194 protein-coding genes, 1 tRNA gene, 1 other RNA gene and 6 pseudogenes (1 of these 202 cut by a window edge) are annotated in these 230,686 nt (G+C 60.9%); 124 read left to right on the top strand and 78 right to left on the bottom strand.

The features are described from left to right. Positions 1-371, bottom strand: partial view of a hypothetical protein gene (locus IPM89_03390; GenBank protein ID QQS54896.1) — the 5' portion only. The gene continues 5,347 nt to the left of window position 1, outside the view; 371 of the gene's 5,718 nt are visible here — the first part of the coding sequence; it begins with the start codon at positions 369-371; the stop codon falls past the left edge of the window. Positions 372-416: 45 nt separating this feature from the next. Further along, a complete protein-coding gene (locus tag IPM89_03385) occupies positions 417-1,088 on the bottom strand; it encodes a PspA/IM30 family protein (GenBank protein ID QQS54895.1) in 672 nt (223 codons plus the stop codon). Positions 1,089-1,857: 769 nt separating this feature from the next. On the opposite strand from IPM89_03385, the gene IPM89_03380 reads away from it, so the two are divergent. The 3 genes from IPM89_03380 (at position 1,858) to IPM89_03370 (ending at position 7,617) form a co-directional block, all read left to right on the top strand. Then, a complete protein-coding gene (locus IPM89_03380; GenBank protein QQS55767.1) occupies positions 1,858-2,901 on the top strand; it encodes a transposase in 1,044 nt (347 codons plus the stop codon). A 63-nt stretch (positions 2,902-2,964) separates the two neighbouring features. Continuing rightward, entirely contained in the window at positions 2,965-6,234 is a 3,270-nt protein-coding gene (locus tag IPM89_03375) for a hypothetical protein (protein ID QQS54894.1), read from the top strand. Between the two features lie 399 nt (positions 6,235-6,633). Continuing rightward, positions 6,634-7,617 (top strand): IS110 family transposase, encoded by a 984-nt coding sequence (locus tag IPM89_03370; GenBank protein QQS55766.1) that lies wholly within the window; start codon positions 6,634-6,636, stop codon positions 7,615-7,617. Positions 7,618-7,871: 254 nt separating this feature from the next. Here IPM89_03370 and IPM89_03365 read toward each other — a convergent pair whose 3' ends face one another. Then, positions 7,872-8,765, bottom strand: a complete 894-nt coding sequence (locus IPM89_03365) for an NAD(P)-dependent oxidoreductase (GenBank protein QQS54893.1) — start codon at positions 8,763-8,765, stop codon at positions 7,872-7,874. Positions 8,766-8,846: 81 nt separating this feature from the next. On the opposite strand from IPM89_03365, the gene IPM89_03360 reads away from it, so the two are divergent. From IPM89_03360 to IPM89_03350, 3 genes are all read left to right on the top strand, one after another. Continuing rightward, positions 8,847-9,056: a Uma2 family endonuclease gene (locus IPM89_03360; protein QQS55765.1), complete on the top strand. Its 210-nt coding sequence runs from the start codon at positions 8,847-8,849 to the stop codon at positions 9,054-9,056. 118 nt (positions 9,057-9,174) lie between these two features. After that, the gene (locus IPM89_03355) at positions 9,175-9,549 is read left to right on the top strand and encodes a Uma2 family endonuclease (GenBank protein ID QQS54892.1); all 375 of its coding nucleotides are present in this window, start codon (positions 9,175-9,177) and stop codon (positions 9,547-9,549) included. A gap of 81 nt (positions 9,550-9,630) precedes the next feature. Then, complete coding sequence (locus IPM89_03350; GenBank protein QQS54891.1) at positions 9,631-10,419, top strand: inositol monophosphatase; 789 nt, start codon at positions 9,631-9,633, stop codon at positions 10,417-10,419. 18 nt (positions 10,420-10,437) lie between these two features. Here IPM89_03350 and IPM89_03345 read toward each other — a convergent pair whose 3' ends face one another. From IPM89_03345 to sucC, 3 genes are all read right to left on the bottom strand, one after another. Continuing rightward, a complete protein-coding gene (locus IPM89_03345; GenBank protein ID QQS54890.1) occupies positions 10,438-12,069 on the bottom strand; it encodes an NAD+ synthase in 1,632 nt (543 codons plus the stop codon). A 115-nt stretch (positions 12,070-12,184) separates the two neighbouring features. Further along, on the bottom strand, positions 12,185-13,063 hold the full coding sequence (gene sucD / locus IPM89_03340; protein ID QQS54889.1) for a succinate--CoA ligase subunit alpha: 879 nt from the start codon (positions 13,061-13,063) through the stop codon (positions 12,185-12,187). Between the two features lie 49 nt (positions 13,064-13,112). Next, a complete protein-coding gene (gene sucC / locus IPM89_03335) occupies positions 13,113-14,276 on the bottom strand; it encodes an ADP-forming succinate--CoA ligase subunit beta (protein QQS54888.1) in 1,164 nt (387 codons plus the stop codon). Between the two features lie 172 nt (positions 14,277-14,448). On the opposite strand from sucC, the gene IPM89_03330 reads away from it, so the two are divergent. Continuing rightward, positions 14,449-16,143, top strand: a complete 1,695-nt coding sequence (locus IPM89_03330; protein ID QQS54887.1) for a hypothetical protein — start codon at positions 14,449-14,451, stop codon at positions 16,141-16,143. Next, on the top strand, positions 16,143-17,564 hold the full coding sequence (locus IPM89_03325) for a sigma-54-dependent Fis family transcriptional regulator (protein ID QQS54886.1): 1,422 nt from the start codon (positions 16,143-16,145) through the stop codon (positions 17,562-17,564). Before IPM89_03330 ends, IPM89_03325 begins: the two co-directional genes overlap by 1 nt. Before the next feature lie 93 nt (positions 17,565-17,657). Here the strand turns inward: IPM89_03325 and IPM89_03320 are convergent, their stop codons facing one another. Continuing rightward, entirely contained in the window at positions 17,658-18,215 is a 558-nt protein-coding gene (locus IPM89_03320) for a VOC family protein (GenBank protein QQS54885.1), read from the bottom strand. Positions 18,216-18,337: 122 nt separating this feature from the next. Between IPM89_03320 and IPM89_03315 the strand changes: the two genes are divergently transcribed. The 12 genes from IPM89_03315 (at position 18,338) to IPM89_03260 (ending at position 30,770) form a co-directional block, all read left to right on the top strand. Then, entirely contained in the window at positions 18,338-20,482 is a 2,145-nt protein-coding gene (locus IPM89_03315) for an acyl-CoA mutase large subunit family protein (GenBank protein ID QQS54884.1), read from the top strand. Further along, positions 20,479-22,659 (top strand): methylmalonyl-CoA mutase, encoded by a 2,181-nt coding sequence (gene scpA, locus IPM89_03310; protein ID QQS54883.1) that lies wholly within the window; start codon positions 20,479-20,481, stop codon positions 22,657-22,659. The genes IPM89_03315 and scpA overlap by 4 nt, the downstream gene beginning before the upstream one ends. Positions 22,660-22,733: 74 nt before the next feature. Continuing rightward, positions 22,734-23,660 (top strand): HNH endonuclease, encoded by a 927-nt coding sequence (locus IPM89_03305; protein ID QQS54882.1) that lies wholly within the window; start codon positions 22,734-22,736, stop codon positions 23,658-23,660. A 267-nt stretch (positions 23,661-23,927) separates the two neighbouring features. Then, positions 23,928-25,034: an IS4 family transposase gene (locus IPM89_03300; protein QQS54881.1), complete on the top strand. Its 1,107-nt coding sequence runs from the start codon at positions 23,928-23,930 to the stop codon at positions 25,032-25,034. A gap of 42 nt (positions 25,035-25,076) precedes the next feature. Continuing rightward, entirely contained in the window at positions 25,077-25,268 is a 192-nt protein-coding gene (locus tag IPM89_03295; GenBank protein ID QQS55764.1) for a type II toxin-antitoxin system HicA family toxin, read from the top strand. Positions 25,269-25,276: 8 nt separating this feature from the next. Beyond that, entirely contained in the window at positions 25,277-25,498 is a 222-nt protein-coding gene (locus IPM89_03290; protein QQS54880.1) for a pilus assembly protein HicB, read from the top strand. Positions 25,499-25,613: 115 nt separating this feature from the next. Continuing rightward, complete coding sequence (locus tag IPM89_03285; GenBank protein ID QQS55763.1) at positions 25,614-25,694, top strand: hypothetical protein; 81 nt, start codon at positions 25,614-25,616, stop codon at positions 25,692-25,694. A 200-nt stretch (positions 25,695-25,894) separates the two neighbouring features. Continuing rightward, the gene (locus IPM89_03280) at positions 25,895-26,074 is read left to right on the top strand and encodes a type II toxin-antitoxin system HicA family toxin (GenBank protein QQS54879.1); all 180 of its coding nucleotides are present in this window, start codon (positions 25,895-25,897) and stop codon (positions 26,072-26,074) included. A gap of 62 nt (positions 26,075-26,136) precedes the next feature. Then, entirely contained in the window at positions 26,137-27,267 is a 1,131-nt protein-coding gene (meaB, locus tag IPM89_03275) for a methylmalonyl Co-A mutase-associated GTPase MeaB (GenBank protein ID QQS54878.1), read from the top strand. A gap of 18 nt (positions 27,268-27,285) precedes the next feature. Beyond that, positions 27,286-28,338 carry a CoA ester lyase gene (locus tag IPM89_03270; GenBank protein ID QQS54877.1) on the top strand — a complete coding sequence of 351 codons (1,053 nt, stop codon included), beginning with the start codon at positions 27,286-27,288 and terminating at the stop codon, positions 28,336-28,338. Between the two features lie 91 nt (positions 28,339-28,429). Beyond that, positions 28,430-29,617: an iron-containing alcohol dehydrogenase gene (locus IPM89_03265; GenBank protein QQS54876.1), complete on the top strand. Its 1,188-nt coding sequence runs from the start codon at positions 28,430-28,432 to the stop codon at positions 29,615-29,617. Positions 29,618-29,744: 127 nt separating this feature from the next. Continuing rightward, on the top strand, positions 29,745-30,770 hold the full coding sequence (locus IPM89_03260) for a metallophosphoesterase family protein (protein QQS54875.1): 1,026 nt from the start codon (positions 29,745-29,747) through the stop codon (positions 30,768-30,770). On the opposite strand, the gene IPM89_03255 is transcribed toward IPM89_03260, so the two are convergent. Beyond that, entirely contained in the window at positions 30,767-31,252 is a 486-nt protein-coding gene (locus IPM89_03255; GenBank protein ID QQS54874.1) for a CDP-archaeol synthase, read from the bottom strand. The two genes, IPM89_03260 and IPM89_03255, sit on opposite strands and share 4 nt — an antisense overlap. Positions 31,253-31,320: 68 nt before the next feature. On the opposite strand from IPM89_03255, the pseudogene IPM89_03250 reads away from it, so the two are divergent. Further along, positions 31,321-31,482 (top strand): annotated as a pseudogene (locus IPM89_03250) (DUF2147 domain-containing protein). Positions 31,483-31,548: 66 nt separating this feature from the next. Here the strand turns inward: IPM89_03250 and folD are convergent. Next, positions 31,549-32,451, bottom strand: coding sequence for a bifunctional methylenetetrahydrofolate dehydrogenase/methenyltetrahydrofolate cyclohydrolase FolD (gene folD / locus IPM89_03245; GenBank protein QQS54873.1), 903 nt, complete (start codon positions 32,449-32,451; stop codon positions 31,549-31,551). A gap of 259 nt (positions 32,452-32,710) precedes the next feature. Here folD and IPM89_03240 point away from each other — a divergent pair, with 259 nt between their 5' ends. The 6 genes from IPM89_03240 to IPM89_03215 all read left to right on the top strand — a co-directional run bounded on the left by IPM89_03240 (position 32,711) and on the right by IPM89_03215 (position 37,859). Continuing rightward, positions 32,711-33,670 (top strand): ACP S-malonyltransferase, encoded by a 960-nt coding sequence (locus IPM89_03240; protein ID QQS54872.1) that lies wholly within the window; start codon positions 32,711-32,713, stop codon positions 33,668-33,670. Continuing rightward, on the top strand, positions 33,667-33,855 hold the full coding sequence (locus tag IPM89_03235; GenBank protein QQS54871.1) for a hypothetical protein: 189 nt from the start codon (positions 33,667-33,669) through the stop codon (positions 33,853-33,855). Before IPM89_03240 ends, IPM89_03235 begins: the two co-directional genes overlap by 4 nt. Positions 33,856-34,172: 317 nt before the next feature. Next, on the top strand, positions 34,173-35,723 hold the full coding sequence (locus IPM89_03230; protein ID QQS54870.1) for an acyl-CoA carboxylase subunit beta: 1,551 nt from the start codon (positions 34,173-34,175) through the stop codon (positions 35,721-35,723). Positions 35,724-35,793: 70 nt separating this feature from the next. After that, positions 35,794-36,138, top strand: coding sequence for an OadG family protein (locus IPM89_03225; GenBank protein ID QQS54869.1), 345 nt, complete (start codon positions 35,794-35,796; stop codon positions 36,136-36,138). Between the two features lie 38 nt (positions 36,139-36,176). Beyond that, positions 36,177-36,578 (top strand): acetyl-CoA carboxylase biotin carboxyl carrier protein subunit, encoded by a 402-nt coding sequence (locus IPM89_03220; protein ID QQS54868.1) that lies wholly within the window; start codon positions 36,177-36,179, stop codon positions 36,576-36,578. Positions 36,579-36,596: 18 nt separating this feature from the next. Beyond that, positions 36,597-37,859, top strand: coding sequence for a sodium ion-translocating decarboxylase subunit beta (locus IPM89_03215; GenBank protein QQS54867.1), 1,263 nt, complete (start codon positions 36,597-36,599; stop codon positions 37,857-37,859). Between the two features lie 78 nt (positions 37,860-37,937). Here IPM89_03215 and IPM89_03210 read toward each other — a convergent pair whose 3' ends face one another. The 12 genes from IPM89_03210 to IPM89_03155 form a co-directional block, all read right to left on the bottom strand. Then, positions 37,938-38,414, bottom strand: a complete 477-nt coding sequence (locus tag IPM89_03210) for a hypothetical protein (GenBank protein QQS54866.1) — start codon at positions 38,412-38,414, stop codon at positions 37,938-37,940. A gap of 6 nt (positions 38,415-38,420) precedes the next feature. Continuing rightward, positions 38,421-39,398 (bottom strand): NADPH:quinone oxidoreductase family protein, encoded by a 978-nt coding sequence (locus IPM89_03205; protein ID QQS54865.1) that lies wholly within the window; start codon positions 39,396-39,398, stop codon positions 38,421-38,423. 66 nt (positions 39,399-39,464) lie between these two features. Then, positions 39,465-39,824 (bottom strand): CBS domain-containing protein, encoded by a 360-nt coding sequence (locus IPM89_03200; GenBank protein QQS54864.1) that lies wholly within the window; start codon positions 39,822-39,824, stop codon positions 39,465-39,467. Beyond that, positions 39,824-41,215 (bottom strand): crotonyl-CoA carboxylase/reductase, encoded by a 1,392-nt coding sequence (gene ccrA, locus IPM89_03195; protein QQS54863.1) that lies wholly within the window; start codon positions 41,213-41,215, stop codon positions 39,824-39,826. Before ccrA ends, IPM89_03200 begins: the two co-directional genes overlap by 1 nt. Positions 41,216-41,264: 49 nt before the next feature. After that, entirely contained in the window at positions 41,265-42,245 is a 981-nt protein-coding gene (gene meaB, locus IPM89_03190; GenBank protein QQS54862.1) for a methylmalonyl Co-A mutase-associated GTPase MeaB, read from the bottom strand. Beyond that, entirely contained in the window at positions 42,242-44,245 is a 2,004-nt protein-coding gene (locus IPM89_03185) for a protein meaA (protein ID QQS54861.1), read from the bottom strand. Before IPM89_03185 ends, meaB (IPM89_03190) begins: the two co-directional genes overlap by 4 nt. A 48-nt stretch (positions 44,246-44,293) precedes the next feature. After that, a complete protein-coding gene (locus IPM89_03180; protein ID QQS54860.1) occupies positions 44,294-44,518 on the bottom strand; it encodes a type II toxin-antitoxin system HicA family toxin in 225 nt (74 codons plus the stop codon). Continuing rightward, complete coding sequence (locus IPM89_03175; GenBank protein ID QQS54859.1) at positions 44,519-44,725, bottom strand: type II toxin-antitoxin system HicB family antitoxin; 207 nt, start codon at positions 44,723-44,725, stop codon at positions 44,519-44,521. 239 nt (positions 44,726-44,964) lie between these two features. Continuing rightward, positions 44,965-45,204, bottom strand: coding sequence for a hypothetical protein (locus tag IPM89_03170; GenBank protein QQS54858.1), 240 nt, complete (start codon positions 45,202-45,204; stop codon positions 44,965-44,967). After that, a complete protein-coding gene (locus IPM89_03165) occupies positions 45,176-45,448 on the bottom strand; it encodes a BrnT family toxin (protein ID QQS54857.1) in 273 nt (90 codons plus the stop codon). Before IPM89_03165 ends, IPM89_03170 begins: the two co-directional genes overlap by 29 nt. 519 nt (positions 45,449-45,967) lie before the next feature. Then, entirely contained in the window at positions 45,968-47,143 is a 1,176-nt protein-coding gene (locus IPM89_03160; GenBank protein QQS54856.1) for a MaoC family dehydratase N-terminal domain-containing protein, read from the bottom strand. Positions 47,144-47,146: 3 nt separating this feature from the next. Beyond that, a complete protein-coding gene (locus tag IPM89_03155; protein QQS54855.1) occupies positions 47,147-48,868 on the bottom strand; it encodes an acyl-CoA dehydrogenase family protein in 1,722 nt (573 codons plus the stop codon). Between the two features lie 339 nt (positions 48,869-49,207). On the opposite strand from IPM89_03155, the gene IPM89_03150 reads away from it, so the two are divergent. Further along, positions 49,208-50,497: a hypothetical protein gene (locus IPM89_03150; GenBank protein ID QQS54854.1), complete on the top strand. Its 1,290-nt coding sequence runs from the start codon at positions 49,208-49,210 to the stop codon at positions 50,495-50,497. A gap of 81 nt (positions 50,498-50,578) precedes the next feature. Here IPM89_03150 and IPM89_03145 read toward each other — a convergent pair whose 3' ends face one another. Beyond that, positions 50,579-51,040 (bottom strand): glycine zipper 2TM domain-containing protein, encoded by a 462-nt coding sequence (locus tag IPM89_03145; protein QQS55762.1) that lies wholly within the window; start codon positions 51,038-51,040, stop codon positions 50,579-50,581. 140 nt (positions 51,041-51,180) lie between these two features. Here IPM89_03145 and IPM89_03140 point away from each other — a divergent pair, with 140 nt between their 5' ends. Next, complete coding sequence (locus IPM89_03140; protein ID QQS54853.1) at positions 51,181-52,503, top strand: hypothetical protein; 1,323 nt, start codon at positions 51,181-51,183, stop codon at positions 52,501-52,503. A gap of 89 nt (positions 52,504-52,592) precedes the next feature. Here the strand turns inward: IPM89_03140 and IPM89_03135 are convergent, their stop codons facing one another. Continuing rightward, positions 52,593-52,916 (bottom strand): DUF3301 domain-containing protein, encoded by a 324-nt coding sequence (locus IPM89_03135; GenBank protein QQS54852.1) that lies wholly within the window; start codon positions 52,914-52,916, stop codon positions 52,593-52,595. Positions 52,917-53,335: 419 nt separating this feature from the next. Here IPM89_03135 and IPM89_03130 point away from each other — a divergent pair, with 419 nt between their 5' ends. The 15 genes and pseudogenes from IPM89_03130 (at position 53,336) to IPM89_03060 (ending at position 71,517) form a co-directional block, all read left to right on the top strand. Further along, positions 53,336-55,288 carry a DUF262 domain-containing protein gene (locus tag IPM89_03130; GenBank protein ID QQS54851.1) on the top strand — a complete coding sequence of 651 codons (1,953 nt, stop codon included), beginning with the start codon at positions 53,336-53,338 and terminating at the stop codon, positions 55,286-55,288. A gap of 301 nt (positions 55,289-55,589) precedes the next feature. Continuing rightward, complete coding sequence (gene xth, locus IPM89_03125) at positions 55,590-56,366, top strand: exodeoxyribonuclease III (protein QQS54850.1); 777 nt, start codon at positions 55,590-55,592, stop codon at positions 56,364-56,366. 11 nt (positions 56,367-56,377) lie between these two features. After that, the gene (gene rfbB, locus IPM89_03120) at positions 56,378-57,421 is read left to right on the top strand and encodes a dTDP-glucose 4,6-dehydratase (protein QQS54849.1); all 1,044 of its coding nucleotides are present in this window, start codon (positions 56,378-56,380) and stop codon (positions 57,419-57,421) included. Between the two features lie 7 nt (positions 57,422-57,428). Then, complete coding sequence (locus IPM89_03115) at positions 57,429-60,335, top strand: insulinase family protein (protein QQS54848.1); 2,907 nt, start codon at positions 57,429-57,431, stop codon at positions 60,333-60,335. Positions 60,336-60,367: 32 nt separating this feature from the next. Continuing rightward, positions 60,368-62,800: a hypothetical protein gene (locus IPM89_03110; GenBank protein QQS54847.1), complete on the top strand. Its 2,433-nt coding sequence runs from the start codon at positions 60,368-60,370 to the stop codon at positions 62,798-62,800. 2 nt (positions 62,801-62,802) lie between these two features. After that, positions 62,803-63,108: a J domain-containing protein gene (locus tag IPM89_03105; protein QQS54846.1), complete on the top strand. Its 306-nt coding sequence runs from the start codon at positions 62,803-62,805 to the stop codon at positions 63,106-63,108. A gap of 13 nt (positions 63,109-63,121) precedes the next feature. After that, the gene (gene grpE, locus IPM89_03100; GenBank protein QQS54845.1) at positions 63,122-63,832 is read left to right on the top strand and encodes a nucleotide exchange factor GrpE; all 711 of its coding nucleotides are present in this window, start codon (positions 63,122-63,124) and stop codon (positions 63,830-63,832) included. A gap of 18 nt (positions 63,833-63,850) precedes the next feature. Then, positions 63,851-65,595 (top strand): annotated as a pseudogene (locus tag IPM89_03095) (Hsp70 family protein). Then, positions 65,595-65,876: a hypothetical protein gene (locus tag IPM89_03090; protein QQS54844.1), complete on the top strand. Its 282-nt coding sequence runs from the start codon at positions 65,595-65,597 to the stop codon at positions 65,874-65,876. Before IPM89_03095 ends, IPM89_03090 begins: the two are co-directional and overlap by 1 nt. 167 nt (positions 65,877-66,043) lie before the next feature. Then, positions 66,044-66,811, top strand: a complete 768-nt coding sequence (locus IPM89_03085; protein QQS54843.1) for a 2-phosphosulfolactate phosphatase family protein — start codon at positions 66,044-66,046, stop codon at positions 66,809-66,811. A gap of 345 nt (positions 66,812-67,156) precedes the next feature. Beyond that, positions 67,157-68,917: a fumarate reductase (quinol) flavoprotein subunit gene (frdA, locus tag IPM89_03080; GenBank protein ID QQS54842.1), complete on the top strand. Its 1,761-nt coding sequence runs from the start codon at positions 67,157-67,159 to the stop codon at positions 68,915-68,917. Next, entirely contained in the window at positions 68,914-69,666 is a 753-nt protein-coding gene (locus IPM89_03075) for a succinate dehydrogenase/fumarate reductase iron-sulfur subunit (GenBank protein ID QQS54841.1), read from the top strand. The genes frdA and IPM89_03075 overlap by 4 nt, the downstream gene beginning before the upstream one ends. Further along, positions 69,663-70,049 (top strand): fumarate reductase subunit C, encoded by a 387-nt coding sequence (locus IPM89_03070; GenBank protein ID QQS54840.1) that lies wholly within the window; start codon positions 69,663-69,665, stop codon positions 70,047-70,049. The genes IPM89_03075 and IPM89_03070 overlap by 4 nt, the downstream gene beginning before the upstream one ends. 2 nt (positions 70,050-70,051) lie before the next feature. Continuing rightward, entirely contained in the window at positions 70,052-70,393 is a 342-nt protein-coding gene (locus IPM89_03065) for a fumarate reductase subunit D (GenBank protein QQS54839.1), read from the top strand. Between the two features lie 365 nt (positions 70,394-70,758). Then, a complete protein-coding gene (locus tag IPM89_03060; GenBank protein QQS55761.1) occupies positions 70,759-71,517 on the top strand; it encodes a class I SAM-dependent methyltransferase in 759 nt (252 codons plus the stop codon). Here IPM89_03060 and IPM89_03055 read toward each other — a convergent pair. The 9 genes from IPM89_03055 to IPM89_03015 form a co-directional block, all read right to left on the bottom strand. Beyond that, positions 71,507-71,977 (bottom strand): type II toxin-antitoxin system RatA family toxin, encoded by a 471-nt coding sequence (locus IPM89_03055; protein QQS54838.1) that lies wholly within the window; start codon positions 71,975-71,977, stop codon positions 71,507-71,509. The two genes, IPM89_03060 and IPM89_03055, sit on opposite strands and share 11 nt — an antisense overlap. Before the next feature lie 193 nt (positions 71,978-72,170). After that, complete coding sequence (locus IPM89_03050; protein ID QQS54837.1) at positions 72,171-72,374, bottom strand: hypothetical protein; 204 nt, start codon at positions 72,372-72,374, stop codon at positions 72,171-72,173. Positions 72,375-72,728: 354 nt separating this feature from the next. Continuing rightward, a complete protein-coding gene (locus IPM89_03045; protein QQS54836.1) occupies positions 72,729-73,934 on the bottom strand; it encodes a nickel-dependent hydrogenase large subunit in 1,206 nt (401 codons plus the stop codon). A 66-nt stretch (positions 73,935-74,000) separates the two neighbouring features. Then, positions 74,001-74,243: a HypC/HybG/HupF family hydrogenase formation chaperone gene (locus IPM89_03040; GenBank protein ID QQS54835.1), complete on the bottom strand. Its 243-nt coding sequence runs from the start codon at positions 74,241-74,243 to the stop codon at positions 74,001-74,003. A 10-nt stretch (positions 74,244-74,253) separates the two neighbouring features. Next, positions 74,254-74,793, bottom strand: a complete 540-nt coding sequence (locus IPM89_03035; GenBank protein QQS54834.1) for a HyaD/HybD family hydrogenase maturation endopeptidase — start codon at positions 74,791-74,793, stop codon at positions 74,254-74,256. Beyond that, positions 74,793-76,505 carry a nickel-dependent hydrogenase large subunit gene (locus IPM89_03030; protein QQS55760.1) on the bottom strand — a complete coding sequence of 571 codons (1,713 nt, stop codon included), beginning with the start codon at positions 76,503-76,505 and terminating at the stop codon, positions 74,793-74,795. Before IPM89_03030 ends, IPM89_03035 begins: the two co-directional genes overlap by 1 nt. A 10-nt stretch (positions 76,506-76,515) precedes the next feature. Continuing rightward, on the bottom strand, positions 76,516-77,685 hold the full coding sequence (hybB, locus tag IPM89_03025) for a Ni/Fe-hydrogenase cytochrome b subunit (GenBank protein QQS54833.1): 1,170 nt from the start codon (positions 77,683-77,685) through the stop codon (positions 76,516-76,518). Next, positions 77,682-78,698, bottom strand: coding sequence for a hydrogenase 2 operon protein HybA (hybA, locus tag IPM89_03020; GenBank protein QQS54832.1), 1,017 nt, complete (start codon positions 78,696-78,698; stop codon positions 77,682-77,684). Before hybA ends, hybB begins: the two co-directional genes overlap by 4 nt. An 11-nt stretch (positions 78,699-78,709) precedes the next feature. Then, positions 78,710-79,876 (bottom strand): hydrogenase small subunit, encoded by a 1,167-nt coding sequence (locus IPM89_03015; GenBank protein ID QQS54831.1) that lies wholly within the window; start codon positions 79,874-79,876, stop codon positions 78,710-78,712. A gap of 876 nt (positions 79,877-80,752) precedes the next feature. Between IPM89_03015 and IPM89_03010 the strand changes: the two genes are divergently transcribed. The 3 genes from IPM89_03010 to IPM89_03000 all read left to right on the top strand — a co-directional run bounded on the left by IPM89_03010 (position 80,753) and on the right by IPM89_03000 (position 88,063). Further along, positions 80,753-84,175, top strand: coding sequence for a choice-of-anchor D domain-containing protein (locus IPM89_03010; protein QQS54830.1), 3,423 nt, complete (start codon positions 80,753-80,755; stop codon positions 84,173-84,175). 122 nt (positions 84,176-84,297) lie between these two features. Continuing rightward, positions 84,298-86,808, top strand: coding sequence for a LamG domain-containing protein (locus tag IPM89_03005; protein QQS54829.1), 2,511 nt, complete (start codon positions 84,298-84,300; stop codon positions 86,806-86,808). Between the two features lie 130 nt (positions 86,809-86,938). Next, a complete protein-coding gene (locus IPM89_03000) occupies positions 86,939-88,063 on the top strand; it encodes a PqqD family peptide modification chaperone (GenBank protein QQS54828.1) in 1,125 nt (374 codons plus the stop codon). Between the two features lie 319 nt (positions 88,064-88,382). Here IPM89_03000 and IPM89_02995 read toward each other — a convergent pair whose 3' ends face one another. Further along, entirely contained in the window at positions 88,383-89,093 is a 711-nt protein-coding gene (locus IPM89_02995; GenBank protein QQS54827.1) for a Crp/Fnr family transcriptional regulator, read from the bottom strand. 164 nt (positions 89,094-89,257) lie between these two features. Between IPM89_02995 and IPM89_02990 the strand changes: the two genes are divergently transcribed. The 5 genes from IPM89_02990 to hypF all read left to right on the top strand — a co-directional run bounded on the left by IPM89_02990 (position 89,258) and on the right by hypF (position 94,025). Next, a complete protein-coding gene (locus IPM89_02990; protein QQS54826.1) occupies positions 89,258-89,707 on the top strand; it encodes a c-type cytochrome in 450 nt (149 codons plus the stop codon). Between the two features lie 154 nt (positions 89,708-89,861). Beyond that, positions 89,862-90,449: a HupE/UreJ family protein gene (locus IPM89_02985; protein ID QQS54825.1), complete on the top strand. Its 588-nt coding sequence runs from the start codon at positions 89,862-89,864 to the stop codon at positions 90,447-90,449. Between the two features lie 69 nt (positions 90,450-90,518). Continuing rightward, positions 90,519-90,860 carry a hydrogenase maturation nickel metallochaperone HypA gene (hypA, locus tag IPM89_02980; protein ID QQS54824.1) on the top strand — a complete coding sequence of 114 codons (342 nt, stop codon included), beginning with the start codon at positions 90,519-90,521 and terminating at the stop codon, positions 90,858-90,860. After that, a complete protein-coding gene (gene hypB / locus IPM89_02975) occupies positions 90,861-91,694 on the top strand; it encodes a hydrogenase nickel incorporation protein HypB (protein QQS54823.1) in 834 nt (277 codons plus the stop codon). A gap of 45 nt (positions 91,695-91,739) precedes the next feature. Then, complete coding sequence (hypF, locus tag IPM89_02970) at positions 91,740-94,025, top strand: carbamoyltransferase HypF (protein ID QQS54822.1); 2,286 nt, start codon at positions 91,740-91,742, stop codon at positions 94,023-94,025. A 100-nt stretch (positions 94,026-94,125) separates the two neighbouring features. Here the strand turns inward: hypF and IPM89_02965 are convergent, their stop codons facing one another. Continuing rightward, a complete protein-coding gene (locus IPM89_02965) occupies positions 94,126-95,169 on the bottom strand; it encodes a c-type cytochrome (protein ID QQS54821.1) in 1,044 nt (347 codons plus the stop codon). A 229-nt stretch (positions 95,170-95,398) separates the two neighbouring features. Here IPM89_02965 and IPM89_02960 point away from each other — a divergent pair, with 229 nt between their 5' ends. Genes IPM89_02960 through IPM89_02945 form a run of 4 tightly spaced genes read left to right on the top strand, consistent with a single transcriptional unit; the run spans position 95,399 to position 98,047 of the window. Then, complete coding sequence (locus IPM89_02960; GenBank protein ID QQS54820.1) at positions 95,399-95,638, top strand: HypC/HybG/HupF family hydrogenase formation chaperone; 240 nt, start codon at positions 95,399-95,401, stop codon at positions 95,636-95,638. Then, on the top strand, positions 95,622-96,773 hold the full coding sequence (gene hypD, locus IPM89_02955; GenBank protein ID QQS54819.1) for a hydrogenase formation protein HypD: 1,152 nt from the start codon (positions 95,622-95,624) through the stop codon (positions 96,771-96,773). The genes IPM89_02960 and hypD overlap by 17 nt, the downstream gene beginning before the upstream one ends. Continuing rightward, the gene (gene hypE, locus IPM89_02950; protein QQS54818.1) at positions 96,770-97,819 is read left to right on the top strand and encodes a hydrogenase expression/formation protein HypE; all 1,050 of its coding nucleotides are present in this window, start codon (positions 96,770-96,772) and stop codon (positions 97,817-97,819) included. Before hypD ends, hypE begins: the two co-directional genes overlap by 4 nt. Beyond that, positions 97,820-98,047 (top strand): hypothetical protein, encoded by a 228-nt coding sequence (locus IPM89_02945; protein QQS54817.1) that lies wholly within the window; start codon positions 97,820-97,822, stop codon positions 98,045-98,047. Between the two features lie 205 nt (positions 98,048-98,252). Here the strand turns inward: IPM89_02945 and pyk are convergent, their stop codons facing one another. Continuing rightward, positions 98,253-99,725, bottom strand: a complete 1,473-nt coding sequence (pyk, locus tag IPM89_02940) for a pyruvate kinase (GenBank protein ID QQS54816.1) — start codon at positions 99,723-99,725, stop codon at positions 98,253-98,255. On the opposite strand from pyk, the gene IPM89_02935 reads away from it, so the two are divergent. From IPM89_02935 to IPM89_02925, 3 genes are all read left to right on the top strand, one after another. Next, entirely contained in the window at positions 99,724-99,894 is a 171-nt protein-coding gene (locus IPM89_02935; protein QQS54815.1) for a hypothetical protein, read from the top strand. The genes pyk and IPM89_02935 overlap by 2 nt on opposite strands. Positions 99,895-99,933: 39 nt before the next feature. Further along, positions 99,934-102,060: a glycosyl hydrolase family 57 gene (locus IPM89_02930; GenBank protein QQS54814.1), complete on the top strand. Its 2,127-nt coding sequence runs from the start codon at positions 99,934-99,936 to the stop codon at positions 102,058-102,060. 323 nt (positions 102,061-102,383) lie between these two features. Continuing rightward, the gene (locus IPM89_02925; protein ID QQS54813.1) at positions 102,384-103,331 is read left to right on the top strand and encodes a hypothetical protein; all 948 of its coding nucleotides are present in this window, start codon (positions 102,384-102,386) and stop codon (positions 103,329-103,331) included. 38 nt (positions 103,332-103,369) lie between these two features. Here the strand turns inward: IPM89_02925 and IPM89_02920 are convergent, their stop codons facing one another. Both IPM89_02920 and IPM89_02915 read right to left on the bottom strand, forming a co-directional pair. Beyond that, positions 103,370-106,420: an EAL domain-containing protein gene (locus tag IPM89_02920; protein ID QQS54812.1), complete on the bottom strand. Its 3,051-nt coding sequence runs from the start codon at positions 106,418-106,420 to the stop codon at positions 103,370-103,372. Between the two features lie 141 nt (positions 106,421-106,561). Beyond that, positions 106,562-109,879 carry a diguanylate cyclase gene (locus IPM89_02915; GenBank protein ID QQS54811.1) on the bottom strand — a complete coding sequence of 1,106 codons (3,318 nt, stop codon included), beginning with the start codon at positions 109,877-109,879 and terminating at the stop codon, positions 106,562-106,564. Positions 109,880-110,094: 215 nt separating this feature from the next. Between IPM89_02915 and IPM89_02910 the strand changes: the two genes are divergently transcribed. Beyond that, on the top strand, positions 110,095-110,511 hold the full coding sequence (locus tag IPM89_02910) for an OsmC family protein (protein QQS54810.1): 417 nt from the start codon (positions 110,095-110,097) through the stop codon (positions 110,509-110,511). Positions 110,512-110,623: 112 nt separating this feature from the next. Next, complete coding sequence (speD, locus tag IPM89_02905) at positions 110,624-111,448, top strand: adenosylmethionine decarboxylase (protein QQS54809.1); 825 nt, start codon at positions 110,624-110,626, stop codon at positions 111,446-111,448. Positions 111,449-111,483: 35 nt separating this feature from the next. Here speD and coq7 read toward each other — a convergent pair whose 3' ends face one another. Further along, positions 111,484-112,128, bottom strand: coding sequence for a 2-polyprenyl-3-methyl-6-methoxy-1,4-benzoquinone monooxygenase (gene coq7 / locus IPM89_02900; protein QQS54808.1), 645 nt, complete (start codon positions 112,126-112,128; stop codon positions 111,484-111,486). Here coq7 and IPM89_02895 point away from each other — a divergent pair. The 6 genes from IPM89_02895 (at position 112,127) to IPM89_02870 (ending at position 116,301) form a co-directional block, all read left to right on the top strand. Further along, positions 112,127-112,474, top strand: a complete 348-nt coding sequence (locus IPM89_02895; GenBank protein QQS54807.1) for a (2Fe-2S) ferredoxin domain-containing protein — start codon at positions 112,127-112,129, stop codon at positions 112,472-112,474. The two genes, coq7 and IPM89_02895, sit on opposite strands and share 2 nt — an antisense overlap. Positions 112,475-112,590: 116 nt before the next feature. Further along, positions 112,591-113,025 (top strand): 50S ribosomal protein L13, encoded by a 435-nt coding sequence (gene rplM, locus IPM89_02890; GenBank protein QQS54806.1) that lies wholly within the window; start codon positions 112,591-112,593, stop codon positions 113,023-113,025. 36 nt (positions 113,026-113,061) lie between these two features. Further along, positions 113,062-113,454, top strand: coding sequence for a 30S ribosomal protein S9 (rpsI, locus tag IPM89_02885; GenBank protein QQS54805.1), 393 nt, complete (start codon positions 113,062-113,064; stop codon positions 113,452-113,454). 9 nt (positions 113,455-113,463) lie between these two features. Beyond that, positions 113,464-113,537 (top strand) — tRNA-Gln (locus IPM89_02880). 208 nt (positions 113,538-113,745) lie between these two features. Beyond that, on the top strand, positions 113,746-114,915 hold the full coding sequence (locus IPM89_02875; protein ID QQS54804.1) for a porin: 1,170 nt from the start codon (positions 113,746-113,748) through the stop codon (positions 114,913-114,915). Between the two features lie 270 nt (positions 114,916-115,185). Beyond that, positions 115,186-116,301, top strand: coding sequence for a porin (locus tag IPM89_02870; protein ID QQS54803.1), 1,116 nt, complete (start codon positions 115,186-115,188; stop codon positions 116,299-116,301). An 82-nt stretch (positions 116,302-116,383) separates the two neighbouring features. Here IPM89_02870 and rpiA read toward each other — a convergent pair whose 3' ends face one another. Further along, positions 116,384-117,043, bottom strand: coding sequence for a ribose-5-phosphate isomerase RpiA (rpiA, locus tag IPM89_02865; GenBank protein QQS54802.1), 660 nt, complete (start codon positions 117,041-117,043; stop codon positions 116,384-116,386). 31 nt (positions 117,044-117,074) lie between these two features. Between rpiA and ilvA the strand changes: the two genes are divergently transcribed. Next, the gene (gene ilvA / locus IPM89_02860) at positions 117,075-118,598 is read left to right on the top strand and encodes a threonine ammonia-lyase, biosynthetic (protein ID QQS55759.1); all 1,524 of its coding nucleotides are present in this window, start codon (positions 117,075-117,077) and stop codon (positions 118,596-118,598) included. A gap of 129 nt (positions 118,599-118,727) precedes the next feature. On the opposite strand, the gene IPM89_02855 is transcribed toward ilvA, so the two are convergent. From IPM89_02855 to IPM89_02835, 5 genes are all read right to left on the bottom strand, one after another. Next, the gene (locus IPM89_02855; GenBank protein QQS54801.1) at positions 118,728-119,204 is read right to left on the bottom strand and encodes an EVE domain-containing protein; all 477 of its coding nucleotides are present in this window, start codon (positions 119,202-119,204) and stop codon (positions 118,728-118,730) included. Then, entirely contained in the window at positions 119,201-119,809 is a 609-nt protein-coding gene (locus IPM89_02850) for a 5-formyltetrahydrofolate cyclo-ligase (GenBank protein ID QQS54800.1), read from the bottom strand. The genes IPM89_02855 and IPM89_02850 overlap by 4 nt, the downstream gene beginning before the upstream one ends. Positions 119,810-119,866: 57 nt before the next feature. Further along, positions 119,867-120,056: non-coding RNA, 6S RNA (gene ssrS, locus IPM89_02845), on the bottom strand. Positions 120,057-120,087: 31 nt separating this feature from the next. Further along, a complete protein-coding gene (locus tag IPM89_02840) occupies positions 120,088-120,405 on the bottom strand; it encodes a cell division protein ZapA (protein ID QQS54799.1) in 318 nt (105 codons plus the stop codon). Continuing rightward, the gene (locus IPM89_02835; GenBank protein QQS54798.1) at positions 120,402-120,680 is read right to left on the bottom strand and encodes a TIGR02449 family protein; all 279 of its coding nucleotides are present in this window, start codon (positions 120,678-120,680) and stop codon (positions 120,402-120,404) included. The genes IPM89_02840 and IPM89_02835 overlap by 4 nt, the downstream gene beginning before the upstream one ends. A gap of 120 nt (positions 120,681-120,800) precedes the next feature. Here IPM89_02835 and IPM89_02830 point away from each other — a divergent pair, with 120 nt between their 5' ends. The 18 genes from IPM89_02830 to IPM89_02745 all read left to right on the top strand — a co-directional run bounded on the left by IPM89_02830 (position 120,801) and on the right by IPM89_02745 (position 141,122). After that, positions 120,801-121,346, top strand: a complete 546-nt coding sequence (locus tag IPM89_02830; GenBank protein QQS54797.1) for a UPF0149 family protein — start codon at positions 120,801-120,803, stop codon at positions 121,344-121,346. A 22-nt stretch (positions 121,347-121,368) separates the two neighbouring features. Then, positions 121,369-122,736 (top strand): Xaa-Pro aminopeptidase, encoded by a 1,368-nt coding sequence (gene pepP, locus IPM89_02825; GenBank protein QQS54796.1) that lies wholly within the window; start codon positions 121,369-121,371, stop codon positions 122,734-122,736. Further along, on the top strand, positions 122,733-123,989 hold the full coding sequence (gene ubiH / locus IPM89_02820) for a 2-octaprenyl-6-methoxyphenyl hydroxylase (protein ID QQS54795.1): 1,257 nt from the start codon (positions 122,733-122,735) through the stop codon (positions 123,987-123,989). Before pepP ends, ubiH begins: the two co-directional genes overlap by 4 nt. Then, entirely contained in the window at positions 123,986-125,206 is a 1,221-nt protein-coding gene (locus IPM89_02815) for a UbiH/UbiF/VisC/COQ6 family ubiquinone biosynthesis hydroxylase (protein ID QQS54794.1), read from the top strand. Before ubiH ends, IPM89_02815 begins: the two co-directional genes overlap by 4 nt. A gap of 6 nt (positions 125,207-125,212) precedes the next feature. Next, the gene (locus IPM89_02810) at positions 125,213-125,569 is read left to right on the top strand and encodes a Rieske (2Fe-2S) protein (GenBank protein QQS54793.1); all 357 of its coding nucleotides are present in this window, start codon (positions 125,213-125,215) and stop codon (positions 125,567-125,569) included. Further along, a complete protein-coding gene (locus IPM89_02805; GenBank protein QQS54792.1) occupies positions 125,562-126,314 on the top strand; it encodes an ABC transporter ATP-binding protein in 753 nt (250 codons plus the stop codon). Before IPM89_02810 ends, IPM89_02805 begins: the two co-directional genes overlap by 8 nt. Then, positions 126,311-127,111, top strand: coding sequence for an ABC transporter permease (locus tag IPM89_02800; protein QQS54791.1), 801 nt, complete (start codon positions 126,311-126,313; stop codon positions 127,109-127,111). Before IPM89_02805 ends, IPM89_02800 begins: the two co-directional genes overlap by 4 nt. Before the next feature lie 835 nt (positions 127,112-127,946). After that, a complete protein-coding gene (locus IPM89_02795) occupies positions 127,947-129,170 on the top strand; it encodes an ABC transporter substrate-binding protein (GenBank protein ID QQS55758.1) in 1,224 nt (407 codons plus the stop codon). Positions 129,171-129,516: 346 nt separating this feature from the next. Then, positions 129,517-129,786: a hypothetical protein gene (locus tag IPM89_02790; protein ID QQS54790.1), complete on the top strand. Its 270-nt coding sequence runs from the start codon at positions 129,517-129,519 to the stop codon at positions 129,784-129,786. A gap of 719 nt (positions 129,787-130,505) precedes the next feature. Then, positions 130,506-131,045: a response regulator gene (locus IPM89_02785; GenBank protein QQS55757.1), complete on the top strand. Its 540-nt coding sequence runs from the start codon at positions 130,506-130,508 to the stop codon at positions 131,043-131,045. Positions 131,046-131,140: 95 nt separating this feature from the next. Next, entirely contained in the window at positions 131,141-131,506 is a 366-nt protein-coding gene (locus IPM89_02780) for a response regulator (protein QQS55756.1), read from the top strand. Positions 131,507-131,532: 26 nt separating this feature from the next. Next, positions 131,533-132,078 (top strand): chemotaxis protein CheW, encoded by a 546-nt coding sequence (locus IPM89_02775; GenBank protein ID QQS54789.1) that lies wholly within the window; start codon positions 131,533-131,535, stop codon positions 132,076-132,078. A gap of 84 nt (positions 132,079-132,162) precedes the next feature. Beyond that, on the top strand, positions 132,163-133,437 hold the full coding sequence (locus IPM89_02770) for an ABC transporter substrate-binding protein (GenBank protein QQS54788.1): 1,275 nt from the start codon (positions 132,163-132,165) through the stop codon (positions 133,435-133,437). 126 nt (positions 133,438-133,563) lie between these two features. After that, entirely contained in the window at positions 133,564-134,307 is a 744-nt protein-coding gene (locus IPM89_02765) for a PDC sensor domain-containing protein (GenBank protein ID QQS54787.1), read from the top strand. Between the two features lie 44 nt (positions 134,308-134,351). Further along, positions 134,352-136,145 (top strand): HAMP domain-containing protein, encoded by a 1,794-nt coding sequence (locus tag IPM89_02760; GenBank protein QQS54786.1) that lies wholly within the window; start codon positions 134,352-134,354, stop codon positions 136,143-136,145. Positions 136,146-136,205: 60 nt separating this feature from the next. Then, a complete protein-coding gene (locus tag IPM89_02755) occupies positions 136,206-140,180 on the top strand; it encodes a response regulator (GenBank protein ID QQS54785.1) in 3,975 nt (1,324 codons plus the stop codon). Then, positions 140,177-140,659, top strand: coding sequence for a chemotaxis protein CheW (locus IPM89_02750; GenBank protein ID QQS54784.1), 483 nt, complete (start codon positions 140,177-140,179; stop codon positions 140,657-140,659). Before IPM89_02755 ends, IPM89_02750 begins: the two co-directional genes overlap by 4 nt. After that, entirely contained in the window at positions 140,646-141,122 is a 477-nt protein-coding gene (locus IPM89_02745) for a hypothetical protein (protein QQS54783.1), read from the top strand. Before IPM89_02750 ends, IPM89_02745 begins: the two co-directional genes overlap by 14 nt. Positions 141,123-141,168: 46 nt before the next feature. On the opposite strand, the gene IPM89_02740 is transcribed toward IPM89_02745, so the two are convergent. Then, positions 141,169-142,449, bottom strand: coding sequence for a hypothetical protein (locus tag IPM89_02740; protein QQS54782.1), 1,281 nt, complete (start codon positions 142,447-142,449; stop codon positions 141,169-141,171). A gap of 270 nt (positions 142,450-142,719) precedes the next feature. On the opposite strand from IPM89_02740, the gene IPM89_02735 reads away from it, so the two are divergent. Both IPM89_02735 and IPM89_02730 read left to right on the top strand, forming a co-directional pair. Next, positions 142,720-145,005, top strand: a complete 2,286-nt coding sequence (locus IPM89_02735; GenBank protein ID QQS54781.1) for an EAL domain-containing protein — start codon at positions 142,720-142,722, stop codon at positions 145,003-145,005. 146 nt (positions 145,006-145,151) lie between these two features. After that, on the top strand, positions 145,152-145,805 hold the full coding sequence (locus tag IPM89_02730; protein QQS54780.1) for an adenylate kinase: 654 nt from the start codon (positions 145,152-145,154) through the stop codon (positions 145,803-145,805). Positions 145,806-145,910: 105 nt separating this feature from the next. Here IPM89_02730 and ilvB read toward each other — a convergent pair whose 3' ends face one another. From ilvB to IPM89_02710, 4 genes are all read right to left on the bottom strand, one after another. Beyond that, positions 145,911-147,707, bottom strand: a complete 1,797-nt coding sequence (ilvB, locus tag IPM89_02725) for a biosynthetic-type acetolactate synthase large subunit (protein ID QQS54779.1) — start codon at positions 147,705-147,707, stop codon at positions 145,911-145,913. A 96-nt stretch (positions 147,708-147,803) separates the two neighbouring features. Further along, positions 147,804-148,868, bottom strand: coding sequence for an ABC transporter ATP-binding protein (locus tag IPM89_02720; protein QQS55755.1), 1,065 nt, complete (start codon positions 148,866-148,868; stop codon positions 147,804-147,806). A 2-nt stretch (positions 148,869-148,870) separates the two neighbouring features. Then, positions 148,871-150,505 carry an iron ABC transporter permease gene (locus IPM89_02715; protein ID QQS55754.1) on the bottom strand — a complete coding sequence of 545 codons (1,635 nt, stop codon included), beginning with the start codon at positions 150,503-150,505 and terminating at the stop codon, positions 148,871-148,873. Between the two features lie 62 nt (positions 150,506-150,567). Next, positions 150,568-151,602, bottom strand: a complete 1,035-nt coding sequence (locus tag IPM89_02710) for a Fe(3+) ABC transporter substrate-binding protein (protein ID QQS54778.1) — start codon at positions 151,600-151,602, stop codon at positions 150,568-150,570. Positions 151,603-152,138: 536 nt separating this feature from the next. On the opposite strand from IPM89_02710, the gene IPM89_02705 reads away from it, so the two are divergent. After that, positions 152,139-152,753 carry a cytochrome c gene (locus IPM89_02705; GenBank protein QQS54777.1) on the top strand — a complete coding sequence of 205 codons (615 nt, stop codon included), beginning with the start codon at positions 152,139-152,141 and terminating at the stop codon, positions 152,751-152,753. Between the two features lie 219 nt (positions 152,754-152,972). On the opposite strand, the pseudogene IPM89_02700 reads toward IPM89_02705, so the two are convergent. Beyond that, positions 152,973-153,047 (bottom strand): annotated as a pseudogene (locus IPM89_02700) (SUMF1/EgtB/PvdO family nonheme iron enzyme). 122 nt (positions 153,048-153,169) lie between these two features. Here IPM89_02700 and IPM89_02695 point away from each other — a divergent pair. The 5 genes from IPM89_02695 (at position 153,170) to IPM89_02675 (ending at position 157,795) form a co-directional block, all read left to right on the top strand. After that, positions 153,170-154,117 (top strand): TerD family protein, encoded by a 948-nt coding sequence (locus tag IPM89_02695; protein QQS54776.1) that lies wholly within the window; start codon positions 153,170-153,172, stop codon positions 154,115-154,117. A 282-nt stretch (positions 154,118-154,399) separates the two neighbouring features. Then, entirely contained in the window at positions 154,400-155,074 is a 675-nt protein-coding gene (locus tag IPM89_02690; protein QQS54775.1) for a glycine zipper 2TM domain-containing protein, read from the top strand. A gap of 68 nt (positions 155,075-155,142) precedes the next feature. Beyond that, positions 155,143-155,643, top strand: coding sequence for a hypothetical protein (locus IPM89_02685; GenBank protein QQS54774.1), 501 nt, complete (start codon positions 155,143-155,145; stop codon positions 155,641-155,643). A 17-nt stretch (positions 155,644-155,660) separates the two neighbouring features. Next, a complete protein-coding gene (locus tag IPM89_02680) occupies positions 155,661-156,362 on the top strand; it encodes a tetratricopeptide repeat protein (GenBank protein ID QQS54773.1) in 702 nt (233 codons plus the stop codon). Next, positions 156,359-157,795, top strand: coding sequence for a trypsin-like peptidase domain-containing protein (locus IPM89_02675; GenBank protein ID QQS54772.1), 1,437 nt, complete (start codon positions 156,359-156,361; stop codon positions 157,793-157,795). Before IPM89_02680 ends, IPM89_02675 begins: the two co-directional genes overlap by 4 nt. Positions 157,796-157,831: 36 nt before the next feature. Here the strand turns inward: IPM89_02675 and IPM89_02670 are convergent, their stop codons facing one another. From IPM89_02670 to IPM89_02660, 3 genes are read right to left on the bottom strand one after another with little or no spacing between them, the layout of a single operon-like run. Further along, on the bottom strand, positions 157,832-159,550 hold the full coding sequence (locus tag IPM89_02670; GenBank protein ID QQS54771.1) for a hypothetical protein: 1,719 nt from the start codon (positions 159,548-159,550) through the stop codon (positions 157,832-157,834). Next, positions 159,534-161,924 carry an FtsW/RodA/SpoVE family cell cycle protein gene (locus IPM89_02665; protein QQS54770.1) on the bottom strand — a complete coding sequence of 797 codons (2,391 nt, stop codon included), beginning with the start codon at positions 161,922-161,924 and terminating at the stop codon, positions 159,534-159,536. Before IPM89_02665 ends, IPM89_02670 begins: the two co-directional genes overlap by 17 nt. Beyond that, positions 161,917-165,093 (bottom strand): hypothetical protein, encoded by a 3,177-nt coding sequence (locus IPM89_02660; protein QQS54769.1) that lies wholly within the window; start codon positions 165,091-165,093, stop codon positions 161,917-161,919. Before IPM89_02660 ends, IPM89_02665 begins: the two co-directional genes overlap by 8 nt. Before the next feature lie 101 nt (positions 165,094-165,194). Here IPM89_02660 and IPM89_02655 point away from each other — a divergent pair, with 101 nt between their 5' ends. Further along, positions 165,195-167,366, top strand: coding sequence for a protein kinase (locus IPM89_02655; protein QQS54768.1), 2,172 nt, complete (start codon positions 165,195-165,197; stop codon positions 167,364-167,366). Between the two features lie 199 nt (positions 167,367-167,565). Here IPM89_02655 and IPM89_02650 read toward each other — a convergent pair whose 3' ends face one another. The 5 genes from IPM89_02650 to IPM89_02630 form a co-directional block, all read right to left on the bottom strand. Next, the gene (locus tag IPM89_02650) at positions 167,566-168,447 is read right to left on the bottom strand and encodes a DUF72 domain-containing protein (protein QQS54767.1); all 882 of its coding nucleotides are present in this window, start codon (positions 168,445-168,447) and stop codon (positions 167,566-167,568) included. Between the two features lie 132 nt (positions 168,448-168,579). Beyond that, positions 168,580-169,413 (bottom strand): transglutaminase family protein, encoded by an 834-nt coding sequence (locus IPM89_02645; GenBank protein ID QQS54766.1) that lies wholly within the window; start codon positions 169,411-169,413, stop codon positions 168,580-168,582. Between the two features lie 35 nt (positions 169,414-169,448). Beyond that, positions 169,449-170,672: an ISAzo13 family transposase gene (locus IPM89_02640; protein QQS54765.1), complete on the bottom strand. Its 1,224-nt coding sequence runs from the start codon at positions 170,670-170,672 to the stop codon at positions 169,449-169,451. Positions 170,673-170,908: 236 nt separating this feature from the next. Then, positions 170,909-171,115: a cold-shock protein gene (locus IPM89_02635; protein QQS54764.1), complete on the bottom strand. Its 207-nt coding sequence runs from the start codon at positions 171,113-171,115 to the stop codon at positions 170,909-170,911. Between the two features lie 266 nt (positions 171,116-171,381). After that, a complete protein-coding gene (locus tag IPM89_02630; GenBank protein QQS54763.1) occupies positions 171,382-172,239 on the bottom strand; it encodes a transglutaminase family protein in 858 nt (285 codons plus the stop codon). Between the two features lie 250 nt (positions 172,240-172,489). On the opposite strand from IPM89_02630, the gene aceE reads away from it, so the two are divergent. The 4 genes and pseudogenes from aceE (at position 172,490) to IPM89_02610 (ending at position 178,963) form a co-directional block, all read left to right on the top strand. Next, the gene (gene aceE, locus IPM89_02625) at positions 172,490-175,144 is read left to right on the top strand and encodes a pyruvate dehydrogenase (acetyl-transferring), homodimeric type (protein ID QQS55753.1); all 2,655 of its coding nucleotides are present in this window, start codon (positions 172,490-172,492) and stop codon (positions 175,142-175,144) included. A 12-nt stretch (positions 175,145-175,156) separates the two neighbouring features. Next, positions 175,157-176,770: a dihydrolipoyllysine-residue acetyltransferase gene (gene aceF / locus IPM89_02620; protein QQS54762.1), complete on the top strand. Its 1,614-nt coding sequence runs from the start codon at positions 175,157-175,159 to the stop codon at positions 176,768-176,770. 16 nt (positions 176,771-176,786) lie between these two features. Continuing rightward, positions 176,787-178,551, top strand: a pseudogene (lpdA, locus tag IPM89_02615) (dihydrolipoyl dehydrogenase). 94 nt (positions 178,552-178,645) lie between these two features. Continuing rightward, positions 178,646-178,963 carry a DUF615 domain-containing protein gene (locus IPM89_02610; GenBank protein ID QQS54761.1) on the top strand — a complete coding sequence of 106 codons (318 nt, stop codon included), beginning with the start codon at positions 178,646-178,648 and terminating at the stop codon, positions 178,961-178,963. Positions 178,964-178,969: 6 nt separating this feature from the next. Here the strand turns inward: IPM89_02610 and IPM89_02605 are convergent, their stop codons facing one another. Then, entirely contained in the window at positions 178,970-179,632 is a 663-nt protein-coding gene (locus IPM89_02605; protein QQS54760.1) for a winged helix-turn-helix domain-containing protein, read from the bottom strand. Positions 179,633-179,675: 43 nt separating this feature from the next. Here IPM89_02605 and IPM89_02600 point away from each other — a divergent pair, with 43 nt between their 5' ends. From IPM89_02600 to IPM89_02590, 3 genes are all read left to right on the top strand, one after another. Then, complete coding sequence (locus tag IPM89_02600; protein QQS54759.1) at positions 179,676-180,917, top strand: multidrug effflux MFS transporter; 1,242 nt, start codon at positions 179,676-179,678, stop codon at positions 180,915-180,917. 24 nt (positions 180,918-180,941) lie between these two features. Further along, complete coding sequence (locus tag IPM89_02595; protein ID QQS54758.1) at positions 180,942-181,964, top strand: flippase-like domain-containing protein; 1,023 nt, start codon at positions 180,942-180,944, stop codon at positions 181,962-181,964. Positions 181,965-182,236: 272 nt separating this feature from the next. After that, a complete protein-coding gene (locus IPM89_02590; protein QQS54757.1) occupies positions 182,237-183,343 on the top strand; it encodes an IS4 family transposase in 1,107 nt (368 codons plus the stop codon). A gap of 149 nt (positions 183,344-183,492) precedes the next feature. Here the strand turns inward: IPM89_02590 and IPM89_02585 are convergent, their stop codons facing one another. Continuing rightward, the gene (locus IPM89_02585; GenBank protein QQS54756.1) at positions 183,493-184,398 is read right to left on the bottom strand and encodes a transposase; all 906 of its coding nucleotides are present in this window, start codon (positions 184,396-184,398) and stop codon (positions 183,493-183,495) included. Positions 184,399-184,430: 32 nt separating this feature from the next. Then, positions 184,431-184,688, bottom strand: a complete 258-nt coding sequence (locus IPM89_02580; GenBank protein ID QQS54755.1) for a hypothetical protein — start codon at positions 184,686-184,688, stop codon at positions 184,431-184,433. A 131-nt stretch (positions 184,689-184,819) separates the two neighbouring features. On the opposite strand from IPM89_02580, the pseudogene IPM89_02575 reads away from it, so the two are divergent. Further along, positions 184,820-185,964 (top strand): annotated as a pseudogene (locus IPM89_02575) (IS630 family transposase). Between the two features lie 142 nt (positions 185,965-186,106). On the opposite strand, the gene IPM89_02570 reads toward IPM89_02575, so the two are convergent. The 4 genes and pseudogenes from IPM89_02570 to IPM89_02555 form a co-directional block, all read right to left on the bottom strand. After that, positions 186,107-186,959 (bottom strand): IS5 family transposase gene (locus tag IPM89_02570; protein QQS54754.1). Its coding sequence is split into 2 segments (ribosomal slippage): positions 186,107-186,328 and positions 186,330-186,959, totalling 852 coding nucleotides; the frame shifts between segments, so codons are not numbered across the junction. A gap of 151 nt (positions 186,960-187,110) precedes the next feature. Continuing rightward, a pseudogene (locus IPM89_02565) lies at positions 187,111-188,367 on the bottom strand (IS66 family transposase). A gap of 457 nt (positions 188,368-188,824) precedes the next feature. Further along, positions 188,825-190,153 (bottom strand): IS66 family transposase, encoded by a 1,329-nt coding sequence (locus IPM89_02560; GenBank protein QQS55752.1) that lies wholly within the window; start codon positions 190,151-190,153, stop codon positions 188,825-188,827. Positions 190,154-190,498: 345 nt separating this feature from the next. Beyond that, positions 190,499-191,485 (bottom strand): IS110 family transposase, encoded by a 987-nt coding sequence (locus IPM89_02555; protein QQS55751.1) that lies wholly within the window; start codon positions 191,483-191,485, stop codon positions 190,499-190,501. A gap of 232 nt (positions 191,486-191,717) precedes the next feature. Between IPM89_02555 and IPM89_02550 the strand changes: the two genes are divergently transcribed. The 3 genes from IPM89_02550 (at position 191,718) to IPM89_02540 (ending at position 196,734) form a co-directional block, all read left to right on the top strand. Next, on the top strand, positions 191,718-192,668 hold the full coding sequence (locus IPM89_02550) for a transposase (protein QQS54753.1): 951 nt from the start codon (positions 191,718-191,720) through the stop codon (positions 192,666-192,668). 985 nt (positions 192,669-193,653) lie between these two features. After that, positions 193,654-194,589 carry a hypothetical protein gene (locus tag IPM89_02545; GenBank protein ID QQS54752.1) on the top strand — a complete coding sequence of 312 codons (936 nt, stop codon included), beginning with the start codon at positions 193,654-193,656 and terminating at the stop codon, positions 194,587-194,589. A gap of 183 nt (positions 194,590-194,772) precedes the next feature. Then, the gene (locus IPM89_02540; protein QQS54751.1) at positions 194,773-196,734 is read left to right on the top strand and encodes a hypothetical protein; all 1,962 of its coding nucleotides are present in this window, start codon (positions 194,773-194,775) and stop codon (positions 196,732-196,734) included. Here the strand turns inward: IPM89_02540 and IPM89_02535 are convergent. Continuing rightward, the gene (locus IPM89_02535; GenBank protein ID QQS54750.1) at positions 196,701-196,991 is read right to left on the bottom strand and encodes a transposase family protein; all 291 of its coding nucleotides are present in this window, start codon (positions 196,989-196,991) and stop codon (positions 196,701-196,703) included. The genes IPM89_02540 and IPM89_02535 overlap by 34 nt on opposite strands. Positions 196,992-197,133: 142 nt before the next feature. Between IPM89_02535 and IPM89_02530 the strand changes: the two genes are divergently transcribed. The 5 genes from IPM89_02530 (at position 197,134) to IPM89_02510 (ending at position 202,419) form a co-directional block, all read left to right on the top strand. Next, positions 197,134-198,345 carry a hypothetical protein gene (locus IPM89_02530; protein ID QQS54749.1) on the top strand — a complete coding sequence of 404 codons (1,212 nt, stop codon included), beginning with the start codon at positions 197,134-197,136 and terminating at the stop codon, positions 198,343-198,345. Positions 198,346-198,438: 93 nt separating this feature from the next. After that, positions 198,439-199,869: a UbiA family prenyltransferase gene (locus tag IPM89_02525; protein QQS54748.1), complete on the top strand. Its 1,431-nt coding sequence runs from the start codon at positions 198,439-198,441 to the stop codon at positions 199,867-199,869. 14 nt (positions 199,870-199,883) lie between these two features. Further along, positions 199,884-201,188 (top strand): FAD-binding oxidoreductase, encoded by a 1,305-nt coding sequence (locus tag IPM89_02520; GenBank protein QQS55750.1) that lies wholly within the window; start codon positions 199,884-199,886, stop codon positions 201,186-201,188. A 17-nt stretch (positions 201,189-201,205) separates the two neighbouring features. Further along, complete coding sequence (locus IPM89_02515; protein ID QQS54747.1) at positions 201,206-201,946, top strand: SDR family oxidoreductase; 741 nt, start codon at positions 201,206-201,208, stop codon at positions 201,944-201,946. 20 nt (positions 201,947-201,966) lie between these two features. Then, entirely contained in the window at positions 201,967-202,419 is a 453-nt protein-coding gene (locus tag IPM89_02510) for a YaiI/YqxD family protein (GenBank protein ID QQS54746.1), read from the top strand. 35 nt (positions 202,420-202,454) lie between these two features. On the opposite strand, the gene IPM89_02505 is transcribed toward IPM89_02510, so the two are convergent. From IPM89_02505 to IPM89_02490, 4 genes are read right to left on the bottom strand one after another with little or no spacing between them, the layout of a single operon-like run. Beyond that, on the bottom strand, positions 202,455-202,694 hold the full coding sequence (locus IPM89_02505; GenBank protein QQS54745.1) for a hypothetical protein: 240 nt from the start codon (positions 202,692-202,694) through the stop codon (positions 202,455-202,457). 20 nt (positions 202,695-202,714) lie between these two features. Further along, complete coding sequence (locus IPM89_02500) at positions 202,715-203,374, bottom strand: thiopurine S-methyltransferase (protein QQS54744.1); 660 nt, start codon at positions 203,372-203,374, stop codon at positions 202,715-202,717. 31 nt (positions 203,375-203,405) lie between these two features. Beyond that, the gene (locus IPM89_02495) at positions 203,406-204,866 is read right to left on the bottom strand and encodes an NDP-sugar synthase (GenBank protein ID QQS54743.1); all 1,461 of its coding nucleotides are present in this window, start codon (positions 204,864-204,866) and stop codon (positions 203,406-203,408) included. Between the two features lie 42 nt (positions 204,867-204,908). Beyond that, the gene (locus IPM89_02490) at positions 204,909-205,691 is read right to left on the bottom strand and encodes a 4'-phosphopantetheinyl transferase superfamily protein (GenBank protein ID QQS54742.1); all 783 of its coding nucleotides are present in this window, start codon (positions 205,689-205,691) and stop codon (positions 204,909-204,911) included. A gap of 58 nt (positions 205,692-205,749) precedes the next feature. Between IPM89_02490 and IPM89_02485 the strand changes: the two genes are divergently transcribed. Next, a complete protein-coding gene (locus IPM89_02485; protein ID QQS54741.1) occupies positions 205,750-206,154 on the top strand; it encodes an acyl-CoA thioesterase in 405 nt (134 codons plus the stop codon). Positions 206,155-206,166: 12 nt separating this feature from the next. On the opposite strand, the gene galE is transcribed toward IPM89_02485, so the two are convergent. From galE to IPM89_02460, 5 genes are all read right to left on the bottom strand, one after another. Continuing rightward, entirely contained in the window at positions 206,167-207,141 is a 975-nt protein-coding gene (galE, locus tag IPM89_02480) for a UDP-glucose 4-epimerase GalE (GenBank protein ID QQS54740.1), read from the bottom strand. A 367-nt stretch (positions 207,142-207,508) separates the two neighbouring features. Next, positions 207,509-208,513 carry a hypothetical protein gene (locus IPM89_02475; GenBank protein ID QQS54739.1) on the bottom strand — a complete coding sequence of 335 codons (1,005 nt, stop codon included), beginning with the start codon at positions 208,511-208,513 and terminating at the stop codon, positions 207,509-207,511. Between the two features lie 81 nt (positions 208,514-208,594). Continuing rightward, a complete protein-coding gene (locus IPM89_02470; protein ID QQS54738.1) occupies positions 208,595-209,704 on the bottom strand; it encodes a response regulator in 1,110 nt (369 codons plus the stop codon). Between the two features lie 482 nt (positions 209,705-210,186). Then, entirely contained in the window at positions 210,187-210,705 is a 519-nt protein-coding gene (locus IPM89_02465) for a hypothetical protein (protein ID QQS54737.1), read from the bottom strand. After that, positions 210,702-210,842 carry a hypothetical protein gene (locus IPM89_02460; protein QQS54736.1) on the bottom strand — a complete coding sequence of 47 codons (141 nt, stop codon included), beginning with the start codon at positions 210,840-210,842 and terminating at the stop codon, positions 210,702-210,704. Before IPM89_02460 ends, IPM89_02465 begins: the two co-directional genes overlap by 4 nt. Positions 210,843-210,951: 109 nt before the next feature. Between IPM89_02460 and IPM89_02455 the strand changes: the two genes are divergently transcribed. The 7 genes from IPM89_02455 to pta all read left to right on the top strand — a co-directional run bounded on the left by IPM89_02455 (position 210,952) and on the right by pta (position 222,130). Then, positions 210,952-213,198, top strand: a complete 2,247-nt coding sequence (locus IPM89_02455) for a copper-translocating P-type ATPase (GenBank protein QQS54735.1) — start codon at positions 210,952-210,954, stop codon at positions 213,196-213,198. Between the two features lie 73 nt (positions 213,199-213,271). Then, positions 213,272-213,586, top strand: coding sequence for a hypothetical protein (locus IPM89_02450; GenBank protein QQS54734.1), 315 nt, complete (start codon positions 213,272-213,274; stop codon positions 213,584-213,586). Beyond that, entirely contained in the window at positions 213,583-215,511 is a 1,929-nt protein-coding gene (locus tag IPM89_02445) for a GAF domain-containing protein (GenBank protein QQS54733.1), read from the top strand. The genes IPM89_02450 and IPM89_02445 overlap by 4 nt, the downstream gene beginning before the upstream one ends. A 30-nt stretch (positions 215,512-215,541) precedes the next feature. Beyond that, positions 215,542-217,479 carry a PAS domain S-box protein gene (locus IPM89_02440; GenBank protein QQS54732.1) on the top strand — a complete coding sequence of 646 codons (1,938 nt, stop codon included), beginning with the start codon at positions 215,542-215,544 and terminating at the stop codon, positions 217,477-217,479. Positions 217,480-217,493: 14 nt separating this feature from the next. After that, complete coding sequence (locus IPM89_02435; GenBank protein ID QQS54731.1) at positions 217,494-218,114, top strand: response regulator transcription factor; 621 nt, start codon at positions 217,494-217,496, stop codon at positions 218,112-218,114. 379 nt (positions 218,115-218,493) lie between these two features. Next, positions 218,494-219,831 (top strand): nicotinate phosphoribosyltransferase, encoded by a 1,338-nt coding sequence (locus tag IPM89_02430; GenBank protein QQS54730.1) that lies wholly within the window; start codon positions 218,494-218,496, stop codon positions 219,829-219,831. A 136-nt stretch (positions 219,832-219,967) separates the two neighbouring features. Further along, on the top strand, positions 219,968-222,130 hold the full coding sequence (gene pta, locus IPM89_02425; GenBank protein QQS54729.1) for a phosphate acetyltransferase: 2,163 nt from the start codon (positions 219,968-219,970) through the stop codon (positions 222,128-222,130). A 4-nt stretch (positions 222,131-222,134) separates the two neighbouring features. Here pta and IPM89_02420 read toward each other — a convergent pair whose 3' ends face one another. After that, a complete protein-coding gene (locus tag IPM89_02420; protein ID QQS54728.1) occupies positions 222,135-222,707 on the bottom strand; it encodes a methyltransferase domain-containing protein in 573 nt (190 codons plus the stop codon). 342 nt (positions 222,708-223,049) lie between these two features. Continuing rightward, the gene (locus tag IPM89_02415) at positions 223,050-223,442 is read right to left on the bottom strand and encodes a hypothetical protein (GenBank protein QQS54727.1); all 393 of its coding nucleotides are present in this window, start codon (positions 223,440-223,442) and stop codon (positions 223,050-223,052) included. A gap of 341 nt (positions 223,443-223,783) precedes the next feature. Here IPM89_02415 and IPM89_02410 point away from each other — a divergent pair, with 341 nt between their 5' ends. The 5 genes from IPM89_02410 (at position 223,784) to IPM89_02390 (ending at position 227,226) form a co-directional block, all read left to right on the top strand. Beyond that, complete coding sequence (locus tag IPM89_02410; GenBank protein QQS54726.1) at positions 223,784-224,107, top strand: PepSY domain-containing protein; 324 nt, start codon at positions 223,784-223,786, stop codon at positions 224,105-224,107. A 107-nt stretch (positions 224,108-224,214) separates the two neighbouring features. After that, positions 224,215-224,826 (top strand): cytochrome b/b6 domain-containing protein, encoded by a 612-nt coding sequence (locus tag IPM89_02405; GenBank protein ID QQS54725.1) that lies wholly within the window; start codon positions 224,215-224,217, stop codon positions 224,824-224,826. A gap of 100 nt (positions 224,827-224,926) precedes the next feature. Then, positions 224,927-225,181 carry a peptidase gene (locus tag IPM89_02400; protein ID QQS55749.1) on the top strand — a complete coding sequence of 85 codons (255 nt, stop codon included), beginning with the start codon at positions 224,927-224,929 and terminating at the stop codon, positions 225,179-225,181. Between the two features lie 9 nt (positions 225,182-225,190). Next, positions 225,191-225,862: a response regulator transcription factor gene (locus tag IPM89_02395; GenBank protein ID QQS54724.1), complete on the top strand. Its 672-nt coding sequence runs from the start codon at positions 225,191-225,193 to the stop codon at positions 225,860-225,862. Further along, entirely contained in the window at positions 225,859-227,226 is a 1,368-nt protein-coding gene (locus IPM89_02390) for a HAMP domain-containing histidine kinase (GenBank protein ID QQS54723.1), read from the top strand. The genes IPM89_02395 and IPM89_02390 overlap by 4 nt, the downstream gene beginning before the upstream one ends. Here IPM89_02390 and IPM89_02385 read toward each other — a convergent pair. Then, positions 227,207-230,113 carry an AAA family ATPase gene (locus tag IPM89_02385; GenBank protein QQS54722.1) on the bottom strand — a complete coding sequence of 969 codons (2,907 nt, stop codon included), beginning with the start codon at positions 230,111-230,113 and terminating at the stop codon, positions 227,207-227,209. The two genes, IPM89_02390 and IPM89_02385, sit on opposite strands and share 20 nt — an antisense overlap. Positions 230,114-230,686: the final 573 nt, after the last annotated feature.

Below are 230,686 nucleotides of genomic sequence, written 5' to 3'. Positions count from 1 at the left end.
CGACCTCGCCAGACGGGGCCATCCGCTTGCACCCCGCCCTCGCGCAGATGCCGCGCCCACACGCCATCCAAGGCATCGGTCAGTTGCTCGCGCCGCTCTTCCGTCAGCGTGCCGGCTTCAGGCAATCGTTGCAGCTCCAAGCGTAACAGCAACAGATTTTCCAGATCGGCCGGTGCGATGTGTCGGCCACCGCCGACCATGGGCGGCGGGACACCAGACCGGCCGGCCGACACTGACGCGGCGGGTTCGCCCGGCGCCCGGCCCGCCAGCCGCTGGCGCGCTTCCTTAAGTCGATGGCGGGTAACGACGAGGGCGATCAGCAGAATGATCGGCGAAACCAGCCACAGCACCGCTAACGTGATTAAGAACATCCAGTCCATGATCCACCCTCACCTCAAACGACAAGAGAAAGATGTTTAACCTTTCACCTCTTTCCGCAGCGCCGCCAGTTCCGCCTCGACCTCGCTGTTGGCTTCCATTTTCAGGAATTCCCGTTCGATTTCGCTGTATTCACCGTACAGTTCGGCCCGCGCTTCCATTCGCGCTTCCATTTCGCTCACTTTATCCGTCATGCGGCCGAAAGAATTGTTGAGATCGAGGCCGGTCTGAAACCGGTCGCTGACCTCATCCATCCGCTCGCGCGCCTGGGCGGCCCGCTGCCGCGCCACCAGGCTGCCTTTCTTCAAGCGCGCCTCTTCCAGTTTTGCTTCCAGCGCCCGCAACTGGGCTTTGAGCCGTTCGCCGGTACGGCGGGCCGACTCCCACGAGGCTTCCAGATTGGCGACGATGCCGTCGTGTTCCTTCTTGCGCAGCAGCGCCTCCCGTGCCAGCGTTTCGTTGCCGGCTTCCAGCGCCCGGCGGGCGCGGCTGTGCCATTCCTCGGCCTGCCGGCGCTGGCTGTCCAGTTCCTTGGCCAGTTGCTTCTCGCTGGCCAGGGCATCGACCACCCCTTCCCGAGCGCTGCCGATGTTTTCCTCCATTTCGCGGATGAGCTGCTTGATCATCCGCTCCGGGTCTTCGACTCGATCCACCAGATCGTTGAGATTGGCGGCGATGACGTCGCTGATACGCTTGAACAGATTGGCCATGGAACACCTCCTTACTGAGCGACAGGGATAGAAACGACTTGAGTATAGTCAGGACGATTTTAGTTGAACAGTGTTCAATTAAGATCCAAAAACAAATTCGCCGGACGGCGGGTTTGCGCGGTTCCGCCCCGGCCGGAGCGCTTATTACTTTTGCAGTAGCTCAACCTACCAGTCCGACCATCCGGTTAGAGCAGGCACCGTTGGCGATCAGTCTACCGGACTATCGAAGCGCGATTTCCGACTCATTTGCTTGGTTGCAATGCGGCATTTTTTCCGCTAAACACAGAATAGTGATTCTTGTTATGAAAAAGCTAAGGTTGCCGCAGAGTAGAAACGGAAAGTCGCTTATTTCGAACATAAGCAACCGGGCTACCGATAGAGACCCATTATGAGGGCCATGTGAAACGGGCGAGGTGACAGAGGCATAGCCTCTCGCCCCCGTCTGATACAACCGCAGGTAGCCAATCAGGGTCGGCTTGGTGATCCCCAGACTCGTGCAAGTCGCTTGATGCAACCAACCCGCACTCTTCAGATAGTGCGCTTCCAACCGTTGCCGCGCCCGAGGATGTGGATGATGAATCCGTTCGTGACGCAGGCGTTCCTTCGTCTCATTAGAAAAAACCAGCCGGATCATAGGTACGCGCTCCAGATCTTTAACGCCTTTCAATCAACCCTCAAAAAACCATAAAACAAAGCTAGAACTTACGCATTGACAAACATCGTATAATATGAGTGGCAAATCAAATCTTGATCATGAATGTTTTCGTTGATGAGAGCCATCAGTCGCCCACCCACGGCCCGTTGCACTTTAGCGATGTATGTATCTTTTATATTGAGCACACCGCACTCACCGACCTGTTGTCGGTTAGGGGAAGTGATGAAGATCAGCCACGACAGTGTCAATCGGTTCTTACTCCGTGAAGACTATACGCCCCGCGATTTATTCAATGAAGTCCGAGCCGAACTGAATTTGACGGGGGGTACCGTCAGTGTCGATGACAGCGTACTCGACAAACCGTATAGCCATCTGATCGCCTTCGTGGGTCATTTTTGGTCGGGGAAACATCATGGGGTGGTCAAGGGGATTAACCTGATTACGTTGTATTACACCGACCCACAAGGCCACCATCAACCGATCAACTACCGAATTTACGACAAAACGGAACACAAGACGAAAAACGATTATTTTCAAGAGATGCTGGCTGACGTGTTGGCGTGGGGTCTGGAACCGGCGTTTGTGACGGGAGACAGTTGGTACAGTCGCTTGGAAAATCTCAAGATGATTAAAAACCATCATCAGGGATTTCTCTTTGCGCTAGAAAGTAACCGTTTGGTTTCCATTGAAAAAGGGCAATGGTCACAGGTTCAGCAGCTCACGATCCCCGCGGACGGTTTCCTCGTCTATTTACGAGGATTCGGCCCGGTCAAAGTGTTTCGGACGTGGTTGAAAAACCAGCCACGCCATGATGCCTTGTATCAGCTGAATGACGAGGATTGGGCTGCCTTTGCCCGTCCCGCTTTTCTCAAACTCCATGACCAGCACTGGCAAATCGAGCAATATCATCGCACGCTCAAACAAGTGTGCCACATCGAGCATTGTCAGGTCCGCCAACCCACCACGATTCGCAATCATGTTTTTGCAGCGATCTGTGGCTATGTGCAATTGCAGCGATTGCGCGCCAACGATGTGATTCGTAATTGCTATCGCTTAAAGCGTGAGTTGTTTAATGAGATCGTTGCCGCATTCATCCAAACATTCACCCCTAACTTGGAGCACCTGAACCCACAATTTCAACCTCCTGTCAATGCGTAAGTTCTAAAAGCAACTACAAAGTAAATTTTGACTTAAATAGCATTATCTAAAACGAGGTAATTTATGAAAATGAAATCAAGAATATCTTACCAGTCAGTCCCATGGGCACCGAGATGCTTTTATCCAATTTTTCTATTTAGTATGTTATTTTTTTCTTTTATTTCGCCAATTAAAGCATCAATAGATATAAACCAGATTCAAGCCATCAATCTTCTGCAAACCGCAATCAATCAATCCATCCATCTGGAAAATATGCAGTTGGATGGTGAGAGTACGTTGGTTAATTTCCAACTGGAGCGCTTCGAAGTTTTCGCGCCTGATGCCCAGATTGTGGTCCGAGACAGCCAAGATCACGAGCAGATTCATCCTCGTCCGTCAACCGCCTACTTTCAAGGTCAGATAGCCGGTGATCCTCATTCTTTGGTGGTATTGTCAGCCGATCCTGATGGCACGATACGTGGCATTGCACAACAAGATGGCAAGTTCTGGATTCTAGCCGGTGGCGTGGCTGTAGGTGGTCCTCCGTTGGGTCTAACCAGCCAAGAACTGAGTCAAAGTGGTAGGCTTGCGGGGTTGCCTTCTTTCAAATGCGGAGTCGAGGGACGAATGCAGGAGCTAACGCCTCCATCGCTACAGAATCTCGGCAATCTGCCAGTGGAGCCACTACCCGCTGGGCAGTTCTACCAAGTTCCAATAGCCATAGAAACCGACGGTGAATTTTATGATCTGTTCGGTAATAGCAGTTCCGCAACCAGCTATATTGGTGATCTTTTCGCTTATGCTTCCACGGTCTATAACCGGGAGGCGAGTACAAAATTGATCATCGGATCTGTCAGCCTTTGGTCTGGTGGTCCAACATCCGATCCTTGGAACCATACTAGTACCCAAGAAGGTTTATATAATTTTCGGGATTACTGGAATGCCAACCGGACAGGCGTCAGCCGCGCCACCGCTCATTTCCTCAGTGGGCGCAGCTTAGGTGGTGGTATTGCCTACCTCGGTGTTCTATGTAACAACACCTATGGTTATGGGTACAGCGCAAATATTACTGGAGGATTCCAGATCGGCAATCCGCAGCCCGTATGGGACATTATAGTTGTGACGCATGAAATCGGTCATAATTTCAACTCGCCGCATACTCATTGTTATAGCGGGATTGATGGCAACAGCAATCCGGTGGATGCCTGCTACAACAACGAACAAGGTTCTGGCTGCTGGAGTGGAACGACCTCCCTACCGGGTATTAACTCTCTGACTGGTGGAACAACTAGCGGAGGTAACGGCACAATCATGAGCTACTGCCATCAAATCTCTGGAGGCCTCAGTAATATCGCCTTGACTTTTGGACAAAGCCATTCCTACGGTATTGCGCCTCATAGAGTCAGCAGCAGAATAGCCAGTTATGTGGCCGAGGTGGCCACAGCCAATCCCTCTTGCATCACGGTCGGGACTAGCGGGACAACATACCTTTTAAGCGTAACCAAAACCGGCACGGGCAGCGGCACGGTGACCAGCAATCCCGCCGGCATCAACTGCGGGGCCGATTGCAGCGAGAGCTACACGGCGGGCACCGCCGTTACCCTGACCGCCAGTCCCGTCAGTGGCTCCATCTTCGCCGGCTGGAGCGGGGCCTGTTCCGGCACCGGGGCATGCACCGTGACCCTGAACGCGGCCCAGAGCGTGACCGCCACCTTTAACACGGGTGGTGGCGGTGACGCCTACGAGCCGGACAACAGCAGCGGTCAAGCCAAACTCATCGGGGCCGGCGCGACGCAAACTCACAGTATCGACCCCGTGGGTGACCAAGACTGGGTGACCTTCACCTTGGCCCAAGCCTCGGGCGTGGTGCTCGAGACGGCCGGAACCGCCGGCGACACCGAATTGTGGTTGTACAACAGCAGCCTGGTCCAACAAGACTACGACGATGACGGTGGAATCAACCTTTTCTCCCGCATCGAACGCACCTGTGCCGCCACGCCCCTCCCCGCCGGTGCTTACTACGTCAAGGTGGCCGAGTACAGCAACAGCGCAACGATCTCAAGCTACACCCTGGCTTACCAGGCCACCCCGTGTTCAGCATCGAGCTACATCCTGACGGTAACCAAGGCCGGCACCGGCTCCGGCACGGTGACCAGCAATCCGGCCGGCATCAACTGCGGCAGCGATTGCAGCGAGAGCTATAGCAGCGGCACCACCGTCACTCTGACCGCCGGTCCCGCCAGTGGCTCCACCTTCGCTGGCTGGAGCGGGATCTGTTCGGGCACGGGCAGTTGCGTCGTGACCATGAACGCGGCCAAGAGCGTGAACGCGAGCTTTAACACCACCGCGCCCAATACCTACCTCCTCACCGTGAACAAATCCGGCACCGGTAGCGGCACAGTCACCAGTAATCCAAGTGGGATCAACTGCGGCGCCGATTGCAGCGAGAGTTATAACGCCGGAACCACCGTCACCCTGACCGCCAGCCCGGCCAGCGGCTCGACCTTCGCTGGCTGGAGCGGGATCTGTTCGGGCACGGGCAGTTGCGTCGTGATCATGAACGCGGCCAAGAGCGTGAACGCGAGCTTCAATATAACCAGTCAAACCTCGGCGCAGCATACGGTCGGCCTCTACAACCCTGCGACCGGCACCTTCTACCTGCGCAATAGCAATACGGCCGGGGTGGCGAACATCGCCTTCCGCTACGGCCCGGCCAACGTCGGTTGGATTCCCCTCGCGGGCGACTGGGACGACAACGGCACCGCGACCGCCGGTCTCTACAACCCCGCCACCAGCACCTTCTACCTGCGCAACAGCAACAACGGTGGGGTGGCGAACATCGCCTTCCGCTACGGCCCGGCCAACGTCGGCTGGATTCCGCTGGTCGGCGACTGGGACGGCGACGGCGACACCACCGTCGGCCTGTTCAACCCCGCCACCGGGACTTTCTACCTGCGCAACAGCAACAACGGTGGGGTGGCGAACATCGCCTTCCGCTATGGCCCAGCCAACGCTGGCTGGATTCCGCTGGTCGGCGACTGGGACGGCAACGGCACCGATACGGTGGGGCTGTTCGATCCCGCCACCAGCGCCTTCTACCTGCGCAACCTGCACCGGGGCGGCGCGGCCGACGTCAGCTTCCGCTACGGCCCGGCTAACGTCGGCTGGACCCCGCTAGTCGGCGACTGGGACGGCAACGACACCGCCACTGTCGGCCTGTTCAACCCCGCCACCAGCACCTTCTACCTGCGCAACCTGCACCGGGGCGGCGCGGCCGACGTCAGCTTCCGCTACGGCCCGGCTAACGTCGGCTGGACCCCGCTGGCGGGCGATTGGAACGGGCCGGGGCTGTAAAAGAGGCCTTTTCGTACCGCTTCTAGCGAGTTAAATCCCCTCACCCCAACCCCTCTCCCTCAAAGGGAGAGGGGCGTCTTTTCACCATAGCGTTCCCCTATCGGTTCTGAAATTCCCCTTGTATGTTTGAAGTGGGGTAGAGTTTTCCAGAACGTGGTAGTGCGTTTCCCCTCTGGGACTCACGATCCTGTCAAGGAGCTTGAAACGCCACGTTCTGGTTTCTGTGAACCACAAGCCCGAACAGTTGATGGGGATTGAACCCGTATCGTGCAAGGTTGGGATGAGGAACACATCATGCTGAAGAATCAGTGCGCTGTCGCTGTCCAGACGGCACTTTACCCCGAACGCCCCATCGCCGGTCGATCAGACCCGATGCCCGCCGTTGTGGAGTCCCCCGCGATGACGGTCCCCGACGCGGTGCCGTCCGGCGCGCCGACGCCCGTGGAGTGCTGGGTGGGGATCGATGTCGCCAAGACCCATCTGGATGTGGCGATCTGGCCGACTCGGGAGCGTCTGCGGGTCACCCGCGATGAGGCGGGTTTGGTGGCGTTGATCGCCTGGCTGCGCCCGCGAGCGCCCGCGTTGCTGGTCCTGGAAGCCACTGGCGGGTTGGAAACCCTGGTGGCCGGGACGCTGATCGACGCCCAGCTCCCCACCGCCGTCATCAATCCTCGCCAAGCCCGGGATTTTGCCAGGGCCCTTGGCTATCTGGCCAAGACCGATGTCTTGGATGCCGAGGTCCTGGCGCGCTTCGGCCAAGCGATCCGCCCAGACCCCCGGCCGTGGAAAGACGAGGAAGCCCAGGCACTGACCGCCTTGATCCAACGTCGGCGGCAGGTGGTGGGCATGCTGACGGCGGAAAAGAACCGCCTGGCCATTGCGCATCGCCACGTCCGGCCCGACATCCAGACCACCCTCGATTGGCTCGAATCCCGCCTGAAAGATCTTGATGACGACCTCCAGCGCCGACTGCGGGTCAGCCCGGTCTGGCGCGAGCAGGACAACCTGCCGCAAAGCGTCCCCGGCGTTGGTCCGGTCACCTCGGTCACGTTGTTGGCGGCCTTGCCGGAACTGGGCACCCTGGACCGGCGACAGATCAGCGCCTTGGTCGGGGTCTGTCCGTTCAACCGCGATTCTGGCCAAAGCCGGGGCCGGCGGATGATCTTCGGTGGGCGGGCTGCGGTTCGCACGGTGCTGTACATGGCTACGGTCTCTGCGAGCCGGTGTAATCCGGTGATCAAAGTGTTCTACCAACGCCTGCGGGCGGCGGGCAAACCCGCCAAGGTCGCCCTGACCGCCTGTATGCGCAAGTTGTTGACGATCTTGAACGCGATGCTCAAGGCCAAGACCTCATGGCAACCCCTGGCAGAGTGCAGGTCCTGAGGTTTCAACACAGTTGCTCCTTGGCCAAGGAGGGGTGGCGCGTAGCGCCGGGGTGGTTATACCCATTCTGAATAGGTTTTCGTCATTCCCGCGAATGCGGGAATCCAGGCCGCCGCTGAAAAACGGGATACCCGCTTTCGCGGGTATGACGAACAGGGTGGTTCTTGGCCTCAGAAAAGAACAAAACCTATCGGGAAACGATATTCGAAACGGCGATTCCACCACTCAGGTTAGGAGCGCTCTATCACTGCCCCTCACTCCCGCCGCAATCCGGCGTCTTCCGACACGCCCAGCGCCAGAGCAGTCATATCCAGTTCGCCGCGCCCCTTTGCCATGGCCGCCAGCAAGCGGTTATGCACCAGATCGGCGGCGGGCAGCGGCGTGCGGGAATCGACCCCAGTCTTCAGAATCAGCTCGATATCCTTCAGGCCCAACGCCAGCTTGAAACCTGGGGTGGTGTACTCCTCCTTGGCCAATAGTTCACCGTAGAGATGGAACAGCGGCGCGTTCAAAATGGTTCCGGTCAACAACTTCATCATCTCCATGCGGCCGATGCCGTTCTTCTCGGCAAAGGTCAACGCTTCGGCGTAGGTCTCGATCGACGCCAGGATCATGAAGTTGGCCGCCAGCTTGGCGACATGAGCCTGAGCAGGGTCCTCGCCCAGATCGTGTGTGCCCTGCCCCATCGCCTCCAACAGCGGCGATACCCGATGTTTGGCTCCCGCTACCCCGGACAGCAGGATGAACAGCTTGCCGGCCGCCGCCGCCGCCGGCCGCCCCAGCACCGGCGCGGCGAGGTAGTGCGAGCCGTGGGTCTGATGCGCCTCCGCCAATCGGCGCGCCAGCGCTGGCGACACCGTACTCATGGAAAGATGGATGCCGCCCGCACCCAGCGTCGCCGCCATGCCGTGTTCGCCCAGCGTCACCGTTTCCAGCGCCGTGTCGTTGGCCAGCATGGTGACCACGATCCCGCCCGGCTCCACCGTTTCGGCGGGGGTTTTCACCTCCCGAGCGCCCCGATCCAGCAATTCCGCCGCCTTGCCGGAAGTACGGTTGTACACCCGTAGTCGATAGCCCGCGTCGAGCAACTGGCGCGCCATGGGCAAGCCCATGCTACCCAGACCGATAAAACCCACGGTTTCAGTCACTTCGTTTTCCTCCGCTGGAATGAACGTCGTCAATAGGTTATGGCACAAGAACTTCGTGCAATCGAAACTGCCGAGGCCCCTATGTCCCTGCAACCCAAACCCCGCCTGACCCCCGAAGACTATCTGGCCCTCGAACGCAGCGCCGATTTCAAGAGTGAATATTTCAACGGCGAAATTTTCGCCATGACCGGCGCGAGCAGATCCCATAACACCATCGTTCTGAACATCGGCTCCGAAATTCGGCAACAACTAAAAAAGCGCTCCCGCAAGGCTTATACCAATTCTGCATAGATTTTACGCTATTGCCTGTAGGTCGTAGGTTGGGCAAAAGCGCAGCGTTGCCCAACAATGAGCCTGGATGCTGGGCTAACAGCTCAATTCTATTCAGAAACGGTATTACGTCAATGACATGCGCGTCAAGGTTGACCCAAACGGTCTGTACACCTATCCCGATGTCGTAGTGGTTTGCGGTAAGGAGCAATTTGAGGATACACATCTCGACACCCTGCTCAATCCCACCGTGATCCTCGAAGTGCTGTCGGACTCCACCGAGGCTTACGACCGGGGGCGCAAGTTCGAGCATTACCGCAAGCTGGATTCGCTGGCCGAATACGTGCTGATCGCCCAAAACCGCCCACACATCGAATCGTATCGGCGACAAGCCGACCAGCAATGGTTATTGACGGAATGCAGCGAGCTTGACGGCGCGCTGCGGCTACCGCCCATCGATTGCACTCTGGCGCTGGTGGAGATCTACGACAAGGTGGAACTTCCGAACGCCTGATCGGCGCGGGCCAAGGCTCTATTCTGCTATCATGGCGCGCCGGATACCCCGGCCTTTGTTCTTCACGCCATTTGAACCGCCATGCATCCAGTTCTGACCATCGCCAAGCGCGCCGCCTTGAGTGCCAGCCGCATCCTGCTCCGTCACTTCGATAACCTCGAACGGCTAAGCGTCACCGCCAAACAGCGCAACGACTTCGTCAGCGAGGCGGACGTGCAAGCCGAACAGGAGATCATCCAGGTTCTGCGCAAGACCTACCCCAACCACGGTATCCTGGCCGAGGAAAGCGGCGAACAGCACGGCCACGACGATTACCAATGGGTGATCGACCCGTTGGACGGCACCACCAACTTCCTGCACGGCATCCCGCATTTCGCCATCTCCATCGGTTTCCGCCACAAAAACCGCTTGGAAGCGGGGCTGATTTACGACCCGATCCGGCAGGAGATGTTCACCGCCTCGCGCGGCGCCGGGGCACAGATGAACGACCGGCGGATGCGCGTCAGCGGCATCTCGCAAATGGAAAACGCCCTGCTCGGCACCGGTTTTCCGTTTCGCCATCCCCAACACCAGCCCGCCTACCTCAATTTCTTTGGCAGCCTGTTCGGCAAGTGCGTGGAAGTGCGCCGGGCCGGCGCGGCTTCGCTGGATTTGGCTTATATCGCCTCTGGCCGGCTGGACGCTTACTGGGAGTTCGGCCTGAAGGAATGGGATATCGCGGCCGGGGTGCTGCTGGTGCAGGAAGCCGGGGGACTGGTCAGCGACTTCGTCGGTGGCAACGACTTCATGAAATCCGGCAACATCGTTGCCGGCAATCCCAAGATGTTCAAGGCCCTGCTGCGGGAGATGCAACCGCATCTGAAAGGCTAAAATCAAAGGCTTGCCGGGTCAGCGCCGGAACCCCGAGGTAATCGGATAGCGCCGGTCCCGCCCAAAGGCGCGTGGGGTAATCCGCACTCCCGGCGCGGCCTGGCGGCGTTTGTATTCGTTGACGATCACCAACCGCGCCACCCGCTCCACCGTCGCCCGCTCGAAACCGGCCGCGATCAACTCCTCCACCGAGCGGTCTTCCTCGACATACCCTTGCAGGATTGCGTCCAGCACATCGTAGGGCGGCAGGCTGTCCTGATCGGTCTGATCCGGGCGCAGTTCGGCCGAGGGCGGCCGGTCCAGCACCCGTTGCGGGATCGCTGGCGACAGGCTGTTGCGATACGCCGCCAACCGGTACACCATCGTCTTCAGCACGTCCTTGATCGGAGCGAACCCCCCGGCCATGTCGCCGTACAGGGTAGAGTAACCCACGGCGGTTTCGCTCTTGTTGCCGGTGGTCAGCACCAGTTTGCCGGTCTTGTTGGAGATCGCCATCAGAATCACCCCCCGACAGCGGGCCTGGATGTTCTCCTCGGTGCTGTCCGGCGGCAATCCCGCCAATACCGGTTGCAAGATTCCCAGGAAAGACTCGAACGCCGGCTCGATCGGCATGAGGTGGTACTTGACGCCCAAGGCCCGCGCTTCCTGCTCGGCGTCGGAATTGCTCATTTCGGCGGTGTAGCGCGAGGGCATCAGCACCGCTTCCACCCGTTCCGCTCCCAGCGCGTCGGCGGCAATAGCCAGGGTCAGCGCCGAATCGATGCCGCCGGACAGCCCCAGTACCGCGCCGGGGAATCCGTTCTTGTTTACATAATCGTGCACGCTCAGCACGATGGCCTGATAAATCGCGGCTTCCTCGGCCAGTTCCTCGGCAATTTCGCCGGGACGAGGTTCCACTGTCGCGCCGACGCTGAAATCCACCGGATACAGACCCTCGATACAAATTGGAGCCCGTTGGGTCAATTCCCCGCGTCCGTTGACCACTTGCGAATCGCCGTCGAACACCAGTTCATCCTGACCGCCAACCAGGTTGACGTAGAGGATGGACAGCCCGTTTTCGGCCGCCCGCTGTCGCAGGATCTCCAGCCGCAACCGGCTCTTGCCCGCGTGAAAGGGCGAGGCGTTGAGATTGAGCAGCAATTGCGCACCGGCTTCGGTGGCCTGACGTGCCGGCCCAGCCTGCCACACGTCCTCGCAGATGGTGACGCCGATCCGCGCGCCCTTGAGTTCGAACACCAATGGTTCCGTGCCCGCCACGAAATAGCGTTTCTCGTCGAACACGCTGTAATTGGGTAAACATTGCTTGTGATAGACCGCCCGAATCCCACCGTCGGCAATGACGGCGACCGAATTGCGCAGTCCCTCCGGCGTCGCGGCGGGATAGCCGACAATGGCGGTGATCCCCTGGATTTCGGCGCAAAGCCGCCGCATGGCCGGTTCCACTTGGCCCACGAAACCGGGACGCAGCAACAAGTCTTCCGGGGGATAGCCGGTGACGGTCAGTTCCGGGAATACAATTGCATCAGCCCGGAAGCGGTCGCGGGCTTCCCGGGCGGCGATGATGATTTTGTCGGTGTTGCCGGGGATATCACCGACCAGAAGGTTGAGTTGGGCCATGACGACCCGGAGAACGGGAGCAGGATCAATCATCGCGTCTGTCCATCCACTTGCCGTCCATGGCCGCTTTTCCAGCCGAACAGCGTAAAAACGAACAGGGGCGCCGAAGCGCCCCTTTCAATTCCACCGAACCCTAATCCTGATTGGGTCAGCCGGGGAAATACGCCTTCATCGCCGCGCCGATGTCGGCCGGCGAGCGGACGATCTTGGCACCGGCGGCTTCCAGCGCCGCGAACTTGTCGGCCGCCGTGCCCTTGCCGCCCATGATGATGGCGCCGGCGTGGCCCATGCGCTTGCCGGGAGGCGCGGTAACACCGGCGATGTAGGCGACCACCGGTTTCTTGATATTGGCCTTGATGTACTCGGCGGCTTCTTCCTCGGCACTGCCACCGATCTCGCCGACCATCACGATGCCCTCGGTCTGCGGATCGTCCTTGAACAGCTTCAGCACGTCGAGGAAGCTCATGCCATGGATCGGGTCGCCGCCAATACCGATGCAGGTGGACTGGCCAAGACCGGTCTGAGTGGTCTGCCAAACCGCCTCGTAGGTCAGGGTGCCGGAGCGAGAGACGATACCGATCTTGCCGGGCAGGTGAATGTGGCCGGGCATGATGCCCATCTTGCAGCCACCGGGGGTGATCACGCCGGGGCAGTTGGGGCCGATTAGATAGACACTCGGATAGCTGGTCTGCAGGGTAGCCTTGACCTTCAGCATGTCCGTCACCGGAATACCCTCGGTGATGCAGGCGATGACCTTGATGCCGGCGTCGGCCGCTTCCAGGATGGCATCGCCGGCGAACGGGGCCGGCACGTAGATCATGCTGGCTTCGGCGCCGGTGGCGGCAACCGCTTCGTACACGGTATTGAACACCGGCTTGTCCAGATGGGTGCTGCCGCCCTTGCCGGGGCTGATGCCGCCGACCAGGTTGGTGCCGTAAGCGATGGCCTGTTCAGCGTGGAAGGTGCCCTGCGAGCCGGTGAACCCCTGGCAGATAACCTTGGTGTTTTTGTCGATCAAAATACTCATGGTGCGCTAATTCCCCTGATGAGGTGAGAGGCCCAAGGTCGGCCGGTGCTTACTTGGCGGCCGCGGCCACCGCCATCTTGGCGGCGTCGGTCAGGTCGTCGGCGGTCATGATGTTCATGCCGGATTTGGCCAGCATGTCGCGCCCGGCCTCGACGTTGGTGCCTTGCAGCCGCACCACCACCGGCAGCGTCAGACCCACTTCCTTGACGGCCTGGATGATGCCCTCGGCGATCAGGTCGCAACGGACGATGCCGCCGAAGATGTTGACCAGAATGGCCTTGACCTTGTCGGAGGACAGAATCAGCTTGAAGGCGCGGGCCACCCGGTCGGCGGTGGCGCCGCCACCCACGTCCAGGAAGTTGGCCGGCTCGCCGCCGTGCAGCTTGCAGACGTCCATGGTCGCCATGGCCAGACCGGCGCCGTTGACCATGCAACCGATGTTGCCGTCCAGCGCGACGTAGTTGAGGCCAATCTCGTGAGCGATGTGCTCGCGCTCGTCTTCCTGGGTGGGATCGCGCAACTCGGCGAGGTCCTTGTGCCGGTACATGGCGTTATCGTCCACCGTGATCTTGGCGTCCAGCGCCATCATCTTGCCGTCATCGGCGATGATCAGCGGGTTGATCTCGACCAGGCTGCAATCCTTCTCCACGAACGTGTTGTAAATGCCGGCCATGATCTTGACCAGCTGGCTGACCTCATCCTTGCCCAAGCCCATCTGGAAACCGAGATTGCGGCATTGATAAGGCTGAATGCCGGCGATCGGATCGATGGCGACGGTCAGGATTTTTTCCGGACTCTTGGCGGCGACTTCCTCGATATCCATGCCGCCTTCGGACGAACCGATAAAGACGACACGTTTCTTGCTGCGGTCCACCAGGCAGCTCAGGTACAGCTCGTTGGTGATGTCCACTCCGTCCTGAATCAACAGGGCACGGACCGGAACGCCTTCGGAACCGGTCTGTTTGGTCACCAGGGTAGAGCCCAGCAACCGGCCGGAGATTTCTTCGACATCCTGGAGGCTGCGCGCCAGCTTGACGCCGCCGGCCTTGCCGCGGCCACCGGCGTGGACCTGGGCCTTGACCACCCAGAGCGGGCCGCCCAACGCCTTGGCGGCCTCCACCGCTTCCTGCTGGGAGGTAACCTTGGTGCCACGTGGGACCGCCACGCCGAATTGTTGGAGTAGTTCTTTCGCTTGGTACTCGTGCAGGTTCATGCGGATTACATCCCCCTTTTACAGTGAGGTTGCCATTGTATCCCGAAATACCCCAATCTTCACGCATTCGCCGCGAGATGGGCGATGGCCGGTCCATCAAGGCGCCGGTGTGATTAAATTATACCGTGGAATCGCCCATCTCAGAGGAATTGCCACCCCGCGCTACCCTGTCATGACCGTTAAATCGATCGCCGCCCTGCTACCCGAGCACTTCATGGACCGCCGCTACCTGTGGCGGGTGTTCCGCGCCTCCAGCTTCTTCCGGCTGATCCTGGCGGCGCTGCTGCTGGCGGCGACGACGCTGGACGAACAGAATCGGTTGTTCGGCAAACAGAATCCGCAACTGTTTTCGTGGGTGGCGCTAGGCTACCTGGCGTTGGCGTTGCTCGCCATCGCCGGCACCTACTGGCGGCGCCCGCGACTGACGGTACAGGCGCATCTGCAGATGGTGGTCGATCTGGTGGCACTGACCGTGATGATCAACGCCTCGGGCGGCATCACCAGTAGCCTGAACAGCCTGTTGATCACCGCCGTCGCCGCCAGCAGCATCCTGCTGCCACTCAGTTCGGCGCTGCTGGCGGCCGCCCTGGGCTTCATGCTGCTGACGGCCTCCTGGTTGCTGGACCAATGGCATACGGTCCAGGTACTGGCGCGGGCGGAGCGAAGCCCGGCGGGCTGGCCCGGCCTGTGGAGCCGTCTGGGCGATGCCAACGACGATCTGGTGCGACTGGGCGTGCTGGGTACCGTGCTGTTCATCGCCGCCGGACTCACCTACGCACTGGCCGAACGCGCCCGCCGCGGCGAGGCGTTGGCGCGCCAGCGCACCCTGGAGCTGCTCGAAGCGGCCGAACTAAGCCAAGGCATCATCCGCCACCTGCAAAACGGCGTGGTGGTGGTCGACCCGAACGGTCAAGTGCAATTGCTCAATGAAACCGCCCAAGAGTGGCTGGACTGTCCGCAGGCCGTACCCGATCTGCCGCTGGAGGCGCTGTCACCACCGCTGGCGCGACGACTGCGGGACTGGCTGGGCGGCGGCCTGGAATACCCGGCCTTCCGACCGGCCGAGCACCGCCCGGAACTGATTCCGCGCTTCACTCGACTCAGCGGTCGCCAGGCGGCGAGCGTACTGGTGCTGCTGGAAGACTCCCAGCAAGCCGCCGAACGGTTGCAACAGATCAAACTGGCGGCGCTGGGGCGGCTGACCGCCGGCATTGCCCACGAGATCCGCAACCCGCTGGCGGCGATCGGCCACGCCGCCCAGCTCTTGCAGGAATCGATCGGCCCCGGCCCCAGCGAAAGGCGGCTGGCGCAGATCGTTCACGACAATGTCAAGCGGGCCAACCGCATCATCGGCGACGTGCTCGACCTGGCCCGGCGCGACCAGCTCAAACCGGAGCGATTGGTGCTGGAACCGTGGCTGGAGAATTTCGGACAGGAATTCCTGCGAGGGCGAGACGGGCCAACGCCCGAGTGGCGCCAGAGCGTGGAGCCGGCCGACTTGGCCGTGATCTTCGATCCGCACCAATTATGGCAGGTATTATGGAACCTTTGCGCCAACGCCCGCCAGCACGGGAGCCGGGCCGGCGAAACGCCGCAAATCGAGCTGCGCGCCGGCCTGGACGACGGTCGCGGCCGGCCGTTTCTGGACGTACACGACACCGGAGCTGGCGTTGCGACCGACAATGTCGCCAAACTGTTCGAACCGTTCTTTACCACCCGGGCCAAGGGCACCGGTCTGGGCCTGTATCTGGCTCGGGAGTTGTGCGAGGCTAACCGGGCCCAGTTGCAATACCGCCCTCCACCCGAAGGCGGCTGTTGTTTTCGCATCACTTTTAGCGCCGCGAACCTCGTATCGGAGACGAATTGATGGATGCCTGCAACGCCTTGATCGTGGATGACGAAGCCGATATCCGCGAACTGATCGAGATGACCCTGCTGCCGCTGGGCGTGACGTGCCATCCGGCGGAAGATCTCGGCGAGGCCTACGCTTTGCTTAAAAAACACTTGTTCGGCTTTTGTATCACTGACTTACGGCTGCCGGACGGCAGTGGGCTGGACCTGGTGGCGCATATTCAGAAGCATTACCCCAATCTGCCGGTGGCGGTGATCACCGCGCACGGTAACGTGGAAAGCGCGGTGGAAGCGCTCAAGCTGGGTGCATTCGATTTTGTCTCCAAACCGTTCGAACTGGCGGTGCTGCGCAACATGGTGGCGACCGCGCTGCGATTGAGCCGCGGCGAGGATCAGACCGACGTCAACCGCCCTATTCTGCTCGGTCATGCGGCGGTGATGGAAAACGTGCGACAAATGATCGCCAAACTGGCGCGCAGCCAGGCCCCCATTTTGATTAGCGGCGAATCGGGCACCGGCAAGGAAATGGCGGCACGGCTGATGCATTCGTCCGGGCCGCGGGCCGACAAAGCGTTCGTGCCGGTCAACTGCGGGGCGATTCCCGAACACCTGATGGAAAGCGAATTCTTCGGCTACAAGAAAGGCAGCTTCACCGGCGCCACCCAGGACAAGGGCGGCCTGTTCCAAGCGGCGCAGGGCGGCACGCTGTTTCTGGACGAGGTGGCGGATCTGCCGATCTCGATGCAAGTCAAGCTATTGCGGGCGATCCAGGAGCGGGCGGTGCGAGCGGTGGGCGCCCCAACCGAAGTAGCCACCGATGTGCGCATCCTCAGCGCCACCCACAAGACCCTGGCGGAACTGGTGAAGCAAGGCAGCTTCCGCCAGGATCTGTTTTACCGGCTGAACGTGATCGACCTGCGAATGCCGAGCCTGCGCGAGCACCCGCAGGATATTCCGGAGCTGGCCGAGATGATCCTCGAACGGTTGAGCCGGCAGTCCGGCCTGCCGTCGCCGAAGCTGGCGCCGACCGCGCTAGCGGCGCTGGCCGCTTACACATTTCCGGGCAACATCCGCGAGTTGGAAAATATCCTGGAGCGGGCCTTCACCTTATGTGAGGATGGTGTGATTCAAGCCGAGGGGCTATTGCTGCCGGGAGAACCGGCCTCGATCCAACCAAGCCCGCCACCGCCATCACCGACTTCGGAACCAGTGGCTCCCGAGCGGCACGAACCGCCGCGCGGCGAATTCGAGGCCAGAACCGTACCGATCCTGCAACCGCCGTCGGGCAATCTGGAAGGCTATCTGGAAGAAATCGAGCGGACGGCGATCCTGCGGGCGCTGGAATCGACCCGTTACAACAAGACCGCCGCCGCCGAAAAGCTGGGTATCAGTTTCCGGGCACTGCGCTACCGGCTGAAGAAACTGGGGCTGGAATAGCGGCGGCCGTTCGGACTCACCCTCCCGTCCTTGGCAATAAAAAAGCCCAGCGTTGCCGCCGGGCTTTGCCAGATCAACCGCTCGGGCCGCCGCTCAAGCCTGAACTTTGGCGAACGCCTCGATCACTTCCGGCGGCGCCTGAATCAGCTCGATCAGCACGCCCTCACCGCTCAGCGGCGTGGCGTCGTTGCCCTTGGGATGCAGAAAGCAAACATCGTAACCGGCCGCGCCCTTGCGGATACCGCCGGGCGTAAAGCGCATTCCCTGGGCGGTCAACCACTCCACCGCCGCCTTCAGGTCGCTGATCCACAACCCGATGTGGTTGAGTTGTGGTTCATGCACCTTGGGCGCCTTGCCGGGGTCGATCGGCTGCATCAGGTCCACTTCCACCTTGAACGGACCGGAACCGATGGCGGCGATATCTTCATCCACATTCTCCCGCTCGCTGCGGAAGTTGCCAGTCAAAGTCAGGCCCAGGGTATCCACCCACAGCCGGCTCAACTTGCTCTTGTCCAGCCCGCCAATGGCGATCTGCTGGATACCCAGAACTTTAAACGGTCTATCGGACACAAGGACCTCCTGCTTGATTAGGGTTCGAGTTGGGAAAAGATAGGATAAGATAACAGACCTTTTCAGTATGTCATTCCACATAATGATTGCAACGGGGGGCCATCGATTTTCCGGTCGGCTCCATGCCGGGAATCGTCCGAATCTTCTATACTTCCGACGATACCATCAAACTTATCGCGTTCCCGTCCCACTGGAGGATGTGCATGTCAAACCCACAAACCGCGGATCTGCCCGCTCCCACCTTCGACGAGTTTTCCCCTACTTCTTACGAGGAATGGCGAAAGGTAGTCGATAAATTCCTCAAGGGCGCGCCGTTCGAAAAGCGGCTGGTCACCAAAACCTACGAAAACATCGACCTGCAACCCATGTATCGGCAGGAGGATATCGTCGGGCTGCCGCAGCTCGACAGTCTGCCCGGTTTTGCTCCCTACGTGCGCGGCGCGGCCCCGCTGGGCTATGTCGCCGGGAGCTGGGATGTCGCTCAGGAAATCTCCTGCGGGACGCCGGCGACTTTCAATGCCGCCTTGCGTACTGACTTGGCGCGCGGCCAGAATGCCGTCAACCTGATGCTCGACCGCCCGACTCTGGCGGGCATCGACGCCGATCAGGCCGAAGCCGACGATGTGGGAAAAGGTGGTCTGTCCATCTCCAGTGTCGACGATCTCGCCCAAGCGCTGGACGGTGTCGATCTCGAAAACACGCCCCTGTTCATTCAGGCCAGCACCAGCGCCCTGACCTTCACCGCGCTGCTGGCGGCGCTGGTGAAAAAACAGGGTAAATCGCTGGCCAAGGTACGCGGCGCCATCGGCATGGACCCCCTGGGCCAGTTGGCCCGCGACGGTCGCTTACCCCGCGATCTGGACGGCATCTACGACGTGATGGCGCAACTCGCCGCCTGGGCCAAAGCCAACGCCCCGCAGTTGCAAACCATCACCGTGCAGGGTCATCCCTACCATAACGGTGGCGCCAGCACCACTCAGGAACTGGCCTTCGTGCTGGCCACCGCCGTCGAATACCTCCGCACCATGCAAGCGCGCGGACTGAGCGTGGACGACGCCGCGCCCCGCTTCCGCTTCGCGTTGTCGATCGGCTCCAACTTTTTCATGGAAATCGCCCGGCTGCGCGCCGCAAGATTGCTATGGGCCAAGATTGTCCAGGCGTTCGGCGGCAATGCCGAGTCGCAAAAGATGCGCATTCATGCCCGCACCTCGGCCTGGAACCAGACGATTTACGATCCGCACGTCAACCTGCTGCGCGGCACCACCGAAGCGTTCTCGGCGATCGTCGGCGGCTGCGACAGCCTCCACATTTCGCCCTTTGATGAACTGATGCGCGTTCCGGACGATTTCTCCCGGCGCGTCGCCCGCAACGCCCATACCGTGTTGCGCGAAGAAACCCACATTACTCACACCGTCGATCCGGCCGGTGGCTCCTGGTATGTGGAAACCCTGACCGATTCGGTGGCCCGCCAGACCTGGACGCTCTTTCAGGAGGTCGAGAAACAGGGTGGCATGACCAAAGCGCTCCAAGCCGACTGGCCGCAATCCCAAATTGCCGATACCGCCGCCAAACGGGCCGCCAACATCGCCAAGCGCAAGGATATCTTTGTCGGCACCAACATGTATCCGAACATGAAGGAAACCCGGATCGAGCCAGCGTCGGTGGACGCGTGGGCGGTCCAAACGGAACGAACCGCGGCGCTCAACCAGTTTCGAGCGGCGGCCAACGCCAATCAGAAGCAGGCGGCCCTGGACGCGCTGGCCAAGGCGGGCACGAACAGCGTGGACACCGCGATTCAGGCCGCGCTGGCTGGGGCGAGCCTGGGTGAAATCGCCCAAGCCGCGCGCACCGGCGCCAAGGCCGGCCCCACCACCAACCCCGTCCATGCCCATCGCGGCGCGCAAGCCTTCGAGACACTACGGCAGGCGGCGGAAACTTATATCGCCCGTATCGGCCAGCGGCCGCTGGTCTTTCTCGCCACCATGGGGCCACTGACCCAGCACAAGGGTCGCGCCGATTTCGCCACGGCTTTCCTGGGAGTGGGCGGCTTTGAAACGATTTACCCGTCCGGTTTCAGCACCCCCGAGGAAGCGGCGGATGCGGCGCTGGCCTCGGGCGCCAAAGCCGTGGTGATCTGTTCCACCGACCCGACCTATCCGGAAATCGTCCCGCCGCTGGTCCAGAAGCTCAAGCAGGCCAATGCCGGTCTGACCGTGATGCTCGCTGGCTATCCGGCCGATCAGGTCGAAGCTTTCAAGGCTGCCGGTATCGATGATTTCATTCACCTGAACGCCAACTGCCTGGCGCTGTTGAGCACGTTGCAAAAGAAAATGGGGGTCGCCCAATGAGCCATTCACCTGATTTCACTTCCATGCCCTATGGCCTGGACTTCCCCAAGCCCAGTTTCGCCGAGTGGAAGGCGATGGTGGAGAAGACCACCGGCAAGACCCTGGAGCAATGGGTGTCGGCGACCATGGAGCAGATCGACGTCAATCCGCTCTATACACGGAACGATATCAAGGATCTCAAGCACCTGGGCTATGCCGCCGGGGTGCCGCCCTTCCTGCGCGGTCCCTACCCGGCCATGTACGTGACCCAGCCGTGGACAGTGCGCCAGTACGCGGGCTTCTCCACGGCGGAGGAATCCAACGCTTTCTATCGTCGTAACCTGGCGGCGGGTCAGAAGGGCCTGTCCATCGCCTTTGATTTGGCCACCCATCGCGGCTACGACTCGGATCATCCGCGGGTGGTCGGGGACGTGGGCAAGGCCGGCGTGGCGATTGACTCGATTTTGGATATGGAAGTGTTGTTCGGCGGTATTCCGCTGGATCAAATGTCGGTGTCGATGACCATGAACGGCGCGGTATTGCCGGTTTTGGCCTTCTACATCGTCTCCGCCGAGGAACAGGGCGTTCCCCACGACAAGCTCACCGGCACCATTCAGAACGACATTCTGAAAGAGTACATGGTGCGCAACACCTATATTTATCCGCCCGACCCGTCGATTCGCATCATCGGCGACATTTTCGCCTACACCTCCAAGGAGATGCCGAAGTTCAACAGCATCTCGATTTCCGGCTATCACATGCAGGAAGCGGGAGCGACGGCGGATCTGGAGTTGGGCTATACCTTGGCGGATGGGCTGGAGTATGTGCGCACCGGCGTCAAGGCCGGCATGGACATCGACACCTTTGCGCCCCGGCTGTCGTTCTTCTGGGCCATCGGCATGAATTACTTCATGGAAGTGGCCAAGATGCGGGCCGGACGGCTGCTGTGGGCCAAGATCATCAAGCAATTCAATCCCAAAAACGCCAAGTCGATGGCCTTGCGGACCCATAGCCAAACCTCGGGCTGGAGCTTGACCGAGCAAGATCCGTTCAACAATGTCGCCCGTACCTGCGTCGAGGCGCTGGCGGCGGCGCTGGGTCATACCCAGTCGCTGCACACCAACGCCCTGGACGAAGCGATTGCGCTACCGACCGATTTCTCGGCGCGCATCGCCCGCAACACGCAGCTTTATCTTCAGGATGAAACAGCGATCTGCAAGGTGCTGGACCCGTGGGGTGGTTCCTACTACGTCGAGGCGCTGACCAACGAGTTGATCAAACGCGCCTGGGGACATATCCAGGAAGTCGAGAGTCTGGGCGGCATGACCAAGGCCATCGAGACCGGATTACCCAAGATGCGCATCGAGGAAGCGGCGGCGCGGAAGCAAGCGCATATCGACTCCGGCAAGGAAACCATCGTCGGCGTCAATAAGTACCGGTTGCCCAAGGAAGACCCGCTGGAGATCCTTAGCATCGACAACACGGCGGTGCGTGAATCGCAGGTGCAACGCCTGCAAAAACTGCGCGCCAACCGTGATGAGTCCAAGGTAAAAGCTTGCCTGAATGCCATCACCGAAGCCGCCAGCGCCGGTTCCGGTAACTTGCTGGAGAAAGCGGTGGAAGCGGCCCGCGCCCGCGCCAGTCTGGGCGAAATCTCCGATGCGATGGAGAAGGTATTTGGCCGGCATAAGGCGATCATCCGCGCCATTTCCGGCGTGTATGGCAGCGAGTTCGGCGAGGCCGAGGAGATCGCCAAGGTCCGCCAGATGGCTGACGAGTTCGAGCAGAACGAAGGCCGCCGGCCGCGTATTCTGGTCGCCAAAATTGGCCAGGATGGGCATGACCGCGGTGCCAAGGTGATCGCGACCGCGTTCGCCGACCTCGGCTTCGACGTGGACATCGGCGCGCTGTTCCAGACCCCGGAAGAAGTCGCCCGCCAAGCGGTGGAGAACGATGTGCATGTGGTCGGCATGAGTTCGCTGGCCGCCGGTCACAAAACCCTGTTGCCGCAGCTCATTGGGGAACTGAAGAAGCTGGGCCGTGAGGATATCATGGTCGTCATCGGCGGCGTGATTCCCGCCCAGGACTACGAGTACCTCAGGGCGAATGGCGCCGCTGCCATCTTTGGCCCTGGCACGGTGGTTCCGGTCGCCGCGCAGAAGGTGTTGATGGAGTTGAACGAACGTCTGGCGGCGTGAGGGTGATGTGAGGGATGGCGGGGTGGGCGGTGTCCACCCCGCTTAACTAAAGCAAGAAAGACGGAGGACCACAAATGCCATCTATAAACATAGCAGCAATTATATCCAAAATGCCAAAACATGCTCAAAAGGAGTTTCTGGAAAAACAAACCAGCAGTAAAGGCAAAGGTGGAAACCTTTTGGGGTTTTGCTCTCAAGATAATTGGCAAGCTGCCGCAACACGAGCAGCTAATGCTTTTTTTGCAAAAATTGGAGAATTATCCCCCAGAAGCGTTGAGGAACAAATAGGTTATGGACTTATTGCCCTAGCAGGCCAGAACCCACACTTTAAAGGTGGGAGAGGTGCTTGGAATCGGGATATAAAAGCTTTAGAAGCTGCTGTACTAGCAGCAGGTAATATAGCCTTATCAATTAGAAACTTACCATCGAATCTCTGCTCATTGCTAACTCAACCGCATCTTGAACAAGCATCAACTCTAGAATCGATTGATACAGAAGATGCGCAACTGCATCAGCGTAAATTAAGCGTAGAGCTCGAACTAGAGCAGTATCGTAGCGACCTGGAAACAAACGGATATTTTGATCCAAAAAACGAGATTGATGCCAGAAGGCGTATTGTAACATCTATCGTTCAACGCGCTGGGCAGGCTCGATTTCGTGAGCAACTATTAGAAGCTTACGGTAATCGATGTGCTATCACGGAATGCGATGTAGCCTTTGCTCTAGAAGCCGCTCATATTCTTCCTTACAAGGGAGAATATACAAATGATGTACGAAATGGATTGTTACTTAGAGCTGACATTCATACACTATTTGACTTAGGAAAAATCTCGATCAATCCAGAGAATTATTGTGTAATACTGGCTGATGATATTTGGAAAACATCTTACATCCAATTGCACGGGAAGCCGATAATATTACCCAAAGATGACAGGCAAAAACCAGACAAAGAAGCACTTGATATACACTTTAAGAAATCAGCTATATCAGCAAGCAGGTAGAGTAGGTTAGCGCGGCATAATCCACAGAAGATGAATGACTCCACAATCAGCAGGTTACAAACTCACGCATTAACCCGCCCTACTAAAAATCATTGTACAGGACAAAAATAACTTGCTGAAAATTAAGATAAAAAATAACAGCTATTTTGAGGGTAGTAGGATCGCGAGGTTGCTGTTATCATAACTAATTGATTGATAACATTAATTCTAAAACAGGCGAGGTTAATTCCGTGAATTCCCCTTTTTAATACCCGGCACTTTGCAGAAATGCTTCATCATCATTTTCACTGGAACCGAGCGCGTATCTCTTGCATTGTCTATTTAATTATCGGAATCATCCAGATGGGAACGGTCAATCTCGCAAAGATTGCTGTCACCTTTCCTGGGCGTGCGCAACCGGCCTCTCATTACAAACGCCTTCAACGACTTTTTTGTCAATTTTCTCTAGACCTGAATCAAGTCGCCCGGTTCATTGCCAGTCTCATTCCTGTGCTTCAGTTCAAATTGACACTCGATAGAACCAATTGGAAATATGGTGATGTCAATATCAATTACCTTGTTTTAGGAGTCGTCTATCGCGGATCTGCTTTTCCTATACTATGGGTTGCTTTAGATAAAAAAGGCAACTCAAATACCCAAGAAAGAATAGCATTAATGAATCGATTCCTTACGATTTTCGGCCCGCAAATGATCGCCTGCTTGTTTGCGGATCGCGAGTTTATTGGGATTCAATGGTTTGGTTATCTTATTGAAAATCAAATTAAATTCGTAATACGCATCAAAAAGAATACGCAAATCTCTAACTCCCGAGGGGTCCCCGTCTCCGCCGAAAATCTTTTTCGAGGCCTACCCCGTGGCAGCGCTCTGGTTTTATCGGGCCAACGAACCGTGTGGGGGCACTCTCTTTATGTGATTGGTCTGAAAATGGCCAACGGTGAATTCGTTATTCTCGCAACGCAAGAACAACCGGAAACCGCGTTGGAAAATTATAAGGAACGCTGGCCGATCGAAACGCTTTTCATTTGCTTAAAAACTCGGGGATTCGATCTGGAATCCACCCATATAACTGACCCCCAGCGACTTGAAAAATGGATGGCTTTTCTCGCTATTGCATTTAGTTGGGCGCATATTATTGGTGAATGGCGCCATGAAATTAAACCGATCAAGATCAAAAAACATGGCCGTCCCACCCAAAGTCTTTTTCGCTATGGATTAGATTATTTGAGAAGTTGTTTATTTCATCACCAAGAATCCGCCCGGCAATACGCTTTTCATCAGGCACTGGAGTCGCTCTTTAAACGGTTGGGATCGAGCCCTCAAAATCGCTGTTTTCTACCTCTAACCAATACGCCACCCGGCAGAATTTTAACGTAAATTCATTTGGTTAGATGATTTTGTCCTGTACAATGACTAAAAATACCAAGAAAGATCAGAGAACTTATACAGGATTTGAAAAACGCTGGTTTCTACGAGATTTCGGGTGGCGGCAAAGGTTCACACCGTAAATTTACTCATAAAAACTATGCTGGATCAGTCACTCTTAGTGGAAAAACTGGTGACGACGCGAAGACTTATCAAGAAAGGCATATGGAACAAGCTTTAGAATAGGTAAAGCCATGAAAAAAAGTGACTTATATCATAAGTGGGTAGAGTGGAGCGAACAAGATCAGACATATATTGGAAGATGCCCTGATTTAATTACTGGGATTCACGGAGATGATCCAGTGCAATTATATGGCGAATTATGCGAAGTTATTGAAGATGTGATTCAACACTTTGAAACCACAGGGCGTTTACTGCCTAATCCTCGCGTTCGTCCTATGCGAGAAGTAGCCTAATTGGGTATTGCACTGGAGTTTGCTAAGCAAGTACATATGCCAACAGTTCTGAGAACTGGAAGATTTCAACTCCCATTGCCCAGACAAGCAGTCTAACGCTTATTCGTTACGTTTGATGTTCCCTAACGCAGATCAGGCAAACAAGCTAACTGTATTTAATGTTGGCAGAAATAAAACATTTGTCATTTTATTATAAGGCAACATCATAAAAACCCTCAAACTTACTTACTGGAAAGACAGCAACTTTTTTTTAGGCTTTCTGAATGACTATCCCGATTACCAGACGCAGGGTTTATCAAAGGAAGAACTGGTTAAAAATCTAAAAAGCCTTCTCATGGATATTGACTCTGGGGAAATCCCGCATATTCGGAAAGTGGAAGAACTGGTAATGGATTGATGAAAAGGCGAGACTTGATTAAACATCTTGAAGAAATGAGTTATACCCTAGTTCGGCATGGCGGCGCGCATGACTGGTATACTAATCCAAAAACCTCAAAATCCCAGCCTGTGCCTCGACCTTCTGAAATCAATGAAAATCCAGCGAAGTCAATTATCAAAAAACTTACTGATCCCTGATTGGGTACTGCAACGAATACCACACACCGCAACACAATTCTAACTCTCGCTATTAAAAAGCCATGAGCAAAAAAAACCAAAGACCCGACTGGGTTCCTCTAAACGCCGGTTCTGAATTCACCACTTCAGTCATGTCTGGCATCGATGGTGGCCACGACGGCATCCCCGGTCAGGCCAACGCAGCGACACCGCGCCCGAAAATCCCGCGCCGGCGTCGGCTGACGGTGGATGAATACGTAGCCGGAGTATTGGCCAGCGACCGCAATATCGTGGCGCAGGCCATCACTCTCGTGGAAAGCAACTCTCCCGCACATTTCGACATGGGCCAGGAAGTGCTGCGGCAACTCCTGCCGAGAACCGGCAACTCGATCCGAATCGGCATTACCGGGGTGCCCGGCGTCGGTAAAAGCACCTTCATCGAAGCCCTGGGCCTCCATCTCTGCGAGCAGGGCCACAAGGTCGCGGTGCTGGCGGTGGACCCCAGCAGTACGGTGACGCGCGGCAGCATTCTCGGCGATAAAACCCGGATGGAACTGCTGTCTCGCGATATCCGCGCCTTCATTCGTCCCTCACCTTCCAGCGGCACCCTAGGCGGCGTCACCCGCAAGAGCCGTGAAACCATGCTCATCTGCGAAGCGGCTGGTTTCGATGTGATCCTGGTGGAAACCGTTGGCGTGGGCCAGAGCGAAACCACCGTGCGCTCGATGGTGGACTTTTTCCTGCTGCTGATGTTGGCCGGGGCCGGCGACGAGTTGCAGGGCATCAAAAAGGGCATCATGGAGTTGGCGGACGCCCTGCTGGTCAACAAGGCGGATGGCGATAATAAAATTCGCGCCAACGCCGCCAAGGTGGATTATAACCGGGCGCTGCACTATCTCGCCCCGGCCACCAAAGGCTGGTATACCCGTGCCTATACCTGTTCGGCGGCGCACGGCGAGGGTATCGACGCCATCTGGCAGGTCGTCCGTGATTTTCGTCAGCAGACGGCTGCCAGCGGCGTCTTCGAAAAGCGCCGCCAGCAACAGACCCTGGATTGGGTGTACTCGATGGTCGAGGAACACCTGCGCACCAGCTTCTTCAACCACGCCGGCGTGGGCAGCATTCGCGCCGAGATCGAGGAGGCGGTGGTCAACGGACATATTCCGCCGACCGTTGCCGCCCAACAACTCATTTATAAATACGAAGGTCGCTAAAACCCGGGAGGGAAAACCATGCTACGCAGTCCCCGCGATTTTTTTAAAGCCAAGGTCGTTGGCGCCCCCGAACCACTCCGCGAGATTCCGGTATTACCCTCGCGAATGATTCATTTCTTCGATCCCAGCAACCCCAAGATGGCGGTCAAGGTGCCGGACATCGCCAAGACCGTGGATATCATGCTGGGCAATCTGGAAGACGCCGTGCCGATCGACCGCAAGGAAGCCGCCCGCGAAGGGTTGGTGCAGATCGGTAAAAACGTGGATTTCGGCAACACCCAATTCTGGACTCGGGTCAACAGTCTCGACAGCCCATGGTTCCTCGACGATCTGATCCGGCTGGTCGGCGAGATCGGCAACAAGCTGGACGTGATCATGCTGCCCAAAGTTCAGGGTGCCTGGGACATCCATTTCGCCGATCAACTGCTGGCGCAACTGGAAGCCAAGTACAACGTCAAGAAGCCGTTGATGATTCACGCCATCCTGGAAACCGCGCTCGGCGTGGCGAACGTGGACGAAATCGCCAACGCCAGTTCCCGGATGCAGGGTATGAGCCTGGGTCCCGCCGACTTGGCGGCGTCGCGGCGGATGAAGACCACCCGGGTCGGCGGCGGCCATCCCGATTATGTGGTGCGCACCGATCCCGACCCGAAGAATCCGGAGGCTCCCCGTCCGACCGCCCAGCAGGATTTGTGGCACTACACCATCGGCAAGATGGTGGACGCCTGCGCCAGCGTCGGCGCCCTGCCCTTCTACGGCCCGTTCGGCGACATCGCCGACCTGACCGCCTGCGAAGACCAGTTCCGTAACGCCTACCTGATGGGCTGCGTCGGTGCCTGGAGCCTGCATCCCAACCAGATCGCCATCGCCAAGCGGGTGTTCAGCCCGAAAGCGGAAGAAGTGGCCTGGGCCAAGCGGGTGGTCGAGGCGATGCCCGACGGCAGCGGCGCGGTGATGATCGACGGCAAGATGCAGGACGACGCCACCTGGAAACAGTGCAAGGTCGTTCTGAACCTCGCCCAATTGATCGCCAGCCGCGACGCCGAGTATAAGGCGCTGTACGGATTCTAATTTCCGCCAACCCTCCCGCTCCACCACGGAGCGGGACGATCAACCCCCTCGCCCCCGCTTGCCGCCTCGCCGCTTATTGGAGCAGCCGCCCATGATCCAGCCGTTCTCCATCGCCCGTCTGCCCCGCATCGAATTCGGCGCCGGCTTCATCGGCAAACTGCCCACTCTGCTCGCCCAATACGGAAACCGCGTATTGCTGGTCACCGGCCAGCGTTCGTTTCTGGAATCATCGCACTGGCCGGCGTTACGGGCAGCGTTGGAAAAAACCGGAATCGCCTGGGAACAGATACGGGTCGATGATGAGCCCTCGCCCCAATTCGTGGACGAAGCGGTTGGGCAATTTCACGGCACGGGAATCACGGCGGTTGCCGGCATCGGCGGCGGCAGTGTGCTGGACGCCGCCAAGGCGATCGCCGGTCTGCTGCCGGGCGGCGGTTCCGTCATGGACTATCTGGAAGGCGTCGGCCCGGAAAAAATCTACCAGGGTCCGGCCCTGCCATTCATCGCCGTACCCACCACCGCCGGCACCGGCAGCGAAGCCACCAAGAACGCCGTGCTGAGCGTGCGCGGCCCGAACGGTTTCAAAAAATCCTTCCGCCACGAATTGCTGGTGCCGGAATACGCCCTGCTCGACCCGGACCTGCTGGCGACCTGCCCCCCGCCGCAGATCGCCGCCAACGCCATGGACGCGCTGACGCAACTGCTGGAATCCTACGTCTCCATCAAAGCCAACCCGTTCACCGACACGCTGGCGGAAAGCGGGCTGAAAGCGGTGCGCGAGGGACTGTTTGCCTGGTACGAAGGTGGGGCGGACGCCGCCGCCGGTCGGGAACGCATGGCCTACGCGGCGCTGTTGTCGGGCGTCTGCCTGGCCCAGACCGGTCTGGGTTCGGTCCACGGCCTGGCCTCGCCGCTGGGCGCGTTCTTCCCCATTCCGCACGGTGTGGTTTGCGGCACTCTGGTCGGCGCCGCCACCCGTGTCAATCTGGCCGCGCTGCGGGAACGCGATCCTGGCAATCCGGCTTGGCGCAAGTACGCCCGGGCCGGCGATCTCCTGCACGCACGGCATTTCCCCAGTCCCGAAGAAGGGCACGCTGCTCTGTTGGCGTTGCTGGATGAATGGACCGAACGATTGGCGCTACCCCGGTTAAACGCCTACGGGATTCGGGAGAGCGATTTCGCGCAGCTCGTCGCCCACTCGCGCGGCGGCAGCATGAAAACCAATCCGTTGGTACCGAGCGACGCCGAAATCGCCGAGGTGCTCGCGCGACGGCTGTGATTCGGCAGCGTGATCGCCGGCTTTTGGCCATGGTCGCACCATGCCTCTAGCCGCCAGATCCGCTTTCGCCCAGTCGCCCCCACGGTGCTAACATGGCTTGGGGCGCGGATGCCCGAGAGAACCCATCATGAAAAAACCTTCCACTCACGACGACTCTCCTTTATCCCAACCGCTTGGCGCGCGCCTCGCAAGCAGCGTGATCGTCGATCGGGAAACGGTCGAACTGAAGCGGCTGGAAAAAAGGATCGGACGGGTTCATCTGCGGCAACGCCTCGGCATCGAGGCCGATCACGCCACTCAAGTATTCGGGCGCGGCCGGACCTTTTTCCACATCGAAAATTGGCGCTCGATTCATAGCCTCATCCGCTTGAGCCTGCGTTGCCTGGGGCTGTATCACCGGGGGGTACGCAACGCCACCGCCATCCAGGTCCGCCACAACGAAGTTATCGTTCCCAAGCTGCCGGACGCCCTGCACGACTTCACCCTGCTTCATCTCAGCGACTTGCACCTGGACATGGACAGTGGCTACCCCACCGCACTGATCGAGCGCTTGGAACAGGTGCGCTACGACGCCTGCGTCATAACCGGCGACTTCCGGGCCAAAACCCATGGTCCCCATGAGGCCGCCATCGAGGCGCTGGCTCAGGTGCGGCCGCATCTGCGCGGCCCGGTCCATGCCATTCTGGGCAACCACGATTCCATCCGCATGGTGCCCGACATCGAGGCGCTGGGCATCAGCGTGCTGCTCAACGAATCGGCGATCCTGGAGCGCGGCGGCGCCTTCATCCACTTGGCCGGCATCGACGATCCGCACTTCTTTCAGGTGGATAACTTTGACAAGGCCGCCCAAAACATCCCCCCGGATGCCATCGCCATCCTGTTGTCGCATTCGCCGGAACCCTACCGGCTGGCCGCCCACACCGGCTTCGATCTAATGCTGAGCGGACACACCCATGGCGGTCAGATCTGCCTGCCGGGCGGCGTCGCGCTGATGACCAACGCCGACTGCCCGCGCCGGTTCTGTCGCGGCGCCTGGCGCTATCACCAGATGCAGGGCTACACCTCGGTGGGATCGGGTTCATCGGTGGTTGGAGTTCGCTTCAACTGCCCGCCGGAAATCACCCTGCACCACCTGCGGGCGCAACCGGCCTAGTAGGGCCGCTTGCGGATGCCGAGCCAGTACAGCAGCCGCGACAATGCCAGTTCCAGCATAATGAAACCAGCCACAATCCAGGCCATTGCCGACCAGGTGAGGTTAAACCGCACTGACACCGCCAGCAGCGGCAACAGCGCCTCCGGAATCTGATCCAGCCCGAAGGCCATGCTGCTGGCCGCCATGCCCAGCCGCCGCTTGCTGAAACTCGACAACAGATCGCCCAGCATCGCGGCCAGACCGACCACCACGCCGATCATCCCCGGCAAACCCAACAGTACCGCCGTCACGCCGGAAGCCAGTGGGGCCAGCAACACGCCTCGCCAGGTCTTCGAACCGCCCAGCAGGCGATAGCCGTCCGCCAGCACTCGCCCGCCATCCAGCGGTCGCGCACCCCAGACGCCGCACACCGCAGCGGCGATGATCGGCGCGCCGTTCGCAACCAAAATCAGCAGCAGCAACTGCAACTCGATCGACAACATCGCAACAAGATCGATTGAGGAAGACACTACCAAGCGGACCCGTGGCAAGTGCAAGAATGGACTGAAAGATAACCCGCTGGTGGGGATGCGTATTATGTGGAATTCAAAAAAGGAGGGCGAGCGGGTGGACCGGCGGCCAGGTAGCCAAGCCAACCGACGGCAGCGCCTACCCGAATAAGGCCAAGCTGAATGATGGCGGCAACCTATTGACAGTCACCGGACACCTTGCTCGAACTGCCCTCGCTCTCCACTCCTTGATGGAGGCAAGGGCATCGGAACCGAGAGGCAAGAGGCGCCTATTCCGCCGCCGGTTCGACTTCGGGCACTGGCAGGCCATGCTGCCGGCAAGTGGCGGTCAGGGTATTGAGCAGCAGACAAGCGATGGTCATCGGGCCGACTCCGCCCGGCACCGGCGTGATGGCACCGGCCACCGCAACCGCCGAGTCGAAGTCCACATCGCCCACCAGCCGCCCCTTGCCATCCGGCGTGGAGATGCGATTGATGCCGACATCGATCACGGTCGCGCCCGGCTTCAGCCAATTGCCCTTGACCATGTGCGCCCGGCCGGTCGCCGCCACCAAAATATCGGCCCGCCGGCATTCGTCGGCGAGATCGCGGGTGCGGGAATGGGTAATGGTCACCGTGCAATGCTCCCGCAGCAGCAGCGCCGCCATGGGCTTGCCGACGATGTTGGAACGCCCCAATACCAGCGCCCGCTGGCCAGCCAGCGGGCCGGCATAATGCTTCAGCATCATCAAACACCCCAGCGGCGTGCACGGCACCATCCCGGCTCCCCCAACCGCTAATAGTCCAGCATTGAACGGATGAAAACCATCGACATCCTTTTCGACGGCAATCGCCTCGATCACCGCCTCCGGGTCGATCTGCTGCGGCAGCGGCAGTTGCACCAGAATCCCGTTGACCGCTGGGTCCCGGTTCAATCCGGCGATGCGCGCCAGCAGTTCAGTCTGACTCGTATCGGCCGGCAAACGGTGCTCAAAGGAACTCATGCCCGCCTCCCGCGCCTGCAACCCCTTGTTGCGGACATAAATCTGGCTAGCGGGGTCCTCGCCGACCAGCACCACCGCCAAACCGGGAACGAGATCGTGATCCGCCTTGAGCCGGGCGGTATGCGTGGCGATGCTGGCACGCAAGCGGGCGGCGAAATGTTTACCGTCGATGATGGTGGCTTTGGCCATGGGTTCCTCGCGATCATTTGGACTTTTTGTCATGTTACTACAAACGTAACCGACTCCGGCATGACGTGGACCGCGTGTCGAGGCTGGGCCCACATCGCCCTCGGCAGTGGATTTCGAACTGGCAACATCACACTTCCCATGCGTCCATCCTGCTTGAAAACCCCTTGCCTTGTCCGACACTTGGCCGTATCTTTGCGCGCTTGTTTAAATACCTCCCCACAGGAGCGCAGCAGTCGTGTCGAGTCAGGACCAGCAAATCATGTTTATTTTTCCGGGGCAGGGCTCCCAGTATGTCGGGATGGGCAGCGACCTGATCCGCGACTTCCCGGTGGCCCGGCAGCTTTACCAGCAGGCCAACGACCTCCTCGGTTACGACCTTCTCAAGCTTTGCCTGGAAGGGCCGGAGGACGATTTGCGGCTGACCCGCCATACCCAGCCCGCCCTGCTGGTCCACTCGCTGGCTTGCCTGGACATCTTCCGCGAACTGACCGACAACCAAGTGCAACCGGTCCTGACCGCCGGCCATAGCCTCGGCGAATACTGCGCCCTGGTCGCCGCCGGCACCCTGAGCTTCGAAACCGCCCTGCGGCTGGTGCAAAAGCGGGGCGAGTTCATGGGCACTTACGGCGCCGGAGAAATGCTGGCCTTCCCGTTGCACCTCGACAATATCCACCCGATGGCGGAAAAGCATTACTGCGTTATCTCCGCCCGCAACCTGCTCGACCAGACCGTGGTCGGCGGTCTTACCGACGATCTGGACCGGCTGACCGCCGACGCCCACGCGCAATTCCCGCGCAAGCGACCGACCCGGCTGAAGACCGAGGGCGCCTTCCACACCTTTTACATGATCACCGCCGCCCGACACTTCCGCCCGGTGCTGGACGCCGCCGAAATGAGCGCGCCCACCGTCCGCGTACTGTCCAACTATACCGGCACCTATCACGATCCCGACCCCACCGCCATCAAGACCCGGCTGTTCTTCCAACTGTTTCATCCGGTCCACTGGATCGACAACCTGGACACCGCTTTCCACGGTGGCATCACCACCATCGTCGAATTCGGCGGCGGCCTGGGCACCGGCGCCACGCCGGAGGATAAGCGCCCGAATTTGGAAAGCATGATCAGGAAAGCGCTGCGCGGCTCCGACTTCAGCGCTCACTATCACGCGGCCATCAACAGCCAGACTCTGCGGGAAACCGCGGCGGCCCTGCAATCATGATGCACCGCGCCGCCGCCCACGCCCAACGCACCCGTCGCATGCTCGGTCAGGAAGCGATGAAACGCGCCCATCGCCGCGGCGAACTGATTCGGTATATCGCGGAGGACGCTGGGGCCTCCGCCCAACCGGCGCCCGACTCCGAACAGCAGACCGACGACCGCAAAACCACCGAACCTCTGATCTGACTGTGCCTCAGCGCGCCCTGCCCGCATTTTCCGGGAAAAAAGGATCGCGCCGATGTCCATGACCTTTCGCAAAAGCCGTGGACGGCTATCGCGTTTATTCGGATTTCGGCTACCCTTAGGCAGAAGTTGAGAGTGGTGGTCTGATATAGGCGGGCGTTATCCTTTCCGCCAACCGGTTACCGTTCCACTGAAATCATTGCTTCCCCCGCATATATAAATCCATAAGCCAGCCCGCTTCCCCGTATGCGGGCTGGCGGGGGAAAGTTTGTTGCTTGTCCGTTTGCCGACCAACTCGAACACCAAGTGAGGTGAGGATCATGCTTTCCGAGAAACAGCTCGATATTTTGCGGGAACGCCGCGCCAAGGTCCTAGCGGGCGGCGGCGAGGACAAACTCCAGGAACGGCACGCCAAGGGACTGCTGGGCGCCCGCGAACGGTTGCTGGCCCTGTTCCAGCCGGACACCTTCCAGGAAATCGCCACCCATGCCAAGCACGCCGCCAAGCACTTTGGCCTGGCCGACAAAGAACTCCCTTCCGATGGTGTGATCGTCGGTACCGGGTTTGTGGATGGCCGGCCGGTCGCGGCGTTCAGCCAGGACTTCACGGTGATGGGCGGCACCCTGGGGAAAATGCACGCCAAGAAGATCGTGCAATCCATGCAACTGGCCCTGAAAATCGGTGCTCCCGTGGTCGCCTTCAAGGATTCCGCCGGCGCCCGCATCCAGGAAGCAGTGGATGCGCTATCCGGTTACGGCGAAGTGTTCTATCAAAACGTCCTGCTGTCCGGCGTGGTGCCACAGATCGCTATCATTGCCGGTCCCTGCGCCGGCGGCGCGTCGTACTCGCCGGCGTTGATGGATTTCATCATCATGACCAAGCAGAACGCTTACATGTTCATCACCGGCCCGGAGGTGATCAAGGCCGTCACCGGCCGCACCACCAGCCTGGACGAGGTCGGCAGCGCCCAGATGCACGCCACGATCAGCGGCAACGTCCACTTCGTCGCCGAGGATGATCTGCACGCCATCCAGATCGCCAAGGCGTTGCTGAGCTACATGCCGTCCAACAACACCGAGGATCCGCCGCATCAGCCCTACCCTGACCTCGATCTGTCATCGGATGAAGGCATCAACGCCCTGATCCCGGACACGTCCTCGGAACCCATGGACGTGCAACCCATCATCAAGCGACTGGTCGATGACGGTCAATTCCTGGAAGTCCATGCGGGTTGGGCCGGCAACATCGTGGTGGGTTTCGCCCGCATTCAAGGCACCGTGGTCGGCATCCTCGCCAATCAGTCGCTGGTCAAGGCCGGAGCGATGGACATCGACTCTTCCGACAAGGGCGCCCGGTTTATCCGTTTCTGCAATGCCTTCAACATCCCGCTGGTGACGCTGGTGGACGTACCCGGCTTCCTGCCCGGCATCGAACAGGAGCGCAGCGGCATCATTCGCCATGGCGCCAAGATGCTCTACACCTACGCATCGGCCACCGTGCCCAAGATCACCATCATCCTGCGCAAGGCTTATGGCGGTTCCTACCTGGCCATGTGCGCCCAGGAAATGGGTGCCGATCTGGTATTCGCCTGGCCGACCGCCGAAATCGCGGTGATGGGCGCGGAAGGCGCGGTCAACATCCTCTACCGCAGCGAACTCAAGGCCGCCGAGGACCGCAAAGCCAAGGCAACCGAGCTGGCGGCGGAATACCGGGCCAAGTTTGCCTCGCCCTATATGTCAGCCTCGCGCGGCTACATCACCGATGTGATCGAACCCGCCGACACCCGGGCCACCATCGCCTTGTCGCTACGCAAGTTGCTGAGCAAACGCGAATTGCGCCCGTCCAAGAAACACGGTTGCATCCCGCTCTGAACGAACCCTGTCCGGCAACCGGCTCAGGCCGGTTCGGACCGCCACAACCCCACTTAACGGGAATCCACCGATGAAGACCTACACCACGATGGACGCCATTGGCGACATCTTCGTGATCTACGGCATCGTGATCGTCGTCTCGATGTTGGTCGCCGTGGTCATCCGCGGCATCGTCTGGGCACTGTCGCGCAGCTCAACTCAGGAGGCATCCAAGGCGCCGGCCAAACCCGCGCCGGCCCTGCAGCCGGCGGTTGAGGGCGTGCCACGGGAACACCTGGCCGTGATTACCGCGACGATAGCCGCCATGCTCGGTGCCCACCGCATCGTACGCATCGAAACGCCGGGACGCGGCTATAGTTGGACCGCCGAGGCGCGCACGGTCCACCACACGTCCCACACCCCACACAAGTCCTGAATTCATCGTTTTTTTCTTCCCTTGCGAGAGTACCCAAAATGGAAAAGAAATTTCGCATCACCGTCGAAGGCAAGCAGTACATCGTCGCGGTCGAAGACATCACCACCGGCGGCACCCAAGGCATCTATCCAGAACCGGGCAGCATGAGCATCGCGCCGCAGCCGGCGGCGCCGGTTCCCACCGCGCCCGCGCCGGCGACCTCTCCGGTCTCTGCGGCGGCGGCGGGTCCGGGCGACGAAGTCGCACCGCTGGGTGGTGTGGTGCAGATGGTCCATGTCAGCGTCGGCCAAGCGGTCAACGAGGGCGATAAACTGGTGTCGCTGGAAGCCATGAAGATGGTTACCCATGTGGTCGCCCAACGTGGCGGCAAAGTGACCAGCATCGCGGTCAAGCCGGGGGACCCGGTGGATGCGGGGCAGGTATTGCTGAGTATTGGCTAAGGCCGGGAGTGTTCCGTTATGGAATCCCTCAATTTACTTGATATTTTCCAGGGTGTTAGCACCCTGGTTCAAGGCTTTTCCACCGACCCCAAGATCGCCTTCGGTCGAATCTTTCTGATGGCGCTGGGAATTGTGTTGCTCTATCTGGGACGTAAGGGGGTGCTGGAGGCCCTGCTGATGATCCCGATGGGCTTGGGCATGGCCACCATCAATGCGGGGGTGATGTTCTTCTCCGCCTACGATCCGGCAACCGGCATAAATGTCATCGCCGGGCAGGCGGCGCAGCAGTTGCCCGGCACCCTGTTCGTCGCGCCGCTGGCCTCGGATACCACCGCACTGGTGAACATCCTCCAGATCAACTGGCTACAGCCGATCTACACCTTCATGTTCAGCAATGGTCTGATCGCCTGTCTGGTGTTCATGGGCATTGGATCTCTGTTGGACGTGGGCTTTGTGATGGCCCGTCCGTTCCAGAGCATGTTCATCGCCCTGTTCGCGGAGTTGGGCACGGTCTTCGTGTTCCCAATCGCCGTGGCGCTGGGGCTGACGCCCGGTCAGGCGGCATCGGTGGCAACCATCGGCGGTGCCGACGGACCCATGGTACTGTTTACTTCGTTGCAGTTGGCACGGGATTTATTCGTGCCGATCACTGTGGTGGCCTACCTGTATCTGGGGCTAACCTACGGTGGGTATCCGTACCTGATCAAGCTGCTGATCCCCGAACGGCTGCGCAACCTGCCCATGCCGATGGAAAAGACCAAGCCGATCACCTCCAACCAGAAGCTGGTATTCGCCGTGATCGCTTGCGTGCTGCTCAGCCTGCTGTTTCCGGTCGCATCGCCGCTGTTTCTATCGCTGTTTATCGGAGTAGTGGTTCGTGAAAGCGAACTCACCTACTTCTTTGAACTGTTCTCGAACACGATACTGTACAGCGCGACCTTCTTTCTGGGGCTGCTGCTGGGGGTACTGTGCGAAGCCGGCACCATCCTGAATCCGGTGGTATTGAAACTGCTGGTGCTGGGCATTCTGGCGCTGCTGATTTCCGGCATTGGCGGTATTCTGGGCGGTTATGCGATGTACTATCTATCCGGTAAGAAGTACAACCCGGTGACCGGCATCGCCGGGGTGAGCTGCGTGCCCACCTGCGCCAAGGTAGCGCAAAAATCGGTCGGACCCGGCGTTGTCGTCCTGCCGCACGCGCTGGGCGCGAGCATCAGTGGCGTCATCACCAGCGCCATCTTCGCGGCGACCTTCATCGCCCTGCTGTTGCCGAAAGGCTGATTCCCAACCCGGCGGGCAGCCTGGATGCAGCCCGCCGCTTTCCATTTCCGGCTTCCCTCCGCCACTCGATCGAGGCGGTTACTCGAACGATTCTCGCAGTAGCCGTTCCATGACTTCGCCCCAGCGCTGCCGGGAGCGCTGCTGCCAGAACCGAGCATCGGGCCGGCAATCGAATTTCTGCTTGTAGATAGCCAGCGCCGCAACCAGCAACGCCAGTACGAACGCCAAGCCCGCATTTTGAAACCCGGCGAAAGGCAGGGCCAGCCAGGTGAACACACTCAGTCCCAAGATCCAGCCCCAGGGAATGAACAACCAGTAGTCGATTTCGAACCGGTTGCCGTCGCGGCGGACGGATACCCGCATCGGCCAATCATCCTGTAGCAGATAAGCCCGTCGCCGCAAATCCAGTCGATCATCCCGCTCGCTGGCGACCGTAAACCCCTTCAGCAGCAAGGCAGCACGAAATTTCTTGAGTTGAGCATCGCCGCCTCGTACCGTCGCTCGCGTCGTCCGGCCTAAATGTCGAATGCTAAGTTCTGTCGGTTCCGCCTTCACGCGCGTTCAATCCACACTGATGACCACCTTGCCGGTGGACTTGCGCGCGACCACCCGATCCAGGGCGTCGGTCGCTCGATCCAGGGCGTAGATCGCCGATACATAAGGCTGGAGCGTTCCTTCCAGATACCACTGCAGGAGAATCCGGAAGCTTTCCGTCATCACCCGTGGGTTGAGCTCCGCGTAGGCCGGCCAATTGAGACCGATGACATCGACGTTCTTGACCAGCAAATGATTGGCGGGGATCTGCGGCACGGTGCCGCCGGCAAAACCAATAACCAGAATCCGTCCCTCGAAAGCGATGCTGCGCAGCGAGGCGGTGAACAACTCACCGCCGACCGGATCGTACACCACATCCGCGCCACGCCCATCGGTCAGATCCTTGATCCGCGCCCTTACGTCCTCGCGGCCGACATCGATCAGATGATCCGCCCCGTGTTCGGCGGCCACCGCCAGTTTTTCAGTGCCGCTGGCGGTGGCGATGACCGTCGCGCCCAGCCGCTTGCCGATGGCTACCGCCGTCAATCCCACCCCGCCGCCGGCCCCATGCACCACCAGCGTCTCGCCGGCTTGCAACCGCGCCCGATGCCACAGCGCCACATGCGAGGTGCCGAACACCACCGGAAATCCCGCGCCATGCGCATCCGGCATCGCCGCCGGCATCGCCACACAGCGGCTGGCGCTCACCACCACCTGCTCGGCATAACCACCATGCGGCGTCATGGCAATGACCCGGTCGCCGACCGCCAACCCTTCAACCCCGGCGCCCAACTCCAGCACCTCGCCGGCCACCTCGAAACCGGGGCTGAACGGCGGCTTTGGCTGCGCCTGATATTGGCCGCGGGTGATCAGACTGTCGGCAAAATTGACCCCACAGGCCCGCACCCGTATCCGTACCTGAGCGGAACCGGGGCGCGGCTCCGGTACCTCCTCCAATCGCAGCGCGGCGGGTCCTGTCAATTCATGGCAAACAATGGCTTTCATGGTCGGCTCCCAAACCATTCCAGAAAAAAACAGGGGCACATCGACGTGCCCCCGTTTTTCGCCGATTTACGCCCCGATGAGTTTACGGACCACATCGGTCATGGAGATCACCCCGGTGGGCTGGTTGTTTTCGGTGACCACCAGGCGGTGCATGCGCCGACCGGTCATCAGGCTGACCGCCTCGCTCAAGAGCATTGCCGCGTCGCAGGTGGCGCAGCCGGGGGTCATGATGGCGTGGGCCAACAGCGCCCGGGCCTCCTCGGGGGTGCGGCCCTGACGGGCCAGCACCAGGTCGGTTTGCGACACCACGCCGGTGGCCTGACCGCCGTCCATGACCACCACGGCGTGGATTTCCTGGTCGATCATCAGTTTCGCCACTTGGGCCACCGTATCGTCCGGCCCGCAGGCGATGATCCCGCGATGCATCAGATCCTGACCCGGGTGCCGTCGTCGGTGATGACGATCGCCTCGGCCTCGGCGATGCCGGGCAGCGGCTCGGACATCGGGTAGGGATGTGGGGTGGTGTGCATGTCGCCTTGGGGTAGCGTCGGGTGAGGGGTCGTGACCGGCGGCTGGCCGCTGGCGCCCTGGCCAAATGCGGTGGCGCCGACCAGCACCGACATGTTGCCGTGCGGATGCTTATTATCGTGCATAAGCTGATGGGCGACCGGCAGTTCGGCATAGGTGAAGGCCCGCGACAGACAGGGGTCGAGCAACCCGCGCAGCGCCAGTTCGTTCATTTGGTAGGACTGCTCGGCATTGGCGAAATGCGAGCCTTGCAGACGCTTTTGCCGCATCCACAGGTAGCGCAGATCGACGGTGGCGTTGTAGCCGGTGGTGCCGGCGCAGACCGCGACCATGCCGCCGGTGTCGCAGACGAAGATGGAGGTGGGAATGGTGGTTTCGCCGGGGTGTTCAAAAACGATGTTGGGCGCCCGCTTCTCGCCCAGCACCTCCCAGATCTTGGCGCCGAAGGCCCGCACCCCTTTGAGCCACTTGGCGTAGCCGACGCTGTCCTTCCAGTGCGGCAACATGCCCCAGTGGTCGAAGTCGTTGCGGTTGATGCAGCCCTTGGCGCCCAACTTCATGCAATAGTCGAACTTGTCCTGGCCGGACACCATGGCGATCGGGGTGGCGCCGGCCGCTTTGACGATCTGGATGGCCATGGAACCGAGCCCGCCGGCGCCGCCCCAGATCAGGGCGACATCACCTTTCTTGATGGCGTTGGCGCCCCAGCCGTGCAGCATGCGCCAGGCGGTGGCGGCGACCAGCACGTAGGCGGCGGCCTCTTCCCAATTCATGTGTTTGGGCTTGGGCATGCACTGCTGGGCCTGCACCTTGGTGAATTGGGCGAAGCTGCCGTAGTTGGTTTCGTAGCCCCAGATGCGGAAGGTGGGCGAGTACATGGGATCGCCACCGCTCTTGACCCAGGAACAGTTGCGATCCCAGGTGCCGCAATGCACCACTACCTCGTCGCCGACCTTAACGTGGGTGACGTCCTTGCCGATTTGGTAGACGATGCCGGAGGCGTCGCTGCCGCCGATGTGGAAGTCTTCCGGTTCGCCGGCCTTGTTGCGCGCGCCAATGACGTTGACTGGAATCCCCAATCCGGCCCAGACGTTGTTGTAGTTGATGCCGGCGGCCATGACGTAGACCAGGACTTCGTCATCCGCGATCGGCGGGACCTTGACCACTTCCTGCTGGAAGGCTTCCATCGGCGTGCCAAATCGCTCGGCGCGGATCAGCCAGGCGTGCATCTTTTCGGGAATTTCGCCCAGGGGAGGCATTTCACCCAAGTTGTAGAGTTCTTTGGCCATGTTTGCTGTATTCCTCTCTGTTGGGGTTGTTTATTTGAATATCAAGTAGTTAGAAACCAGAAATCACTCGGACGCGCAAATCCTCATAGGCGGCAATCGGTGATCGGCGAGCGGCGCGGGTCAATTCTGCAAACAAAGCGTTTTCGCCACCCAGCAGGCCGATGCCATGGCGACCGAATTCTTCACGCAAATGCTTGACCAGCCATTCCGCCTGACAGCGCTGGCGGCGGGCGGTGAATCGTCCTCGTTCCAGCAACCAGCGCCGGTGTCCATCCAGGGCATCGGCCAACGACTCGATGCCACTGCCCAGCGTTGCGCTGGCTGATAAAGCCGGTGCTTGCCAGCCTTCGGCATCCGTTCGCCGTCCCAGCGTGGTTTTCAGTTCGGACAGGGTTTTGCGCGCGGCCATGCCGATATCTTCCTTGTTGACCACGATCACATGCGGCACTTCCATGATGCCGGCCTTGAGAAACTGAATGCTGTCGCCGGAAGCCGGCTGGGCGACGAAGCAGGTGGTGTCGCTCATCTTGGACACGTCGATTTCTTTCTGTCCGACTCCCACCGTCTCCACCAGCACGATATCGAAGGCCGCCAGCATCGCCAAGCTCATCGGCCAGACTTCGGCGCTGAGGCCGCCGAACTCGCCACGACAGGCCAGCGAACGGATGAACACCTCGCGGTCGGCGCCGCTGGCATGCATCCGCAGCCGATCACCCAGCAGCGCGCCGCCGCTGATCGGACTGGAGGGGTCCACCGCCAGAATGGCGACCTTCAAGCCGCGCCGCCGCCAGACCTGGATCAGGGCGGCGGTCAGCGAGGATTTACCCGCGCCCGGCGGACCGGTGATACCGATCAAATGGCCACCGGTATCCAGCTTCTCCGCGGGCAGCGCGTCCAGAAAGACCGCCGCGCACTGGCGCGCCGCCGGCCGGCGGTCGTCCAATAGATTCAATGCCTGGGCCAGCGCCAACCGGTCTCGGGCGCTGACCGCAGCGGCCAGCGCCGTTGGGTCGGGAAGCACCGGGATCATGCCACCGTGACCGGTTGCAGGTCGTGGGCTTTACGAATCAGGTTAAGGATATCGACCATGATGCCGTTCATGTCGATATCCTTGGGCGTGTAGACCGCCGAGATACCGCGTTCTTTCAGCAGCTTGGCGTCGCTTTCCGGGATAATGCCGCCGATCACCACCGGCAGCCCCTTCAAACCGACCTGATCCAGCCGCCCGAACACATCCTCGACCATTTCCACATGACTGCCGGACAGCACCGACAGACCGATCAGGTGGACACCCTCTTCCAGTGCCGCTTTGGCGATCTGTTCCGGAGTCAGGCGGATACCCTCGTAGACGATCTCAAAGCCAACATCGCGGCCCTTAACGGCAATCTGTTCCGCGCCGTTGCTGTGGCCGTCCAGGCCCGGCTTGCCGATCAGCAGGCGCAGCGGCCGGCCCAGTTCCTCGCCGGTCTTGGCCACCTGGACGCGGATGGCCGTCGCCTGAGCGCCGCGGCTGTCGTCGTTGGCCGGGATATCGATGCCGGTGGGAGCACGGTATTCGCCGAAGATGTCGCGCAGGGTCTGTGACCATTCGCCGGTGGTGACGCCGGCATGGGCGCATAGAATCGACGCCGGCATGATATTCGCTCCGCCCCGCGCGGTTTCGACCAGATTGGCCAGCGCCGCCTTGACATCGGTGTTGTTACGCTGGGCGCGGAAGGCGTTGAGCCGCTCGATCTGCTCGCGTTCGGCGCGCGGATCGACCTTCATGATGCCGCTGTCAACGCCGCCGGTCAGCGGCGATTCCTCGGTTTCCCTGTAGCAATTCAGACCGACGATTTTGAGACTGCCGTGTTCGATGGCCCGCATCCGCTCGGTATGGCTGGTGACCAGTTGCCGCTTGACGTAGCCGGATTCGATGGCCTGCACCATGCCGCCCTGTTCCTGCACCCGGGCCATTTCCTCGGTTGCGCCGTCCACCAGCGCCTTGACCTTGGCGGCGATCACTGGCGAGCCATCGAAGATATCGCCGTATTCCAGCAAGTCGGTTTCGAACGCCAGCACCTGCTGCATCCGCAGCGCCCATTGCTGGTCCCAGGGACGCGGCAAGCCGAGCGCCTCGTTCCAGGCCGGGAGCTGGAGCGCGCGGGCGCGGGCTTTCTTGGACAAGGTGATACCGAGCATTTCCAGCACGATACGCTGCACGTTGTTTTCCGGCTGTGCCTCGGTCAGACCCAGCGAGTTGACCTGCACCCCGTAGCGGAAGCGGCGCATGTCCTCACTCCGCACGCCATAGCGTTCCTGAGTCAATTGGTCCCACATCTCGCCGAACGCCCGCATCTTGCAGGTCTCTTCAATAAAGCGAATGCCGGCGTTGACGAAGAACGAGATGCGCCCGACGACCTGCTCAAAACCTTCCGCGCCGATCTGGCCGGAATCGCGCACCGCGTCCAGGATGGCGATGGATGTGGACAGGGCGTAGGCCAGTTCCTGGGTCGGCGTGGCGCCGGCTTCCTGCAAGTGGTAGCTACAGATGTTGGTCGGGTTCCACTTGGGGATGTTCTTGACCGTGTAGGCGATGATGTCGGTGATCAATCGCACCGAAGGTTGGGGCGGGAAGATATAGGTGCCGCGCGACAGGTATTCCTTGAGGATGTCGTTCTGGGTGGTGCCTTGTAACTGTGCTGAAGTCGCACCCTGCCGTTCCGCCGCCGCGACATACAACGACAGCAGCCAGGCGGCGGTGGCGTTGATGGTCATGGAAGTGTTCATCTGGCCGAGTGGAATCTGGTCGAACAGGGTCTCCATGTCGCCGATATGGCCGATGGGAACGCCCACCTTACCGACTTCACCCCGCGCTAGTGGATGATCAGAGTCATAGCCGGTCTGAGTCGGCAAATCGAAGGCGACCGACAGGCCGGTTTGCCCCTTGCTCAGGTTGGTGCGGTAGAGTTCGTTGGATGCCTTGGCGGAGGAATGGCCGGAATAGGTCCGCATCAGCCAGGGTTTGTCGCGTTTGATGGGGGTGGTCATGGGAGCCTCTTTAGTGTGCGACGATGGTTCGGGATTGGATGTTTCAAATCATTTTGATGTCTTAGTAAACTCGTCAACAGTCATCCCTGACGAGCGAATTAAACTTCTCAAAGTACCTTGGGCGACTTCTCTGTGATCAGGGATAGAAAGCGTTGCCATGCGCCCCTCTCTAACCATAATAATATGACTGCTCCGGCGTCGTACCACTTCCCAACCTAGCCGTTCGAACGTCTCAACGACCTCTTTTCCACTCAGCCGAGGCAAATGAGACACTTACGCCAACACCTCAACCTGCCGTGTCTCAACGGTCAAGGGCAAACCGCGCTCTGCTCTCACCTCCAAGCAAAGCTGGATGGCTTCCTGAATATTCTTTAAAGCCTCTTCTTTCGTGCTACCTTGGCTGACACAACCTGGAATAGCTGGGCATTCAATCACCCAAACACCATCCTCGTCTCTATCGATTATCACAGTAAATTTCATATGAATCCCCAGGGCTTTTTGAGGCGTAATGATGATTTTATTTCATTCACAGATCCTCTGACTTTAATCCGGCATGTTTCGCAATTCTCGCCAACATGCGTGGCCCGATTTCTTCTCAATCATGGAAATAAAACACGAAGTCAGGCTATCCTGAACGTGAAAGAGTACGATGAGAGTCTGACTAGCTTATAGATACAAGTAGCGAAAGGATTTGTCTCTTTCCGGGTGTTTATGGCAAGCTATACTTGCTTTGCCAGGCCGGTGGATCGCTTGGCAATATCGATAAGCGATTGGAGTGCATCATTAACCGCTTTCTCGGTCGGAAATGCTGCGGCTACCTCCGGGCTTAGCAGTACCAAATTAGTACCTTCCTGATAAACCTGATAATATTTACCTCGTACTCCCATACCTAAGTCTTCTCGCTTGTACTCAGGTCGCAGTTCATCTTTTCTAGCCTTCTTCGTAGATTTTTCTTTCATACTGATCAACCTTTCTCGCACTAATAATTCGTATCTGCTGTGCTTGTTCGGTATGTGAAACTACCAGCAAATAACCAGACTTTGATATACCAAAAGTCAGAAAGCGGTATTCACCTTCCGAATGATCTGGATCGGCGAAAGTAACCGCCAATGGATCGCCAAATACTGTTGCAGCTTCATGGAACGAAACACCATGCTTGCGTTTATTGCCAGAAGCTTTTTTATGATCCCATTCAAATTCCATAAAAAGTCGAGATTAGATTTTGGAAACTCGGAAACAGTCTTGCAAAATCAACCTGAATCCCTTTTTTTCAATCAACTCCTCCCGGAAAATAACTTCCTTATCAATTCAATTTGATTTTGATCGACAATCACTTCAAAAACTATCCTGAAAATTGTTGTTCCAACCAGTCGCGATCAAAGCTCCAGATATCATTTACATTTCTTAATCTCAAATGATGTGGCTCCATTGTGGAAGGTCCATCTTGCAAGTGATTAAAATGATCACGAACTCTCTCTTCCCTACATGGAATTGCCCTTGCCATCTCGACGACAGAAGCCCCCCCCTTAAAAGGTAAAAATCAATTTTTCCACACTGTCTCTTAACGCCATGCCTTAGCCAAGTTTTTCCATTCTCAACCTCACTTCTCCTTCCTTGTAGGACTTCCAAAGTTTCAATCAAGTCACTTGCTCTCGCGTTTGTCATTTTCAAGCCCTCTATGCCGCCCCTTTCCCATTTCAGGAGAAGGGGCTTTCCCTCACCTCACACCGGTCGCCGCTTGATCAACAACCGCCGTTCGATCTCGAAGATCTTGCTACTGATCTTCTCCTTGCTCAGCTTCTGTTTATCGTTCTCCTTGATGAACAGATCCGCCCCATAAGTTTCCAGCGCGGCGGCGGCACTAATGTTCTTCACCCCGATGAACTGGAAGGTGACGATGCCGGCGGCGTCGGTATTGGTCAGGGTCTCGGTCGCCACCACCCGCGACAGCGCCGCCACCGTATCGCCGGACACCGCCGGCTGGGTGTGATAACCCTCGGTGAAACCCAACTCCCACAGCGCGTTTTCGCTGACATCGCGGCTGGCCAACCCTTCCAGCCAGGCGAACACCAGTCCGCCGTACACAATCGGCTCGCCACTCATCTTGCCCGACAGGCCGGTGCTGTACACCCGATCGAAGTGCAGCGGATGGGTATTGCCGACCAGGTAGGTCCAGGCCATGTGCTCGTCGGTGATGGTGCGGCCATTGGCGTGGACAATCAGATCGCCGAGCGAGAAGTCCTCGAAATAGGTGTTGGGACCGGTCAACTGACTCGGATAGCCGCCCGCGTTGATCGGCAGATCGACCACCGGATGCTCCACCCACGGGAATTCGACCGGCGCGGTCGGCGCCGGGGTGGTCGGCAGGCGGTCACCGCGATAGCCGACCATGATCTTGCGTTCGTACTGCAACACCACCTGATTGTGCTGGTTCACGCCCAAGGTGCGAATCAGCACGATGCCCGGCTTGTCCTCGCCGCGCGCCTTGCGGTCGATGACCTTGGTATAACCGCGCAGGGTGTCGCCCGGATAGACCGGCCGCAGGAACTGCACGTTGTAATAACCCAGATTCGCAATCGCTTTCTCGGAGTCGTTATGCACCCCCAGCGACAGCACCACGTTGAACATCATCTGCGGGCTGGCCGGTAGATCCTGGAAACCGTGCGCCCTGGCATATTCCAGATTCAGATACAGCGGGTTGCACTGCATGAACACCCGGGCGAAATCCAGCATCGGTCCGCGTTCAAAGGTATAGCCGCGCGGATGGACAAACACCTGTCCCGGCACGAATTCATCCAGATAGCGCCCGTACTGCGGCCGGCGCACCCACTCCAGGTTGACCGCCACCGACCCCGCCACTTCCGCCGTCTGTTCGCTCAATCGCATCGAGAAACTCATGGCTCAACCCTCCACTTCCGCTTTGGTCTTGGCGTTGTCCACCAGCGAACGGGCAATCACCTTCAAAGCCAGGGTTTCCTCGGCGCCTTCGAAGATCGACAGCACCCGCGCATCGATGAAATAGCGGCTGACCGGCATTTCTTCGGCGTAACCCATGCCACCGTGAATCTGCAAGGCTTCGCGGGTCACCCACTCGGCGGTTTTGCAGGTGAAAAACTTGACCATGCTGGCTTCCATATCGCCCTTGCCCTGATCCATTAGCCGGCCCACCGAGTAGGTGAACTGGCGGCTGACCGCCAGATAAGTCGCCATCCGCGCCAGCTTGATCTGGGTCAACGGGTAGTCGCCGATGGGATAGCCGAACACCACCCGTTCCTGGGCATAGCTCAGCGCCCGTTCGTAGGCCGCCTGCATGACACCCACCGCCCGAGCGGCGGTTTGAATGCGGCCGCCGGAAAAACCGGCCATGGTGAAATAGAAGCCCTTGCCCTCGCCTTTCGGTCCGCCCAGCATGTTTTCGTCCGGGACAAAGACGTTGTCGAAAAACAGGTCGAAGGAGTGCATCCCGCGATAGCCGATGGTGGAAATCGCCTTGCCGGTCAACTTGCCGCCGCTTTCCTGAGTAAATTCGAAGGAATGACCAGGATAAGTCGGCTTCTCCAGCAGGAACATCGACAGGCCGCGATGGCCGATGGAAATGTCGGGGTTGGTGCGGGCCAGAATCAGCAGCACCCCGGCTTTACCGCCGAAGGTACACCAGGTCTTGGCGCCGTTCAGCAGCCAGCCGCCCTCGGTCCGGGTGGCTTTCAGCCGCATGTTGGCCACGTCGGAACCGTAGTTGGGTTCGGTCACCGCCACCGCGCACAACAGATCGCCGGAAGCCAGTTGCGGCAACCATTTCTCTTTCTGTTCCTCGGTGCCACCCTTGAGCAGCGCCTTGGACAGAATCTCGGGCCGGGTAATCAGGCTGCCGGCGGCGCCCAGCGAACCGCGGGTCAGTTCCTCGGTCACCACGATCATGCCCAGATTGTCTTCCTGCTCGTCGCTCTGAATGCCACCGAAGCGTTCCGGAATGGAAATGCCGAAGCAACCCATTTCCCGGACCTGATCGATGATGGTGTCGGGAATATCGAGATCGTGGCGGTGGATCTCCTCCGCCAGCGGCATCACCACTTCCTCGGCCACCCGGCGGAAGGTGTCGCGCATCATCTCGTGATGGTCGTCCAACAGATAGGCGCCGGTCACGCCATCCTGGCTGCGAACCCGCTGCCCCAGGTCGGCGAGCGTGGTCGACGGCAGTTGCGCCAGGCAGAACCCACGCACCGCCGGATGATCCACGGTGGCGTTCAGCCAATGGTCGTTCAGGCCGAAATCGGCCGGGCGGGCGCTCAAACGGTTGCGGACGCTCTGTAGAGCCTCGGCGGCGAACAGCAACGCGAACCGCTCTTCCAGGATCGCCTCGCCGGTCGAACCGCCACCGGCCACGCGCGCCCGCTTGGCGTAATCGAGCATGAAGCGGGCACCGGTCACTTCCGCACAGGACAACGCCAGGTCGTAGCTCACCAGTTGGTGTTGGTCGAGCAGCGCGGCGGATACTTTGCCATCGGCTTTCTGGGTCCGTTCCTTGAGATCCGCCAACGCGAAGTCGAGCGCTTTCTGGACGGCGGAGAGCGCCAGGGCGGCCTGCTGCAACTGCTCTGCCGGATTCTGGATCGGTGCGGACATGGGTTTACCTCATCTGATGACGGTTATTCGCGAAAACCATAAATTTAGTAAGCTCTAACCGCGAAGTGTAAGGGAAAATCGCTCGGAGCACACGGTTTGAACCGATGCGGCGGCAAAAAATTCCGGCGGAAATCGGTCGCTTGCACTTTGAAAGCGACCGTTGTGAACCGTTTTTCCGGTTCTGGCGCAAGTGGGTCAGTCCACCGACGATTATCCCTTATAATCCGAAATTCCCGGGGCCGGGGCATGACCCTGATTCCTCCCCGATCACCCATCCCATCATCTATGGCCGGCGCTTCCGAAATTCCGGCGCGGCGCCGCACCGCATAGGGACCCATCGTGGCCACAACCCCTACCGCATCGAACGAAATCAGCCACTACGCCGGCTTGCTGGCGCTCGAACTGGACCCGCAACGGCCCGATTTCACCGGCGTACCGCCCGAGCCGCTGAGCGTGGCGGCCGCTACCGCTCTGGCTGGCCATCTCGCCAAGGATCTGGACCGCATTCTTGACGGCATCCATCATTTGGGGCTGATTCTGCCGGGGGCGCTATACGATCAGACTGAAATTCTCCGCCCCGGCTTTCCCTTGATCGGTGTCTTAAGCGAATTGTACAGCGGCAGCGACCGCGACCGGACTTTCAAACCCCGCCTGATCGCCCTGGGTAGCGACCGTGGCCATTTCCCGGTGGCCGACATCAACCCGCGACGCCAGCCCGGCTCGGGTCCCTTGCTGTTGCTGCCGTTCTGCTTCGTCGGTCCGGGCGACGACATCGCCCGGTTGGCGCGCGTCATGGAGGATACCCTGCTGCAAAATGGCGAAACCTCGCAAGCCACGCGCGAGGCGGTCCAGCAGGCGTTCGGGCTGACGGCGATGAATCTGTCCTACGCCACCGTTGGCGACCTGTGCGCTCTGTTGCGGGTACAACTGGATGGCAACGGTCTGCTGCCGCTGTGGGAGTTGCTGGAGCAGTCCTGGTTCGAGCGGCCCGGCGTCCGTTCCGCGACCCTGGACGGCGGTAACCGCTTCCTGGTGGCCGGCGATCACGCCCATACCCTGTTCTACACCTTCGACGACTGGGCGCAGTTCGGGCCGGGCCGTTCCCTGCCGGCGGTCGGGCTGAGGGAAGGTTACCGAGGCTGGGCGCGCTTGCAACGGCAATATGCACTGGCCTTGGAAGCCTACGGACTGCATGTGCGCTGGGTGCTGGCCAACCCGCGACTGGAGGAAACGCTGGCCGCCGTGGACGGCGAGGCGGCGAAGGCGGCATTGCGGGAAATTCCCTGCCTGTCGGGGGATTATCTGGTCGAGGCGATTTTCCAGAACGACAGCGAGCGCCCGGAACAGCGGATGTCGATCACCAATCAGGCCGACCCGGAGCTAGGCACCTTGGCCTATACGGTCACCACCCTGGACGACCATGGGCAATTGCTGCGGCTGGAGCATCACTACCCGCTGCGGCCGCAGGGCTTGAATGCGATCATCGACCGGCTGATCCAGCGCTGCAACGAACAGGATACCGAGCGACAGGTCCTGCATCCAGACCAGCTGCTGTACTCGGAAAGCGGGCGAAATTTGCGGGCCGCGACCATCGCCGATCTACCGGCATCAACGGAGCGGCTGCATTAGCAGGGTGGGAACGGCCGACAACCCGTCACGTCATCGGCTCTGTCCCGTGACGGGAAAAGGTCCGAACGCGGGTAAACCATTTCAATAATGCGCCACCCGGGTCGTGCCGTCGTAACCGATTAATACCCGCACCCGGTCGCCGGGATAAAACGGCTCGTCGGCGGCCTGGGTAACGGCCAGCATCCGGCCGTTATCCAATTGGACGGTGATTTCCAGACCCGGCTGCCGGGTCGCGTTCTCTTCGATCGCCGAACCGGCCAGCCCACCCAGCACCGCACCGCCGATGGCGCCGGCCACCTGGCCCCTGCCCCGACCGATGGTGCTGCCGGCCAGGCCGCCCAAGGCCGCGCCGCCCACCGTGCCCACGCCGCTCTTGGTCCCTTCGATCAGCACCTGACGGACGCTATCCACATAGCCCAAGCGCACATCCTGAGCCTCGCGGGCCTGACCACGGCTATAAGCACCGCCGGACATGCTGGCCGGACAGCCGCTCAACACCAGGCCCGCCGCCAGCACCACCGCCACCGTCGCTGTCGTTTTCATCAATCGCATCGTCCACCTCGTCGCGCATCGGCATTGTTCGAATTGAAATCGGTCGGGCATTATAGCCAAACCCACCCGTCAACATAGTCGGCGACACTGAATCGCGACTGAACTGCTCGCCGCCATCCTATCCCATCACCGTGCAACACCACCCTTTTCCATCCATCCTGCCGCCCGCTCGTCGTGACGCCTTGGCCGGCATCCTGCTGGTGCTGATGATCGCCGCCTCGGTCACGCCGGGCGCGTCGCTGCTCCCGGCCGGACTGCTGGGTTGGAGCGCCGCCCTGCTGCTGAGTTACCGGCTGGGCCGGCGGCAGCGCATTCAAAGCGCCTGGCTGATCGGGCTCGGAACCATGGGCATCGCCTGGGGCACGCTGCACGGCACACCATTCAAGATGAACCCGATATTCGCCGGCAATCAGGGACTGGTCAGCCTGCTGGCGGCGGTGTCGTTCCTGCGGCTGGTGACCCGACCGGGCGGAGCAGATCCCGAGCAACCCGCGCCGCGTGGTCGAAAAGCCTTATGGCGGACCCTGCTCGGCGTGCATCTGTTCGGCGCGGTGATCAATCTATCCACCGTGGTCATTTTGGGCGACCGGATGGCCACTCGCGGGCGGCTGGGCAAGCGCCGGGCGCTGGCGCTGACGCGGGGCTTCGCGGCGGCGGCATTCTGGTCACCGTTCTTTTCGGCCATGGCCGCCGCGCTGACCTACGCGCCAGGCGCGCGGCTGGGTGTGGTCGTGCTGGCGGGCCTGCCGATGGCCGCGCTCGCCCTCTGGCTGACCGCCCGCGACATCGATCCCGAAAATCCCAAGCTGGGCGCGCCGTTCATCGCTTACCCCATGCGTTTCAGCACATTGTGGGTTCCCGGCCTGCTGGTTTTCATTGTGCTGACTGTCCACGCCTGGGTGCCGGACTGGTCGATCCTGGCCATCATCGCCCTCAGCGCGCCGCTGCTGACCATCCTGATCCTGGTCGGGCAACATGGACTTGCGGCGTGCTCCCCGCTCAAGGGTCATGTGACGCAAGGCCTGGCCAGCACGGTCAACGAGTTGGTGCTGTTTCTGGCGGCGGGCGTGCTGGCGGCGGGTTTAATCAGCCTGACCGGAACGCTGGGGGATTGGCTGCCATTCGAGCGATTCGGAGCGCCGCAGGCCAGCCTGCTGCTGCTCGTCATGGTTGGCGCCGCCGCGCTGGGCGTGCATCCGGTCATCACCATCGCCAGCTTCGGCGTCTGGCTGGCGCCGCTGCATCCCGAGCCCAACCTGCTGGCGATCACCCTGTTGATGAGCTGGGCCATCGGGGTGCCGGCCAACCCGTTGTCCGGCTTGCACCTGATGATGCAGGGCCGCTATGGGATCGACGGCTACGCTTTCCTGCGCTGGAACGCCGGCTATGTCTTGAAATGCCTGGGGGCGGCCATCGCGCTGCTACAGGTTTATGCGGCGCTGCTGGGAACCTGAGGCGACGGTGGCCGATTCTCGCAAGGATCACCCGCACAATCCCGGCTTGCCTTGTTCCTGAAACGTCCGCCCGTTTCCGAGCGAGCCTCTCAGGGCAGCAGCAGGTCGCCGCCCTCCATGTGCAGCACTTCCACCCGCCAGCCGACCAGCAACACGCTGCCGACCTGGCGGCGCTGACCGGTATCGGTGAACTCGAACACGTACAACCGCTCCAGCTTGAGCCGGCCATCGTGGTCGCGCCGCAGCCACAATCGCTCCAGCGCCACGGTATCGTCCAACAACTGCACGTTACTCTGCCGGCAGGCGCGGGAACTGGCGGTGCGCGCCTGTTCGCGGGCGCCGAGACTGTCGCGCCAGAACCATAGGCCAACTCCCATCACCGCGAGTATGCCGATCAGCGTTGTAAAGCTCATATCAAGTTGGCAATCCTGTAACGAAGGTGCGCTTGGTGAGTCGAGCCGTCTGGTGGACGGCCGGCGGGTCGAATCAAGATTATGCGCTATCCGTTTTCGTGTGTTCCCATCTCTTCAACCCCGCCGCGCGAATACCGAGTGTTGGCCGCCGGGATTTCGGCTTCTGTTGGTTTACTGGCACAGCCAGATTCATAAGCCTCATTTTTGTGCTTTTTCATTGTGCTTTTTCGTACTCTATCGCGGGTCGGGTTCAGAGTTCACGCAATCCTCATGGTCATCAAGACAAGCGAACCGTACCGCCCTCTCTGGAAAATCTCGCGACCAACCGCGCGGCGGCATGAGCGCACCCCGGTATAAGAGACGTTTTTGTGCAATTTTTGAGTATCCAGCTCAAAACAACAGTAAGGGAAGCCCACGACATGAAAATCTCCACCATTCTCGACCATATCGACAGCGGGCACATGGCGCTGCCGGAATTCCAACGCGGCTATGTATGGAACCGCGATCAGGTCCGTGGGCTGTTCACCTCGCTCTACCGCCGCCATCCAGTGGGCGGTCTACTGGTCTGGGCAACGGAATCCAAGACGGCCACGCATCGCGGCGATGGGCCGCTGGCCACTGGAGTGATAAAGCTACTGCTCGACGGCCAGCAACGCATCACCTCGCTTTACGGTGTGGTACGTGGCAAGCCACCAAAGTTTTTCGATGGCAATGCCCAAGCGTTCTCTACCCTGCGCTTCCACCTCGACTCGGAAACCTTTGCCTTTTACCAATCGATGAAGATGCAGGACGACCCGCTTTGGATCGATGTCACCGAATTAATGCAAAAAGGTCATGCTGGGCTGGGCGAATTCGTGGCCCGCCTGAGCGCGCAATCCGAACTCGTCGTCAGAGTCGGGGACTACGTGGGTCGATTGAGCCGCCTACTCGGCATCACGGATATCGATCTTCACATTGAGGAGGTCACCGGTGCCGACAAGACGCTGGATGTCGTTGTGGATATCTTCAACCAAGTGAACAGCGGTGGCACCAAGCTCTCGAAGGGTGATCTCGCCTTGGCAAAGATTTGCGCCGACTGGCCCGAGGCCCGCGACACCATGAAGGCGAAACTCAAGGAGTGGGCCAAGGCCGATTATCACTTCAACCTCGACTGGCTACTCCGCTCGGTGAACACCGTACTCACCGGTGAGGCCAAATTTCAGTACCTACACGAGAAGAGCGCGGAGGAGGTTCAGAACAGTCTGAAACGGGCTAACAAGCACATCGACACCTGTCTGAACCTGATCGGTGGGCGCCTGGGACTCGACCATGACCAAGTGTTCTTCGGCCGCTTCGGCGTACCCGTGATGGTGCGATACCTCGACCGGCGCACCGGGCCGCTCGGCGAAAAGGAACGCGATAAGCTGCTGTTTTGGTTCGTACAGGCGGGAATGTGGGGTCGATTTTCAGGCTCGACCGAGTCCTTTATCGACCAGGATTTGGCCGCGCTGGAAGGGATTGGCGGTGGGCTCGACCGATTGCTGGAGCAGTTGCGGCTATGGCATGGCGGTCTGCGGGTCGAACCGGGCCACTTCACCGGCTGGAGCCTTGGTGCTCGGTTCTACCCGATACTCTACCTGCTCACGCGCATGGGCGAAGCGCGAGATTGGGGCACCGGCCTGCCGCTCAAGGCTTGTCTCCTCGGCAAGATGAGCCGATTGGAAGTACATCATATTTTTCCGAAGGCGCAACTCTACAAACGCAACTTCAAGCGCCCGGAGGTCAATGCCTTGGGTAATTTTTGCTTTCTAACCAAGGATACGAATCTCGACATCAGCGCCCGCTTGCCGGAGCAGTATTTTGTGACGGTCGAAAAGGCACACCCCGGCGCCTTGGCCTCTCAGTGGATTCCCACCGACCCGGCGCTCTGGAAAATCGAGAACTACCTGGAATTCCTTGAAGCCCGCAAGGCGTTACTCGCCGCGGAAGTCAACCAACGGATGGAAGAACTGCTTCACGGCGACACGCGCTGGCTGGCTGGCCCCGCGGCGACAGCGCCCGCCAGTGTTTCCGTCGGTAACGATATCGCCAGCGAGACCGAGGAGGCAGAACTCGAAACGATTAATGCCTGGATGGAAGCGCATGACCTGCCTCGCGGTGTGCTGGCCTACGATTTCGCCAATGCCGCGACTGGCGAGCAGAAAGCCATTTTCGATTTGGCTTGGCCCAATGGTATCCAGGAGGAACTAAGCCAACCGGTCGCGGTTCTGCTGAACGAAAGCAACGAGACCCTGGCTATCGCCAGCCAGGCCGGATTCCGGTGCTTCACAGCCATTGAGGCGTTCAAGCGGTATGTGGAGGCGGAGATTCTCGTAGCGAGCGCAACCGCATGATCACCGCCGGGCCAGACCACGGCCACGAGCATGTCGGCCAAGCGAGCGCTCCACAACAATCTGGATCAGGATGAGGCGCTGGTGCCGGGCGATGGATCGGGGCGGCGCATAGACAAGCTGCTGGACCCTTGGCATGGTCATTCGGTGAAGACCAGGTCCGCCCACGGGCCAACATTTCGAGCGGTGGGCTGGATGCTATACTGGTGCTCCTGTCTCCCGGTGGACATCGCCGCCGCAATGCGCGGCCATGGCGCAAATTCAATTATTAAATAATATAGAACAGTTAGTTAAAATCATTTTTATGAAAATCGCCACCTGGAACGTCAATTCCCTGAAGGTGCGCCTGCCGCAGGTGCTGGCCTGGCTGCGCGAGCGGCAACCCGACATCCTGGCCCTGCAGGAAACCAAGCTGACCGACCCCGATTTTCCGACGCTTGATCTCGCCGGCGCCGGTTATCAGGTCGCCTTCGCCGGTCAGAAAACCTACAACGGCGTGGCGGTGCTCAGTCGTTTGCCTCTCGGCGAAACCGTCGCCGACTTGCCGGGGCTGGACGATCCGCAGCGGCGGGTCTTGGCCGCAACCGTCGGCGGGGTGAGAGTCATCAATCTCTATGTCCCCAACGGCCAGTCCGTCGGCTCCGACAAATATGCCTACAAACTGGCCTGGCTGGAGCACCTGGCGCAATGGCTGGAAACCGAACTGACTCGCCATCCCCGATTGGTCGCACTGGGCGATTTCAATATCGCGCCGGAAGACCGCGACGTGCATGACCCCGCCGCCTGGGCCGGTCAAATCCTGTGCAGCGACCCCGAGCGGACCGCGTTCCGGCGGTTGCTGGATTTGGGCCTCCAGGATGCGTTTCGGCGGTTTCCGCAGGAAGAAAACACCTTTAGCTGGTGGGACTACCGCGCCGCCGGCTTCCGCCGCAACCGGGGACTGCGCATCGACCATATTCTGCTCAGCCCGGCGCTGGCCACGACCTGCACCGCTTGTCAGGTGGACCAGGCCCCGCGCCGGCTGGAGCGCCCGTCCGATCACGCCCCGGTGACCGCCGAATTCGACCTTGAACTCCACTGAACCGAGTCCTCATGGAACATCATCCCCATAACGTATTGGTGACCGGCGGCGCCGGCTTCATCGGCTGCAATTTCGTCCACCACCTGCTGGCCACCGAGCCGGACGCCCGCATCGTCACCCTCGATCTGCTGACCTACGCCGGTTCGCTGGACAACCTGCGCGAGCTGCCCGACCCCGCCCGGCATACCTTCGTCCAGGGCGATATCTGCGACCGGTCACTCGTGGACCGGCTGTTGCGCGAGCACACCATCGACACGATTACCCACTTCGCCGCCGAAAGCCATGTGGACCGCTCCATCACCGGCCCGGCGGCCTTCGTGCAGACCAATCTGGTCGGCACCTTTAGCCTGCTGGAGGCTGCCCGCGGGGCCTGGCTGGAGGGTGGAAAAACCGCCGAGCATTGCCGCTTCCACCACATCTCCACCGACGAAGTTTACGGTACCCTCAAACCCAACGATCCGCCGTTCAGCGAAACCACGCCCTACGCCCCCAACTCGCCCTACTCCGCTTCCAAGGCCGGTTCCGATCATTTGGTACGGGCCTATTTCCACACCTACGGCCTGCCGGTGGTCACCACCAACTGCTCCAACAATTACGGCCCCTACCAGCACGGCGAGAAATTCATTCCCACCGTGATCCGCTCCTGCCTGCTGCAACGGCCGATTCCGGTCTACGGCGACGGCAGCAACATCCGCGACTGGCTGTATGTCGAGGACCATTGCCGGGGCATCGATGCGGTGATCCGGCGCGGCGTGCTGGGCGAAACCTACAATATCGGCGGCGACAACGAATGGGCGAACATCAACATCGCCAAGCTGATTTGCGCGCTGCTGGACCAGCGCCGGCCGGAACACGCCCCGCACGAGCGGCTGATCCACTTCGTCGCCGACCGGCCCGGCCACGACTGGCGCTACGCCATCGACCCTCGCAAGATGAGCGAGGAACTCGCCTGGCGACCCGAGGAAACCTTCAACACCGGTATCGCCAAGACCGTGGACTGGTATCTGGAGCGACACGCCACCGACCCCGCCTGGGGCGGCATGGCTGGAGAATAGAGACATCATGCCCCATCCCGCCTTTCAGCATCTTCGCAGCCACCCCGTTCCCGCCCTGCGGCTGGAGTTTCAGGAATACCGCCATCGCGCCACCGGCGCCCGGCATCTTCATCTGGCCACCGACGACCCGCACAACGCCTTCATGGTCGCCTTCCTCACCGTGCCCCAGGATTCGACCGGCGTGGCGCACATTCTCGAACACACCGCCTTGTGCGGCAGCCAGCGCTATCCGGTGCGCGACCCGTTCTTCATGATGATCCGCCGGTCGCTCAACACCTTCATGAACGCCTTCACCAGCAGCGACTGGACCGCCTACCCCTTCGCCAGCCAGAACAAGAAGGACTTCAACAACCTGCTGGACGTTTACCTGGATGCCGCGTTCTTCCCGCTGCTGGACGAGCGCGACTTCGCCCAGGAAGGCCACCGGCTGGAATTCGCCCAGCCCGACGACCCGAACTCGGCACTGCTGTTCAAGGGCGTGGTGTTCAACGAGATGAAAGGCGCGATGAGTTCGCCAGTACAGCGGCTCGGCCAGGAATTGCAACACCGGCTGTTCCCGACCATCACCTATCACCACAACAGCGGTGGCGATCCCGAGGCGATTCCCCACCTCACTCACGAACAACTCAAAGCCTTCCACGCCCGCCACTATCACCCCTCGAACGCCATCCTCCTGACCTACGGCGACATCCCCGCCGCCGAGCATCAGCAACGTTTCGAGGCGCAAGCCCTCGGCCGTTTCCAGGCACTGACCCTGGATTTGGCCATTCCCGACGAGCGCCGCCTTCCCGCCCCGATCAGCGACCTCATCCACTATCCCCTGGACGGGGCCGAAGACCTGAGCGACCAGACACATATCGTGCTGGGCTGGCTGCTGGGACCGACCACCGACCCGCTGGCGACCCTGCGGGCGCACTTGTTAAGCGACGCGCTACTGGACAACAGCAGTTCGCCGCTGCGCCACGCCCTGGAAACCTCGGAACTGGGCGCCGCGCCCTCGCCGCTGTGCGGCTTCGACACCGCCACCCGCGAAGCCACCTTCGTCTGCGGACTGGAAGGCTCCGATCCCGAACACGCCGAAGCGGTCGAGGCATTGGTGCTCCAGGTGCTGCGGCAGGTCGCGGCCGAGGGCGTGCCGCAAGAGGCGGTGGACGCCGCCTTGCACCAACTGGAATTGAGCGAGCGGGAAATCACCGGCGACGGCTTTCCCTACGGCCTGCGCTTGTTGATGGAAGCGCAGGCGCCGGCGATCCACGGCGCGGACCCGCTGCCGGCCCTGGACAGCAATCCGCTGCTGGAGCGGTTGCGAACCGAAAGCCGCGACCCGGCGTTCATCCCGCGCCTGGTCCGGCAACTGCTGCTGGACAACCCGCACCGGGTCCGGTTGACCATGGCCCCGGACGCGGAGCTGAGCGAAAAACAGGCGGCGGCGGAACGGGAACGGCTGGCCACCATCCGCGCGGCGCTGACCGAGACCGACAAGACCCGTCTGGTCGCACAGGCGCGGATCCTGGCCGAGCGCCAGCAGCGCCAGGACGACCCCGAGCTGTTGCCCAAGGTAGGCTTGGAAGACGTGCCGCCGGATTTGAAAATTGCCGAGGGCGTCACCCGGCCGGTCGGCGCGCTGCCCACCGCCTGGTACGCACAGGGCACCAACGGCATGGTGTACCTGCAAGCCGTGCTCGATCTGCCCGCGCTAAACCCCGAGGAATTGGACCTGCTGCCGCTGCTGTGCGCCTGCCTGCCCGAGGTCGGCAGCGCCGGGCGCGATTACCGCGCCACCCAGGCCCGGCAGGCGGCGGTCACCGGCGGCATCAGCGCCCGCGCCAGCGTGCGCGGCGGGGTGGACGACGTGTATCAGGTCCAGGGCATCCTGGTCCTGGCCGGCAAGGCGCTGGCCCGCAATCAGGCCGCGCTGTCCGAGTTGTTGTGGGAAACGCTGACCCGTCCCCGCTTCGACGAACTGCCCCGGCTGCGGGAACTGGTGGCCCAGATGCGCGCTCAGCGCGAGGAAGCGGTCACCGACCACGGCCACATGCTGGCGCTGGCCGCCGCCAGCGCCGCCCTCAGCCCGGTCGCGGCGCTCAGCCACCGCTGGGAGGGCTTGCGGGGCTTGCGGGATCTTAAGACGCTGGACGATACGCTGGACGACCCCGCGGCGCTGGCCGCCTTCGCCCGGCGACTGGAACGGTTGCATGGCCGCTTGCAACACGCGCCCCGGCAACTGCTGGCGGTCAGCGAAGCCGAACGGCAGGACGAGATCGCGGCGGTGCTGGCGATGCACTGGCGGAATGACGCAACGAGCACGGTCGAACCGTTCACCCTGGCCGTGCCGGAGGCATCGCCGACCCGGCAGGGTTTCAGCGTCAACACCCAAGTCAACTTCTGCGCCAAGGCCTACCCCACCGTCGCGCCCAACCACCCCGACGCCCCGGCGCTGCACGTCCTGGGCGATTTCCTGCGCAACGGCTACCTGCATCGGGCCATCCGCGAACAGGGCGGCGCCTACGGCGGCGGCGCCGGCTACCATCCCGACAGCGGTGCGTTCCGCTTCTACTCCTACCGCGACCCCCGGTTGACGGACACCCTGGCCGACTTCGACCGGGCGCTGGACTGGCTGCGCACGCATGACCATCCCGCCCGAACGCTGGAGGAAGCGATTCTCGGCGTGGTCGCCGCCATCGACAAACCCGGTTCCCCGGCCGGCGAAGCCATCAGCGCCTTTTTCGGCACCCTGTTTGGCCGTACCCCGGAACAGCGCCGCGCCTACCGGCAACGGGTGCTGGCGGTCACGCTGGATGACCTCAGGCGGGTGGCGACCAGCTACCTGCAACCGGAGCAGGCCCACTGCGCGGTGTTGAGTAACGCACGGACGCTGGCGGAACAGCGAGACTTGGCCATCACCGCGATTTGACACCGATCCATTTGCCTATCGTTGAATTCAGAATGCGCAAACCGCCCGCACCCTCACGCACCCGCCTCGACGACTTGAGCACCGGCGAACTGATCGCCCGCGGCGAAAACCTCCTGTCGACCCGCAACTACCGGGATGCCATCGATCTCTACAAGCTGCTGCTGAAACGCGAGCCGCAGGCCGAGGCCGGCTGGCGCGAATCGTTGGCCGCGGCCTATCTGGAGCGGGCCATGGAGCTGGCCGGCAAGGCCATGCACCGCGAAGCCGCCGTGCTCTGGGAGAACATTCCCAGCCTCTGCGGTCAGTCGCCGCAACCCGAACTCTACGTCGGTTGGCTGCTTCACAGCGGCCAGTATGCCAAGGCGGTGCGTGCTTACACCGACCACGCGGCCGCGCTGGCCGGTGCCGGCGAACTGGAAACCCTGCTCGCCGCGCTGGCCCTGGCCGGGCAAAAGGACGTATTGCAGACCCTGCCTCAGGACGCGCCGCCGCGCCGACAGTTGACCGCCGCCAAGAACGCGCTGCACGCCTACAGCCAGGGCGAAAGCGAAGAAGCCGTGCGCGAACACCTGCAAAACATCCCGATCCGCTCTCCCTACCGGGATCTGCGCCAAGTGCTCGCCGCGCTGCTCAAGCTGGAAACCGATCCATCCGGCGCCCTGGCGCTGGTCGACCGCATCCCCACAAGCTCGCCCTATCGCGGCCTGGCCGACATCGTCCGTACCTGCGCCACCACCGAACCGCTGCGGACATTGCCAGTGCTCGAACCGGCTTCGCGCGATATCGCCAGCAGCCTGCTCGGTTTGGAACCACACCAGATCAAGCTGCTCAAGGAATGGGCGCGACTGGGCGAGTCGCCCAGCGACAAGGCGATCTTCGGTTTCATCACCGCCAACCTCGCGGCGCTGGATCGGGATCAGGCCCGCCGCGCCAGCCTGGCGCTGCTACCGGCCTACCCGCCGGGCCTGGCGATTCACGTCAAGCTGTTCGGACCCTTGCCACCGTACCAGTCACAGCGCCTGCAAGCCCTGAAAGCGGAGCGGGACGGCGACCTGCAAAGTATCCTGCATCACTGGCGCGCCTGCGCCGACCTGCTGGCTCAGGATACCGCCGACCCGGATAGCCGGCTGATGGCGGCGCTGGTTCTGCGCCACCTGGCGCGACTGTTGGAAGAAAACCCTCCACCCTGGTTCGTGGAGGCGCGAACCGAGGATCTTCTGGCGGACAGCCTGCAACTGGACCCGGACGACCGCGATACCTACCTGCAACTGGCAAAACTGTACCAGGAAGCCGGCAACGACAAGGAATACCATCAATGGGTGGAACGCGCGGTCAAGCAGTTTCCCGACGATCCTCAGGTACTGCTGGCCGCCGTGGCAACCGCCACCGCCCGCAAGGCCTACAAGAAAGCCGCCGGTTTTGCCGCGCGGGTGCTGGAACTGGACCCGATCAACAGCAAGGCCCGTAACATCCTGATCAACTCCCATCTGGCCCACGCCCGCAAACAGATTCTGGCCGGCAAGCACGAACTGGCGGCAAAGGAATTGGACAGCGCCGCCCAACTGGAGCGCGACAACGCCCGCAGTGGCGTCATCGAACTCAACCGGGGCCTCCTGGCTTTCACCCAGCGCCAGCGCCAGCGCGCCCAGCAGTGGCTGCGCGAAGGCACCCGTATCGCCGGCAGCCCGCTGCTGGCCCGGCTGCGACTGACGGTGGAAGCCTCCCGCCTGCGGCTGGAACCGTCCCTGTTCCTAGCCGATCTCGAACTGGGCAACCCCGGCAAATTAGCCATCAGCCGCGCCGATCTGCTGGCCATGGCCCAAGTGCTCGGCGCGTACCGGGAAGAAGGCGTCAGGGATCTCGGCGCGGTGCTGGAAGATTTGGAAAAACCGCTAAAGCAGGCGATCAAGACGCTGAACGCCGAGGACGACCTGCTGTCGCTCTGCGAATGCCTGCACCAGGCGCCGCACCACAAACTGCTGGAATACGCCGCGACCCGCGCGCTCGAACACCATCCGGAACGAGCGCTGTTCGTCTACTTTCAGATTTTTGGCCGCGCCGAGGGCGATCTCTATCAGGTTAAGGATCGCGACTACCAGCGGCTGGAAGACGCCGAGAAACGCTCCGCCTCCGCCAAGGATCACCGCGCCAAGCTGTTGATCGAACGCTTTCTCACTCAGGGCCTGTTCCACGCGCCCCGATCCCGGTCGGGACCGGGGCATTCCGCTGAAAAGAACCAACTCCGCGAGGATCTGGAGCGGCTACCGCCGGAGATACGCGACCAACTGCTCGACAAAATCATGGACGAATTGCCGATTGACGCCGACGAACTGCCGCCGGAAGCGCGCAAGGCGCTTCTGAACGCCCTGCTGCTGGGCGGCGACGACCTTGCGGATCTTCTGGATGCACCCGACCTTCCCCTCCCTTCGCCGGAGCGCGGCCGGCGCAAAAAACGCCGGAGATAACCATGCCGAATCCGTTTACCGTGCTGGGCGTCGTCGAGACCGCCGACGACGACACCATCAAGAAAGCCTATCTGCAACAGGTGCGCGAACATCCACCGGAGCGGGACGCCGAACGTTTCCAGACGATCCGCGCCGCCTACGAAGCGATCAAGACCCGCCGGGACCGTCTCAGTTACCGGCTATTCCAAAAGGAAATCCCCGACCTGGCGGGGCTGGTGGCGAGCGCCCTGCAAGCGGGCCCGCGCCGCCGCCCGAGCGAGCAGCAACTCCTGCAAGTTTTGCACGGCCGCTTGACCGGCCCGAAATAAAGACACCCCGACCATGGATACCGCATGCAAAGAGCAATTGCTGGCGCGCTTTCGCGCCTACCTGGACGAACTTCCCGAAATGGAGCCAACGGCGGAAGAGGACCGGCATACCGACCTCTACTCCCTGTTCGCCGAACTGGTGGCGCTGAAAAACGAGGTCAAATTGGAATCGCGCCAGGTTAAGACCGCGCTGGAGGAATTCCGGGCCGTGTTCGCAACCCTGCAAGCCAGTCAGAGCCAGCTCGGCGGCGAACTGGATCGTGCCCGCGGCGCGCTGCCCGAACAGCGACGGACGGTACTGAAGCCGGTGTTGCTGGAACTGCTGGAGCTGCGCGACCGCCTGGAAGCCGGGCTGCGCGCCCTGCAAAGCTATCACCCTGCCTTGTGGGTCCAGTGGCTACGGGGGCGGCGAAAGGAACGGGATTTGTTGCAAGCAATGGCTCAGGGCCAGGACATCAGCTTGCGCCGACTGGATCAAATTCTGAACGCTCAACAGGTCGTGGCTCTGGAGACTGAAGGCCAGCCGCTCGACCCGCACACCATGCGCGCCGCCGAACTGGACCGGCGGCCCAACCTGGCCAACGGCATCGTCACCGAGGAACTGCGCAAGGGCTACACCTGGCAGGGTGAACTGCTGCGGCTGGCGGAAGTCAAGGTCAACCGCCAGCCGGAACCCGCCACCGGCGCCGATACGTCACGCGCCACCGACAACTCACCGAACTGAACACGAGTCGCAACCCTCATGGCTGAAAAAATCATCGGCATTGATCTGGGCACCACTAACTCCGAAGTCGCGGTGGTTCACAACGGCCGCGTCACCGTCATCGACATCACCCCCGACCACCCGATCCTGCCCTCCTTCGTCGGCCTGGCCGACGACGGCGCGATCCTGGTGGGCGAACCGGCCAAGAACCAGTACGTGCTCTACCCGGAACGCACCATCAAATCCATCAAGCGACGGATGGGCAGCGCCGACCGGGTCGAACTGGGCGACGCCACTTACACCCCGCAGGAAATCTCCGCCATCATCCTGCGGCGGCTGAAGGACATCGCCGAGGCGCACCTGGGCGAACCGGTCCACAAGGCGGTGATCACCGTGCCGGCCTATTTTTCCGACGCCCAACGCCAGGCCACCCGCGAAGCCGGCGAAATCGCCGGGCTGGAAGTGGCGCGGATCATCAATGAACCGACCGCCGCCGCCCTGTCCTACGAAGCCAACCACCAGGGCCACAAAAAGGTGCTGGTCTACGATCTGGGCGGCGGCACCTTCGACGTGTCGGTGGTCGGCATCGAAGACAATGTGGTCGAGGTACTGGCCAGCCACGGCAACAATCATCTCGGCGGCGACGACTTCGACGCCAAAATCGTCGAACACGTCGTCGAGCATCTCAAGGGGTACGGGACATCGATCCGAGCGAATCACGCAAGGCCATGGCCCGCATCACCCGGGCGGCGGAAACCGCCAAGATCGCCCTGTCCGACCAGCCCTACACCCGGATCGAGGAGGAGTACCTGCTGGAGCGCGACGGCACCCCGCTCAACCTGGCGCTGGAGCTGTCCCGCGACGAGTACGAGGACATGATCGCCGGCTATATCGACGAGACCCTGGAGGCAACGCACATCGCCTTGAAGGGGGCCAACCTGACCGTATCCGATATCGACGAGGTGCTGCTGGTGGGCGGCGCCACCCGCACCCCGTTGATCACCCGGCGACTGGAGGAAGATCTCGGTCTGACGGTACGGGCCGAGGTCAACCCCGACCTGTGCGTCGCCGCCGGTGCCGCCATCCAGGCCGGCATGCTGGCCGGCGAGACGGTCTCGGCGGTGCTGGTGGACATCACCCCCTACACCTTCGGCACCAGCGTTGTAGACGAGCTGAACGGCATACCCTACCCGTTTACCTACGTGCCGATCATCCACAAGAACACGCCGATCCCGGTCACCAAAAGCGACGTGGTCTACACCATGTACGACCGGCAGGAGGCGGTGCTGGTGCACGTCTACCAGGGAGAAGACCCGGACGCGCTGAACAACATCGAACTCGGTCAGTTTTTCGTGGAGAACCTGAGCAAGGTGCCGTCCGGCAACCCGATCATCCTCCAGTTCTCCCTGGACCTGAACGGCATCATGAACGTGTCGGCGCGGGAGAAAAAAACCGGCCTGGAAAAATCGATCCGCATCGACAACGTGCTGTCCCGCTTCCAGGGAGGAGAACTGGAAACGGCGCGTGCCCGGGTTGATGCCCTATTCTCGGACGAGGAACAAACCGCCGAAACGGCCGCCGCCACCAACCACCAGCTCACGGCGCAGGCGCGGGCGCTGGTGGAAAAAGCCGAGCGCCTGCTGGACGGCGCCACCGAGGACGACCGCGAGGAAATGATCAATTTGATCGAGAACATCAAGGACGCGCTGGGCAACAACGATTTCCCCGCGCTGGCCGAACCGATGGCCGCGCTGTCGGACATTTTGTTTTATCTGGAGTCGTGATGGAGCGCTGCCCGGTCTGCCGCGCCCGCTTCAAGGAGGAGCCGGTCTGCTATCGCTGCGGCGCGGACTTGAGCGTGCTGCTGGCCATCGAAGCCGAAGTCGCCGCGCTGGAACGGCGGGCCGTGGCCCTGCTGGGCACCGGCGAATGGATCAAGGCGCGGCGGGTGGCCGAGCGTGTGCTGACACTGCAACCCAGCCCACTGGCGGCGGCGGTGCTGAATCTCAGCCACCGGGAATTGATCGCCAGCGAAGTTCAGGTGTTGGAGCGACTGTTGCGATAAGCCAGGTCGAGCCGGACCGGGCATCCATCACACCACGAATCGGCCATGCCCGATGTATGGCGCTTTGCATCGGCTTGGATTAACCTTATAAAAAACAGGCCGATAATCCCCGGCCCATCTTCCCTAAACCAAGCCGCGAAACGTTATTACCCACCAGCACAACCCCCATGGAAATCTTCGTTTACCACACCCCCGATCAAGTCCCGGATATCAGCCAAAAGGCGCGCAAGGGTGGCCTCACGCTCGATCTGCCGGCCTGCGCCATCGTCATCGACGTGCTGCGCGCCACCACCACCATGGCGACCGCGCTGGAATCGGGCGCGGAGGCCATTCAAGTCTTCGACGATCTCGACGTCCTGTTCCGAACCAGCGAACGCTGGCCGGCGGAACGCCGCTTGCTGGCCGGCGAGCGGGGTGGCGAAAAACTGGAAGACTTCGACCTCGGTAATTCGCCGTCGGAATGCACCCCCGCGCGGGTCGGTGGCAAGCGGCTGTTCATGAGTACCACCAACGGCACCCGCGCTCTGGAACGGGTACGGCAAGTACCGATCCTGCTGACGGCCTCGCTGACCAATCGGGCGGCGGTGGTGCGTTATCTACTGTGGGAACAGCCGCACACGGTATGGATCGTGGCCGCCGGCTGGCGTGGTGGATTCTCGCTGGAGGACACCATCTGTGCCGGGGCCATCGCCTGCGCCCTCAGCGTCGAGCGGGACAGCGACTGCGCCGGCGACGATGAGTCGATCGCCGCCATGGCGTTGTTCGAACGCTGGCAAACCCGCTTGCCGCAATTGCTGCGCTACGCCCACCACGGTCGCGGTCTGGTGGCGCTGGGCTGCGGGCAGGATCTGGACTACTGCGCCCGCCTCGACAGCGTCGATGTGGTACCGCTGCAAGTCGAACCGGGGGTACTGAAAGCAGCGGCCCTGGGCTGAGCTCGGCTTCTCACGCGACTCGGTCGAAACCGCGGCGCCGTGATCGGATGCCCACCGGCAATGGCCCGCTTGCGTATCCCAACACTTGACCTGGCCGGACATATCCTAATAATTCCAGGATGCGATGGGATTGCAGCCATTCCAGGCCATCATCCCCAGAGCGGGTGCCATCGCCCCAGTGTCCGTACTTTCGTACAAAAAATGCCCTGACCCCAACGGCAAACCGCGACGTGGATCGTGCTTGATCGCCACCTTACGGAAACAAGCTAAACTGTCGGATCGACATCATGTACTCTCTCGTCAATTCACCCCATCTGCCTGGCATCACACCGAGGAGCCGAAGTAATGGAGATCATCAAAACCGACGTTGCCATCGTCGGAGCGGGAGGCGCGGGGCTGCGAGCCGCCATCGCCCTCGCTGAAGCCGACCCGAAATTACGCATCGCCCTAATTTCGAAAGTCTATCCCATGCGCAGCCACACCTGTGCCGCCGAGGGCGGAGCCGCCGGTGTCGTCAAGTCCGATGATAGCCTCGACCTGCACTTCAACGACACGGTGGGCGGCGGTGACTGGCTGAGCGATCAGGACGCCGTCGAGTATTTCATCAACGAGGCGCCCAAGGAATTGACCCAACTGGAACATTGGGGTTGTCCGTGGAGCCGTGAGCCGAATGGTTCCGTCGCCGTGCGCCCGTTTGGCGGCATGAAGATCAAACGCACCTGGTTCGCCGCCGACAAGTCGGGGTTCCACATCCTGCACACGCTGTTTCAGACCTCGCTGAAGTATCCCAGCATCCAACGCTTCGACGAGTACTACGCCACTGACCTGCTGGTCGAGGACGGGCGCTGTCAGGGACTCACCGCCCTGGAAATTCGCAATGGGGAAATGAAGCAGTTTCAGGCGGGCGCGGTCATCATCGCGGCGGGTGGCGGCGGCAAGATGTTCCCGTTCACCACCAACGGCAACATCAAGACCGGCGATGGCATGGCTCTGGCCTATCGCGCCGGGACGCCACTCAAGGATATGGAGTTCGTCCAGTACCATCCCACCGGTCTGCCGAATAACGGCATCCTGCTGACCGAGGGCTGTCGCGGCGAAGGCGGCATTCTGCTGAACAAGGACGGTCGCCGTTATTTGCAGGACTACGGCATGGGGCCGGAAACGCCGGTCGGTCAACCGGTGCTCAAGACCATGGAACTGGGTCCGCGCGACCGACTCAGCCAGGCATTCTGGGGCGAGCAGCAGAAGGGCAACACGGTCACAACCCCGTGGGGCGACTGCGTGTTGCTGGACATGCGCCATCTGGGCGAAAAGAAAATCGACGAAAGGCTGCCGCTGGTGCGCGACCTGTGCATCAGCTACCTGGGCAAGGACCCGGTCAAGGAGCCGATTCCGATTCGCCCGGTCGTCCATTACATGATGGGCGGCATCCATACCGATGTGCAGGCCGCGACCCGCTTGCCGGGACTGTTCGCCGCCGGCGAGTGCGCCTGCGTCAGCATCAACGGCGCCAACCGGCTCGGCTCCAACTCGCTGACCGAACTGCTGGTCTTCGGGCGGCGGGCGGCGCTCAGCGCCATGGCCCATCTGCAATCCAATCCGACCCCCAGCAGCGACGCGGCGCTCGCGGCGAAGGCGAAGGCGTCGCAAAACCGCATCCAGGCCTTGTTCGACAAGAGCGATGGCACGGAGAGCATCGCGGGATTGCGTCAGGAAATGATGGACACCATGGAAGCGAACGTCGGGATCTATCGCACCGGCGAAGGTCTGGCGGCGGCGTGTGAAAAGATTTCCGAGCTGCGTCAGCGCTACGCCAACATCGCGCTGACCGACAAGAGCCACGTCTACAACACCGATCTGATGCAGGCGCTGGAACTGGGGTCGATGCTCGACTGCGCCGAAGCGGTCACGGTGGGTGCGCGGGATCGCAAGGAATCGCGGGGCGCGCATCAGCGGCTGGACTTCACCGCCCGCGACGATGAGAACCTGCTTAAACATTCGCTGGCCCACTACCACCCTACGGAACCGCCGCGCATCGAGTATCTCGATGTCGTCATCACCAAGTCGCAGCCCGGTGTCCGTGACTACTCAGGAGCCAAGAAATGAGCGAACTCCAGAAACGCCAGATCCAACTGGAGGTGCTCCGCTACAACCCGGAGACCGATACCGCGCCCCGGTATCAGAGCTATTCCGTACCCTGCCTCGACGAATGGGTGGTGCTGGATGCGCTGAACTACGTCAAGGACCACCTCGATCCGACGCTGAGCTATCGCTGGTCCTGCCACATGGCGGTCTGCGGCAGTTGCGGCATGATGGTCAACGGCGAGCCGAAACTGGCGTGCAAGGCCTTCATCCACGAATATGGCGATCAGATCAAGGTCGAGCCGATGGCCAATTTCCCCATCGAGCGCGATTTGGTCACGTCGGTCGAGGATTTCATCACCAAGCTGGCCAGCGTCAAGCCCTACCTGATTCCCAAGTCGGATCAACCGGTCAGCGCTGGCGAATTCAAGCAGACCCCGGCGGAATTGAAGAAATTCAAACAGTACACGCTGTGCATCAACTGCATGTTGTGCTATGCCGCCTGTCCGCAATACGCCCTGGTGCCGGAATTCCTCGGCCCGGCGGCGATCTCCATGGCGCACCGCTACAACCAGGACTCCCGCGATGGTGGCCGGGACCAGCGTCAGGAGGTGATCGCCTCCAACGAAGGGGTGTGGGAATGCTCGTTCGTCGGCGCCTGCTCCGAGGTGTGTCCCAAGCACGTTGACCCGGCGGGCGCGTTGCAGCAGGTCAAGGTGGCCAGCACCATCGACTGGTATAAAGAGCACTTGATGCCCTGGGTGAAAAAATGAACAGCAAACCCTATATCCGTGAGGTTTCCAAAACCACCTGGTTTCTGAGCCAGCCACGCTACAAGCGCTACATGGCCCGCGAAGTGACTTGTATTTTCATCTTCGCCTACACCTTCCTGCTGATCGTGGCGCTGGCACGGCTATCACAAGGGCCGGACGCTTTTCAGGAATTCCTGAATGCGCTGCACAGCCCCTTGGGCGTGCTGTTCAACGCGACGGTTTTGATTGCGACGGTGTATCACAGCATGTCGTGGTTCAACGTCACGCCCCAAGCCATGCCGATCCAGCGCGGCGAGGAATTCGTGCCGGGCAACATCATCGTCGGAGCCCACTACGGCGCTTGGGCGGTAGTCTCGCTGATCATCCTGTTCCTGGGAGTCTAGTCATGGCCAAATCCAATAAGCCAATCTTCTGGGGCTTGTTCGCCGCCGGTGGCACGGTCACGGCATTCGTGACCCCGGTGCTGGTGCTGATCACGCTGTTCGCCGCCATGCGCTTCTCGCCAGCGCTGTTCACCTACGAGTACCTGCACGCCTTCGCGGCAAACTGGCTGGGCAAGCTGGTCATCTTCGGCATTATCCTGCTGTCATTGTGGCACGCCGCCCACCGGTTACGGGTCACCGTTCACGATTTCGGCGTCCGCGCCGACACGCTGGTCGCCTATGTCGTCTATGGGCTCGCGGGTCTGGGCACGCTGCTGACGATCATTTATCTGCTGCGCATCTGACGGGGCCAGAGAGTCCCGCCCGCCCTGCTTCCGCGGCCCCCCAGGCCCGCGGAAGCGGGAGGCGCGAATAGAGCCGTTTCGCCATAACCGTGGCGCCGCTTCCCGCTGTTGTGGGAAGCGGCGTCTTGTCTGTTGGGGTAAACGGAATCTGGCTAAAGCGACAAAAACCCCCGTACACTTCAGACCTTTCAATCGAGGCGTACCGTGCAAACCTGTTCCGGGATAACCACCGTCGAGACGTGGTGCCCACGCCGGCCAACTCCGGCGCAGGTGTGCGTACACCCCACAATCATTGAGGAAAACTCCCCATGAGTTCCCAACCTGCTACGGCCGCGCTGGTTCGGCTGCGGTCATCGGATGAAGGCATGGTGTTACAGCCAGCAACGACCGACGCCGAAAACGCAGCCCATTGCCAGGAGTCCGATCAGGAGATCTCCGTTTCGACACAGGTTCCGCTACCGGCGTACCTGCAGCAGGTCTACTGGTGGGCGTATCTTCACCCCGCCGCGGTGCGCGTGTTCGAGCGGCAATGGCTGGTCAATCTAATTCTGTGGGGCAACTTCGCCCAACTGCGAGACGCCGCGTTGGACGAAATGGGCGCCACCATTGACGGCAGCATCCTGCAGGTCGCCTGCGTTTATGGAGATTTCACCGAGCGGCTGGCCCAACGGCTGGAACCGACCGCGCGGCTGGATGTGGTGGACGTAGCGCCCGTCCAGTTGGAAAATCTAAAGGCCAAGCTGGATAACGGCGCTCCGCGCATCGCCCTGCACCACCAGGACTCGACCAATCTCCATTTCGCCGATGCCAGCTACGATTGTGTGGTGCTGTTCTTCCTGCTGCACGAACAACCCGAAGAGGTCCGGGCGCAAACCGTCGCGCAAGCCTTACGCGTGGTCAAACCGGGCGGCAAGGTGATTTTCGTCGACTACCATCGCCCCCACCCGAGCAACCCTTTCCGCTACGTCATGGTACCCATTCTCACCACGCTGGAACCCTTCGCCATGGACTTGTGGCGTAAGGAAATCACCGAATGGATGCCGGAAGAACGGGTGCGGGCCGCAACCGTCAAGAAGGAGACTTTTTTCGGCGGCTTGTATCAGAAGGTGGTCGTCACGTTCTAGGGCGCTGGACCGACAGGGCTTGTCCGGCATCCAGCCGGCGTGCCCGCGCCGCGAAGGCGTTGACGGTGGTCAACGCCATCTGCGCCACCAACACGTCGCCAAGCGGCTTGAACCAAAGCGAGCGGATCTCGCAGTCGAGCGCAAAGTCGATGCGGCAACCCCCCTCGGTCGCGGGTGCCAACGACCAGCGGATATCGAAATAACGGAAGTGGCGGTCGGCCGACGTGACGCTGATGGAATGAGGGGGTTCCAGTTCGGTGCGGGTACGAAAGCGATACGCCAGCAAGCCCAGCATCAGCACCTGCTCCGTCTCATAACCACCGGCGTGGCGGCCGATGATCCTCGCCTCCCGCATCAACGGCAAAAATTCCGGATAGCGCTCCACATCGGCGACGAGATCGAACATCTGTTCGGTGGAAACGGCAACCACCCGGCTTTCGCGATGCGCTGTCTTGAACATGTCGCCTTTCTCCTCACTGCCCGCCGTCGTTCTTCACCCGAGTGATCACCAGCGGCGCGCGTCGTTATCGTAGTCGTCGATTCTACTGCTTCAGATGGGGGATTTGCGATGACCCGCAACTTGGCCGCGAGATCTCGACAATGGGCGTAAAAAAACCCGGTTTACCCGGGTTTCTCGGCGAACTCGCCTTGAATCAGGTGCTCGGCAATAGGTGCACCCTGGAAAACAAGCTATCTTCAATATGTCGCCACGTTTTCGGAAAAAGTACCGAAACCGCCGCGCCGGCGGGAAGCAGGAATAGTGCCGCGCCGACCAGCGCGACGATCCAGAAACCCAGCACGGGAGACAAGACCAAAACCACGATTGTTAGAACTGCTATTTTGATGATGTTTTTCATGATATTACGCGGCGGAAACCCTATCTCTCGGGACAGAGACCACCCCCGTCCTCCATCTGTTTAGATGTCAGAAACTCAGTCGCGGGCGGCTTCGTATTCTGACAGTGCGCTTGCCGTCCGGGATCAAAATATCGAGCAAAGGCCGATCCAGCCTTCTGGCGTGCCGCTTGGCGTGCGAGACCCACGCTTCGGGTGTCCTGTAAACGAGTCATTTCGAAGCTACCCGCAGCGGAACACCTCTCTTTCCTGCTGACAAGAGGCCCAGCTTTCCTTCTATAAGTGTGTCTGAATTGAGGGTATCCTAACAAATAGAATGTTGCACTGCAATAAATTTATGCTTGATCACCAGGCCGTTCAGGATTCATCGACGAGCAACTCGAAACCAACGCAGGGATCAAGCGCCGTCGCCAACAGGGCAACGGCGCGGCGGATCGGCGGCGCGCCGGCTTCAGCGAGCCGCGCACCCAACAAACTACGTGTCAGCGGTCCTTCCGGATGAAAATTCCATTCGGTCGGCGCCAGGATCTTGTAGTCGGTCACCTGTCCCACCGCCACCGCCACCCGATGACACAAGCGACCGCGCGCGCTTTCCACCAGACCGAGACCAGTACCGGCGCTGTTTTGCTCCATCGATGGTCCAGGATGCTCTTCCAGCCGTGCAAATTGCCCGCGGAGTTCGGTCAGTAAATCATCCATCTCCACCCATCGCGCCACCCAGCGAGTCAGCAGGCCATTCCCGTAGTCGGCGCGCAGATCGGCAATCAGCGGATGCTCCCACAGTCGGGCCAAGGCCCCGGTTTCATGGACCGCGCCTTCCAGATCGGGGCGGGCGCAAAACCTATAACCGTCGGCCGCCGCCATCCGTCGCTCCAGCACGGCGAGGTCGAACACCGGCAGCGGCTCCACCGTGCCGCGCCCGAAATCCGCCAAGCCCTGCTCGCACAGGCAACGCAGCGTCAACGCCGCCGGCGTGGCGGCATGACCCAGCCAGCGCTCGAAGCTCCGGCGGTCGGTCAAGGGCCAGCTATTTCGGGTTGCCTCGCCGCAAACGGCCTGGTGGATCACGAGCTGGAGTGGGTCGAGCAGCGAGGCAAGATCCGCCAAAGCCGGCGCCAGCCGTGCGCCACCGACGCGGTTCCAAGTCAGATCGGGGAATAACTTGAGCGGCAGGGCGGACAGGAGTTGCCGCAGCCGTTTCAGGGTGTCGAGCGCGGGACTCACGCCGATGCAGCGCGGCCAGTCGAGCAGCAGACGCCAGGCGGTTTGTTCGAGGGATTCGGCGGCCACCAGGAAACAGCGAGCGGCCAATTGAGGAGGTGCGGGGACCATGCCGAGGGCGGCTTCGACGGCGGCAAGACCGGCGACGGTCTGCGCGATGCGGCACACACCGAACAATCGCGGCAGCAATGCCATGGCGGCGCCGACATCGCGTCCCACCAGCACGGCGCACAGATTGACCGGCCGGGTCGAACGCAGATCGACCGCCACGATGCGGCCGCCTTGCACCGCGACCCGGATATTCAGGCCGCCTTCGACCCCACCGGCCGCGCCACCAGCCATGTCAGGACTGGCGGCTCTGTCGCGGGACGATCCGAGAATCGAGCAACGCGCTGAGCGACTTCGCCGTCATGCCGTCGCGTTGTCGTCGGCCACGCCGACGAACTCGTCGAACAAACGGTAAATCTCGGCCGCTTCTTCGGGCGCGATCTTTTCCACGGCGAAGGCGCGCGCTTGCAGGATCAGGAAATCACCGATGGCGACCTCCTCCTGAAGCAGCAGCAAACTCACCTCCAGTCGCTCACCGTAACGCTCCACCACCGCGCTGGCGTCGTGGACTTCGACCACTCGGGCGGGAATCGTGATGCACATGGCGTTGCAGCTAGACCGGAACTCCCCTCTCCCCTTGCGGGAGAGGGGTTGGGGGTGAGGGGGAAAACGCCGGGGACCGGGGTTCGAGGACCAAATCCAGCCCACGCAGTGCGTCCGCCAGACACTCCACCGCCCGTTCCAGCGCCACCGCCACCTCGGGCGACAGTTCGACGCCCAATTCCAGATCGGCCGGCACCACCCCGATCAGGGTGAGCGCGGCCGGTGCTTCTTCCATCAGGATCAAGGTCGCCAGCACCTCCGCCAAACCCAACTGATGCGGGGAGAAGCGAGTTTGAAACAAAGCCGGCACTTCGGCATCGGCCAGCTTCACCACCGAGGCTGGCGGCGCGCCGGTTTGCACCGCATCGCACACCAGCAGATGATCGCAACCGGCCAGGGTGTCCAACAGATCCATGCCAACGGTGCCGCCATCGACCACTTCGACCACCGCTGGCAGAACGTAGCGCGCGGCCAGCGCCTCGACCACCCGGACCCCGACGCCCTCGTCGCGCAGCAGGATGTTGCCGAGGCCCAGCACCACGATTCTCATTAGAACGCTTTCACCTGGACGGTGGACCGCCGATGGGTGTCGGTCAGGTGGATCGCGCAGGCCAGGCAGGGATCGAAGGAATGGATCGTGCGCAACACTTCCAAAGGCAGTTCGGGATCGGCGACCGGATTATCGACCAGCGATGCCTCATACGGCCCCAGCGCATCGGCGTCGTCGCGTGGACCGGCGTTCCAGGTGCTGGGCACCACGGCCTGATAGTTCTTGATCTTGCCATTCTCGATCACCGTCCAGTGCGACAAGACCCCGCGTGGGGCTTCGTGGTAGCCGAACCCGCGAATCTCGCCCTTGGGAAATACCGGCCGGTTGAAGGTGGTGAAATCCCCCTTGGCGATGTTATCAACCAGCAGTTGCCACTGGTTCTGCAAGGATTCCAGCAGCACCGCGCAGCGCACCGCCCGGGCGGCAATCCGGCCAATGGTCGAATGCAACGCCTCGACCGGGATCGGCGATCCGGCCACCTTGCCGGCGATGTCGAGCACCCGCTTCAGATGGCGCTGGGTCGGCTCGTGGCCGGCGGCCACCATGGCCAGCACATTCGCCAGCGGTCCCACCTGGACCCTTTGGTCGTAAAAGGTGGGGGCCTTGACCCAGGAATATTTACCGTCGTCCTGGAAGTCGGTGTGATGCGGGTGGGTCTGGCCCTCGTAGGGATGGCGCGCCGCGTGGTCGCCTTTGTACTGATACCAGGCGTGCTTGACGCTCTCTTTGACCCCATCGCGGAAGTAGCCGTCCTGATAACTGGTGATCGGCTTGAATTGGGACAGATCGCCCTTGGGCACATAACCGCCGGGTAGTTCGAACTGCGTGCCCTTGGTGTCCAGCGGCAGGTCGGGCACCGACAGATAGTCGGTAACGCCGGCGCCATAACCGGTCCAGTCGGCGTACAGCGCGCCCACCGCCGCCACGTCGGGAATCATGGCCTGATTGACGAACTCGCCGAGTTTGTCGATCTCCGCCTTGATGGCGAACAGCCGTTCCAGCGTCAGCGTGGATTGGCTGTCCGGGTTGATCGGGTTGGCCACCCCACCGACGGCGAGGTTCTGGATATGGGGGGTCTTCGAACCCAGGATGGCGACGATCCGGTTGGCGATGCGCTGATACTCCAGCGCCTGCAAGTAATGGGTCGCGGCCAACAGATTCACGTCCGGGGGCAGTTTCATCGCCGGGTGACCCCAGTAGCCGCTGGCGAACACGCCCAACTGGCCGCTGCCGACAAACGCCTTGAGCTTTTCCTGAACCTGGCGAATCTCCGGCAGACTGTTGCGGCGGTAGCCGGACAGACTGGATCCCAGCGTGGCCGCGCCCTCGGGGCTGGCCGACAGGGCCGAGACGATATCGACCCAGTCGAGCGCCGCCAGTTGGTAAAAATGCACGATGTGATCGTGAATGCCGTGCGCGGCGACGATCATGTTGCGGATGTACTGGGCGTTGAGCGGCACTTCCAGATCCAGGGCATTCTCGACCGCGCGCACCGACACGATGGCGTGGACCGTGGTGCAGACCCCGCAGATGCGCTGAGTAAACAGCCAGGCGTCGCGCGGGTCGCGGCCCTGCAAAATGATCTCGATGCCGCGCCACATCTGCCCCGACGACCAGGCGTTGCTTACCTTGCCGTTGTTGACCTCGCAGTCGATCCGCAGATGACCCTCGATACGGGTGATGGGATCAATGGTTATTCTGGCCACGGACAGCCTCCAATCGTCATGGTTGGGCCTGATGGGCGCCGTGCAGCACCGGCAGGGTCTTGATGAACAGCAGATAGAGCATGATTTCCAGACAGACGATGCCGATGGTGATCATCAGCTCCGGCGCCGAGGGGAAATAGGTCCAGCCGTTGCCGGGCCGCACGGCCATCAGATAGGAATCGAGCCGGTACAGCGAACCGGCGGCGAGCAGGGAAACCGCCGCCAGAAACTGCCAGCGCTGGCTGGCGCGGCGCCGCGAAACCAGCACGAAGAGCGGCACGAGGAACAGCGCGGTTTCGAGCAGGAACAGATTGCCGTCCCAATCGCCGGCGAAAGCCAGACTCAGATGACCGTGATAGGCCAGATCGCCCCAACGCAGCAACAGGTAGCCCGCCAGCAGACCGGCGACAACCCGCGCCAGCCGCGCGAACAACGTCACCTCGGACGGCGTCTTGAAGGCCCGATTGACCAGGGTGGCTTCCAACATCACCACGCCGTAACCCATGGCCAGCGCCGAAATCAGATACAGCAGCGGCAACCAAATGGTGTACCACAGGGGAGAAAGCTTGGAGCCCATGATCAGCAGCACCGAGCCCAGCGAGGACTGATGCATGGTCGGCAGCAACACCCCGACCGCAATCAGCACGTACATATATTTTTTCAGAAAAACCTGGAGCTTGTCCAAACTGTAGCGCTGCTTGAACGTAAGCGGCATCCGCTCCAGAAACGCCGGCCAGAACTCCAGCCACAACACCGTGATGTAGGCCATGACGCACAGCGCCACCTCGAAAATGACCGAATTCGGCTGGGCGTACCAGGGCAGCAACAGGTTGAAGGCGTTCCAGTAGCGGCCGAGGTCGATCATCACCGCCAGACCGGCCAGTGTGTAGCCGAACACCCCGCCGAGCAGGGCCGGCCGCATCAGCGGGTGATAAACGTTGTGGTTGAAGATATAGACCAGCAGCGCCATGGCGAAACCGCCGCAGCCGAAGGCCGTGCCGATCACCACATCCAGCACCACCCAGGTGCCGATGGGGTAACCGTTGCTCATGTTGGAAACGTCGCCCATCCCAAACAGAAAGCGGCGCAAAATGAAATAAGCCGCGATCAGCAGGAAGAAGCCGAGAATCAGAAACGGTTTGGTGACCACCTTGCCGCCGAGCGGCCGATGGGTAATCGCCGTCATGATGGCCGCTCCTCGTCGTCTTTTTTCCGTTCTTCGTCGCTCTTGGCATTGCGCCGGGCCAGCACCACCAGACCGCCGAGCAAAGCCAGCGGCGCGATCATGCCCTTGTAGAGCGTGTGCTGCATCCCCTCGGAAACGGCGGCGAAAGAGTGATCGGGCAGCTTGGGCAAGCCCAGCTTTTCATGGGGCACACCGCTCAGATAGCGCACCTGGGTACCGCCGGATTCGGTCTCGCCGTAGATGTGCGGCTGGTACTCCCCGGCCGGCGCCACCTGACCGGGCCGGTCGCCGCCCAGCTTGCCGCGCGGAAACTCGTACAGGTCTCCGGGCTTGAGGGCCATGCGCCGCTCTGCTTCCTTTTGCAGATCCTCGACCAAGCCGAACAGCGAGGCGCCGGTCGGACACACGTCGCAGCAGGCCGGGAGCTTGCCCTGCTTCTGCAAGTGGTTGCAGAACTGGCACTTGGCGATCCGGCCGAATGGCTGATCGAATTGATACTGGGGCACGTTGAACGGACAGCCGTAGACGCAATAGCGGCAACCGATGCAGGCATCCGGGTTGTGGGTAACGATGCCGGTGACCGGGTCCTTGCGCATGGCGCTGACCGGGCACACCGAGATGCAGGACGGATCGACGCAATGCAGGCAGTGGCGCTTGACGAAGGCGTAGCCGTCGATCTCGCGGTCTTTCTGAGCCATGGTGCCGTTCTGGTAAACCCGGATCACGTTCAGGGTCTTGCCGGAAATGTCTTCGGCGGTATCCCAGGTCCCTTCGTTCCACTCGGCCAGGCGTTGCGGTTGCTCGACCGGCATGCCGTTGGCGTCCTTGCAGGCGGCGACGCAGGCTTTACAGCCGATACACTGGGTCGAGTCGTACAGCATCCCCACCGCCTTGGGCGGCAGGGTCTTCGGCTCACGCCGGTCGAATGGCGCGGCCTCGGCGACCGGCGCGGCGGCGGCGGTGGTGACGGCGCCGATGGCGCCCCGCAGGAACTGGCGGCGATTGATGGTCATGACGCACCCTCCTACTGCCGCGGGGTATCGTGATCGGAAGCGGCGGGCTCATCCTTTTGGTCCATGCCGCGCAGGGCCATCGCGCCCGCGCCTATCCCCAATCCAGCGACGCCGGCCACGACTGCCGCCGCCGCCGGAGTCACGCCCTTGCCCTTGGGCGCGTTCACCACCGGAAAGGCGGTCGGCGGCGTAAAGGTCTTGACCTTCGCCAGCGCATGGAGCGGCTTGGTGAACCCCACCCCCTCCTCGGTACAACCGAAGCAGGGATGACCGATGCCCACCGGCCAGTTGCCTTCACCGACATCGCCGAAACCGATGGCCGGACAATTGGCGTGGGTCTCTGGTCCCTTGCAGCCCAGTTTGTACAGGCACCAGCCTTGGCGATGACCGAAATCGCCGTATTCCAGGGCAAAGCGGCCGGCGTCGAAGTGCGGGCGCCGCTCGCAGTTTTCGTGAATCAGTCGGCCGTAGGCAAATTTTGGCCGGTTCTTGATATCCAGTCCCGGCGGCTTGCCGAAGGTTAGCAGGTACAGGACGGTGGACAGGAAGTTGTAGGGATTGGGCGGGCAGCCGGGCAGGTTGATCACGGTTTTACCGGGCAACACTTCATGCACCGGCTTGGCTTCGGTCGGGTTGGGATCGCTGGAGGGCACGCCACCCCAGGAGGCGCAGGAGCCGATGGCGATAATCGCCGCCGCGCCCTCGGCCGTTTCCCGGACCGTTTCCAGGATCGGCTTGCCGGCGACCATGCAGTAGACGCCGCCGTCCCTGGTCGGAATCGAGCCGTCCACCACCAACACGAACTTGCCCCAGTTCTCCTTCATCGACTTGGCTTTGTACGCCTCGGCCTGATGACCGGCGCCCGCGCACAACGCCTCGTGATAATCCAATGAGATCATGTCGAGGATCAGGGTTTCGAGGGTCGGATGATAAGCGCGCAGCAGCGACTCGGTGCAGCCGGTGCATTCCTGCGCCGACAGCCAGATGACCGGCGGCCGGGCGGCAGCGGTGGCGGCAGCGGCGATGCGCGGCCCCATCAGCGACGAGAGCCCCAAGGTCGCGGCGACGCCGGTGCAGTAAGTCAGGAACTGGCGACGGGTCAGCCCGCCGAGCGCGCCCTCGTAACCGTCGGGATTCTGGACAGCATGGTCAAGATCGGTCTCGCTGACGATATTCATCACCCGTTTTCCCCGCAAATTTGGCCATTTATAAAGCTAGTGGGGAGAGAATCCGACGGGTTGACGATCATCAATTTTTAGGAGTTTTTTTGCCGCCCCATGATTCAAGTCACGTATCCGTAAACCCGTCAAGATGCGGGAGGGCTTCGAGCAGTCTTGAGCGATGTGCCTTGGTTACCGCTTGCCGGTTTATTTCTCTCATGTGGTGAGAGGATCTGTGGTGGTGTGGGCAGAGCAAGGGCACGGCATAGCTTTTTATTTCGATTGGTATTCAACAATGATTCGGACAGTTTTGGCTTTCGGCCTCGTGGACAAAAGGCACATCGGTACGTGAAACTCCTTGAAAAATCAGAACTTGAAGCGACCGCTACAGGTCAAGCAAAATCAACGAGTTATTTTATCGAGATCCGGTCAAACCCTTAGTTGAATTTAATGATGCCTATGAAGGCTAACCAGTCGATTGTGATAGCTAAAACTGTCCGAAGCATTGATTCAAGGGAGCGCTCATGTAATAGAAAAGTTTCGAAACTGGAAAATTAACATTAATTTTTGTAGATGACTTAGTTACTCAGTTGATACTTTCTTGAGTTTTTGATACTAAATACCTGCCAATGAGCGTTGGCCCCTAAAGATCAACCTATGTGATGATTTAGTTATTGTTACTGAACAATTAAAGCTAAACCTACCGCAAGATAGGAGTAGAAAATCACAGGTTCTGAACAAACTCATGAAATCCGATCTGCTGAAGTGCGGCTTTCGTTAATGGTCACGCGAGTCGCATAACGCAGCGAACTGACTGAAATCCATATTGAGCCTTATGAAAATCATGGTTTATTCGGGGCACCCTCAAGCATATTGAGATCGGGAGGTTTTTCAATGAAGAAGAAATTAAATGTCTTGATTGGGGTATTATTAATCCAGATCACGATCACACTACTATTGGTTGCCTCCACACCAGCCCTGGCGGACTGCCCTCCAACACAACCAATACTACCAATAAGTGTTAATGCACAGGTTGACGACTCAATCATTTATGCTGAAGATGTGGATTATTTCTCTTTCACCTTGCCCTCCACAGGAGCTGTGACTATCTACGGAGGAATGTACTTGGGCGAGGTTATAAAAGGGACTTTATACAACTCCACATGTACTTCTCTCGCTAACGATTATTATCTTACTTACCCCTATTCAAATATCAGTTTTTCTTCCTTGGCTGCTGGAACATACGTTTTGATGGTTCGAGGGAACACTCGATCGACCACCGGCAATTATTGGATATATGTTGGGTACGCGGGTCAAAGCACATCTCCAGAGATGGATGTTCATGGCGGCGGAATTTCCATCATAGATGGGGCCACTTCACCTAACGTTGATGATGATACCTGGTTTGACCATATTACTACTGGCCATACTCACACCTTCACCATCGCCAACACCGGCACAGCGCCCCTCAATCTGACCGGCACACCGCGTGTAAGCATCATCGGAACTCATGCGAGTGATTTTACCGTTACCCAGCAGCCGAGTTCACCTGTTGCAGTCAACGGCTCGACCACGTTTGAAGTGGTCTTTAACCCGAGCGCTGGAGGCGACCGCCAAGCGACGGTCCGTATTTCCAATGACGACAGCGATGAAAATCCTTACAATTTTGCGATTGCTGGCCGGAGTTTCGGTGGAGTACAGGTCCCCGAAATCACGGTTCGGGGCAATGGCCAGGAAATCGTTGATGGTGATACCACGCCCAGCACCATCGACAACACCGACTTTGGCACCGTCGATGTGGCCACCGACACGGTCACGCACACCTTCACCATCGCCAACACCGGCACAGCGCTCCTCAACCTGACCGGTACGCCACATGTGAGCCTTAGCGGCGCCCATGCGAGCGACTTCTCTATCACCGCGCAGCCGAATTCGCCGGTGGCAGTGGGTGGCACGACCACTTTTCAGGTGCTCTTCAACCCCAGCGCTGGAGGTGAGCGCCAAGCGACGGTCCGTATTTCCAATGACGACAGCGATGAAAATCCTTACATTTTTGCGATTGCTGGCAAGAGTCTCGGTGGAGTACAGGTCCCCGAAATCACGGTTCGGGGCAATGGCCAGGAAATCGTTGATGGTGATACCACCCCCAGCACTACCGACAACACCGACTTTGGCACCGTCGATGTGGCCGCCGACACCGTCACGCACAGCTTTGTTATCGCCAACGATGGCACAGCACCCCTCAACCTGACCGGTACGCCACGCGTGAGCCTTAGCGGCGCCCATGCGAGCGACTTCTCTATCACCGCGCAGCCGAATTCGCCGGTGGCAGTGGGTGGCACGACCACTTTTCAGGTGGTCTTTAACCCGAGCGCCGAGGGCTCACGTCAGGCCATCGTAAACATCAGCAATGATGACAGCGATGAGAATTCATATAGTTTTTCTATTCAAGGCGATGGTAATGGGTTCGCATTTACCGCAATTAGTTGGTATGGTGATGTTTACGAGATAAACCCCCAAACAGGGGCATACCTGTATATTGGTTCCTCGGGGTACTCAGGAACGAACTCGCTTGCTGTGGATGGGACCGGTCGGCTGATTACCGCAGTTTCACCCTCAAATGCCCCAGCATTTCTTGTGCAGATTGATCCGGTCACGGGAGTCGGAACACCACTTGTCACAGTTACAGGCCCCTTTGTCAATATATATGCAATGGCATTTTCTCCAGAAGGTGAGCTTTACGTCAGCAGCGCGACTTCTCCGAGTTATTTTCCGGCTCTTTACAAGATCGACCTTGATAGCGGTCAGTCACAATTCATCAGTTACACTGCCCCACACCGCTTTCTGGGTTTGGATTTCGCTCCAGATGGTACGCTCTTCGGCTGGAGTAACTTAGACGGCTTATACACAATCGATACAAATACGGGTGCAGCGACAGATGTCAATCCTTCGATAGGGAACACATCAAATTCACTAGAAACAATAGGCTTCGCACCGGACGGTACTCTTTATGGTGCCAACTGTGACTGGTTCCAAATTGACTCCTCGACAGGTTTTGCTGAGTACATAGCCGGCATTGACTGCGTTACCGGTATTGCCGTCAGTTCTCCTGCAGCTTCTAATTCCCCCACCTCCCTGAGTCTGGCACAAAACCAATGGCATCTGATCAGCCCTCTGCCACTGGATGGTGGCGGCGGCGGCACGGTGGGTGAAATCGTCGGCAATGATATCCTAGCCGACAACCTGGACTCCGCCATCTACGGCAATGCCACCGCGAATGGCTGGATTATGTACCAGCACAACGCGCTCACCAATCTATATGAAACCCTCACGATTGACAGTCCATTAACCGTGGGACGGGGCTACTGGCTCAAAACGCTTGCGGCTAACCAAAGCTTCACCGTCAGCGGCAACGCCAACAGCATCACCCCCATCGACCTGGAAGCCGCCCCGACTCCAGCGAACGGTCGCTCCAACATGCTTGGTCACCCGTATGACTACAACGTCTGCTGGAGCGACGCGCAGATCTCCAACGACAACTTTGCCACATTCGAAACCCCGACCACCGCCGACCCCGGCAACATCTGCGACACCGACCCAGCCGACCCGACCTGCATTCTGTCCCGCAAGATGTATCAATGGAACGGTGCGGCCTATCAAACCTTCGACGGCACCACGCCGGGCGCTGAAGGCGTGTTGGAACCCTTCGACGGCTTTTTCGTCAAGGTCTTCAAACCGGGCTACCAACTACAAATACCCGCCACCCCCAGTTGCCAGGGCGTTACCGCCGCTACTCACGCCACTCTCACGCGCGCACTCAAGACCACCGATGATTCCGATCCCGAATCCAAGTCGATGGCCAAAAAAGTCCGCAACCCGGACGAATGGAACATCCGCCTGACCGTCAGCGCCGAGGGTCTCACCGATCCCGGCAACCTGATTGGTCGGCTCAACGACAGTCGCAACGGCCATGACGCCCACGACCTCGACGAACGCCCCGCCGACTTCAACCCTCATCTGACCCTGGTGTTCCCACACCACGACTGGGGTAACCACGCCGGTGATTACACCACCGATTTCCGCGCGCTTGAACGGAACCTCACTGGAGCCACCGACTGGGACTTCGAAATTCGCTCCGATCAGCTGCGCACCATCACCCTGACCTGGGACATCGACAACCAAGACATCCGCAACCATTCCCGCCTGATTGACGTGGAGAACAACGTCAAGATCAAACCGAAAAAGGTCAACCGCTACACCATCCCGATGGTGGGCACGACCCATCGCTTCACATGGCGGATGCAGGCTGGCCGGTAGATCAGTGAATAAAGAAGGGGCGCGGCCTAACGGCCGCTACCCCGCCACGATATCAGGAGAGAGTGCGTGGACGAGGGGTTGACGATCATCAATTTTTATCGGTTTTTTTGGAGACAACGGAAATGAGCGATACAAGACGAATTGACTCTTGGGTTGTTTCAGTATTCTTTGTGTTGCTGATGACGACCAGCCCCCTGATCTATGCTGATTTAGCTGATGGATTAGTAGCCTATTATCCTTTTGACGGCAATGCCAATGATCAAAGTGGCAATAATAATCATGGTATCGAGAATGGAGGTATTCAATACCAACCTGGGATAAGCGGAAATGCCGTGAAATTTGACGGCGTTGATGACTATATCCGTGTGCCCTCCTCATCTTCCCTTAATCCTGTCAATCAGCTTTCAATTTCTTTTTGGGTGAAAGTAGAGGGGTTCACTAATGGATGGTCGCCAATTATCCACAAAGGTGGTCCTATCTTAGCGGAATACGCCAATAGAGAATATTCGGCTTTTGTGAGTATGGATTCAGCTTTTTCGATTGCATCCGCAGGTGATGGCGCAACTCATATTTATTATTATGCATGTTGTGCAACAGTCAACTATTGGAGACATTACGTAGGCATAATAGACCGACAAAACCATCGCATGAAAATATATGTGGACGGAGTTTTGAAGGTTGACGGCAATGACCCTTATTCAACATTCAACAATAACAATAATGACTTGATTATTGGATCATCAGAGGAAGTAATTTCCTGGTTGTCTCCATTCAGGGGCTGGATTGATGAGTTACGCATTTACAATCGCGCTCTTACCGATGACGAAATACAAGCCCTTTTCGATGCGAATTCAACTATCCAAGCTATCATGTTTACCGAAACTTGGGAGACTCCGGTCATTACAGATGGAGCTGTCTCCACATCCATCATTTTTGGTGGATGGCGCCGCTATTTTGGGGCTGTGAGCAACTCATCAATTTGGAACACGAATAGCTCAGAGCGTTTTAATCAGACCAATCCATTAGCACCTCCAGCAGGAGGCAATCAAATTCTCTTCCTAAGCGGATTAAATGCCGGAATTTATAGGATGAGTGGGCTCTTAATTGAGCCTAATACTACCTATACCCTTTCCGCCGCTATTGGTAACGATCTATTAACAGCGCACGTTGAATACTGGAGCCTACAAGTCTGGGCGGACAGCGATAATAGCTACTTATTTGAAGGGTCTGGAAGGGATACTTTCATTGGTCAGCAGTTTGGGACAACAGCGACTGCTGTTAATCCGGAACCAGGGAACTGGGCGCTTAACTCATTCTTGTTCGATTCGTCCACCACCCCTGCACTTGTCGGTCAGCAATTGATTATCTTCCTCAATAATTTTGGCTCTAACGCCGCCTCTTTCTATGACAATGTTAGCTTTTATGCAGTCAAAAATTCCCCTACCTCTCTTAGGTTAGAACCGCATCAATGGCATCTGATCAGCCCTCTGCCACTGGATGGTGGCGGCGGCGGCACGGTGGGCGAAATCGTGGGCGATGATATTCATGCCGGCAACCTGCCTTCCTCAATTTACGGCAATGCCGGCGCGGATGGCTGGATCATGTACCAGCACAACGCCCTCACCAATCTGTATGAAAACCTCTCGATTGACAGCCTGTTGACTGTGGGACAGGGCTACTGGCTCAAAACGCTCGCGGCCAACCAACAACGCTTCACCGTCAGCGGCAACGCCAACAGCATCACTCCCATCGACCTGGAAGCCGCCCCGACTCCAGCGAACGGTCGCTCCAACATGCTTGGCCACCCGTATGACTACAACGTCTGCTGGAACGACGCGCAGATCTCCAACGACAACTTCGCCACATTCGAAACCCCGACCACCGCCGACCCCGGCAACATCTGCGACACCGACCCAGCCGACCCGACCTGCATTCTGTCCCGCAAGATGTATCAATGGAACGGTGCGGCCTATCAAACCTTCGACGGCACCACGCCGGGCGCTGAAGGCGTGTTGGAACCCTTCGACGGCTTTTTCGTCAAGGTCTTCAAACCGGGCTACCAACTACAAATACCCGCCACCCCCAGTTGCCAGGGCGTTACCGCCGCTACTCACGCCACTCTCACGCGCGCACTCAAGACCACCGATGATTCCGATCCCGAATCCAAGTCGATGGCCAAAAAAGTCCGCAACCCGGACGAATGGAACATCCGCCTGACCGTCAGCGCCGAGGGTCTCACCGATCCCGGCAACCTGATTGGTCGGCTCAACGACAGTCGCAACGGCCATGACGCCCACGACCTCGACGAACGCCCCGCCGACTTCAACCCTCATCTGACCCTGGTGTTCCCACACCACGACTGGGGTAACCACGCCGGTGATTACACCACCGATTTCCGCGCGCTTGAACGGAACCTCACTGGAGCCACCGACTGGGACTTCGAAATTCGCTCCGATCAGCTGCGCACCATCACCCTGACCTGGGACATCGACAACCAAGACATCCGCAACCATTCCCGCCTGATTGACGTGGAGAACAACGTCAAGATCAAACCGAAAAAGGTCAACCGCTACACCATCCCGATGGTGGGCACGACCCATCGCTTCACATGGCGGATGCAGGCTGGCCGGTAGATCAGTGAATAAAGAAGGGGCGCGGCCTAACGGCCGCTACCCCGCCACGACATCATGTAGAGAGATCGTGGGAGAAGACATGAGCATACAGGCGCAAACAACGAACGCTGTCCGAGCGATCACGTATCCATTGGGCGAAGAGCTGGCATTATGGCCTGAAGGCGGCAATCGCCTGTTCGTGCTCAACGATACCGCCCAGATCATTTGGGAAGGGCATCAGGCGGGGCTATCGGCGACGGCCATCGCTGAGCGGCTGGCGCGGCGGTTCGCCGTACCGCCCGAGCAAGCCGAGCAAGACACCCGGATGGCTTTGGCGCAGTGGCATCAAGACGGGCTGCTGGGTGGGACCGGCCATACCCCCCAAGAGCAGCAGAAAGATAATGTACCGGAGCGGTTGCCCCCGCTTCCCCTGCCTGTCGCCGAGCACAATTACCGGCTGGGTGGTTTGATTCTGCGGGTTCGTCTCGGTGACACGAATCTGAGCCAGATCCTGCTCCCGCTACTCCAGCACCTGGCCGTTGCTCCGACCACACCGGCGGATACGGTGTTCGACCTGGCTCCTGATCCCACCGGCTTCGGGTATCTGTTAGGCCAGGATGGGTGCGTGTTGGCATGTAACCTCCGCCAGGACGACAGCATCGCTCATCTTCTCTACCATCTCTTGGCGCATCCCTGCCGGAGAACACCCACGCTGGCGGTGCTGCACGCCGCCGCCGTCGCCGACAGTGATTTATGCCTGATCATGGCCGCGCCTGGCGGCAGTGGAAAAACCACGTTGACGGCTGCGTTACTAACTGAGGGTTGGAACTATCTGGGCGATGACATGATTCTGCTAAGGCGGGATGAACCACCCCGCGCTTGGCCCTTGCCGGGACCACTATGCCTGAAAGCCGGTAGTTGGCCGGTACTGAAGCCTTATTACCCCAACCTTGATACGTGGCCAGTGTTGCAACGCTGGGATCAACCGGTTCGCTACCTGCCACCCCCACAGCCGTCGCTGGATCGCGCCTGGCCAATCCGCGGCCTGATTTTTCCCGCTTACCAGCCCGGTCACTCCACCACTCTTGAATCGCTAACTGCCAGCGCCGCCTTGCAGTCGCTGATCGCCGCCAATGTCCGGTGGCGTCTGCCCCTGACCGCCCATGACATCGGCATGCTCATCGGTTGGCTGAACCACCTACCAGCCTATCGGTTGACATACGACACGCTCTCCGAGGCGGTCGCTGCTATTCGTATCGTCGGAACCGCTTCATGATCAAACAAACCGATACCCAAAACCACAGGGAGATTGCAATGAATTCCCATCATGACGATCCTGTTGTCCAGTCTAATCCTGAGCAACCCTCACCGTCTACTGAGCAGAAACCGGTTAATCCCGCACGCCGCAACTGGATCAAATCAATCGCTAAAAAAGCCACATACACCGCGCCAACTCTGGTCGCCATAACGCTTACGCACAAAGCACACGGTGCGGATTTCAGTGTGCCGCCACCGCCGCCAGGGGCACCAAAAAGCTTTCGGCCTAGATAGCACGGTCACAACATATTGATCCAAGGAGCGATGCATTCGATTTGCTAACTCAGCAACGTCGGCCTGATTTCATCGATTAAAGAATGCGGATGGCTCACGCAAACGGTGCGCCCGGAAAATCGGGCCACACCGTCCTCCTCCAGCCGGCCGATGATCCGAGACAGGGTTTCATGCCGGGCGCCGATCATGGAGGCGAGGTCGCGCCGCGACAACGGCAACTCCATCACCCGGCTACCATCGGTGGTGGTTCGCCCGTGGCGGTTCATCAAGGCCAGCAGCAGGTGGACAAACTTGGTACGGTTGGAAAGCGTTGCGTTGCGTACCAGCTTATCGTGCGCATCGTCCACATCGGTCACCACCCGGCGGAGAAACTGCTGGCCCAAGGCCGGGTTTCTTCCCAGCAAAATCCGGACGGTGTGCCGGTCGATAAAGCAAATCTTGCTCGGCCCCAGCGCTTCGGCGCCGAAACGGCGTTCCTCGTCGAGCAGCACACCGCGATAGCCCAGGGTTTCGCCGGGGTAGACGAGGTGGAGCAAAATCGAGTTGCCCGCCGCGTCGATCTTGCGAATGGCCGCCCCGCCCGAGACGATGCAATAAATGCCGTGGCTGGGTTCGCCGATCGCAAAGATCGACTCGCCGGCATGATATTTCCGGCACTTCTTCGCTTGCGCCAGCAGCTTGAGTTCTTCGCCGGTCAAGACGCTCCATTCATTGTGCTCGCGCGGCAGGCACGCAAAACAGTTGACGCCAGGCATGGTCTTGGGCCTTTCCACATCCGCACCCTCCTTCCACTATAATTTTTGTAGTGATACGCCGCGTTTTCGTCCGACCCTCACGCTCGGAAATCAAGGATGTCACTGAAACGCATGGCTATAATGAGATTGAATATAGTTCAGGAGCGACCGGAAGGAGGGCAGAGATGTCAAGTATCCCGAAGCAGCCCCTACTGGCGATCGCTCTCGCCCTGCTGGTTCTAGGCGGATCGTTATGGGTGATCGACCCCAGCGACGGTCTTTTCGCCCTGTTTCCGGGGGCATCGGCCACGGAAAGCTACCAGTACGCGAGCAAACCGACCGGTTGGAATGGACCCGCCGGGCCATGCGTGATCTGTCACAGCCTGGAAAAAGGCGACTCCTACCGGATCGGCCCCAATCTCTGGGGCATCGTCGGCGCTCCGAAAGGAGGCTCCAAGGGTTTTGGCTATTCCCACGTACTGGCGACGGCGGGCGGGATGTGGACCGAACGGGATCTGGACCGGTATCTCGCCAACCCCAATCAATTTCTGCCCGGCACCAACAAAACGATCTCCGGTTTGGAACCCCAGGCACGCGCCAAAATCATCGCCTTCCTGGCAACGCTGAAGGACTGAGCCATCCGAATCGTCCGACCCGCTATCGCGCGGAGGGCCGCCCGGCATAAACCGCCGGCCGATGGCCTCTTAACATCTTTGCCTCGGGAACGATTGTTACACTTAAACGACTATTGACTATTTCACAATTCATCATCATTAGGGGAGCGCGCGCATGCGAATATTGTCGGATAAACGTGGGTGGGTAGCGTTGGCGTTGCTGGCGACCAGTGGCGTCGCAAACGCCCATACGTCGGGATTGCCGCACATGGATTTCGCCACCGGTCTCGGGCACCCATTCAGTGGTTTGGATCACATTCTGGCGATGGTGGCGGTCGGATTGTGGGCAGCGCAGCGGGGCGGCCGCGTCCTGTGGCTGGTCCCACTGACCTTCGTGCTGAGCATGGCGGCGGGCGGCGCGCTCGGCTTTCTGGGCGTGCAACTGCCCATGGTGGAACTGGGCATCGCCGGTTCGGTGCTGGTGTTCGGGGTGCTGGTGGCGCTGGCCTCGCGGCTGCCCCTGGCGGCCAGCATGGCGCTGGTCGGGGTGTTCGCCCTGTTCCACGGCTACGCCCACGGCGCGGAAATGGCGACGGAATCCAGCGCATTGTGGTATGGCTTGGGCTTCATGTTCGCCACCGCGACGCTGCACCTAAGCGGCATCGGTGTTGCACTGGCGGCGCGTCCGGGCATTCCGGCGCGCTTGGTGCGAATCGGCGGCGCGGCGATCGCGGCCAGCGGCGTGCTGCTGCTGGCGACTTGAACCACTCTCCTCCGGTCTGCTCCGCGCCGTGCGGGGCGGATCGGAACAATCCTCCCGGCAACGCCCGTCATGCACGAACTTTCGCTGTGCGAAAGCATCATCGAAACCCTCACCGTCCAAACCCACCGGCAGGGATTTAGCCGGGTGCGGCGGGTGTGGCTGGAAATCGGCGCGCTGGCCAATGTCGAACTGGATGCCTTGCGCTTCGCCTTCGAGATCGCCCGCCGGGATACGGTGGCAGACACGGCGGAGCTGGATATCGTCACGCTGCCGGGTCAAGCCTATTGCCTGGACTGCGCGCAAGCGATCACGGTCCATGAATATTACGACCCCTGCCCGTGCTGCGGCGGCTTTCAGTGGCGGCTGACGGGCGGCAACGAAATGCGGATCAAGGAATTGGAGGTCGAGTAAATGTGCAGCACCTGCGGTTGCGGTGAAAACGAATTGACCATCCACTCTCACGACCATGCGCAGGACCTTCCTCACGCGCATCCCCACGTTCACGATCATGCCCCCGAAGCCCGGCGGCTCACCCTGGAACAGGATATTCTGGCGAAAAACGCCGAATTCGCCACCGGCAACCGGCGTCTGTTCACGGAACGAGGCATCTTGGTCTTGAACCTGGTCTCCAGCCCCGGTTCCGGCAAGACCACGCTGCTGGCCCGAACGGTTCAGGCGCTGGGCACCGAATTTCCGGTGGCGGTGATCGGTGGCGACCAGCAGACCGCCAACGATGCCGAACGCATCCGCGCCGCCGGAGCGCCGGCGGTGCAAATCAACACCGGCAAGGGGTGCCACCTGGACGCCCACGGCATCGGTCACGCCCTGGAACGGCTGCCGTTGCCGGAACATGGGGTACTGTTCATCGAAAACGTCGGCAACCTGGTCTGTCCGGCGGATTTCGATCTGGGCGAGGCGTGCAAGGTCGTGGTGCTATCGGTGACCGAGGGCGAGGACAAGCCACTGAAATACGCGAATATGTTCGCCGCCGCTGGCTTGATGCTGCTCAACAAGACCGACCTGTTGCCCTATCTGGATTTCGATGTGGAACGCTGTCTGGACTACGCACGACGGATCAACCCCGACGTTCAGATCCTGCAACTGTCCGCTCGGACCGGCGAAGGCATGGACGTCTGGCTGGACTGGCTGCGGCGGGGCCAACGGGCGGCGCTGGCGCAACAAGTCAGCCGTTTGGAAGCGGATCTGGCCGCGGCGCGGGTGCGCCTGGCCGAGAGCCCCGCCTGACCCAAATCCCGAACCAGCGCCCGCCGCTGGCGGCGGAGGTGACGCATGACCGCGCCGCAACGCCGCGCCATCCAGATCAGCGGCCAGGTGCAGGGGGTGGGATTCCGCCCGTTTGTGTACCGCTTGGCGGTAGCGCGCCGACTGAGCGGCTTCGTCCGCAACGACGGCGCGGGCGTGACCATCGAGATTCAGGGCACCCCCGCCGCGTTGGATGACTTTCTCCATGCCCTGCGTCAACCGCCGCCGCTGGCCCGTATCGACGCGCTCGGCATCCGCGAGCTGGCTCCGCATCGGCTGGAACCCGCTTTCGTGATTGCCACCAGCGGCGCCGGCGCGGTCAGCGCCGACATCACGCCGGACACGGCGGTTTGCGACGATTGTCTGGCGGAATTGTTCGATCCCGGCGACCGCCGTTACCGCTATCCCTTCGTCAACTGCACCCACTGCGGCCCGCGCTACACCATTACCGCCGCCCTGCCCTACGACCGCCCCAATACCAGCATGGCCGATTTTCCCCTGTGCCCGGCCTGCACGCGGGAATATCGTGATCCCGGCGACCGCCGCTTTCACGCGCAGCCCAACGCCTGTCCGGTCTGCGGTCCCCATCTGAGCCTGCGCGACGCCACCGGCGCATCGGTCGAAGTGGACGATGTTATCGCCGCCACACTGGACCGTCTGCGCGCCGGTGAGATTCTGGCCATTAAGGGGTTGGGCGGTTTTCACCTGGTTTGCGATGCCCAAAACGCCGCCAGCGTGGCCCGTCTGCGCCAGCGCAAGCAGCGCGACGCCAAGCCGTTTGCGGTCATGGCCGCCAACCTTGCCTCGCTGGCGTACTGGGTGGAAGGCGATGAGGCGGACTGGCGGCGGCTGGCAGCGCCGCAACGCCCCATCGTGCTGCTGCGCCAAGGCCCGGATAGCGGCCGACGCTTGTCCGGCATCGCGCCGGGCTTGGCGCATCTGGGCGTCATGCTGCCCTACACGCCACTGCATTATCTGTTGTTCCACGAAGCGGCCGGTCGTCCCGCCGGAACGGCATGGCTGACGCAACCGCAACCGCTGCTGCTGGTTATGACCAGCGCCAATCCCGGCGGCGAACCCTTGGTGATCGACGACGACGAGGCAACGCGGCGGCTGCAAGGCATCGCCGACGGTTTCGTCACCCACAACCGGGCGATTCTGGCCCGCTGCGAGGATAGCGTTGTGACTGACAATACTTTCATCCGCCGCTCCCGCGGCCACACCCCGCAAGCCATCCGCCTACCCCAAGCCGGACCCTCGACACTGGCGCTGGGCGGTTATCTCAAAAACACCCTCTGCCTGACTCGCGATGATCGAGCCTATCTCTCCCCCCATATCGGCAGCCTCGACAACGCCGCCACCTGCCGGGCCTTGGAAGAGACCATGACCCACCTGCAGGACATTCTGCGGATCGTGCCCGAGCGGGTCGCCCGCGACCTGCATCCGGATTTCCCCAGTAGCCGGCTGGCGGCGACTTACGCGGCGGAGCGGGATTTGCCCTGTATCGCCGTGCAGCACCATCACGCCCACATCGCGGCGGTCGTGGCCGAACACGGTCTGCGGGAACCGGTGCTGGGGTTGGCGCTGGACGGCGTGGGCCTGGGCGTGGATGGCGGCCTCTGGGGCGGCGAACTGCTGTGGGTGGACGGGGCGAATTTCGAGCGGCTCGGCCATCTGCGACCACTGCCCCTGCCCGGCGGCGACCGAGCTGCCCGCGAACCGTGGCGACTGGCGGTGGCGGTGCTGCATCTGCTGGGAAGGGATGAGGAGATCGACCGCCGCTTCGGCGCCAGGGCGACGATCATCCGGCACATGCTGGAACAACGCATCAACACTCCCGAAACCAGCAGCGCCGGCCGCCTGTTCGACGCCGCCGCCGCCGTGCTGGGCGTGCGGGAAGTCAACGACTACGAGGGGCAGGCGGCGATGGAATTGGAGGCGCTGGCACACCGCCACGGCCCGGCGCAACCGTTGATGGAAGCTTTCATCCTGCGTGACGACGGCGCGCTGGACCTGCTGCCGCTGCTGGCCGCTCTGGCCGAAGGCGTGGAACCGGGCCGGGGCGCGGCTTGCTTCCACGCCACCCTGGCGCTGGCGCTGAGCGAATGGCTGCGCTGGGCACGCGACCGAACCGGCTTGGAACAGGTGGCGCTGGGCGGCGGCTGCTTTCTCAACCGCTTGCTGAGCACGCAACTCCAGACCCGGCTGGAAACGGCCGGCTGGCGAGTATTCACCGCCCGGCAGGCACCGCCCAACGACGGTGGTCTCAGCTTGGGTCAGTCGTGGGTGGTGATGCTGGCCAAACCGGGTTGAGCCCTGCCCCAGAGGTGAGAGATTTACGAGGAACGGCGGGCGCACCGGTCACCATGACCTACTGGCTGAGCGGCACGCGCCGCGTGGTGCATGACCGCGCCTAGTTTCCCGTCAGCAGATTGCCGGGCGTTGGCGGCAGCCTGGGCATGAGCTGTTGCGGAAAGGAACCATCCAGCGCTCCCAAGAACGCGACGATGTCCTGAATTTCGCTCTTGCTCAGATCCTTGTTGAGCTGGGTCTTGGCCATCACCCGTACCGCTTCATCCAGACTCTGTACCGAACCGTTGTGGAAGTAGGGTGCGGTGTAGGTCAGATTCCGCAACGTTGGCACTCGCCACATATTTTTATCGGCATCCTGCTTCGTGACGGTATAGCGTCCCAGATCCTCGGTAAGCTTGTGCCGCGCCTCGTAGGCGCTACCAGGGAACGTCGGGAACTTCATGAAAAAGCCCTGTCCCATCGGCAGATTGGCCGAACCGTTGAAAGCGGGGCCGGAATGGCAGGCCGTGCAGCCGGTTTTGGCGAAAGTGTCCATGCCTCGCACCTGCTGTTTAGTCATGGCCTTCTTGTCACCCTTGACGTAGCGATCATAGGCGCTATCCGGCGTGATCAAAGTACGCTCGTAGGCAGCGATGGCTTTGGCGGCGTTGTCCATGGTCACGGTATCGCCTTGGCCGAACGCCGCTGTAAAGTACGACTTGTACCCCGGAATCGCCTGGATGCGGGCAATGGTGGCGTCCAGATTTTCCATGCCCATTTCTATGGGATTGGTCGGCGGCCCCTTGGCCTGTTCTTCAAGCGAAGGCGCGCGACCGTCCCAGAACTGCGCGGAAAGGAACGCCGCATTCCAAACCGTCGGGGCGTTGCGTCCACCCACTTGGCCGTGGACGCCGATCGACGTGGGGCGATGGTCGTCGCCACCCTCCATCACGTTGTGACAGGAAAAACAGGACACCGTGCCGGTCGACGAAAAACGGGTATCGAAATACAACATCTTGCCGAGTGTCACTTTGGCTTCGGTGGTCGGATTGTCGGCAGGCTCAGGCGCCTTGTCCGGCAGTGCCTGCCACTGGCCCTCGGCGGCGAACACCGCACCGGTCAGAACCGCCATACCGAGCAATCCGGAGACAAAACCGTTTTTCATAATTCCCCCCAATTAGTTAAGGAATTTAAACCCTATCAGGTCAACCTTAAACCAAGATGAATTTCAACCTGAGTCGGCCAGCCGGTTGGGGCGTTCGACATCACCAATGGGAAATCTCCAGGGGTTTGGTTGGTGGTCTAAGATGTAAAGAGTTAAAGAGCGCGGACACGACATCTAAACTCTTTTTCATCGCCCCATCTCCATACCGTGCTTTTGGAGGTCCTTCAGCATGTGTCTCGCCATTCCCGCGCAGGTAACCGAATTGATCGATCCCGAGCATGCCGTGGTGGACATGGGCGGCGTGCGCAAGACGATTTCCACCGCGCTGGTGGACGACTTGCAAATCGGCGATTACGTCATCGTCCACGTCGGCTATGCCCTCAACCGCCTGGACCCGGAAGAAGCGGCGGAAACCCTGCGGCTGATCGCCGAATTCTCGGAGATGGCAAACGATGAAATACCTGGATGAATTTCGCGACGGCCGCCTGGCGCAAGGTCTGGCCGCCCGTATCCGGCGGGAGATCGAGCCGGATCGCCGCTATGCGCTGATGGAATTCTGCGGCGGCCACACCCACGCCATCTGCCGCTACGGCATCGAAGACCTGTTGCCGGCCGAAGTGCGGCTGATTCATGGCCCCGGCTGCCCAGTGTGCGTGCTGCCAAGCGGACGATTGCAGGCGGCGATCGATCTGGTGGAACGCGAACGGGTAATTCTGTGCAGCTACGGCGACCTGCTGCGCGTACCCGGCGCCCAGGGCGATACCCTGCTCAAGGCCAAGGCGCGCGGCGCGGATGTGCGGATGGTGTACTCGGTCAGCGATGCGCTGGAGATCGCCCGCGCCCAGCCCGACCGGTCGGTGGTGTTCTTCGCCATCGGCTTCGAGACCACCACCCCGCCCACCGCCGTCGTCCTCCGGCAAGCCCGGCGCGAGGAGCTGGGCAACTTCAGTGTGTACTGCAATCACGTCCTCACCCCGCCGGCGCTGCGGGCGCTGCTGGCAACCGATTTTTCCTCGCCTCATCAAGAAGCGGCGACTCGCGGCGCTGGCGTGGTTAACGGCTTCATCGGCCCTGCTCACGTCAGCACCATCATCGGCACGCGCGCCTACGAGTTCGTCGCCACCGAATACCGCCGGCCGCTGGTCATCGCCGGCTTCGAACCGCTGGACGTGTTGCAATCGATTCTGATGCTGGTGCGCCAGCTCAACGCCGGCGAGGTTCGGGTGGAGAACGAATATACCCGCGCGGTCGGCGCCGAAGGCAATCGCAAGGCGCAACAGTTGATGGAGGAGGTGTTCGAGATCCGCCCGAGCTTCGAATGGCGCGGCCTGGGCGAACTGCCGAACAGCGCCCTGGCGATCCGGCCAGAGTTTGCGGACTGGGACGCTGAACGGCGCTTCGCCGTGCCCGCGATTCAGGCCAGCGACCACAAAGCCTGCGCCTGCGGCGAGGTGTTGCGCGGGGTCAAGCGCCCGGAAGAATGCAAGGTGTTCGCCACCGCCTGCACCCCCGATCATCCACTGGGTTCCTGCATGGTTTCGGCCGAAGGCGCCTGCGCGGCGCACTATCACTATGGGCGATTCCGGCAGGCGGTGGCCTCATGAGTTCCCGGCGGGAAGCCTACGCCCGCAAGCTCGATCTCGCGCGGGGGTGCGTCGAAATCGGCCACGGCGGCGGCGGTCGGGCGATGGCGCAGTTGATCGAGGAATTGTTTCTGGCCGCCTTCGATAACGACTGGCTGCGTGCCCAGGATGACTGTGCCCGTCTGACCGTTCCGACCGGGCGGCTGGTGATGGCCACCGACAGCCATGTGGTGTCGCCGCTGTTCTTTCCCGGCGGCGACATCGGCTGTCTCTCGGTGCACGGCACGCTCAACGACGTGGCGATGGCTGGCGCGCGGCCGCTGTATCTGGCCGCTGGCTTCATTCTGGAGGAAGGTTTCCCGCTGGCCGATCTAAAACGCATCGTGGAATCGATGGCGCGGGCGGCGCGAGACGCGGAGGTGCCCATCGTCACCGGCGATACCAAAGTGGTGGAGCGTGGCAAGGGTGACGGGGTGTTCATCACCACTACCGGCATCGGCGTGATTCCGGCCGGCGTGGACATCTCCGCCAACCGGGCGCGGCCGGGCGACGCGGTGCTGCTCAGCGGCTCGCTGGGCGAACACGGCATGGCGGTGCTGGCGCAACGGGAGAACCTGAGCTTCGATGCGCCCATCGAGTCCGATAGCGCCGCGCTGCACGGTCTGGTGGCGACGATGGTGACGGCGGTTCCCGATATTCATTGCCTGCGCGATCCCACTCGCGGCGGCTTGAGCAGCGCCCTCAACGAAATCGCCCGCCAGTCCGGCGTCGGAATGCGGCTACGCGAAGCGGCCATTCCGGTAAAGGAGCCGGTGCGGGCGCTATGCGAGTTCCTCGGGCTGGACCCGCTGTACGTCGCCAACGAGGGCAAGCTGCTGGCGATCTGCCCGGCGGAAGCGGCGGACACCCTGCTGGCGGCGATGCGCGCCCATCCACTGGGCCGGGAAGCCACCTTGATTGGCGAGGTGGTGGCGGACCCGCACGGCTTCGTGGAGATGGAGACGGTGTTTGGCGGACGCCGGTTGGTGGATTGGTTGAGCGGGGAACAGTTGCCGAGGATTTGTTGAATGGAAACCGATCTCTACAACCCAGAAACACCGGATTCCCGCCCCGCTCCCACGCCCAGCAAGGTCGCGGTGCGGGCGCTCAACTGCCTGCTTGCGGCACTGCCCAAACTGAACGAAGACGCCGAGTCCTTTGCCCAAGACCTTGACGCCATCCGCGAAGCTGTATTGCCAGCGCGGAATCCATGGGGCGCACGACCTGATCATCGCGGCCACCGCGCTTCTTCATGATGGCGCGGTGCTCACTACCAATGCCGCCGAGTTCGCGCGGGTACCTAGCTTGGATATGCTGACCCCACCGGTTTCCTGAAACGATCACTTTGTTGCTCTGGGATTTTGGCGGCCTTTGGCCACTAGGTCTTGACTAAGAGGTCCACCTCATGGCCAATGCGCCACTCCCGCCCAGCATAGCGGTGAACAGGTGCAAAAATACTGCTCAGTCCGCCTTCTCCACCTTCACCACCTTGATCATATTGGTGCCGCCGGACACCCCGACCGGCACCCCGGCGGTGAACACCACCCGATCGCCTTCCCGCACCATGCCCTTGTTGAGTAGAAACTCGGTCGCGGAACTCAGCAGATCGTCCACCGACTGGACGGCGCCCAGTTGCAGCGGCTCCACTCCCCACACCAGCGCCAGCTTGCGCAGGGTGGACGGTTTGGAGCTGAAGGCGATTAGCGGCATCAGTGGCCGAAACTTGGCCAGACCCAGCATACTCGCCCCGCTGTTGGTGAAACCAACCAGATAACGGGCGCAGACCTTGTTGGCCAGATCGATGGTGGCAAAGTGGACGGCATCCTCGACCGGCGGGTAGGCATTGGACAGCAGCACCTCCTGGGCCACCACATTCCTGCGCACCAAGGTCTTGAACACTTCGCTGGTCTCGACGGTCAGCGCGATGTTCTTCATCATCCGCACCGCCTCGACCGGATACTGGCCGGCGGCGGTTTCCGCCGACAGCATCACCGCGTCCGTCCCGTCCAGAATGGCGTTGGCCACGTCATTGGCCTCGGCGCGGGTCGGGCGCGGATTGTTGATCATCGATTCCAACATTTGGGTGGCGGTGATCACCGGCTTGCCGGCGAGGTTGCACTTATGAATGAGGATCTTCTGCATGATCGGCACCTCTTGCGGCGAGGTTTCCACCCCCAGATCGCCGCGCGCCACCATGATCGCGTCGGCCACCGCGATGATGCCGTCGATGTGCCGGAATGCCTCGGGCTTTTCGATCTTGGCGATGATCGGCAGCTTGCGACCGTGCATGGTCAGCATCAGCTCGATCAATTCCTTGACATCGGCGGCCTCGCGCACGAAGGACAGCGCCACGTAATCCAGGCCGTGGTCGTAGGCGAACTGCAAATCGCGCCGATCCTTTTCGGTGATCGCGGAAATGTTCAGCTTGATGTTGGGCAGGTTGACACCCTTGCGCGGCTTCAGACGGCCGCCGTTGACCACGCGGGTGACAATCTCGTGCCCCTCGACCCGCTCGACGACGAATTCGAACAAACCGTCGTCGATCAGAATCCGGTCGCCGGCATTGACTTCCTCGTGCAGGCCACGATGGTCGATGGCCACTTTCTTGACGCCGTCGTGCACGCCACCGATCAGGTCGTCGGTGCTTAGCACCAGCGTCTCGCCGGCGCCCACTTCGAGCGAGTCCCCATCCAGTTGACCAAGGCGGATCTTGGGGCCTTGCAGATCCTGAAAGATGGCGACGTGCCGGTTCAGTTTCCGCGCCGCTTCCCGCACCTGCCGCACGGCCAATTCGTGATCCTCCAGCGAACCGTGCGAAAAGTTCAGCCGAATCACATCCGCGCCTTCCCGCAGCAGTTGCTCGACCGTTTCCGGATCGCGGGAATTCGGTCCCAGCGTCGCCACAATCTTGGTGAATTTCATGATATTCGACATGCTTGCCGCGCCCCTTGCTGAAAGAGTGGATAAAAACAAAAACAATCAAATGCTTATTTTTCTGGTCGGGTTCGCGAAGTGTAAAGGAGGCCACCGACCGCTCAAAGCGGTTTGCGCGGCCAGCCAACCGTTTCGGGGTATTGGCGGCAAGTCGCGTCCGGCGGTCTAAACTCACTCCATCCCTGTAGAACCCACACGAGGTTAAGCAATGACTGAGGTCTTCACTCGTATCCTGCGTATCGAACTGCCCGACTCGCTGCAATGCGATGAATCCGGCAAGAATCCGGCGTTTTCCATCGCCTTCGTCGCCGATGGTCCGGTCCCCTTCCCGCAGATTATTCTGCATACGCCCGAGGGACAACGTCTGATCGCGGGCAAGGCGCTGGAAGAAACAGTGATCGAAGGCGATTACCAGTATGCCGCCGGCATCCCCGCCGGCCTGCTCTGGCCCAACACCTTCACCGTGCAGGCGGAAGGCTGCCGCAAGGCCGACATCCAGCAGGCCGGGGGTGATGACTGGGTCAAGGAGTTCCGCCAGTTGCGGATCGCGCCAAACGCCAAGGCCCAACCGGTCGTTCGGGTGGCAACCGGACCGGGCGATACGCCGGTCAAGCTGTACTTCGGCATCCACAAACACATGCACCAGCCCTACTACAACGCCACCGACCGGATGTACTGGGACGGCGAAAAGGACTCGATCTTCGGGGCGCGTGGCGGCCCCTACACCCATTTCATCCCGAACGCCGTGCGCCAGTACGTCGGCGGCGGGCTGCCTCACGCCGGACTGTCCACCAGTTGGAGCGGCTCGCTGATCGAGCAACTGGACCGCTGCGCCGCCGATGGTCTGTGCGGTGGGCGCTTCGGCGGCTGGAACAACGAATTGCGCGCCGTCGCCCAGGAAAAGACCGAACTGGGTCACCCCCGGGTGGATTTCTCGGCATTCGGTTTCTTTCATCCGCTGATGGCGCTGACCCCGGCCCGCAACATCGTCAAACAGGTCGAATGGCACCGCAACATCATCCGTTCCGCGTTTGGCATCGAAGCGTCCAGCGTGATGTTTCCACCGGAAACCGCCTTCCATGTCCGCATGATTCCGGCACTGAACCAGGCCGGCATCCGGGCGGTAATTTACGATTCCATCCACCGCTTCCGGGCCTGCCGGGACTATCCCTACGCCGGAATCAACGAAGGCATGTTGCCGCCCAACCCGGCCGATCAGGTTAATCCGCCGGTCAATGACTGGCTGCAACTGCGGAATATCTGGGCGGGATCGAAAATTTCCCCGAGCCTGCTCAAGCCGGAATACGTGCAATACGAAGACCCGGAAGGCCAGATTCACCAGATCATCGCGGTGCCGGCCGAGCGCTATATCGGTAACGAGGATGCCCGCGGCGGCTTCGGAGCATTGCAATATCCCGACGTGCTGGGGCAGGTCTACAACCAGATCGTCGAAACCGGCGCCTTCGATCCGCAGCATCCGCCGTTTTTCCTGCTGCACTCCGACGGCGACAACCATGGCGGCGGCGCCGACAGTTACTACAACCATAACACCGGAGAAATGGTGCGGTGGCTACAGGGCGATCCGCGTTTCGAACTGACCACGACGCATGATTATCTCGACCGTTTCCCGCCCGATCCTAGCCAGGCGGCGCATATCGAACCGGGTTCCTGGGCCGGCGCCGACAACGGCGATCCGCAATTCATGAAGTGGTTCAGCCGCTACGACCAGCCCTATTCGCCCGACCTGAATTCCTGGGCGGTGCTGACCGCGTTCCAGAACGTGGTTCATGCGCTGGAGGACGCCGTCCCCGGCAAGCCGTGGCTGGACGACATCAGCCGGCTGATGCTGACCGCCGAAACCAGTTGCTACTGGTACTGGACCGGGCAACACATCTGGGATCAGCAGGTCACCAATGCCACCAACGCCGGTTACGCCATGGTCAAGAGCGAAGTCGATGCGCTCTTGTCGGCGAGCAAGGATCGCACCGGTCCCACCATCTTCGCGCCGTGGGTCACGCCGGAAAATCCGGGTGGCAAGCGCTGGGGTCAGGGTTGCCTGCTGGACGCGCCGCGCGAAGGCACGGTGCATACCTTCGTGTACGACATCGCCGGTCTGAAGCGGGTGACGCTGGTGCTGCGCGCCGCCACGGGCGAAACCCGTCTGGCGATGACCGACAACGGCCCGTATCCGTCGCAAACCGGCGCGGCCATCGTCGCCAACTACTACACCGCCAAGTTGCCGGTCGGCGCCGGTGACCTGCGCTATTACATCGAGGCCGAGGACGGCAAGGGCAACGTCTCGCGTGGGGCGCTGGAGCGGGTGTATCTGGCTTGATTTCGTGAGCAGGCCGGAATCCGGGAAACCGGGTTCCGGCACCGGGAATTCCAAGGGCTTCCCCACCCATCACGAAACGTGCTTAATTTTTTCAAGCCTGTCACAGCGAATCACTATTCCAGAGCAAACCGCTAAACTATATAGGGTATCCGCTTCCGCTGGCTCGCCGCTCACGACATCGTGGAACTCTGTCGCGCGCTGGCTCGAACCCGATAGCAGCCTGTGTCCGGGGCTCGCTCTTCGCCCAGTCTTTGCCATGCGATCGGACGCGGATCGATCTCGCTTCGGAAAATCAACCAGTCTTTTTCTCGGGGGGACTTCGCATGTTACCGCGCACCGTCGCAACTCAAACTCCGCACGCCATCGGCCACCCCAAACCTCGGGTGCGGTCGAGCAAAATCAGCCCCAGCCAATACGTGCTGAACTACCACAGCCTGCTGATCAACGACCCGCGACAAAAGCTGTTCGCAGCGGTCAACATCACGCGCTACCAGAATGGGACTCGCGCCGAGTGTGAAACCGAGCGAAACAGCCTCGTCTCCGCCGTGACCAAAATCCTCGGGGCCAAGCATTTGCATTCGACCTTCCGTTTTCCCCAAGACGATGTCATCGACTCCACGAAACCCTTTTATAAAGTGGGCATCAACCGTTCCTACCGGGGCAAAGGCTCGCCCAGCGAGATCGCCGATACGATTCGCCTGGCGTGGCGGTGCGGGCGCATCGGCAAGGGCAAGGCTTTTTCGACCATCGACCAGTACGCCAAACAGTTTCTAGGCCTGGATTGCAACGGGCTGGTCGGCAATTACCACGGCGTCTCGCCGGGGATCGGCATCGGGGTGTGGGGCTCGGGCGAACCCGGCAAGCTGATGTCGTGGAGCACGGAGAAACAGCTCGAGACGGGTTGGGGTCAGGCCGAACTGGCGACGGCGCCCTACGTGCCGCTCGAACCCCGGCGCTCCCTCGCCGGGATTTGCGATGGCGACGTGTTGATTACCGTCACTCCCGACAACCCTCACAAACACATCGCCCTGGTGGAAGGGATTACGGTTCTCGGCACGGATCGCGTCACCTGGACCATCGTCGAATGGGGCGAGGGCGGCAACGTCGACAAACACATCAAAGCGCCGACCACGGTCAAGCTGGAACAGGGTAAGAACAAAAAGTTTGGCTTGGGTTTTTCCCACAAAGGCAATTTTCGCTATCTTTTCGCCAACCCGAATACCCCTTGGGAACCGGCGAAGTGGGGCCGCTGCGGCTCCCTGGAGATTTGACGCCTTCGCGCCGGCGCCGAACAAGCACGCCGTTCCAGCTACTTCACCACCGGCGGGGCGGCCAGCAACAGCGCCAGATCCTCCGGCGGGACGGGGCGACTAAACAGATAGCCTTGGCACAGCTTACAACCGTGCTCGCGCAGGAAGGCCAACTGCTCGGTCGTTTCCACCCCTTCCGCCAGCACCTCCAGCCGCAGGGTATGCGCCAAGGCGATGATGGCGGCGGCAATTTCCATGTCGTTGGGATCGTGCGGGATGTCGCGCACGAAGCCCTGGTCGATCTTGAGTTGGTCGATGGGAAAGCGCTTGAGGTAGGCCAGCGAAGAATAGCCGGTGCCGAAGTCGTCGATGGCCAGCCGTACCCCGGTTTCCTTCAAGGCTCGCAAAATGGTCTCGGCCTGCTCGCCCTGCTCCATCAAACCGCTTTCGGTGATCTCCAATTCCAGGTACTCCGCCGGCAGGCCACTATCGGCCAGAGCGGCCCGCACCCGTCCGACCAGGTCCGGCTGCCGGATCTGGCGGGCGGAGAGATTGACCGCCATCAACAAGGACGGCCAACCGGCCAGCCGCCATGCCTGAGCCTGGGCGCAGGCGGTTCGCAATACCCATTCGCCCAAGGGCACGATCAGCCCAGTCTCCTCCGCCAGTGGGATGAAGCGAGCCGGCGACACCAGCGCCTGGCCCGGAGGTTGCCAGCGCACCAGCGCTTCCACTCCGATGATCCGCCCTTCGATCACCGACAGCTGCGGCTGGTAGTGCAGCAGGAACTCGTCCCGCTCCAGCGCCCCTCGCAACCGTCGCTCCAGATCCAGCCGCTCGTGCGCGGCCCGGGTTAGTGCCTCGGTGTAGAAACGATAGGTATTGCGCCCCTGTTCCTTGGCCTGATAAACGGCGGTGTCGGCATACTGGATCAGATCAGCGGCGCTGCTACCGTCGTCCGGGTAGAGACTGATGCCAATGCTGGCGTTGACATACACTTCCGACCCGTCCGGTAGCATAAAGGGTTGCGTCAGCAGATCGAGCAGATTTTGGGCCACCGAGGCGGCTTCTTCCGGACGGGGCAGATGCTCCAACACCACCAGGAATTCGTCGCCGCCCAGCCGGGCCAGGGTATCCTCTTCCCGCAGCCGCTCCCGCAGCCGCAGGGCGATAGCGCACAGCAGTGCGTCGCCGGCCGGATGGCCCAAGCTGTCGTTGACGGTTTTGAAGCGGTCCAGGTCGAGCAGCAGCACACCGACCCGTTGCTCGTGCCGCTGGGCCTGGTCCACGGCGTGCGCCAGCCGCGACTGCGCCAGCAGCCGGTTGGGCAGATCGGTCAGCGGGTCGTAGTGAACCAGATGAACCAGTCGTTCTTCGGCGCGCTTGAGCTGGCTGATATCGGTCAATACACCGACGTAATGCGTCGGCTCGCCGTGTTCGTCGCGCACGGTGCTGATGGTGAGCCATTGCGGGTATAGCTCGCCGTTCTTGCGCCGGTTCCACAGTTCGCCCTGCCAGTAGCCCGTTTGCAGGATGCTGGCCCACATCAGCTGATAAAAGGCCCGATCGTGCCGGCCGGATTGCAGGATGTGGGGATTCTGATCCAGTATTTCGGCTTCGATATAACCGGTAATCTCGGTGAAAGCCCGGTTGACGGCGAGGATGCGCTGGTCGAGATTGACGATCATCACGCCGTCGCGGGTGTTCTCAAACACCATCGCCGCCTGCCGCAACCGCTCCTCGACCTGCTTGCGTTCGGTGATGTCGCGCACGATAGCCGTCACTTCGGCCGGGCCACTGGCGCTCATCCGCGCTTCGTAATCACGCGGGTCGCCACCGCCAACGGGCAGTTGAAACTCAAAGCGCTGCATGCCGCCACCAGCCAGGGCCGCGTCGGTATGGCGCTGCACCAAATCGGCGAATACGGGCGGAGTGATGTCGTGATTGTTCCTGCCGACAAGGGTGTCCAGCGATTGCCCGTGAAGCTCGGATTTTCTGGCTTTGTACTCCAGAAAAACACCGTCACGGTCCAGCCGGAACATCAGATCCGGAATGGCGCTCAACAACGCTTGCGCCCTGCACTCACTCTCGGTTAAAGCCGCCAGCGCCGTATTTTTCGCCTGAATGCCACGGAGCACGGATCGGCTGGCCAGCAACAGGATGCTCAAAGCCACCACCAGCGCCGTGACCGATGCCACCAGCGACCAGCCGTAATGGTGAAACCAGAGTACCCACACATGCGTCGTCGAAAAACCGGCAGCCAGATACATCCGGTCGCGGAGTAGCGGCAGCCAGGCCACATAGCGCGGCACCCGGTCGGTGTAGGTCGGCACGAAGGTGGTCAATCCCGCCTGCCCGCCCGCCGCCCGGATGGCGGCGACCAACGGACCCTTGGCAATGTCGCGCCCCACTTCTTTCGGCAGAAAGGGGCGCCGCAGCCACAATCGCTCGTGGTCCACGACCGCCACGGCCGAATCCTCCGGCAAATCGAGCCGCGACCACCACGCCATGATCGGCGTAACCGGGAAAATGACCACTAGCAGATCGCCGGTATCGGCAGGCGTCCGGATCGGCTGGGTGAGAGCGGCGAACCAGTTGCCGCCCTGCTGGAACGGCGCGCTCAGATAGTTGGCGTCTCCGCTCCTGGCGCGGGCCGTGGCCAAAATCGCCGCCGGCACGGCAATGGCGGGTAGCGGCGCATGACCCAGCAGCGGCGCGGCGGGCGGTGGAAGGACCAGCGCCGCCAGCGCGCCCGAATCGTGACCACCCCGCGATCGTTCGCGGTTGCCGGCGTCATACCAGACTATCTGGAACCCTTCGTCGAGCGCACACGCCAGCAGGTCCAGTCGGTCTTCCAGGTCGGCTGGGGTACGGTCGGCGACCAGCACGGCCGCGCGCGTAGCCGTCACCCGCACTTTTTCAAACAGCGCGTTCAGCGGCAAGGCCACATTTTTAAGACCGGCGCGCAGGGTCGCTTCGACCTCGGATTCAATCTGCTGATAGGCCGCCATGCCCCAACCGGCCAGCAGCAGCGTCATCACCACGCCGATGGCGGCAACCAGTCCGAACAGGCTGTGCCGCGAAACCAGCCACGTTTCTTGTGTACCCATCGCGGTGCCTCCTACAAGGACAGGGTGCTCGACCGAACATCCGAATAATCATTCGGTTTTAAAAGGAGTTAACGGGGTAGCAGTGGGCATGTCGGGATAGTACGTTCCATCCGGGCGCCGCACCATCTTCTCTGGAATCCATCATGGAACCGGTTCCACCTCCACCCGGTTACGGCCCGCTTCCTTGGCCCGGTACAGCGCCCGGTCGGCGCGGGCCAGAATCATGTTGGCCGTCTGATCGGCGGCGGCAAACGATGCCAGACCGATGCTGACCGTGAAGAAAATCTCGCCGGCATCCCCGGTGGCGGGCGAAGTCGCCAGGCATTCCCGCAGTCGCTCGGCCAGCAACAACGCGCCCTCTTCATCCGTGTTTGGCAACAGCGCGGCGAATTCCTCGCCGCCCAACCGGCCGACCAGATCGACCTTTCGCAGCGTCTGTTGGGCGACGGCGGCAAAATGTTGTAGCACCCGATCGCCGGAAGCGTGGCCGTGGCGATCGTTGACCTGTTTGAAATGGTCGAGATCCAGCATCAGCAGCGCCGTCGGCTTGGCGTAGCGTTGAAACCGCTCCAGCTCGTGTTCCACTTGGACAAGAAAATGGCGGCGATTGGCCAACCCGGTCAGCGGGTCGGTGGTCGCCAACCGGCGCAGCTCCTGCTCCCGTGCCTGGCGCTCGGTCTCGTCGCGCACCACGCCCACCGCGTACCACTCACCCCGGATCGATACGGCGGACAGGGAAAGCGCCACCGCGATCTCCGTCCCATCCTTGCGCAGGGCGTGCAAGCCCACGGTCTTGCCCACCGCGTTGCCATGTCCGCTGCGCCGAAACTCCGGAAATGCTTTCAAGTGGGCATCGTGATAGCGTTCCGGCGCCAGCAACGGATGCAGTTCCCGCCCTATCGCCTCGTCCCCGGTGTAGCCGAAAATCTGTTCGGCGGCGGGATTCCAGAAGCTGATCCGCCCCTGCGGGTCCATCATCAGGATGGCGTCGCGGGCCGCATCGGTGATGCTATGCAGGGTCGCTTCCCGCGCGCGCAGCTCGGCCGTGCGCGCTTCCATCTGCCGTTCCAGAAAGACCTGCCGGTTGCGCAAAAAGCCGACGAAGGCGGTGAGCACCACGGTCAGCAACAGCCCCGCGAATGCCGCCCAACCGCTGGCCCGCATCGGATGGGCGGCATAAAACGCCGGGGTGGAGCGGATGACAGCCGCATAGGCGCGGCCGAAGACAAACAGTGGGTAAGCGGTCCGCAACTCGCCCCGGCCGGACGAGATCCAGTCCAAACCCCCCGCATTCTGCGTCGTCGGTGGAGTGGAATAGATCGCCAACAGGCTGGGTCGCAAAGTGGGCGTCAGATCCTTCAGGCTCACCGCGATCTTGTCGATGGAATCGGCATTGCGCAGCAGGGATCGGGCGAGCAGGGATTGCAGACGCACCACGCCCAGCGCCACCCCGCGCAATCGCCCGGCGGGCTCGACGCCAGCGGCGCTCCCGGACCCCGGCGCGGCCGGCGCGAACACCGGCTGGTAAACCAGTAGGCCCTGCCGCAACTCGTCGGCATGGACCAGCAAAACTGGATTGCTCGCCGTTGGCAGCCCCGTCCGGATGGCCCGCTCCAGCGCGGCGCGGCGCAAGGGCTCCGAGCCCTGATCGAAGCCGATGGCGGCTTGGTTGCCGGCCAGCGGTTCCACCGCGACCACCGGATAATAAATCCGCCGACCTGCGGCGGGCACTCGCCGGCCGGCGGTATCGTATTCCCAGATGACAATCTCGTCGCCGATTTCCCGGCTCAGTTCGGCTTCGATACGCTCCCGCTCGGCTTCCGGCGCCGGCCGGACCCAGCCGAGAGCCTGAATGGCCTGGGTTCTGTTCGCCATCGGCGCGGCGAAGGCGTGAAACGTTTCGCGATCCACCCACGGGGTGACGGCGCAAAACTGGGCCAGATCGCTCAGCGCGACTTGAAACTGATTGAGCATATCGCGGATGTTGACCCAGTAGACATCGCTCAGGCGCTCGAAGTCGTTGCGGCGCGTACGGCTTTCCTCCTGCAACACCAGAAACGATACGGCGGCCGTTAACAACAAGGCCAGCACGCCAACCAGCACAGTCTCGAAATGGCGCCAGCGCCGTGGGTACACCGTGGGATGCCGGCGCCACCGCTGGAGGGCACCCGTTCCAACCAGGAAAATCAGCAGCAGGATCAGCGTACCCAGAATCGGCGGCAGACGGCTCGCCGCGATCCGGGCGTTCCACGCATCGGCCGGGACATCCAAGCCGACCACCAGCAGGACCGCGCCGCTATTCAGATCCAGCACAGGCGCAAAGGCCGAGACAAACTCACCGTATTCATCGGCAAACGGCCCCGCCGTTATCGGACGTTTGTCCTGAAAGACGGCAAGCAACCCCGTCGGCGGCCGCTCGTACCGCGTTCCGGGAGGCGAGGCCAGCGGATCGTTCACCTCCAGGTTCTCCGGCCCGAAGGTAATGGCGCCGTCGCGAAGGGCCATGCTGTAGATACTGCGCTGGTTGAGGAAGCGACCGTAGGCGATCATCTGGCGGCGCAACCGCTCGAACGCCGGCGTTCCCCAATCCGCCGCCGTGAAGCTCAGGACCGCCGCCTCGGTGGGGTTGATGGTCTGAGCGATCTTTAGTGCCTGTTGTAGCAGCCGTTCCCGCAGTTCGGCGGCGGCGCTCCGGCCCTGCCAGTCGGTCGCCCACCCGCCCAAGCCCGCCAGCAATACGAACAGCGCCGGGTACAGCCAGTGCGGAATCGGTCCGGAGCGCCGTAACCGCACGCTCGACACCCGCAGTCCGTGCAGCCACACGCCGATCATGATACCCAGCGCGCACAGCATGCGAACAGATTGCACGGGGATTCCGGTCAGCGCCAAAAAACTATCGTGATTGGGCCAGGAAGCGGGGAAAAACGCGGCCTTGGGAACCACCAGGCCAGCGGCCAGACCGTAGGCCAGCATGGAGATGGCAGCCAACCGCAAGCACCACCGATCTTCTCCTGTCGCTCCGCCGGCCCGCCACAACGACGCGGCGGCCAACAAGCCACCGCTCAGGCCGAGCGCATAGCGGCAGCTGGCATTCAAGCCGCTGGTCTCTCCGGACAGCCCACCCAGGGCGGCCAGCCCCAGCAACACCAGCCAAACCCATCCACCGCAGCGCGAGCCGTCGCCCGTCATCCCGCGCCGGCCGAACTCGACCAGCGCCAGAAAGGAAAGCGCCAGCACCGCCAGCCGAATACCCTGGAAAACCGGTGAGTCTCCCAAACCGAACGCCAGCAGATCCAGCCACTCGTTCAAGCCGTGAAGAACACCGAACACGGCCAACCACCGCCACGGTAGCGTTTTTTCCCAACCGCCGAGAGTCGCCGCCACCGTTGCCAGTAGCACGAACGACAGTCCGTAGAGGAAGAAGATGTAATCCAGGTTCTCGGAAAAAAAGGTATTCATTATCGTCCACCAGCGCGCCTGCCCCGGTGCTTGTCATCAAAATTTCGGGTCACCCCGCAAGACCTCGCCAAGCTCCTCACGCCCACCTTGCATGGGCGAGTTCCTTGACGGGATCTCGGGTCCGAAAGGGCTATCGTGCTACCATGCTCGCCGACACTTTAGCAAACCATAAACAGGCAAAGGGAAAACGCTCGCCCTTGGGGAGCACAACCACCATGAAAACCCGCGTTACCTGGCTGGAAGACATGACTTACGTGGCCCAATCGCCCAGCGGCCACGCCGTGGTGCTGGACGGCCCGCCCGAACTGGGTGGCCACAACCTCGGACCGCGCCCAATGGAAATGCTGCTGATGGGCATGGGCGGTTGCACCGCGATCGACGCGGTCAACATCCTGCGCAAGGCCCGACAGGATCTGCGCGGCTGCGAGGTGCAGATCGAAGCCGAACGGGCCACCGAAGACCCCAAGGTCTTCACCCAGATCCGCGTTCACTTCATCCTCACCGGCGTGAATCTGAGCACCAAAGCGATTGAACGCGCCATTCACCTGTCGGCGGAGAAATACTGCTCAGCCTCGATCATGCTGGGCAAAACCGCTGAGATGACCCATACCTTTGAAATCCGCGAAGCCTGAGCGCACGTTCGCCCAAACCCCTAATCCCCCCGCCATCGAAGCCTGAGCATGTGAACCGGCGGCTTTGGTTTTTTCGTCTTTGGGGAGGGGAATGGCGATGACTCCGAAGCCAATGCCCAGACTACAATTGCAGGGGTTCAATAACCTCACCAAGACGCTCAGCTTCAATATATACGATGTCTGCCACACCTCGACGCCGGAGCAGCAGGAACGCTACATCGCCTATATCGACGAAGCCTACAACGCCGAGCGCCTGACCCGAATTCTAAGCGCTGTATCCAGGATCATCGGCGCCAACATCTTGAACATCGCCCGGCAGGATTACGCCCCGAAGGGCGCCAGCGTGACCATGTTGGTTTCCGAGGAGCCGATCGAATCCGACCAGCTCTCCAACACCGAATCGCCCGGCCCACTGCCGGAAGCGGTGGTCTGCCATCTGGATAAGAGCCACATCACGGTCCACACCTATCCGGACAGTCACCCCGATAACGGCATCAACACTTTCCGGGCCGATATCGACGTATCGACCTGTGGCCGCATCTCTCCGCTCAAGGCCCTGAACTATCTGATCCACAGTTTCGAGTCCGACATCGTCACCATCGACTATCGGGTACGAGGCTTTACCCGCGACGTGGCCGGCAAGAAACATTTCATCGACCACCCGATCAACTCGATTCAGAACTACCTTTCCAAGGACACCCTGGAGAGGTATCAGATGATCGACGTGAACGTCGATCAGGAACATATCTTCCACACCAAGATGATCCTGAAAGACTTCGAGTTGAATAATTACCTGTTCAGCGTGGACAAACAGGACATGCCCCCGCGCGAGCAGGCGGAAATTGAGCGGCGCCTGCGGCGGGAAATGGCGGAAATCTTCTACGGCGAAAACCTGCACAAGTACGGCGAAAACCTGCACAAGGGCTTGCGGATTTAGTGCAACCTCCTCGCGGTACGCCCCGCGCCCCGCGCCTAGACCCAGTAGGTGGTCCGGGTCATGACCTTGGACGCACCTTGCATCAACGCGCGCACGGGCAGTGGCAAGCGGGCGCCGCCAGCGGCCAGGGCGTCGGCGGCGTGGCGGGCCTCGTCTTCCCGCATCTGCTCCAGAATAGCCTGGCTGGGCCGATCCTCGACCGGCAGGCGCTCCAGATGCGCATTCAAATGTTGGACCACCTGCTGCTCGGTCTCGGCGACGAACCCCAGACTCCAGCGATCTCCGGCCTTGCCGGCCAACGCCCCGATGGTAAAGGCACCGGCGTAAAATAAGGGGTTGAGCACGCTGGGATGGCTGCCCAGTTCCTTCAGCCGCGCCTCGCACCAGGCCAGATGGTCGTTTTCCTCGCCGGAGGCCTGCTCCATGCGATCACGCACCGTGTCCAACCGCGCGGTCAGCGCCTGGCCCTGATAGAGTGCCTGAGCACAAACCTCGCCGGTATGATTGACCCGCATCAGCCGTGCGGCCCGCTGGCGCGCCTCGGATGGCAGCTCGGTGGGCGGCACGGCGCCGGCCGGGTTGGCGCGGCCGGTGGTTGCCGGTTTGCCGAACACGGTACGCAGCGCCTGATCCAAAGTGATGAGCAGGGCGTCAACGGAGGTATAGTAACGAGTCGTCATGGGTTTAAGCTCAGGTTCGGATCGAAGAGGAGTTGAAGTGTCGTATTATCGCTACCATGTCTTTTTTTGCACCAACCTGCGGCCGGATGGATCGCAGTGCTGCCAGCAATGCGGTGCCCAGGAAGCCCGCGACTACGTCAAACAGCGCGTCAAGCAACTCGGCCCGGCCATCCCCGACAAAGTCCGCATCAACACCGCCGGCTGCCTGGACCGCTGCGCCGAAGGGCCGGTCATGGTCGTTTACCCGGAGGCAACCTGGTACAGCTATATAGATCGCACCGATCTCGATGAGATCATCGAGCAGCATCTGATCAACGGTCGAGTGGTGGAACGGTTGCGCATCTAGCGATTACTGGGCATTTTTTGTGGTCCCCACATGGCGGCGGGGGTTGTAGGACGAATAGCGCTTGCATACAATGTGCGACTTTCCAAGCGAACACGGATTTTTCGGAGCACGTCACAATGAAAACTTTCAGCGCCAAACCGGCCGAGGTCAAGCGCGACTGGTACGTGATCGACGCCACGGACAAGGTTCTGGGCCGGTTGTCGACCGAAATCGCCCGCCGCTTGCGAGGCAAGCATAAGCCCGAGTTTACCCCCCACGTCGATACCGGCGACTACATCATCGTGGTCAACGCCGAAAAAGTGCGGACGACCGGCCGGAAGCGGACCGACAAGATCTATTACCGGACCACCGGTTACGTTGGCAACCTCAAGTCCATCTCCATGGACAAGCTGTTGCAAAAAGCCCCAGAGCGCGTCATCGAAATCGCCGTCAAGGGGATGTTGCCCAAAAACCCGCTGGGGCGGGCGATGTTCCGCAAGTTGAAGGTTTACGCGGGCGCCGAACACCAGCACACCGCCCAGCAGCCCCAACCCCTGGAACTGGTTGGGTAGTCTTCGGCTGGCGCATTCACTAATGGAAAGGCAAGAATGAGCGAAAATCAGCACTACGGCACCGGCCGGCGCAAGACCGCCACGGCGCGGGTTTTCCTGCGGCCCGGCAGCGGCAACATCATGGTCAACCAGCTCCCCCTGAATCAGTATTTCGGGCGCGAGACGTCCTGCATGGTGGCGTATCAGGCGCTGGAAGTCGCCGATCTGAAGGACAAGTTCGATGTCTACGTGACCGTCAAGGGCGGCGGCATCACCGGGCAGGCCGGCGCGATCCGTCACGGTATCACCCGAGCCTTGATCGAATACGACGAGAGCCTGCGTCCCTCGCTGCGCAAAGCCGGCTTCGTCACCCGCGATGCCCGCGAGGTGGAGCGCAAGAAGGTCGGTCTGCACAAGGCTCGCCGCGCCCCCCAATATTCCAAGCGCTAAGCATTTTCTTGGGGGATCGTCTAGCGGCAGGACTACGGACTCTGACTCCGTCAACCTAGGTTCGAATCCTAGTCCCCCAGCCATCATCCACCCACCCGAGCATCTCGGGTGGGTTTTTTATCGCCCGAACAAAAAACAACAATTTGTTGCTAAAATAAAACAAAAACTAAATTTTGTGTTTTTTTTGAAAATATCAGTTGCATTTCTGCTTCAGAATGCGTATAAATTTCCTCAATGATTTGAGAGCACCTCTTTGTTGTGTACATACAACACAAACCTAGGAGTTTAGTCATGAAAAAGTCTGCTATCGCGCTGGCCGTTGCCGCTGCACTGGTTGGCTCCTCTGCCTTTGCCGACACCACGCTGTACGGTTCCGCCCGGGTATCCGTCGATTATGTTGACCTGGATACCACCTACACCGACCTAAGAGCCCCCAACGGTTCCCTGATCCCGTTTGTCAAGGGCTTCACCGCTTGGGATGTGGTCAACGACTCCTCTCGCTTGGGCGTGCGCGGCGAGGAAGACCTCGGTGGTGGTTTGAGCGCCATCTATCAGTATGAATTCGGTGTCGACGTAACCGAAGGCGGCAACTGGAACAGCAACCGGCCGAAGTGGGTTGGGCTGAAGGGCACCAGTTGGGGTTCAGTCACCATGGGCACCCAGTGGACTCCTTACTACAACGTGCTCGGTGTCGCCGATGTCTTCAACAATTCGGCCAATACCTTTCTCCAAAATACCGGTTACCTGGGCTCCGTCTACGGCACCCGCATGGACAACAGCCTGCTGTACAGCTCGCCCAACTGGAGCGGCTTCGGTTTCCAGGCCATGTTGGTCATGAATGGCGATGTCGGGGCTAACGAACCGACCAATCCGTCTGAGTTGGGTTATTGCAACCCCGATAACAAGTTGCCTTGCAATCTTTCCGACAGTGTCGACATGTATCAGCTCAACGCCACCTACAAGAACGGTCCGTTCTTTGTGGGCGCGGCCTACATGGCGATAGATGGGCCCGGCTTTGGCAGCTACTACAATAATCCTACCTTTGATGGCCTCAAGTACACCCGGCCCAACTGGGAAGACGGCGATCAGTGGGGCTTGGCCTTTGGCTACAACTCCGGTCCCTTCGCGGTCACTCTGAACTACGAAGACGGCGACCTCAATACCCTTTACTTTGGCGGAGGTCAGAACGTCTACGTGACCGGCGCCTACACCTTCGGCAACAACATTATCCGGGGTGCCTACGGTTATACCGATCCCGACAAGGGCCAGGTTCAGGTCTACACGAACGGTGTCCAGACTGCTCGTATCGAGCAGGACAGCATCAACACCTTTGTGTTGGGCTACCAGTACAACTTCAGCAAGCGGACCCGCGCGTGGGTTGAATACACCAATAGCGATGTCGACAGCGACCTGATCGGCACTAGGCAAGCGCTCTCCATCGGTACCCGCGTGGATTTCTGATCCACCCTGCTGATTGGGTCTGAGTAAAACGGACGCCCTCGGGTGTCCGTTTTCGTTTTCCGGTTCGGGAATAATCCAGGTTTGGACTCTCGTTGCGTTGACACCAATAAGTTGTATTTTTTATAAAAAACCAGTTGCTTTTTTACCGCAACCATTATATAAATGACTCGGAAAACAGCTTTAAGATTGCTTTCCAATCGAGTTATCGCATTGATTGGAAAGCAAATCTTGAAATTTATACCCATATTCAGACAATCAGGGAATCACCCCATGAAAAAATCCATTCTTGCCTTGGCTGTTGCTGGCGCTCTTGCCATTCCGTTTGCGGCACAGGCCGATACCATCCTGTACGGCTCGGCGCGGGTGTCGGTGGATTACAACGATGAAACCCTTGATTCCGTGGACACTGATGGCAACTGGGATGTGGTCAACGACTCCTCACGCCTCGGCGTGGTGGGCTCCGAAGATTTGGGTGGTGGTCTGAACGCCGTTTACCGTTACGAATTCGGTGTCGATATGACCGAAGGCGGCAACTGGGATAGCAACCGACCCAAATACGTTGGGCTCAAGGGCGGCTTCGGCACCCTGACTCTCGGTACCCAGGACACGCCCTATTACAACGTCGCCGGCATTACCGATATTTTCAATAGCGGCAAAACCTTCCTCTATCCGCAGTGGCTGGGTGGCGGATTCTCGCTCAGCGGTGACCGCAGCCAAGCGGATGGCGATCTGGTTCGGCTGTCGAACAGCGTCTATTATTCCACGCCCGATTTCAGTGGCTTCAGCGGTGAAGCGATGCTGGTCATGAACGGCCCCAGCTCGGACATATCGAATGATGTCGATATCTGGAACCTGGCCGTCAAATACAGCAACGGGCCGTTCTTCGCCGGTGCCAGCTACATCAAGTTGGAAGGCAAGAGCAATATCCCTCTCAATCCCGACACCCTGCCTGGTGTTACCTACGATCTTGACCTGTCAAACTGGGTTCTGGGCTTGGGCTACAACTCGGGGCCGTTCGGCGTGGGCTTCATCTACGAGCAGGGTAGTCTCTATTCCCTCAACCTGTTCACCGGGATTAAAGATACAGCGGGAACTCAATTCTTTCCCGGTGACGATGCCAACAACTGGTATCTGACCGGTCAGTACGTCTTCGGCAACAACACCCTGCGCGCCGCCTACGGCCAACTGGACACCGGTGTCGACGGCGACGACAAAATCGACAATTACGTGGTGGGCTACCAGTACAACTTCAGCAAACGGACCTCGATCTGGGTTGAATACATCGGCCGCAGCGCCAGCCTTTACAACGTACCGGGCGACGCCTCGACGGGGTTGTTCATGGGTGACCAGAACGCCGCCTCGATCGGCACCCGGGTGGACTTCTAATACATAGCCTGGGAAAACAGGCGTAAGGGCGGCGGGCGCTCGCCGAAAGGCAGCGCCCGTTTTTATTCCCCGCAAATCCTGTTCAAAGCCGCATCACTCGCACTCCGTCCACCGTACCCAGCAGCAACACATCGGCCGGCCGAAGCGCGAACAAACCCACCGTGACGATACCCGCGATATTGTTCAGTTCCGCCTCCAGCTTGGCCGGTTCCAGGATTTGCAAGTTATAAACATCGAGGATCAGGTTACCGTTGTCGGTGACGAAGTTCTCCCGCAATACCGGTTGTCCGCCCCGATTCAACAGCGCGCGCCCGACGTGGCTGCGCGCCATCGGAATCACCTCGACCGGTAACGGGAATGCTCCCAGCACGTCCACCAGCTTGGACTGATCGGCGATGCACACGAATCGTTCGCTGGCAGCCGCCGCGATCTTTTCGCGGGTCAGCGCCCCGCCGCCACCCTTGATGAGCTGCAACTGACGGTTGGCTTCATCGGCACCGTCCACATACAACGGCAAGGGTCCGGCGGCGTTCAGATCCAGTACCGGAATCTTGCAGGCCTTCAATCTTTGCGTGGTCGCCTCGGAACTCGATACCGCGCCCTCGATGCGATGCTTGATGCGCGCCAGCGCCTCAATAAAATAATTGACCGTCGAGCCGGTGCCGACCCCCACGACCGTATTGTCCTCGACATACTCCAACGCCGCTTCGGCGGCACGTTTTTTCATCTCATCGCCAGACATGCGATTTTTCCCCTATCAGTCATCTCACACCATCATGCACGACTACATCAAAAAAATCCTCGCCGCCCGCGTCTACGACGTCGCCATCGAATCGCCGCTCGATGTCATGAGTCGCTTATCACAGCGGTTGAACAACCGGGTGCTGCTCAAGCGCGAAGATCTGCAACCGGTGTTTTCCTTCAAACTGCGCGGCGCTTACAACAAGATCGTCAACCTGCCGCGCGAGATCCTGGACAAAGGCGTCATCTGTGCCTCGGCCGGCAACCACGCTCAAGGAGTGGCCCTGGCCGCCCAGCGGCTCGGGGTCAAGGCCACCATCGTCATGCCCCGCACCACACCCTCCATCAAGGTGCAGGCGGTGCGCGCTCGCGGCGGCAAAACCGTTCTGTTCGGCGACACCTACGACGAAGCCTACCAGCACGCCCGCCAATTGGAAGCGGACAAGGGTTTAGCCTTCATCCATCCCTACGACGACCCGGACGTGATCGCCGGCCAGGGCACCATCGGCATGGAAATTCTGCGCCAGCATCCCGATCCGATCGACGCCATCTTCATCGCGGTCGGGGGCGGTGGCCTGATCACCGGCGTAGCCGCCTACGTCAAGTTTCTACGACCCGAGATCAAAATCATCGGCGTGGAACCGGACGATGCCGCTTCGATGCACGAAGCGCTCAAGCAAGGCAAACGGGTCCGGCTCGACCAGGTTGGGATTTTCGCCGACGGCGTGGCGGTGCGGCAGGTCGGCGAGGAAACCTTCCGACTGGCTCAGGAGCTGGTGGACGACACCCTCGTCGTTTCCACCGATGAAATCTGCGCCGCCACCAAGGATATTTTCGACGACACCCGCTCCATCGCCGAACCGGCCGGTGCGCTGGGCACGGCTGGGTTAAAGAAATACGTGGCACACACCGGCATCACCGGGGCCAACCTCATCGCCATCCACTGCGGCGCCAACATCAACTTCGACCGACTGCGCCATGTCGCCGAGCGGGCCGAATTGGGCGAGCGGCGCGAGGCACTGCTGGCGGTCACCATCCCGGAACAACCCGGCAGCTTCCGTAAGTTCTGCCAGGTCATCGGCAAGCGTTCCATCACCGAATTCAACTACCGCTACGCCGACGACCGGCAGGCGCGTGTATTCGCCGGCGTGCAACTCACCGAGGGCCAGGAAGAGAAACAGCGGATTATCGACGCCCTGAGCGAGCAGGGTTATCCGGTGACCGACATGAGCGATAACGAGATGGCCAAGTTGCATGTGCGCTACATGGTCGGTGGCCATGCACCGGGCATCCGCGATGAACTGCTCTACCGCTTCCAGTTTCCCGAACGGCCAGGCGCGCTGCTAAAGTTCCTGACCGGTATGGCGCACGGCTGGAACATCAGCCTGTTCCACTACCGCAACCATGGTTCCGACCATGGCCGGGTACTGGTGGGCATCCAAGTCCCGGAAGCCGAACGACCCAAGTTTCAAACCTTTATCCGCGAGATCAGCTACCCCTTTCACGAGGAGACCGACAATCCCGCCTACCAGCTGTTTCTGGACGGGCACGCTTAGAAGCTGTACAAAAACTACCTTCTTACCAATCAATATGTTATGTGTGGAAGCGGGCTTGTCCGTAATGATTTTCCGCCATCGCCGGCAAGCTTGGCGGAACAATCAACAACTTAGTTTTTGTACAGCTTCTTAGGTCAACGGCCGGGTTTCCAGGGCCAACACGCACGCCCATTGCGCCGCGGTCACCGGCAGCACCGACAGGCGGTTGCCCAGGCGCAGCAGGGGAAAATCGCCAAGAGTCTCCTGATGGCGTTTCAGTTCGGTCAGCGTGATCGGGCGGCGCAGGCGGCGGACCAGCCGCACATCCACCCGATACCAGCGAGGCCGGTCCGGCGTGCTGGCGGGATCGTGATAGGGACTACCTGGATCGAAGGCGGTTTCATCGGGATAAGCAGCCCGCACCACTTCGACGATCCCCACGATGGCGGGGTTTGTCGTGCCGGAGTGATAAAAAAACGCTTGATCGCCCAAGCGCAAACCATCCCGCAGGAAATTACGCGCCTGATAGTTGCGCACCCCTTCCCAAGGGGTCGTTTGGTTCGGTGCATTTTCCAGGTCGATGACGCCGAACGCTCGCGGCTCGGATTTCAACAGCCAATAGCTCATGCCTGTCCTTCATCATTGGAAAACTGGTAAAACGCCCGCTCGGTCACCGCGGCATCCAGCGGTACATCCCACGGTTGCCGAACCAGTTCGGCAACCGCTTGGAATTCATAGCCCACCCCCAACAGGTAGGGCCTTCGGCCCAGTTCGTTCGCACCGCGCGGAAAAGCGAAGCTGCGATCGTAGAACCCCCCTCCCATGCCGAGGCGGGTACCGGTCGAATCGAAAGCCACCAGCGGCACCAGGACCAGATCCAGATCCGCGGCTTGCAAGCATTCCGCCGGCGCAACCTCGGGTTCGGGGATATCGAATCGGTTGCGGCGCAGCGGCGCGCCGGCCCGGTAGGGCGCGAACCGGAGCGAGCGCGGCGGTTCGCCGGCCAACACCGGCAGAAAAATCTGTCGGTCTTCGGTCCAGGCTCGTTTCAGCAACGGCTCTGGGTCCAACTCGCCATCGCAAGCCCAGTAACCGGCAATCCGAATGGCGCGAGCCAACGGCCAGGATTCCAGACGACGAGCGACGGCCAGCGCGGCCTGTTGGCGCGCGGCGGGGGATAGACCGCGCCGCAAGGCACGAAGCTGTCGACGTAGCGATTGCGAGTCGATCATCACGGATTGCGAGACATAAAAAAACGACGCGTAATGCGTCGCTGGGTTGGGAAGAGGGCGTTCTCCGCCTGTGCCGTCTCGAGCCTTTGCCCTTGAACCATGTGGTTCAAGTGGGGGAACAGAGCGGCATATCAGGCTTTCCGCAACATGGCGGACATGCACACCACACCGACGACCGTGCTCCCTGGGTAAAAATATCTAGGATCAAGGGGTTACCCGGCCCATTACTCGAACACCGCAGAGAACGCCCAAACTGAAATAGAGATCCTTGGAGGGGATTATAACCCTTCCGACTCAGCTTTGCTAAGCACAGCGTCAACTTTTTGTAATAAATCCCCCACCTGACGGTCGACCAGCGTATTCGCTTCAGCCGACAAACGCCGCTGCCGCAGCAACTCGTTGCTGACATTGAGCGCGGCCATCATCGCAACCGCTTCCAAGCTCAGCAGCTTGCTGGTGTGATCACGCACTTCCCGCATCTGTTCGTCGAGATAGCGGGCCGCCTCCAACAGATCGTCGCGCTCGGAGGGTCGGCAGGCAAAGCGATACTCACAACCCATCAGATGCACGGTGACACCCACGGTTTCCTGGCTCATGAGGCTTGCTCCAAACCCCTCAGGCGCACGATCATGGCCTCGATGCGGGAACGCGACTGTTCGTTCTGCTCGCGCAGGGTGCTGCTTTCCGCCTGCAATACCTGATTCTGCTCGCGCAAAAAGTGGTTGTCTTCCTGCAAACGCTCGCACAGCGCGGCCAGCCGTTCCAGCCGTTCGGCAAGGATGGCGAGACCGGTCGTGGCGGTTTCAGGGGTATTTTCCAGATCGCCCACCTCGGCGGGCGCTGCGGTTTCGTACAGTTCGTCGGTTTCCATGTAAATACTATAGAGCGGTCATTCCAGCCGGGTCAATTTTCCGCCCGCTTTCGAGGTCAAAGCGAGGAATGTTAGGATTGCCCGCCGACGCGTCGCTTCAAGAGTGCAGGAGTTCTCCCGATGCTTGCCAGCCATTCGCCCATATTCGAACGCCTGACCCGGTTGCTCGATCCCTTCAACCCCGCCGAGTTGCATGGATTGCTGTGCGGCCTGCTGTGCGCCGACCCGAACCTGAACTGCGAGCGGTGGCTAAGCTGTGTCCACGAAGAACTGGCCGACAAGAGCGAGGACTCCGAAGCCGCCGACGATCTGCTACGGAAGCTGTTCGAATACGGCGCCGCCCAATTGAGCGATATCGACTGCACGGCAACCCCTCTGTTGCCTGAAGACGAGGCCCCCCTGCGGCAACGCACCGATGCACTCGGCGCCTGGTGTCAGGGCCTGCTGTTCGGCTTGGGTCTGGGGCAGGCTGACCAGCACCGCGCGCTCTCCGAGGAAAGCCGGGAATTTCTGCACGACGCGGCCGAAATTGCCCGGGTTGGCTTCGAAACCGAAGACGCCACCGAAGCCGATGAAACCGCTTACGCCGAAGTGGTCGAATACCTGCGGGTCGGGTTGCTGATCGTCCAGCAGGACCTGAGCCGCCCCTCCACCCGCCTGCACTAATCAACCCGGAGCCCCGCCGCCGATGCTTGCCCGTACCATACCGCCCAGCGTTTTCGCCCGCCGCCGCCGCACGCTGATGGCAGGCATGGGTCCCGGTTCGGTCGCCGTGCTGCCGGCCGCGCCGTCGGCCCCGCGCAACCGCGATATCCACTATCCCTACCGTCAAGACAGCGATTTTTATTATCTGACCGGTTTTCCCGAGCCGGAAGCGATCGCCGTGCTGGCCCCCGGTGGCGAACAGGAGTTTCTGCTGTTCTGCCGCGAGCGCGACCCGCAAATGGAAATCTGGCACGGTCGTCGCGCCGGACCGCAAGGCGCGGTGGAGCGCTACGGCGCCGACAACGCCCATCCCATCGCCCAATTGGACCAGCTGCTACCGCCCTTGCTGGAAAACCGCGAACGGGTATTTTACGCCATCGGTTACAACCCGGATTTCGACCGGCGGGTCATGGACTGGATCAACCGGGTCCGTGGCCAGGCCCGCACCGGGGTGCGGGCACCGGTCGCCTTCATTGCCCTGGAACACCTGCTGCATGCCATGCGACTGCGCAAGGAACCCGAGGAAATCGCGGTGATGCGCGAATCCGCCCGCATCGCCTGCGAAGCGCATCGCCGGGCCATGCGGGCCTGCCGACCGGGCATGATGGAATACCAGATCGAGGCGGAAATCTTCCACACCTTTCTCGGTAACGGCGCCGGCTGGTCCTATCCAGCCATCGTCGGCGGCGGCGACAACAGTTGCATCCTGCATTACATCGAAAACAACGCCGAACTGCGCGACGGCGACCTGCTGTTGATCGACGCCGGCGCCGAGGTGGACGGCTACGCGTCCGATATCACCCGCACCTTTCCGGTCAACGGCCGCTTCTCCGGCGAGCAACGCGCCATTTACGAGCTGGTGCTAGCCGCGCAGAAAGCCGCCATCGACCAGGTCCGCCCCGGCCGCCGCTTCAACGAGCCGCACGACGCGGCGGTCCGCGTTCTGACCGAGGGGCTGGTGGCGCTCGGCCTGCTGCACGGCGAAGTGGACGCACTGATCAAGACGGAACAGCACAAGGGATTCTACATGCACCGCACCGGCCACTGGCTGGGCATGGACGTCCACGACGTCGGCGACTACAAGACCGGCGACGACTGGCGGGCGTTCGAACCGGGCATGGTGACCACCATCGAGCCCGGACTGTACATCCCCGCCGGCAGTAAACGCATGGAGGAGAGCTGGGCGCGGCTCGGCGTTCGGCTGGAAACCGATGTGGACGAACGCTGGTGGCGAATCGGCATCCGCATCGAGGATGACGTGCTGGTCACCGCCGACGAGCCCGAAGTGCTGACCGAGGCCGCGCCCAAGGAAATCGCCGACATCGAAGCATGGATGCGGGAGGGCGGATGAACAACGTGGACTACGATCTGCTGATCGTTGGCGGCGGCATGGTCGGCGCCAGTCTGGCCTGCGCGCTGGACGGTCAGGATTTACGGATCGGCCTGATCGAGGCCGCGCCGCTGACCGTCAGCGAGCACCCCGGCTATGACGACCGCACCCTGGCCCTGGCGCAGGGGACCCGACGCATCTTCCAGACCCTGGATCTGTGGGAAACGCTGGCCGCCACCGCCACGCCGATCCGCCAAATCCACATTTCCGAGCGCGGCAGCCCCGGCTTCGCCCATCTCGACTGCCGCGACGAGGGCGTGGAGGCGCTGGGTTACGTGGCCGAGGCGCGCTTGATCGGCGCGGCGCTACTGGCGAAATTGCCGACCTTGAGCAAGGTGGAACTGCTCTGCCCGGCCCGACTGGAAACCGTGCGCATCGAACCGGACGCCGCCTGTATCGGCGTCCGTTTTGGCGACGAACGGACGGTGGAACTGCGGGCTCGCTTACTGGTGGCCGCCGACGGCGCCCGCTCGCCGGTGCGCGAACAACTCGGCATCGCCACCCTGCGCTGGGAGTATGGCCAGCAGGCGGTGATCGCCAACGTCACCCCGACCCTGCCGCATCGCCACGTGGCCTACGAGCGCTTCACCCCGGACGGACCGGTGGCGCTGCTGCCCATGAGCGACAACCGCTGCGCGGTGGTCTGCACGGTGGACGACGCCGAAGCGGCGGCGGTGCTGGACCTCGACGACGCCGGTTTCATCGCCCTGCTGCAGCAACGATTCGGCGACCGGCTGGGGCCGTTTCTCCGCGTCGGCCGTCGGCAAGCCTATCCGCTGTTTCTGCTGAAAGCACGCGAACACGCCCGCCAGCGCGTGGCGATCCTCGGCAATGCCGCCCACACCCTGCATCCCATCGCCGGCCAGGGCTTCAACCTCGGCATCCGCGACGTGGCGGCGCTGGCGGAAGTGGTCGCGGACGCGGGTCGGCGTGGCGAGGACATCGGCGATCTTAGGGTGCTCAACCGCTACGCCGACTGGCGGCGCTGGGATCAGCGACGGACGATTGCATTCACCGACGCGCTGAACCGGCTGTTCGCCAACCCGCTGCCGCCGGTGCGGGCCGCCCGCAATCTGGGACTGCTGGGATTTGACCTGCTGCCACCGCTCAAGCATTGGTTCGCCCGACAAACCATGGGGCTGGACGGGCGGGTGCCGAAACTGGCGCGCGGGCTGGCGCTGACGGCATCACCCTCGGGGGCGACGATCCCATGACGAATCCCGATTACGACCTCATCATCGCCGGCGGCGGCATGGTCGGCTCGACGCTGGCCTGCGCGCTGGGCCACGCCGATCTCAAAATCGCCCTGCTGGAAGGCGTGCCGCTGGAGCGCATCCGTCCGAACGAGGAAGCCGACCTGCGGGTCTCCGCCATCCATCGCGCCTCGCAGCGCATTTTCGCGGCGGTGGACGCCTGGAGCGGCATGACCGCCTGGCGGGTCAGTCCCTTCCGCGACATGCGGGTATGGGACGCCGGTGGCTTTGGTCAGATTCATTTCGACAGCGCCACCCTCGGCGAGCCGCTGCTGGGCTGGATCGTCGAAAATCGGGTGATTCAGTACGCTCTCCTGGAGCGGGCGCGGCAACTGCCGGCGGTGGATCTGCTGTGTCCGGCGGCGCTGGAAACCGCTTGGCCCGAGGACGCGGGTGGCTGGCGAGTGCGCTTGACCGATGGGCGCGAATTCGCGACGCGGCTGCTGGTCGGCGCGGACGGCGCGCAATCCAGGGTGCGAGAACTGGCGGAAATCGACACTCGCGGCTGGAGCTACGACCAGAAGGCGCTGGTCGCCAACGTGCGCACCGCCGAAGCACATCAGGAAACCGCCTGGCAGCGTTTTCTGCCGACCGGGCCGCTGGCGTTCCTGCCGCTGCACGACGGGCGCTGTTCCATCGTCTGGTCCACCACACCGGAACAGGCCGACCAGTTACTGGGGCTGGACGAGCACGATTTCGCTCGGGCGCTGACGGAAGCCTTCGACCGGCGACTGGGTGAGATCGTGCAGGTCGGGCCACGCGGTGCTTTCCCCCTGCGTTTGCAGCACGCCCACGCCTACGTCAAACCTGGCCTGGCTCTGATCGGCGACGCCGCCCATGTGCTCCACCCGCTGGCCGGACAGGGCGTCAATCTGGGACTGTTGGACGCGGCGACGCTGGCCGAGGTGCTGCTGGACGGCCTGGCCGCCGGTCACGAGGTGGGCGCACTCAGGGTACTGCGGCGCTACGAACGCTGGCGCAAAGGCGATAATCTGCTAATGCTGGGCGTCATGGACGGTTTCAAGCGGCTGTTCGGCAACCCGCTGCCACCGGTGCGGCTACTGCGGAATCTTGGCCTCAACCTGACCGACGCCGCCGGCCCGCTGAAAAACCGCATCGCCCGGCGGGCGATGGGGCTGGAGGGCGATCTGCCGAAACTGGCGCGGGCGGCGAGCTGAGTTCCGATGCCCGAACACCCCCTCTGTCGCCTGGACGACCTGGCCGAAGGTCAAAGCAAGGGCATCGTCATCAACCCGGCTTCCCGCTACGCCGACCTCGTGTTGGTGCGCACGCGGGAGGGCATTTACGCCTACCGCAACCGCTGCCCGCATACCGGCGCGCCGATGGAATGGGAACCCGACCAGTTTCTGGATTGCACCGGCACGGTCATCCAGTGCGGCATCCACGGAGCCCTGTTTCGTATTGAAGACGGTTATTGCGTTTCCGGCCCCTGCGCCCGGCAGTCGCTGCAAGCGGTGGCGCTGATCGAGCGGGACGGCTGGCTGATCGCGCTCGATCCCCTGGAACGCGCCGGTGGCTGAACCACCCGTCATCCAGGTCGAGGATCTGTGTAAGCACTACGGTTCGGTGCGGGCCGTGGACGGCATCAGCTTCGACATCGCTCGTGGCGCCACCTGCGCCCTGCTCGGCGGTAACGGTGCCGGCAAAACCACCACCATCGCCATGCTACTGGGGCTACTGCTACCGACCGGCGGCCGAATTCACATTCTCGGCGAAGAGGTGCCGCGCCACCAGCACCGCGTGCTGCCGCGCATGAACTTCTCCTCACCCTATGTCGATCTGCCGCAACGCTTGACCGTGGCGGAAAACCTGACCGTCTACGCTCGCCTGTACGGCGTGCCCCGCGTGCGCGAGCGGCTGGCGGTGCTGGGGCGGGATTTGGATATCGATGCTTTCTTCCAACGTCCCTACGGCAGTCTGTCCGCCGGCCAGAAAACCCGGGTGGCGCTGGCCAAGGCGCTGCTGAACGAACCGGACATCCTGCTGCTCGACGAGCCGACCGCCTCACTCGACCCCGATACCGCCGACCGGATGCGCGGCATCCTGACCAACTTCCAGCGCCACAGCGGCGCGACCCTGCTGCTGGCCTCGCACAACATGAGCGAGGTGGAACGGCTCTGCGATCAGGTGATCATGCTGCGGACCGGGCGCGTCGTCGCCAGCGGCACGCCGCGCGAGCTGATCCACCGCTACGGCCGCAAGGACATGGAAGAAGTGTTTCTCGACATCGCCCGCGGCATCCAAAGCGGCGAGGTGATCGAATGAATGGAATTTCCCCGCAACGCATCGGCGCGCTGGCGCTGCGCTACCTCTACCTGCTGCGCCGTTCCTGGATCCGCATCGTCGAGCTGGCCTACTGGCCCACCGTGCAGATGATCCTGTGGGGCTTCATCACCCGCTATCTGGCCGGTCACAGCGACGTACTCGGCCAGGCGGCGGGGCTGCTGCTGTCGGGCGTGCTGCTGTGGGATATTCTGTTTCGCAGCCAGTTGGGCGTATCGGTGGTGTTCTTCGAGGAGCTGCACGCCCGCAATCTGGCTCAACTGTTCGTCAGTCCGCTGCGGCCGATCGAACTGATCCTGGCGCTGATGTCGATCAGCCTGATTCGCACGCTGGTCGGCGTCGGGGTCGCGGTGGCGCTGGCGCTGCCGTTCTACGGCTACAACCTGTTCGCGCTGGGACCGCCGCTGGCCGGCTTTTTTCTCAACCTGCTGTTGATGGGCTGGGCCATCGGTCTGCTGGTCGCCGCCCTGGTGCTGCGCCATGGCATGGGCGCCGAAAGCATCGCTTGGGCGGCGATCTTCGCCCTGGCGCCGTTGTGCGGGATCTACTACCCCATCGCCACCCTGCCCGGCTGGCTGCAACCGCTGGCCTGGATCTTACCCGCCAGTCATGTGTTCGAGGGGATGCGGGCGGTACTGCTGGATCATGCGTTCCGGTTGGATTATTTTCTGTATGCCCTGCTGCTGAATGCCGGCTACCTCGGTTTGGCGATCAATGTATTTTTAGCTGCCGTCCGTCATGCACGCGAACATGGTTCGCTGCTGCAGTCGGGCGAATAAGCCGTCACCCCGCTTCTCTCCCTGCTCTCAACGGCGCGCCGACTCAGCGGAGCAAGCGATCCGCTGGCCGACAAACCCACACCTCTTTATCTCTTCACACGGCTCCCACTTCATCCCGCAAGGCTACACCATAAAAAATACCCAATAATTTAGTGGGTTGCATGTAATCGACAGCATCTTAACGCTCTCATGGTTTCGCCAGCTCAAACTGGCCCGACCCATCTCCTGTTTTGTCATATATTTTGACACATGATTTCAAAAAGTAGCGTTAAGTCAATTAATGGCTTTTTTTAATTACAATTATTGATACAATTGAAATTTTGTATTTTTTGCATGTACTATATATTTAACAATCTCCGCATAATCCTCTTTTTACCTTGAAAACACCTCAAAGCCACGCTTTAACTAATTGAAAAAAAACGTGTAATTTTTTCATGACTCTAAAAAAACTGATTATGGGTGACGACGACCCATACGGGATCAGCTGACGATCCGGATTTCACAGCATGAATTACCATATTGGCTTGCTTATTGCTTAAAGCTACTTCAGTTGCTGATGTAATTGGTGGCTATATCACGGCATGGTAAGCCCGATGTCTATCCAGGACTGACTCGCAGCCATTTCCGCCATAACAGAAGTCCAGTTATTGGCCGTGCCTTTTGAGTTGAATGGCTTTGATCAGAAAAACCTTGAGTTGGATCTTAATTGCGGCTACGAGAGACAAGCTGTTGATTGATAAAAAAACATTTTTTTGATGTAATTTCAAACCAGGAGATAGTCATGTCCATATTCAGTCAAGGGCTAAAAAGCCCAAGAAATAATTGGCCAGCAACGATGCGCTCTTATTTGCTGCTTATGCTAAGTTTGATTGCGGCGAGCGGCGTTCAAGCCTTGGCGGAGGAAGCGGGAGTAACCAGCACCGCCGTCAAAATCGGCGGGGTGATGGATTTGAAGGGTCAGTCCAATGAGCTGGGTCTAGGAATGGAAGCGGGTATCAATGCTGCGCTCAAGGGAGAGAAAATCCAAAACCGGGCGATTGAATTTATGGCGCTCAACGATTTCTATAACCCCGCGGATACGATCAAATCTACCAACCAATTGATTGACCAAGGAATATTTCTTATGCTGGGTAGTGTGGGTACTCCCACGGCAAAAGTCGCCCTTCCAATTCTGGCCGAAAACAAGGTTCCCGCCGTTGGGTTTTTCACCGGCGCCGGTCTCTTGCGGCCCGGCGTTGGCGACATTGTCAACTTTCGCGCCAGCTACGTTCAGGAAATCACCAATACGATTGAGGCCGCCCTTTCCGCGGGCGTGAAGCCCCAAGAGATTTGCGCCTATGTTCAGAACGATGCCTATGGCATGGCCGGCGTCTTGGGAATTAAGGAAGTGCTATCAAAACAACCCGGCATGGCTGAGGTTGTCGGCAAACTAGAGCAAATCCTTGCCATGCAAGGGGATGAGCCGGCTCGTAATGGGATTGGGCCCGTCGGTGTTTATCTTCGTAACGCGAACCGTGCGAGAGAAGGTTATCTGTCGCTGAAACAATGGGAACAGGCGGCGGGCACACATTGCCGCTTAGTGGTGACGGTAGGAACATATTCTCCGATTGCCTCCTTCATCGGTTATTCGCGCTACAAGGGTGACCATTGGGTCGTCAGCGCGGTATCTTTTACCGGTGCCGACAACTTAATGAAAGCCTTGGTGGATCACAAGGTAACCGACAAGGTCATCCTGACTAACGTTGTACCTGCTTTGGATTCGCAGCTGCCCATTGTGGAAGAAGCCCGCAAAGCCCTTGGAAACCAATTGGGTTACGTATCGCTGGAAGGATTCATCGTCGCTAAGATGTTTTTGGCAATCGCGCGCAATATTAAAGGCGAGATCACCCGCGAAAATTTCCTTCGCGCCGTGCGTGGCCAGACCTTCGATTTGGGCGGCTTGAAGCTGGATTTCACCAACGATAATCAGGGCTCCGATTTCGTGCAACTGGCCTATCTCGATAATGGAGAATTGAAGAGTACTACGCCCCAACAACTGGCCAAAGTATTTCAACCGTGAAGTTGTGATGGGGAGTCCGAGACTGTCGATTCCACAACTGGTATGGGAGCGCTATATAGCGCTCCTCAATGAATCGTAGTCGACTCAGGAGCGAACCCCCCAAACCCATACGCGCCGACTTAACGCCCTATCTTTTCTGGCGTAAACGCTGATGTGGGGCGACCCCGACCACAGGTGAACCTGGTGCTGCTGATGGACGGCCAGCCGGCCCTGTGGGATACCCACCGCCGCGACTTTGGGCGACACCGCGCGGGTCGAGATTCTCGACCCGCTCCATGCCACCGGCTATCTATGGGAAGCGGCGCATCTCTTTCACGCGCCCGGCGGTGACCTGGCGCTGAAATGAATGAAGTTGCTGATGGGTGGCTTGCTGGGCGGCATGGGCACCGGCGTGATCCGCTGGTTGCAACAGTTGGCTAACTATTTCGACCGTCATCGCGACTGGATTCACCATGATCGGCACCTCGCCGCCGGTTACCCCATCGCCTCTGGCGTGATCGAGGGCGCCCGCCGCCCTGTGGTCAAGGACGGGATGGAACGGACCGGGATGCGCTGGACTCCGCTGGGCGCCCAGACGCTACTCAAATCAAATCAAACCGCGCGGCGTCGTTCATGAACCACTCCATCCACCAGGAAACACCCGGCTCCAGACGACTCCCCGCTCCAACCGCAATCTGCCTGGCTCCGCCTCGTGGCTTCAGCCATGGACATGCTCGACTGGTTACGCCCTTTGCCAAATCCAGTCCGATCATCGTCATCTTCATCGCGGTCGCCCCTTGTCGTTACATGGATGCCTTCGTTTCTTCACTTTGGTATATCGATGCCGTCCTTAGGAAGGGACGACTATGTATGAGCTGGACCTTATTTTTTTCCTTCCTAATCTTGAATTAAAATTTCTGTTGGCTAAAATAAATATGCAATTGTATCATAAATGGGCCTTGGTCACGCTACCATGGGGAAATCCATGGGGAAACCCATGACGGATGTCGTTCTTGGCTTATGGTTACTACCAACATTAATGATAATCCGGGTTTCGACAAAGTCATCCTGGACAACGAACAATAGAAGTATGGAAGGAGGAGGGGCAAGGATCTTATGAGCGATAAGAAATCCTTTAAAGTCGCTTTAATCGGAATTCCCGAAAACGAGCGCAATGTTCTGAGAAATATCTTCAAGCTTTCTCTTTACCGTCCTAACACCTACTCCTTTGCCACTGCTGGCGAACCAATCCAAATATTGATGGTGGACGCGGAAAACCCAAGCGCAATGGAGGAATGGCGTTCCTATAAGCCTGCCACACCTAATGAAAGCTCATCTTCTTCCCTAGTCAGCATAATGATCGCCAAAGATCAGCTGGCTAATGAATTCCCCTATACCCTGCACCGACCCTTTATCGCGACTCGCGTACTTAGTGTATTAGATCGGGTTGCCAATCAAATATCGACCGTTCCCACCGAAGAACGCACTATCAGCGAAACATCGATAGCTGGCGGAACCTCGGAGCAAACTCTCAAGGCTTTGGTAGTAGATGATAGCAGTACGATCAGAATGCAGGTTGAGCTGGAATTAAAGCTACTTGGGATTCGAACCGACACCGCCGAATCTGGTGAGCAAGCTTTCGAATTACTCTCTAAAAATGACTACGACATCATTTTTCTGGACGTAATCTTACCCGGGGTTGACGGCTATCAGATCTGCAAGACGATCAAAAAAGATAAAACCAAAAAGAAAACGCCGGTCATCATGCTGACCAGCAAATCGTCACCCTTCGACCGGGTCAGAGGCGCATTGGCCGGCTGCGACACCTATCTAACCAAACCCGCCAAACAAAATTCCTTTCAGAAGGTAGTCAAGAAATACCTGAAAACGCCCTAAATGAGCTGATGTCCTGCCTTTGAGAAATAGCGGGAATGGCCCATGCTAGATCGATGATGTTATGTTTTAGCCAACGAAAATTTAAGGAGACCTCCATGCCGATACGAAAAGTCCTTGTCGTCGATGATTCCCCGACGGATCTGGCCAATATCAAAAGCATCCTCGGTGAGGCGGGTTGCGTCATCGTTACCGCCACCAATGGCAAGGATGCCATCGAAAAAGCCACGGAGGAAAAACCGGATCTGATTTTCATGGACATCATCATGCCCGATATGGACGGCTATGCCGCTTGCCGTTCGCTCGGCAACCAGGCGGAAACCAAAAATATTCCGGTGATCTTCGTCACCAGTAAAAGCCAAAAGGCCGACCGACTGTGGGCGCAGATGCAGGGTGGCAAGGGATTTATCACCAAACCCTACACAGCGGACGCTATCACGGATCAACTGAAAGCGTTTCTGTAAACCGTCCTGGTCCGATGGGAAACCCTATGAACGACAAGGCTGACCGGATTCCCCGACGCTGGCTGGAACCCAGCGCGGCGCTCAACCGCTTCAAACCGCCACCCGGCATCATGGGCGGACTGGCCGCCACCGAACGTCGGCGCGCACGGTACGGTTTCTGGATCGGCGACATCGGTTTGCTCATCGACCAGGACACCACCAGCGAGGTGCTGGAACGATGGGTGATTTATCCGCTACCTAACGTACCCTCCTGGTTTCTCGGGCTGATCAACCTGCGCGGCAATTTGGTGCCGATATTCGACGTGAAACAGTTCTTGCAAATGGAAGAAGGCGCCCGGGAAAAACGCTGGCTGCTGATCCTGGACCAGGGTGAGGGTACGGTCGGCTTTTTTATCGATGGTCTACCTCAGCCCGTAAGTGCCCACCAAGCCCTCCCCCGCTTACCACCATTGCCGGCCGCATTGCGAATCCATATCGCCGGAGGCTACTCGCAGGACGACCAAACCTGGCTGGGGTTCGACCACCGAAGCTTTTTCCGAACCCTGGGTCAACAAGTCGCTGGAATATCCTGATTCCGGCCAAAAATAAGCCTGGAGCGGCGCGCTCTAGAAAATATCTCGGTGGAACAACCGAATAAAACAAAGGGAGCTACTCGCATGCACATACAAAACGACGCCACCGCCAGCACCCTCACGGCAGGCCGACGACGGATGAAGGGTGGCATGGCTCTGGGGCTACTGCTCGGCTTTTGCGCGGCCACACCCTGGAGTTGGGCCGAAGACCCAGGCATTACCAGTAACAGCATCCGCATCGGCGCCACCATTCCCCTGGAAGGGGACTTCAGAGTGTATGGCCTATCGATGAAACGTGGGATGGAGGCGGCGCTGGCCGACCAAACGGTGCAGAAACGTCGCATCGAGTTCATCGCGATCAACGACTTTTACAACCCCGCCGAAGCGGTTAACGCTGCCCAGCAATTAATTGAAAAAGGGATTTTTGCAATGGTCAATAGTTTCGGCTCGCCGACCACCAAAGCGGTGCTGCCGCTACTGGCCGAAAATAAAGTACCCGCGATCGGCTTTTACACCGGTGCGGCCTTTACTGGGCCAGGCGATGTGTTGAACTTCCGCGCCGGCTACGCCAAGGAAGTGGAGACGGTGGTGGAGACAGCGCTGGCGGCGGGCCTCAAACCGACCGAAGTGTGCGCCTACGCCCAAAACGACGCTTACGGCATGGCCGGCATTCAGGGATTCCGCGCGGCTCTGGCCAAACAGCCCGGCACTGAATCCATTGTCGCCAAGGTAGACCAGATTCTGAACGCACCGGGGGATAACCCGACACGCAATGGCATCGGTCCAGTCGGCACTTACCAACGCGATACCCTGAGCGCGCGGCCCGGCTATCTCTCCTTGAAGAAATGGGAAACCGACACCGGTGACCGTTGCCGGTTAGTAGCCACCATTGCGGTATACGAGCCAACCGTCAAGTTTATGGGGTATGCTCGCTTCAAGGGCGAAGACTGGATTTTTAGCTCGCCATCGCCGGCGGCAGGCGAGCGGCTGGCGGATCTTCTCAAAGACCACAAAATTCGGGACAAGGTGATCGCCACTCAGGTCGTACCAGCGCCCAATTCACCGCTGCCGGTGGTCGTGGACGCACGCAAGGCATTGGGTAACGACCTGAATTACGTGTCGTTGGAAAGCTACATTGTCGGCAAGTTGTTCCTCGCAATCCTACAAGCGATCGACAAACCGCTGACTCGGGAAAACTTTCTCAAGGCCGCGCGCCGCCAGCCCTATGACATCGGCGGTATCCAGGTGGATTTCACCACCAGCAACCAAGGTTCCGATTTTATCCTGATGACCTTATTGCAAGACGGCCATTTCACGGTGATCGAGCCGAGCGATATCAACAAACTGTTCACCCAATAAATTTTGAGGAGATCTCCGCGCATACGCATAAGGAATGACTTTGGAGTCAGTGTGCTGGCACGGTGACAAGCCGGTGACGGTGGAAAGGTGAAATCGCTCTGAGGCGTAAGCCGCATCGACAACGCCGTGAGTCAGATCGGTCAGTTCGCGCGCCATCGCGGCTCCGCAATACTGGGCACTTGTCGTCAGGCATTTTTATGCCAGCGCCATGTAGAATTTTTGGTTTTTGTCAATCATGTTGTTATGAACAGACAACACCATGGTCTGAATTATTTGGAGGTTATTATGTACCATAAAACATTTCTTTCTTTTTTATTAACCGTGGCCTCAATGTCTGCGCTTGGGCAGCAGATGACTGATGCCCAACTTAAAGAACTACTTGATTCAAAAATTCGAGTCGTGCGAATTTTTTCAAACAACCCGGTTTTGGTCAAGGCGGTACAGAACCAAAATGCTGAAAAATTGAGCCTGGATACGATTAAACAAAGAGATCGGGAATGGAGCAATACTGGAGAACCCACTTCTTTCATGCTATCTTTACAACAAAATAAGGCAGGGGTTTTCCTAAAAAAACGGATAGACACCAACTCCGCTTTCAGCGAGGCATTTTTGACGGATAATCAAGGAGCCAATGTAGCCATGTACCCTCCCACCAGTGATTATTGGCAAGGGGATGAAGAGAAATGGACCGCTTCTTTCAACGGTGGCAAGGGCCAGGTTTTCGTGGGAAAAATTGAACAGGATGCAAGCACTGGCACTGCTTCTACCCAGATTTCCGTACCAGTGATTGATCAAAACAAGACGATTGGCGTTTTGGTGATGGGTATCAAATTAGATTACATTAAAGAAAAACAAGCCAGAAATAAATAACTTCCTGGCTAATTTCAAAATAACTTAAAAGCGAGATATAGATTATGCGTAATCTTAAAATCGGTACACGTCTTTTTCTTTTGCTGTTAGTTCCGCTAGTGATATTGCTGATTATCGGCATTGACGCTTATATAGGTCTTGTTGCCGCTAACAAAGTTTTTACAAAAATCGATAAAGAGTTGAGTGAGATAAACTTCTTTACTTCCCTGTCCGCGACAGTCCGCACGGATTTGCAGGAAGTAGCTAATGGAGTGAGCTATGGCACGATAAGCTGGGAAGAAGCCGACCGACGACTGGTGTCCGCCAAGCCTGAATTTGAGCGGATTTGGAACGGCTATCTTGCCACCGCGGAGGAAGCCCGCAAGGAAATCACGCAAGATACCTTCGGCCCAGAAGTCGCAAACATCACCCAGGCGTTTGAGGAATTACAGAGCCTCGTCAAAGGGCGAGACCACGCCCGATTGACCCTGTACTTGGAAAACGAGCTATCCGGTTTGACTGTTTCTTTCTTCGACGCTTTGCAAGCCCTGACATTAACCACTCAGCAAGAAGCGCAAGAGGGCCTTGAAAACACTGCACAAGCAAACGATAGATTCCTGACCCTACTGACCATACTGGGCATTGCCGGTATCCTGTTTTCGGGTTTACTGGGATTTTATATTTACAGATCCATCTCAACGACTCTACAACGCTTAACGGGTACCGTACAGGGGGTCACCGCGGGTGACTTTACTATCCGCTCCGCGGTGACGGGCAGCGATGAACTGGCGACTTTGGGGCAGGCATTCGACCGGTTGCTGGATGAGAGACTGGCTGTATTGGTGCAGACGGAGAAAGAGAATGAAACACTGAATGACTCCATCATCAATCTGCTGCAAGCGGTGTCCCTGATTAGCCAGAGAGACCTGACCGTCCATGTGCCGGTCACCGAGGATATGACCGGACCGGTGGCGGACGCCTTGAACCTGCTCACCAGCGAAACCGTCACGGTATTGAAGGGTGTGACCCGCATCTCCGAGGAAGTGGCGACCGCGTCCGACAAGGTGAAAACACAGTCCGATGCGGTAATCGTCGTGGCTGAAAACGAGCGGCTGGCCGTGGATCAAACCGCCGTCGACTTGATCGCCGCGTCCGAAACCATGCAACAGATCGCCCAACTGGCACAGGAATGCAGCGCCACGGCTGAAACCACCATCAAGACCACCCAAGCGGCGCTGCAAGCAGTGACCAGTACAGTCAGCGGTATCAACAGCACCCGCGACACCATCCGCGAAACGGAAAAGCGTATCAAGCGATTGGGTGAACGCTCCCAAGAGATCAGCGGCGTGGTGAACCTGATCAACACCATCGCCGAACGCACCCACATCCTGGCGCTAAACGCCAGCATGCACGCGGCCTCGGCCGGCGAGGCGGGCCGGGGCTTCGCGGTCGTGGCCGACGAAGTACAGCGGCTGGCGCAAAACGCCCGCGAAGCGACTTCGCAAATCGCCACTCTGGTCAGCAATATCCAGATCGAAACGGCGGACACGGTGAATGCGATGAACACCGCCATCAGCCAGGTGGTGGACGGTAGCCGGCTAGCGGAACAAGCTGGCGAACAAATGCAACTCACTCAGGAAACCACCACCGAGCTGGTAACCGCCGTGCAGCAAATCGCCTCCCGCTCACAGGAACAGGCACGGATCAGCAACGAACTATTGGGCCGTGCCGAACAAATTCAAGCCAGCACCCAGCAAACCAGCCAACAGTTGCTGGAGCAGACCGTGCAGACCACCAATCTGGTGGAATACGCCAAAAATCTGTTGAACTCTGTGCGTGTGTTCCGGCTGCCGGCCTAAGGGCGACCCCCCCATGCCCGCCGCCGGGTTGCTGCTGCTTGCGAGAGGAGTTTAGCGCTGATGCTGATATCGGAAGAAAGCATTGCGGTATTGGAAGCCGAGGTCGCCGAAGCGCTCGGCATTTTGGAGGGATTGCCCGCTGAAAACGGCGGAGCCGATCAAGACGGGATCACCGCGGCGATCCGCCGTTATGCCGAGCAGGTGGAACGTATCGGTTTAGCGGCTGGCGAGGCTGGTTTTTCGGGGCTGCAGGACACTTGTCTGTTATTTCAGGAAAACCTGACGGCCCTGAGCGCCCGAGGGGGGCTCAGCGACACCGAACGGGAACGACTGGAGGAATGGCCGACACTGGTCATTGGCTATCTGATGTCTCCGAGCGACTCGCAGGCCAGCGATGCGCTGCTCGAGCATTTGCAAAACCCAGTTTGGAGTACGCCGCTGCCGGCGGCGGAAGCCCAGGTACTGCGCGATCTGCTGATACCAGCCGAATCGGCGCCAGGTCGGGAAGAGTCGGGCGAAACGCCGGAAACCTGGGCTGAACCCACCGAACCGGTCACCGTTATAACGAAAGAAACGGTGGCGAAACTTCTTCAGGCGGAAACCGGCGTTCGCCCTTCTCCCGCGACGCTCTCCCCAGAAAAGGGGGCAGAACCGGTAACCGACAGCTCCGCATGGGCTCCTTCCCCTTTGATCGGAGAGGACGGAGATCGGAAATTCGAAGGATTGACACCCGCAATACTTCCGGTGGAACCACCCGACTCCACCACCGCGCCACCACCGGCGCTGGCCGGCGAACCGACGATCCCGATCGCGGTCGAGCCTCAAATCGACACCGGTCATGCCACAGCCGCCCCTCCGGCGGCGGAACCGCAACCGGTTATCGAAGCCGCGCCGGAAACTTTCGCCACCGCGACCGTCGAGGAAACGACGCCCGCCACGGCGACAGAACCCACGCAAGAAGCCCCTGTAGTGACTCCGTTGGAATCGCTCGAGGTTGCGGCGACTGGAACCCTTGAGCAAGAACTGGAGCCTCCTGTCGTAACCGTCAGCGACACACCATTGACCCCCCTTCGGGAAGGAACGGGTTTCGCGGCGGAAACGGAAGACCTGGAAGCCACGGAAGACCTGGAAGCCACGGAAGACCTGGAAGCCACGGAAGATCTGGGAAGTCCGGCAACATCGTTCGCGCCAGACGCCGCCCAGCAGGAACTGTTGGAAATCCTTTGCGAGGAAATCGCACAGATCGCCGAAGCCACCACTGAAGTTTTGGCTGTGGTCTCGGCCGCCGACAGCGCACCCGAAACCCGCGCCGAAGCTTGGTCCGGCTATGCCGAATACCTGGAGCGACTGGGAGAGGCTTCGGCCTCCATCAACTTGACAGGCCTACAACAAGCCTGTGCCTATCTGTACACCAACCTGCTCGAACTGGCTGCTCAGGATGGCCCGCTGCATCCGGAGCAGCAGCGCGTGGTGGGCGCCTGGCCCGCGCTGGCGCTTAGCTACCTGCGAGCGCCCGACGACCGCTCGACATGCGAAGCACTGATTCGGCATCTGCAAGAGACTCACTGGCCGCAACCGCTGGCAGCCGCCGACGCGACCGCGCTGAGCGATCTGCTGCTTGCGCCGAAGTTGGTCACCGAGGAAGCCGATGCGGAAGCCCGGCCGCAACAGGCACAACCCAGCGATGTATCGCTGGAACTACCGGCCGATGTCAATCAGGACTTGCTGGATGGCTTGCTGCAGGAACTGCCCCAACAAGCCGCGGACTTCTCCACCGCCATCCAACGGCTGGCCGCCGGCGATGGCCAACTCGCCGACATGGAAGTGGCGCGGCGCATCGCCCATACCTTGAAGGGCGCCGGCAACACCGTTGGGGTGCGTGGCATCGCCACTCTGACCCACCACATGGAAGATATCCTGCAAGCACTCTCCAAGCATGGCGTGCTGCCCAACCGACCGCTGGCCGATACCCTGCTCAACGCCGCCGACTGCCTGGAAACCATGAGCGAGGCGCTACTGGGCATGAGTGAGCCGCCGCCGCAGGCGCTGACCGTGCTGCAAACCGTGTTGGACTGGGCCAACCGCATCGACCGGGTGGGAGTGCCCGCCAGCGACGAAATCCCGCCCCCGGCGACTGCCCGACCGGAAGAGCCTCCCGCCGCCGCCGCACAACCGCCAGAAACCGCGCTCGCACCGCAGCAACCCGCCGCTTCGACCACCGAAACGGCCTTGCGGGTTCCCGCCCATCTAGTGGACAACCTACTGCGACTGGTGGGAGAAAGCATCATCCTCACCGGCCAAGTACAGGAGCGGATTCGTAAAACCATTGATCACACTCGAGCAGTGGCGGCGCAAAATCGGCTGTTCCAGGGCCTGACCGCCGAGCTGGAACAACTGGTCGATGTCCGCAACGTATCCTCGCCACTATCCAAATCGATACAGCGCGGCGATTTCGACCCCCTGGAACTGGAACAGTACAACGAACTTAACACGGTTACTCACCGGTTGGTGGAAACCGCCATCGACGCCCGCGAGATGAACCGCGCCGTGGAGGACAACCTGGTACTGCTGGATTCGCTGCTGGTAGACCAGGGCCGTCTACACCGGGACAGCCAGGAAGCGGTGCTGCGTACCCGCATGGTGCCCATTCAAACCATGGTGCCCCGGCTACAACGCAGCGTGCGCCAAACCTGCCGGCTGGTGGATAAGGAAGCGGAACTGGTGGTACGCGGCGCCGACACCCCCATGGACAGCAACGTGCTCAACAACATGGTCGATCCGTTGATGCACATCCTGCGCAACGCGATCGATCACGGCATCGAGTCGCCCCACCAGCGCCAGCGTCTGGGCAAACCCCAAGCGGGACGGATCGAGCTGCATTTCATGCGCGAGGGCAACAACATCGCCATCCACTGCCGGGATGATGGCGCCGGGCTGGATCTGGCGGCGATCCGCCGGACGGCGGAAGAACGTGGCCTGCTCGCCCCCGACAAACCGCTGGAGCCGGACAAGCTGGCCCGGTTGATCCTGCTGCCGGGATTCTCCACCCGTGGCTCGGCGACTCAAACCTCGGGGCGCGGCATCGGCATGGACATGGTCTACAGCCGGCTGTTGGACATGAAAGGCTCGCTGCGTATCCAGACCGAAGCGGGCAAGGGTTGCCTGATGGAATTGCGGCTACCGGTCACCCTGATCTCCACCCACGCGCTGCTGTTGCGTGTACGGGACCAGATCTATGCCCTCTCCGATCGCGGCGTCGAACAAATCCTGTACTCCGGAGCCGGCAAGATACAGACGCTGGGCAAAATAACCACCTACCGACTGGGCAACGACACTCACGAACTCACCTTGCTGGAAAACCTGCTCAATCTGCCGCAAGACCGGCGCGAGCACGACCGCAGCGCGGCGCCGGTGCTGCTGGTGCGAGAAGAAACCGGTAGCCTCCAAGCCGTGCTGGTGCAGGAAGTGTTGGACAGCCGCGACTTGGTGGTCAAAAACATGGGCCAATACATCCCCACACTCCCCGGCATCGTGGGCGCCACCATCCTTGGCGACGGCAGCGTGGCGCCGGTGCTGGATCTGCCCGAGCTGTTGCGCACCCGCACCGCCGGCCAGCGGTTACCGACGGCCGCTGCCCAATCGGCGAAATCCGCCGCCTCCGTCCCCCACCGACAAATCGTGCTGGCGGTGGACGATTCGCTGAGCGCGCGCCGTTCGCTAGCGCAGTTCGTGCAAGACGCCGGCTTCGAAGTGCGTACCGCGCGCGACGGCCTGGAGGCGATCGAAATCATCAACGGCCAGCGCCCAGACCTGGTATTAGCCGACTTGGAGATGCCGCGCATGAACGGCCTGGAGCTAACCGCGCATCTGCGGGCCAACCAGCCCACCCACGATTTACCGGTCATCATGATCACCTCGCGCTCCACCGCCAAGCACCGGAATGAAGCCGAGACCGTCGGCGTCGATACTTATCTGACCAAGCCGTTCATGGAAGACGAACTCATCGAACAGATACACAGGTTATTGCACTCATGAGCCAACCCCTTCGAAACACGGTGGCCGAACCGCGGGAGACTCGGGCGTTGGCCAAGCTAACCCTGGGTGGATACTCATGGCTATTGCCACAAACGGAGATCAGGTCCCTGGAATCGCTCCTCGATATCGACCAAGAGGTGCAAGCACCGCGAAGTATCGGCGCCATCGCGCTCGGCGGTGAGTGGTGGCCGGTGTACTGCCTATCCAGCGAATTGCGGCTATTGCCGCAACTACCGGACAATCGACGGATCTGTGCGTTACTGGATAATGGCGCCGATCGCTTCGGCTTGCTTTGCGATCAGGTCGAAACGCTCGCCAAAGCCCCGCGCCTGCTGGCGCTGCCGGCCTGCATGGGGTCGCCGGACTCCCCCGTTCAGGCGCTGGCACCGCTTGACGAGGGGCTGGGTTGTGTGACCGACACCGAGCATCTGGCGGCGTTGCTCGCCGCGCTCGCGGAGGATGCCGGTGGCCACCACTGAAAGCCCGAGGGAAAGCACGGCCTGGATGCTGGCGCTGGACGATCGACTGCGCGCCGCCGTGGGCGAGCGTGAGCTGATCCACATGATCGAGGCGCCCACACTGCTGGAAGTGCCGCTGAGCCCGTACTACTGCCGGCAGGCGATCCTGTGGAACAACCTCCTGTTGCCGGCGATGGATTTGGCCGCCTGGCTATGGGGGCGGGGGCAACCGACGTGGCAAGAGCGGAAGCTAGCCGGCGTGGTCGCCTACCAGCCGCGGATGGACGAGACCGAGTACGGTGTATTGCTGCTGCGCGATATTCCAGAGCGTGTGCAAGTCTCCGACACCCAAGCTTGCAAGTTACCCGAACAACCGAGCGGCTGGCACGACCTGGCCATCTCTTGCTTCCTCGACGCCGAAACTCCGGTACCCATCCTGGATCTGCCCCTTATTTTCAGCGGTAGGCTGCTGACGACACGGTAGCGCCGCTCCCGTGCCCGCAGGCCGCCCACGACTGGCCAGCCTCCAATCAATCGGCCGTATCGTCCTGCGCCATCGCGGTCGTTTCCGGCCGCAAGGCACCGGCTTGCAGCCACCCATCCCGCAATTCGCAGCTTGCCGGAAAGGCCCAGAGTTGACCGAGCGTATCGGGGTCGCCGTACTTGAGATGACTGGTGGCCAGCATCCGCCCCTGCCGGCGGCCATCGCCCTGACCGTACACCACCGTCATCGAATTCGGCTCCAATCCCGCATCCCCCCAATCCACCAACAGCAGATGCGCGTCACCCCGCCGCCAGCGCCGCACCGCCGGCAACCGCGCCGACTTGCCGTAACCCGCGAACACCGCGCCGTCGGCCAGCCGGATGCCGAACTGATAAAGCTGCTTTTTTCGATCAGCGGATGGCCACCCCCCGTACAACGTGGGTCCCAGCCATAGTTCCAGGCGGTCGTCATTGATCCAGTTTCCAGACACCACCGGAGTCCGCCCCACATCGCGCACCTGTGCCAGCAGGGTATGGGCCGACAGCAACAGCAACTTGAGATCGCTCCGCGCTTCCGGGGTCGGACCACCATGCACGATAAAACCATCTTCCTCGTTGCCGGTGGCCCTCAGCGTCAGCGCGCAACTGCCCAAACCGGCGGATTGTCGTTCCAGCGCCGCTAGTTCGTCGCCGCCGTGCTCAAGCTGGGGAATCGCGATAAACCGGCCGATGGCGCTTTCCCGGTCACAACCGACTGTCGCATCGGCATCCAGCGTCTCCTCGGCCGGCGATGGATTAAGCCAGCCGCGCTGTCGCAGCGCTCGAAAATCGGTTTCGGTTTCCAGGCAACCACCGCCCAAGGTGTGATAGCTGGCCTCCCGACGTAGCAGCGGCCGCTCCGGCATCAGTTGATAGCTTGCACCGATCTCCCAGCGCCAGGCACTGCCGCCGACCCGGTCGAGCGTGATGCGGTTCGGACTGATCGTGACGACATCCTCCCCGATTCCGGAAGCACCATAGCCATCGTTGCAAAAGGCGAACAAGCGCCGATGAACGGCCTTGCCATCCCGGCCAACCTGCTTGAGCCAGTAATCCTCGGGATAAGGCCGACATTGCCGCCCTTCGGCATCGGCGGGCTGATTTTCGCTACCCAGCGCGAGGTGTAGCACGGCCAGTGACGTGCCGTCGGCGGCCCTGCCGGCATCCAGCGTCTCGATAATCCGACACTCCGGCCGATCCTGGCAAACCGCGCCCCGTTCGGTGGACAGCGTGTCGCCGGCGACCGCCATGGAACCGAAAATGGCGGCCAATCCCACCATCCACGGCACCCATCTAAAAATCCTGTAAACCGACTCATTCATCATCGAAACTCGCTCCGATTTTTCGGATGAAATCGACTCGCCAAAAAGACGCGGGCAACCTTAGTGAAACACACCATGAAGAACTAGCATCATTATTAGCGATGCCCCATCAAATTATCGGGTAGAAACCCGCAACGGAAGTTTGTAAGAATACTGTCGCAAATTGCACCATGCGCTTGCGTTAAATAGCCGCTGTCGGCTTTTTGCCACCTAAAGCAACCGCTCCCTCCACCCGAGATGAGACCAGAAGGTATCGTGCTGCACCCACTGCAACCGTTTCCACTCTTGTCCTCGACCGCCCACCCCCATGGGGCTCGCGATCTAAAAGTGCGCCTGGAAGAAATCGCCCAGGTATTTAGCCTGGTTGGCACCGGCCACTCCCTGCGCGAGGCGCTGGACGAGCTTTGCAAGCTGATCGAACGCTGGATGCCCGACGCCTACTGCTCGATTCTGCTGCTTGAAGAAGGACGCTGGCTGCGCCATGGCGGCAGCGTTCGGCTGCCCGCCGAATATATCCGTCAGGCGGACGGCCTGGAGATCGGACCCGAGGTCGGCTCATGCGGCGCGGCGGCCTGGCGGAAACGGCAAATCGTCGTCAGCGATATCGACACCCACCCGTACTGGCGGGGTATCCGGGACATCGCCCGCTGCTTCGGACTGGCCGCCTGTTGGTCCACGCCGATCCTGAGCGACGATCAGTCGGTGCTGGGCACCTTCGCCGTCTACTACCGCGAAAAGCGCGAACCGACCGAAGCCGAACTGAGCCTGATCGACCAGGTGACCAGTACCGCCCGGCTGCTGCTCGAACTCCATCGAACCGAAGCGGAGCTGCGGCAATCGCGGCAAATGTTGCACACCATTCTCGATAGCGTGCCGGTCCGCATCTTCTGGAAGGATCGCGAATCGCGTTATCTGGGCGCCAACCGGCTTTTTCTGCAAGACGCCCGCCTTGCTCATCTTGACGACCTGCTGGGCAAAACCGACCTGGACCTGCCGTTCGAGCCCGCCACCGCCGCCCGCTACCGCGACGACGACCGCGCGGTGATGGCGTCGGGCCAGGCCAAACTCGATTTCGAGGAGCCGGGCTACCATGCCGATGACTCGGAGGCCTGGTTTCACACCAGCAAAGCCCCGCTGATCGACGCCGACGGGCACATTATCGGCGTGTTGGGTGCTTATGCCGACATCACCGCGCAAAAGCAGGCCGAGGCGCAAATCCGCCAACTGGCGTACTACGATACCCTGACTGGTCTGCCCAACCGCAGGCTGCTGCTGGACCGCATCGACCAGGCGCTGGCGGTGGCGAATCGGGCCGGCCACAAGGTCATCGTGCTCTTTGTCGACCTCGACCGTTTCAAGCGGATCAACGATTCCCTGGGACATGCGGCGGGCGATGTCTGCCTGCGGCAGGTCGCTCGTCTGTTGAGCGCGGTGGTACGGCAGGAGGACACCATCGGCAGGATGGGCGGCGACGAGTTTCTCGTCGTGCTGCCCGATGCCCGGCACGGCCGGGACGCCGTGCGGGTCGCCAAACTGATCCAGCAGGCGCTGGCGCGGCCACTGTCGATCATGGGACACGAATTCAGCCTAGGCACCAGCATCGGCATCAGCATCTTCCCCGACGACGGCCGCGACACCGAAACCCTGATCAAGAACGCCGACATTGCCATGTACCGCGCCAAGGAAAGCGCTCGTAACAGCTATCAATTCTACACATCGGACCTGAACGCTCCGGTGCTGGCGGCGCTGGAAACGGAAGCGGCTTTGCGCGGCGCGCTGGAACGAAACGAACTACTGCTGTACTACCAACCGCGGGTCGAACTGGCCAGCGGCCGCTTGATCGGTCTGGAAGCGCTGGTCCGTTGGCGGCGTCCCGGCTTTCCTGATGTGCTGCCACCGGCCGAATTCATCCCGCTGGCCGAAGACCGCCGACTGATCGGCCAATTGGACGAATCGGTGCTGCGCGAGGCATGCCGGCAAAATCGCGCCTGGCAACAGGCTGGGCTACCGGTCGTGCCGATCACGGTCAATCTGTCGGCGCGACAGATCTCAACGCGTGCCCTACCCGCCACCATCGCCACCATCCTGGCGGAAACCGGGCTGGAACCCAGTGCCCTGGAACTGGAGATGAGCGGAGAGGCCCTGCTGGCCGATACCGGATTTCTGCCGCGGTTATTACAAAACCTGCGGGCACAGGACGTGCGCTGCGGTATCGACGATTTCGGCGGCAGCTCCTTCAAGCCGCGCCGCCTATGCGAGCTGCCGGTACACCAACTGAGCATCGACCGCTCTTTCCTGCAAAATCCGGCTCAGGATACCGACAATCGGGTGATCATCGGCATACTCATCGATCTGGGGCACGCGCTGGGGATGAGCGTCGTGGCCAAGGGGGTGGAAACCGCCGAACAGCTGGCGTTTTTGCAGGCGCGGCACTGCGACGGAATTCAGGGATTTCTCATCGGCAAGCCGGCGCCGGCCGTCGAAGCGATGCAATGGTTACGGCAACCCACATGGCACTTCTGAACAATCCTGACGCTCTCGAACCAACAGAGCGGCGATTATCCGAATCCAGCCGGAACCATGGTTTATAATTCCAAGCGGTGCTGGACGGCGCGCTTGCGGCGACCGGAAATCATTTGAACCCGTCATCGGATAACGAGGAACAATTCATGCGACTGATTCTGTTGGGCGCCCCGGGCGCCGGCAAGGGCACCGTGGCCAAGCTGCTGACGCAGATCGATGGCTCGGTGCAGATCTCCACCGGCGATATCCTGCGTAGCGCGGTACAGGCTGGCACGGAGTTGGGTAAGCAAGCAGACGCTTACATGAAAGCCGGTGACCTGGTGCCGGACGATCTGATCATGGGCATCATGGAAAAGCGCTTACAGGAACCCGATTGCGCCAAAGGCTTTCTGCTGGACGGTTTCCCGCGCACCATCCCGCAGGCCGAGGCGCTGAAGGTGCTGCTGAACAAATTAGGGATCAAGCTGGATGTCGTGGCCAATATCGAAGTGCCGCGCGAGGAGATCCTCCAGCGCCTGACCACTCGCCGCACCTGCTCCAATACCAGTTGCCAAGCCATTTACAACATCAGGAGCAACCCGCCCAAGGTGGCGGGGGTCTGCGACAAGTGCGGCAGTCCGGTGGTGCAGCGCGAAGACGAGACCGACGAAGCCATCGGCAAGCGCCTCGACACCTATTTGGAAAAGACTGCCCCGCTGATCGAGTTCTACCGCCAAAAAGGATTGTTGCTCATCGTCGATTCCCCCACCAGCGAGGGGATAGTGGAAACCATACAACAGCAGATCGCCGCCGGCGCTTAAGCTCCCTTCCCTTCCCTTTCCATGCCCTCACGACCCGGCCCCTGAACCCTCGCATAGCGGCGATCAGGGGATCGGTATCCGTTCCAACGCCCTGACTCATCGAATTCACCCGCCGCCGTCGAGATCGTGGATGATATCGGCCAGGGTCCCGCCGGGTGGGATCATCGGTTTGACATCCTCGGTCCGTTCGACCCAGACATCGACCACGCAGGGACCCTCATGCGCCAGCGCCCGCTCGATGCCCGCCCGGATCTGCTCCGGGCGAGTGATCCGCAGGGTTTCGATACCGGGAAACACTCGCCCCAGATTGAGAAAATTGGGATTGGGCATTCGGCATTCCTTGCTCTCGATACAGGCCGGATCGCAGTCGCTGGTCCGGACCAGGCAGGTCTCGTAATGATGCCCCTCATTGAACATGTCCTCCCACTGCCGGACCATGCCCAGAAAGCCGTTGTTGAGGATGAATGCCTTGACCGGAATTCGATGGGCGGCAATGGTGGCCAGTTCCTGGAGATTCATCTGGAAACTGCCGTCACCGTCGATGCAGAGGATCGTCTTGTCGGGCCGGGCGTAACAGGCGCCGATGGCGGCCGGCAGGCCGAAGCCCATGGTGCCGAGCCCGCCCGAACTGATCCATTGACGCGGTTCCTGGTAGTTGTAGAACAGAGCCGCCCACATCTGATGCTGACCCACGCCGGTGACCACGATGCCGGTCCGGTGGGTCAGGCTGGAAAGTTCCTCGATGAACTGTTGCGGCTTGATGAAATCACCACCCGCCCGATAACGGGGCGCAAACCGCTGTTTCCAGTCCCGCACCGTGTCCAGCCACTCGGCAACGTCGGCACCGTCCAGATCGAGATCGTTGGCGTAGGCGAGAAAATCGCGGGCGTTGGCCCGCAGCGCGTAAGCCACCGAAATGGCCTTGTTGATCTCGGTCGCGTCGATGTCCACATGGGCGAGGTCGATGCCCCGGCCGAACTCCCGCACCGCGACCCGATCATCGAAACGGGCGCCGATGGACAGGATGAAATCCGCCTCTCGCAAAGCCCCATTCGCGGCGACGGTCCCGTGCATGCCGGGCATGCCCAAGCACAGTGGGTGATCGTGTGGGACCGCGCCCAAACCCATAAAGGTCAGCGCGACCGGCAGACGGTATTTTTCCACGAACCGCCGCAGTTCCTGACCGACCCCGGCGCTGACGACGCCGCCGCCGGCCAGAACCACCGGCCGCCTGGCTTGCCGCAACGCCGCCAGCAGGCGATCGGCGGCACCCCGCTTCATCGAGGCTCGCGGGCGATAGCCGCGCAAGGTCCTGGCTTGTTGTTGGGAGGTTGCGCAACCGACCAGGGCGCTCTTGCAGATATCGACCACCACCGGCCCCGGCCGGCCACTACCGGCGACGAAAAAGGCCTGGCGCAGCACGCCAGCCAGTTCGGCGGTGTCCTTGACCAGGTAGTTGTGCTTGGTGATGGAGCGGGTAATGCCCACCATGTCCACTTCCTGGAAGGCGTCCTTGCCCAGCATGGCGCTGGGCACCTGCCCGGTGATGAACACGCAGGGCACCGAGTCCTTGTAAGCGTCGGCGATGGGAGTGACCAGATTGGTGGCCCCCGGCCCGGAGGTGACCAACGCAACCCCGGTCCGGCCGCTGGCCCGGGCGTAGCCCTCGGCGGCGTGGCCCGCCCCGCCCTCCTGCCGGAACAGGACGAAACGGGGCGCTTGCCGCCCCTGCCGCATTCTGAGGTTGAGTTCGGCGTGCAGCGGGATGATGGCCCCGCCGGTATGGCCGAACAGGTAATCGACGCCGAGTTCGTTCAGCACGTCGATGGCGATTTCGGCGCCGCTTTGCTCGGACGGCGTTTGCACCTCGGGCCGAGCGGCGGGTTCTTGCAATTCCGACATGACTCTATCTTCCGGGTTGATCCATCACTGGGTTTTCATGGATGCTGGCAATCAAGAGCTTATTTTGCCAGCACTCGGACCCAGCGGACACCCGTATCATCCACTCGCGCCATTCCCCCGCCGAAACATCACCAGATGATCGATGTCCAGCCGGATGCCGATGCGCTGCCCCAGCGCGTGATTGTGATGGCTGGGCGCCAGACACAGCAGCCGCGCGCCACTGGACAGCCTTAGGGTGTATAGAAACTCCGCTCCTCGAAACGCCCGGTCCACCACCTCCGCCAACAGTGGGCTGTCGTCGTCATGCACCACATCGTCCGGCCGAACCAGCACCTCCACCTGCTCGCCCGCCACGCAGTGGCCATCCGACGACATCCCCCCAATCTCGCCCAGTTCCGTACTCACCCGCCCCTCACCGCCCAGCCGGCCGGGTAAGAACACACCCTGCCCGATGAAATCGGCGACGAAACGGTCGGCCGGTCGGTGGTAAAGGTTGTAGGCGCTATCCCACTGCAACAGCTGGCCCTGATGCAGCACGCCGATCTCGTCGGCGAAGGCGAATGCCTCGAACTGATCGTGGCTGACCAGCAGACCGCTGGTACCCTCCCGCAGCAGGATGGTCCGCACCTCGCGCGCCAGCCCCTCGCGCAAGGTCACGTCCAGATTGGAGAATGGCTCGTCCAGTAACAGTAGTCGCGGTCGGGGCGCCAGCGCCCGGGCCAGCGCCACCCGCTGCTGCTGGCCGCCGGAAAGCTGGTGCGGGTAACGCCCGGCATACTCCTCCAGCCCGATCAACCGCAACAACTCGGTCACCCGCGCCCGCCGTTCGGCCGCCTTCCAGTCGCACAGACCAAAGGCGATGTTGTCCGTGACGCTCAGATGCGGAAACAGCGCCAGATCCTGAAACATCAGGCCGATCCGTCGCCGCTCCGGCGGCAGCGTCCAGTCGGGCCGACTGAGTTCGACCCCCTCCAGTCGGATGGAACCGCGCCGTAATGGCTCGAAACCGGCGATGGCCCGCAGCAAAGTGGTTTTGCCGCAACCGCTGGGACCCAGCAGGCAACCGATACCGGCGCAGTGCATCCGCAAGCTCAGATCCCGGATCACTTTGCGCGGTGGATAGGCAACATCGAGAGCGATCAGTTCGAGAAAAGGCGTCATTGTCATTGTCCGGGCCTCGCGCGGCCGATGGCGCGGCTAAGCAGGATGACCGGCCCGACACCGGCCAGCACGATGGCCAGGGCGAAACCGGCCGAATCCGCCAGCCGCTCGTCCGAAGCCAGTTCGTAGGCCCGCACCGCCAGCGTATTGAAATTGAATGGCCGCAAAATCAGCGTCGCCGGCAGTTCCTTCAGCACGTCCACGAACACCAGCAACAGCGCGGTCAGCAAACTGCCGCGCAGAATCGGCACATGCACCCGCCACAGCACCGCGCGCGGCGTCGCCCCCAGGGCGCGGGCGGCATCGTCCATGCTCGGCCGGATGCGGGTCAAACCCGCCTCCACGCTGTGCAGCGCCACCGGCAGAAAGCGCGCGCAGTAGGCAAACAGCAGCGCGGCCAACGTCCCGCTCAGCAGCAGCCCGGTGGACACGCCGAACCATTCCCGCGCCCAGCCGTCCACGCTCCGGTCGATGGCGGCGAACGGCAGCATCACCCCGATGGCGATCACCGTGCCCGGCACCGCGTAACCCAGGCCCGCGCCGCGCACCGCCAACCGCACCAGCGGTCGCGGCCGCAAGCGTTGTCCGTAACCCAGCAGCAGCGCCAGTAACAAGGCCAGCCCGGCTGCTCCCGCCGCCAGCAGCAGGCTGTGCGCCGCCAGTTGCAGGAAGCGTGCATCCAACATCTGGGGCGCGGTTCGCGCCGCCCAAACCGCCAAGACGCTGGCGGGGATCACAAAACCCAACAGCAGCGGAATCAGGCAGGCCAGCACCGCCAGCCCGCCGAGTTTGCCCCGCAACGGCAGACGCGGCGACCGGTGCTGGCGGGCACTGGTCGGATGAAACCGCGCCTGCCGCCGCGACAGCCGCTCCATCACCAGCAGGGCAAAGACAAACAGCAGCAGCAGCGTGGCCAGTTGCGCGGCGGCGGTGGCATCGTTCATCCCGAACCAGACCCGGAAAATGCCGGTGGTGAAGGTGCTGACTCCGAAGTACTGCACCGTGCCGTAATCGGCCAGCGCCTCCATCTGCACCAGCGACACCCCGGCAATCAGCGAGGGCCGCGCCAGGGGCAACGCGACGCGGAAGAAACGCCGCCACGGACCGGCGCCCAGGCTGCGGCTAACCTCCAGCACCGCCGCCGACTGTTCGAGAAATGCCGCCCGCGCCAGCAGATAAACATAGGGGTACAGCACCAGCGTCAGCATCGCGACCGCCCCCGGCAGCGAGCGGATTTGCGGAAACCAGTAATCGTGCCGGGTCCAGCCGAAGGTCTCGCGCAGAACGGTTTGCAGCGGGCCGGCAAAATCCAGCAGGCCGGTATAGGTGTAAGCGATGATATAGGCGGGAATCGCCATCGGCAGCAGCAGCGCCCACTCGAATAGCCGCCGGCCCGGGAATTCGCACACGCCGGCCAACCACGCGGCTGGCACCCCGACCAGCAAGGTGCCGGCGCCGACCCCGAGCATCAGCAACACGGAATCCGTGACATAGTCCGCCAGCACGGTATCGACCAGATGCCGCCACACCGCGCCCGCCGGTTGCAACGCGGTGACGAACACGGTCAGCACCGGCAGCGCCAGCAATAAAGCGGTTCCGACCACCAGCAGCGTCCAGCGGTCGGCCCGCGCGGCCAGCGCCCCGAGCCCCTTCCCCTCTCGCGGGGGAGCGTCGGGGTGGGGAGAGGTCCGGGACGGCTCTACTTCCACCCAGCCCGGTCCATCAGGCGAACGGCGGCGGCGTTCAGTTCGCCCAGCTTGGCCACGTTGAGGGTATCGGCCTTGAACTCGCCCCAGGATTGGAGGGTGGCGCTGGGCGGAATGGCCGGATTGACCGGATATTCGTTGTTCACGTCGGCATACCAGCGCTGTGCCGGGTCACTGGCCAGAAACTCCAGCAATTTGACCGCGTTATCGCGGTTTTTGGCATGAGCGGTCACACCGGCGCCGCTGATGTTGACATGCACGCCGGTGGTCTTGGCATCGGGCCAGAACACCGCCACCTTGGCCGCCGCCGCCTGTTCCGTCGGGTCTTGCGAGTTCACCATGCCGCCCAGGTAATAGGTATTGGCCAGGGTCACATCGCACTCGCCAGCGGCCACGGCCTTGATCTGATCACGGTCGCCACCCTTGGGTGGGCGGGCGAAGTTGGCGACCAGCCCCTTGGCCCAGGCTTGGGTTTTGGCGTCGCCGTGATGGGCGATCATCCCCGCCACCAGCGATTGATTGTAAATGCTGTCGGAAGAGCGCACGCACACCTTGTCCCGCCATTGCGGCGCGGCCAGATCCTCATAAGTGGAGAGTTCCGCCGGCTTGACCCGGTCCTTGGCGTAAATGATCGGTCGGGCGCGAACCGACAATCCGTACCAGTAGCCCTCGGGATCGCGGTAGGCGGCCGGGAGGTGTTTCACCAGCGCTTCGGATTGCACCGCTTGCAGCACGCCCGCCTGACGGGCGGCGGCCAAACGGCCGGCATCCGAGGTCAGCAACACATCCGCCGGGGTATTGACGCCTTCGCTTTGCAGGCGCTGCAACAGCGCCTCTTCCTTGCCGGTCACCAGGTTGACGGTGATGCCGGTCTGTTTGCTGAAATCCTCCAGCAACGGCTTGATCAGGTCTTCCTTGCGCGCCGAATAGATGTTGACCTCCCCGGCCGCCAGCAGCGGCGACGCCAGCAGGCCGGACAACAGACAGAGCACGGGGAATAAAACGCGGGGTTTTGATAGCTTGGGCATGAACCTCTCCGGGGTTTCGAGAAATATTGAGAAAATCATTTGAATGCGGTTGTTTTCAAATGATAGTTATTCTCATTTGTCCTGTAAAGATTTGCCTGTAAATAAAAAATAGCCGATAAAAACACTGGCTATTTGTTCCATTGGATCAGGGCCGGTAACCGGTTTTGTAAGACGGTAGTCGTCGATTCCCGCACCGCTACCCCAGTGTCATGAGTCACTCCTCTTTTCCTCGAAGGGAACAAAGACCCACGGCAAGCGCGGTTGGGCTGTCGCCCTGCTCGGCGTGAGCCGTACCACCTTGCCGAGAAAGGCGAAAGAAATTGGCCTCGACGATTGATACCTGAGAGAGAGACGGCTATCGTTAGAAATCGTGCGTGAATTACCTGACGATACCGAAATCCAGTTTTCTTTTTAGCGCTTGATTTTTCAGGGATTTTGCGGGATCATGCAACGCAACAAAGCTCCTGGCTGGGTACACGGAACAGCGCTATCGCATTTCAAATAACTCCAATCCAAAATCCACTGCAGAGGACGATATGATCCGATCCGTACTATGGCAATTGTTGGTCCTGGGGATCAGCGGTGTCTTGGCCAGCGCCGCGCAGGCCGCCGGCGATCCCGCCGCCGGCAAATCCAAGTTTTCGACTTGCGCCGGCTGTCATGCCATCCCCGGCTATACCAACGTCTACCCCACCTATCACGTCCCCCGGCTGGGTGGTCAGCATGCCGACTACATCATCGTCGCGCTCAAAGCCTACCAGGCCGGCGAGCGCAAGCATCCCACCATGCATGCCAACGCCTTTTCGCTCAACGAGCAGGACATGCAGGACATCGCCGCCTATCTGTCCAGCTTCCCCGCCGCCGCCGCACCCTACCCGGTTCGAGGCGACACCGCCGCCGGCAAGACCAAAAGCGCGACCTGCGTGGCCTGCCACGGCGCGGATGGCAACGGCAATATCCCGATTTATCCTCGACTGGCCGGCCAGCACGAAGATTATCTGCGCAAGGCGTTGGAAGATTATCAGAGCGGCGCCCGCAAGAACGCGATCATGGGCGGCATGGCCAAGCCACTGTCGCCGCGGGACATCACCGATCTCGCCAGCTATTTCGCCAGCCAGCCCAAAGGTCTGGTGACCGTTCAACAGGAGTGAGCGCCGCCCGACTCGTTCCGGCTAGGGCTCCCGCACCAACCGAAACTCCAGATCGTCGCTGAGCGGATCGGCGCCCGCCCGCCAGTGGCCGTCGCGAATCGCCACCGCTTCCGGCAAGCGACTGGCGCAGCGCTGTTCCTGACCCTCGTACTCCCGCCGGTATTCGGAACAGGTCCACTCCCGGACCTGCCCATCCGAATCCGGCGCGGAAGCCATCACGCCGGCGCGGGCGGCATACTCCCATTCCAGTTCGGCCGGCAGGCGATAGGCTTGACCCGTTTGCGCGGACAACCAGGCGGCGTAGTCCATGGCTTGATCAACGGAAAGACTTGCCAGATCAACCCCAGCCCACACGCTCCTGGCTGTCATGGTTGTATAATCCTGACCATATCAAGTATGGATTTTCGCGTACTGGCATGAAAGAACTGATCAAGGGTGCCAACGCACCACTAGCCACTTCCGGCAAGATCCGAATCCACCTAAGCTGGCGTACCGCTCCGAGCGAGATTGACTTCGCCTGTTTTGCGCTTGACGCCCGCGAACAAGTGCCAAGCGACCCATGGTTTTTGTTTTACAACCAACCCAGCAGTCCCAATGGTGCTATCCGCTTCGATTCCCAGCACGCCTTGTTTTTGGTCAATCTGAATAACCTGCCCGTCGAAATCAGGAAATGTGTTTTTACCGCCACTCTGAATGACGGTCATTTCGAGTCGGTCGACAATTTCACGCTCGAAGCGACGGCGGCGGCGGGCAGCGACGCTCGATTCCGGCTGGCCGAACCTGTCAGCGGTCGTTCACTGCTGATCGCCGAACTCTACCGCTATGGCGACTTGTGGAAAATTCGAGCCAAAGGCGATGGCCTCAAACATGATTTGGCCGTGCTGGCCCGCACCTTCGGCGTCGACGTGATGGACGAGGAAAACCGCGATGAAGCCACATCGGCCCAGCATTCGCGCGAGCCTGTCACCAGACGTCCGGCGCCAGTGCCCGCGCCGGTGCCAAAACCCACCCCGGCAGCCACGGCGGGGACTACACCGACCCCCACACCGGATTCAGTGCCGTTGTCATCTCCAGTCCCGGTCGGACCACTCGCACCCGCGCCACCTCACGACAGACACGAAAAACTCAAGACCTACGCCACGCTGGCCATCGCCTTTGGCTCACTGACCACCGCCATTACCACACTGGTTACCCAGTGCGCGCCCCATCCATCAGTGGTGATGATACAGCCGGCCACCACGCCAACCATGGTCCAGCAACCGGCCACCACGCCAGATCCGAACCCAAACTCAAGTAGCGGCTCGGAACCCGCCTTGAACAGGCCACATTCGCCACAAACAAGCTGGAATAATCGCGGATACTGACTCCAAGGTCTGGCCAGCCGACGCAGCGCATGCACCAAGTTCATATCATGGTCGTTCGAGGCGTGGTTTTCGGAGAGTGGGAGCCGTTGGCAGATTTGCGCACTACCGGCTGAATGGTACCTTAACAAGCTACCGGTCGCTCATTCCGGACCGGGCAAACCGGTCGCGGCGCGACCGGTGATTTTTCTCCGGCCGGCCGGCGATGCGTTGATTTCGCACCCGGCCGCTCTCAGAATTGTCAAAGGATATAAAACCAACCGTTACCACGGCCGGGAGACAGTTATGCATGTTCACCATTCAGGCACGAAATGGTTCGCCGCCGTTGCGATCGGCGCGGCCTTATCCGGGTGTGCCGCCAACCCCGACGGCACCACGAACGACCAGCAGGCGACCGTCGCCCAGGGCGCGGTGTTTGGGGCCATCGTGGGCGGCCTGCTCGGCGCCGCCGTCAGCGACAACCGGGGCCGGGGCGCGCTGATCGGGGCCGCGGCCGGTGGTTTGATCGGTGCCGGCATCGGCAGTTCCATCGCCGAACGCAAGGCTCAGTACGCCAATGAGGAAGACTTCCTGGTCGCGGAAATCCACCGTAACCAGGAGTTCATTCAAGAGGCCGACGCCCAGAACCGCCAGCTCTACCAGGAAATCGCTCAACTGGACCGCGAATCACAGCGGCTGGCGCGGCAATATCGGGCGGGCAAAGCCTCGCGGGACGCCCTCGTCCGGCAGAAAAGCGCCGTGGAAAAGCAACTGGCCAAGGCCAAACAACTCAACTCGCTGACCGAAAAACAACTGGCCGACGCCGAGCAGGTCCATCAGGAATCCCGGCAGCAGCGGGGACCACAGGATCAATATACCCGGCAGTTGGAGTCCAATCTGGTGGAACTGAAGGAAACCCGTCAGCAATCCAGCCAGAACGTCGCCAGCTTGCAGCGGGTTTACGACAGCATGTCCATCTAGCACCTAGCACAACGCCCGAAACATCCCCCTCGCCCGCCATCGGGCAGGGGGGATGGGAGATCACCATCATGGCATTCACACGCGGTTACGCCGGTATCCTGAGCCTGCTCCTGCTGGGAGCCTGCGCCACCGATCCGACCAACGATCCACACGGCGGCGGATTCTTCGGCGGCGTGCGCGGACTGGCGGCCGGCGACTACGAAACGCGCCAGCAGGGATTGCAAGGGCAGCGGGACGACAGCTTGAACCAACTGCGCGCCCTGCGGGAAGAAGGCGCCTATCTGGAAAGCGAACGACAGATGAAAGCCGACGAGGTGGCCGAACAGCGCCGTCAGTTGGCCTCGCTCAAGGCCAGAAACCGGGCGCTCGCCAGACGGGTCGATCAGTTGAAGCAATCCAAATCCGCCACCGAGCAGCGCACGGTGGCGTTGCAGCGCAAGCAACAACAGTTGAACCGCGACATCCAGGAGTTCGAGGTCCAGCTTGACAAGGGCCAACTGACCGCCGCCCAGGCCAATTCCAAACGGCTCAGTCTGGAACGGCAGTACGACGCCATCAAGAATCTGTGAGACACGGGACGTGGAGCATGAACGATGCTTGCCGGATGCCGGCGCTGTTGCTGGCGGCATGGATGGCCACGATGCCGGCGGCATTGGCCCAGGATAGCGAACGAAACCGTTATTTCGTCCAGCAAATGATCGAAATGGCCGCCGCCGACAACGAGCAAGGGGTGGTGAGCATGCAGCGGATGTTGGAACAGAATCCACGGCCGGCGGCATCCGACCCGGCGGCGGCGCGCGCCGCCTTTCAGCGTGGTCTGACCTTGTTTGGGCAGGATGCGCTGGACACGGCGCTGGAGGCGTTCCAGCAGGCGAGCCGGGACGATCCCGGTAATACCGACGCCGCCAACTACGCGGGGCTGGTCTACCGCAAAATGGGCCGTTTTCCCGAAGCGGAAGCCGCCTTGCAGCAGGCGCTCACTCTCGAGCCCACCCGAGCCGTGGCCTGGTTCCAACTCGCTCAGGTGTACGGCCTGAAAAACGACGCCCACCGCGCGCTGGGCGCCCTGGCCAACACCTACCGCTTCGCCCAAAACCAGATGCGCGCCGAGGAAATCCTGCGCAACATCGCCGAAAACGAGGCGGCCGACAGCCTGCGCAACGCTGCTCTGGAAGCCCTGCGGCTATTCCACCTGCCGGCGGAAACCGTCATCGTTCCGCCACTGCCGGCCAACCCCGGCGGCATCGTGCCGATGAACAGCACGCCGAGCCCCGGCCGCGCGCCATGAATTTTCCGCCATTCATCCGCGGCGTGGCGCTGGCGCTGGCGCTGGCGCTGGCTGGTGCTTTGCCCGTCGCGGCCGGTCAATACGAAACCATCGATTATTACGTCCAGCAAATGATCACCCTGGCCGGCGCCAACGAAGAAGCCGGCGTGCTGATCTTCCGGGAACAGATGGAAAATCTGCCCCGGCCGGAGCCGGGCGATGCCCAGCAGGCCAGACCTTTCAGGCAACGGGGCCAGGAACAGTTGACGGGCGGCCAACTAAAGGAAGCGCTGGCCGCATTCCGCCAAGCCTTCATCGCCGATCCCGCCGATCCGGAAATCGCCGGCGCACTCGGCCTGACCTACCTGCGGTTACACCGTTTCAAGGAAGCGGAACGACTATTGGTCTATGCGCTGTCCCTGGCACCGACCCGTTCGGCGTCCTGGCTCGCCCTGGGACAGGTCTACGGTCAGCAGGGCGACGCCCACCGAGCGACCGGCGCGTTCGTCAACGCCCACCGTTTCGCCCAGGATCGGCCACAGGTGACCGAACAACTGCGGCAACTGGCCACCGCCGATCCGGCGGATGCCGTCCGTATCGGCGCGCTGCAAGCCTTGCAGTCGGTGCGACCCACGCCCGCCGCCACCCAGCCCGTTTGGCCCGCCAGCCCGCCGCAGCCCCAACCAGCCGCGCCGGTTCGACCGGCGGTCGGTTCCAACCACGCTCCCCAAGTCCAAACCACCCCCCCATCCACGGCGGCCGGCGGCCTGCTCAGCTCGCTAAAACAAAGCCTGGCCACGCTGGCAAAGCCGGCTGGCTCCGCCGCGGCGGAGCCAGCCGCGCTGGCGGTGAATAACGGCAATCCGGGGCAACGCATTTACCGGCGCAGCATGCCGCTTACCTGCCTGATCGTCACCTTCCAGAACGGCAAAACCGCCAATCTGGGCAGCGGTTTGCTGGTCTCGAAAGATGGGCTGGTCATCACCAATAACCATGTCATCGATAAAGCCGAAAACCTGGCGGTCCGCTGCGGCGACCGGGAATCGGTGGCTCGCATCCGCAAACGCAGCAAGGAACCGGACCTGGCCCTGTTGGCAACCGCTCTCAAAAGCAAGGAAAGCTTTATTCTCAACCAAACCTACAGCCAGGATCTGATCGGGCTGGATGTGTTCGTGATCGGCAACCCCTACGGCCTGGAGAGTACCTTTTCGACCGGCGTGATCAGCGGGCTGCGTGAGATCGATGGGGTTCGCTACATTCAGATTTCCGCGCCGATCAGCCCCGGCAATAGTGGCGGACCGGTCATCCTGCGGGATGGCACCGTCATCGGCGTCGCCACCATGGGGCTGAAAGTCGGCCAGAACCTCAATTTTGCCATCGCCGCGGCCGATGTCATCGCGTCCCCGATTTTCGTGCCGAAGCAAATGCAAGTCCGCTCGGTAAGCACGCCCTGAGCCTCGCCCGTTTCGGTTCGGACGCGCGGGCGGCGATCACTCCACCGCCCCCAGCGCCAGTACGTAACCCCCCGCCACCAATAGATCGCCCGGCTTGGCGGCGGCGGCGGTGTCCACGCCGGGGCTGAGCACGTCCAGCACTTCGCCCGACGGCGCCAGCCGGTAAACCGACATATTCTGGCTTTCCAACTGCACCCACCAATCCTCGCGCCGCACCTGCACCCGCAAATGGCGACGCGACAGTCCCAGATATTCAGCGCTGATACCAACCGTCTTGTTCGGTTTGCCCTCCCAGCGCAGGGAACGCGGATCGGCCAGCAGGCGTGGCGCGATGTCCGCCTCCGAACCGCGGCCGAAACTCACCGCCCGCTCGCGCGGGACCGGCAGCGCCAGCGGCGTCGGCAGCCGCACCCAACCGAGATAATGCCCCGCCATTGATGATGGCGCGGCGAGGAATTCCAGTTCCAGATCCGGAAACGGCCGCCACACGCTCGGCGGTTCCAGCGACGCCGACAGCCCCACGACCTCGCCAAACAGCCGATCCGCGCTGTCGATCCGCAGCCAGGCGGCGGCATCGGGATGGTTGTCCAGCACCAACCCGCCCGCGCGGTTGAAGCTGATCCGCCAGTCGCTGATGCCGGCCGCCGCATAGGTCGACAAGCGCTGCAAGGCGAGGCCCACCACCTGCAAGCAAGCCGCCGGTCGCCGGGGAATCCAGGTGTGCTGGTCGAGTCCATTCGGCGATGCGGGAGCGGGTGACGGGGAGGACTCCAGAATGGCGGCCGGCGGCGCGGACGGTTCCTCGAAGTGCACCGGGATGCCGAACACCGGCTCGCGCCGACCCCAATGATCGATCATCGTGTAATCGCCGTCCGCCGGGGCGGATGGCTTCGAGCCCGACGCCGGCTGGCCCAAATCGGTGACCGGGGCAACGCGCCGTTGTTCCGGCCGCGCCGGCGATTCCGGCGGCGCCTGCTCCGCTAAGGTCGAGGGTTCCACGCCCGCCGACGACAGCGCCACGACCCGCAGCCGCAAACCGCGGCCGCGGTGGTCGCGCGCCACGAAGCCGCCCTGACCGTCGCTGCTCAGATTCAGACAGGCCGGTGGCTCCTCCACCACATCCACCTGGGTCGGCGCCCTGGACTGCCGCAGCAACAATATCGACTCGTTGCCTGGGAACGGCCAGGCCACCACCGCGAAGCTGCTGGCGCGCCGGTCGCCGTTGAGCAGCGTCAGCCGCTGGCCGGGATAGATCGATCCCACGTCCCGCCAATCGCTCTGCCCATCGGCCGTCACCTCGATCCGAAAGGCCGGCGCTTCGTCGTCGGCCGGCAGGTAGATCGCCCGACCGAACAGCGCCTGCACCTCGCCCGGACGCAACACCGGGTCCGGCTCCAGGCGATAACGAACCGTCGCGTTCTCGGCCAGATGCTCGCCCAGATCCCGTTCGTGCAGACGCCGCAGCTCCCGCAGGAGCAAACGGTGGCCGAACCCATCCTCCAGCCGTTCGTCGCGAATGGAATCGCGTTCCGAAATCCGGATGACGACATGGCTGTAGTAGGTTTCCTGGCGCTGGCCCGAGGAACGCGCGATACGCCGCGGATGGCGCTTGAGTGCCTCCAGCAGCAACACGCCCTCCTGGCCGCTCCGAACCCGATCCCACAACCATTCGGCGTTGAAGATGTCCGGCACCGCGCGCAAGGTCACGCAGATGACGTAATCGGAGGCAATCAGGGCATTAGGGTGGGTGGTCATAATCTCCTTCCTCGACCGTGACGGCCAGCGCCACGACCGGCAACACGAATAGCACCAGATGGCTGCCGGCGGCCGAGAGCAACGACATCGGCTGGCCCATCACCGGCAGAAATCCCAGATTGGTGCCCCATGACACCAAAAAATGCGCGCCGATCAAGGCCGATCCGCCGCACAGCGCGAAATAGGCGAAGTCGCCAGACGCCGCCGATCGCTGGTCATTGCGGTTGCTCCGTCTCAGGGCGCGATCGGCGATCGCCAGCAGCAGCAGAATGAACGCCGTCTGGGTGACCACCAGCAGCAACGCCGCCAGACCGCCGTAGCGGTTCAGGAAAAACGTCGGCGTGAAGTCGTTTTCCACCAGGGGCACGGTCATGACCCGCCCGTTGGCCGTATCGCTCCAGACCGCGCCGGTCCAGCCACCGGCCCGAATCACCTCCAGCGCCCGGCGCAGTTGATAGCCGGCGTGCGGGTACTGTTCCGGCGCCACCCAGGCTCGAATCCGAATTGGCTGCAAACCCAACGGCAAGCGGTCCGGCCATTGGCGCAATCCCATCGCCCCGGTCGTGAGCAACCCGACCAACACGAGCAGTGTCAATCGGCTGCCCCACCGCCCACCCGGCCGAGGATGCACTCGTCGGTGGAACACCCATGCCAGCACGAGCGCCAGCACCCAGAACAGCAACAAAACCAGGGGCGAAAAATCGCGCAGAACCACCAGTGCAAAACCGCTCGCCGCCAGCAACAACAGCACGGGTCCCGCGGAACGCGCCCATCGGAAAAGCTTGCGGGCACTTCCCGCCTCCACGCGGACCGTCAAAGCATGAGCCGCTAACAGCACCAATGCCAGCTTGGCCAGTTCGAACGGCTGGAAACCGCGCCAGCCGCCCTCGTCGCCAAACGCGGCCTGCGCCGCCAGCAAGGTCAGCGCCGCGCCGCCCAGCGCCAGCGACCCCCAGCGTGCCAGCCGGAAATCCATCCGGCCGGCCGGCCGCCAGCGGCGCCAGACGCTCCACCCGGCCCACGTCAGCCAGCCGAATGCCCCGGCCAGCGCCGCGCCGCCGCCACCGAAGCGCGGCCAACCGGACTCTTCGGCGCCGGCGCCCAATTGCAGCAGGGTGACCCACCCACCGCCCAGCAACAGCGTCAGCACGACCAGCAAACCAAGGCTCCACGGCGAGCGTACCGCCGTCAGCCAAAGCAGCAGCGCCGGCCACGCCAACAAGTAGGGCCACAGCACCGGAACGATCAAACTGCTCAGATAGAGACCCAGTCCCCCCCCGGCCAACGCCAGCGCGCCCGCGATCCGGCCACGGTCGCCCACGCTCGGCCACCGCCCGCCACCCGCCCGAACCGGCCAGACCAGCCCCAGCACCAACAGAGGCAGCGCCAGGCCCAGTGGCCAGACCAGCGCGCCCGGACCGGGTGGCCATAGCCAGGCCACCGGGCGCCAGCGCACCTCCACTGGCGGCGTGACCGGACGTGGGGCTATCGCGGCGGGCCAGCGCTGGGCATGGGCCACGACCGCCAGTTCCAAGGTCGGCGCGGTCCGTAGCACTCGATATCGGGTACGGCCGACGATCAAGTTGTCGCCAACCGCCAGCGGGACGGAACGCCGCCACAGCGATTCGGCCTCCGGCCCACCCGCCGCCACCGTCACCGCCGGACCGTCCGGTCGTCCGGCCTCGCCGGGGCGCAGCACGAAGCCCAAGCCGGCGGGCGCCAGCACCACGGTATCCAGCGGCACCCCCACCAAGCCCAGTCGGTCGGCGCAATAGACGCCGCCACCCAAGCGCAGCGATCGCTGGATCAGGCCGAACCATCCCAGTTTGGCCAAGCGTTCGCGCCAAGGGCTCCGCCAGTCCGGGTAGCATTCGGGCAGCGGCTGGCCGTCCCGGCGCAAACGAAAACCATCGTAATCCCAGCGCCGCCCGCCCCCTTGCAGCACCAGTCGCCCACTTTCCGCGCCCAGCACGCTAAAGGCTTGACCGCCCACGACGAACGTCGCTCCCACCCGCAGCGGCCATTCCCGGATCGGCCGCTCGTCGCCGCCACGGGCCGGTTGCCATAACACCTGCTTGCCGGCGGCGATATTGGCCAGCCGCCAGCCGCCGGCTTCGCGTCGCAGCAGAATATGTTCGCTGTCGGCCTGGGGCGCCCGCAACGCCTCGCGGCCCAACATGACCGTTTGGCCAGGTTCCAAAGTGACGGTCAGTATCCGGGGTTCCAGCCAGGCCGGTGCCCGATACACTGTCCACCCCATCGCCAACACCGGCAGCAACCAGAGCAATGGCAACCACCACCGGTCAACCCACGGCGCCAGCCAGCGGGACGTGACGGGAGGATCGCCGCCGGCGCGGGGTCCAGATTCACTCATCGCTTTTCGCCCCAGCCAGTGCCGTCAGCCAGGCCGCCGTCAACTCGCCGCATTCCGTACCGTCGGGACCGGTGGCGGGACTGATCCAGCAAGCGAAGGCCAGACGCCGATTCTCGCCCGGTAGCGCACCCGGCTCCAGCCAACCCACCAGCCAGGCATTCGCCGCCGCTTTCGTGGCATCCAACCATGCGGCGCCAGCCTTCAGATAGAGCGACGCTCGGATCGTATCGAAGCGCAAACCTGCAAAAGCGGTACGGAGCGGTTCCTCGTTCAGCGCCAGCCGCATGCCCCGTCGGATACGGTCGGTGGCGATGCCGAGCGCGGTTGCCGCCGGATCTCGCACCGGTTGGCCGTTCAGCTCGGCCAACACTCTCGGCGGCATCCGCTGGCCGGTGGCGATAGCCGCCGCCAGTTCGGCGAGTTGCAGCGGCGTGACATATACCCCCTGTCCCAGCGCCGCGCGCCGGACCCGCCCGCGATCGCTCATCGGTTCCAGTGCCGCCGCGCTGGCTCGCAAAACATCGTTCGCCGCGATCAGGCCGGCCGGCAACAAGCCGCCATCCAGATCCTGGGCCGAGTCGAAATCAAGTTCGGCCATGATATCCAGCAGCGGTCGCACCCCCCGCAACGCCGCCGGAGTCAGCGCCCGCGCACTGGCCAGGCACGACGAACCCGCGTCGTCCAGCGTGGCATCGGTGCTCTCCACCAGCCAGGCGAACCAGCCGCGCGCGGAATCGCGCAACGCCTGAACCAGGCCATACCGCTGGTCGCCGTGGCGTCGCATCCGTTCCAGTAAGGTCTGCCCGCCACCCGGTTCATCGCAAAGCGCCGACGGTTCGAGACCACCGGCGTGGACCGGATAACACGCCGCGTCCGCCGCAAAACCATAGGCCAACGCGGGCGGCCATCCCGCCAACTCGCCGGCGCTCAAACCCGCCAGCGCCGCCGCCAATTGCGGGCGATGGCCGGCTTCCCGTTCCAGCAACAAGGCATCGACCAGCTCAAAAGCCGAGCCGGCCGAGTCCAATCCATCGCCGTCGCGCTGCCAGGCTCGAACCCACAGCGGATTGCGGCGTGGCCGCACGGCCGCCACGAACGTGGATAGATCGCTCCAGACAATGCCGACCGGCGGTTCCGGGCTACCGGCCACGGCCAGGATATCGCCTCGGTCGGCATCCAACACGATCAGGCTCGCCACGCGCTCCTCCTGTCGGGCATCGGTTTCGCTCGCCGTGGTACTGATGGCCGGCAACCGTTCCAGCAAGGCCCGCCGCGCTGCCTGTTGCAAGCGAGAGTCCACGGTCAGGCGGGCCTCGACCACCGTTGCGCCGTGTCGGCCCAACCGCGCCAGCACGCCGCCCACCGAACCGGCATGGACCGGACCCAGACCGACCAGCGCCGCCAATCCCAGCTCCCACACGGCTCCGGTCGGTTGGCCGGCTTCCCACAACAGAGTCCCTTCCCGGTCGCGCAGCGTCACCTCGGCCGGCGACGGTCGGGACGGATCGCCACCATTGGCCCCCGGCGAATCGTACCAGCGCAAGCGACCATCGACCCGGCGGATATGGGCAAAGTCGTAACGGTACAAACCGGGGAATACCTCGGCCGGCAGCGGTTGAAAAACCAGTTCCAATTCCGTGGCGCCCGCCCGCATTTCCAGCCGCAACCAGCGGGCCAGCGCATCCCGCTCGGCGCAGGGTCGCGCGTCCACGCAACGCGGCGCGCTGGCCAGCACCGCGGCACCGCTCACGGCCGGAGGGCCGCCCACCACCAGGAGTTCCAGCCGCTCGCCGGACCGGGCCGGTCGCGGCAGGCTTAACCGAAACCGCACCGGCCACCGCTGCTCCAGTGCCGGCCAGCGCGCCACCCGCCGCCAGGCTTGCCAACCATGTGGCGCTTCGGTGAACAGGCGTTCGGCCAGCAGTGGCATGGACCCGGTCAACACCAGCGGCACCTCCTTCCAATCCGCCCGCCAATCTCCGCTCGGATCGGCATTCTCCGGCCGCCAGCGCACCGCCGCCAGCAGTTGGCGGGCGTTGAACGTGGCCACCTGACGGCGTACGTAGCGGCCGGTGACGCTGAAACGCAGTGCCTGATGCAGGCGCTGCGTTTCAGCGCTCCAGGGTCCATCCAACCAATCGTGCTCGTCGTCGCCGGATGCCAGCAGATCGGGGTGAAAACGGGCGAACGCGCGGCGCAATGACAGATCGGCGGGCGCAATGGCAATCCGGCCATCTTCGCCCGATCGCAGCAAACCGGCGGCCAGCGACCGCTCGAACAGCTCGGCGTCCTCGCGAGGCGGTGACGGCGCGGCGGGCGCGTAATGGCCAGGCGCCAGGCGGAATTCCCGCGCCGAGCCGTCGCCCGCATACCACAGCACGGTTCGCGGTTCCGCGTCGACCATCCCGGCATTTTCCGGTGAAGGACCGTATACCTCGATCCGCAGTCGCCCGAGCGGACAGACGCGATCCTCCAGCAATCGTATTCGCAGCGCGCGATCCCAGTGCCCGGCGACAACCGGGCCGGCGTTCCACAGCAACCAGAGATCGCGCCGGAATGCCAGCGCCGGCCCCGTGCCCGTTTCCGCCGTGTCCGCCAGCAGCAAGACCGGTCGGCGATCATACAGGGTCACCCGCAACGACCCCGCGTCGGCATACGGTCGCGGCGGCCCACCCGCCGGTTCCGCGGTCACGGCGAAAGCCGGTACGTCCACCCCGTCGGGACCATCGTCCAGCAATGAGTTCTTCAAACCGCCATCCATCGGCCGGGAGGGGCGAGCGGCACGATTGGCGGCGGCGGCTTCCCGCAGCCGTGGCCAGTCCCAGCCGACATACAGCGGCGCCATGACGGGTCCAGCGGCGGAATCGACGCTTTGATCGCACAAGGCCAGGTCCTGCTGGCCGATCGGTCGGTCCGGTCCTCGAACCAGCAGCAGCCCTTGGCGTAGGCTAATCGACTGAAATCCCGCTTCGGCGGGCACGGTCACCGCCTCCTCCGGCAAGCCCGCCGGCAACCGCGCCGGCGCCGCCGGCAGGGGCGTCGGCCGGGTATAAATCGCCGCCAGTTGCGCCCATAACGCCCCCATGCCAAGAACCACGCCCAGCACGAACAGGGCGGATGGCAACAGCCGACGCGATGCGGCACGATTCAGTATCGATACAGATTTCATGTGTAATGATATAAATAGCGGAGTCACTTGACCCAGCGACCACCGATTAGTTTACTGGATTACCATTCTGCCCCGAGAATGGCCAGCCTGGAGAACGTCCCATGCAAAGCGGTGAACGAATCGCGATCAACGGCCGAAGTTACCGGCTCGGCGCCATTCTTTCGCCTGGCGCCGGCAGCTACGGCCAAGTTTGGGCGGCTACCGATGCCAGTGGACGCGCCGTCGCCCTGAAGTTCATCAACACCGAGGCGATGTCCCAGGCCGATCCCGCCCTACAGGGTCACTGGCGCGCGCACCTGGAGCGGGAGATCACCTTTCTGGACGGCCTGAGCGCCGAACAGTCGCGGCATATCGTCGCCCTGCTCGACCACGATCAAATCGACCATCAGCCGGTGCTGGTGCTGGAGCGATTGCAGGCCAACCTCGGTCAGTGGCTGGCACAGCAGCGACGGGACGATGCGCTACCCCAGGAACTGGACCGCATTCTTGGCTGGGCCAGGCAAATTTTGACGGGCCTGGAGGTTATCCATCGTGCTGGCTTCGTTTACCGCGATCTTAAACTCAGCAACATCCTGGTCGGCGACGACGGCGATCTGCTCAAGCTGGCCGATTTCGGTTCGCTCAAACGTGAGAACGGTGACAGCACCCGTTCGTTCATCGGCACCCCCGCCACCATGGCGCCGGAGCAGATATTGCCGGTCGGTCACGGCGCGGGCGGCTGCGAGTACGCGGTGGACTACCGCGCCGACTACTACGCTCTGGGACTGCTGCTGTTCAGCCTGATCACCGAGCAGCCGACCACCGAGGCCCAGCGCCGGCTCGGTCAGCTGCTGGCCCTGCATGGTCAGGAAGGCGCCGGCCAGCGGCGCGAGCAACTGGGCGGCATCACCGGGGACGAGCGGGAACGGCTGCGGCGTTCCATCGAATTCTGGACGGTACCGGCGCTGCCGGAACACGGGCACGGCGGCGCGGCGGCCCTGTTGACGGACCTGATCGAGCAATTGCTGGCGCGCGACCCCGCCGACCGGCCAGCCGACGGCGCCGCCATCCGTGCCGTGCTGGACGCGGCGCGCGCCGGCCAGCCCATCCTGTCCGCCCCAACCACGGAACCGGACTGGGACCTGCCGCTGTCGGCCGATTCGCCGCGCCGACACCCACGCCACACCACCGCGCCGACTTTGTCGCCCTGGCTGCGACGGTCGGTGGGGCTGGCCGGGATACTCGGGCTGGCGGGCGCGCTGGCCTGGACGCTCCTCCTCCAGCCGCCCGGTCAGATCCGACAGGATCACGAGCAGTCGCCGGACGCCGTCGCCAGCGCCCCAGTGACATTCGATGCCGCGCCACCGGCGGAACCGGCCGTACTCCCGACTCCGACACCCAAGGTCGCCGACGCGCCACCACCACCGACCTCCACCGCCGCGCCGGAATCACGCCAGGAGGTGGACGCCGCACCGGTCGTGGACAATACCGATCCACCGGCGCCCACCGAAACCGATGCCGAAACCGAACCGGCAACAACCGTCGCTGCTCCTAACGAGGTCGAACCCGTCGAGCCGGTGGTTATCGTTGCTCCACCCGAGATCGTGACGCCCGCCACGCCGAAACCCGTTCCGGCGGCTCGGCCCAAACATCCGACCCAGGCAAGAACCGTCAAAGCGGCCCCCGTCGCGCCCACCGTCAAAGAAAACGCACCAGCGCCAGTACCAGCTTCGCGGGTCACGAAATCGGCATCGAAACCGACCGCGCCAACGGCGGCGACCTCCACCCGCGCCCGCCGCACCGCCAAAGCCACACCGGCCACCCGCAGCCGCCGCGCCGCCAAAGCGACCCCCGCCGCTGCTGCGCGCGCGACCCGACCCGCCGCCGCGTCCGCCAAACCAGCGGTCGCCCGCGCCGCGCCACGGCCACAACCAGCGTCGCCGACCCTACCGCCGATCGAACTGAAATCGCGCTCGCAACCCACGGCGCTGACGCTACCACCGATCGAACTGAAATCGCGCTCGCAACCGGCACCGCCGACCCTGCCACCGATCAAGCTGGTGAGCCGCTCCAGACCGGCGGCGGGCACGGCCAACGATGTCCGCGGTCCGGCTGAAACCTTCACCCGCTGGGTCAGCCGCACCAGCAAGGTGGTGGGCTCGGAAGTGCAACGTGGTTTGGAAAGCGCCAACCGGGCGCTGAACGGCAACGGCGAAACCGCCCGGATTGAGCGCCGTGATCATTGGTCTCCCCGCTACAGCGAGCGCTCGGATTCCCTCCCGCAACGGCAGTAGGAATACCACTGATTTCGCAACAGAGGGGCTAATACCTTTTCTTCATTCCTGGTGCGACCCAAGCGCCCGACTGCTATAGCGCTCCTCAAGGATGTGGTGGCCAACTCAGGAGCGGAAATCCCCCCAACCCCCCTTTGAAAAAGGAGGACGTCGCGTCAGCGGCAGGGGGATTGATCTCGGCGGCTCACACTTCCACCACTCAAAGAGGGTTGCCATAGCCATCGTCGCTCGTCGCCCTCGCCGGCCAGGGCGACGGCGCACCCACTTCGGGACGGCGGACCCGTAGCCACTCGTGAAACAGCCGGGCCAAGAGCGGAGCCTGTCGATTATTGGGGGTGTGAATGAAGATATATGGCTCCCGGCCCTCGTCCAACCAAAGATCGAGTTTGTCCAGCCAAGGTGCCAGATACGGCCGATTCGCCTCGGGGACGGGATGGCCGATATAACGGATGAAAGGGCGCGGACCCAAGCTGATGGCGTGAACCGGCAGGCGCGGTTTCCGACCCTGGGCGGTTCGGGTATCCGGATCGCTCGGGTCGGCATCGAACAAGGCGCGGCTGTCCAGCATGACTCGGTCGAGACCGAGATCCCGTAACAACCGGTTCAACTGGCGCTCCGCCTCGCCCTTGGCGAAAAAGGCTCGATGCCGCACCTCGACCGCGTACTGAAATCCGGCCGGCAGCGCGCTCAGATAATCGCGCAACACCGGTAGATCGTTCGGACCAAAGCGGGGCGGCAATTGCAGGAAGCTCGGACCCAGCCGCCCGGCCTCCGCCAGCGGCGTCAACCGCGTCAGGAACTCCGTCGTCTCCGCCGTAACGCCATGTAGCCGCCGCTCGTGGCTGATGACACGCGGAAACTTGAAACAGAACCGGAACCCCGGCGCGGCCTCGTCCCGCCAGCGCAGGACGGTTTCCGGCCTGGGCAACCCGTAGAAGCAGTTGTTGCCCTCAACCGTGTCGAACACCGCCGAATACTGGCGCAGGAAATCACGGGGCTTGGCGGCGGGGGCGAACAGCTCGCCGACCCAGTCGCGGTTGCTCCACACCGGACAGCCGAGGTGATAACGGGCGAGCGTCATGATCGATCCCGCCAAATTTCGCGGGTGCGCCGACCGGGAGATCCAAGCGAGTCTGTGATATTTAAGGTAACTGAGATGGTTCGGGCAGCGGATCGGGGATTTTTGACAGGCCGTTCGAACTGAGCCGACGCTCTATGGACTCGGGACCGGCAACAGGGCGTCCTCGCCCACCTCGTCGGTCCATACCGTGAATCGTTCCAACCGGCTGGGGCCGAAAGAAGTCAGCAGCGCCACATCGGCGGCATCGAGACCATGGGCCATCAGCACTCGACCGATGCGAGGTATGTTGTTACGCGGATCGAAAGGGTACCAGCGACCGCCCAAATACGCCTCGAACCAGGCGCTGAAATCCATCGGACCCGTCACCGGCACCCCGATGTCGCCCAGATAGCCGGTGCAATATCGCGCCGGGATGTTCAAGCAGCGGCAGAACGTGACCGCCAAGTGGGTGAAGTCACGACAGACGCCGACTCGCTCTTGATAGGTTTCGTAGGCGGTACGGGTCTTGCGGGCCTGCATATAGTCGAACATGATGTGATTATGCACGAAGTCACAGATTGCCTGTACTCGCGCCCAACCCTTCGGCACGGTGCCGAACAGTTGCCAGGCCAGATCCACCATCCGATCCACCTCGCAATAACGGCTCGGCATCAGGAAGGTGAGCGTCGCATCCGGCAAGTCGTGGATTTCGTGCTGTTCGGCGGCGGGATTCTGCTGGTCCGGCTGACCGCTATCCTCGACCACCGCGTCGTTCCAAAAGCGGATGGGACCGGCGGGGGCCACCAAACGGCCACAGCGGTTGCCAAACACGTCGATGTATTCGCTGACCTGCACCGGCGGTTCGACCAGCAGATAGTCGCCCCGACGAATCGAGGGTCCGCGTGAGGGATGAGGATAGAGCATCACGATGATCGGCGTCGGTGCCGGATGCTCGAAGATAATGTCGTAACCGGCCCGGATCAGCATAAGAATTCCTTAGGAACCGCGCAAAAATAACTTGGTTATTTTCCCGATGCTCTGGGAACGATGGTGTAATTCCATTCACCGTGAAAGGCGTCCCGCTCGATCTGTACCGCAGCCAATTCCTCATCGGTGACTTTTATTCCCGTCGCGTAGGGGCGAGTATCGAGTTCGGCATGGATAGAGAGACCCGTCTGTGTGGTGGTATTACCGATGAGATTGACGATCACCGCATGGCTCGTCAGGGGGCGTCCGCGCCAATTCTGCGTAATGTAAGCAAACAGTCGATGCTCGATCTTATTCCACTTGCTGGTGCCGGGTGGCAAATGACAGACCAGGATCCGCAACTGTGTCTCGTCCGCCAGTTGTTGCAACTGCGTTTTCCACAGTCGGAGACGCGAGCCGTTACTCCCGCCCCCATCAGCAATGATCAACAACTCAGTAGCGCCCGGATAAGTCCTCATCCCCATTTGTTGCCACCAATGTCGCACGGTTTCCACGGCAAATTCCGCCGTATCATGATCCATGCCCACGGTGACCCAGCCGGTATTGGTCGTGACATCATAGACCCCATAGGGCACCGCTTTGCCCAGCTGCGGATCCAGAAAATCGTAGACCCGAACAGCCTCGGGCGTCCCTTTGGGCTGCCATTCTCGCCCAGCGTTTTTGAAGTCGCCCACTAACTCCTTCTTCTTGGTATCGACGGACACTACCGGCTGATGGCGGACTTGAAAGGCTTTCGTCTGGTCATTGATATGACGGAACTGGGCATCCCGATCGGGATGATCTCCCCCTTCGTGCGTCTTCCGATTCGCTTGCAAACTGTAGTGCATCTTCCGCAAGAGGTGTGCAACCGTGCGCGCCCCCACCTGATGTCCCATCCCGTCGAGTTCGTTCGCCAGTTTGTAGGTACTTTTGCACGTCCACCGCAGGGGTGATTGCGGATCACCCCGCGTGACCGGATCGACCAGTGATTCCAAATCGCGCAACAGATGAGGATCTTGCTGCGTGAGCGGTTTTCGACCCCCGCCCGCCTGCCGTGTCCGGGGTACCGCCACCGCTTGCGACCGCTCTGTTGGTTGTCGGTATTCGCGCAAACCTGCCGCAATCGTCGTTCGGGAGATTCCCGTGGCTTGCGACACGACCGCTATTCCGCCCCAACCCAGTACCTCGGCCTCACAAGCCGCCCACCATCGACGGCTCCGCTCGTCTAAAAGTGGTTTAAGTACCTGAAATTTGTGTTTGATCGCCTCTTCATCATGCATACTACATACAATCATATTTTAATCAAAATAACCAAGTTATTTTTGCGCAGTTCCTTAGTGTGGAGGCTGCTCGAAGCTGAAACGCTTTGTGGCCATAAAGAATCGCCAGTCCCGCTCGAAGTGATCCACGCAAACGATGAAGCGCCTGTCCGTCAGCCCCAGGAAGGCGGAGATCGAGGACCAAACGAAATAGCCCGGCGAAGCCGGGCTATTTCATCAATCTCAATCCTGAACGCTTAGTCCATGGAGCGGATATTGGCTGCCTGCTTACCTTTGGGGCCGGTGGTTACATCAAATGAAACCTTCTGGGCTTCCCTAAGGGTTTTGAACCCTTGCCCTTGAATGGCCGAGAAGTGCGCGAATAAATCTTCGCCGCCGTCGTCCGGGGAAATGAAACCAAAGCCTTTTGCTTCGTTAAACCATTTAACAGTACCACTTGCCATGTCTTTAAGATCTCGAAAAAAGATTGAAAAAATTGAGCAGCCGCTCATGGGCACAAGAGTCAAAATAGAGGAACTGACGAGCCGAATACCAAGTAAAGGGTTTGCAGCGGATGGGCAGATAATCTACTTAAAAATCTTGCACCGATCACTATAAGGTACAGGACAAGACAAAACAAGTGTCTATTGAAAAATTCAATGAAAATCAGACAAATCAAGTTGATAGGGTCTCTTCGATGACGACCCGTACCTGACTGGTCAATATTCCCTCAAAGCGCCGTTACTTGGACATCGACCGTCAGCATCGGGATCTGGCCCTTGGGCCCGACGAAGCTGCCGGCAACCGGCGGCACTGCTTCCGGATGACGAGCCACCGCGACCGGGATATGCCGGCTGCCAGTCAGCTCACCGGCGGTCGGATCGAAACCTTTCCAACCCGGACCGGGCAGATAGACTTCCGCCCAGGCGTGCGTCGTCGCACCACCTGGCCCAAGTTCGGGAACGTGCGAATAACCGCTGACGAACCGGCTCGCCAGGCCGAGAAAACGGCAGGTTTCGATAAACAGGGTCGCGTAGTCGCGACAGGAACCGCTGTGGATGTCCAAGGTGAGTTCGGGCGGTTGCACACCGGGCTCCTCGCGGACGACGTACTTGAATTCCTTGGCAATGAGCCGGTTCAGTCGATCCAGCAACACATAGGTTTCCACCTTGTCGCGCATCAGATCCAGGCTGTTGAACCAATCGCGCACCGCCGGCTGCTGATCGAGATAAACCGGTTGCTGGAAGGGCGCAAGATCGACCCTTTCTTCCTGGAGGTATTCAAACGGATAATAGACCGCGTAGTCCTCGACGATGAAATCGAGCGGCGCCACTTCATAATGCCGGATGATCACTTCGCTGCTGATGACCAGTCGCTGCGCGGTTTCCGAAAAGCTGGCCACGGCCACCGAATTGTCGAACACGTCGCGATGCCACTTGAGACGATGAGCAGGCGAGATGTCGAGCTTCGATGCTTCGATACGCACATCGTGCCCCTCGCGCGGACGCAGCAGGAGCTGATGCGGCAGCAGCGTCACCATGCTGGAAAATTGATAAGTAGTGCGATGTTTTATCTTCAGACGCTGCATGATTGATTACCCTACTGATTCAGTTTGGAATTTTAGCTTAACACCAACTCCGTGGCGTTCACGACCGCAACTTTGGCCCCGACCGCGGTCGAATGCAATTGCCAACAGCCCGTCTATAGTTCTACTACTTATCGATGGCAGGCAGATGGACGGACCATGCCGCCCTCCGATCCCTGCCGTACTGGCGTTTCCCCCCGTAATAAGGCGGGCGTATAACCACAACCAACCACTACAGGACCCCCTCATGACAATCCAGAATTACAGCGACCTGGACCCCCAGGAAACGCAGGAGTGGCTTGAAGCCCTCGAAGCGGTGCTGGAAGCGGAAGGGCTACAGCGTGCCCATTTTCTCTTGGGCGAATTGCAGAACAAGGCACGCGCCACCGGCGTCCACATGCCCTACAGCGCCAATACCCCCTACTTCAACACCATCCCGGTCGACCAGGAAGAATACACGCCCGGCGACCCCGGCATGGAATGGCGCATTCGCTCGCTGATCCGCTGGAACGCTTTGGCCATGGTGATCAAGGCCAACCGTATTTCCTCGGAACTGGGCGGGCACATCGCCAGCTTCGCCTCCAGCGCCACCTTATACGATGTCGGCTTCAACCACTTCTGGCACGCGCCCGACGACACGCACGGCGGCGACCTGGTGTTCGTCCAGGGCCATTCCGCGCCCGGTATTTACGCCCGTGCCTATCTGGAAGGTCGGCTGAACGAGGAGCAGTTAAACAACTTCCGTCAGGAAGTGGACGGCAACGGCCTCAGTTCCTATCCGCACCCCTGGCTGATGCCGGATTTCTGGCAGTTCCCCACCGTGTCGATGGGCCTCGGCCCGATCCAGGCCATCTACCAGGCGCGGTTCATGAAGTACCTGCACAACCGGGGCATCGTCAACACCGAAGGCCGCAAAGTCTGGTGTTTCTGCGGCGACGGCGAGATGGACGAACCGGAATCCTTGGGCGCCATCGCCCTGGCCGCCCGCGAAAATCTGGACAATCTGATCTTCGTCATCAACTGCAACCTGCAACGGCTGGACGGCCCGGTGCGCGGCAACGGCAAGATCATCCAGGAACTGGAAGGCGATTTCCGGGGGACGGGTTGGAACGTCATCAAGGTGCTGTGGGGCTCGTACTGGGACCCGCTGTTCGCCGCCGACAAGAAGGGCCTGCTGCTGAAGCTCATGGAGGAGTGCGTGGACGGCGAGTATCAGAACTTCAAGGCCAAGGGCGGTGCGTACACCCGCGAGCACTTCTTCGGCAAGTACGAGGAACTGAAGCAGATGGTCAGCCACCTGTCCGACGAGGACATCTGGCGGCTGAATCGCGGTGGCCACGACCCGCACAAGATTTATGCGGCCTACGCCGCCGCAACCAAGCATACCGGCCAGCCGACCGTGATTCTGGCCAAGACCGTCAAGGGCTACGGCATGGGCGTGGCCGGCGAAGGCAAGAATATCACTCACTCGCAGAAGAAGATGGGTGAGCAGGCGCTGCGCGATTTCCGCGACCGCTTCCACATCCCGATTTCCGACGAACAGCTCAACGATGCGCCGTTCTACAAGCCGGCGGCGGACAGCCCGGAAATCAAGTATCTCCAGGAACGCCGCGCCGCGCTGGGCGGCTACCTGCCGCAACGCCGCCGCAGCGCGCCGCCGCTGACCGCACCGCCGCTGGCCAGTTTCGACGCCCTGCTGCAGGACACCGGCGAGCGCGACATGTCCACCACCATGGCTTTCGTGCGCATGCTCACCCAGCTGGCGCGCGACAAGACCATGGGCCGCTACGTGGTGCCCATCGTCGCCGACGAGGCCCGCACCTTCGGCATGGAAGGCATGTTCCGTCAGATCGGCATCTATTCGCCCCGAGGACAGCTCTACGAACCGCAGGATGCCGACCAACTGATGTTCTACAAGGAAGACAAGAAGGGGCAGATTTTGCAGGAAGGCATCAACGAGGCCGGAGCTACCTCCTCGTGGATCGCCGCCGGCACCGCCTACAGCAATCACGGCGTCAACATGGTGCCGTTTTATATCTATTACTCGATGTTCGGCTTCCAACGCATCGGCGATTTGGCCTGGGCCGCCGGCGACCTCCAGACGCGCGGCTTTCTGATCGGTGGCACGTCCGGACGCACCACCCTGGCCGGTGAGGGCCTGCAACACCAGGACGGTCACAGCCAGATCTTCGCCCAGTTCATCCCGAACTGCGTGTCCTACGATCCGACTTTCGCCTACGAGCTGGCGGTGATCATTCAAGACGGCCTGCGGCGGATGCTCCAGGAGCAGGAAAACGTCTTCTACTACATCACCACCCTGAACGAGAACTACCAGCACCCGGCCATGCCGGAAGGCGCGGCGGAAGGCATTCTCCAGGGCATGTACCTATTCCGTCAGGGTGAAGGCGACGGCCCTCGGGTGCAGCTCATGGGTTGCGGCTCCATTCTCCGTGAGGTGATCGCCGCCGCCGACCGGCTGCGCGAGGACTGGGGCGTGGTGGCCGACATCTGGGCGACGCCCGGCATCAATGGCCTGACCCGCGAGGGACAGGACGCGGCGCGCTGGAATCTGTTGCATCCCACCGAACCGCCACGCAAGAGCTACGTCGAAACCTGCCTGGCCGACCATCTGGGACCCGTGGTGGCCGCAACCGATTACATGAAACTGTATGCCGAACAATTGCGTCCCTTCATACCACGCCATTATCTGGTACTCGGCACGGATGGCTACGGCCGCAGCGACACCCGCGCCAAGCTGCGCCGGCATTTCGAGGTCGATCAGTACTACGTCGCGGTGACCGCGCTCAAGGCACTGGCCGACGAGGGCGGGATTCCGCCCGCCAAGGTCGCCGAGGCGATTGCCAAGTACGCCATCAACCCCGAAAAGCCGAACCCGCTGACGGTATAAGGGAGAATCCCGGTGAGCATCATTAAAGAAATTCATGTGCCGGATATCGGCGACTTCAAGGGCGTGGACGTCATCGACGTGCTGGTTGCCGCTGGCGACAACGTCGATGTGGAAGCGCCGCTGATCATCCTGGAAACCGACAAGGCGTCCATGGAGGTGCCTTCCCCATTGGCCGGCGTGGTTCGGGAAGTCAAGATCAAGGCCGGCGACAAGGTCTCGCAGGGCGACCTGATTCTGTATCTGGATGTGGCCGAGAGCGTATCCGCGCCCGAGCGTCCCGCCGCCGATACCGATGCAGCCGCGCCCGGCGATTCCGGCGAAACGCGCGAGGTACGGGTGCCGGACATCGGCGATTTCAAGAATATCCCGATCATCGAGGTACTGGTCGCGGCCGGGGATCATGTCGAGATCGATACCCCATTGATTACCCTGGAAAGCGACAAGGCCAGCATGGAAGTACCCTCGCCCCATGCCGGCACGGTACAAAGCATCGCGGCCAAGGTCGGCGACCCGGTCTCGCAGGGCGACCTGATCCTGACCTTGAACACGAGCGGTGCCGATACCGCCGCCAAGCCGCAACTACCCGATACGCTCAGCGCCATCGCGCTGGGTCCGCGCGCGCGCAAGCCGGAAGGTGCACCGAAACCGCCGCCGGTCTCGAAGCCGCCGTCGGCCGAATCGATGCCGGCGGCCAGCTTCGCCAAGGTCCATGCCAGCCCCTCGATACGGCGTTTTGCCCGGGAACTGGGTGTCGATCTGACCCGCCTGGCCAAAGGTTCCGGTCCCAAGGGGCGGATTCTCAAGGAGGATGTGCAAGCTTTCGTCAAGGGGGTGATGACGGGCTCGACTCCAGCGGCGGGGCCAGCCGGCGGCGTGACCGGTGGCGGGATACTGGATTTGCTGCCCTGGCCGACGGTGGATTTCGCCAAGTTTGGCCCGGTGGAATCCAAGCCGCTATCGCGGATCAAGAAGCTCTCCGGCGCCAATCTGGCGCGCAACTGGGTGATGATCCCGGCGGTCACCTATCACGAGGACGCCGACACCACCGACCTGGAAGCTTTCCGCCTCCAGATCAACAAGGAGAACGAAAAGACCGGTGGCACCAAGCTGACCATGCTGGCCTTCTTGATCAAGGCCTGCGTGCGGGCGTTGCAAAAATTTCCGGAGTTCAACACCTCGCTCGATGGCGACAATCTGGTCTACAAGCAGTACTTTCACATCGCCTTCGCCGCCGACACGCCCAACGGACTGGTGGTGCCGGTGGTGAAGGACGCCGATAAAAAAGGCATCTTCGACATCGCCAGGGAGACTGGCGAACTGGCCAAAAAGGCCCGCGACGGCAAGCTGGGGCCCGCGGAGATGCAGGGTGCCTGCTTCACCATCTCCTCGGTGGGCGGCATCGGCGGTACGGCCTTTTCGCCGATCATCAACGCCCCGGAGGTGGCGATCCTGGGTGTCAGCAAGTCGGTGATGAAACCGGTGTGGGATGGCCAGCAGTTCGGACCGCGCCTGATCCTCCCGCTGTCGCTGAGCGCCGACCATCGGGTGATCGACGGCGCGCTGGCGACCCGCTTCAACGTCTACCTCGCGCAACTGCTGGCGGATTTCCGCCGCGTGCTGCTTTAACCGGAGGCCGCTGCTCATGAGTCTCGTGGAAGTCAAAGTCCCCGACATCGGTGACTTCAAAGGCGTGGAAATCATCGAAGTGCTGGTCAAACCGGGCGATGCCATCGCCGCGGAAGATCCGCTGATCATGCTGGAAAGCGACAAGGCCTCGATGGAAGTACCCGCGCCCCAGGCCGGGACGGTCGGGGAACTCAAGGTCAAGGTCGGCGACAAGGTCTCCGAAGGCGATGTCATTCTGATGCTGGAAGCGAGCACCGCACCAGCGGCGACGGCTCCAGCCAAACCCGCCGAACCCGCGCCCGCGCCCGCGCCCGCGCCCGTCGCGGGCGCGTTTGCCGGCAAAGCCGATCTCGACTGCGAAATGCTGGTGCTCGGCGCCGGACCGGGCGGTTACAGCGCCGCGTTCCGCGCCGCCGATCTGGGCATGAAGACCGTGCTGGTGGAACGCTATTCCACTCTGGGCGGGGTCTGCCTCAATGTCGGCTGCATTCCCTCCAAAGCCCTGCTGCATGTGGCGGCGGTCATGGACGAGGCGGCGCATTTCGCCGATCTGGGCGTGAGCTTCGGCACACCCACCGTGGATCTGGACAAACTGCGTGCTCACAAAGGCAAGGTGGTGGGCAAGCTGACCGGCGGATTGGCGGGCATGGCCAAGGCCCGCAAGGTGGAAACCGTGCGTGGCTACGGGAGCTTTCTCGATCCCCATCATCTGGAGGTCGAACTCACCGCCGGCGACGGCCAGGACAAGAGCGGCGAGAAGACAATCGTCCGCTTCGAGAAGTGCATCATCGCCGCCGGCAGTCAGGCGGTGCATTTGCCCTTCATCCCGAACGATCCGCGCATCGTCGATTCCACCGGCGCGCTGGAACTGCGCTTCATCCCGAAGCGGTTGCTGGTGATCGGCGGCGGCATCATCGGCCTGGAGATGGCCACGGTCTACTCGACGCTGGGCACCCGCATCGAGGTGGTGGAAATGCTCGACGCCCTGATGCAGGGTCCCGATCGGGATCTGGTCAAGGTGTGGGAAAAGATGAACACCGGCCGCTTCGACCAGATCATGCTCAAGACCAAGACGGTCGCGGTCGAAGCCAGGCCGGAGGGGCTGCTGGTGACCTTCGAGGGTGCCAACGCCCCGGCCGAGCCGCAACTTTACGACATGATCCTGCAATCGGCCGGACGCTCGCCCAACGGCAAGAAGATCGCCGCCGAAAAGGCGGGCGTCACCGTGAGCGACCGCGGCTTCATCCCGGTGGACAAACAACTGCCGCACCAACGTGCCGCACATCTTCGCCATCGGCGACATCGTCGGCCAGCCGATGCTGGCGCACAAGGCGGTGCATGAGGGTCACGTCGCCGCCGAAGCCGCCGCCGGGCAGAAGAGCTTCTTCGACGCCAAGGTGATTCCCGGCGTGGCCTATACCGATCCGGAAGTGGCCTGGGCGGGTTTGACCGAGGCGGAAGCCAAGGCGCAGGGCATCAAGGTACGCGTGGGCAAGTTCCCCTGGGCCGCATCCGGCCGCGCCATCGCCAACGGTCGCGACGAAGGCTTCACCAAGCTGATCTTCGATGAGGACAGCCACCGCATCGTCGGCGGCGGCATCGTCGGCACCCACGCCGGCGACCTGATCAGCGAGGTGGCGCTGGCCATCGAAATGGGCTGCGATCCGGCCGACATCGGTCTGACCATTCATCCGCATCCGACACTGGGCGAATCGGTTGGCATGGCGGCGGAAGTATTCGAGGGTGTCTGCACCGATCTGCCTCCCATGCGCAAGAAGTAGTTCCATGGATAGCCCCGTTCGCCTCGGAAAGCGGACGGGGCTTTTTTGCGCCACCGTCCCCGTCCGCACATTTCTTGAGCCGGAAAATTCCAATATGCACGACCACGACTTCGATGAAGAACCGTATGACCCGGAAGCGCTTGAGCCACCCAGCAAAAGCCAACGCAAGCGGGAAGCCACCGCCTTGCAGGATCTGGGCGAACACCTGGTGAAGCTCACTCCGGCGCAGTTGCGACGAGTGCCGCTGCCGGAAGACTTGTTGGCCGCGGTACGAACGGCGCAGGCGATCCCGCAGCGGGGGGCGCACAAGCGGCAACTGCAACTCATCGGCAAGCTGATGCGCCGGCTCGACGACCCGGAACCGATCCGCGCCGCCCTGGCCACCCTGGTGGCGCCGCGCCATCTGAGTTGAACCCGCTCAGCTGGCATCCCCCAGCCGGTAGCCGACTCCGCGCACGGTGCGGATGATCCGTGGATCGAGCTTGCGGCGCAGATTGTGGATGTGGACCTCGACGGCATTGCTTTCCACCTCCTCGCCCCAACCGTACAGCCGATCCTCCAACTGCTCGCGGGACAACACCGCGCCCGGCGTTTCCAGCAGCGCGTGCAACAGCGCGAATTCCCGCGCCGACAGGAATACCGGCTGCCCGCGATACTCGACCCCATGCGCGACCGGATCGAGCCGCAGCGTTCCCATCTCGATCAAATCCCGCGCCCGCCCGGCCTGCCGGCGCAGCAGCGCCCGCATCCGCGCCAGCAGTTCGGCCAGATCGAACGGCTTGACCAGATAATCGTCGGCGCCGCTGTCCAAACCCATGACCCGGTCCGGCACCGCATCGCGGGCGGTGAGTACCAGTACCGGCACGGCGTTCCCGCGCTGGCGCCAGTCGCGCAACACCGCCAGCCCGTCCTTCTTCGGCAGACCCAAATCCAGCAACACCAACGCATATTCCGCGGTCTCCAGCGCCAGTTCCGCGTCGCGCCCGTCCCGCGCCCAGTCCACGGTAAACCCTTCGCCGCGCAAACCCTTGCGCAGACTGTCGCCGATCATCGTGTCATCTTCCACCAGCAACACGCGCATCCCGAACGCTCCACTCCACTCGATTGTCAGTACAACCCATGCGATGAGCTTACAATTGCCCGACTTCCGCTGCCATCCGACTACCCGACTTGGAGCACCGATCCTGACTCATCCCCCCTTATCCTGGCTACTGCTGCTTGGCGCGCTGACCGCCTTCGCGCCGATGTCGATCGACATGTATCTGCCCAGTCTGCCGGCCATTGCCAGCGCGTTCGCCGCCGACCCCGCCGCCGCCCAATACACCCTGGCCAGTTTCTTTATCGGACTGGCGCTGGGTCAAGCCGTCTACGGCCCACTCGCCGACCGCTACGGCCGCAAGCCGCCGTTGTATGCCGGACTGGCGCTCTATATCGTGGCCTCGATCGGCTGCGCGCTGGCGCCCGACATCGCCACGCTGACGGCGCTGCGTTTCGTGCAGGCGGCGGGCGGTTGCGCCGGCGTGGTGATCGCCCGCGCCGTGGTGCGCGACCGTTTCGACGCGCGGACCTCGGCCAAGATCTATTCGCTGCTGATGCTGGTGATGGGACTGGCGCCGATCCTGGCCCCGATCATGGGCGGCTGGATTCTGACGCTGGCGAGCTGGCGCGCGATTTTTGGAGTACTGGCCCTGTTCGGGTTCGCCACTCTGATGCTCAGTTGGCGCCACCTGCCGGAAACCCGCCCGGCGGGCACTGTCGGCAGCGCCGGAGTCGGCGCGGCGTTGCGGGTCTATGGCGAGCTGTTGCGCGACCGGCGCTTCATCGGCTATGCCCTGAGCGGCGGTTTCGCGCTGGGCGGCATGTTCGCCTACATCACCGGCTCACCGCATGTGTTCATCGAGTTGTACGGCGTGCCGGCGCAGTCCTTCGGCTGGCTGTTCGGACTCAACGCGCTGGGGCTGATCGCCAGCTCGCAGTACAACCGCCGGCTGCTGACGCATCACAGCGCCGACGCGCTCCTGCGCCGCGCCAACCGTGCGACCGTGCTGCTGGGGCTGGGGCTGCTGGCGGTCGCGGCCAGCGGCTGGGGTGGCCTGCCGGTACTGCTGATCCCGCTATTCGGCTATATCGCCAGCCTCGGCTTCACCGGACCGAACGCGATGGCCTGCGCGCTGGCCGATCAGGGCGGTCGCGCCGGCAGCGCCTCGGCCCTGATCGGCACGCTGCAATTTGCGGTGGCCACGGTTTCCAGCATGCTGGTCGGACTGCTGGGCAATGGCTCGGCGCTCTCGATGGCGGCGGTCATCGCCGGCTGCGGCGTGCTGGCCTACGGCGCGCATCGGCTGCTGGTTGGGGACGGGAAATGATGGATCGGGATTTTCGCTCGGCGATTGGGCTTCGCCAGACCGGTGGATGCCGGCATCCTGCCGCTGTTTCAAGCTGACGCCATGTCCTCCCATCATCGTCGCGCCCTGACCCTGAGCATCGCCTTGGCTGCGCTGCTGTATCTGGGTTTCGTACTGTTCGCCGACCGCGCCGCTGTATTCGCCGCCTTGCGGCGGGTCGGACTGCCGGTGCTACTGGCGATCTTTGCCCTGTCGCTGCTCAACTATCTGCTGCGCTTCTGGCGCTGGCAGCGCTACATTGCCGCGTTCGGCCACGCCCTGCCATGGTGGCGACATTTCCTCTACTATCTGGCGGGCTTTACCCTGACTGTGACGCCAGGCAAGGCCGGCGAGGCGGTGCGGTCGCTGTATTTGCACGGCCATGGCGTGAGCTATGCCCAGAGCCTGGCAGCGCTGTTCGTCGAGCGGTTGCTGGACGTGCTGGCGATGAGCCTGCTGGCGTTGCTGATTCTATTGGCCCGGCCCGATTACGCCGGGCTGGTGGCGGTGGCCTGGATGCTGACGCTGGGGCTGGGCTGGCTGGCTACCCGCGCATGGCTACCGGAAAAATTGCGGGCATGGGGACAGAATCATCGCCATGGTCATCAGTTCGACCGGCTGGCGCGCTTGCTCGATTCGGCGGCGGTACTGTTGCGACCGGGTTACTTTCTATTCGGATTAGGATTGGGTGTGCTGTCCTGGGGGCTGGAAGGATTATCCTTGTATTTGATTGCTCGGAATGTCGGCGTCGGAGTCGACGTGGAAACGGGCATCGGCATCTACGCTATCGCGGTGCTGGCCGGGGCGCTGTCGTTCCTGCCCGGTGGCTTGGGTGGCGCCGAGGCGGTGATGGGTATGCTGCTGGTGGCCTTCGGCGCGGACGGTCCAGCGGCGGTGGCGATTACGCTGCTGTGCCGGATCGCGACGCTATGGTTCGCGGTGGCGCTGGGCGGGTTAGCGGTCGGGGTGTTGGGCATCGGCGGTAAGCGGCCAGAGGTTCTTTGCAGGCCGGAAAAAACTAGAGTGTGAATAAACGACCCCACAGCAAGCTGTCAGCGATTCCCGGTCTCTTTCCTTGTCTTTGATTAATAATGGTTTTTTCTCGAAAACTTATCAGTGTTTACATTGTACAGGACAAAAATAACTTGCTGAAAATTAAGATAAAAAATAACAGCTATTTTGAGGGTAGTAGGATCGCGAGGTTGCTGTTATCATAACTAATTGATTGATAACATTAATTCTAAAACAGGCGAGGTTAATTCCGTGAATTCCCCTTTTTTAATACCCGGCACTTTGCAGAAATGCTTCATCATCATTTTCACTGGAACCGAGCGCGTATCTCTTGCATCGTCTATTTAATTATCGGAATCATCCAGATGGGAACGGTCAATCTCGCAAAGATTGCTGTCACCTTTCCTGGGCGTGCGCAACCGGCCTCTCATTACAAACGCCTTCAACGACTTTTTTGTCAATTTTCTCTAGATCTGAATCAAGTCGCCCGGTTCATTGCCAGTCTCATTCCTGTGCTTCAGTTCAAATTGACACTCGATAGAACCAATTGGAAATATGGTGATGTCAATATCAATTACCTTGTTTTAGGAGTCGTCTATCGCGGATCTGCTTTTCCTATACTATGGGTTGCTTTAGATAAAAAAGGCAACTCAAATACCCAAGAAAGAATAGCATTAATGAATCGATTCCTTACGATTTTCGGCCCGCAAATGATCGCCTGCTTGTTTGCGGATCGCGAGTTTATTGGGATTCAATGGTTTGGTTATCTTATTGAAAATCAAATTAAATTCGTAATACGCATCAAAAAGAATACGCAAATCTCTAACTCCCGAGGGGTCCCCGTCTCCGCCGAAAATCTTTTTCGAGGCCTACCCCGTGGCAGCGCTCTGGTTTTATCGGGCCAACGAACCGTGTGGGGGCACTCTCTTTATGTGATTGGTCTGAAAATGGCCAACGGTGAATTCGTTATTCTCGCAACGCAAGAACAACCGGAAACCGCGTTGGAAAATTATAAGGAACGCTGGCCGATCGAAACGCTTTTCATTTGCTTAAAAACTCGGGGATTCGATCTGGAATCCACCCATATAACTGACCCCCAGCGACTTGAAAAATGGATGGCTTTTCTCGCTATTGCATTTAGTTGGGCGCATATCATTGGTGAATGGCGCCATGAAATTAAACCGATCAAGATCAAAAAACATGGCCGTCCCACCCAAAGTCTTTTTCGCTATGGATTAGATTATTTGAGAAGTTGTTTATTTCATCACCAAGAATCCGCCCGGCAATACGCTTTTCATCAGGCACTGGAGTCGCTCTTTAAACGGTTGGGATCGAGCCCTCAAAATCGCTGTTTTCTACCTCTAACCAATACGCCACCCGGCAGAATTTTAACGTAAATTCATTTGGTTAGATGATTTTGTCCTGTACAATGCAGTGTTTAATAAAAAATACAGGCTCTTCGAGGGCTTATGTGGACCTAGTGGGCTGCGCCAAAAGTTTTGACAGGTAGCGGGGGGTACCCTATGCTTACAAGTGTAGGTTTTTTTCATAGTCCTCCTACGGACATAGCCAACGGTGGGCCATGAGGGACGATGGACCAGGTGGGCCAGGGTTCGGGGCAGCCATGCCCGGTGGGCAGATCTTGATGTTTGAAGAGCGCCGCCATAATGAGCGACCAACCATGCCGGAAGACGCCCACCAGCCGCCAGCGTCGACCTTGCTGTCGAGGCGAACCGGGAACAGCCGGAAACGTCGCGGTCGGGAGGGCCGCTTCGGCCTCACCGCCGATGGAGAGCAACCACCACGTCGCGATGGCGATCGCCAACCACAGGCGTTCCGCTCGGTTCGGGTCGGTCATCCGCGTATACTGCCATTGCCACCCGCCTCCCTTGATCTTTTTGAAGCCTTGCTCAATCCAGGCGCGCAACCCGTACCAACACGCCTCGGCCGCTTGTGGCGGAATGTTGGTTAAGATCAGCCACGGGGCGTCGTGACCGGCCTCCCAGCAGCCTAACAGCGTACAGTTCAGGCGCGTCTTGGGGTGGGTAAAGGCGGTCCCGTAGCCTTGCCAGCGATCACCGACCGCCAGGACTAACTGGCGAAACGGCACCCAGTGATACCACCCTTCGGGGCGAAACGAACCGCCGACATTGACCCGAAGCATCGGATGCCATCCCATCTGAAGGAGGGTCTCGAACAACCACTTCGCATACAACCCCCGGTCGGCGAGGACGATGACCGTCCAAGTCGATGAAACCCGCCCACGCAAGGCCTGTAACAACGCCAGCCACTCCGGCTTCCACGGGTGTTTGCAGCCCGCCGGCAAGACCTTCCAGATGATCGGCACGGCACACCCCCGATAAACCACACTGATGACCAAGAGCACAAAGCGTTGGCCCAAGGTGGTCGCATCCAAAGCCACGGCCAGTTGGGTGCCGGACCACCCGTCCAAGACCCAAGCGCACCACGGCGCCCAACAGGCACTCAGGTCGAGCTCGGCCCGATGCCCCCGGCTTTCGCCTCCGCTTCGCGATAGGTATCGCGCAAGCGTTCCCGCACGGTGTGGAAGGGCTGACCCAGTCGGCACGACCACCAGTCGGCGATCGCCGTCAAACTACAGGAGCGCACCAGGATCATGCCCAAACTCCACAGAGCCAATCCCATCACCATGGGCTGGCTGAGATGGGGAAAGTGCTTGGCAATTTCGGTGCGCCATTGCTCCAGTTCGGGGGCGCGAGGCATGACGGTTCCTCCGGTAACCAGGCGATTTCCCTATCGGCTATTTTATCGCAACTTTATGTCTCGCTTGCTCTTTCTGGAAAAATCTACACTTGTAAGGGTACCCTATGTTGGGGTCAACAGGAGGAAACCTGATGACCGACAAATACTTGGTTGACCTCACCGCCGAGGAGCAGGGGTTCTTGCTCGATGTGATCCGTAAAGGCAAAACGACCGCGCGCCGAGTCGCCCGTGCCCACATCTTGCTGCAAGCGGCGGCGGGAGCCGCTGATGAGGAGATCGCCGAAACACTCCATCTGGGACTGTCGACCGTGCATCGCACCCGCCAGCGCTTTGTGGATGAAGGGTTGACCGCCGCGTTAAGCGAGCGATCGCGGTCCGGTTCGCCGCCGGTCTTGACCGGCAAACAGGCGGCTTTTCTGATCGCGTTGGCCTGTAGTACCCCGCCGGCGGGTCGCCAGCGCTGGACGATGAAACTCTTGGCCGATCGCTTGGTTGAATGGCGCCAAATCGACACGATTGCCCCCAATACCGTCGGTCGCGTGCTCAAAAAAACGATCTCAAACCCTGGCAACGTCAGGAATGGTGCATTCCCAGTGTGAGTCCCGACTATGTCTGGCATCTGGAGGATGTTCTGGACCTGTACGCCGAGCCCGATGATCCGCGCCATCCCCAAGTGTGTTTTGACGAAAGCCCGGTGCAGTTGACCAGCGAAACCCGTCATCCGCTGCCGGCTCGTCCTGGTCAACCGGCGCGCCATGACTCTGAATACAAACGCGAAGGCACCGCTAATTTGTTTCTGTTCGTGCAGCCCTTGCGCGGGTGGCGTCAGGTCAATGTCACCTCACAACGAACCAAACGGGACTTTGCCCAGCAAATGCGCTTGCTGGTCGATGACTACTTCCCCACGGCGGAACGCATCCGACTGGTTGTGGATAATCTCAACACCCATACCCCGGCGGCCCTGTACGGGGTCTTTCCGCCGGACGAAGCCCGCCGGCTCACCCGCAAACTCGAGTTTCACTACACCCCCAAGCATGGCAGCTGGCTCAATATGGCCGAGTGCGAGTTGGCCGTGCTCGCCGGCCAGTGTTTGGATCGGCGCATTTCGACGATCGACACCTTGCGGGAGGAAATCGCCGCCTGGCAAGGCCCACGCAACCAGCATCAGACCAAAATCCACTGGCAGTTTGGTACCGAGGTGGCCCGGGTCAAACTCAAGCGCCTCTATCCGTCTGTGGAGCCCACCCAAGCTCCGGTCGGGCTAGACGCCTCCTAACCTGTCAAAACTTTTGGCGCAGCCCACTAGTCTCCGAAGATGGATTGTAGCCCGCCGTGCTGGCTCGTGGTTATGTTGATGCCTTTGAAAATCAATTGGTTATTAATGGATCAACTCAGAAGCTGTACAAAAACTCAATTACCTAAGCTGCCTCTAAAGCAGCCCCTTGTAATAATGCTCGTTCTTTACAAATTCTTCGCAGCATGAGTCGAATTGAGGCCATATAAACATGACCCGTACTCGATGTAGGTTTCCGCTCGTAATCTTTGCTCAGTCGCCGATAACGACCGAGCCAGGCAAAGGTTCGTTCCACGACCCAGCGTCGAGGTAACACTTGAAAACCTTCGCCGGTTTTTTTTCTTCTCAACGACTTCGAGTACACAGTCAAATTGCTCTTTAACCCATTGAATAAACTCTTCACCTCTATAACCACCATCCGCCCAGATTTTTTTGACACTATCCACGATTGAAAATAAGGCAGTCAAGGCTTGGCGAGCCGCATGACCATCGTAGATATTGGCCGCATGAACCCGAGCAATAATAATATAACCTACTGTATCTACTACAATATGTCGCTTGCGACCCTGAATTAACTTACCACCGTCGAACCCGGATTCCTGGGCCGATTCCGGTGTCCCCTTAACGGTTTGGCTATCGATAATCCCCGCACTCGGATTCTCATTTCGACCCATTTCTTTTCGGAGTTGCTGATGAATCGCTGTATTGATTTGCTCCATAATATTGTTGTCAACCCATTGATGATAATAGTAACTTATTAAGGTATAGTAGGGAAAATCTTTAGGCAAATACCGCCATTGACAGCCCGTCTTGTTCAGGTAAAAAATGGCATTGATTACTTCGCGGAGATCAACTTTACGTGGCCGACCTGTCGTATAAGGATCCGCTTTTTTTAAAATCGGCTCCAAGATTTCCCATTCTTCATCCGTCAAATCGCTGGGGTACCTCTTACAAGGAATTTCTTTTGGCCAAGCCATACAGCACCTCGAATAGAATCTCTGAAATTAAAATAATCGCCGGATTTTGGCTCATTTTATCAAAAATACTATAATAATATCAATGTGTTAGTTTTTTTACAGCTTCTCACTAAAAGTCACGCTTATGAGGCGCGTAGCCGTTCTCCCCCCTCTACCGGGGCAAGGGGGCGAGAGGCAATCCGGCGCGGCGGTCGGCGATGGCGCGTTCGAGAGTGCGCCAAGGGGAGTGGCCACGCTGGCGACAGGTATCGATGACGCTGGCGAGCAGAGCGAAGACCCGCGAACCCACCGGGGTGCGGGTACCGTGACTGATCTTGCGCGCGATCACCCAATGGCGTAGTGCCCGCTCTGCTACATTGTTGGTCAGTGGCAGTTCGGGATGACTCAGCACCTGGAAGATGGCTTCCCAGTCGTTGAGCAACTCCACCGCCAAGGCGTGGGTTTTGGCGTGGGCGTGACCCTGGCGCCGTTCGCAGGCCGCGCGCAACGCGGCCAGTACCATCATGTGTTGGGTCGGCGGCGCGACCGGCGGCGGACCTTCACGGGCCGCGTAGACCGCCGCCATCAGCGCCTCCAAGGTCTCCAGCACGAACCGGCCAAAGACACGGGCCTCGCGGTCGCCACTCTCGGCCAAGCCCCGCGCCTTGCGAATCAGGTGCGCCCAACAGCGTAACCGGCGCGGGTGGTTGCGGTAGGCCATCCAGCCATCGCTCATCAGCCAGCCGCTAAAGCCGTCCAGCACGTTCTCGACCCGCTCCTTGCCGCGCCCGGCCACGTAGTACAGGGTCGCGGTCGCCGCGACAAACACCCACAGCCACAGCGGCCGGCCGTGTTCGGGCCAGGAGGTTTCGTCGGCGTGCAGCAGATGGCTGTCCAGAACCGCCTGGACGAGTTCGTCTTCCGCCGGCGCCACGGCCGCGCCGGCTTCGTGGAGCGTCCGATGGATCGTGCCGGTACTCAGCTTCAGTCCCAGCCACTCGTCCAGGAATTCGCGAATCCGCGCCCGCGACAGCCGGAACCGGAAAGCCAGTGCCACGATCAGCGCCGCCAACCCCGGCCCCACCAGCCGCCATTCACTCAACTCGATCCCCGCCAGCAGCGGGTCCACCCCCCCTTGACCGGCCACCGCCCGGGTCCGATGGCCACAGGCGCAGGGCACCTCGTAATAGCGATGGTCCACCACCCACACGGTCAGCCCCGGTCGCGCCGGATCGCCCCAGTGCAGGTCGACCGCCTGAAACCCGGTGTAGGCCACCGCGCCCACCGGGTCCAGCGGCCGGCCACAGCCGGCGCAGGTGTCGGGGTAATGGGCCTGTTCGGCATTCGCCTGGAACACCTGCGTGCGGCCCACCCCCGGCGCTCCCGGTTGCTTGCCCGGTTTGCGGGCCGCGGGGACCTTCGCCGGTTTCGCCTCGGCCGATGGCCGTTCCGCTGACTCCGGCTTCGCCTCCGCCGACTCGGGTTCCTCGTCCGCCGCATCGGCGGCATCCGATTCCGGCCCGCCACCCGGTCGGTCCCACGGCGCCCGACTGCTCGGCGGCCGCGAACTGTTGTCCGGTCCTTGATTCAACCGGTCCAGCGCCTCCTTCAAATCGTCCAGCAGCTTGCCCGACAGCGCACGCACCTCGGCCTCCCCCAGCGAATCCAGGTAGGCGTGGTCTCATTGGCGCAGGCTATGTGGGCTGAGGTGCATGGCGGTTGATCGTGGGGCTGGACTCTAGTTTTCCATACCTACTCCCCGAGGGGAAGTTAGCCATTACCGGGAGGGGTGTGAAGAGTTACTGAGGCGCTAAGCCCCGATCTCCACAAGAATCCTCGAAGAACCAATAAAAAAACATGTAACTGCCCAGGTACCTCGTCAGTGATCAGGTCGTACGGAGTTTGCTGAGGAGGACCGTTGGGGATTGGGTCAGGGTATCGATGATGTTCCAACCCTGTTTTTTCGCGGTGGCGATGAAGGAGCGGATGACGGCGAAGTCGCGGGCGCCCGGTTCGGAGCGGAAGCCACCGGAGATTTTCTGTCTGAGCTTCATCATGCGGGCGGCTTGCTCGGCCAGCTTGTTGGTGAAGGGGACGCGGGGATCGGTCAGGAAACGCAATACGTCGTCCTTGCGGGTCCTCAATCGGAGCAGCAGGTGGTGGCCGGTGCGGCGCCGTGGACGACCCCGACGCCCGGTGACGGGCCGTGGCGATTGGGCCTCATGAAAGGCGAGCCCTTCAGCAACGAGGGTGTCGTATCGACGCTGGAACCGATGCACGAGGCTGGGTTTCAGTGGCCCATCGCGTTCGCGGGCCAGGTGGGTGGCTTGGCAGGCCCGACGGAGCAGGCGTTGCATCCGCAACGCCCAAGGTTCCTGCTCGATCTTGATCAAGGCCTGGAGTTCTCGCAGATGATGCGCATTGCACAAGGCATGCAGCACCCCCTTCAAGGTGTAGTAGGGCTGCCAGTGGTCATGGACGACCATGCCAATGATCCCTTCCCACCGACTGCCCCGCTTCGGGGAAACGCGGTAGAAGCTCAGCCAGGCGGTCACCGCCACATGGCGCCATTGCGTCTTGCCACCGAGGCGAAAGCCGGTTTCATCCAGATGCTGGACCGCCGCGGTCTTGACGAGCTGGCCCACCGTCGCCACGAACCCTTGGACCTGCTCGACCGCCTTCGTGCTCATCCGTGCGATCGTGGCGGCGGCCAGTTTCACCCCAAACAGATCGGCCATCAGTTCGACCCACCGATCCTCGGGAATGAACTGGGCGTGGAGCAGATAGACCACGAAGGCCGTGATCCGCGCGCCGTATTGCACCGGCGCCGTGACCCCCTCGGGAAACGCCGCCCGTGTCGCCTTACCACACTGGCCACAGCGGCTGGTGTGAGCGCGATGCTCGGTCACGACCAGCGGGGGTGGCTCCGGCAGGTCAAAGACCTGCCGGGCGCTGTACGCCGTGGCCATGGCTGGGGTCAGGGTCGAATCGCAGTTCGGGCAGATGTTGGGGGAGTGGTCGAGAATGACGTCCGGTTCGGCCACTTGACGCAGCGTGTTGCCGGGATGGCCCTTCTGCCCGCCGGGTGGCCGGCCCGAGGCTTCGCGCAGACTCTGGGTCCGTGGCGGTTTCTTCAACCCATCACTGGATGGGGGTTTTCCGCTGTTGCCACTGTTCAGCCCCAGACGGCGTTCCAACTCCGCTACCCGTGCCATCAAGGTGGTAACCGTTTGGCGCAGCGTCTCGTTCTCAGCCCGCAGGCGCGCGATTTCCACCGCCGCCGCCGGGCGGGCAGCAGCCATCTCACGATCAGTGTCACTGGTGGGTGGAGGCATCACGGAGATCATGGTGCACGTTACTATTCATGCATGCCCACCCTGTCAAGTCATTTTTTCGGCAGGTACCTGGGCAGTTACAAAAACATAAAGTAACTACTGGTTTTCCAGACGCGTTTGGTATTACAATTTTCCCTGAGTTTTGGACAGGCGATTTAGAGGCCATACAAAAACCCCTCGCCCGCAAGCGGGAGAGGGGCGGGGGTGAGCAACTGTGTTGAAACTTCAGGACCTGCACTCTGCCTGGGGCTGCCATGGGGTCTTGGCCTTGAGCATGGCGTTCAAGATCGTCAACAACTTGCGCATGCAGGCGGTCAGGGCGACTTTGGCCGGTTTGCCCGCGTCACGCAGGCGCTGGTAGAAGGCTTTGATCACCGGATTGCAGCGGCTGGCCGCGACGGCGGCCATGTACAGCACGGCCCGCACCCCGGCCCGGCCGCCGAAGATCATCCGGCGACCCCGGCTCTGGCCGGAATCGCGGTTGAACGGGCAGACGCCGACCAGCGCACTGATCTGCCGGCGGTTGAGGGTTCCCAACTCCGGCAAGGCGGCCAGCAGGGTGGCGGAGGTCACCGGGCCGACACCGGGGACGCTTTGCAAGCAGTCGTCCTGCTCGCGCCAGACGGGACGCTCCCGCAAGCGGCGCTGGAGGCCGCCATCGAGATCCTTGAGACGCTGTTCGAGCCAGTCGAGGGTGGCCTGGATGTCGGGTCGGACGTGGCGATGCGCGCTGGCCAAGCGGTTTTTTTCCGCCGTCAGCATGTCCACCACCTGCCGCCGGCGCTGGATCAAGGCGGTCAGTTCTTGGGCGTCCTCGTCTTTCCAGGGACGGGGGTCCGGGCGGATGGCCTGGCCGAAGCGGGCCAGCACCTCGGCATCCAGGGCATCGGTCTTGGCCAGCCGCCCGAGGGCCTTGGCGAAATCCCGCGCTTGGCGCGGGTTGATCACGGCTGCCGGCAGGTGCGCTTCCACCAGCGCCCCCACCACCAGCGTCTCCAAACCACCCGTGGCTTCCAGCACGATCAGATTCGGCGGCCGGGCCTGCAACCAAGCCACCAATTGGGCCAAGCCCGCTTCGTCGCGTGCGACCTGCACGCGTTCTCTCGCCGGCCAGGTCGCGACATCAAGATGGGCCTTGGCCACATCGATCCCGACCCAACATTCGCCCGTCAACACGGCCTGAACCGCGTCCACCACCCGCTTTTTCACCATGATGCGTTCCTCATCCCAACCTTGCACGATGCGGACTCGAAGTCCGATCAACTGTCCGGGCTTTAGGTTCATGGAAACAATAGAGAAGTCCCCAAATAATTATCTTGAATATTTTCAACCTGTTACGATTTAGTTATAAAAAATTATTTTATTTAATCAATAAGTTAGAGTTGATTTTTTTAAATTAGCCCCCATTTTGTTCAATGAGGGTAGAATTATTAGGAGAACCGCCATGCGAAAATTTAAATTGATGACAGTCCGCAATGAAAGACAATTTAGAGCCTGTACTGGACTCTCTCAGAAAGAATTTGACCTTATTCTACCTGAGTTTGCAAAGTGTTTGCAGTTGGCCCAACAACAGCGTTACCAAAAACACCGCTTGCAACGTCAAAGAAAGCCGGGTGGCGGTCGGAAAGGTGCATTATCCTCACCCGATTTAAAACTCTTTTTTATCCTGTTTTATCTCAAAAACTATCCGACATTTGATGTGCTGGGTTGCTTGTTTGACCTGAGTCCAGCCAAAGCCCAAGAAAATTTTGTTAAATTTATGCCTATTTTAAAGCAGGCTGAAAAACGCTTGCATATCTTACCGCATCGCCATTTTAAGCCCGCCAATACTGATAAGCAACCTATTGATAATCATCAGAAGATTATTATTGATGCGACAGAAAGGCCTTGTTGCCGCCCCCACCATGCGCGTAAACAAAAACATTATTTTAGTGGCAAGAAACGCCACCATACTCTGAAAAACACGGTGATCGGGGACAGCAATAAAGGCATTCCAGTTGTTGGCCCAACAGTGGCCGGTAGCCGGCATGACTACGCGTTATTGAAAGAGGAATTAGATCCTCAGCAGCCGGGTCTCTCCACCGTGGAAGCTTGGGTTGATTTGGGCTATCAAGGGATCAAAGATCACTATCCCTCGTTCCATAAAATTTATATTCCTCATAAAAAGCCTCGCCGGTCGAAAGCCAATCAATGCTCTGCATTAACTCCTCAGCAAAAGAGAGAAAATCGAGCGATCAGTCGCGTTCGTGTCGGAGTGGAACATTTGATTGGCGACCTAAAAATTTTTCAGATTCTTACGAATAGATTCCGAAACCATTTCCATAATATGGCCGATCAGGTTATTTTATTGGTTGCCGGCTTGTGTAACCTTAAAAATAACTATGCTGTTCAATAGGTTATGAAATTTATTTGGGAACAGGTCTAATGACGTGGCGCTTCAGGCTCACCCACGGGATCTCGGCGTCCCAGAGGGATATCGCGCTACCACGTCAACCCAAACTCTACCAACCTCCAAACATACAAGGGTCTATTCTCAATAGGGTTAGCTCACGAGAGGCTGTGCAAAAACGCCTCTAAACTCGACAAAAAATTGTCTGGACAAGGGGTCCACTTCAGGTTAGCCCTAGACACGATGCGAAGCCGCATCCGTGTTCCGGGGAGCGTTTCGGCGATATGCACTTGGGCACGCAGTTAATACCAAATGCTTCTTGGAACGTATTGATCATATTCTGATTGATGCCACGGAAAGGCCCCTGCATCGCCCTCAAAAGCCAGCCCGACCAAAAAAGCATTGGTTCTTCGAGGATTCATGTGGAAACTGGCGCTTGATGCCTCATAAATGAGACCTTATAATTATCGACTTGTAAATAACTAACTGATTTATAAATACTTAAACCTGGTCGCCAGCCAGTTCGGCAGACCGAAATCGATCTCGGGCAGCCAGCTCCACAAGAACCCTCGAAGAGCCAAAGCATTATAGTGGAAAAAAACGCTTTCATACCGTTAAAAACACGACGGTCTCGGATACCCAGAAGCGCACCTCGATTCTCGGCGAAACCGTCCCTGGCAGTCAGCAATTCCCGGTCTCTTTTTCCAGCATCTTGAATCGCAATGATATTTTTCTTGATATGACATTGAATATACATAAAAAACTTCTTACAGATCAATGATCAACCAAGAGACCGGGAATTGCTGCCTGGCAGTCAACATGATGACTCATTGCTACGCGTCAGTCTTTGTTGGTCTGAAAGGAGGGACTCCATAACTTAGAGACTTCTAAAAACTAAGTCATTGATCTATATAACAGTGGATTCTGATTTCCAGCCGATTTTTGGCCGGTCAAGCCGGCTAGAATCCGGTACCATAATGAGGGTTTAGTGATGAACAAATACCTGTGTAAATTGCTGATAGGATTATTGAGCACCCTGCTGCTCACCGATGTTTGCCTAGCGCAGTGGGCGGGTTACGGGCCACGCTGGACGTACAATGGTCGGGAAACGATGTTTGTTGGGCCTCTTCAAACGACCGGCCAAGAAGGCTTCTCATTTGGATACGCATGGGGGCCTGCTGGTTCAAATGGAGCTATAGAAATGTGGCCAGACACGTATTTTAAATCTGGATATTGGGCTGTGGAAAACCCATACTATTACTCACGTACAATCGCGGAATTATGGGCTCAATCTGGTAATAATGCTGGTGCATTGTGGATGAGAGATCGTTTGCAAGAGCCAACCGTTGTGTTAGCTACAATTGGTACCTATTCAGGTGGCTTATGGGTTTCGGATAATAGGGGAGCACCCGTATATTCGGCGGGCATCAATGGTGAATTAGGTCTTGTATGGGGAAGGACGAAAAGCTTTATTGTCCCCCATCCCCAAAACCCAGATTTAATGATTAGGTATACATCTGTTGAAGGTCCCGAAGCAGCGATTTACACACGCGGCACGATCGACTTGGTTTCGGGAAATGCTTATGTAAGCTTGCCCGAACATTTTGTGGTGATGGCTAATCCTTCCTCGGTTACGGTTAGTCTGACTCCCCGTGACGCAGAATCCAAGGGTCTTGCCGCTGTCGAGGTTTCCGGGCAAGGATTTAGAGTTGTTGAACTCTTCCATGGAGCTGGTAACTATAAGGTCGATTATCTGGTCCATGCACTTCGCAGTGGTTACGAAAACCAGGAGGTTTATCTTGCCCGAACAAAAGCGATTCAGGAAAAAACCTTTACTCCTGAAGGGAACATTCCCACCGAGAGCTTTGAGGATTTTTTACCACCAAGCGAACCTCCTCAGACAAAACCTTTAGAAGGTCAGAAGTGACTTAACTCAATGACCTGCCGGCGCGTTTTAGAGATTTTAGTCGGCAGGTTTTGATTAAAGTCGGTCTGGGACTGTGCAGATGAATCCGCCTGATACTTATAATTACTAGAATCAAATGCTCAACCAGTGATATCTAGCCGGCACCGATTGAGCATGATGAGATAGAATGGTTTGGACTTTGAAATGAATAGCAATATAAAACAATTTGAACAAGAAAAATATATCTTTATTTTGATGTTGACGATTATCTTTACGGCAGTAGTAATTCGTGCTGCATGGATATCGGATGACGCGGCCATAACTTTCAGAGTGGTGCTCAACTTCACTCATGGTTTTGGGCCAGTTTTTAACATTACAGAGCGTGTGCAAGCCTACACACATCCATTATGGTTTTTTGTCATTTCTTTTTTGTATCTTATTATTAATAACGTATTTTATGCGACTCTTTTTGTTTCGATTATTCTTTCGGTATTATCTTTCGTCTTGGTGTCTAAACTGTCTTTATCAATAGAATGGGCGATTATAGGGTTGCTGGTTTTAATTTTTTCCAAATCATTTATAGACTTCAGTACATCGGGATTAGAAAATCCACTATCCTATTTTCTTCTAATTCTGTTTATTTTTGCGTTTAAAAAACAGCCTAAAGGAGAGCAATCTAAACGATCTGGAAGATATTTGTTTAAATTAACGCTTTTGTTTTCCTTGCTTTATCTTAATAGACCAGATCTTATTATTTTGATTTTACCAATTTTTTTACTCGTTTTTTATCGGATAGAAAATATAAAAATAGCTTTACCAGCTATAGTGTTAGGTATATTGCCTCTAGCCTTATGGACTTTATTTTCATTAATATATTATGGCTTTCCGTTTCCGAATACGGCCTACGCTAAGCTTGGTACAGGTATTGATAATTACGAATTAGTTCTTCAAGGAGTTCAATATTTTTTCGATTCACTAAGGCGCGATCCCCTAACTTTAATTGTTATTTTTATCAGCCTTATATTGGGATTAAAAAATCGCTCCGCACTAACTTTTTGTTTATCATTAGGTATAATTTTTTATTGCTTGTACATATTAAAAATCGGTGGTGATTTCATGTCTGGTCGTTTTTTTTCCGTTCTTGTGATTACGGCCAGTATTATATTAGTCAATCTACCAAAGATAACGATATCGACTTGCGCAATATTATCCGTTGCTATAATAATAATTGGAGTTTCATCACCTACTAGTACGTTATTTATCAACAATAATGTGAAGCAAGAACTTGAGCCATCAGGCATTGTTGATGAGCAGGGATGGTATTATAAACGGAATGGATTGTTGTCGGGTGATCGCTATAGATTTATAGATTTACCTGCATGGCCTAAAAATGACACAACAAAAATAGGAAAGGTAGAAATAATAGATGTAAAAGTACAATGCGGCGGCTTAGGGCATCAAAGTCTTTATGATGGTCCTTTCGTTCATTTCATAGATCCTTGTGGCCTAACTGATCCCTTGCTTGCCAGATTGCCTGTAGGGTATAACAAGAATTGGCGCGTAGGGCATTATGGTAGAGTGATACCGACTAATTACGCCAGTAGTATTAGTAGTTCAAGAAACCTGCTTGAAGATGTAGGGCTAAAAAATTTTTATGATAAACTGAATGTAATAACCAGATCACAGATCTTTTCTGTTGAACGGTTTATGACAATATTAAGAATGAATTTAGGCCAATATTCATATCTTATTAATAAAAAAGTATACCGTAAAGAACCAGTGGATCAAGCTATAAACCAGGATCAGATTTCTAAAATAAAGCCAGAAGGAACTGCATGGGATGCTTTAGGGAACTACATTTTATCCGAAAAAAGCCAATTGGATATTAGTTTTAACACCCTAGTAAAAAACGACTTTGACTCTAAATTGATTGATATATCGCTTGATAATAATGATCAATATACTTTAGTCTTTGAGAAAAAAAGTTCCCCGATTGGACAAATAAAAGTAGGTCCAAAAAAGATACTTAGTGGAGGATTAGCTAGGTATGATATTAAAATACCAAACTATATCAATGAATTCGATAAGATAATTATTAAACCGTTTTATGGTGATGGGAAATACTCGGTTGGTCACCTAGTATTGAAAAGTAGCTCAGAATTATAGCCCGGCACTCCTAGGTGGAGCTGCCGGCTGACGTCGGCCACCGTGCCGTGGACCAACCGCTTCAACACGTCCTGCTCGAACGCCGTGGTCTGCGGACGGTGTGGATCGTACCCAGTGCAGCGTTGAGTGGTGGTCGGCCCGCCCGCACAGAACGGACAACGGTAGCGCTTCGGCCGGATTTCAATCACTACGTCACGTCCAAACACCGGCAAGTGCTGCAACCGGATCGGTCGGTCGAATCCGTGAAACCGATCCATATTCCCGTCCGCAGCGGTGGCATCGGATCGTCTTCAAGGTGCTTTCCACCTCGATCAACACCGTGCCGTGCCTTCCTCTAGCATCCGGTTGGTCAACACGCGCACGTCGGGCAGATCCTCGAGCTTAGAGATCATACAAACCATGAAAAGTCGGATTTTTAATTGGCGTCTCATAGTAATAACGATAGTAGTCTTTGAAATAATTTATCGAGCGCCCTACTTATTTTCAAACCCCCGTTTTTGGGCAGAAGAAGGAAGATATTTTTACAAGGGAATATATTTTTTTTGGTATGAAGCGCTTTTTTCTCCCCAACAAGGTTATTACTCACTCTTTCCTAATCTAGCCACTTTATTGGCAGCTCGTCTCTCACCTTTGGAATACGCCCCACTTATCACAACAATTGCTGCATTCATTGCTCAATTGCTTCCCTATATAATTATTTTGTATCGCCTTAAAAACAGACTACAACCGATTCAGCAAATACTATTTTGTATAATTACACTTTTTGTAGTCAATACTGGAGAGATTTGGCTAAATACCATTACAACACAGTTTCATCTTGCTGTTGCTGCATTTATCATTCTTCTCGCTAACCACGATGAGTTAAATCGCTACGTTACTTTATTTGACCGTATAGTTTTGATCATATCTGGATTAACGGGCGTCATTACATGTTTCCTGCTACCAGCATTTGCAATCAGATGGTATCTAGATAAGAGTAAAAATTTATTAACTCTAAATATCATTCTAATTATCTCGTGTATTGTACAGCTCTGCTATATTACTTACACAGCAACGCTCGGTAGTGGAGTTGGCAACCGCTTTTTTTTTCCAGGCTTAGCTTCAATAATAAAAACATGGCAAGTACAGTTTTTACTGTGGCCAATACTTGGTAGTCAATGGAAAGAAATACTTGGGGCAGAGTTATTGGGAGGATCAGTAGCAATATCAATTTTATTGATAGCACTTTCTACTGCAACCCATATGAATCGACAATACTCAATTCCAATAATTATTGCCTTTCTAACTGTATCAATATTATCATTGGTTGGATCACTTGGGATGGGCGGAGGTTGGAGATATGGTTATGTTCCAGCCGTAATCTTGCTTAGCCTATTTGTCATTGGAACTAACAAAGATACTCAAAAACTGCATAAGATTTTGTCTTGGTTTATAATTTCACTATCGGTAGGTTTTTGGGTATCTAACTATCGGGAGGCGCTTAAACCTTGGGTTGTGCCAGATGGACCTGTATGGATGGAAGAGGTGCAGATGTGGCGGAAAAATCCGAATAGGCCATTACAAATATATCCACAATGGGAACGTGCAAAATGGCATATCAAACTACACTAACCTATTAGTTTATCTCCATCTATTCCGCCTGAACTATAACTTAATGGCAGTCTTTATCAAGACCACGGCGTATAAATCGGGTAACCCTGCCGAATGAAAACCTCTGTCCCCCTCTGCGTTGACCTCGACGGCACCCTGCTGAATTCCGATCTGCTGCTGGAAGCAGCCTTGGTCCAGTTCAAGCAGACACCATTGTCGGTCCTGCGCTGGCCGCGCTGGCTGGCGGGCGGCAAGGCTAGGTTCAAGGCGGAAATCGCCGCGCGGGTGGACCTGGACATCGACACCCTGCCCTACAACCCGGCCCTGTTGGCCTTGCTCCGCAAACAGCGGCAACAGGGCCGGAGATTGGTGTTGGTCACCGCTTCAGATCGGAAATTCGCCGAGCAGGTGGCGGCGCATCTGGGCCTGTTCGACGAAGTGCTGGCGACCGATGGCGACCGCAATCTGGCCGGCCCGCACAAGGCTACAACCCTGGTGGAACATTATGGCGAACACGGCTTCGACTACGCCGGCAACTCCGCCGTGGACGTGGCAGTGTGGAAACACGCCCGCCGCGCGCTCGTGGTCAACGCCCCACCATCAGTCGCCGCCCAGGCTCGCACGGTCTGTGAAGTGGAGCGAACTTTCGCCCAAGACCCGTCCTCATGGCGACATTGGAGCAAGGCGCTGCGCCTGCATCAATGGCTGAAAAACCTACTCATCTTCATGCCCCTGGCTGCCGGCCACGCTTGGAATCAGCCAGCCACGCTAGTACTGGCGCTGCTGGCTTTTATCAGCTTCGGCCTATGCGCCTCTAGCGTCTACCTCCTCAACGATCTGCTCGACCTCGGTTCCGATCGCCGCCATCCGCGCAAGTGTCAGCGACCTTTCGCCGCCGGCAAGCTGCCCATCCTGCAAGGCGTGGTCGCCATCCCACTGCTACTCATCGCCGCGTTTGGCCTGAGCCTGCCAATCAACCCACCCGCGTTCACCGTCGCGCTGGCCACCTACTACGTTTTCACCCTGGCCTACTCGCTGCGACTCAAGCAAATCCTGATGCTCGATGCCATCGTGTTGGCCGGGCTGTACACCCTGCGGATCATCGCCGGCGCGGCGGCGGTAAGCCTCATACCCTCGTTTTGGCTACTGGCCTTCTCGATGTTCCTATTCCTCAGCCTGGCCTTGGTCAAGCGCTACGCCGAACTGCAAACCCTGCGCGAGCAGGGCGAATTGAGCGCCAGTGGCCGGGGTTATCATGTGGACGATCTGGGCATCCTACAAAGCCTGGGCACAGCCGCCGGCTATCTGGCGGTGCTGGTGCTGGCGCTGTACGTCAACAGCGAAACCAGCCGCGCGTTGTATGGCCAACCGATGGTCATCTGGCTGCTCTGTCCGGCGCTGCTCTACTGGATCAGCCGGGTCTGGCTGCTCACCCATCGCGGCGAAATGCACGATGACCCGATCATCTTCGCCCTGACCGATACCCACAGCCGCTACGTGCTGCTGGCCTGCGCACTGATCTTCCTAAGCGCGATGCCGAAGTGAACGCCGTCGTGTCCATCACCGCACTAAGCAGTTGGGGCCGTTATCCGCACTCCAAGCCGCGCCAGATTCTGCCCTGCCGCGACGCGCAAATTCTCACCCTGCCGGCGGAACCATTGTCCTGCCTGCCTTTCGGCAATGGCCGCAGTTACGGCGATGTCTGCCTGAACGACGACGGCGCACTGCTATGCACGCGAGGACTGGACCGGCTCATCGCCTTCGATCCGGCCATGGGGCTGTTGCGGGCGGAAGCCGGCCTGCTGCTTTCAGACATTCTGGCGCTGATCGTCCCACAAGGCTGGTTCTTGCCAGTCACCCCCGGCACCCAGTGGGTCACCCTGGGCGGCGCCGTCGCCAATGATGTGCACGGCAAAAACCACCACATCGCCGGCAGTTTCGGCAATCATGTGCGCGCCTTTGAACTGTTGCGTTCCGATGGCGAGCGCCTGATCTGTACCCCGAAACAGAACATCGAATGGTTCCAGGCGACGGTCGGCGGGCTGGGACTAACGGGGTTGATCGCCTGGGTGGAAATCCAGTTGCAACGCATCGCCAATCCCTGGATCGTGGCCGAAAATCGCCGCTTTGCCAGTCTGGACGAGTTCCTGGCGCTCAACGACGACTACGAGGCGCGCTATCCCTACATCGTGTCCTGGATCGATTGCGCCGCTCGGGGTCGGGCGCTGGGCCGGGGGATTTACATGGCGGGAATGCATGCGCCGCCCGGTCTGATGAAACCGCCGCCAGTGGAACGTCGCGCGCTGACCGTGCCGTTCGCCCCGCCGATCTCGCTGATCAACAACCCGAGCGTGCGCGGGTTCAACTGGCTCTACTATCATCTGCCGCGCCCGGCGCGTGGGCTGACGCCGTATCAACCCTTCTTCTACCCGCTGGACAACCTGCTGGAGTGGAACCGGCTGTACGGGCGGCGAGGCTTCTTTCAATACCAGTGCGTCATTCCCCCCCTCGACGCCCGCGAAGCCTTGCGGGAAATTCTGGCCCGCATCGCCGCCAGCGGTCAGGGTTCGATGCTGGCGGTGCTCAAGCGCTTCGGCAAACGAACTTCTGGCGGGCTGCTATCCTTCCCGCGCCCTGGCATCACCCTGGCGTTGGATTTCCCCAACCGGGGACAAAAGACGCTCGCCTTGCTGGAACGGCTCGACGAGGTAACCCGGCAGGCCGGCGGGGCGGTCTATCCGGCTAAGGACGCCCGAATGAGCGGCGACAGCTTCCGCCAGTATTACCCGCAGTGGGAAGTATTCAGCCGCTCTATTGATCTCCGTTTCTCCTCCAGTTTCTGGCGGCGGGTAATGGCCAACTGAATTTCACGGAAAACGACATGCGCAACATCCTGATTATCGGCGCCACTTCGGCCATTGCCGAAGCCACCGCCCGTCGTTTCGCCGCCGCTGGCGCGCGCTTCTATCTGGTCGGGCGCAACGCCGAAAAACTCGCCGCGATTGCCCGCGATCTGGAAATCCGCTCCGGCCAGCCGGTCACCCGCGAGAGTCTGGATCTCGATCAACTGGACCTGCATCCAGCCCTGCTGGAGCGGGCCAAACAGGTGCTCGGCGGTATCGATGTGGCATTCATCGCTCACGGAATCTTGCCCGATCAGGCCGCCTGCCAGCAGTCGGTCGAAAAAACCCTGGCGGCGATCCAAACTAATGCGCTAAGCACGATTAGCTTGGCCACCTTGCTAGCCAACACCTTCGAGCAGCGCGGGCGTGGACTCCTGATCGTCATCTCCTCGGTAGCGGGTGACCGGGGCCGGCAGAGCAACTACATCTACGGCGCCGCCAAGGGCATGCTCAACCTGTTCCTGCAAGGGTTGCGTAACCGATTGAGCAAAAAAGGCGTCCAGGTGCTTACCATCAAGCCGGGGTTCGTGGATACGCCAATGACTGCCGCGTTCGAGAAAAAGGGCCTGCTCTGGGCGCAACCCGACCAGATCGCGAAAGGCATCGTCGTCGCCGTCGAGCGTGGTCGGGATGAAGTGTATCTGCCCGGCTTCTGGCGCTGGATCATGCTGGTGATCCGGCATATCCCCGAAGGGATATTCAAACGGTTGAAGCTTTGAATTTGGGGGGGGGAAGGTTCTTGAAAATCTGGATCGACGCGGATGCCTGCCCGGCGCCGGTGAAAATGATTGTGTTCCGCGCCTCGCAACGGGTCGGTATGCCGGTCACCCTGGTCGCCAACCAGCGGCTGCAAACACCCCCTTCGCCCCTGATCACGGCGGTGCAGGTCAGTCAGGGCTTCGACGAAGCCGATGATTACATCGTGCAACAGGCCACCGCCAGCGACCTGGTCATTACCGCCGATATCCCGCTGGCGGCACGCCTGGTGGAACGGGGCGTGCCGGCCCTCAACCCGCGCGGCGAGCTGTACACCCAGGACAACGTGCGGGAGCGGCTGGCTTTACGCAACCTCAAGGAAGAATTGCGCTCGGCGGGCACCCTGACCGGCGGCCCACCGCCTTACAACGACCGCGACAAGCAGGCGTTCGCCAACGGTCTGGATCGCTGGCTGGCGCGCTGCCGGACCCGCTAGCGGGTCTCCCCCATCCGCCCATTCCCCAGCGGCAACTAAATCCAGGTCATCGCCTGCCCCGCCAGCACCAACCCGAAGGCGGCGAAGGTCAGGAAATAGACGCGGGTCAACAAACCGAGATCGGTGGCGTCCAACCGCGGTTCGGCCACCAGATAGGGCGACCGCACCGCGTTGATGGTGCGGTACAGATAGGACAGGAAATAACCGGCGGCGAACGGCGGGAAAATCCGTGCCGCCACGGCTTGGGCGGACCTCGTCGCCGTCGCTCCGTTCATCGCCTGGGTTCCGGCACGCTCTATCGATGCTGAGACAGCCGATAGACCCGCTCCAGCAGCCAGGTCAAACCGCGTTCCCGCCAGCGCGACTCCTCCGCCAGGGCATCGCGGGTGTAGAGCAATTCCACGTCATGGGTCGCCTGGTACAGCGCCCGCACCTCCGCCTCGCCGACCGCGAACGGCGGCCCCGCCAACACACTTTGGTCGTACTCCAGCGTCACCAGCAGCACCCGCGTCCCCACCGGCAGGATCGTATCGAGATGGCGGGCGTAGCGGGCGCGCATCGGCGGCGGCAACGCGATCAGCGAAGCCCGGTCGTAAATCCCGGCGGCGTCGGCCAGATGATGTGGCTCCAGGTCGAAAAAATCGCCGAGCAGAATCCGGATCTCATCGACTTCCCAGATTTCGAACGCCCCTTCCCGCCAGCGTCGCGGCTTCAGCCTGTTCTCGGCGAAAAACGCCTCGACCGCGAGCCGGCTGATTTCCACCCCGGTCACCGGATGGCCTTCGCCGGCCAGCCACAGCAGATCGCGGCTCTTGCCGCACAGCGGGGCGAACACCCGCTGACCGGGACGCAGGTCGAGCTGGGTCCAGAATTGCTGGAGATGAACGTTGATATCCTGTTGATGAAAACCGATCTCGCTTCGCTCCCAGCGTTCGTGCCAAAAACTCGGTTCCATGGTCGCGCATCCGCGGTTGGGTGAAAAAGAGTCAGCCCGGCCACCAGGCGCGGGGCGTGAACAGCATGCCAGCGCCCAGCAACAGATAACGCAGGTCCTTACCGGCACTGTGCTGGCGGCTGTAGAAGACATCGCTCATCAGCCGTGCCTCGCGCGGCGCGCTGGCCGGCAAGATCAATTGCGTGGGGCCAATCAGCCCGGCCGGCGCCCGATCGGCGAGCCGCTCCCAGTCCTCCCGCTGGCTGTCGGCCTGCTCCGGGGTCAGCGGCTCCGCGCCCACCAGCCGCAGATCGCCACTCACCACCGCCAGCAGGCGCGGCAGGTGGCGCAGCAACGGAATCGAGGTCATCCACTCCATGGCGACGAACGCCTGCCGTCGACGCCCACCGATCTCGTCGAATTCCAGGCGATTGCCGCGTAGCCGGGTCTCGCGCAGGGGATCGTCGAAATTCTCGCTCAGCGCGGCGACCAGCGCCAGCGGCCACAACGGCAGCGACAGCAACAGCAACAGCAAGCCCAGCAGGCGGTTGAGCGATTCGGCCAACATGCCGCCCGACATCGCTTCGCGCTGGTTGACCGCCGGGACAGTCTCGATCACCGGCAGCACCGCCCCGGTGTCGACCTGGATCAGTCGATTGCCCTGGACGATGGCGTTTCGTATGTCCAAGCGCTCGCCGATGTAGGCATCCGACAACACCACGCTGTCGCGCAGGCTGGCATGACGATCCACGATCACCCGGTTGGCGATCACCACCTCGCCGTAAAACTCGGCGCTGGCTTCAACGCGGCAGTGCCCGCCGACGAAGGCGACACCCTGCCGCAGGCTGCGCGGCGACACCTTGGAGCGCGGTCCCACGGTCAGCCCCAACCTCATCGGCTGGCCCGGCACGATCAGGCCCGGAAACCGGCCGGCGGCGGCATCGAGGTTGACTTGATGGTAGGCACGCGGCGATTCCAGCCGATTCAGGACAGCGCCGGGCAACTCCACCACCGGCCAGGTGGGCAGCATCTCAACCGGTTCGGCGGACCAGAGCAACGGCTCCAATCCGCTTCGGCCGCCGACACGGTGCAGGCACAGGCTCACCGGCGCATTCGCCGCTCGGCCGTACACCACCGGACCGGTCACCTCGGCGGCCAAGCGTAAAAACTCGCCCAGCGCCGCGCCGTGCAGCACATCGCCCCGCAAGGCGAGCAGCTCGTCGGCCAGTTGAGACTGGCCACTTTCCACTATGGTATCCGGGTCTTCCTCGCCGTGGGTCAGGACGTAATTCAATCGTATCCCCCAGCGGCTACCGTCGCCCAGCGCCGCCCGCAGTTCGTCGGCGAAAGGCGAAACCGCCACCACCGCCTCGCGCAGGCCGGCGGCAACCAGCGCTTCCAGCGTGTGTTCCAGCACCGGTTTACCCGTCACCGGCAGCAGCGCGGCGCAGGTCCGGTCGGTCAGCGGCTCCAGTTCCCGGCCCAGTCGGTCGGCGAAAATCAGCGCTTGCATGTTCAGTAGGCCCCTCGCTCCAGCAGCACGACCGGCACGGTCTCAAAAGGAAAAAGGGAAGGAGGAAAATCGGGTCCAGCACCAACCTTGCCAGCACCAATCCTGGCCTTCCGCCGCCAAGGCCCCTCGCCAACCGGAATCCAGCGGAAGATTCAACACGCTCCATTCCCGACCCGAGGCATCCCGCAGACCGATCCGACCATCCGGCAACCCACCGTCCGGGAAACAAACCTCCAGATTTCGCAAACCGCTTGCCAAACCGCCACCCAGCGCCTTGGCAATCGCTTCCTTACGGGTCCAGCAGTTAAAAAAGGCTTCCCGGAGTCGTTCCGCCGGCAGCGCCTGAAACACCGCCCACTCGCGTGGCGTGCACACACGCTCGGCCACCGACGCCGTGCTCACCACCCGATTCAGGCACTCCAAATCCACGCCAACCTCGCGACGAGCCACCGCATACAACGCTTGGTCGCCGCTGTGCGACAGGTTGAAATGCAGGCCAGCACCGGCATCCTCGCCCGCCAACAGCGGTTTGCCGCGCCGCCCGCAAGCGAAACGCAACGCCACCACAGGTCGGTTCAGGTACGCGCCCAGCAGTTCCCGCAGCAGGCCACGCCCGACAATAAAGCGATCCCGGTGTTCGGGAAGACGGAACCGCGCCGCCCGCTCCCGTTCGTCCGCCGCCAGCGTCGTCGCCAGTTTCGTTAGGGACCTCGGCGGCCGATCCAGATCCGCCAGCCACAGATGAACGCCGTCGGCGCTCAGAGCCGGTTTCCACCCACCGGCGGACACCTCCGGCCAAGTTGGCGCAATCGTCCTATCGCTCATCGGCGCACACGGTTACAGTGGGCGCCCATTCGGTCACCGACCCCAGGGGACACATCTTATGAGCCACACCATCGACATCAAGGTACGAGGTTATCATCTCGACTTGTTCCGCCACGTCAACAACGCCCGTTATCTGGAATTTCTGGAGGAAGCCCGCTGGAACCTGCTGGAAAGCCGGGGCAATCTGGATCTCCTGGAGCAACACGGTTACACTTTCGCCGTGGTCAACATCAACATCAACTACCGTCGCGCCGCCTTCATGGGCGAAATCCTGCAAATCGCCACCTCGGTGAAAACCATCGGCACCCGCAGTTGCGTGATGCACCAACGGGTCACGCTCAAGGGCAGCGATACCGTGGTCGCCGACGCCGACGTCACCTTCGTCATCGTCGACACCCACACCGGCAAGGCCGCGCCGCTGGAGGGCGAACTGCGGGTGGCGATAGAGCGACTGGCGGCTTGAGCGCGGCGCGGCTTATCCTTCGCGAGTGCCCTCCCAGCGCCAGGCATGGGCAACGATGGTTGCCAGATCCGCGTAACGCGGGTTCCACCCCAGTTCGGCCCGCGCCCGCCTGGAATCGGCCACCAACCGCGCCGGATCGCCCGGTCGGCGCTCGCCGTACACCACCGGAATCTCGCGGCCGGTGACGGCGCGGGCGGTTTCGATCACTTCCCGTACCGAGAAGCCATTGCCGTTGCCGAGGTTGAAAGCGGCACTGCCGGCTCCGTCCCACAATCGTTGCAGCGCCAGCAGATGCGCCTCGCACAGATCGGTTACATGAATGTAGTCGCGGACGCAGGTGCCGTCCGGCGTGTCGTAGTCGGTGCCGAACACGGCGATGTTCGGCCGGCGGCCGGCGGCGGCTTGTAGCACCAGCGGAATCAGATGGGTTTCCGGCTCGTGGCGCTCGCCCAGTTCGCCGTCGGGATCGGCGCCGGCGGCATTGAAATAGCGCAGACACACCGCCTTCAACCCGTAGGCCACGTCGTAATCCGACAGCATCTGCTCGACCATCCACTTGCCACGCCCGTAGGGGTTGATGGGATTTTTGGGATGATTCTCGTCGATGGGCGTCCGCAGCGGTTCGCCGAAAATCGCCGCCGTGGAAGAGAAGATGAAATGGTTGATCCGATGCGAGACCATTGCATCCAGCAGGTACTGGGTCTTGAACACGTTGTTGAGGTAGTACTTGGCCGGCTCGCGCACCGACTCACCGACCTGGATATGAGAGGCGAAATGCAGCACACCGTCGAAGCGCGAGGTTCTGAGCAGATCATCCAGCATGTCCCGCTCGCCCAGATCCCCCAGCACGAAGCGCCCACCCTTGACCGCGTCGCGGTGACCGGCGGACAGGTTATCCAGCACCGTCACCTCGAACCCGCGCTGGCAGAGTAACTTGACCATGTGGGAACCGATATAACCCGCTCCGCCGACCACGAGTACACGCATGGGGATTCTTCCTCTATTTTCGATATCACAGCGTTAAAAATGTAACGTTCCCGTACCGGCCGCCCTACGACTGAGAGACATGGAAACACGGGGCTCACCAATCGCGACACCACCCTGGACAGCTTGTTCATCGGCAAGAGGATTGAGGGAAAAGAGGCATAAACCGTCGCGGTGCATCCCGCGGCACCTGGCATTCGAGCAGGATCAGGGCCGCGAACGGGTACGATCGGTGTCGTAACCCGCGCGGCGACGAATCAGCGGCCCTGCTTCAAACGCCCCGGTGGTTCGCTCGATCCAGCGCCGCAAGGCGAACCGGGTCAAGTGCGCATCCGGCATTTTTCCGGCAACCCGGCTCGCCGTCGACAATCTAGGCACTCCGTTCGCGATGCAAACGCAGCAAGCGCTCCATCAACTGTTCGATTTCGGCTTCCAACGCGATCTTTTCCTGTTCTCCCTGGCGTTCGCGCGCCGCCAGTTTTTCTTCCAACTGCTGGCACTCCCGCTGGGCCTGTTCCACTTGTCGGCGCAACTCGCACACCTCCTGATCCGCAAGATTGGCGAACCCGGACGACGGGTTCTCGATACCCGCCGTCGCCGCCTGCTCCCGCAATACCCGGCGCTCGGCCTGCAACCGCTCCAACTGCTCCCGCATCGCCTGACGTTCTTCTTCCCAGGCCAACCGCTGCTGGTTCAATTCCCGCGCCGCCGCCGCCTTGAGCTGTTCCGCCAAGTGCTGGCTGTCCGGCGACAGGCCGTAACCGGGGTGACTGGCGCGTGCTTTCTGTAGCGACAGATTGTCTTCCAAGGTATTCATCTGGATCTGCAAAGCCAGCCGCTCGCGCTCCCACGACTCCTGTTGCTGCTCCAAGCGCTCGTCCAGCGCTGCCTTATCCTGCCGCAGCACCCGCAACTGTTCCTCGAACTGGCTGTTATGCAGCAGCAGGCTGTGCCGCTCGCGCTCCCATTGTTCGCTGTCCCGCGCGAAACGGTCCTGCAGCGCCGCTTGCTCCCGTTCGAGACGTTCAATGGTATCGCGCAGCTTGGTGGCCTCGCGCAGATGGGTTTCTTGCTGCTGATCGCGATCGGCTTGCAAATCGGCGCATTGCCGCTCCAGCGTGGCATAACGCTCGCGTTCCTGCTCCAGCTCGCCTTCGAATCGCTGCTGCTGCTGCTGCTGCTGTTGGCGGACCTGGTAAATCGCCGTCCGCTCATCCTGCAAGGCATCTTGCAGTTCGCCGTATTTTGTCTGGTCGTCGGTGAGATCCGTTTGCGCCCGCGCCAGATCCCGCCGCAACATTCGGTAGGGCAACAGATAGATCGTCATGCCACCGACCACCAAACCGATCATCGCTCCAATAACCAGATATATCATGATGTCTGTCATAACCGCTTCGCTCGCCATGGTGCGCATGGACGCATCCCCGACTGGTTTCGGCGCGGGGCACCTGTCCTTTCAGCGCAGCGCATATGCCAGTACCGCCGCGCCAACGCCGGTGGCGGCCGCCCAACCCGCCGCCAGATGAACGCGCCGTCGCAGGTCGTGCTGGGCATCCGCCCACAACTGGCGTGTCGTTTGTTCGGCCGCCGCCGCCGCCGCGTCGGCTTGCCTGACAGCCGCCTGGGTGGCCGCCGCCTCCGCGGCCGCGGTGGCCTGCGACACCATCTCCCGCGCCACATTCTCCGCCGCTTCGCGGGCATCCGCGCCGGCTTTTTGCGTGGCTTCGGCAAACCGCAAGCTCAGTTGCCGCACCAGCCGGCTAGACAGATCGTGCAGTTGCTGTTGGCATACCTGTCCCGCCATTTCCCGCGTCAGCTCTTCAAAGGAGGCCCGCGCTTCGCGCCGGTAGGTCTCCAACCGCTGCTCCATCAACGGCAGCATCTGCGCTCGCAGCGCGGCTTCACTGGGTTGGACTTCGCGTGGTTCCGGCGGCTGCCATTCCGCCAGCTGTTCCGCGCAAATACGGCTTACGATCCGACCGCACGTCTCCCGCTGACTGATTTCCACGTCCTGTCGCAGTTTGGCGACCACATCGTTGATCAGCGGCAACACCTGCGTCTCGATCGCCTCGTAGAAAACCTGTTCGGCTTTTTCGAGGGCAATCGCGCCGACTTGGTTGGCCGTCATGCCTTCGGCGGCCGGTGTTGCCACAACTGGTTCCGGCGAGCTGGGCGGAGGGAGGTTGACGGCATCGAACAGCGCGTTAAATCGTTCGAGAATCGTACCGAGGGTTTCGGGTATCGCCGGCTTGCTCAGTACACCGACGGCACCGGCCGCCTGGGCCTCATCCTGATAGGAAGGTTCGTCCTTCGAGGTATACATCGCTACCGGAATCGAGGCGGTGGCGGGGCTGTTTTTGATCTGTCGCACGGTCGTGAGGCCATCCATGCCGGGCATGGTATGGTCCATGAAGATCGCATCCGGCTGCTGGTCGCGCAGATAGCTCAGAGCCTCCTCCGCCGAATCCACGGTATCCACGGTCATGCCGAAGCCCTGCAACATCTTGCGCAACATCAGCCGCGCCGACTTGGAGTCATCTACGATAAGGACATGTCGGACTGGCATAGACCCTCCTGGTTTTTTTGTGCAGATTAACAGGATTTCCTTACGTTAAGAACGATTCTAGCCGAACCGACGACGCTGACGCGGGGCGCTGACGTAGCATCCTGTAAAACCGGCAACCCATGACGATGGCATCGTACACCGCAACCGCGCGACAGGCGACGACGAGCCGCATCGCCCTCTCGACCGCCATCGGAAGGTCGAGTCCGTTCAACGCCGACGGCACGAAAACGTGCGTGGTGTAAACAAGCAACGACGCCTGAGCGAACGACGCCAGCGAATATGGCTCTCCTCAATGAGTTGTGGTCGACGCAGGAGCGAAAATCCCCCCACCCCCCTTTTTCAACGAGGTGAATCGCCCCAGGTTTTGAGGAGGCTCCTCACTCTTGAGAAGATGGCGCCATGATGAGCAAGAAGATCACCCCGACGTCTTCCCCCGAGGTCCGCGAACGCGCTGTCCGTCTGGCGCGGGAACACCGCGGCGATTATCCTTTGCCCAGGCCGCAACCGCCGCCTCGTCCTAATGGGACGATGACGATAGCGGTTCCGCAGAGGACGACAGGGTCGCGATTTTCCCGACCAGGCGCTGAAACGTCTTCAGGCTTTCGTGGGCGCAGCCTCGCCAAGCGGGCGAGTCGCCATCCACCGGGCCGCGCTCTTCCAAGGCGGCGATCCGCCTTGGCCGCATAGGGATGGCGGACGAAGGAGACCAGTTTCCGAGGCATTTCGTCGGGAGGCAGAGTGAAATCCGCCAGCCCGGTGGAAAGGGCGGCACGCGGCATGCCATCGAACTTGGCCGACTCCTCGCTTTGCACCATCACCATCCCACCCGCTCCCTTGATCGCCCGGATACCGCGCATTCCGTCACTACCGGTACCCGAGAGGATCACGCCGATGGCCTGGTCGGTCTGATCATCGGCCAGCGAGCGCAAGAATACGTCGATGGGCAGATTCAGCCCGCGCGCGTGGTCCGATTCGCTCAGCACCGGTTCCATGGCGTTCATGGCTCTTGAGCGGAGTCGGGATAGTTCCACTGGCCCTTGAACTTGATGCGGATATCGTACCGGTTGCCGGTCAACACGATGGCCAGCCACTCCACCGATGGTCCGAACGCGAATAGGCTGGCTGGAGTCATAAACATTGCGATTTTAGAACCTGTTCTTCCTATCCCATCGGAACATGCCATCGCCGGCATGAATATACTTTTCGCGCCTTATTCGCGCCTTAAACGTGTCGGGAGCACTCATGCAATGACACCCGGATCGCCCGTTCAACCCTTGCGTCTGGCCATCACCGGCATGAGCTGCGCCGGTTGCGTCGCCGCCGTGGAAACCGCCCTGCGCGGCGTACCCGGCGTGGCCGAAGCCAATGTCAACTTCGCCGAGCGCACCGCCCAAGTGGCCGGCGGCGCCGAGGCCGAAACGCTGATCCACGCAGTGCGGGCGGCCGGCTACGACGCCGCCGAACTGCGTGACGCCGCCGCCGAAGCCGAGCACGACGCCGCCGAGCAGGCCCATTATCGCCGTCTGGTTCGCAACACCGTCGTTGCCGGCGCCCTGGCCGCACCCTTGCTGCTGGCGGAACTGGCCGGCTGGCTGCCGGCGTTGGCCAGTCCCGGCGGCCGGTGGTTCTGGATCGCGACCGGCCTGCTGACCCTGGCGGCGATGATCTACAGCGGTGGCCATTTCTTTAGCGGCGCCTGGCGCCAATTCCGTCATCACAACGCCAACATGGACACCCTGATCGCGCTGGGTACCGGCGCCGCCTGGTCGTATTCGATGCTGGTGGCCCTGTTTCCCAACAGCGTGCCCAGCCTGGCTCAACACGCCTACTTCGAAGCAGCGGTCACCATCATCGCCCTGATCAATCTCGGCTCCGCGCTGGAAAGCCGGGCGCGCGGCAAAGCCTCGACCGCCATCCAGCGCCTGCTCGGCCTGCGACCGAAAACCGCCCGCTTGGTCATGGGCGATCAAGAACGGGATGTCCCCATCGAAACCCTGCGGATCGGCGATTCGATCCGGGTGCGGCCGGGCGAAAAAATTCCGGTGGACGGCGACATCGTCCACGGCCACTCGACCGTGGACGAATCGATGCTGACCGGCGAACCGCTGCCGGTGGTCAAACAGGCCGGCGATGCCGTGACCGGCGGCACGGTGAATCAGACCGGCACCTTCGTGTTCCGCGCCGCCCGGGTCGGCGAGGACACGGTGCTGGCCCACATCGTCGCCAGCGTGCGGCAGGCGCAAAACAGCAAGCCGCCGATCGGCCGGCTGGCCGACCGGGTCGCCGCCGTGTTCGTCCCCTCGGTCCTGATCGTGGCCATCCTGACCGCGCTGGCCTGGTTCAATTTCGGCCCCGAACCCCGGATCGGCTATATCCTGGTCACCAGCCTGACCGTGTTGATCATCGCCTGCCCCTGCGCGCTGGGGCTGGCCACACCGATCTCGATTATGGTCGGAGTCGGCAAAGCCGCCGAGCACGGCATCCTGATCCGCGACGGCGAAGCCTTGCAGCGGGCCGGCCAACTCACCGCCGTGGTGCTGGACAAGACCGGCACCGTCACCGCCGGACGGCCGACGGTGACCGCCGTGACTGTCCTGTCCGGCTTTCAAGAGGACGAGATCTTCGCCTTGGCCGCCGGCCTGGAAGCCGGCTCCGAACACCCACTGGCCCAGGCGATTCTGAGCGCCGCCCGCGACCGTGGGCTGAGTATCCCCCCCCTGGAGCGATTCGAAGCCATCGCCGGCCACGGCGCCAGCGGCGAGGTGAAGGGTCGAGCGGTGCTGGCCGGCAACCGCCGATTGCTGGAAACGCACGGTATCGATACCTCCCTGCTCCAGGCCGAAGCCGAACGACTGGCCGCCCAGGGACAAACACCGGTGTTCGTCGCCGCCGACGGCCGGGCGGCTGGTATCGTCGCGGTGGCCGATCCCATCAAGCCGGACTCCGCCGCCGCCGTCCGCCGCCTGCGGGAACTGGGTCTGAACGTGGTGCTGCTGACCGGCGACCACATCGCCACCGCCCGCGCCATCGCCGCGCAGGCCGGCATTGAGGACATCCACGCCGAGGTACCACCGACCGGGAAGGCCGACGTCATCGCCAGCTTGCAAGCGCGCGGCGAGGTGGTCGGCATGGTCGGCGATGGCATCAACGACGCCCCGGCGCTGGCCCAAGCCGACGTGGGTCTGGCGATGGGTACTGGCACCGATATCGCCATCGAAAGCGCCGGCATCACCCTGGTGCGCGGCTCCCTGCATGGCGTCGCCGACGCCGTCGCCCTCTCCCGCGCCACCCTGGCCAACATCAGGCAAAATCTGTTCGGCGCTTTCCTTTACAATACCTTGGGAATTCCGCTCGCGGCGGGCGTGCTCTACCCCGCGACCGGACTGCTGCTCAACCCGATGCTGGCCGGCGCGGCCATGGCGTTGTCATCGTTTACCGTCGTCAGCAACGCCAACCGCTTGCGCGGTTTCCAGCCACGAGGCAAACCGACATGACCGCACTCCTTGTCAATCTGGCCGGACTGGGGCTGATCGCCCTCATCGTCTGGTGGTTCTGGCTGGTTCGCCCATGAAGCCACCGCTGCTTGCCAAACCGTCCTGGCTGGGCCGGCTGGGGCTGGCCGCAACCTCGCTGCTCGCCGTGGTGATCGGCTTTGCCGTCGCCTCGGTGCTGCTCGTCGTCCTGCTGGTCGCCGGACTGGCGGCCGGCGGTTGGCTGTGGTGGCGACTCCGCCGCCTGGCCCGTCAGGCGCAAGGGACCGCGCCGGATTTCATCGACGGGGAATACACGGTGGAACCGGATCGACCCCTGCTGGAGGATTCCCGGACAGCGCCGGCCGAGGCCGCGGAGCGATCCGCCGCCACGTCGCGTCGCGTGCCGTGAACGCCGCTCCCACGGCTGAGCCGCTGGCTCGGCGCATCTTCGCCGAGCAGGTCCGGCTACTCTACGTTCAGGCTCCACTCGGCACGATCGCCAGCCTGCTGATCGCGCCCTTGCTAGTGTTCATCCACTGGGACATCGTACCGCGCGCGGTGCTGCTGAGCTGGCTGGCCCTGCTGGAAGCGACCATCCTGGTCCGGATGGCGCTGATCGCCGCTTTCCAGCGCCGCCGGGAAGCGAACGCCGACACCGACCGCTGGGCCAAGCGCTATACCTGGGCCTGCGCCGCCAGCGGCGTCTGCTGGGGCGGTTGCGTCGTCCTGCTGATCCTCGCACCGTCCCTGGCGTACCAAAGCTTCACCACGCTGGTGCTGGGCGGCGTGCTGATGGGCGGCGTGCTGACCATGACGCCGGTACTGCTCACCTACGTGGCCTACGCCCTGCCGCTGACCCTGCCGCCGGTGCTCTGGCTGCTGCTGCAAGACGACCCGCTGCGCGCCACCATGGGCGCCACCGGCCTCCTGTACCTGCTGCTGGCACTGGGCACCGCCCAGCACTACCACCAGACGCTTGCCCGTTCGCTGCGGCTGGCGCTGGAAAACGCCGGGCTGGCCCAATCGTTCGCCACCGCCAAGGAACAGGCCGAGGCCAGCAACCAGCAACTGGCCGAGCAGCAGGCGGCGCTGCGGGGCAGCGTGGAGGCCATGCGCGAGCTGTACGCGGTCATTTCCATCCCGCGCCGCCATCCCATCGACCAGGTCCAGGCCATGCTGGCGATGGGCTGCCAGCGCTTCGGGCTGGCGATCGGTATCCTGTCGCATGTCGAAGCCGAGCGCTACGAAATCGTCCAGGCCATCACGCCCGGCGGTGAAATCAGTCCGGGAGATATCTTCGCTCTCGGCGACACCTATTGCCGCGATACCCTGCGTGCCCAGGAGCCGCTGGGCTTCGAACGCGCCTCGACCAGCGACTGGCGCCGGCATCCCTGTTACCTGAAACTCAAGCTGGAAACCTATCTGGGCGCGCCGGTCCAGGTCGGTGAGCACATCTACGGCACGCTCAACTTTTCCAGTTTCCGGCCGCGGTCGGCGCCGTTCACCACCGTGGACCGCGAGTTGATTCAGCTCATGGCCCGCTGGGTGGGCAGCGCCCTCGAACAGGAGCAGATGGCGGCGGCGGCGCAGCGGCAGCAAACCTTGCTGGCCCACGCCTCGCGCCTCAACACCCTGGGCGAAATGGCTTCCGGGCTGGCACATGAAATCAACCAGCCGATCACCGCCATTTCCCTGTACGCCGAAACCGGCTTGGCCCGCTTGCGCGACGGCCCGCTCGAACCGGCCGAGTTGCGGGAAACCCTGGAGAAAATCGCCGCGCAGAGCGCCCGGACCCACACCATCATCCAGCAGATCCGTCATTTCGCCCGCCGAAGCAAACCCCAATACCTCACGGTGCGGGTCAGCGCCCTGTTCGACGATATCGCCGACTTTCTGGACATGGAAACCCGCCGCCATCATGTTCATCTCCGTCAAGACATCGGACCGGACTTGCCGCCCGTATTGGCCGACCCCCTGCAAGTCCAGCAGGTGATCCTCAATCTGGTGCGCAACGCGGTGGACGCCACGGGCACGGTCGACGGGCCGCGCGCCATTCTCCTGTCCGCCCGCCCCGGACCGAATGGGGTCGAACTCGCGGTTCAGGACAACGGCCCCGGTCTGGATTCAAACCTGCTCAGACAGTTACCGCACCCCTTTTTCACCACCAAGCCCGACGGCCTGGGTCTGGGGCTATCGATCAGCCAATCCATCGTCGAAGCCCACGGCGGCCGGCTGTGGGCCACGCCCAATCGAGGCGCCGGCGCCACGTTCCACTTTACCTTGCCCGCCGCCACCCGGCTCCATCGCCCCGAACGGGTGGAAGTGACCCTCTAACCCGCGGGAGTTCCGCCGGAAAATCGCACCATGGCGCATCTCGACAAAGCCGCTCTCCGCGGCATCTTCCGTTTCCGGCCCCATGCCCCGCCGGCCTCGGAAGATCCGGCCGCGTCGCCGTCGGACTTGCCCCATATCCACTGGCGCCGCTTCAGCGCTTATCCCGCGCTCATGACCGCCATCTACATCGGTGGCGGCTTGCTTTGGGTACTGGGCGGCGACCTGCTGCTGGGTGCCTGGCTGGCCGACGCGGAGTTATCGCCCATGCTGGGGCCGCTCACGAGCGGTTTGGTGGTCGTCGCCAGTGGTAGCCTGCTGTACCGCCTACTGAGCTTCCATGTCGAAACGGCACGCCACGCCAATCTGGTCCAGGACAGGCGGTTGGCGGAATTCATCGAGATGATCGCCGACATGGCCTTCATCAAGGATCGCGAAGGCCGTTACCTGCTGTTCAACTCGGCGGGCGCGCGCCTGGTCGGGAAACCTCTGACCGAATGTCTGGGCCAGGACGATCGCGCGCTGTTCCCCGCCGACATGGCCCTGAAACTGATGGAGGCGGATCGCCAGGTCATCGCCAACGGTCACCGGCTGAACCGCGAAGAGACATTCGACATTCGCGGCGAACGGCGCATCCTTCAATCGACCCAATGGCCCTATCGGGACGCCGACGATCGCATCATCGGCGTGATCGGCATCGCCCGCGACATCACCGCGCGCAAACAGGCCGAAGAACAATCGTGGCGCGCCCGCGACGAACTGGAAAGCCGGGTGCGGGAGCGCACCACCGAATTGGTGACCGCCAATCGGACCCTGGAGCGGCTGATCGCCGCCCGCGTGCAAACCGAAATCGCCCTGCGCGACAGCGAGGAACGCTTTCGCCAGCTTGCCGAGCACATCCGCGAGGTATTTTGGGTGTACGGCATCGCGGAAGAACAGCTGCTGTACGTCAGCCCGGCCTACGAAGAGATCTGGGGGCGCGCCGTATGCAATTTTCAGGAACGCCCGCTGGACTGGCTGGAAGCCGTCCACCCCGACGACCGCCCGCGCATTCAGGCGGCGCACGCCGCCAAGCTGGAATCGGGCCGGCTCGACGAAGAGTACCGCATCGTGCGCCCGGACGGCGCGATCCGCTGGATCTGGGATCGCGGCTTTCCGATCCGTGACGCGACCGGTCACGTATACCGCATCGCCGGCCTGGCCGAGGACATCACCACCCGCAAGCTGGCCGAGGACCAATTGCGGCGGCAACAAGTGGAACTGGCCAAGATGTCGCGGCTCAGCCTGGCGATCGAGCTGGCCTCCAATCTGGCTCACGAACTCAACCAGCCGCTGGCGGCCATCGTGGCCTACACCCAGGCGTGTCTGACCCTGCTACGAGAGAATACCACCGACCCCCGCGAGTTGACCGGTACGCTGGAAGAAGTGGTCAATCAGGGGTTGCGGGCCGGCGGCATCATCCGCCACCTGCGCGGGCTGGTGCAAAAACATCCAGCCGCTCAGACCGAAATCGATCTCAATGCCCTGATCCGCTCGGTGGTTCACTACGCGCAACTGGAGCTGCGCCAAGCCGGCATCACGGTACGGCTGGAACTGACGGAACCGCTACCGGCCATCCTGGCCGATGACATGCAAATCCAGTTGGCGGCGCTCTACCTGGTGCGCAACGCCATCGAGGCCATGCAAGACTCGGACGCCGCGCCGCGCGAGCTACGGCTACGCACGGCTCCGCTCGACACGGGTACCGTGCTCGCCACCGTTCGCGACACCGGACCAGGCTTCAGCCCGGAAGCGCTCGAACGATTGTTCCAACCTTTCTTCACCACCAAATCCACGGGCATGGGACTGGGACTGTCGGTCAGTCGCTCGCTGATCGAATCCCAGGGCGGGCAATTGTGGGCTACTCCCAATCAGCCCGACCGTGGAGTCTCGTTCCATTTCAGCCTGCCGGTGTACACCCACTACCGATGACCGCCCGCGCCCGCATGAACGAAATCACTTCCACCGTTTTTCTCATCGACGACGACCAGGCGGTACGCGACGCGGTCGGCCTGCTGTTGCGGGCGACCGGACTGAGCGTGGAATCTTTCGCCAGCGCCGCCGACTTTCTCAAATCCGACGGCATCCGTCGACCCGGCTGCCTATTGCTGGACGTGCGCATGCCGGGCATGAGCGGCCTGGATCTGCAGAAGCAGTTGCAGGATCAGGGCCACCGCATTCCGATCATCTTCATGACCGGCCACGGCGACGTGCCCATGGCGACCCGGGCGATGAAAGCCGGCGCGTTCGACTTCATTGAAAAGCCGTTTCAGGGACAAACCTTGCTGGCGCGAGTCCGGGAAGCACTGGAACGCGATGCCCGCGAGCTTCGCCGCCAAGCCCAACGCAGCGAGGCGGCGGCGCGGCTGGCGCGGCTATCGCCGCGCGAGCGGGAAGTCCTGGAGCGGGTAGCGGCCGGTCAGTACAACAAGGTGATCGCCGCCGAACTCGGCATCAGCCTGTCCACGGTGGAAATCCACCGCAAGCGGGTGATGGAAAAACTGGAAGCGAACTCGCTCTCCGACCTGATTCGAACCCTGGCGCTGCTGGACGCAGGGGGATCGTAGGCCTCGCCAACCCCAAGGCTGGCGATCGTTCGGCCGTTCGGCGGCGCGCCACGAAAGATCGTAATGCTACCCGCGCCTCCGACCAGCGCAGCTGTTATACCGTTTCCCGGTAGGTTTTCGCTTTCATGGCTCTTGCTATTCCGTCATACCCGCGAAAGCAGGTATGACGAATGGCGCTGTTTTTGACCTGAAAATACAAAACCTATCGGTAAACGGTATTATGTTCCCACCATGGCAAGTGCCCACGGGTTGATGATATTGGTCCCCAATATCGCCGCGCCAAGCTCTTGCAAGGCAGCGGCGCATCGGCCATATATTCATCGATTGACAGCGGTACCGGCCCGCGACCTCGACCTCGACCTCGACCACAGGCAAGCTCATGAACCGCGCAAATAGCGTACTGCTGACCGATCTTTACCAATTGACCATGCTCCAGACCTACCACGCCGAACGCATGCGGGAAACGGCTGTGTTCGAATTGTTCGCCCGCCGGCTGCCCCCCGAGCGGGCATTCCTGCTCGCCGCCGGCTTGGAACAGGCGCTGGATTATCTGGAAAACCTGCGATTCACCGCCGAGGAACTGGACTGGCTGGCCGGTTGCGGTCGCTTCAGCCCGCAATTCGTGGCCGCGCTGGAAGACTTTCGCTTCACCGGCTCAGTAGATGCGCTACCGGAGGGCACGGCGTTCTTCGCCAACGAACCGATCCTGCGGGTCGTCGCCCCGCTGCCCGAGGCGCAACTGGTGGAAAGTCGGCTCATCAACCTGATCCATTATCAAACCCTGATCGCATCCAAGGCCGCCCGCTGCGTGCTGGCCGCGCCCGGCAAGCTGCTGGTGGATTTCGGCATGCGCCGTGCCCACGGCGCCGAGGCGGCCCTGTTCGCCGCCCGAGCGGCCTATCTGGCCGGTTTTGCCGGCAGCGCCACCGTGCTGGCCGGCCTGCGCTTCGATATTCCCCTGTTCGGCACCATGGCTCATTCGCTGATCCAGGCCCACGACCGGGAGGAAGAGGCTTTCGAACATTTCGCCGCCGCCCAGCCCGGCAACGTGGTACTGCTGCTCGACACCTACGACACCGAGACCGCCGCCCACAAGCTGCTCACGCTGGCCCCCCGCCTGCGCGAGCGCGGCATCAAAATCAAGGGCGTGCGCATCGACAGCGGCGACCTGGCCGAACACGCCCGCCGGGTCCGAAGCATCCTCGATGCCGGCGGCCTGGCGCAAGTCACCATCCTGGCCAGCGGCGATCTCGACGAATACCGCCTGCGTGAGCTACTGGCCGCGGGGGCGCCGATCGACGGTTTCGGTATCGGCACCCGGCTGGATGCATCCGTTGACGCTCCGACGCTGGATCTGGTTTACAAGCTACAAGAGTATGCTGGCCGACCCCGGCGCAAGCATTCCGAAGGCAAAGCCACCTGGCCCGGCCGCAAGCAGGTGTACCGGCAACTGGCGGCGGACGGCGCGATGGCCGGCGACTGTTTGAGCCTGGAAGATGCACCGCGGCCGGGTGAACCCTTGCTGGTCAAGGTGATGGAAAACGGTCGCCGGCGGGCACCGCCGGAACCGCTGGACGCCAGCCGCGACCGCGCGCGCGCGCAACTGGCGGCACTGCCGCCCGCCCTGCGCACCGACCAAGGCGAACCGAGCTACCCGGTCGAGATCGCCCTGGAGCTGCGCGAGCTGACGGCCCGGCTGGACCGGGAAACCCACTGACCGTCACCCGTCACCGATCATGATTCCGACCCTATCCGGGCTTTGATCCCGCTCTCTTCAATCGCTAGGCGGCCACGACCGAACAGGTGTATGCTACGCTGCACTGCAACATCACTGACCCTACGAAGGAACGGTCATGGCCACCGCAATTCTTGTCGTCCCCACCGAACAACGGGTCGGGCTGACCACCGTTGCCCTGGGTCTGGTGCACGCGCTCGACCGCAAGGGCATTCCGGTCGGTTTCTGCAAACCCATCGGCCAGCCGCACGCCACCGACACCGGACCGGAACGCTCGACCCGACTGGCGCGCGCCGTCACCAGCCTGAACCCGCCCGAACCGATCCCGGTCGCCGAGGCGGAAAGCCTGCTCGGCCACAATCGGGAAAACATTCTGCTGGAGGAGGTGATCGCCCGCTACGAGCGCGCGGCCCAGAAAGCCAGCGTGGTGGTGGTCGAAGGTCTGGTGGATACCGAGGAACGGTCCTACGGCACTCATCTGAATGCCAGAATGGCGCAAAGCCTGGATGCCCGGATCATCATTGTCGCCGCTCCCGGCCGCGACAACCCACGCCAGGTTGCCGAAACGGTGGAAATGGTGGCCCAAGCCTACGGCGGCATCCACCACGAGCGGATGATCGGCTGCATCGTCAACCTGCTGGACGCGCCGGTGGACCCCACCGGCCACATCCGTTTCGATTTCAGCCGCGCCGAGGATAGCCTCGACCAGGGCCACGAGGCCGAACTGCAAGCCGAGTGCGCCCGACGCTGGCCGGAGACCTTCAAGCTGCTGGGCTGCATCCCCTGGCAACGCGAGCTGATCGCGCCGCGGGTGCGGGACATCAGGCACATGATCGGCGCGCAAATCCTCAACGAAGGCCAGTTGGACCGCCGCGTCACCCATGTCGTACTGGGTGCCCGCACCCTGGCCAACAGTTGCCAGGATCTGCGCGCCGGCGCGATGGTGATCATGCCCGGCGACCGCGAGGACCTGCTGCTGGCCACCTGCATGGCGGCGATCAGCGGCACCCATGTCGCGGCCGTGCTGCTCACCGGCGGCATCAAACCCGACCCGCGGGTGTGGACGCTGTGTGGCCCGGCGTTCGAGGCCGGCCTGTCGGTGCTGACCATTCCCTACAGCACCATGCAATCGGTGCTGTACCTGCCCTACATCAACCTGGAAATCCCACTCGACGACCACGACCGGATGCAACGGGCGGTGGAGACGGTCGCCTCGCATATCACTCTGGAGTGGCACGAACCGCTGCTGGCCCGGATCGAGGAACGGCGGCTCAGCCCGCCGGCCTTCCGCCACATGCTGGTGGAACGCGCCCGCCGCGCCAACAAGCGCATCATCCTGCCCGAGGGCAACGAACCGCGCACCATCGAGGCGGCGATCATCTGCCACCAGCGTGACATCGCCCGCTGCGTGCTGATGGGCGACGCCGGCCGCATGCACCGGCTGTCGGCCCGCCGCGGCATGATCATCCCGCCGGGTATCGAAATCATCGACCCCACCCAGATCGACCCGCGCTACATCGACACGATGGTGGAGCTGCGCCAGGACAAGGGGTTGAGCCCCGGCCTGGCCGATGAGCAGTTGCACGACGCGGTCATGCTGGGCACCATGATGCTGCAACTGGGCGAAGTCGACGGGCTGGTGTCCGGCGCGGTGCATACCACCGCCAACACCATCCGTCCGGCCCTGCAACTGATCAAGACCGCGCCCGGAGTCAAGCTGGTGTCGTCGATCTTCTTCATGTGCCTGCCGGAACAGGTGCTGGTCTACGGCGATTGCGCCATCAACATCGACCCCAATGCCGAGGAACTGGCCGACATCGCCATTCAAAGCGCCGAGTCGGCCCAGGCCTTCGGCATCCCGCCGCGAGTGGCGATGCTGAGCTACAGCACCGGCACCTCCGGCACCGGCAGCAACGTGGAAAAAGTCAAGGAAGCGACCCGGATCGCCCGCGAACGGCGGCCGGATTTGCTGATCGACGGCCCCCTGCAATACGACGCGGCGGCGATCAAGGCGGTGGCCCAAAGCAAGGCGCCCGACAGTCAGGTCGCCGGGCGGGCCACGGTGTTCATCTTCCCCGATCTCAACACCGGCAATACGACGTATAAAGCGGTGCAGCGCAGCGCCGACGTGATCAGCATTGGCCCGATGCTGCAAGGACTGCGCAAGCCGGTGAACGATCTGTCGCGCGGGGCACTGGTGGAAGATATCGTGTTCACCATCGCCTTGACCGCGATTCAGGCCGAACAGGCAGCGGATCAGGAGCGCACCGCCCGACGCTGATCCTTTACTCCCGCTCGAATACCTCCACACGGGCCGGCGGGAGATTGCTCCAGATGATCTTGCTGGAGCGCCGCCGAAAGTGGGGTAGCAGCCCGGACTGGGTGCCGCGCAGGTCGTAGGTGTATTGCACCAACAGGCCGCCGGCATCGAGCAGGGTCTCGAACTGGTGACCGATGGCGCGGGTGACGGTGGGAGGCAACGAACGCAAGGGCAGGCTGGACACGATGCCGCCGACCCCTCGCGAACGATCGTGGTCCAGCAGTTGCGCCAGTTGAGCGGCATCTCCCTGCATGATCCGCAGTTGCGGAAAACGCCGGCGCAGGTGATTGACCAGCGTCGGCGAACGCTCGATCACCACCAGCTTCCACGGCGGCACGCCGTGCTTGAGCAGCGCGGCGGTGACCGCGCCGGTTCCTCCACCCAGTTCCACCACCAACCCGTCCCGATCCAGCGGTACCCGCGAGGCCATGCAACTTGCCAGCGCCGGCGCGCTGGGACAGGCCGCCCCCATGGCGCGTGGGTTGGCCCAGATTTCCCGAGTGAACAACGCCAGTGACGCGGCGCCAGGGTTTTGCATTAACACCTTCACCAAACGTTTCATACCCTACCTAGTCTCAAAATCCAGAGAACCGCTCATCGATTAGAAAGTTGCGTATTGCGCGATGGCGACCAGAGCATCCAGCCGGCGGAAAATACCACCACGCCGGTAATAGATGTGACAGTTGGATGACCGCAGGCATTTTAATCGATATCCGGCACTTTAATAGCGGGATATCGATGACGGCGAAGCGCCGTGCTAAAACCCGGTTCGACAGCGCCACCGGCAGGATATGCAAGCGGTGGGGAAGCGATCGGAGCGCGGAACGGGAGGATGGATCGGCACGGTAACCGCCGGTCGAAACCGGCGGTTCAAACAGCGTCAGGAGGGGCTGCGCAAGCGCTCTTGCTCGGCTTCGAACAACACCGACGCGATCTGGTGCAACCCTTCTTCCTCGGCCAGTTCGGAAATTTCCTCCCACGAGGCGTTGCGGTCGATGGCGGCGGCGGTCTTGCTGCCCGCCGGCAAATCCTGGCGAGCCTCCCGAACGAAGGTATCGGTGGCCACCGCGGCATCTTCCACCGCGGCCGAGCCGCTCCGCAGCGCTTCCTGCTCGGCCTCGAACAGCACCGAGGCCAACTTATGCAACCCTTCTCCCTCGGCCAGTTCGGAAATCTCCTCCAGGCTGGCGTTGCGGTCGATGGCGGCGGCGGTCCTGCTGCCATCGGGCAGATCGCTCCGACACGATTGGAGCAGTTGCGCGATGTTTTTCATCTCCACGGGTAGAACTCCTGGTGATGGTGATTGAAAGATCGGTTCGATCGGCGGGCAAGTCTATTATGGCGGCGCCGAAAAAACCAATATCGAACCGGCGTTGCCCGTAGCGATCGCACGCTTTCGACTCGATTCCCGACGCTTGGCGCATCTCGATCGAGCGGACCCCGTACCGCGCCCGTGACGATTTCGCTTATCCCCGAGCACGGCATCCAGGAAATTTTAAGGTTGGTTTCAGGCACGTTCCGTACAGTGCGCCTCAGCTCGCAAGGACGCGTCGATCCGAAGCAACGACTCGAACTGTCGTTGCCAAACCCATCCGATAATTGAGGTACTGCTCCATGATCGCTCGCACAACATCCCTGCTCGGCACCGTTGCTTTCGTGCTTGCCACCACCTTTGCCGCCACCACCCTCGCCGCCGAAACCAAGAGTGCCACGCCAGACGCTAATCCGCCAGCCGCCACGGCGACCGCCGGCATCACCAAGGAACAGGCCGTCGAAATGGCACTGAAGGCGCATCCGGGCAAAGTCACCAAAGCCTATAAGGACAGGAAGAACGGCAAGGAGACCTGGGAAGTGAAAATCAAGGGCGACGACGGCAAGAAATGGGAGGTGTATTACGACATGAAGACCGGGGTTCTGGTCGCCGAGGAGGGCAGCTGAGGTCGAATGACCAAGGTGACATCCCGAAACCGAAAAAACCCGTCATCTCGCCGCCGCCATGCCACCGCACGGCGGCGGCGCCGACCACAGGTCGCGAGGTTATGGCCATGACTGACCATCGTTCCACCGAAATCGTCGTTTGGGACCCGTGGGTCCGCTTGTTTCATTGGACCCTGGCGACCGCGTTCTGCGCCGCCTATTTCACTCAGAGCGAGTGGTTCGAGGATTTCCAGGACCACCTGGACGGCGAGTGGCTGCAAACCGTCCATGTCTGGGCCGGTTACACCATCGCCGGACTGCTGTTGTTTCGCCTGCTCTGGGGCTTCGCCGGACCACGCCACGCCCGGTTCGGCGACTTCGTGCATGGACCCCGCGCCACTCTGTCCTACCTCAAGCAAGTGCTGACCCTGCGCGCGCCCCGCCACCTGGGCCATAATCCAGCCGGCGGCGCGATGATTGTGATCCTGCTGCTGAGCTTGACCACCGCCGTTACCGCCGGCTTGTTGTTGTACGGCGCCGACAAGGGCCTGGGTCCGTTGGCCGGTTTGCTGGCGGGCAGCAACGAAGACACCATTCACTCCATCAAGGAGATCCATGAGTTTTTCGCCAACTTCACCCTCGCGCTGGTCGCCGGACATCTGATCGGGGTCGTCTGGGAAAGCCTGCTGCACCGGGAAAATCTGGCCCGCGCCATGGTGACCGGACGCAAGCGCGCCTGACCACCCTCATATCGTTCGCGAAACCGTGCCCATGCCCCGTCCCGCCAGACCCATCGCCACCCTGCTGCTGGCCGCAAACCTGCTGGTGGCGGGTCCGCTCATGGCTGGGCGCGACCATGACGAAATCCGCCGCTTGCGCGGCGCCGGGCAAATCCTGTCGCTGGAAAGCATCATCGCCCAGCATCGCACCCGGTATCCCGGGGGCCAACTGCTGGAAGCGGGCCTGGAATCCGAGCACGGCCGCTATATCTACGATCTCAAATTCCTGGGCAATGACGGCGTGGTGAGGGAGTTCGAATACGACGCCCGCACCGGCGCACCATGGCATTTTGAGCATGAAGAACACGAAGAGTAAGGGTGGGCGATGCGCTTGCTGCTGGTCGAGGACGATGCATTGTTGAGTGGCCGGCTACGCGGCGAACTGCAACGGGCCGGTTTCGCCGTGGATGTAGCGGACAATGGCGTGGATGCCGGCTTCATGGGCGAGTCCGAACCCTACGATATGGTGGTACTGGATATCGGGCTGCCCGACCGCTCCGGGCTGGACGTGCTGCGCGGCTGGCGCGCGGCCGGCCATCCGATGCCGGTGCTGATCCTGACCGCCCGCGACGCCTGGCACGAAAAAGTGGACGGCTTCAAGGCCGGCGCCGACGATTACCTGAGCAAACCGTTTCATACCGCCGAACTGATCGCCCGCCTGCATGCGTTGCTACGGCGCGGTATCGCCCGGCCGCCCGGCCCGCTGCAAGCCGCCGGACTGGAACTGGACGAAGACGCCCAAACCGTCCGGGTGACCGCCACCGATGCCACCTTCGAATTGACCGGCACCGAATTCCGCCTGCTGCGCTACCTCATGCGACACCCCGGCCGGGTGCTATCGAAAAGCCGGCTGGTCGAGCATGTCTACGATTTCGACGCCGAGCGCGACAGCAACGTGCTGGAGGTCTACATCAATCGACTGCGCCGCAAACTCGGCCGTGACCTGATCGTCACTCGTCGCGGTCAAGGCTACGTTTTCGGAACCGACGACGCATGACTTCGCTACAGGCCCGGCTCTCGGCCGGTCTGATTCTGGCGCTGACCCTGTTGATGGTGCTGGCGGTGGCCCTCGGGAGCTACTCGCTGCGGCAACTCGCCGAGAATTTCGTCGCCGGCCGGCTGGAACACGATTTGGAAACCCTAGTGGCGGCTTTGGATTTCGACTCCGCCGGCCGGCCGCGCCTGGCCATTGACCGGATCGGTGTCTCCTTTCACCAACCCTACTCGGGACACTACTACCAAATCGAAGCGCCCGGCGGCGAGATCCACTCGCGCTCCCTGTGGGACACCGAGCTGTCGCTGCCGCCGCTCGCGGCCGACCACGTCACCCGCAGCTTCGTCACCGGCCCGCAAGACCAGCAACTGCTGCTGGTCGGGCGCGCCTTCCGGGTCCAGGGCCGGCCCGTCGCCATCGCCGTGACCGAGAACTTCACCCCAGTGCGCCAAGGCATCCACCGGATCCTGCTGGAATTCATCCTGGTCGCGTTGCTGCTGTTTGCCGTACTACTGCTGTTTCAGCGACAAATGGTGCGGCGCGGCCTGGCGCCACTGGAGCAGATCCGCCAGAACCTGCCGCAACTGGCGCGCGGCGAGATCGCGCAACTGCCGGCCGACGCTCCGGACGAAGTGCGGCCACTGGTGGCCGAACTGAACCGCTTGCTGGTCCTGCTGGATCAGCGTCAGCGGCGAGCCCGTCACGCCCTTGGCAATCTGGCCCACGCCGTGAAAACCCCACTCACCGCGCTGACCCAGCTCGCCGAGCAGCCACTGGCGCCCGAGGATAGCGCTAGCTGGCAGGCGCTGCGCCAGCAGATTCAGCAGATCCGGACCCTGACCGAACGCGAACTCAAGCGGGCGCGAATCGCCGGCGGCGGCGCACCCGGCCAGAGGGTACTGCTGGAGCGCGAGCTTGCCGATCTGATCGAGACTTTGCGTCGCATCCATCGCGACCGACGCTTGCGGGTCGAGCTGCGAATCCCACCCGCCAGCACCTTCCCCTGCGACCGGGACGATTTGCTGGAATTGCTGGGCAACCTGCTCGACAACGCCTGGCAGTGGGCGGCAACCACGGTACGGTTGACCGCCAGCGTGACCGAACGGGAACTGTGCCTGCGGGTCGAGGACGATGGAGCGGGTTGCCCACCGGAACAAATGGAGCTGCTGCAACAGCGGGGGGCGCGCATCGACGAATCCCGCGCCGGACACGGCCTGGGGCTGGCCATCGCCGGCGACATCGTCCGGCAGTACGGCGGTATGCTACGGCTGGATCGCTCAGCGGCGCTGGGCGGCCTGATGGTGGAGGTGACGCTACCGCAACCCACCATCGCCCGCCAATCCGAAATCAGTATGCCTCGAACGTAAAGCGCGCCGTGCCGATCCTCAGCACGTCGCCTGCCTCCAAGGCCAGCACCTCGTTGGTGGCCAGAGCGTGACAACCCACCCGCACCGAACCCGGCTCGGCCAGATTCTGAATCCAGTACATACCGTCCCGGAACAGCAGTTCGGCGTGCCGAGCCACCACGCCCGGCGCGTTAACGCGCAGGCCGGCCTGTGGGGAACTGCCCAGCGATAGCCACTTGGGGACGTAGTAGTGGACGATCTGCCGGCGAGCCGCATCCTCGCGTTCAAACCGGGCATAAAGCAGGGCGCCGGGGTTACCGACTCCATTCAACCGGGCCACCCGTTCCTGCATGTGCAGCAGCTTGAGATAGCGAGCCTTGAGCTTGTCCCGCAGCACATCGGCGTTGGCTTGCCGGTCGCGCTGGTGCAACACATCGACCAGCTCAAGCAGATAGCGGCCGAACTTGTCGCGTGGTTCCTGGCTGTCCCAATCCAGCGGAGCGTGTTCGCCTTTATGATCCCAGGCCAAAAACAGCTTTAAGCGATACAGATCGCACACATCCAGAACGTCGTCGACTTCCAGTAGATGCCAGCTCCCACGCTCCAGCCGCTGGCCGTTGCGGCCGGTGTAGGTATACCCCTCGTCGCTGGCCGACATCAGTGCCAATTGGTCGCCCAACGCGCAGACCACGCTATGGAGCCGGGAAATCCGGTTGTACTTGGGTACGAAGCCCAAGGTGAAATCGCCGAACCCGGTGCCAGCGGCGGCGCTGTGGCGGCCAAAGATCATCAGCGGACGCGATACCAGTTCGATGCGCGCCACCGCCTGGGCCGAATTTTCCGGCAGCAGCAGCGCCCGCGTCAGCGGCGTACCGCGACTGAGCGCCTGACCGCTGGCGGTACTGGCGGCCCGCAGGCTGTAGCTACGCTCGGGATCGACTTCCAGTTCGAGCGGCAAGGTGCAGGCCAGGGTATCAACCTCGGTTTCCTCGCGCGCCGCGGCCGGATCGTCCAGCAGCCATCCGCTGAAGGCGGTCTTGTCCAGTAGCGGGTCGGGCCAGAAGCGATCGAATCGCGGCGCGGCGCCCGCCACCGGCTCCTGCTTGCTTTCAACCGGCCGGGTAAAATCCAGCCGGATCTCGAAGCGGTTGTCGTAGGCGTGCCATTCTCCCCGATGGTCGCAGAGATCGAGCTCCAGCCACAAGGTGGTTTGCACCGGGCCAGCGTGGGGACACCGATAGCCGATATACACCGGCTGTGCTTCCCGGCCGTCCAGTAGCCGCAGCGGCGGGACCCGCCCTTCACCGGCAAACACCAGATCGGGGCTGCGCAGCCGCAGGCGGATTTCTCGATACAACCACCAACTGGGGTTGATCAGCAGCGCGCAAAGCCTGTTTTCCCGTTCCGAGGCCGGGCTCACGGCAACCGCCAAACTCACCAGTACCGGCTGCTGGGTTTCCGCCAGCCGGGCGATGCGTCGCTGGTACTCGTCCGCCTGCACCAGGCCACCACGCGACCAGCGCAGATACCGGTTCCGAAAATAATCCACCGCCTCCCGATCCCGCGGTTCCCGGTATTCCTGTTTGGCGGCGAGTTCGCCCAGCAACTGGGCGAACTCGCGCAGGACTGACGCCGCTGACTCGACCGCGGGCGGCGCCAGCTCGGCGGGTGGAGCGGTGCTGCCCCACTCCATCGATGGCGCCGGATTGACCTCCGCCGGGTCCTCGGCGACGGGCGGTACGAGCGTGGATTCGACGACTGCGGGCGGCACCGGCTCGGCGGGTGGGGCGGTGCTGCCCCACTCCATCGATGGCAGCGGATTGACCTCCGCCGGACCCTCGGCGACGGGCGGTACGGGCGTGGATTCGACCACGGGTGGCGCCAGTTTCAGTTCTTCCCCGGCCGTGATCGCCTGCTGCTCGGCCGCCGGGGTTCGATCGGGATCGAGATCGGGATCGAGATCGAGATCGAGATCGAGGGGAAAATCCAGCGGCAGATCCAGATCCAGACGCAGGTCGAACCCGTCATCGTCAGCGGGCGCCGGCACGGTTTCGCCAACGGCATCCTGCCAGAGCGGGCCAACCGTCCTGGACCCCGATTGAGTCCGATCACCGAGAAAACAGTTGCGGGCGGCTTCATCCACCAGACCCGGCGTAATCTCATGCCCCGACTCCAGGCTGGCGAACAGGAACATGGCGTCGCACAGCATGGCGACGGCACGCGGGACGCCTTGACTGTAGTGGTTGATGCGCTCGATAACGGCGGGAGAGAACAGTCCCTCGCCCGTATAGCCGGCGGTTTCGAACTGATGGTTGATAAACAGTCCGGTTTCCATGCCGCTCAGCCGTTCGAGCTGACAGCGAACCTGGATCTGCTCGTGCAACCGCCGCAGCTCGGGTTGGCGCAGCTTGCCCTCAATCTCCGGTAGGCCCGCCAGCACAACCTGTAAGCGCTGATCGGACTCCACCGCTGTTTCCACGAAATCCCACAAGCGGTTCAACACGCCAATACGCAGATGCTGTGCATCGTCGATCAGCAGGGCAACCGGTTGGTTGCGGCGCGCATGCGCGGCCACGGTATCCAGCAACAACCTACTCTGTTGCTCGATATCCAGACCTTCGGCCGACAATTGCAGGCTGATGCACAGATAGTTAAGGATGTCGGGAAAATCGAGGTTGGCGTTATTCAGCAGAACGAAAAAAATATCGTCAGCTTCCGCCATGCAGCGGCGCAACACCAGCGTCTTGCCAAATCCGGCTTCACCGGTCAGCAGCACGAATCCGCGCTGCTTCCGAATACCGCTCAGGATGTCGGCGCAAGCGCTATCGAAATTATCGTTGCGGTAATAATCTTTGCTATCTTTCGGTTTAAAGGGCTTATTTTCAAAACCGAAATAGGTGGTATACATTCCCCCCTCCTTGACGCTACCTCTGCCAGCATTCTAAAGCTCTAGTATCCATCTCCATAGTGCTTTTTCGTATCGTCGGCCAATCTATTGATTCGAAACTGGACCAAACGGAACCACTGTCGGGATTGCTCTCCCCGCGCAACCCCTCGAAGCGTGGACCGTCAATGTGGCCATTTCCGCCTCGGGCACCGGGCTACTAGCATTCCAAGATACTACTTATCGTGTATTGCTTTACAAATCAACCCAATATGTTGCGTATTTTTGGCCGATTAGCATTGTCCGAACCCAGTGCCCTGGATTGCCATATCGATTTAACGCCCACGTATCTCGCCAACGACGGCTTCTCCCACAAACCTTAGAACAATAATCCGCCGTCTATCGGCGATAAGCCGTCCGCGCCGTCACCCATCACATGGCCGAAATTCCCAAGACGTCGCCCAATCCTCCGCCGCCCACTTCGTTACTCGTCAACGTCGCGCCAGCGTAAGCTCCACTACCTTGCATCCATTCATCGGCGCCTACGGCCGCGACGAGCCGGGCCACATCGTCATCGACGCCGGTTGGTGGGAGAAT

Source organism: Candidatus Competibacteraceae bacterium (assembly GCA_016699715.1).
Classification (GTDB): domain Bacteria; phylum Pseudomonadota; class Gammaproteobacteria; order Competibacterales; family Competibacteraceae; genus Competibacter.
Note: the sequence above shows the minus strand (reverse complement) of the source record. Positions and strands in the feature narration are given on the sequence as shown.

What these genes read in the sequence shown, in the direction of transcription:
- pta (QQS54729.1), top strand. Translation starts at nt 219,968, where the DNA reads ATGGCCACCGCAATTCTTGTCGTCCCCACCGAACAACGGGTCGGGCTG.
- IPM89_03280 (QQS54879.1), top strand. Translation starts at nt 25,895, where the DNA reads ATGAAAAGGCGAGACTTGATTAAACATCTTGAAGAAATGAGTTATACC.
- IPM89_03045 (QQS54836.1), bottom strand. Translation starts at nt 73,934, where the DNA reads ATGGCTGGTGGCGCGGCCGGTGGGGTCGAAGGCGGCCTGAATATCCGG.
- IPM89_02720 (QQS55755.1), bottom strand. Translation starts at nt 148,868, where the DNA reads ATGACGCCTTTTCTCGAACTGATCGCTCTCGATGTTGCCTATCCACCG.
- xth (QQS54850.1), top strand. Translation starts at nt 55,590, where the DNA reads ATGAAAATCGCCACCTGGAACGTCAATTCCCTGAAGGTGCGCCTGCCG.
- ilvB (QQS54779.1), bottom strand. Translation starts at nt 147,707, where the DNA reads ATGTCGGAATTGCAAGAACCCGCCGCTCGGCCCGAGGTGCAAACGCCG.
- IPM89_03010 (QQS54830.1), top strand. Translation starts at nt 80,753, where the DNA reads ATGAAGAAGAAATTAAATGTCTTGATTGGGGTATTATTAATCCAGATC.
- IPM89_03205 (QQS54865.1), bottom strand. Translation starts at nt 39,398, where the DNA reads ATGAAAGCCATTGTTTGCCATGAATTGACAGGACCCGCCGCGCTGCGA.
- IPM89_02535 (QQS54750.1), bottom strand. Translation starts at nt 196,991, where the DNA reads ATGGATCGGTTTCACGGATTCGACCGACCGATCCGGTTGCAGCACTTG.
- IPM89_03380 (QQS55767.1), top strand. Translation starts at nt 1,858, where the DNA reads ATGAGAGCCATCAGTCGCCCACCCACGGCCCGTTGCACTTTAGCGATG.
- IPM89_02455 (QQS54735.1), top strand. Translation starts at nt 210,952, where the DNA reads ATGACACCCGGATCGCCCGTTCAACCCTTGCGTCTGGCCATCACCGGC.
- IPM89_02675 (QQS54772.1), top strand. Translation starts at nt 156,359, where the DNA reads ATGAATTTTCCGCCATTCATCCGCGGCGTGGCGCTGGCGCTGGCGCTG.
- IPM89_02525 (QQS54748.1), top strand. Translation starts at nt 198,439, where the DNA reads ATGAAAACCTCTGTCCCCCTCTGCGTTGACCTCGACGGCACCCTGCTG.
- IPM89_02755 (QQS54785.1), top strand. Translation starts at nt 136,206, where the DNA reads ATGCTGATATCGGAAGAAAGCATTGCGGTATTGGAAGCCGAGGTCGCC.
- IPM89_02420 (QQS54728.1), bottom strand. Translation starts at nt 222,707, where the DNA reads ATGCAAAACCCTGGCGCCGCGTCACTGGCGTTGTTCACTCGGGAAATC.
- IPM89_02395 (QQS54724.1), top strand. Translation starts at nt 225,191, where the DNA reads ATGCGCTTGCTGCTGGTCGAGGACGATGCATTGTTGAGTGGCCGGCTA.
- IPM89_03165 (QQS54857.1), bottom strand. Translation starts at nt 45,448, where the DNA reads ATGGAATTTGAATGGGATCATAAAAAAGCTTCTGGCAATAAACGCAAG.
- IPM89_02435 (QQS54731.1), top strand. Translation starts at nt 217,494, where the DNA reads ATGAACGAAATCACTTCCACCGTTTTTCTCATCGACGACGACCAGGCG.
- ubiH (QQS54795.1), top strand. Translation starts at nt 122,733, where the DNA reads ATGAACAACGTGGACTACGATCTGCTGATCGTTGGCGGCGGCATGGTC.
- coq7 (QQS54808.1), bottom strand. Translation starts at nt 112,128, where the DNA reads ATGACGACTCGTTACTATACCTCCGTTGACGCCCTGCTCATCACTTTG.
- IPM89_03135 (QQS54852.1), bottom strand. Translation starts at nt 52,916, where the DNA reads ATGAGCTTTACAACGCTGATCGGCATACTCGCGGTGATGGGAGTTGGC.
- IPM89_02430 (QQS54730.1), top strand. Translation starts at nt 218,494, where the DNA reads ATGAACCGCGCAAATAGCGTACTGCTGACCGATCTTTACCAATTGACC.
- IPM89_02640 (QQS54765.1), bottom strand. Translation starts at nt 170,672, where the DNA reads ATGCATGATGAAGAGGCGATCAAACACAAATTTCAGGTACTTAAACCA.
- IPM89_02630 (QQS54763.1), bottom strand. Translation starts at nt 172,239, where the DNA reads ATGCAGCGTCTGAAGATAAAACATCGCACTACTTATCAATTTTCCAGC.
- IPM89_02685 (QQS54774.1), top strand. Translation starts at nt 155,143, where the DNA reads ATGGCATTCACACGCGGTTACGCCGGTATCCTGAGCCTGCTCCTGCTG.
- IPM89_02645 (QQS54766.1), bottom strand. Translation starts at nt 169,413, where the DNA reads ATGCTGATCCGGGCCGGTTACGACATTATCTTCGAGCATCCGGCACCG.
- IPM89_02730 (QQS54780.1), top strand. Translation starts at nt 145,152, where the DNA reads ATGCGACTGATTCTGTTGGGCGCCCCGGGCGCCGGCAAGGGCACCGTG.
- IPM89_03065 (QQS54839.1), top strand. Translation starts at nt 70,052, where the DNA reads ATGGCCAAATCCAATAAGCCAATCTTCTGGGGCTTGTTCGCCGCCGGT.
- IPM89_03270 (QQS54877.1), top strand. Translation starts at nt 27,286, where the DNA reads ATGCTACGCAGTCCCCGCGATTTTTTTAAAGCCAAGGTCGTTGGCGCC.
- IPM89_03370 (QQS55766.1), top strand. Translation starts at nt 6,634, where the DNA reads ATGACGGTCCCCGACGCGGTGCCGTCCGGCGCGCCGACGCCCGTGGAG.
- IPM89_03385 (QQS54895.1), bottom strand. Translation starts at nt 1,088, where the DNA reads ATGGCCAATCTGTTCAAGCGTATCAGCGACGTCATCGCCGCCAATCTC.
- meaB (QQS54862.1), bottom strand. Translation starts at nt 42,245, where the DNA reads ATGATCCCGGTGCTTCCCGACCCAACGGCGCTGGCCGCTGCGGTCAGC.
- IPM89_02930 (QQS54814.1), top strand. Translation starts at nt 99,934, where the DNA reads ATGACTGAGGTCTTCACTCGTATCCTGCGTATCGAACTGCCCGACTCG.
- hypF (QQS54822.1), top strand. Translation starts at nt 91,740, where the DNA reads ATGACCGCGCCGCAACGCCGCGCCATCCAGATCAGCGGCCAGGTGCAG.
- IPM89_02590 (QQS54757.1), top strand. Translation starts at nt 182,237, where the DNA reads ATGCTTCATCATCATTTTCACTGGAACCGAGCGCGTATCTCTTGCATC.
- IPM89_03305 (QQS54882.1), top strand. Translation starts at nt 22,734, where the DNA reads ATGCCATCTATAAACATAGCAGCAATTATATCCAAAATGCCAAAACAT.
- IPM89_02870 (QQS54803.1), top strand. Translation starts at nt 115,186, where the DNA reads ATGAAAAAATCCATTCTTGCCTTGGCTGTTGCTGGCGCTCTTGCCATT.
- IPM89_02495 (QQS54743.1), bottom strand. Translation starts at nt 204,866, where the DNA reads ATGCAAGCGCTGATTTTCGCCGACCGACTGGGCCGGGAACTGGAGCCG.
- IPM89_03350 (QQS54891.1), top strand. Translation starts at nt 9,631, where the DNA reads ATGCATCCAGTTCTGACCATCGCCAAGCGCGCCGCCTTGAGTGCCAGC.
- IPM89_03225 (QQS54869.1), top strand. Translation starts at nt 35,794, where the DNA reads ATGAAGACCTACACCACGATGGACGCCATTGGCGACATCTTCGTGATC.
- IPM89_02540 (QQS54751.1), top strand. Translation starts at nt 194,773, where the DNA reads ATGAATAGCAATATAAAACAATTTGAACAAGAAAAATATATCTTTATT.
- IPM89_03360 (QQS55765.1), top strand. Translation starts at nt 8,847, where the DNA reads ATGTCCCTGCAACCCAAACCCCGCCTGACCCCCGAAGACTATCTGGCC.
- IPM89_02850 (QQS54800.1), bottom strand. Translation starts at nt 119,809, where the DNA reads ATGATCGACTCGCAATCGCTACGTCGACAGCTTCGTGCCTTGCGGCGC.
- IPM89_02855 (QQS54801.1), bottom strand. Translation starts at nt 119,204, where the DNA reads ATGAGCTATTGGCTGTTGAAATCCGAGCCGCGAGCGTTCGGCGTCATC.
- IPM89_02660 (QQS54769.1), bottom strand. Translation starts at nt 165,093, where the DNA reads ATGAAATCTGTATCGATACTGAATCGTGCCGCATCGCGTCGGCTGTTG.
- grpE (QQS54845.1), top strand. Translation starts at nt 63,122, where the DNA reads ATGGATACCGCATGCAAAGAGCAATTGCTGGCGCGCTTTCGCGCCTAC.
- IPM89_02840 (QQS54799.1), bottom strand. Translation starts at nt 120,405, where the DNA reads ATGAGCCAGGAAACCGTGGGTGTCACCGTGCATCTGATGGGTTGTGAG.
- scpA (QQS54883.1), top strand. Translation starts at nt 20,479, where the DNA reads ATGAGCCATTCACCTGATTTCACTTCCATGCCCTATGGCCTGGACTTC.
- IPM89_03070 (QQS54840.1), top strand. Translation starts at nt 69,663, where the DNA reads ATGAACAGCAAACCCTATATCCGTGAGGTTTCCAAAACCACCTGGTTT.
- IPM89_02775 (QQS54789.1), top strand. Translation starts at nt 131,533, where the DNA reads ATGAACGACAAGGCTGACCGGATTCCCCGACGCTGGCTGGAACCCAGC.
- IPM89_02945 (QQS54817.1), top strand. Translation starts at nt 97,820, where the DNA reads ATGGAAACCGATCTCTACAACCCAGAAACACCGGATTCCCGCCCCGCT.
- IPM89_02560 (QQS55752.1), bottom strand. Translation starts at nt 190,153, where the DNA reads ATGGCACGGGTAGCGGAGTTGGAACGCCGTCTGGGGCTGAACAGTGGC.
- rfbB (QQS54849.1), top strand. Translation starts at nt 56,378, where the DNA reads ATGGAACATCATCCCCATAACGTATTGGTGACCGGCGGCGCCGGCTTC.
- ccrA (QQS54863.1), bottom strand. Translation starts at nt 41,215, where the DNA reads ATGGCCAAAGAACTCTACAACTTGGGTGAAATGCCTCCCCTGGGCGAA.
- IPM89_02610 (QQS54761.1), top strand. Translation starts at nt 178,646, where the DNA reads ATGCACGACCACGACTTCGATGAAGAACCGTATGACCCGGAAGCGCTT.
- IPM89_02550 (QQS54753.1), top strand. Translation starts at nt 191,718, where the DNA reads ATGCGAAAATTTAAATTGATGACAGTCCGCAATGAAAGACAATTTAGA.
- IPM89_03185 (QQS54861.1), bottom strand. Translation starts at nt 44,245, where the DNA reads ATGACCACCCCCATCAAACGCGACAAACCCTGGCTGATGCGGACCTAT.
- IPM89_02490 (QQS54742.1), bottom strand. Translation starts at nt 205,691, where the DNA reads ATGAGCGATAGGACGATTGCGCCAACTTGGCCGGAGGTGTCCGCCGGT.
- IPM89_03355 (QQS54892.1), top strand. Translation starts at nt 9,175, where the DNA reads ATGCGCGTCAAGGTTGACCCAAACGGTCTGTACACCTATCCCGATGTC.
- IPM89_02680 (QQS54773.1), top strand. Translation starts at nt 155,661, where the DNA reads ATGAACGATGCTTGCCGGATGCCGGCGCTGTTGCTGGCGGCATGGATG.
- IPM89_02695 (QQS54776.1), top strand. Translation starts at nt 153,170, where the DNA reads ATGAAAGAACTGATCAAGGGTGCCAACGCACCACTAGCCACTTCCGGC.
- IPM89_02385 (QQS54722.1), bottom strand. Translation starts at nt 230,113, where the DNA reads ATGTATACCACCTATTTCGGTTTTGAAAATAAGCCCTTTAAACCGAAA.
- IPM89_02450 (QQS54734.1), top strand. Translation starts at nt 213,272, where the DNA reads ATGAAGCCACCGCTGCTTGCCAAACCGTCCTGGCTGGGCCGGCTGGGG.
- IPM89_02995 (QQS54827.1), bottom strand. Translation starts at nt 89,093, where the DNA reads ATGCCTGGCGTCAACTGTTTTGCGTGCCTGCCGCGCGAGCACAATGAA.
- IPM89_03220 (QQS54868.1), top strand. Translation starts at nt 36,177, where the DNA reads ATGGAAAAGAAATTTCGCATCACCGTCGAAGGCAAGCAGTACATCGTC.
- IPM89_02835 (QQS54798.1), bottom strand. Translation starts at nt 120,680, where the DNA reads ATGGAAACCGACGAACTGTACGAAACCGCAGCGCCCGCCGAGGTGGGC.
- IPM89_03155 (QQS54855.1), bottom strand. Translation starts at nt 48,868, where the DNA reads ATGTCCGCACCGATCCAGAATCCGGCAGAGCAGTTGCAGCAGGCCGCC.
- IPM89_02655 (QQS54768.1), top strand. Translation starts at nt 165,195, where the DNA reads ATGCAAAGCGGTGAACGAATCGCGATCAACGGCCGAAGTTACCGGCTC.
- IPM89_03060 (QQS55761.1), top strand. Translation starts at nt 70,759, where the DNA reads ATGGTGTTACAGCCAGCAACGACCGACGCCGAAAACGCAGCCCATTGC.
- IPM89_02770 (QQS54788.1), top strand. Translation starts at nt 132,163, where the DNA reads ATGCACATACAAAACGACGCCACCGCCAGCACCCTCACGGCAGGCCGA.
- IPM89_03075 (QQS54841.1), top strand. Translation starts at nt 68,914, where the DNA reads ATGAGCGAACTCCAGAAACGCCAGATCCAACTGGAGGTGCTCCGCTAC.
- IPM89_02895 (QQS54807.1), top strand. Translation starts at nt 112,127, where the DNA reads ATGGGTTTAAGCTCAGGTTCGGATCGAAGAGGAGTTGAAGTGTCGTAT.
- IPM89_02920 (QQS54812.1), bottom strand. Translation starts at nt 106,420, where the DNA reads ATGGGTACACAAGAAACGTGGCTGGTTTCGCGGCACAGCCTGTTCGGA.
- IPM89_02460 (QQS54736.1), bottom strand. Translation starts at nt 210,842, where the DNA reads ATGTTTATGACTCCAGCCAGCCTATTCGCGTTCGGACCATCGGTGGAG.
- IPM89_02985 (QQS54825.1), top strand. Translation starts at nt 89,862, where the DNA reads ATGCGAATATTGTCGGATAAACGTGGGTGGGTAGCGTTGGCGTTGCTG.
- hybA (QQS54832.1), bottom strand. Translation starts at nt 78,698, where the DNA reads ATGACCATCAATCGCCGCCAGTTCCTGCGGGGCGCCATCGGCGCCGTC.
- IPM89_03320 (QQS54885.1), bottom strand. Translation starts at nt 18,215, where the DNA reads ATGTGGAATGACATACTGAAAAGGTCTGTTATCTTATCCTATCTTTTC.
- IPM89_02780 (QQS55756.1), top strand. Translation starts at nt 131,141, where the DNA reads ATGCCGATACGAAAAGTCCTTGTCGTCGATGATTCCCCGACGGATCTG.
- IPM89_03005 (QQS54829.1), top strand. Translation starts at nt 84,298, where the DNA reads ATGAGCGATACAAGACGAATTGACTCTTGGGTTGTTTCAGTATTCTTT.
- hypB (QQS54823.1), top strand. Translation starts at nt 90,861, where the DNA reads ATGTGCAGCACCTGCGGTTGCGGTGAAAACGAATTGACCATCCACTCT.
- hypE (QQS54818.1), top strand. Translation starts at nt 96,770, where the DNA reads ATGAGTTCCCGGCGGGAAGCCTACGCCCGCAAGCTCGATCTCGCGCGG.
- IPM89_03240 (QQS54872.1), top strand. Translation starts at nt 32,711, where the DNA reads ATGTTTATTTTTCCGGGGCAGGGCTCCCAGTATGTCGGGATGGGCAGC.
- IPM89_03055 (QQS54838.1), bottom strand. Translation starts at nt 71,977, where the DNA reads ATGTTCAAGACAGCGCATCGCGAAAGCCGGGTGGTTGCCGTTTCCACC.
- IPM89_03170 (QQS54858.1), bottom strand. Translation starts at nt 45,204, where the DNA reads ATGAAAGAAAAATCTACGAAGAAGGCTAGAAAAGATGAACTGCGACCT.
- IPM89_03315 (QQS54884.1), top strand. Translation starts at nt 18,338, where the DNA reads ATGTCAAACCCACAAACCGCGGATCTGCCCGCTCCCACCTTCGACGAG.
- IPM89_02910 (QQS54810.1), top strand. Translation starts at nt 110,095, where the DNA reads ATGAAAACCCGCGTTACCTGGCTGGAAGACATGACTTACGTGGCCCAA.
- IPM89_03040 (QQS54835.1), bottom strand. Translation starts at nt 74,243, where the DNA reads ATGTGCATCACGATTCCCGCCCGAGTGGTCGAAGTCCACGACGCCAGC.
- rplM (QQS54806.1), top strand. Translation starts at nt 112,591, where the DNA reads ATGAAAACTTTCAGCGCCAAACCGGCCGAGGTCAAGCGCGACTGGTAC.
- IPM89_02935 (QQS54815.1), top strand. Translation starts at nt 99,724, where the DNA reads ATGCTTGCCGCGCCCCTTGCTGAAAGAGTGGATAAAAACAAAAACAAT.
- IPM89_03235 (QQS54871.1), top strand. Translation starts at nt 33,667, where the DNA reads ATGATGCACCGCGCCGCCGCCCACGCCCAACGCACCCGTCGCATGCTC.
- IPM89_03325 (QQS54886.1), top strand. Translation starts at nt 16,143, where the DNA reads ATGGATGCCTGCAACGCCTTGATCGTGGATGACGAAGCCGATATCCGC.
- IPM89_03105 (QQS54846.1), top strand. Translation starts at nt 62,803, where the DNA reads ATGCCGAATCCGTTTACCGTGCTGGGCGTCGTCGAGACCGCCGACGAC.
- IPM89_03115 (QQS54848.1), top strand. Translation starts at nt 57,429, where the DNA reads ATGCCCCATCCCGCCTTTCAGCATCTTCGCAGCCACCCCGTTCCCGCC.
- IPM89_03290 (QQS54880.1), top strand. Translation starts at nt 25,277, where the DNA reads ATGAAAAAAAGTGACTTATATCATAAGTGGGTAGAGTGGAGCGAACAA.
- IPM89_02790 (QQS54790.1), top strand. Translation starts at nt 129,517, where the DNA reads ATGAAGTTGCTGATGGGTGGCTTGCTGGGCGGCATGGGCACCGGCGTG.
- IPM89_03200 (QQS54864.1), bottom strand. Translation starts at nt 39,824, where the DNA reads ATGCATCGCGGGATCATCGCCTGCGGGCCGGACGATACGGTGGCCCAA.
- IPM89_03300 (QQS54881.1), top strand. Translation starts at nt 23,928, where the DNA reads ATGCTTCATCATCATTTTCACTGGAACCGAGCGCGTATCTCTTGCATT.
- IPM89_03130 (QQS54851.1), top strand. Translation starts at nt 53,336, where the DNA reads ATGAAAATCTCCACCATTCTCGACCATATCGACAGCGGGCACATGGCG.
- IPM89_02415 (QQS54727.1), bottom strand. Translation starts at nt 223,442, where the DNA reads ATGAAAAACATCGCGCAACTGCTCCAATCGTGTCGGAGCGATCTGCCC.
- IPM89_02915 (QQS54811.1), bottom strand. Translation starts at nt 109,879, where the DNA reads ATGAATACCTTTTTTTCCGAGAACCTGGATTACATCTTCTTCCTCTAC.
- IPM89_02475 (QQS54739.1), bottom strand. Translation starts at nt 208,513, where the DNA reads ATGATATATCTGGTTATTGGAGCGATGATCGGTTTGGTGGTCGGTGGC.
- IPM89_02960 (QQS54820.1), top strand. Translation starts at nt 95,399, where the DNA reads ATGTGTCTCGCCATTCCCGCGCAGGTAACCGAATTGATCGATCCCGAG.
- IPM89_02545 (QQS54752.1), top strand. Translation starts at nt 193,654, where the DNA reads ATGAACAAATACCTGTGTAAATTGCTGATAGGATTATTGAGCACCCTG.
- IPM89_03375 (QQS54894.1), top strand. Translation starts at nt 2,965, where the DNA reads ATGAAAATGAAATCAAGAATATCTTACCAGTCAGTCCCATGGGCACCG.
- IPM89_02785 (QQS55757.1), top strand. Translation starts at nt 130,506, where the DNA reads ATGATCGCCAAAGATCAGCTGGCTAATGAATTCCCCTATACCCTGCAC.
- IPM89_02440 (QQS54732.1), top strand. Translation starts at nt 215,542, where the DNA reads ATGGCGCATCTCGACAAAGCCGCTCTCCGCGGCATCTTCCGTTTCCGG.
- IPM89_02505 (QQS54745.1), bottom strand. Translation starts at nt 202,694, where the DNA reads ATGAACGGAGCGACGGCGACGAGGTCCGCCCAAGCCGTGGCGGCACGG.
- IPM89_02760 (QQS54786.1), top strand. Translation starts at nt 134,352, where the DNA reads ATGCGTAATCTTAAAATCGGTACACGTCTTTTTCTTTTGCTGTTAGTT.
- galE (QQS54740.1), bottom strand. Translation starts at nt 207,141, where the DNA reads ATGCGTGTACTCGTGGTCGGCGGAGCGGGTTATATCGGTTCCCACATG.
- rpsI (QQS54805.1), top strand. Translation starts at nt 113,062, where the DNA reads ATGAGCGAAAATCAGCACTACGGCACCGGCCGGCGCAAGACCGCCACG.
- IPM89_02710 (QQS54778.1), bottom strand. Translation starts at nt 151,602, where the DNA reads ATGCCCAAGCTATCAAAACCCCGCGTTTTATTCCCCGTGCTCTGTCTG.
- IPM89_02800 (QQS54791.1), top strand. Translation starts at nt 126,311, where the DNA reads ATGAATGGAATTTCCCCGCAACGCATCGGCGCGCTGGCGCTGCGCTAC.
- IPM89_03255 (QQS54874.1), bottom strand. Translation starts at nt 31,252, where the DNA reads ATGTTGTCGATCGAGTTGCAGTTGCTGCTGCTGATTTTGGTTGCGAAC.
- pepP (QQS54796.1), top strand. Translation starts at nt 121,369, where the DNA reads ATGCTTGCCCGTACCATACCGCCCAGCGTTTTCGCCCGCCGCCGCCGC.
- hypA (QQS54824.1), top strand. Translation starts at nt 90,519, where the DNA reads ATGCACGAACTTTCGCTGTGCGAAAGCATCATCGAAACCCTCACCGTC.
- IPM89_02690 (QQS54775.1), top strand. Translation starts at nt 154,400, where the DNA reads ATGCATGTTCACCATTCAGGCACGAAATGGTTCGCCGCCGTTGCGATC.
- IPM89_02405 (QQS54725.1), top strand. Translation starts at nt 224,215, where the DNA reads ATGACTGACCATCGTTCCACCGAAATCGTCGTTTGGGACCCGTGGGTC.
- frdA (QQS54842.1), top strand. Translation starts at nt 67,157, where the DNA reads ATGGAGATCATCAAAACCGACGTTGCCATCGTCGGAGCGGGAGGCGCG.
- IPM89_02795 (QQS55758.1), top strand. Translation starts at nt 127,947, where the DNA reads ATGCGCTCTTATTTGCTGCTTATGCTAAGTTTGATTGCGGCGAGCGGC.
- IPM89_03265 (QQS54876.1), top strand. Translation starts at nt 28,430, where the DNA reads ATGATCCAGCCGTTCTCCATCGCCCGTCTGCCCCGCATCGAATTCGGC.
- IPM89_03035 (QQS54834.1), bottom strand. Translation starts at nt 74,793, where the DNA reads ATGAGAATCGTGGTGCTGGGCCTCGGCAACATCCTGCTGCGCGACGAG.
- IPM89_02390 (QQS54723.1), top strand. Translation starts at nt 225,859, where the DNA reads ATGACTTCGCTACAGGCCCGGCTCTCGGCCGGTCTGATTCTGGCGCTG.
- IPM89_02465 (QQS54737.1), bottom strand. Translation starts at nt 210,705, where the DNA reads ATGAACGCCATGGAACCGGTGCTGAGCGAATCGGACCACGCGCGCGGG.
- IPM89_02750 (QQS54784.1), top strand. Translation starts at nt 140,177, where the DNA reads ATGAGCCAACCCCTTCGAAACACGGTGGCCGAACCGCGGGAGACTCGG.
- IPM89_02670 (QQS54771.1), bottom strand. Translation starts at nt 159,550, where the DNA reads ATGACCACCCACCCTAATGCCCTGATTGCCTCCGATTACGTCATCTGC.
- IPM89_02875 (QQS54804.1), top strand. Translation starts at nt 113,746, where the DNA reads ATGAAAAAGTCTGCTATCGCGCTGGCCGTTGCCGCTGCACTGGTTGGC.
- IPM89_02635 (QQS54764.1), bottom strand. Translation starts at nt 171,115, where the DNA reads ATGGCAAGTGGTACTGTTAAATGGTTTAACGAAGCAAAAGGCTTTGGT.
- IPM89_03285 (QQS55763.1), top strand. Translation starts at nt 25,614, where the DNA reads ATGTTCCCTAACGCAGATCAGGCAAACAAGCTAACTGTATTTAATGTT.
- IPM89_03330 (QQS54887.1), top strand. Translation starts at nt 14,449, where the DNA reads ATGACCGTTAAATCGATCGCCGCCCTGCTACCCGAGCACTTCATGGAC.
- IPM89_02470 (QQS54738.1), bottom strand. Translation starts at nt 209,704, where the DNA reads ATGCCAGTCCGACATGTCCTTATCGTAGATGACTCCAAGTCGGCGCGG.
- hybB (QQS54833.1), bottom strand. Translation starts at nt 77,685, where the DNA reads ATGACGGCGATTACCCATCGGCCGCTCGGCGGCAAGGTGGTCACCAAA.
- IPM89_02400 (QQS55749.1), top strand. Translation starts at nt 224,927, where the DNA reads ATGGCTGGGCGCGACCATGACGAAATCCGCCGCTTGCGCGGCGCCGGG.
- IPM89_03090 (QQS54844.1), top strand. Translation starts at nt 65,595, where the DNA reads ATGGAGCGCTGCCCGGTCTGCCGCGCCCGCTTCAAGGAGGAGCCGGTC.
- IPM89_03215 (QQS54867.1), top strand. Translation starts at nt 36,597, where the DNA reads ATGGAATCCCTCAATTTACTTGATATTTTCCAGGGTGTTAGCACCCTG.
- sucD (QQS54889.1), bottom strand. Translation starts at nt 13,063, where the DNA reads ATGAGTATTTTGATCGACAAAAACACCAAGGTTATCTGCCAGGGGTTC.
- IPM89_02990 (QQS54826.1), top strand. Translation starts at nt 89,258, where the DNA reads ATGTCAAGTATCCCGAAGCAGCCCCTACTGGCGATCGCTCTCGCCCTG.
- IPM89_03050 (QQS54837.1), bottom strand. Translation starts at nt 72,374, where the DNA reads ATGAAAAACATCATCAAAATAGCAGTTCTAACAATCGTGGTTTTGGTC.
- IPM89_02580 (QQS54755.1), bottom strand. Translation starts at nt 184,688, where the DNA reads ATGCCTCGCGCCCCCGAACTGGAGCAATGGCGCACCGAAATTGCCAAG.
- hypD (QQS54819.1), top strand. Translation starts at nt 95,622, where the DNA reads ATGAAATACCTGGATGAATTTCGCGACGGCCGCCTGGCGCAAGGTCTG.
- rpiA (QQS54802.1), bottom strand. Translation starts at nt 117,043, where the DNA reads ATGTCTGGCGATGAGATGAAAAAACGTGCCGCCGAAGCGGCGTTGGAG.
- IPM89_02830 (QQS54797.1), top strand. Translation starts at nt 120,801, where the DNA reads ATGCTTGCCAGCCATTCGCCCATATTCGAACGCCTGACCCGGTTGCTC.
- IPM89_03085 (QQS54843.1), top strand. Translation starts at nt 66,044, where the DNA reads ATGGAAATCTTCGTTTACCACACCCCCGATCAAGTCCCGGATATCAGC.
- IPM89_03145 (QQS55762.1), bottom strand. Translation starts at nt 51,040, where the DNA reads ATGAAAACGACAGCGACGGTGGCGGTGGTGCTGGCGGCGGGCCTGGTG.
- IPM89_02650 (QQS54767.1), bottom strand. Translation starts at nt 168,447, where the DNA reads ATGACGCTCGCCCGTTATCACCTCGGCTGTCCGGTGTGGAGCAACCGC.
- IPM89_02735 (QQS54781.1), top strand. Translation starts at nt 142,720, where the DNA reads ATGAGACCAGAAGGTATCGTGCTGCACCCACTGCAACCGTTTCCACTC.
- IPM89_02665 (QQS54770.1), bottom strand. Translation starts at nt 161,924, where the DNA reads ATGAGTGAATCTGGACCCCGCGCCGGCGGCGATCCTCCCGTCACGTCC.
- IPM89_03230 (QQS54870.1), top strand. Translation starts at nt 34,173, where the DNA reads ATGCTTTCCGAGAAACAGCTCGATATTTTGCGGGAACGCCGCGCCAAG.
- IPM89_02600 (QQS54759.1), top strand. Translation starts at nt 179,676, where the DNA reads ATGAGCTTACAATTGCCCGACTTCCGCTGCCATCCGACTACCCGACTT.
- pyk (QQS54816.1), bottom strand. Translation starts at nt 99,725, where the DNA reads ATGTCGAATATCATGAAATTCACCAAGATTGTGGCGACGCTGGGACCG.
- IPM89_02815 (QQS54794.1), top strand. Translation starts at nt 123,986, where the DNA reads ATGACGAATCCCGATTACGACCTCATCATCGCCGGCGGCGGCATGGTC.
- IPM89_03015 (QQS54831.1), bottom strand. Translation starts at nt 79,876, where the DNA reads ATGAATATCGTCAGCGAGACCGATCTTGACCATGCTGTCCAGAATCCC.
- meaB (QQS54878.1), top strand. Translation starts at nt 26,137, where the DNA reads ATGAGCAAAAAAAACCAAAGACCCGACTGGGTTCCTCTAAACGCCGGT.
- IPM89_02605 (QQS54760.1), bottom strand. Translation starts at nt 179,632, where the DNA reads ATGCGCGTGTTGCTGGTGGAAGATGACACGATGATCGGCGACAGTCTG.
- IPM89_02810 (QQS54793.1), top strand. Translation starts at nt 125,213, where the DNA reads ATGCCCGAACACCCCCTCTGTCGCCTGGACGACCTGGCCGAAGGTCAA.
- IPM89_02485 (QQS54741.1), top strand. Translation starts at nt 205,750, where the DNA reads ATGAGCCACACCATCGACATCAAGGTACGAGGTTATCATCTCGACTTG.
- IPM89_02925 (QQS54813.1), top strand. Translation starts at nt 102,384, where the DNA reads ATGTTACCGCGCACCGTCGCAACTCAAACTCCGCACGCCATCGGCCAC.
- IPM89_02515 (QQS54747.1), top strand. Translation starts at nt 201,206, where the DNA reads ATGCGCAACATCCTGATTATCGGCGCCACTTCGGCCATTGCCGAAGCC.
- folD (QQS54873.1), bottom strand. Translation starts at nt 32,451, where the DNA reads ATGGCCAAAGCCACCATCATCGACGGTAAACATTTCGCCGCCCGCTTG.
- speD (QQS54809.1), top strand. Translation starts at nt 110,624, where the DNA reads ATGCCCAGACTACAATTGCAGGGGTTCAATAACCTCACCAAGACGCTC.
- IPM89_02410 (QQS54726.1), top strand. Translation starts at nt 223,784, where the DNA reads ATGATCGCTCGCACAACATCCCTGCTCGGCACCGTTGCTTTCGTGCTT.
- IPM89_03260 (QQS54875.1), top strand. Translation starts at nt 29,745, where the DNA reads ATGAAAAAACCTTCCACTCACGACGACTCTCCTTTATCCCAACCGCTT.
- IPM89_03160 (QQS54856.1), bottom strand. Translation starts at nt 47,143, where the DNA reads ATGAGTTTCTCGATGCGATTGAGCGAACAGACGGCGGAAGTGGCGGGG.
- sucC (QQS54888.1), bottom strand. Translation starts at nt 14,276, where the DNA reads ATGAACCTGCACGAGTACCAAGCGAAAGAACTACTCCAACAATTCGGC.
- IPM89_03110 (QQS54847.1), top strand. Translation starts at nt 60,368, where the DNA reads ATGCGCAAACCGCCCGCACCCTCACGCACCCGCCTCGACGACTTGAGC.
- IPM89_02530 (QQS54749.1), top strand. Translation starts at nt 197,134, where the DNA reads ATGAAAAGTCGGATTTTTAATTGGCGTCTCATAGTAATAACGATAGTA.
- IPM89_03175 (QQS54859.1), bottom strand. Translation starts at nt 44,725, where the DNA reads ATGAAATTTACTGTGATAATCGATAGAGACGAGGATGGTGTTTGGGTG.
- IPM89_02500 (QQS54744.1), bottom strand. Translation starts at nt 203,374, where the DNA reads ATGGAACCGAGTTTTTGGCACGAACGCTGGGAGCGAAGCGAGATCGGT.
- IPM89_02965 (QQS54821.1), bottom strand. Translation starts at nt 95,169, where the DNA reads ATGAAAAACGGTTTTGTCTCCGGATTGCTCGGTATGGCGGTTCTGACC.
- IPM89_03345 (QQS54890.1), bottom strand. Translation starts at nt 12,069, where the DNA reads ATGATTGATCCTGCTCCCGTTCTCCGGGTCGTCATGGCCCAACTCAAC.
- IPM89_02705 (QQS54777.1), top strand. Translation starts at nt 152,139, where the DNA reads ATGATCCGATCCGTACTATGGCAATTGTTGGTCCTGGGGATCAGCGGT.
- IPM89_02555 (QQS55751.1), bottom strand. Translation starts at nt 191,485, where the DNA reads ATGGTGAAAAAGCGGGTGGTGGACGCGGTTCAGGCCGTGTTGACGGGC.